Origin of the sequence: Nonlabens arenilitoris (assembly GCF_002954765.1) — a bacterium.
GTDB lineage: Bacteria > Bacteroidota > Bacteroidia > Flavobacteriales > Flavobacteriaceae > Nonlabens > Nonlabens arenilitoris.
On record NZ_MTPW01000001.1, the window covers coordinates 288,357 to 519,042 of the forward strand.

Annotated in this window: 187 protein-coding genes, 1 other RNA gene and 2 pseudogenes (1 of these 190 running past the window's edge); 67 read left to right on the top strand and 123 right to left on the bottom strand. The window is 34.6% G+C overall.

All coding sequences use genetic code 11. The features are described from left to right. Positions 1–314 precede the first annotated feature (314 nt). The 5 genes from BST92_RS01285 to BST92_RS01305 form a co-directional block, all read right to left on the bottom strand. Positions 315–2,582: an aconitate hydratase gene (locus BST92_RS01285; RefSeq protein ID WP_105069833.1), complete on the bottom strand. Its 2,268-nt coding sequence runs from the start codon at positions 2,580–2,582 to the stop codon at positions 315–317. A 419-nt stretch (positions 2,583–3,001) separates the two neighbouring features. Further along, entirely contained in the window at positions 3,002–3,955 is a 954-nt protein-coding gene (locus BST92_RS01290; protein WP_105069834.1) for an AAA family ATPase, read from the bottom strand. A 12-nt stretch (positions 3,956–3,967) separates the two neighbouring features. Further along, positions 3,968–5,437 carry a peptidylprolyl isomerase gene (locus BST92_RS01295; protein WP_211292410.1) on the bottom strand — a complete coding sequence of 490 codons (1,470 nt, stop codon included), beginning with the start codon at positions 5,435–5,437 and terminating at the stop codon, positions 3,968–3,970. Further along, the gene (locus tag BST92_RS01300; protein WP_105069835.1) at positions 5,397–6,248 is read right to left on the bottom strand and encodes a hypothetical protein; all 852 of its coding nucleotides are present in this window, start codon (positions 6,246–6,248) and stop codon (positions 5,397–5,399) included. Before BST92_RS01300 ends, BST92_RS01295 begins: the two co-directional genes overlap by 41 nt. Continuing rightward, positions 6,241–8,217: a peptidylprolyl isomerase gene (locus BST92_RS01305; RefSeq protein ID WP_105069836.1), complete on the bottom strand. Its 1,977-nt coding sequence runs from the start codon at positions 8,215–8,217 to the stop codon at positions 6,241–6,243. Before BST92_RS01305 ends, BST92_RS01300 begins: the two co-directional genes overlap by 8 nt. Positions 8,218–8,375: 158 nt before the next feature. Here BST92_RS01305 and BST92_RS01310 point away from each other — a divergent pair, with 158 nt between their 5' ends. The 4 genes from BST92_RS01310 (at position 8,376) to BST92_RS01325 (ending at position 10,904) form a co-directional block, all read left to right on the top strand. Next, positions 8,376–8,834: an SRPBCC family protein gene (locus tag BST92_RS01310; protein ID WP_105069837.1), complete on the top strand. Its 459-nt coding sequence runs from the start codon at positions 8,376–8,378 to the stop codon at positions 8,832–8,834. Between the two features lie 6 nt (positions 8,835–8,840). Next, a complete protein-coding gene (locus tag BST92_RS01315; RefSeq protein WP_105069838.1) occupies positions 8,841–9,080 on the top strand; it encodes a hypothetical protein in 240 nt (79 codons plus the stop codon). A gap of 112 nt (positions 9,081–9,192) precedes the next feature. Continuing rightward, the gene (locus BST92_RS01320; protein ID WP_105069839.1) at positions 9,193–9,528 is read left to right on the top strand and encodes a hypothetical protein; all 336 of its coding nucleotides are present in this window, start codon (positions 9,193–9,195) and stop codon (positions 9,526–9,528) included. Further along, a complete protein-coding gene (locus BST92_RS01325) occupies positions 9,528–10,904 on the top strand; it encodes an FAD-binding oxidoreductase (protein ID WP_105069840.1) in 1,377 nt (458 codons plus the stop codon). Before BST92_RS01320 ends, BST92_RS01325 begins: the two co-directional genes overlap by 1 nt. On the opposite strand, the gene BST92_RS01330 is transcribed toward BST92_RS01325, so the two are convergent. The 20 genes from BST92_RS01330 to BST92_RS01415 form a co-directional block, all read right to left on the bottom strand. Beyond that, complete coding sequence (locus BST92_RS01330) at positions 10,901–11,632, bottom strand: hypothetical protein (RefSeq protein WP_146105075.1); 732 nt, start codon at positions 11,630–11,632, stop codon at positions 10,901–10,903. The two genes, BST92_RS01325 and BST92_RS01330, sit on opposite strands and share 4 nt — an antisense overlap. Positions 11,633–11,787: 155 nt before the next feature. Continuing rightward, on the bottom strand, positions 11,788–14,130 hold the full coding sequence (locus tag BST92_RS01335) for a T9SS type B sorting domain-containing protein (protein WP_105069842.1): 2,343 nt from the start codon (positions 14,128–14,130) through the stop codon (positions 11,788–11,790). A 132-nt stretch (positions 14,131–14,262) separates the two neighbouring features. Continuing rightward, positions 14,263–15,573, bottom strand: coding sequence for a T9SS type A sorting domain-containing protein (locus BST92_RS01340; RefSeq protein WP_105069843.1), 1,311 nt, complete (start codon positions 15,571–15,573; stop codon positions 14,263–14,265). Positions 15,574–16,053: 480 nt separating this feature from the next. Beyond that, complete coding sequence (locus tag BST92_RS01345) at positions 16,054–17,706, bottom strand: family 16 glycosylhydrolase (RefSeq protein ID WP_105069844.1); 1,653 nt, start codon at positions 17,704–17,706, stop codon at positions 16,054–16,056. Between the two features lie 10 nt (positions 17,707–17,716). Beyond that, complete coding sequence (locus tag BST92_RS01350; protein ID WP_146105076.1) at positions 17,717–19,750, bottom strand: hypothetical protein; 2,034 nt, start codon at positions 19,748–19,750, stop codon at positions 17,717–17,719. 10 nt (positions 19,751–19,760) lie between these two features. Next, the gene (locus BST92_RS01355; protein ID WP_105069846.1) at positions 19,761–21,218 is read right to left on the bottom strand and encodes a RagB/SusD family nutrient uptake outer membrane protein; all 1,458 of its coding nucleotides are present in this window, start codon (positions 21,216–21,218) and stop codon (positions 19,761–19,763) included. A 10-nt stretch (positions 21,219–21,228) separates the two neighbouring features. After that, positions 21,229–23,730 carry a SusC/RagA family TonB-linked outer membrane protein gene (locus BST92_RS01360; protein WP_281257030.1) on the bottom strand — a complete coding sequence of 834 codons (2,502 nt, stop codon included), beginning with the start codon at positions 23,728–23,730 and terminating at the stop codon, positions 21,229–21,231. After that, positions 23,730–24,251, bottom strand: a complete 522-nt coding sequence (locus tag BST92_RS15330) for a carboxypeptidase-like regulatory domain-containing protein (RefSeq protein ID WP_281256965.1) — start codon at positions 24,249–24,251, stop codon at positions 23,730–23,732. The genes BST92_RS01360 and BST92_RS15330 overlap by 1 nt, the downstream gene beginning before the upstream one ends. A gap of 326 nt (positions 24,252–24,577) precedes the next feature. Further along, on the bottom strand, positions 24,578–25,234 hold the full coding sequence (locus BST92_RS15410) for a glycosyl hydrolase family 17 protein (protein WP_425437388.1): 657 nt from the start codon (positions 25,232–25,234) through the stop codon (positions 24,578–24,580). 12 nt (positions 25,235–25,246) lie between these two features. Beyond that, positions 25,247–25,444 carry a hypothetical protein gene (locus BST92_RS15415; protein WP_342747819.1) on the bottom strand — a complete coding sequence of 66 codons (198 nt, stop codon included), beginning with the start codon at positions 25,442–25,444 and terminating at the stop codon, positions 25,247–25,249. Positions 25,445–25,447: 3 nt separating this feature from the next. Continuing rightward, on the bottom strand, positions 25,448–27,796 hold the full coding sequence (locus BST92_RS01370; protein ID WP_105069847.1) for an MFS transporter: 2,349 nt from the start codon (positions 27,794–27,796) through the stop codon (positions 25,448–25,450). Between the two features lie 5 nt (positions 27,797–27,801). Further along, positions 27,802–29,310 (bottom strand): glycoside hydrolase family 30 protein, encoded by a 1,509-nt coding sequence (locus BST92_RS01375; RefSeq protein WP_105069848.1) that lies wholly within the window; start codon positions 29,308–29,310, stop codon positions 27,802–27,804. Beyond that, complete coding sequence (locus tag BST92_RS01380; RefSeq protein WP_105069849.1) at positions 29,303–30,586, bottom strand: glycosyl hydrolase family 17 protein; 1,284 nt, start codon at positions 30,584–30,586, stop codon at positions 29,303–29,305. The genes BST92_RS01375 and BST92_RS01380 overlap by 8 nt, the downstream gene beginning before the upstream one ends. 71 nt (positions 30,587–30,657) lie before the next feature. Then, complete coding sequence (locus BST92_RS01385; RefSeq protein ID WP_105069850.1) at positions 30,658–34,119, bottom strand: hypothetical protein; 3,462 nt, start codon at positions 34,117–34,119, stop codon at positions 30,658–30,660. Positions 34,120–34,238: 119 nt separating this feature from the next. Further along, on the bottom strand, positions 34,239–35,138 hold the full coding sequence (locus tag BST92_RS01390; RefSeq protein ID WP_146105077.1) for a glycoside hydrolase family 16 protein: 900 nt from the start codon (positions 35,136–35,138) through the stop codon (positions 34,239–34,241). Beyond that, the gene (locus BST92_RS01395) at positions 35,104–37,023 is read right to left on the bottom strand and encodes a glycosyl hydrolase family 16 (RefSeq protein ID WP_211292411.1); all 1,920 of its coding nucleotides are present in this window, start codon (positions 37,021–37,023) and stop codon (positions 35,104–35,106) included. The genes BST92_RS01390 and BST92_RS01395 overlap by 35 nt, the downstream gene beginning before the upstream one ends. A 13-nt stretch (positions 37,024–37,036) precedes the next feature. Further along, a complete protein-coding gene (locus BST92_RS01400; protein ID WP_105069851.1) occupies positions 37,037–40,162 on the bottom strand; it encodes a glycoside hydrolase family 2 TIM barrel-domain containing protein in 3,126 nt (1,041 codons plus the stop codon). Between the two features lie 289 nt (positions 40,163–40,451). Then, complete coding sequence (locus BST92_RS01405; protein ID WP_281257031.1) at positions 40,452–41,282, bottom strand: triple tyrosine motif-containing protein; 831 nt, start codon at positions 41,280–41,282, stop codon at positions 40,452–40,454. A gap of 2 nt (positions 41,283–41,284) precedes the next feature. Beyond that, complete coding sequence (locus tag BST92_RS01410) at positions 41,285–43,234, bottom strand: ligand-binding sensor domain-containing protein (RefSeq protein WP_146105078.1); 1,950 nt, start codon at positions 43,232–43,234, stop codon at positions 41,285–41,287. A gap of 130 nt (positions 43,235–43,364) precedes the next feature. Further along, the gene (locus BST92_RS01415; protein WP_105072164.1) at positions 43,365–44,132 is read right to left on the bottom strand and encodes a 3'-5' exonuclease; all 768 of its coding nucleotides are present in this window, start codon (positions 44,130–44,132) and stop codon (positions 43,365–43,367) included. Positions 44,133–44,323: 191 nt separating this feature from the next. Between BST92_RS01415 and BST92_RS01420 the strand changes: the two genes are divergently transcribed. After that, complete coding sequence (locus BST92_RS01420; RefSeq protein WP_105069854.1) at positions 44,324–44,707, top strand: hypothetical protein; 384 nt, start codon at positions 44,324–44,326, stop codon at positions 44,705–44,707. Here BST92_RS01420 and BST92_RS01425 read toward each other — a convergent pair. The 6 genes from BST92_RS01425 to BST92_RS01450 form a co-directional block, all read right to left on the bottom strand. Beyond that, complete coding sequence (locus BST92_RS01425; protein ID WP_105069855.1) at positions 44,691–45,989, bottom strand: O-antigen translocase; 1,299 nt, start codon at positions 45,987–45,989, stop codon at positions 44,691–44,693. The two genes, BST92_RS01420 and BST92_RS01425, sit on opposite strands and share 17 nt — an antisense overlap. After that, positions 45,989–47,080 carry a DegT/DnrJ/EryC1/StrS family aminotransferase gene (locus BST92_RS01430; protein ID WP_105069856.1) on the bottom strand — a complete coding sequence of 364 codons (1,092 nt, stop codon included), beginning with the start codon at positions 47,078–47,080 and terminating at the stop codon, positions 45,989–45,991. The genes BST92_RS01425 and BST92_RS01430 overlap by 1 nt, the downstream gene beginning before the upstream one ends. Positions 47,081–47,133: 53 nt before the next feature. Then, positions 47,134–47,433 carry a hypothetical protein gene (locus BST92_RS01435; protein ID WP_146105079.1) on the bottom strand — a complete coding sequence of 100 codons (300 nt, stop codon included), beginning with the start codon at positions 47,431–47,433 and terminating at the stop codon, positions 47,134–47,136. A gap of 2 nt (positions 47,434–47,435) precedes the next feature. Further along, a complete protein-coding gene (locus BST92_RS01440) occupies positions 47,436–48,374 on the bottom strand; it encodes a GNAT family protein (protein ID WP_105069858.1) in 939 nt (312 codons plus the stop codon). Positions 48,375–48,469: 95 nt separating this feature from the next. Then, the gene (locus BST92_RS01445; protein ID WP_105069859.1) at positions 48,470–49,270 is read right to left on the bottom strand and encodes a tetratricopeptide repeat protein; all 801 of its coding nucleotides are present in this window, start codon (positions 49,268–49,270) and stop codon (positions 48,470–48,472) included. Continuing rightward, a complete protein-coding gene (locus BST92_RS01450; protein ID WP_105069860.1) occupies positions 49,267–49,830 on the bottom strand; it encodes an RNA polymerase sigma factor in 564 nt (187 codons plus the stop codon). Before BST92_RS01450 ends, BST92_RS01445 begins: the two co-directional genes overlap by 4 nt. A gap of 142 nt (positions 49,831–49,972) precedes the next feature. On the opposite strand from BST92_RS01450, the gene BST92_RS01455 reads away from it, so the two are divergent. From BST92_RS01455 to BST92_RS01465, 3 genes are all read left to right on the top strand, one after another. Then, complete coding sequence (locus BST92_RS01455) at positions 49,973–50,314, top strand: hypothetical protein (protein ID WP_105069861.1); 342 nt, start codon at positions 49,973–49,975, stop codon at positions 50,312–50,314. 37 nt (positions 50,315–50,351) lie between these two features. Further along, the gene (locus tag BST92_RS01460) at positions 50,352–53,060 is read left to right on the top strand and encodes a CHAT domain-containing protein (protein WP_105069862.1); all 2,709 of its coding nucleotides are present in this window, start codon (positions 50,352–50,354) and stop codon (positions 53,058–53,060) included. 212 nt (positions 53,061–53,272) lie between these two features. Continuing rightward, entirely contained in the window at positions 53,273–56,248 is a 2,976-nt protein-coding gene (locus BST92_RS01465; RefSeq protein ID WP_105069863.1) for a T9SS type A sorting domain-containing protein, read from the top strand. Between the two features lie 514 nt (positions 56,249–56,762). Here the strand turns inward: BST92_RS01465 and typA are convergent. Further along, positions 56,763–58,568, bottom strand: coding sequence for a translational GTPase TypA (typA, locus tag BST92_RS01470; RefSeq protein ID WP_105069864.1), 1,806 nt, complete (start codon positions 58,566–58,568; stop codon positions 56,763–56,765). A gap of 302 nt (positions 58,569–58,870) precedes the next feature. On the opposite strand from typA, the gene BST92_RS01475 reads away from it, so the two are divergent. Further along, complete coding sequence (locus BST92_RS01475; protein WP_105069865.1) at positions 58,871–59,302, top strand: FKBP-type peptidyl-prolyl cis-trans isomerase; 432 nt, start codon at positions 58,871–58,873, stop codon at positions 59,300–59,302. An 81-nt stretch (positions 59,303–59,383) separates the two neighbouring features. On the opposite strand, the gene BST92_RS01480 is transcribed toward BST92_RS01475, so the two are convergent. Then, positions 59,384–60,748 (bottom strand): peptide-N-glycosidase F-related protein, encoded by a 1,365-nt coding sequence (locus tag BST92_RS01480; protein ID WP_211292412.1) that lies wholly within the window; start codon positions 60,746–60,748, stop codon positions 59,384–59,386. 191 nt (positions 60,749–60,939) lie between these two features. On the opposite strand from BST92_RS01480, the gene ffh reads away from it, so the two are divergent. Both ffh and BST92_RS01490 read left to right on the top strand, forming a co-directional pair. After that, positions 60,940–62,268, top strand: coding sequence for a signal recognition particle protein (gene ffh, locus BST92_RS01485; RefSeq protein ID WP_105069866.1), 1,329 nt, complete (start codon positions 60,940–60,942; stop codon positions 62,266–62,268). Between the two features lie 176 nt (positions 62,269–62,444). Continuing rightward, on the top strand, positions 62,445–63,332 hold the full coding sequence (locus BST92_RS01490) for a bifunctional 5,10-methylenetetrahydrofolate dehydrogenase/5,10-methenyltetrahydrofolate cyclohydrolase (RefSeq protein WP_105069867.1): 888 nt from the start codon (positions 62,445–62,447) through the stop codon (positions 63,330–63,332). Positions 63,333–63,399: 67 nt separating this feature from the next. Here BST92_RS01490 and BST92_RS01495 read toward each other — a convergent pair whose 3' ends face one another. Next, positions 63,400–64,179: an outer membrane protein assembly factor BamD gene (locus BST92_RS01495; RefSeq protein ID WP_105069868.1), complete on the bottom strand. Its 780-nt coding sequence runs from the start codon at positions 64,177–64,179 to the stop codon at positions 63,400–63,402. 33 nt (positions 64,180–64,212) lie between these two features. Between BST92_RS01495 and BST92_RS01500 the strand changes: the two genes are divergently transcribed. From BST92_RS01500 to BST92_RS01545, 10 genes are all read left to right on the top strand, one after another. Next, positions 64,213–64,776, top strand: coding sequence for a DUF2059 domain-containing protein (locus BST92_RS01500; RefSeq protein WP_105069869.1), 564 nt, complete (start codon positions 64,213–64,215; stop codon positions 64,774–64,776). Then, on the top strand, positions 64,776–65,273 hold the full coding sequence (locus BST92_RS01505) for a YkgJ family cysteine cluster protein (RefSeq protein WP_105069870.1): 498 nt from the start codon (positions 64,776–64,778) through the stop codon (positions 65,271–65,273). The genes BST92_RS01500 and BST92_RS01505 overlap by 1 nt, the downstream gene beginning before the upstream one ends. An 89-nt stretch (positions 65,274–65,362) precedes the next feature. Beyond that, positions 65,363–65,845, top strand: coding sequence for a TlpA disulfide reductase family protein (locus tag BST92_RS01510; protein ID WP_105069871.1), 483 nt, complete (start codon positions 65,363–65,365; stop codon positions 65,843–65,845). A gap of 8 nt (positions 65,846–65,853) precedes the next feature. Continuing rightward, the gene (locus BST92_RS01515; protein ID WP_211292413.1) at positions 65,854–66,546 is read left to right on the top strand and encodes a thioredoxin family protein; all 693 of its coding nucleotides are present in this window, start codon (positions 65,854–65,856) and stop codon (positions 66,544–66,546) included. Positions 66,547–66,650: 104 nt separating this feature from the next. After that, the gene (locus BST92_RS01520; protein ID WP_105069872.1) at positions 66,651–68,066 is read left to right on the top strand and encodes an MBL fold metallo-hydrolase; all 1,416 of its coding nucleotides are present in this window, start codon (positions 66,651–66,653) and stop codon (positions 68,064–68,066) included. Between the two features lies 1 nt (position 68,067). Next, entirely contained in the window at positions 68,068–68,376 is a 309-nt protein-coding gene (locus tag BST92_RS01525) for a rhodanese-like domain-containing protein (protein ID WP_105069873.1), read from the top strand. A 12-nt stretch (positions 68,377–68,388) separates the two neighbouring features. Beyond that, positions 68,389–68,796 carry a rhodanese-like domain-containing protein gene (locus BST92_RS01530; protein WP_105069874.1) on the top strand — a complete coding sequence of 136 codons (408 nt, stop codon included), beginning with the start codon at positions 68,389–68,391 and terminating at the stop codon, positions 68,794–68,796. A 3-nt stretch (positions 68,797–68,799) separates the two neighbouring features. After that, complete coding sequence (kdsA, locus tag BST92_RS01535; RefSeq protein WP_105069875.1) at positions 68,800–69,621, top strand: 3-deoxy-8-phosphooctulonate synthase; 822 nt, start codon at positions 68,800–68,802, stop codon at positions 69,619–69,621. A 166-nt stretch (positions 69,622–69,787) separates the two neighbouring features. Then, the gene (locus BST92_RS01540) at positions 69,788–70,279 is read left to right on the top strand and encodes a GIN domain-containing protein (protein WP_105069876.1); all 492 of its coding nucleotides are present in this window, start codon (positions 69,788–69,790) and stop codon (positions 70,277–70,279) included. A gap of 115 nt (positions 70,280–70,394) precedes the next feature. Beyond that, positions 70,395–71,564, top strand: a complete 1,170-nt coding sequence (locus BST92_RS01545; protein ID WP_105069877.1) for a cytochrome-c peroxidase — start codon at positions 70,395–70,397, stop codon at positions 71,562–71,564. A gap of 3 nt (positions 71,565–71,567) precedes the next feature. Here the strand turns inward: BST92_RS01545 and BST92_RS01550 are convergent, their stop codons facing one another. Beyond that, positions 71,568–72,329 (bottom strand): GH25 family lysozyme, encoded by a 762-nt coding sequence (locus BST92_RS01550; RefSeq protein WP_245910833.1) that lies wholly within the window; start codon positions 72,327–72,329, stop codon positions 71,568–71,570. After that, positions 72,326–72,694 (bottom strand): DUF1801 domain-containing protein, encoded by a 369-nt coding sequence (locus BST92_RS01555; RefSeq protein ID WP_105069878.1) that lies wholly within the window; start codon positions 72,692–72,694, stop codon positions 72,326–72,328. Before BST92_RS01555 ends, BST92_RS01550 begins: the two co-directional genes overlap by 4 nt. Before the next feature lie 135 nt (positions 72,695–72,829). Here BST92_RS01555 and BST92_RS01560 point away from each other — a divergent pair, with 135 nt between their 5' ends. From BST92_RS01560 to BST92_RS01595, 7 genes are all read left to right on the top strand, one after another. Next, positions 72,830–73,465: a hypothetical protein gene (locus BST92_RS01560; protein WP_105069879.1), complete on the top strand. Its 636-nt coding sequence runs from the start codon at positions 72,830–72,832 to the stop codon at positions 73,463–73,465. Positions 73,466–73,513: 48 nt separating this feature from the next. After that, entirely contained in the window at positions 73,514–73,804 is a 291-nt protein-coding gene (locus BST92_RS01565) for a winged helix-turn-helix domain-containing protein (protein WP_036579481.1), read from the top strand. Positions 73,805–73,955: 151 nt separating this feature from the next. Further along, complete coding sequence (locus BST92_RS01570) at positions 73,956–74,414, top strand: Coq4 family protein (protein ID WP_245910835.1); 459 nt, start codon at positions 73,956–73,958, stop codon at positions 74,412–74,414. Continuing rightward, complete coding sequence (locus BST92_RS01575; protein WP_105069881.1) at positions 74,411–75,826, top strand: DUF4153 domain-containing protein; 1,416 nt, start codon at positions 74,411–74,413, stop codon at positions 75,824–75,826. Before BST92_RS01570 ends, BST92_RS01575 begins: the two co-directional genes overlap by 4 nt. 312 nt (positions 75,827–76,138) lie before the next feature. Further along, positions 76,139–76,447 (top strand): hypothetical protein, encoded by a 309-nt coding sequence (locus BST92_RS01585; protein ID WP_105069883.1) that lies wholly within the window; start codon positions 76,139–76,141, stop codon positions 76,445–76,447. Next, entirely contained in the window at positions 76,444–77,121 is a 678-nt protein-coding gene (locus BST92_RS01590; RefSeq protein ID WP_105069884.1) for a DUF1361 domain-containing protein, read from the top strand. Before BST92_RS01585 ends, BST92_RS01590 begins: the two co-directional genes overlap by 4 nt. Beyond that, complete coding sequence (locus BST92_RS01595) at positions 77,105–77,491, top strand: ribosomal maturation YjgA family protein (protein WP_105069885.1); 387 nt, start codon at positions 77,105–77,107, stop codon at positions 77,489–77,491. Before BST92_RS01590 ends, BST92_RS01595 begins: the two co-directional genes overlap by 17 nt. A gap of 84 nt (positions 77,492–77,575) precedes the next feature. On the opposite strand, the gene BST92_RS01600 is transcribed toward BST92_RS01595, so the two are convergent. Further along, a complete protein-coding gene (locus BST92_RS01600) occupies positions 77,576–78,799 on the bottom strand; it encodes an NAD(P)-dependent oxidoreductase (protein WP_105069886.1) in 1,224 nt (407 codons plus the stop codon). A 166-nt stretch (positions 78,800–78,965) separates the two neighbouring features. Here BST92_RS01600 and BST92_RS01605 point away from each other — a divergent pair, with 166 nt between their 5' ends. Both BST92_RS01605 and ssrA read left to right on the top strand, forming a co-directional pair. Continuing rightward, entirely contained in the window at positions 78,966–79,370 is a 405-nt protein-coding gene (locus BST92_RS01605; protein WP_036579730.1) for a plastocyanin/azurin family copper-binding protein, read from the top strand. Between the two features lie 175 nt (positions 79,371–79,545). Then, positions 79,546–79,944, top strand: a transfer-messenger RNA (tmRNA) gene (gene ssrA / locus BST92_RS01610). A gap of 151 nt (positions 79,945–80,095) precedes the next feature. On the opposite strand, the gene BST92_RS01615 is transcribed toward ssrA, so the two are convergent. The 12 genes from BST92_RS01615 to BST92_RS01675 form a co-directional block, all read right to left on the bottom strand. Further along, complete coding sequence (locus BST92_RS01615; RefSeq protein ID WP_105069887.1) at positions 80,096–80,812, bottom strand: FadR/GntR family transcriptional regulator; 717 nt, start codon at positions 80,810–80,812, stop codon at positions 80,096–80,098. Positions 80,813–80,961: 149 nt separating this feature from the next. Further along, positions 80,962–81,612, bottom strand: a complete 651-nt coding sequence (locus BST92_RS01620) for a bifunctional 4-hydroxy-2-oxoglutarate aldolase/2-dehydro-3-deoxy-phosphogluconate aldolase (protein WP_105069888.1) — start codon at positions 81,610–81,612, stop codon at positions 80,962–80,964. After that, on the bottom strand, positions 81,612–82,607 hold the full coding sequence (locus tag BST92_RS01625) for a sugar kinase (RefSeq protein ID WP_105069889.1): 996 nt from the start codon (positions 82,605–82,607) through the stop codon (positions 81,612–81,614). The genes BST92_RS01620 and BST92_RS01625 overlap by 1 nt, the downstream gene beginning before the upstream one ends. 10 nt (positions 82,608–82,617) lie before the next feature. After that, positions 82,618–84,066 carry a sulfatase gene (locus BST92_RS01630; RefSeq protein WP_105069890.1) on the bottom strand — a complete coding sequence of 483 codons (1,449 nt, stop codon included), beginning with the start codon at positions 84,064–84,066 and terminating at the stop codon, positions 82,618–82,620. 21 nt (positions 84,067–84,087) lie between these two features. Further along, positions 84,088–85,584, bottom strand: a complete 1,497-nt coding sequence (locus BST92_RS01635; protein ID WP_105069891.1) for a sulfatase family protein — start codon at positions 85,582–85,584, stop codon at positions 84,088–84,090. 155 nt (positions 85,585–85,739) lie between these two features. Continuing rightward, entirely contained in the window at positions 85,740–87,719 is a 1,980-nt protein-coding gene (locus BST92_RS15090) for a hypothetical protein (protein ID WP_211292414.1), read from the bottom strand. A 10-nt stretch (positions 87,720–87,729) separates the two neighbouring features. Next, a complete protein-coding gene (locus tag BST92_RS01650; RefSeq protein ID WP_105072169.1) occupies positions 87,730–90,456 on the bottom strand; it encodes an alpha-L-rhamnosidase in 2,727 nt (908 codons plus the stop codon). Positions 90,457–90,679: 223 nt separating this feature from the next. Further along, positions 90,680–93,133, bottom strand: a complete 2,454-nt coding sequence (locus BST92_RS01655; RefSeq protein WP_105069892.1) for a T9SS type A sorting domain-containing protein — start codon at positions 93,131–93,133, stop codon at positions 90,680–90,682. Positions 93,134–93,204: 71 nt separating this feature from the next. Next, positions 93,205–93,519, bottom strand: a complete 315-nt coding sequence (rhaM, locus tag BST92_RS01660; protein WP_105069893.1) for an L-rhamnose mutarotase — start codon at positions 93,517–93,519, stop codon at positions 93,205–93,207. A gap of 83 nt (positions 93,520–93,602) precedes the next feature. Further along, positions 93,603–94,544, bottom strand: a complete 942-nt coding sequence (locus BST92_RS01665; protein WP_170061689.1) for a T9SS type A sorting domain-containing protein — start codon at positions 94,542–94,544, stop codon at positions 93,603–93,605. A gap of 416 nt (positions 94,545–94,960) precedes the next feature. Continuing rightward, positions 94,961–97,060, bottom strand: a complete 2,100-nt coding sequence (locus tag BST92_RS01670) for a beta-xylosidase (RefSeq protein ID WP_245910837.1) — start codon at positions 97,058–97,060, stop codon at positions 94,961–94,963. A gap of 92 nt (positions 97,061–97,152) precedes the next feature. Then, positions 97,153–98,547 carry a cellulase family glycosylhydrolase gene (locus BST92_RS01675; RefSeq protein WP_105069896.1) on the bottom strand — a complete coding sequence of 465 codons (1,395 nt, stop codon included), beginning with the start codon at positions 98,545–98,547 and terminating at the stop codon, positions 97,153–97,155. Positions 98,548–98,749: 202 nt separating this feature from the next. Here BST92_RS01675 and BST92_RS01680 point away from each other — a divergent pair, with 202 nt between their 5' ends. Further along, on the top strand, positions 98,750–99,667 hold the full coding sequence (locus tag BST92_RS01680) for a hypothetical protein (RefSeq protein WP_146105080.1): 918 nt from the start codon (positions 98,750–98,752) through the stop codon (positions 99,665–99,667). A gap of 84 nt (positions 99,668–99,751) precedes the next feature. On the opposite strand, the gene BST92_RS15095 is transcribed toward BST92_RS01680, so the two are convergent. The 17 genes and pseudogenes from BST92_RS15095 to BST92_RS01750 all read right to left on the bottom strand — a co-directional run bounded on the left by BST92_RS15095 (position 99,752) and on the right by BST92_RS01750 (position 129,069). Next, entirely contained in the window at positions 99,752–102,001 is a 2,250-nt protein-coding gene (locus BST92_RS15095; protein ID WP_342747883.1) for a family 78 glycoside hydrolase catalytic domain, read from the bottom strand. Next, entirely contained in the window at positions 101,989–102,189 is a 201-nt protein-coding gene (locus tag BST92_RS15105) for a hypothetical protein (protein ID WP_211292416.1), read from the bottom strand. The genes BST92_RS15095 and BST92_RS15105 overlap by 13 nt, the downstream gene beginning before the upstream one ends. Before the next feature lie 35 nt (positions 102,190–102,224). Then, the gene (locus tag BST92_RS15110) at positions 102,225–102,602 is read right to left on the bottom strand and encodes a glycoside hydrolase family 78 protein (RefSeq protein WP_211292417.1); all 378 of its coding nucleotides are present in this window, start codon (positions 102,600–102,602) and stop codon (positions 102,225–102,227) included. Positions 102,603–102,641: 39 nt separating this feature from the next. Beyond that, positions 102,642–104,561: an ulvan lysase-like protein gene (locus BST92_RS01690; protein WP_105072170.1), complete on the bottom strand. Its 1,920-nt coding sequence runs from the start codon at positions 104,559–104,561 to the stop codon at positions 102,642–102,644. Between the two features lie 269 nt (positions 104,562–104,830). After that, positions 104,831–106,309 (bottom strand): T9SS type A sorting domain-containing protein, encoded by a 1,479-nt coding sequence (locus tag BST92_RS01695; RefSeq protein WP_170061690.1) that lies wholly within the window; start codon positions 106,307–106,309, stop codon positions 104,831–104,833. A 191-nt stretch (positions 106,310–106,500) separates the two neighbouring features. After that, positions 106,501–108,246, bottom strand: a complete 1,746-nt coding sequence (locus BST92_RS01700; RefSeq protein WP_105069899.1) for a sulfatase family protein — start codon at positions 108,244–108,246, stop codon at positions 106,501–106,503. A 74-nt stretch (positions 108,247–108,320) separates the two neighbouring features. Continuing rightward, positions 108,321–109,454 carry a glycoside hydrolase family 88/105 protein gene (locus tag BST92_RS01705; protein ID WP_105069900.1) on the bottom strand — a complete coding sequence of 378 codons (1,134 nt, stop codon included), beginning with the start codon at positions 109,452–109,454 and terminating at the stop codon, positions 108,321–108,323. A gap of 7 nt (positions 109,455–109,461) precedes the next feature. Then, on the bottom strand, positions 109,462–111,726 hold the full coding sequence (locus tag BST92_RS01710; protein ID WP_105069901.1) for a glycoside hydrolase family 3 N-terminal domain-containing protein: 2,265 nt from the start codon (positions 111,724–111,726) through the stop codon (positions 109,462–109,464). A 161-nt stretch (positions 111,727–111,887) separates the two neighbouring features. Beyond that, positions 111,888–113,594 carry an alpha-L-rhamnosidase-related protein gene (locus BST92_RS15490; RefSeq protein WP_425437389.1) on the bottom strand — a complete coding sequence of 569 codons (1,707 nt, stop codon included), beginning with the start codon at positions 113,592–113,594 and terminating at the stop codon, positions 111,888–111,890. Positions 113,595–113,744: 150 nt separating this feature from the next. After that, positions 113,745–115,420, bottom strand: a pseudogene (locus BST92_RS15115) (sulfatase family protein); the annotation flags it as partial. Between the two features lie 480 nt (positions 115,421–115,900). Continuing rightward, positions 115,901–116,671 carry a hypothetical protein gene (locus tag BST92_RS01720; protein ID WP_146105081.1) on the bottom strand — a complete coding sequence of 257 codons (771 nt, stop codon included), beginning with the start codon at positions 116,669–116,671 and terminating at the stop codon, positions 115,901–115,903. 11 nt (positions 116,672–116,682) lie between these two features. Continuing rightward, positions 116,683–118,239: a RagB/SusD family nutrient uptake outer membrane protein gene (locus tag BST92_RS01725; protein WP_342747884.1), complete on the bottom strand. Its 1,557-nt coding sequence runs from the start codon at positions 118,237–118,239 to the stop codon at positions 116,683–116,685. Between the two features lie 47 nt (positions 118,240–118,286). Beyond that, a complete protein-coding gene (locus BST92_RS01730) occupies positions 118,287–121,391 on the bottom strand; it encodes a SusC/RagA family TonB-linked outer membrane protein (RefSeq protein ID WP_105069904.1) in 3,105 nt (1,034 codons plus the stop codon). A 226-nt stretch (positions 121,392–121,617) separates the two neighbouring features. After that, positions 121,618–123,045: a D-xylose transporter XylE gene (xylE, locus tag BST92_RS01735; protein ID WP_105069905.1), complete on the bottom strand. Its 1,428-nt coding sequence runs from the start codon at positions 123,043–123,045 to the stop codon at positions 121,618–121,620. 64 nt (positions 123,046–123,109) lie between these two features. Further along, on the bottom strand, positions 123,110–124,426 hold the full coding sequence (gene xylA, locus BST92_RS01740; protein ID WP_105069906.1) for a xylose isomerase: 1,317 nt from the start codon (positions 124,424–124,426) through the stop codon (positions 123,110–123,112). A gap of 171 nt (positions 124,427–124,597) precedes the next feature. After that, positions 124,598–126,082 (bottom strand): xylulokinase, encoded by a 1,485-nt coding sequence (locus tag BST92_RS01745; protein ID WP_105072171.1) that lies wholly within the window; start codon positions 126,080–126,082, stop codon positions 124,598–124,600. A 5-nt stretch (positions 126,083–126,087) separates the two neighbouring features. Continuing rightward, on the bottom strand, positions 126,088–129,069 hold the full coding sequence (locus tag BST92_RS01750) for a glycoside hydrolase family 2 protein (RefSeq protein ID WP_146105082.1): 2,982 nt from the start codon (positions 129,067–129,069) through the stop codon (positions 126,088–126,090). A gap of 266 nt (positions 129,070–129,335) precedes the next feature. Here BST92_RS01750 and uxaC point away from each other — a divergent pair, with 266 nt between their 5' ends. Genes uxaC through BST92_RS01765 form a run of 3 tightly spaced genes read left to right on the top strand, consistent with a single transcriptional unit; the run spans position 129,336 to position 132,644 of the window. Next, complete coding sequence (gene uxaC / locus BST92_RS01755) at positions 129,336–130,736, top strand: glucuronate isomerase (RefSeq protein WP_105072172.1); 1,401 nt, start codon at positions 129,336–129,338, stop codon at positions 130,734–130,736. A 1-nt stretch (position 130,737) separates the two neighbouring features. After that, a complete protein-coding gene (locus tag BST92_RS01760; protein WP_105069908.1) occupies positions 130,738–131,718 on the top strand; it encodes a Gfo/Idh/MocA family protein in 981 nt (326 codons plus the stop codon). Positions 131,719–131,744: 26 nt separating this feature from the next. Further along, the gene (locus BST92_RS01765) at positions 131,745–132,644 is read left to right on the top strand and encodes an aldose 1-epimerase (protein WP_105069909.1); all 900 of its coding nucleotides are present in this window, start codon (positions 131,745–131,747) and stop codon (positions 132,642–132,644) included. A gap of 42 nt (positions 132,645–132,686) precedes the next feature. On the opposite strand, the gene BST92_RS01770 is transcribed toward BST92_RS01765, so the two are convergent. The 8 genes from BST92_RS01770 to BST92_RS01805 form a co-directional block, all read right to left on the bottom strand. Continuing rightward, positions 132,687–133,991, bottom strand: coding sequence for a TRAP transporter large permease (locus BST92_RS01770; RefSeq protein ID WP_211292420.1), 1,305 nt, complete (start codon positions 133,989–133,991; stop codon positions 132,687–132,689). Positions 133,992–133,993: 2 nt separating this feature from the next. Then, complete coding sequence (locus BST92_RS01775) at positions 133,994–134,482, bottom strand: TRAP transporter small permease (RefSeq protein WP_105069910.1); 489 nt, start codon at positions 134,480–134,482, stop codon at positions 133,994–133,996. Continuing rightward, complete coding sequence (locus BST92_RS01780; RefSeq protein WP_211292421.1) at positions 134,482–135,471, bottom strand: TRAP transporter substrate-binding protein; 990 nt, start codon at positions 135,469–135,471, stop codon at positions 134,482–134,484. Before BST92_RS01780 ends, BST92_RS01775 begins: the two co-directional genes overlap by 1 nt. Before the next feature lie 78 nt (positions 135,472–135,549). Then, positions 135,550–136,728, bottom strand: a complete 1,179-nt coding sequence (locus tag BST92_RS01785; RefSeq protein WP_105069911.1) for a DUF4861 family protein — start codon at positions 136,726–136,728, stop codon at positions 135,550–135,552. Between the two features lies 1 nt (position 136,729). Continuing rightward, complete coding sequence (locus BST92_RS01790) at positions 136,730–137,524, bottom strand: gluconate 5-dehydrogenase (protein WP_105069912.1); 795 nt, start codon at positions 137,522–137,524, stop codon at positions 136,730–136,732. Position 137,525: 1 nt separating this feature from the next. Further along, positions 137,526–138,368 carry a 5-dehydro-4-deoxy-D-glucuronate isomerase gene (kduI, locus tag BST92_RS01795; protein ID WP_105069913.1) on the bottom strand — a complete coding sequence of 281 codons (843 nt, stop codon included), beginning with the start codon at positions 138,366–138,368 and terminating at the stop codon, positions 137,526–137,528. 89 nt (positions 138,369–138,457) lie between these two features. Then, positions 138,458–139,639: a mannonate dehydratase gene (gene uxuA / locus BST92_RS01800; protein WP_105069914.1), complete on the bottom strand. Its 1,182-nt coding sequence runs from the start codon at positions 139,637–139,639 to the stop codon at positions 138,458–138,460. Between the two features lie 46 nt (positions 139,640–139,685). Then, positions 139,686–140,513, bottom strand: coding sequence for an SDR family oxidoreductase (locus BST92_RS01805; protein WP_105069915.1), 828 nt, complete (start codon positions 140,511–140,513; stop codon positions 139,686–139,688). Positions 140,514–141,206: 693 nt separating this feature from the next. Here BST92_RS01805 and BST92_RS01810 point away from each other — a divergent pair. Genes BST92_RS01810 through BST92_RS01850 form a run of 9 tightly spaced genes read left to right on the top strand, consistent with a single transcriptional unit; the run spans position 141,207 to position 157,015 of the window. Beyond that, positions 141,207–142,442, top strand: coding sequence for an alginate lyase family protein (locus tag BST92_RS01810; protein WP_105069916.1), 1,236 nt, complete (start codon positions 141,207–141,209; stop codon positions 142,440–142,442). 13 nt (positions 142,443–142,455) lie between these two features. After that, positions 142,456–145,947: a glycosyl hydrolase gene (locus tag BST92_RS01815; RefSeq protein ID WP_105069917.1), complete on the top strand. Its 3,492-nt coding sequence runs from the start codon at positions 142,456–142,458 to the stop codon at positions 145,945–145,947. A 7-nt stretch (positions 145,948–145,954) separates the two neighbouring features. Next, positions 145,955–147,367 carry a BNR-4 repeat-containing protein gene (locus tag BST92_RS01820; protein WP_245910838.1) on the top strand — a complete coding sequence of 471 codons (1,413 nt, stop codon included), beginning with the start codon at positions 145,955–145,957 and terminating at the stop codon, positions 147,365–147,367. A 7-nt stretch (positions 147,368–147,374) separates the two neighbouring features. After that, positions 147,375–148,877 (top strand): sulfatase, encoded by a 1,503-nt coding sequence (locus BST92_RS01825; protein WP_105069918.1) that lies wholly within the window; start codon positions 147,375–147,377, stop codon positions 148,875–148,877. A gap of 24 nt (positions 148,878–148,901) precedes the next feature. Continuing rightward, positions 148,902–150,422, top strand: a complete 1,521-nt coding sequence (locus tag BST92_RS01830; protein WP_245910839.1) for a sulfatase family protein — start codon at positions 148,902–148,904, stop codon at positions 150,420–150,422. Positions 150,423–150,480: 58 nt separating this feature from the next. Then, positions 150,481–151,842, top strand: a complete 1,362-nt coding sequence (locus BST92_RS01835) for a sulfatase (RefSeq protein ID WP_170061691.1) — start codon at positions 150,481–150,483, stop codon at positions 151,840–151,842. Positions 151,843–151,877: 35 nt separating this feature from the next. Continuing rightward, on the top strand, positions 151,878–153,329 hold the full coding sequence (locus tag BST92_RS01840) for a sulfatase family protein (RefSeq protein ID WP_105069920.1): 1,452 nt from the start codon (positions 151,878–151,880) through the stop codon (positions 153,327–153,329). A 35-nt stretch (positions 153,330–153,364) separates the two neighbouring features. Then, a complete protein-coding gene (locus BST92_RS01845) occupies positions 153,365–155,860 on the top strand; it encodes an endo-acting ulvan lysase-like protein (protein ID WP_170061692.1) in 2,496 nt (831 codons plus the stop codon). A 9-nt stretch (positions 155,861–155,869) separates the two neighbouring features. Continuing rightward, complete coding sequence (locus tag BST92_RS01850; protein ID WP_105069922.1) at positions 155,870–157,015, top strand: lactonase family protein; 1,146 nt, start codon at positions 155,870–155,872, stop codon at positions 157,013–157,015. A 24-nt stretch (positions 157,016–157,039) separates the two neighbouring features. On the opposite strand, the gene BST92_RS01855 is transcribed toward BST92_RS01850, so the two are convergent. Further along, positions 157,040–158,080: a GntR family transcriptional regulator gene (locus BST92_RS01855; protein WP_105069923.1), complete on the bottom strand. Its 1,041-nt coding sequence runs from the start codon at positions 158,078–158,080 to the stop codon at positions 157,040–157,042. A 210-nt stretch (positions 158,081–158,290) separates the two neighbouring features. On the opposite strand from BST92_RS01855, the gene BST92_RS01860 reads away from it, so the two are divergent. The 5 genes from BST92_RS01860 to BST92_RS01880 all read left to right on the top strand — a co-directional run bounded on the left by BST92_RS01860 (position 158,291) and on the right by BST92_RS01880 (position 165,838). After that, the gene (locus tag BST92_RS01860) at positions 158,291–160,396 is read left to right on the top strand and encodes a bifunctional aldolase/short-chain dehydrogenase (RefSeq protein WP_105069924.1); all 2,106 of its coding nucleotides are present in this window, start codon (positions 158,291–158,293) and stop codon (positions 160,394–160,396) included. 190 nt (positions 160,397–160,586) lie between these two features. Then, positions 160,587–161,867, top strand: a complete 1,281-nt coding sequence (locus BST92_RS01865) for a sugar isomerase (RefSeq protein ID WP_105069925.1) — start codon at positions 160,587–160,589, stop codon at positions 161,865–161,867. 10 nt (positions 161,868–161,877) lie between these two features. After that, positions 161,878–163,251, top strand: coding sequence for an FGGY-family carbohydrate kinase (locus BST92_RS01870; RefSeq protein ID WP_105069926.1), 1,374 nt, complete (start codon positions 161,878–161,880; stop codon positions 163,249–163,251). Positions 163,252–163,256: 5 nt separating this feature from the next. Next, positions 163,257–164,405, top strand: a complete 1,149-nt coding sequence (locus BST92_RS01875; RefSeq protein WP_105069927.1) for an alpha-hydroxy acid oxidase — start codon at positions 163,257–163,259, stop codon at positions 164,403–164,405. 17 nt (positions 164,406–164,422) lie between these two features. After that, a complete protein-coding gene (locus tag BST92_RS01880) occupies positions 164,423–165,838 on the top strand; it encodes a purine-cytosine permease family protein (RefSeq protein WP_105069928.1) in 1,416 nt (471 codons plus the stop codon). Between the two features lie 213 nt (positions 165,839–166,051). Here BST92_RS01880 and BST92_RS01885 read toward each other — a convergent pair whose 3' ends face one another. After that, the gene (locus BST92_RS01885) at positions 166,052–167,242 is read right to left on the bottom strand and encodes a DUF1501 domain-containing protein (RefSeq protein ID WP_105069929.1); all 1,191 of its coding nucleotides are present in this window, start codon (positions 167,240–167,242) and stop codon (positions 166,052–166,054) included. Between the two features lie 2 nt (positions 167,243–167,244). Then, positions 167,245–168,627: a DUF1800 domain-containing protein gene (locus BST92_RS01890; protein WP_170061693.1), complete on the bottom strand. Its 1,383-nt coding sequence runs from the start codon at positions 168,625–168,627 to the stop codon at positions 167,245–167,247. Between the two features lie 322 nt (positions 168,628–168,949). Here BST92_RS01890 and BST92_RS01895 point away from each other — a divergent pair, with 322 nt between their 5' ends. Both BST92_RS01895 and BST92_RS01900 read left to right on the top strand, forming a co-directional pair. Continuing rightward, a complete protein-coding gene (locus tag BST92_RS01895; protein WP_245910840.1) occupies positions 168,950–170,017 on the top strand; it encodes a formylglycine-generating enzyme family protein in 1,068 nt (355 codons plus the stop codon). Positions 170,018–170,516: 499 nt separating this feature from the next. Beyond that, a complete protein-coding gene (locus tag BST92_RS01900; RefSeq protein ID WP_105069932.1) occupies positions 170,517–171,335 on the top strand; it encodes a universal stress protein in 819 nt (272 codons plus the stop codon). A gap of 54 nt (positions 171,336–171,389) precedes the next feature. Here BST92_RS01900 and BST92_RS01905 read toward each other — a convergent pair whose 3' ends face one another. Beyond that, positions 171,390–171,806: a BLUF domain-containing protein gene (locus BST92_RS01905; RefSeq protein WP_105069933.1), complete on the bottom strand. Its 417-nt coding sequence runs from the start codon at positions 171,804–171,806 to the stop codon at positions 171,390–171,392. A gap of 175 nt (positions 171,807–171,981) precedes the next feature. Here BST92_RS01905 and BST92_RS01910 point away from each other — a divergent pair, with 175 nt between their 5' ends. Then, positions 171,982–173,694 carry an FAD/NAD(P)-binding protein gene (locus BST92_RS01910; RefSeq protein ID WP_105069934.1) on the top strand — a complete coding sequence of 571 codons (1,713 nt, stop codon included), beginning with the start codon at positions 171,982–171,984 and terminating at the stop codon, positions 173,692–173,694. A gap of 77 nt (positions 173,695–173,771) precedes the next feature. On the opposite strand, the gene BST92_RS01915 is transcribed toward BST92_RS01910, so the two are convergent. The 11 genes and pseudogenes from BST92_RS01915 to BST92_RS01960 form a co-directional block, all read right to left on the bottom strand. Further along, positions 173,772–174,248 (bottom strand): ferritin-like domain-containing protein, encoded by a 477-nt coding sequence (locus BST92_RS01915; protein WP_105069935.1) that lies wholly within the window; start codon positions 174,246–174,248, stop codon positions 173,772–173,774. An 8-nt stretch (positions 174,249–174,256) separates the two neighbouring features. Then, entirely contained in the window at positions 174,257–174,388 is a 132-nt protein-coding gene (locus BST92_RS15335; protein ID WP_262496600.1) for a hypothetical protein, read from the bottom strand. 121 nt (positions 174,389–174,509) lie between these two features. Beyond that, a pseudogene (gene argH, locus BST92_RS01920) lies at positions 174,510–175,798 on the bottom strand (argininosuccinate lyase). A 10-nt stretch (positions 175,799–175,808) separates the two neighbouring features. Then, on the bottom strand, positions 175,809–176,873 hold the full coding sequence (locus BST92_RS01925; RefSeq protein ID WP_105069936.1) for a M20 family metallo-hydrolase: 1,065 nt from the start codon (positions 176,871–176,873) through the stop codon (positions 175,809–175,811). Beyond that, the gene (argB, locus tag BST92_RS01930) at positions 176,873–177,649 is read right to left on the bottom strand and encodes an acetylglutamate kinase (RefSeq protein ID WP_105069937.1); all 777 of its coding nucleotides are present in this window, start codon (positions 177,647–177,649) and stop codon (positions 176,873–176,875) included. The genes BST92_RS01925 and argB overlap by 1 nt, the downstream gene beginning before the upstream one ends. Next, a complete protein-coding gene (locus BST92_RS01935) occupies positions 177,649–178,587 on the bottom strand; it encodes an N-acetylornithine carbamoyltransferase (RefSeq protein WP_105069938.1) in 939 nt (312 codons plus the stop codon). Before BST92_RS01935 ends, argB begins: the two co-directional genes overlap by 1 nt. Next, positions 178,584–179,708 carry an aspartate aminotransferase family protein gene (locus BST92_RS01940; RefSeq protein ID WP_105069939.1) on the bottom strand — a complete coding sequence of 375 codons (1,125 nt, stop codon included), beginning with the start codon at positions 179,706–179,708 and terminating at the stop codon, positions 178,584–178,586. The genes BST92_RS01935 and BST92_RS01940 overlap by 4 nt, the downstream gene beginning before the upstream one ends. Continuing rightward, positions 179,705–180,505 (bottom strand): pyrroline-5-carboxylate reductase, encoded by an 801-nt coding sequence (proC, locus tag BST92_RS01945; RefSeq protein WP_105069940.1) that lies wholly within the window; start codon positions 180,503–180,505, stop codon positions 179,705–179,707. Before proC ends, BST92_RS01940 begins: the two co-directional genes overlap by 4 nt. A 10-nt stretch (positions 180,506–180,515) precedes the next feature. After that, positions 180,516–181,493, bottom strand: coding sequence for an N-acetyl-gamma-glutamyl-phosphate reductase (gene argC / locus BST92_RS01950; protein WP_105069941.1), 978 nt, complete (start codon positions 181,491–181,493; stop codon positions 180,516–180,518). Beyond that, entirely contained in the window at positions 181,490–182,662 is a 1,173-nt protein-coding gene (locus BST92_RS01955; RefSeq protein ID WP_105069942.1) for an argininosuccinate synthase, read from the bottom strand. The genes argC and BST92_RS01955 overlap by 4 nt, the downstream gene beginning before the upstream one ends. A gap of 12 nt (positions 182,663–182,674) precedes the next feature. Further along, positions 182,675–183,298, bottom strand: coding sequence for a GNAT family N-acetyltransferase (locus BST92_RS01960; protein WP_036580426.1), 624 nt, complete (start codon positions 183,296–183,298; stop codon positions 182,675–182,677). A 536-nt stretch (positions 183,299–183,834) separates the two neighbouring features. Between BST92_RS01960 and BST92_RS01965 the strand changes: the two genes are divergently transcribed. Further along, complete coding sequence (locus tag BST92_RS01965; protein ID WP_105069943.1) at positions 183,835–184,734, top strand: DMT family transporter; 900 nt, start codon at positions 183,835–183,837, stop codon at positions 184,732–184,734. 6 nt (positions 184,735–184,740) lie between these two features. Here BST92_RS01965 and BST92_RS01970 read toward each other — a convergent pair whose 3' ends face one another. Further along, a complete protein-coding gene (locus BST92_RS01970) occupies positions 184,741–185,589 on the bottom strand; it encodes a phosphatase PAP2 family protein (protein ID WP_211292422.1) in 849 nt (282 codons plus the stop codon). A gap of 76 nt (positions 185,590–185,665) precedes the next feature. Between BST92_RS01970 and BST92_RS01975 the strand changes: the two genes are divergently transcribed. The 6 genes from BST92_RS01975 (at position 185,666) to BST92_RS02000 (ending at position 189,926) form a co-directional block, all read left to right on the top strand. Continuing rightward, the gene (locus BST92_RS01975) at positions 185,666–186,070 is read left to right on the top strand and encodes an HYC_CC_PP family protein (protein ID WP_105072178.1); all 405 of its coding nucleotides are present in this window, start codon (positions 185,666–185,668) and stop codon (positions 186,068–186,070) included. 65 nt (positions 186,071–186,135) lie between these two features. Continuing rightward, positions 186,136–186,900 (top strand): hypothetical protein, encoded by a 765-nt coding sequence (locus BST92_RS01980; protein WP_105069944.1) that lies wholly within the window; start codon positions 186,136–186,138, stop codon positions 186,898–186,900. A gap of 81 nt (positions 186,901–186,981) precedes the next feature. Continuing rightward, positions 186,982–187,611 (top strand): heavy-metal-associated domain-containing protein, encoded by a 630-nt coding sequence (locus BST92_RS01985; protein WP_105069945.1) that lies wholly within the window; start codon positions 186,982–186,984, stop codon positions 187,609–187,611. Beyond that, positions 187,611–188,495 carry an NHL repeat-containing protein gene (locus BST92_RS01990; RefSeq protein WP_105069946.1) on the top strand — a complete coding sequence of 295 codons (885 nt, stop codon included), beginning with the start codon at positions 187,611–187,613 and terminating at the stop codon, positions 188,493–188,495. The genes BST92_RS01985 and BST92_RS01990 overlap by 1 nt, the downstream gene beginning before the upstream one ends. Next, on the top strand, positions 188,482–189,204 hold the full coding sequence (locus tag BST92_RS01995) for an acetolactate decarboxylase (RefSeq protein WP_105069947.1): 723 nt from the start codon (positions 188,482–188,484) through the stop codon (positions 189,202–189,204). The genes BST92_RS01990 and BST92_RS01995 overlap by 14 nt, the downstream gene beginning before the upstream one ends. Then, positions 189,201–189,926: a heavy metal translocating P-type ATPase gene (locus BST92_RS02000; protein WP_105069948.1), complete on the top strand. Its 726-nt coding sequence runs from the start codon at positions 189,201–189,203 to the stop codon at positions 189,924–189,926. Before BST92_RS01995 ends, BST92_RS02000 begins: the two co-directional genes overlap by 4 nt. A gap of 69 nt (positions 189,927–189,995) precedes the next feature. Here the strand turns inward: BST92_RS02000 and hppD are convergent, their stop codons facing one another. From hppD to BST92_RS02015, 3 genes are all read right to left on the bottom strand, one after another. Beyond that, positions 189,996–191,159: a 4-hydroxyphenylpyruvate dioxygenase gene (hppD, locus tag BST92_RS02005; protein WP_105069949.1), complete on the bottom strand. Its 1,164-nt coding sequence runs from the start codon at positions 191,157–191,159 to the stop codon at positions 189,996–189,998. A 277-nt stretch (positions 191,160–191,436) separates the two neighbouring features. Beyond that, positions 191,437–191,925, bottom strand: a complete 489-nt coding sequence (locus tag BST92_RS02010) for an OmpH/Skp family outer membrane protein (protein ID WP_105069950.1) — start codon at positions 191,923–191,925, stop codon at positions 191,437–191,439. A gap of 91 nt (positions 191,926–192,016) precedes the next feature. After that, on the bottom strand, positions 192,017–194,632 hold the full coding sequence (locus BST92_RS02015) for a T9SS type B sorting domain-containing protein (RefSeq protein ID WP_105069951.1): 2,616 nt from the start codon (positions 194,630–194,632) through the stop codon (positions 192,017–192,019). A gap of 136 nt (positions 194,633–194,768) precedes the next feature. Here BST92_RS02015 and BST92_RS02020 point away from each other — a divergent pair, with 136 nt between their 5' ends. Next, complete coding sequence (locus BST92_RS02020) at positions 194,769–195,665, top strand: DUF6263 family protein (RefSeq protein WP_105069952.1); 897 nt, start codon at positions 194,769–194,771, stop codon at positions 195,663–195,665. Between the two features lie 58 nt (positions 195,666–195,723). On the opposite strand, the gene BST92_RS02025 is transcribed toward BST92_RS02020, so the two are convergent. After that, positions 195,724–197,073 (bottom strand): DEAD/DEAH box helicase, encoded by a 1,350-nt coding sequence (locus BST92_RS02025; RefSeq protein WP_105069953.1) that lies wholly within the window; start codon positions 197,071–197,073, stop codon positions 195,724–195,726. Between the two features lie 179 nt (positions 197,074–197,252). On the opposite strand from BST92_RS02025, the gene rlmF reads away from it, so the two are divergent. Then, positions 197,253–198,122, top strand: a complete 870-nt coding sequence (rlmF, locus tag BST92_RS02030) for a 23S rRNA (adenine(1618)-N(6))-methyltransferase RlmF (protein ID WP_105069954.1) — start codon at positions 197,253–197,255, stop codon at positions 198,120–198,122. A 21-nt stretch (positions 198,123–198,143) separates the two neighbouring features. On the opposite strand, the gene BST92_RS02035 is transcribed toward rlmF, so the two are convergent. Next, positions 198,144–199,409: a pyridoxal phosphate-dependent decarboxylase family protein gene (locus BST92_RS02035; protein WP_211292424.1), complete on the bottom strand. Its 1,266-nt coding sequence runs from the start codon at positions 199,407–199,409 to the stop codon at positions 198,144–198,146. 106 nt (positions 199,410–199,515) lie between these two features. Between BST92_RS02035 and BST92_RS02040 the strand changes: the two genes are divergently transcribed. Both BST92_RS02040 and BST92_RS02045 read left to right on the top strand, forming a co-directional pair. Next, positions 199,516–199,887, top strand: a complete 372-nt coding sequence (locus tag BST92_RS02040) for a VOC family protein (RefSeq protein WP_170061694.1) — start codon at positions 199,516–199,518, stop codon at positions 199,885–199,887. Between the two features lie 38 nt (positions 199,888–199,925). Beyond that, entirely contained in the window at positions 199,926–200,096 is a 171-nt protein-coding gene (locus BST92_RS02045) for a Lacal_2735 family protein (RefSeq protein ID WP_105069956.1), read from the top strand. 228 nt (positions 200,097–200,324) lie between these two features. On the opposite strand, the gene argS is transcribed toward BST92_RS02045, so the two are convergent. Further along, entirely contained in the window at positions 200,325–202,106 is a 1,782-nt protein-coding gene (gene argS / locus BST92_RS02050; protein WP_105069957.1) for an arginine--tRNA ligase, read from the bottom strand. 69 nt (positions 202,107–202,175) lie between these two features. Between argS and BST92_RS02055 the strand changes: the two genes are divergently transcribed. From BST92_RS02055 to BST92_RS02075, 5 genes are all read left to right on the top strand, one after another. Beyond that, positions 202,176–202,601 carry a hypothetical protein gene (locus BST92_RS02055; RefSeq protein ID WP_105069958.1) on the top strand — a complete coding sequence of 142 codons (426 nt, stop codon included), beginning with the start codon at positions 202,176–202,178 and terminating at the stop codon, positions 202,599–202,601. Between the two features lie 16 nt (positions 202,602–202,617). Next, positions 202,618–203,736: a glycoside hydrolase family 53 protein gene (locus BST92_RS02060; protein WP_105069959.1), complete on the top strand. Its 1,119-nt coding sequence runs from the start codon at positions 202,618–202,620 to the stop codon at positions 203,734–203,736. Positions 203,737–203,813: 77 nt separating this feature from the next. Then, positions 203,814–204,713, top strand: a complete 900-nt coding sequence (locus BST92_RS02065; RefSeq protein ID WP_105069960.1) for an ABC transporter ATP-binding protein — start codon at positions 203,814–203,816, stop codon at positions 204,711–204,713. A 2-nt stretch (positions 204,714–204,715) separates the two neighbouring features. After that, positions 204,716–208,405: an ABC transporter permease/M1 family aminopeptidase gene (locus BST92_RS02070; protein WP_105069961.1), complete on the top strand. Its 3,690-nt coding sequence runs from the start codon at positions 204,716–204,718 to the stop codon at positions 208,403–208,405. Positions 208,406–208,570: 165 nt separating this feature from the next. Continuing rightward, positions 208,571–209,995 carry an SDR family oxidoreductase gene (locus BST92_RS02075; RefSeq protein WP_105069962.1) on the top strand — a complete coding sequence of 475 codons (1,425 nt, stop codon included), beginning with the start codon at positions 208,571–208,573 and terminating at the stop codon, positions 209,993–209,995. A gap of 55 nt (positions 209,996–210,050) precedes the next feature. Here BST92_RS02075 and ctlX read toward each other — a convergent pair whose 3' ends face one another. The 27 genes from ctlX to rplP all read right to left on the bottom strand — a co-directional run. Further along, positions 210,051–210,992 carry a citrulline utilization hydrolase CtlX gene (ctlX, locus tag BST92_RS02080; protein ID WP_105069963.1) on the bottom strand — a complete coding sequence of 314 codons (942 nt, stop codon included), beginning with the start codon at positions 210,990–210,992 and terminating at the stop codon, positions 210,051–210,053. Beyond that, the gene (locus tag BST92_RS02085; RefSeq protein ID WP_105069964.1) at positions 210,992–211,912 is read right to left on the bottom strand and encodes a dimethylarginine dimethylaminohydrolase family protein; all 921 of its coding nucleotides are present in this window, start codon (positions 211,910–211,912) and stop codon (positions 210,992–210,994) included. Before BST92_RS02085 ends, ctlX begins: the two co-directional genes overlap by 1 nt. Positions 211,913–212,041: 129 nt before the next feature. Next, entirely contained in the window at positions 212,042–213,328 is a 1,287-nt protein-coding gene (locus BST92_RS02090) for a citrate synthase (RefSeq protein WP_105069965.1), read from the bottom strand. Positions 213,329–213,598: 270 nt separating this feature from the next. Next, positions 213,599–218,830, bottom strand: a complete 5,232-nt coding sequence (locus BST92_RS02095; RefSeq protein WP_211292425.1) for a zinc-dependent metalloprotease family protein — start codon at positions 218,828–218,830, stop codon at positions 213,599–213,601. Between the two features lie 172 nt (positions 218,831–219,002). After that, a complete protein-coding gene (eno, locus tag BST92_RS02100) occupies positions 219,003–220,289 on the bottom strand; it encodes a phosphopyruvate hydratase (RefSeq protein WP_105069967.1) in 1,287 nt (428 codons plus the stop codon). After that, positions 220,286–221,404 carry a glutamine-hydrolyzing carbamoyl-phosphate synthase small subunit gene (gene carA, locus BST92_RS02105; RefSeq protein ID WP_105069968.1) on the bottom strand — a complete coding sequence of 373 codons (1,119 nt, stop codon included), beginning with the start codon at positions 221,402–221,404 and terminating at the stop codon, positions 220,286–220,288. The genes eno and carA overlap by 4 nt, the downstream gene beginning before the upstream one ends. Positions 221,405–221,489: 85 nt before the next feature. After that, on the bottom strand, positions 221,490–221,960 hold the full coding sequence (gene rplQ, locus BST92_RS02110; RefSeq protein WP_105069969.1) for a 50S ribosomal protein L17: 471 nt from the start codon (positions 221,958–221,960) through the stop codon (positions 221,490–221,492). 28 nt (positions 221,961–221,988) lie between these two features. Beyond that, on the bottom strand, positions 221,989–222,981 hold the full coding sequence (locus tag BST92_RS02115; RefSeq protein WP_105069970.1) for a DNA-directed RNA polymerase subunit alpha: 993 nt from the start codon (positions 222,979–222,981) through the stop codon (positions 221,989–221,991). Between the two features lie 23 nt (positions 222,982–223,004). Further along, positions 223,005–223,610 (bottom strand): 30S ribosomal protein S4, encoded by a 606-nt coding sequence (gene rpsD / locus BST92_RS02120; protein ID WP_105069971.1) that lies wholly within the window; start codon positions 223,608–223,610, stop codon positions 223,005–223,007. A gap of 84 nt (positions 223,611–223,694) precedes the next feature. Then, on the bottom strand, positions 223,695–224,084 hold the full coding sequence (rpsK, locus tag BST92_RS02125) for a 30S ribosomal protein S11 (RefSeq protein WP_036580357.1): 390 nt from the start codon (positions 224,082–224,084) through the stop codon (positions 223,695–223,697). Between the two features lie 12 nt (positions 224,085–224,096). Then, positions 224,097–224,471: a 30S ribosomal protein S13 gene (gene rpsM, locus BST92_RS02130; RefSeq protein ID WP_105069972.1), complete on the bottom strand. Its 375-nt coding sequence runs from the start codon at positions 224,469–224,471 to the stop codon at positions 224,097–224,099. Positions 224,472–224,474: 3 nt separating this feature from the next. Beyond that, complete coding sequence (gene ykgO / locus BST92_RS02135) at positions 224,475–224,591, bottom strand: type B 50S ribosomal protein L36 (protein WP_015361145.1); 117 nt, start codon at positions 224,589–224,591, stop codon at positions 224,475–224,477. Position 224,592: 1 nt separating this feature from the next. Further along, positions 224,593–224,808 carry a translation initiation factor IF-1 gene (gene infA / locus BST92_RS02140; RefSeq protein WP_015361146.1) on the bottom strand — a complete coding sequence of 72 codons (216 nt, stop codon included), beginning with the start codon at positions 224,806–224,808 and terminating at the stop codon, positions 224,593–224,595. Further along, a complete protein-coding gene (gene secY, locus BST92_RS02145; protein ID WP_105069973.1) occupies positions 224,808–226,145 on the bottom strand; it encodes a preprotein translocase subunit SecY in 1,338 nt (445 codons plus the stop codon). The genes infA and secY overlap by 1 nt, the downstream gene beginning before the upstream one ends. 9 nt (positions 226,146–226,154) lie before the next feature. Next, a complete protein-coding gene (gene rplO / locus BST92_RS02150) occupies positions 226,155–226,607 on the bottom strand; it encodes a 50S ribosomal protein L15 (RefSeq protein ID WP_105069974.1) in 453 nt (150 codons plus the stop codon). A 10-nt stretch (positions 226,608–226,617) separates the two neighbouring features. Continuing rightward, positions 226,618–226,797 carry a 50S ribosomal protein L30 gene (gene rpmD / locus BST92_RS02155; RefSeq protein WP_036580343.1) on the bottom strand — a complete coding sequence of 60 codons (180 nt, stop codon included), beginning with the start codon at positions 226,795–226,797 and terminating at the stop codon, positions 226,618–226,620. Positions 226,798–226,807: 10 nt separating this feature from the next. Further along, positions 226,808–227,332, bottom strand: coding sequence for a 30S ribosomal protein S5 (gene rpsE, locus BST92_RS02160; protein WP_105069975.1), 525 nt, complete (start codon positions 227,330–227,332; stop codon positions 226,808–226,810). A gap of 17 nt (positions 227,333–227,349) precedes the next feature. Beyond that, entirely contained in the window at positions 227,350–227,697 is a 348-nt protein-coding gene (gene rplR, locus BST92_RS02165) for a 50S ribosomal protein L18 (protein WP_105069976.1), read from the bottom strand. Positions 227,698–227,709: 12 nt separating this feature from the next. Further along, positions 227,710–228,252, bottom strand: a complete 543-nt coding sequence (gene rplF, locus BST92_RS02170) for a 50S ribosomal protein L6 (RefSeq protein WP_105069977.1) — start codon at positions 228,250–228,252, stop codon at positions 227,710–227,712. A 10-nt stretch (positions 228,253–228,262) separates the two neighbouring features. Next, entirely contained in the window at positions 228,263–228,661 is a 399-nt protein-coding gene (gene rpsH / locus BST92_RS02175) for a 30S ribosomal protein S8 (RefSeq protein WP_105069978.1), read from the bottom strand. 19 nt (positions 228,662–228,680) lie between these two features. Then, the gene (gene rpsN, locus BST92_RS02180) at positions 228,681–228,950 is read right to left on the bottom strand and encodes a 30S ribosomal protein S14 (RefSeq protein WP_105069979.1); all 270 of its coding nucleotides are present in this window, start codon (positions 228,948–228,950) and stop codon (positions 228,681–228,683) included. A gap of 5 nt (positions 228,951–228,955) precedes the next feature. Further along, positions 228,956–229,507 (bottom strand): 50S ribosomal protein L5, encoded by a 552-nt coding sequence (gene rplE, locus BST92_RS02185; RefSeq protein WP_006795803.1) that lies wholly within the window; start codon positions 229,505–229,507, stop codon positions 228,956–228,958. 2 nt (positions 229,508–229,509) lie between these two features. Beyond that, positions 229,510–229,821 (bottom strand): 50S ribosomal protein L24, encoded by a 312-nt coding sequence (rplX, locus tag BST92_RS02190; protein WP_105069980.1) that lies wholly within the window; start codon positions 229,819–229,821, stop codon positions 229,510–229,512. Positions 229,822–229,830: 9 nt separating this feature from the next. Continuing rightward, positions 229,831–230,199 carry a 50S ribosomal protein L14 gene (rplN, locus tag BST92_RS02195; RefSeq protein WP_006795805.1) on the bottom strand — a complete coding sequence of 123 codons (369 nt, stop codon included), beginning with the start codon at positions 230,197–230,199 and terminating at the stop codon, positions 229,831–229,833. Continuing rightward, positions 230,199–230,456 (bottom strand): 30S ribosomal protein S17, encoded by a 258-nt coding sequence (rpsQ, locus tag BST92_RS02200; RefSeq protein WP_040002781.1) that lies wholly within the window; start codon positions 230,454–230,456, stop codon positions 230,199–230,201. The genes rplN and rpsQ overlap by 1 nt, the downstream gene beginning before the upstream one ends. Before the next feature lie 9 nt (positions 230,457–230,465). Then, a complete protein-coding gene (rpmC, locus tag BST92_RS02205; RefSeq protein ID WP_105069981.1) occupies positions 230,466–230,648 on the bottom strand; it encodes a 50S ribosomal protein L29 in 183 nt (60 codons plus the stop codon). Between the two features lie 9 nt (positions 230,649–230,657). Further along, positions 230,658–230,686, bottom strand: the 3' portion of a protein-coding gene (rplP, locus tag BST92_RS02210; protein ID WP_105069982.1) for a 50S ribosomal protein L16. 391 nt of this gene lie beyond the right edge of the window; only the last 29 of its 420 coding nucleotides appear in the window; its start codon lies off the right edge, out of view; the stop codon is at positions 230,658–230,660.

Below are 230,686 nucleotides of genomic sequence, written 5' to 3' on the forward strand. Positions count from 1 at the left end.
TAACGCTTGCTAATGAACTGCACATTTGAAATACGCAGATTGTGAATAGCTTTAAATATTTCACTTAGATCTTTTGAAAATTATAAATTATTAAATCGACATTAATTCATTTCCTGCGAGTTACAAACGTTTTAATTACACTCACGTTGTGCATGCGCACAACAAATCATTACGATAAATCAAACGTAACCTATAACTGAAATTTCAAGTTTAGGTATTGATTACATTCCGCTTGGGCAAAAGTGAAATAAAAACCATAAAAAATGCCTCTTGAAAATTCAAGAGGCATTTTAAGTATGTAAAGAAACACTTAATTAAGCTGCGTTATCTTCTTTAATTTTATTCAAAGCACTTCCTTTATGGAACCACTCAATTTGAGCAGCGTTGTAGGTGTGATTTGCTTTAATTGTATCCTTAGTACCGTCTGCATGAGTAATCTCAATTGTTAAAGGTACGTCTGGAGAGAATTTAGCAAGATCTACAAAGTTGAACGTGTCATCTTCTTGAATCAAGTCATAATCTGCTTCATTTGCAAATGTAAGTCCTAGCATACCTTGTTTCTTCAAGTTAGTCTCATGGATACGTGCAAATGATTTTACAATCACGGCAACTACTCCTAAGTGACGTGGTTGCATCGCTGCATGCTCACGAGAAGAACCTTCACCATAATTGTGATCACCTACTACAATTGAAGGAATACCAGCTGCTTTATAAGCTCTTGCTGTTGCAGGCACTGCGCCATACTCACCATCTAATTGATTTTTAACAAAATTAGTTTGTTTGTTAAATGCATTAACTGCACCTATCAAAGTATTGTTTGCAATATTGTCTAAGTGTCCTCTAAAACGTAACCATGGTCCTGCCATAGAAATATGGTCTGTAGTACATTTCCCAAATGCTTTAATCAATAATTTTGCATTACTTAAATCAGTACCTATAGGTGTAAATGGTTCTAATAACTGTAAACGATCTGAATCTTCAGCCACTTTAACAACTACACCAGTTCCATCTTCTTGAGGCGCTAGGTAACCATCATCTTTTACTTCAAATCCTTTAGGAGGTAATTCCCATCCTGTAGGCTCGTCTAACATCACTTCTTCACCATCTTCATTAATAAGCTTATCGGTCATTGGATTAAAGTCTAATCTACCTGCAATCGCAATAGCTGCTACCATTTCTGGAGACGCTACAAAAGCATGTGTATTAGGGTTACCATCAGCACGTTTTGCAAAGTTTCTATTGAAGGAGTGGATAATAGAGTTTTTAGGTGCGTTTTTAGGATCACTATAACGTGCCCACTGACCAATACATGGTCCACAAGCGTTTGTAAAGATCTTTGCATTTACATTTTCAAACACTCCTAATATTCCATCACGCTCTGTGGTGTAACGTACTTTTTCTGATCCAGGATTGATTCCAAACTCTGCTTTAGTAACTAGTTTTTTATCAATAGCCTGTTGTGCTACAGAACTTGCACGAGAAAGATCTTCATAAGAAGAGTTTGTACAAGAACCTATCAGTCCCCATTCTACTTTTAATGGCCAGTCATTTTCAGTTGCCTTTTCATTCATTGAACCTACTTCAGTCGCAAGATCTGGTGTAAATGGTCCGTTGATTAATGGCATTAATGTATCTAAATTGATCTCAATTACTTGATCAAAGTATTGCTCTGGATTTGCATAAACTTCAGGATCACCAGTTAGGTAATCTTTTACTTCATTTGCAGCATCTGCAATGTCAGCTCTCTCAGTAGCACGTAAATAACGTTCCATAGAGTCATCATATCCAAAAGTTGAAGTAGTCGCTCCTATCTCTGCTCCCATATTACAGATAGTACCTTTACCAGTACAAGAAAGGTTAACAGCACCATCACCAAAGTATTCTACTATTGCACCAGTTCCTCCTTTAACAGTCAGAATCTCTGCTACTTTAAGAATAACATCTTTTGGGGCAGTCCATCCAGATAATTTACCGGTAAGTTTAACACCAATTAACTTAGGAAATTTCAATTCCCAAGCCATTCCTGCCATTACGTCTACAGCATCTGCTCCACCTACACCTATAGCAACCATTCCTAGTCCTCCAGCATTTACAGTGTGAGAATCTGTACCAATCATCATTCCTCCTGGGAATGCATAGTTTTCAAGAACTACTTGGTGAATAATTCCAGCTCCTGGTTTCCAGAAACCAATACCATATTTATCTGATACAGATTCTAAGAAATTAAATACTTCGTTTGAGGTATTCATTGCACTTTGAAGATCAGCAGTTGCACCATTCTTTGCCTGTATCAAGTGATCACAATGCACAGTTGTAGGAACCGCTACTTTATCTTTACCTGCCTGCATAAATTGCAATAAAGCCATTTGAGCAGTTGCATCTTGACATGCGATACGATCCGGTGCAAAGTCTACATAATCCTTTCCTCTTGTGAAAGCTTTACCTGGAGTACCATCCCATAAGTGAGAATATAAAATTTTCTCTGCAAGTGTAAGTGGCTTGCCAGTGATCTCACGTGCTTTATCTACACGAGCTGGCATCTCAGCATACACCTTTTTAATCATATCAATATCAAAAGCCATATATCTAGTTTTAATTAGTCTTTTTTAAGGATTGCGAAGTTACAAAAATGACACGTGAAATGAAAGCCCAACCGCTCTACCACTGTAGTTTAGACAATATCAAAATAGCGAGTAAAAGAAATAGAAATAATTATGAATTTAATAATTATACAAGCTTAAATTATCAATTTCTTAATTTAAACAGATTAAATCACTAAACACACAATTAGTAAGTGTTTCAAATTTTTAAAAGTAATCGAAAAATTATTTTTTACTGACAGCTTTAATAAGAAAATAAATAGCAGCAATATCTGCCGCATATCCTAATACCATAAAACTATAGCTAAATATAGGGTAGACCGTTTTATACACAGCTCCTGCGCCAACTAAAATACCTCCTATTAAAAAAAGGTATAAACTAGCAGAATATTTATGCATTATTATAGAATCTTTGCGATAATACTATTTTCGGTATAACCTTCTGCTTCAGCCTTGTAGTTTTTAATAATGCGATGTCTTAAGATCCCTGTGGCAACTGCCTTTACATCTTCTATATCTGGACTGTATTTACCATTGACTGCTGCATGAGTCTTTGCGGCAAGAATTAAATTTTGCGATGCACGCGGTCCTGCACCCCAATCTATATACTCCTTTACTATCTCTGGTGCAGCATCAGATTTAGGTCTTGTTTTACCTACTAATGCAACAGCATATTCTATAACATTATCTGCTACAGGAATACGACGTACTAGCTGTTGAAAATCTATTATTTCTTGTGCATTAAACAATGCATTAATTTGTGGTTTATGATTACTAGTGGTGGCCTTAACGACATTTACTTCTTCTTCAAATGAAGGGTAAGCTAGATTAATAGCAAACATGAATCGATCTAGTTGTGCCTCTGGTAAAGGATAAGTACCTTCTTGCTCTATAGGGTTTTGTGTAGCTAGTACAAAATATGGTGCATCTAATTTATAATTGTGTCCTGCAACAGTAACCGTTTTCTCTTGCATCGCCTCTAAAAGTGCAGCTTGTGTTTTAGGTGGTGTACGGTTAATCTCATCTGCCAGGATGATGTTAGAAAAAATAGGTCCTTTAATGAATTTAAAGGTTCTATTTTCATCTAATATTTCACTTCCTAATATATCGCTAGGCATTAAATCTGGTGTAAACTGTATGCGTTTGAACTGTAGTCCTAGAGCTTGAGAAATCGTATTTACCATTAAGGTTTTTGCAAGTCCAGGAACACCTACTAGTAAGGCGTGTCCACCTGCAAAAATTGAAATCAGAATCTGGTCTATGACTTCATCTTGTCCTATAATGATTTTTGCAATTTCTTTTTTGAGTTCTTGGTGCTTTTTAACCAAGTTATCGATAGCAGTTACATCTGACATGTGGCCTGTTTATTATTTATTCCATTCGTTTTCAAAATCACAACCTTTAAACTCTGCACCTATCTTAATATAGGTGTCTTTTAATTTTTCAGATTGCCATTTTCTAATGGCTTTTACTTGTTTATCTCTTAATGCAATATCTTTGATTTTCAAATAATCTAGGGCATAGTCTGCCTTGTGATCTTTAATTTTATTAATTACATAGATAATTTTAAATGTTTCACGACCTATTTGATCTTTCTCATCTATGATACCACTCACATCTCCTTTTTCAAGAAAGATTATTTGTCTAGTTAGGTCTTCAGAAAGTCTAGTAAGGTCTAGTCTTGCTTCACCAGTATTAGGGTTTATTAATTTACCACCATTTTTTGCAGTTTCTTTTTCATCACTTATTTCTCGAGCCGCTTGATCAAATGTGATTTCACCTAAAATAATACGGTCTCTCATCTCATCTAGTTTTTGCTTTGCTTCATTCACCTGGGCAACTGATATGTACGGATATAATAAAATATGACGCACATCACGCACCTGTCCTTTTACCTTTTCAACTTTTAATATATGCCATCCAAAAACAGTTTCAAATGGCTCACTTACCTCACCTTCAGTTAAAGAGAATGCAGCCTCTTTAAATTCTTTTACAAATTGATCTCCTCTTTTTAAAGAAATAATTCCTCCTTGACGTTCTGTTGCTACGTCTTCAGAGAATAGGGCAGCTTTTGCGGCAAAGCTGGCTCCATTTTCAAGAACGTCTGTACGGTATTCATTAAGTTTATCTACTACATCTTTTACGGCATCTTCACTAGGTTTAGGCTTTACAACAATTTGAGCCATTTCTACCTCAGTATTAAATAGAGGACGCTCTTCTTCTGGAAGGTTATAAAAGAAGGCTCTTACTTCTTCAGGAGTAATTTCAACTTCTTCAGTAATACGTTGCTGCATACGTTGAGCTAGCTTCATATCTCTGGTAATACGATTTAAAGCAGATCTTAATTCTGGCATGCTACTTTTTTGATATTTTTTCAAAACAGCTTCATCACTTCCTAGAATACCTTTAAAATATGCGATACGTTGATCTGTTTCTGCCTCTACTTCTTGATCACTCACTGTAATACTGTCTTGTACTGCATGGTGAGCAAACATCTTTTCACGCAATATACTTTCTATCAACTGACAGTCTGATAATTCACCTAGATCTTGATCGCCTTGAATTTCTAAAAGCTGCTTTTTAATATCTGAATTAAGTATAACATAATCACCTACTACACCTGATACTCCATCGATAAGCTCTCTAACCTGAACTACTGGAGCTGGTTTTACAGAATCTATTTTACGCATAGCCAGCAGCACTTCTTCCTTTACCTGCTCATCAGACATTTGAATGGTATCTGTTTGTGCTAGAGACGCTTTCGCGAAAGCGAGACCTAATACAACCAATAGGTATTTATGACTTAATTTGAAATTTCTTACTCTTGATAGCATCATCTAATAAATCTTTTTCTAATTTTTTAATGTAATTAAGTTTGCGCCTGTTAAGCAACACTTGTTTTATTGTAGGTTTAACGTAAGATAGTGGTGCATTATCACCGCGGCGCAATACATTATTGAATCGCACCAAATATACGCCAACACTATCTTCTAATTTCCAATATTTATTATCTTTTATATACTGATCTTCATTTGCCGGCGTGATGGCACTCACTCGATTAAAAACAATCTTCTTTTGTACCCAAATACTATCGTTTAAAAAATGACTTTTAAATCCTAACGATAGACTGTCTATTTTTTTTAAGGCATCTACCGTGCCTTTTTTAAATAGCTTATTTACCATTTCAACATCTGCATATAAAGGATCTAATTGCACATAACGGAATTGCACTAAATCCTCGTTGAGTTTAAAGTCCTTTTGATGCTCGTTAAAATAGTTTTCTATGGCTACAGATTTAATAAGTGTGTCCAGATTTTGCTTAGTCAGCTCTTGCTTATAGGCCTGTGAATACAGCTCAAATCTATATTTCTCAATTAATTTATCAAGCTGTTCTTGTTGTGATAAGGATATATTTTTGCGGGCATTTTGCATTAACAGTCGCTCTGTCGCCCAATTATTTATATAACCAGATACGATAATTGTGCTGTCCTCTGTCGTGTAATGATCTGGTAACAGGTTTTCTATATCTTCATTTGTAAGATATGCATCGCCCACTACAACCACTGCATCTACTGGTTGAGATTGTTTAAAATATTCACAAGAGTTGATCAATATTAAAAAAGCTATGTAATAAAACAGTTTATGCATTTTTTGCTATTGCTTTTTTAACTTTTTTAAAGGTCTTTTTATTCACTTCAATTGTCCTACCATTTCTCAACGAAGACAACCAGTCTTTTTCTAGTTGCTGCTGGTAATCGTTGATCACGGCACCACGCGCTTCTTCTAAAGTTTTTGAAGAAGGCTCTAAGATCTCTTTTACAAGAATTACTTTGTAAAAGCCTGTTTTTTCATCATAATAGATTGATGACACGCCTTCTTTAACTTCAAAATTTTCTGGTAGGCGATTATAAGTTTCTTCTACAACACCATTAGACATCATCACCTTAGTACGTCCATCAATATTAAATTGTTTTTTAATATCCTCTTTAGAGGTGCCATTTTTTAATAACTGTTGTACTTCTTTTGCTACCTGTTCTGTAGTATTTTGTGTTAAGATAATATCTAATCTACGTTTCCATTGATATTTATCTTTATGTAAGTCATAGTATGCTTGTTGACCTAGTGAATCTTCCTTGGCCTTATTCCATACTTTGGTTTCTAGTAAATCAAACAATAAAAGGCCTTCTTTATACTCATCATATATAAAAGCAAAGTCTTTATTTTCATTCTCTAGATTTTTGTCATAATAGGCTGCTATAGAAGTATCGATAAAATCATAATAGAACTTTTTCACCTTTTCTTCTTTACTACTATAATTAGTAAAATCTTTTTTCTGACGACTCATAACGTTTTTATAGAAATCTGCATAGGTAATTTCTTTATCGTTAATAGTAAACATTTTTAAACCAGCTGTTTTGTGAGCAGCATCAAATTGCCAGCTATTGTTTAATATAGAATCTGTTATCACCGTATTTAAGACAGTAAGCACGTCATCAGATCGTTGTACATTGTATTTTTCTCGCAATCTTTTATTAAATGAATCAGTAATCTTGCGAGCTCTAGGTGATTTTCTGATTTTTTCTTTTAGGGATGGAGCGAGTTCTTCATAACTACCTACAGGATGTTTTTCTATCAATTTAACGATATGCCATCCAAATTTAGATTTAAAAGGAGCTGAGTATGATCCTTTTTCCTTTAAACTAAATGCAATATCTTCAAATACAGATGCATTCAATCCACCTGTACCGAATCGATCTAACTTACCACCACGTGAAGCAGAATTCATATCATCAGAGAATTCCCTAGCTAGTTCTTCAAACTTACCAGTCTCTTGTAATTGTTTATAAACTTCGTTAATCCGTTTTTCTGCTGTTTTTTCTTGCGCGTCTCTAGCATCAAAAGTCATGATATGCGACACAGTTATCTCTCCTCTAGCTGGTCTATCCTCAAAAACCTTAACGATATGATACCCAAAATCAGTTCTAAAAATATCTGAATGTTTTCCCACCTCAGTGTTGAATGCGGCATTCTCAAATGGATATACCATTCTAAAAACACTAAACCAGCCCAACTTACCTTCATTACCGGCACTAGGACCTTCACTTTTTGTACGTGCTAATTGAGAAAAGTCTGCTCCATTATCTAATTCATTTTTAATAGAATTAATTTTATTCCACGCTTTTAATGTGTCTTGTGGTGAATCACCTGGACCTACTTTGACTAGTATGTGACTTGCGTTTACTTCCCTTTTCTTACGATCATAAGCCTCTCTAACTAAAGATTCTGTCACTTCAGTATCTGTTAAATAAGCTTGAGCTAGACTTTGCCTGTAATTATTAAGCTCTTTTTTATAGGACTCTTTGTGATCAAGATTCATTTCATACGCCTGTAATAGCTTTAATCTATAGTCTATATAAAGGTCTAAATAATTATCAATATCTTTTTGAGAATCATCCTGTACGATGTCTAGGTTCTTAAGATAAACTCTCATAAATGTCCCTGCATCATAGGTATTATTATCTATGGTCAGTAATGTTTTATTTTCTAGTTCTTGAGCGACCGCTATAGAACTTATGAAAAGTAATAGTATCGTAAAAAAACGTTTTATAGAAATCATATTAATTCTCTTTCAAGGCTAGCAAAAATAACCATATTTTAACCCTATACAAAACGCTTCCTTTCTAGAACTAGTATATTGATTTTACTTCTATTTTAATCATACATTCTATAGTAACGATCTAGTTAGTTATTAAACGCTGTCACGACTTAATTATCATGATAAAAAGTACGCATCAAGTCACTATTCCATTACCTATAAACAAAGTAATGGAACTATTTAAAAATCAGGATTATTTTAAAGAGTGGCAAAAAGGATTAGTCAGTTTTAAAAACCTAACACCTCATATAGGTCAACAAGGAAGTAAACGCAGTATGAAAATTAAAGCTGCTGGCACAACAATAACAATGATTGAAGAGATAACCGCTATAGAATTACCGCACTTATGGGAGGCAACATATAGAACAAATGGTGTACTCAATAAGCAAAGTAATAAATTCCAAGAAAAACTGATTAAAAATGGGGATGATACACAACTAGTAACCATATGGGATAGCACGGCTACATTCACTTTTACTGGAATGATGCGCATTATCGCAAAAGGCAGACCACAAATTTTCACTTCTCAAACGCACCAGCATATGGAAGATTTTAAGACCTTTGCAACCTCAATGTAAACTCTTATGGATAGAAAACTTAAATTAATATGGGACTTTAAAGGTCCTGATGCCCAACGTACTGCCCAGCATCATGTTATCCATTTAGATGAATTCATTGTACGTGACAAAATAGAATCATTAGGCACTGGAGTAGAAAAAATAAACGATAATCACTTTATCGCATTTATGGGAATTGAAGAAGTAGCCATGCCGCCAGTACGTGATGCGTTAAAACCACATCGTGGACAATTGTGGATGGTTTAATACGCTTTCGCGAAAGCGTATTCTATAAAACAAGCGGTATTTAATGATCTAGACACTATTCTACTTTATAAATGATTATATATTGCTTAATTTTAAGTACTAAATTATCGCCATGGAAACGAATCATTTGAACTGGACCAGAAACGAGTTTCAAACTTACCTTTTACTCTACTGTGCAAGCGCAGACTTATCTCAAGGAGCAGAGGAATTACATTTCATAAAAGAACATGTGGCAAAATCTGATTTTAGAACTATCCACAAAGTCTTTAATAACGATACAGATTACCAAAGCCTTAAAAGAATTCAAGAGTATGTTAAACACCATAATTTAACTAATCAAGAACTGACAGAAACCTTCAGAGAGGTTAGAATCCTTTTTAAAATAGATGGTGAATTTGACGCTATGGAAAAGCACTTGTTAAACATGCTTAAATCTATACTGAACTAATGGATTTTTCTCTTTTTGAAAGTGTATTAGAGGAGTCACAAATAATAAGTGGTGACGGACTTAAGGTGCGTTATCATCATATATGGCACATGGACCAGCCTTTAAAAGCCCTATGTTTATTATTACCAGAGACGACCGAAGAAGTAAGTAATATCATGAAAATCTGTTATGAAAACGATCTACCTGTAGTTGTACATGGTGGTTTAACTAATCTTGTAGGCAGCACAGAAACTGATGGTCATGAGGTCGTTATTTCAACAGAACGTTTAAATAATATTGAAGAGATCGATACCTCTAGTAGAACCATGACGGTACAGGCTGGTGTGATACTAGAGAATATCCACGAGGCCGCTGCCAGTGCTGACCTTTTATTCCCTCTCAATTTTGGGGCAAGAGGTAGCGCACAAATAGGAGGAATCATATCTACAAATGCTGGCGGATTAAGGGTTCTTAAATACGGTATGACTAGACAGTTGATTCTAGGCCTAGAAGCTGTCATGGCAGACGGTAGCATCATCTCTTCTATGAAAAAAATTATAAAAGACAATAGCGCCTATGATGTTAAACAGCTTTTCATAGGCTCAGAAGGTACTTTAGGAATTGTTACAAAAGCCATTTTAAAATTAGAAGAAGCACCTAATAGTAGGAATGCCGCTTACATAGGATTCAATGATTACCATAAGGTGGTTACCTTCCTTAAATACATGGATAGTAATCTAGCTGGTAAATTAAGTGGTTTTGAGCTTATATGGCGCAATAGTTATGTGCAAATGACTAGTGTGAGTGATGCTGTAAGACCACCTTTACCATATGAATATAACTATTATGTACTTATAGAAGCTCTAGGAAGTCATCCACAAAATGATCAAATAGAATTTCAGGTATTACTAGAGAATGCCATTGAAAAGGAGCAAGTACTGGATGCTGTAATGGCACAATCACCTAGTGATGTTGAATGGTTTTTTAGAATCAGAGAAGACGTTAATAATTTAGTCGATTTCATGAAACACGACCAGCATTTTGACATTAGTCTACCTATACCATTGATAGGACAATACATTGCTGATCGCTATAAATCGCTCTCACAAATAGAAGGTGTTGAACAGGTTTTTGCCTTTGGCCATGTGGCAGATGGTAATATTCATTTTATGGTAGGAAAAACAAATTTAAGTCCTGAATTAAAAAAGCAAATTGACCATTGCATCTATGATGGACTTAAAGAAATGGGTGGATCTGTAAGTGCTGAACATGGTATAGGAACCCATAAAAAGGATTATTTAAAACTATGCCGCAGTATAGAAGAAATAACTTTAATGAAATCCATTAAATCGATTATGGATCCTAAATCTTTATTAAATCCAGGTAAAATATTTTAGTCTACATAATTGTTAATAGCATCCTCATTAGTTTCTATGTAACAAAAACGCGTTAAAATATAAAGCCCAAATAAGTAACTACCTCTTTCTATAAAATAAAACCTTAAAGGAAACAATTCATAATAATAAGCTACCATCGCAGCAAAATCTGCAAACACAAACGCAAAGGTCGCGTACATAAGGTATGCAGAATTGAAAGTACTCCTAGTCGCATTTGAAAAGCCTACTAGTAAACATGTAGTCATACCTATTATACCAGTAAGTAAGATCAAAACATATTCTAAATTTGAGTCTATCCTTTCTTCAAAATTCTGGACGTTATAGAAATGAAAACCAATGTGTATCAAATAAATAAACAGGTAGGTCACATACTCATATCGCTTTATGAGATCCCATTGCACATTTTTCACAACCCAGAATATGATTACCGAATAAGTTAAAATACTGGATGTAAGAAATAAACTCTTACCATATGTAAAATCATAATAATAGAATCCTATGCTAGACAATAATTGTAATACATATATAATATACAACCATTTACTATAATGACCTATTACAATAAAGAAATACAAAGCTACTGCTAGAGTAGATAGGACACGAGCTAATCTTATATATTCTATATCACCTAGTAAGACAATGACTATATTAAATACTATAAATATAGCACTAAGTATAAGCATCTGATTCCTAACGGCTAAATACCTGAACCATTTAAATAGAAACATAAACTTACATTTTTGTTATTAGAGACTCAGATAGCAACCTCATGTATCAATAATTTAATGCTTGGGATTATCTAAATATCGGTAAAAAATCTCCTAAGTCCTATTGGTCGTAAGAAATTGAGTTTAATTAAATATTATTTAATGATTAAATGCTATTATCTAAGCAATGTAAAATGCCCCTTATGCACTAAACCGTTCTCACGTTCCACAATGAACCAATAATCACTAGATGGCAGTAGCGCACCATTATAAGTGCCATCCCATCCTATCCCGTCAGCATTAATTTGTTTAAGTAGTTTGCCGTATCTATCATAGATATACACTTTACTATCAGGCTCATATCTACTATTGATGATCTGCCAGTAGTCGTGAAAACCATCACCATTAGGAGTAAAAAAACGTGGATAATACAACATTGCTACAGACTGACTAACTGTTGAACAGCCGTTAAGGTCACGGACAAATATGGTATATTGATCAATAGTTAAACGTGTAAACACATTTGAACTTTGATAATTAATGCCATCTATTGAGTATTCAAAATCTCCAATACCATTTACCTCTACCGTAATTGAATTGTTAGTAAGAGACCAATCTTCAACGATGACGTCGTTGATTTGCACACTTGTGGCTATTACATCAAATGAAAAGTTAGTTTCACATCTAGTATTCCCTTGAATATTAGTAACAATTAAGCTATACGTATCTATGGTATTAATTGTAATTGACGCGGTAGTCTCACCAGTAGACCATAAATATTCATCAAATCCATTTCCAGCATTAATAGTTAAAGGCTGATTTTCACAAAGAAAATATTCAGTATCAAGAGATAATTGTGGACTTTCTAATAATTGAAGCTCAAAAGATGTCGTATCAAAACATGCATCGCTATCCACTACACTCACACGAGCTATAATTTGTTGATTATTTGAAGTATTGATATAATTTGTCGGACTATTGATAGGTAAGTTATTATTTAAATCTGTCAGCGATTCAAAATAATCAACACGTAACCCATTAGGACCTTGGCCATTTAAAATACCAACCGTTTGCATTGTAAGATCAAAGGATTCAATTCCATTTGCATCTATATCGCATCGTATAAGATCGTTTACATTATTTGCAACAGGTGTATTAAAAATGGTTACTACACGACTTTCTATGAATAATTGTCCAGTCACAGCCTCTGTGACATTTAAAGTGACATTGTAATCACCTGCAGCAGCATAAACATGTGTAGGGTTCTCAAGATTTGAAGATGTACCATCGCCAAAATCCCACGTAATTGATGAGTAATTTTGAGATAAATTTGCCGTAAATTGAGATACATCGCCCAAACAAATATGGTCTACGATAAATCCTATATCAAAGTATGACTGAACAAAAGGTGGTAATCCTAATCGAGATAATCTATTATTCAATGTTACACCATTAGAAGAATATCCAGCTAAAACACCAGCTTCATCTGGGTTATTGATAACTCCTAACCTATCATATCCATCTTGGGCTATATAAATTCTTCCATCTGCTGCTAATTGTAGAGAGTTATTAGAACCAGTAACAGTATTAGAAGATTGTGAACCTAGAGCAACCTTAGAATTATCCACATCTACAGCATTAAAATTCAATAAATCAAATTGATACACACCTTCAAAACTTTCAGTAACATACAGGTACCTACTACGTGGGCTAAACTCTACTCCATAAATTTTTGAGCTATTATTCCCCATATTTGTACTGAAAGATGTAATTTGAAAAGGGTTACTCAACTGACCTGATGTCGCATCAAAATCTAAAAGTTCTAAAATCTCAGATTCATTATAAATGACTGCTAGTTTAGTACCGTCAGGTGATGCCTTCATTTGACCTATAGTGTCTGCTAAAACCGTCACGTTATTCCCTACTGCACTCACCACAGGAATAGTATTTATACCATTAACACCTACTAAATATGACGTAAATTCATTAGAATCGTATTTATGAGCTATAACCCATACATCAGTACCGTTTGAATGACTGACAGCCGTAATCTTTTCTGTTGTAGGGTCATGAAGTAAAATGTTTTTATCAGCAGTCACTGCTCCTAGACCATTGTCCAAAGATATATCAACAATACTGTATCTAAGACCACCAGGCGCTGCAAGGGATTGCAAGGTGAAAATATAGTAAAGGTTTTGATTACCTGGATGTGGAACTATCAAGCCCGATTGAGTACTAGAAGAATTACCTTGTAATTGTGAACCATTAGGCATCACTACATGATTTCTATTATAAACACTTCTTCCATCTGTATAAAATCTAAGATTTCCCTGTGAGTCCGATATTGCAGCACAACCTTCAGCAGTATTTAAATTCCCGTTAGTTAAAGCCACAGGAATACCACTGTTAAATGATAATCCTGCGTTCTCCCCAAAATACCAATTACTCGCTTCTCCTTGACCATTTAAAAATTTAAAAACAAATAGTAATAAGAATATATGTAAGTAATATGATTTCAAACTCAGGATATTTTAGATATGCAATTTAATTGGTAATTCGCTTTCGCGAAAGCGAATTACCAAAAACCTAGAAGCATAAAAAAAAGACCACCTTAGGAGGTGGCCTTTTTAAAATTAAAATTTGGCTAAATTTTAGTCTTTTGATAATTTTATATTTTGAATACCATCAATTGATGAGACCTTTGCAATATACATTCCTTGAGAAAGACTTGTTGCATCTAAACTAACAGAAGTAGCATTACCATCATGCTGATTTAAAACTAATTTACCAGTCAAATCATATACTTCTATAGTATCAATTTGGTTATTAGCAGATTGAATAGTCCAACTATTTTGTGTTGGATTAGGAAATGCATTAAAAACATTTAACTTAAATGAATCTGAACTAAGCGTTTGTTGAGAGAAATAAATATTATCAACATAAATAAAATCAGACTGTAGATTACTTGAAGCATCTATTTTCCATTGAAAAAAGTTAGCCTTAGAAAAACCACCGGTTCCACCTGTGCTTCTAGGGGCAGTATTCTCAAAATAAGATAAAGGTATTTCCACATGCGTCCATGCTTCCGTTACGATAGCTTCTTGTGGAGCGGCACCGCCTATTTCATACCAGTATTCAACTACAGCACCGTTGTTATCAATGATATAAAATCTAAGTTCTGTAGACATATTATCTGCCCAATAATCAAACTGTAAAAAATTATATGCTGTTATATCAACAACACCATTTTTACCTTCGCCATAACCGGCAGCAGCAAGATTGAATTTAAAGGTATTATTAACTCCTGAGGTACCTAAATCTACAATATTAGACTGACCAAAATTGTAGTCGCGAGTCCAGAAGTTAGTGTAACCACCAGTATCTGTAAAAATAGATAAAACTTCTGCAGCAGGTGCTGAAGGATTTGGAGCAGCAGTCGCAGGAATAGGATCAACTGGTATCATCGCACCATTAGGCCCAGTAATATCATCAATATAATAAGTTCCTGTAGCTGTATTACCAGGTGTTGAATCTGTAAATATTACAATAGTTGGATATTCATTTCCTAGACCAGCTCCAAAATCAATATTAACAGTTTGCCATCCCATCATATCAGTGGTAAAAGTCAACTCAGTCGCTCCCGATGATCCTCCTTCAAATTTCAAAAGGTGAGTTCTCAAAGTAGCATCTGGCGCCCATATTCTCATAGATATAATGTTAGTGGCATCATTAGATAAATCAACAAAAGTATCTAATCCCATAGCTGCTCCATCAAAATCAACTCCTGCACCTATCATTTCAAGAACTTGATTAGTTGGATCTGTAGGATCTACAACGACACTTGCTACTGTTCCATTAAAAGCACCAAAGTTGTCATCTTCTGGCACTTCAAAATCTAAAGGTAATGACTGTGAAAATCCTGCTATTGAAAACAAGAAAAGCAATAAAGTAATTTTTTTCATTTAGTTATTTTTTAATGTTTAATTCGATAATTTAAATCTAGAACAATAACGATGTAGTTATCTCTATTAGACCTATACAAAAAATCATCAATTAAAATTTTTATCAACTTTTATGAGCGCTTATTATAACTTACTGACTTTATGATGATTACAATTTCTACAACGTTTTCGAATAGATAAATATTCAACCTAAAAAAGAAACATGTTGTGGTAATGATGTGAAAAAAGTAGAGAATATCAAAGAGCCAAAACTCACATAATCTGACATTTAAAATACATTCTTACCACAGATAGATATTTTGTTATTGATAAATTCTACATATGATTGCATTCAATAGTGCACTAACGATACCTCTATATAAGACTACTTTTTTATATTTATTTAGTTATTAACCATTGATATATAATGTAGCTATCATTAAATAGAATAAAAAAAATGGTTCCCTAAGGAACCATTTAACAACATAAATAATCATCTAACTACTGATAAACTCTTATGTAATCTACCTCCATGGTACTCTCTACAAATGCTGGGTCGATAGCACCACCAAAATCACCTCCCATGGCTATATTCAAAATAAAGAAAAAATCTTTATCAAAAGGCAATGTTGGGTCATTTGCGACTTGATGAAATTGTTGATCATCAACAAAAAACTTGATCTCAGTACTCGTCCATTCCATCTTATAAACATGAAAATCTGACGAAACACCAGAAACAGTTAAGTTACCACCATCAGCATTTCCTGCAAACGCACCAGGATGATGAACAGTCCCATAAATAACGTCTTGATTATTACCTATATGTTCCATTATATCTATTTCTCCAGCTGCTGGCCATATATTTGTTTGATAGTCTGATCCTAAAGTCCATATCGCAGGCCATGTACCACCGCCAGCAGGAAGTTTAGCTCTTACTTCAACAGTACCATAGGTAAAGTCATAAAGGCCTTCAGACTTAATTCTAGCAGATGTATAATTAGCTCCATTGAAGTTTTCAGCCTTAGCAGTAATTTTTAACACTCCATTCTCAACCGTTACATTTTCAACACGATCAGTATAGGTTTGTGACTCATTATTTCCCCAACCATTAGACCCAGTCCCCAAATCGTAGGTCCAGTTGGCTGGATCTGGCGCACCATCAACATTAAACTCATCTGACCATACTAGAGAACCTGTAGTACCACCACTTGTAGCATTAGGATCGTCAGTGGAAAATATATGGTACCAAGCTAGATTACCATTCATAATAGAACGGACTACTAGTCTATTTTCTGAAATCTCGAGAATATCATATAAAGAAGAATTAATATAATAACTCATAAAACCGTCTCCACTGAATTGCATTGCAGTACCACGTTTTTCATCTTCTGGGACGATAGAGTCTGATGGTAGGAAAGTGACATTTTTCACACCAGAAGTATCATAAGTATAACAATAATCAAACCCGTTAGAGCCACCTGCAACGCTTTCAAAAGCTCCATTGAAATATGTCTCACCTCCATTTAGTAATTCATATGTTACATTATCTCCGTTTTGAGAGAACACTAGTTGATCCATATAAAGACATAAGCTTTCTGGGGCTCCATTTTTTTCAAAAGGTGCTGCACTATAAAAAGCTGGAAAGTTATTTTCTCCTGGGTTAGCAGTGTTAGGATCATTAGGTCCCACTCCTAAATGACCAGGCTCTGCAGCGGCCCAGTACCAAGTTTTTGATGACCCATCACCGCCAGTTAAAAAGGTTTTTGCCTCAACATCATTGAAAGCACTAAACACCTCTACTAAAATTACTTTAGATGTGGATAATCCGCCAGTACCAGTTGCTATAACCGTTACACTATACGTGTTCACACCAGGCTCAACAAACTGATGCGTGATTGCACCATCATAAGCAGATCCTGTGCGCATATCTCCAAAATCGAAAGTAAAATTAATAGCATTGTCTGCCGATGCTGTAAAGTCAACCTTACCACTACCATCACCACTAGGGTTCATTGCATCTTGACCTCTTACTATAAAATTCACTTCAAGATTAGTAGGTGCTGAGATATCTCCAAATTGTAAATCGTCTTCCTGACATGATAGCACCAAACAACCTAGAAAGGCGAATAGATATATTTTTTTTAAAAGTTTCATAATGCTTTTATTAGTTTGTTAGTTCAATTTCATCAAAGTAGTAGTCTACTCCAGTTCCTGCATTACCAAAATCAAAGAACACTACTATTTTTTGATAATTATTTGAGCTATTGATACCTGTGAAGTCAAATGTTAGCTCTTCCCAACCATTTGCTACCGTATTAATAACATCTACCTCAGTATTAATATTAGCATCAGCAGAGTTTTCTAATTTCATCTTAACCACAATTCCTGATTGAGGCGACCAAGTCTTTAATTTAATTTTCTGTAAGCTTGTAAAATCAACAGGAGCATCAAGTTCAATGAATGATCCAGCCCAAACTTGTGATCCATTAGATTTATTGAGATTTGCCACAGTAGCGGTAGTATTTATACCAGTTGCATCTGGATTTGCTATTACTAACGTGGCTGCTCCACCAAAGTCGGTGAAACTGTAATTAAGTGTAGTGTCTTCAAAAGTTACTGGTAATTCTAAAGCTGCCATACCATCAGTCAAAGCTATATCATCAAAATAGTAATCAGTCCCAGCACCAGCGTTTCCAAAATCAAAAAACACAACTACCCGTTGATAATTATTTGTATTAGTTATACCTGTGAAATCAAATGTAAGCTCTTCCCAAGCATTTGCTACTGTATTTACCACATCGACTTCTACATTAATATTAGGATCTGCTAGATTTTCCAATTTCATTTTTACAGTGATACCTGATTGAGGCGACCATGTTTTTATACTGATCATTTGCATTAATGAAAAATCAATAGGGTTATCCAATTCAATAAATGATCCTGCCCACACTTGTGATCCATTTGATTTATTTAGGTTACCTACCATAGAAGAGGTGTTTAATCCTGAAATATCAGGATTAGACACTAATGAAGTATTTGCTCCACCAAAATTATCAAAGTTGTAAGTTAGAAGCGTAGACTCAAAATCTAAAGATAGCTCTAAAGCTATAGGACTTTGACCTGTTAATTCAATGTTATCAAAATAGAATGTATCTGAGTTACCAGCATTACCGAAATCATAAAATACAATCACTTTTTGGTACTGTTGAGTAAGGTCAGCAGCAGAGAAATCAAAAATCAAAGTCTCCCATGAACTAGTGGCCGCAGTAGGCACATCTAATTCTGTACTAATATTAGAATCTAAAGCATTTTCTAACTTCATTTTCACAATAGCTCCAGCTGGTAAAGGCGACCAAGAATCTAATTTTATTTTTTGAAAAGTAGTAAAATCTATGGCTTCATCTAATTCAATAACAGTTCCAGCAAAAACTTGTGCGCCAATATTTTTAGTCGTTTCTGCAACGAAAGAACTATTGTTACCTAAAGGATCTGGATTAGCAACTTTTGCAGAAGCAGCACCACCAAAATCAATAAAATTATAAGCTAAAGTAGCAGATTCAAAATCTATAGGAAGTAGAAAAGGATCGATAATAGATACCATTTCAGTTGCTGTTGTAGTTGCTGCACCACCGCTGAAAGCTGTAACGGTAACCATGTAATCACCAGTTGAAGAATACACATATCCTGTCTCACCAGTTGTAGATAAACTTTGTGCAGGCAAAGTAGCATCTTCACCAAAAGTAACTTCAAACATAGTTGCAAAGTCTGCTGTTGCAGTAACGATAACTCCAAAACTAGTATTAGGATCACTTGTTATGTCGATAACTAAATTTTCAGGTGCTCTAAAGGACACCATCAAGTCCTTAGTAATTTCTGATACTTTACCATTTAATGAAATAGCGAGCAGTCGTATGGAATAAACACCTTCGTCATAGACACGCTCAGTACTTTCACCTGGTAGTAATTCAATCGATTCTTCTGATCCATCACCATAGAAGAGTTCATATGAAGCTGCTCCAGATGAAGAAGGTGTTAAAGTGACTGTACCACTATTATCCTGAAGAATGTTGAATGTAATATCGAGCTCTTGTGGAGCACTTAAATTTTGAACTTGATTAGTAAGATCGTCTTCAACACAGCTAACTACAGCCATGAAAATTATTAATAAAACACTTAGAAAATAGAATATCTTTTTCATGTTAATATGATTAATAGTTAGGGTTTTGTTCCCATCGGTTACCCGATAATATAATTTCGTCTACAGGAATAGGAAACACCTCATGTTTACCTGTGACAAATCCGTTTATTTCTGTAGCTGCTCTACCAGTGCGTACTAAGTCAAAAAAGTGATGCCCTTCACCGACTAACTCTACTCTCCGTTCATGATAAATTGCATCAGTCAACGCAGCTCCCGTAGCGGTAACTAATGGCATCATTGCTCGCATTCTAACCTCATTGAGATAATCTCTAGCGATGTCATCACCTAAGTTTCCGCGATTATATGCTTCGGCAGCCATAAGATAAACATCTGCAAATCTGATAGCTCTATAATTATTAGGGTTAGTTAAGTTTTGATCTCCTGTATTTAAGTCGCCCTTTCTAGCGATATACTTTCTGTTATAATATCCAGTATGCTCAAATCCAGTATTAAAGGTTGCTCCATTTGATGTAGCCCAGTCATCAATATCTAAAATAGCTACTGGTAGTCTAAGATCATTAGGTTCAAACTCATCATATACATCCTGAGTAGGTAAATTGAAGCTAAAACCAGAATCAAATACGGGACCGGTGTAATTACGTATACCATTAAAGCCTACAGCTACGTTTCCTTCACTACACTGTAAACAACCAAATCCTGCTCCTTCAACATCAGTATATTGCACTTCAAATACAGACTCAATGTTATTCTCATTATCGTTTTCAAAAATAGTTTCATAATCATCAACTAAGTCATAAGGCCCCATTAAAATCAACTCATCAAGAACATTAGCTGCATCGTCAAATTTATTCTGATATAAATAGACTTTACCTAATAAAGCTTGTGCAGCTCCTTTAGTTACTCTACCAGTTTCAATAGTGGTGTAATCGAGATTGTTTGCTGCAAATATTAAGTCTAATTCGATTTGCGTATAAACATCTGCTTTAGGAGTTCTATCGATTTCAAATTGATCACCAAATAATATTCTTTTATCCACTACTAATGGTACATCACCAAAAAACTTAACCAATTCAAAATAGTAATATGCTCTTAAAAAACGAGCTTGGGCTAGAACTTGTTGTTTCTCAGGAAATTCAATCTTATCTTGAAATTCCATAATATAATTTGCTCGATTAATACCAGCATACATCCAACCCCAAATATCCTTAAGTTGATCATTAACTGGTGTGTGCATCATATCATCTATTTGTTGAATACCGATAACATCTGTTGCACTTTCTCCGCCAGCAACAGTATTGTTCGACGCTATCTCACCAAGCATTACATTCATATAAGTACTTTGTAATAAGTCATAGGCACCTATTAATGCACTTTGATAATCTTCAGAAGTGTTAAAAAAGTCTTCAGAGTTTACATCTCTACTGGCAACATCTACATAATCGTCTGTACAGCTGTTTATAAATACAGTTGCACTCAAAATAAGAAATAGATTAATTATTTTTTTCATAATAATGAGATTAAAATTTTACATTAACACCTGCGAGAAATGTCCGTGGCACTGGATAGAATCCATAATCGATACCACCACCGATAGGTGAACCGTCTGATGCTGATGGGTCGAAACCACGATATTTAGTAAGTGTGAATAAATTATTTACAGAGACATAAAACCTCATGTCCTTTATTTTAAGTGAATCAAGTTTGGCGTCCGAAATAGTATATCCTACTTGCATATTTTGAGCTCTTAAGAAGGATCCGTCCTCGACGTAAAAGTCAGAAAATACCTGATTCGAAGTAGCACCAGTGCTAACTCTAGGTGTAGAATTACTGGTTCCAGAACCTGTCCAACGATCTAAATAATTTGTAGTAAGATTAGTAAGATTTTGATTACGTTCATAATTACGTACAACATCATTACCTATCGATGCGTATAAATAAGTCTGTACATCCCATTTCTTATAGTTGAAAGATAGATTAAGCCCCATAGTTACATCTGGTATAGGATTCCCTAAATCTGTTCGATCTTCTAAATTAATTACACCATCTTCATTAATATCTACATATCTTAAATCACCAGGTTGAGCGTTTGCACCCAGTACTTGTTGAGATGGATGTGATGCTACTTCATTAGCATTTTGAAAAATACCATCAGTACGGTACCCATAGAAATATCCTATAGGCTTACCTACTTCCATTCTAGATGGTGCTGGTTGACCTACACCAAAAGATCCTCCTTCTAAAAATCCTACAGAATTATTAACTTTAAGCACTTCATTCTTTAACGTTGCAAAATTATAACTTGCCGTAAAGGATAGATTATCATTGATTCTGTCTTTATAACTAATAGAAAATTCCAAACCTCGATTTTCAATATCTCCACCATTAATAACCGGCGCACTAGATCCTGGAGCAGTTACACCTAAAGTACCAGAAACTACAGGCACTAATAATAAATCTTCGGTACGGCGGGTATAATAGTCAATGGTTACATTCATTTTATAATCTAAAAATTCTGCCTCTAAACCTATGTCTGCTGTGTATTGTTCTTCCCATTTAATTTCCGGATTAGAAATAGCACCTATTGCAGTACCGAATATTAAACTATCACCGATAACATAAGCTCCTTCACCATTAAGCAATGAAATAAATCTATAATCAGGAATTCTATCATTTCCTATAATACCGTAAGAGCCTCTTAATTTCAGGAAATTAACAGATTTAGAATCCCTCAAAAAATTTTCTTTACTCATCACCCATCCTGCAGATGCTGATGGAAAAATTCCGAACTTATTTTCAGGACCAAATTTTGTAGATCCATCGCGTCTTATAACACCAGAGAACAAGTACTTGCCATCATAATCATATTGCAATCTAGCAAAATGTGATAGTAGTCTTGCATCATATTCATCACCTCCATTTTGGAAATTATCGACTACGTCAGATGCATTCTGTCTATTTGCATTTGAAAAACTATTATCTGGAATATCAAAACCTGTTAAACCATTAAACTTTCCAGTAGTTCTAAACGCAGACATTCCTACAGTAGCATTTAAGTTGTGCGCTTGCGCGAAAGTGTGCTTATAATTAATAAACGCATCATAAGTGTAATCCCTAAAGTAATTACTGTATTCTCCATAAACATTACGTGTTAAGTTAAATACTTTACCTGAACCATAGTTTGCCTCAGGCGCAAAATTATCACCGTAAGCTTCGGCATAATTAAATTGGATTCGGGTTTCAACCGTGAAGTCATCCCAAAACTTATAATTCAGTCCAAAATTTCCACTAATTTTATCTACTTTATTAGAATTGAATGTGTTCTCCAGTTGATGTACAGGATTAATAACTTCATTCCCTAAGCCTTCGGCTAAGGTAAAATCTCCATTTGCATCCCTTACTGAAAAGGTAGGAGCATTATTTACTGCATTAAATAAAACACTACCAAGACCAGTCTCAGATATCGTACTACGTGAAGTACCTGTGTAAAATAATCCTGTTTTAACTTTTAGATTGTGTAAGAGGTCATAATCAAAATTAAATCTTAAAGTTGAGCGTGTAAAATTACTTTTTCCAGCACCTACGATACCGTCTTGAGTAAGTAAAGCAGCTCCGAAAGCATATGCCGCTTTTTCAGTACCACCTCTTAAACCTATATTATTATTAAAAATTGGGGCGTTACTAAAAACTTCAGCCTGCCAGTCTGTATCATTTAATCCTACCACTGTTGAAAAAGGCGGTGTTTCTCCATTATTTGCAAATGCCTCATTAACTAATAACGCATACTGTTTTGAATTTAAAGTAGGTAATTTTCTAGTGGTTTGTTGAAAACCTACAAAAGCATCATACTCATATTGTAATTTTTGATATTTCCTACCACCTTTAGTAGTAATTAAAATAACACCATTTGCAGCACGTACACCGTAAATACCGGCAGTCGCATCTTTTAAAACCGTATAACTTTCGATATCTCCAGGATTTATAACACTTAAATCCTCTACAACGTTACCATCTACTAAAATTAATGGCCTATTATCACCATTAGTTGAAACTCCCTAATTCTTATATTAGAAGCAGCACCAGGCGAACCAGAGGTTGATGTCACATTAACACCAGCAACTTGACCTTGAAGAGCTTGTTCTATTCTGGTAGGTTTTAGACTTTCAATTGTTTCGGCATTTACAACAGTAACCGCACCTGTTACTTCTCTTTTTGCTTGTGTACCATACCCAACAACGATTATTTGATCAAGTGACGCGACATCTTCTTCAAGAGTGACAATTAAATTTGTACTGACAGGAATTTCCTTAGTCGTGTAACCTAAATAAGATATTACCAAAACATCAGATGATAATGCTACAACACTAAATTTACCATCAAGGTCTGTAGTGATACCTACATTGGTACCTTTAACAATAACTGAAGCTCCTAATAAAGGCTCTTGATTTGATCCATCTATTACTGTTCCTGTAAATGTTGTTTGCTGCGCAAACCCAATTAACGAAAACGTTGTAATAAGAAGAAAGAAAAAGTATTTATTCATCCTTTTAAAATTTGGTTGGTTAAAATTAATGTGAAGTATATGTTAATTAAAATTTTAAGCGCTACATCATCTCAACAATAGAATGTTTTTTTAAAAAACAACCAACAACACTTAAGTCACAGTAAATCAATAAGAAAAAACATTAATGATTTTCTAAAATTTAACTTACAAATCTAGTTGAGCGCTTTATGTTGTGTTAATGTTGTAGTGTTCTAATTAAATTGTAGTAATCGAAAACGTTGTAGAAAAACAAATTTATTGCTCAACATACGAATTGATTTAGAATTTTAAATCTTCATTTTTATTCCATATACCCCAGTATGCTCCTACCTCACCTTCAGCACTTTTTTCCAAGACTCATCAAAAGATGAAAAATAAAAAATATCAACTTTCTGTTTTTCAGACCACGCTTGTGTATCAATAAAGTATTTCATGGCATTTGTATTAGATGCCACGGCAGCTTTTAAACTTTCACCATGGCTAGGCCATCCTGTTTCTGTAATTATCACTCCTTTCCCACTCTTGCTTACAGCATTTAAAGTCTGATTAAACATAGCCTTCATATGGCTATTTGAATATTCAATAGCTGTTCCTTCCCAGTAAGGATAGCAATTAGCAAGTATAACATCAGTGTTTTCAACTAGTTCAGGATGAGACGAAAATTCATAATAAGCGTCTACATAACCAACTGTCAATTGAGGTACCGCTACCTTAACTCTTTTAATATAATTGATAAGCTGTTTTAGAGATAAATCATTTCGATAAAGGACTTCATTTCCTACCGCTGCAATATTAACAACTCCTTTTTTAGCTAAATTGATAAGAGCATTAATCTCTTTTTCGTTTTTTTCTAAATCATCACTTAACCATGCTCCTACCATAGTTTTTAAACCGTGTTTATGCGCCATTACAGGTATAAATTCATTGCCTTCAATACATGAGAAAGAACGAACCCATTTGGTGTATGGTTCAAGGATTTTTATCCTTCGTTCTACTTAATCCAAAGATATTTTATCTCCAGGTTTTTGTCCATCTTCATAAATACTAAAGCAAATTCCGTGAATTCCATCCATTAAAGTTTTATTCCATAATTGATGTAATTTGGTCTCAGAAAATTGGGATAACTCAATACCCCTTATTTTTAAATCGCTAGCACCTCTATCTTTTAAAAACTGATTTTTTCTAATCGACATACTTTAGTATTTAAAATTTTCGTCCTTATCCCATATTCCCCATCTTGCTCCTACATCACCTTCTTGATGAACTTTCCATGATTCATCAAACGATGAGAAGTAAAACATTTCTACTCCTTTATCTTTATACCAGTTAGTAACATTTACAAAATACTTCATTGCATTAATCATAGATGGAACTGCTTCTAGATTTTCTGATCCTTCATTAGGCCAACCTGTTTCTGTAATAATAATTGGTTTTTCTCCAGCCACTTGTTTCACCATTTCGTACATCTCATTAAGATAAGCAGTAGATTGATTTACAGAACATCCTTCCCAAAATGGATAACAATTAATTAATAAAACATCACACAATTCCACTAGTTGAGGATGGTCAACAAATTGGTAATACGCATCCACATATCCCACAGGTATATCTGGCAATGCCTCTTTAACCTTTTTGATATATTCCACAATCTCATCAATAGAATATTCATCTCTTAAAAGCACTTCATTACCTACTACAGCTATGTTTACGAGACCTTTTTGTGCTTGTGTTATTAGACCCTTTATTTCTAGATCATTTTGGGATCTATTATCACCTATCCAAGCACCTACCATAGTATTTAAGCCCTTAGAACGAGCAGACAGCGGTATTAACTCATTACCGTTTCTACAAGAAAATGAACGAACCCAAGTCGTATATGGCGCTATCACTTCCATTCTCTCATCGATTTGTGTCCCGCTTAATTTATGATTTACATTTTGCCCTTCTCTGTAAGGACTGAAACATATACCATGTAATTTTGATTTTAATGCATTATCAAACATAATCTTTAATTCCTCTATAGATATATCTTGGTCTACATCAGTGGCATATGAAGTTTTTTCATGGATAGATATTAAAGATTCTAATTTATTTTTACCGTAGAAGGAAGAACCTATAGCAAGATCAAAATTTTTACGCTTATCTAATTTTGCTCGTATCTCACTGGCTCTTTCTTCAGTGACATCATAATCGCGCATGATAAACATTGCAGCAATGGTTCCTAACATTGGGAAAAAGCAGAAAAAAGCATGTAATCCATCAACTGCACCTTGCTGTTCTAACGTAGATAGGTCAGAATTAAAACCTACTAACCATATAATTCCACCACTTAAAGCTCCTGCTATGGCATATCCTACCTTTACCATCCACCAATAAATGGCGCCAAATGTCCCTTCTCTTCTTTTGCCTGTATTTAATTCATCAATATCAATAACATCTGCTGTCATAGACATCATTATAGTGAACAAACTACCTATACCAAAAGAGAAAAAAGGCAATGCAAATATGTATAACCAAGGTTTACCTGGAATAAATAAGAAATAAAGCATGATGTAACCTATGATAGAAATACTTTGACATATCATAAAAGCTTTTTTCTTACCCAACCTTTTGGAAAGTCCTGTCACTATGGGTATAACAATAAATGTAGTCCCTAAAGCGCTTAAACAACCGAATAATGACACCCAGACACCCGTTGCCTCAGCATCACCATTGAAAAGCTTATAAACTATTACAAAAAAAGTAAGTGAAGCTACTGTATTAAAGGCATTAAAAATGAAAAAAGTAGATAAACATAACTTTCTAAATTCTTTAATCTTGAAGGCTTCTTTAAAACTGTCTCTTATTTTTGTTAAGCTACCACCGATATTTGATAAATTCAATGGCTCATAATCTTCACTAATTGTTGATTTGCTTTTGATAAACAATGCCGGTATCATTGCACAAATAGCACATGGAATAGCTACCCAAATAGCAAGTTCTCTTGCAGCAACATCTGCAGACGGGAACCATTCAGGATCGTACATTATTAACCAAAACAATGGAGCAATAACCCAAGCCCATTGCCCTATCCATTGGGCAACAGCCATGATGTTAGTACGTTCATGAAAATCATCACTCATTTCGTAACCCATTGCTACATATGGCACACTAAAAAAAGTAAGACCTAAGTAGAATATAATCGACCAGAAAAAGAAATACCAAAAGTTATATTCTAAGGAATTTTCTTTAAATAGTTGCCACATAAAAATATAAGCAACACCCATTATAATTGACCCAATTAAAACATAGACACGTCGTCTTCCCCATCTAGATTTTGTATTATCAGATATAAAACCCATTATAGGATCGGTAATAGCATCTAATAGTCGTGGAAATAAATATATCATTCCCCACATCAAACCAGTAAATTTTAAGTCTTCAACCAGCACCACCATAAAAATCCCCAAAATCGCAGGAAACATTTGATTAGCAAACATTCCTACACCGAATGCTAGCTTCTGACCAAATGGTATTTTACTACTAGTAGTTTCAACAGTCGACATACATTTTAGTTTTGGGTTGGTATCATCACAGTTTGAAGTGATTGAGCACTTAGATTGATATTTATTACGCTTTCGCGAAAGCGCAATTCATAATTCTTATCCTTCATTCCTTCATTGAAAATCACGAGGGCAATTGTTCCATCTGGATTTTTTGCTGCAGTAAGCATCAAGTCCTTATCTGTATTTTGAACATCTATGACTTGAGCGCCTGGTCTGATGTATTTGCTGAAATGTGCCATCGTATAATATAAAGGTGTGAAGTAGACCTCATCATTATCAGGATCGACAATGACTGGTGCTACACACCAGTTTTTGAACCAGTTAGGTCCACCTTGACGATCTAACACCATATTCCAGTCTACCCAACCGTCTACCCAATTATTCATACAACCTATAATATCACGAGCATAACGATTAACGGGCGCATATTTGGGATGTAAGTATTTATCTTTTTCTGGCGCCCAATCCCAGCCCCAATCAGTTGCTTCTTTAGACCAGTACCATTGATCATTTTTCCATTCAGGTATTTGAGAATCGACACAACCTTCTGTCTCGATAAGATATTTATCTGGTGCTTTGTAATGTGCATATTGTAGATCTTCAGGAAAATAGTCATAAGTACTCTCATACCAGTGAATGGCTGTTCCATCGAAGTATTTTGAGGATTCTTGATCTTGATACATGACGTCTACCCATTCTTTAAGGCCTGCTCTATTCTGGTCATATCCTAGAATAATTTTATCTCCATAGCCATCTTGTTCTAACCTAGGCCCTAGGTGATGCTGGACAAAGTTTGTCATTTCTTGAGGTGTAAAATGCATACTTTCCCAGTTATCACCATTACCATGTGGCTCATTTTCCACTGTAAAACCCCATATAGGTATTCCTTCAGCTTCATATGCCTTAACATATTTTGAGAAAAACAAAGCCCATGTATCGTAGTATTCTGGCAATAATTTACCACCTACCCAATGCTTATTATCTTTCATCCAAGGTGCTGCTGTCCATGGTGACGCAAATAATCTAAATCCATTATCTGAAGCTGCCATGGCATCTTTAATCATAGGTATTAAATCATCTTTATCTTCTTTAATAGTAAAGTGCTTTAATTCCATATCACCTACCACTGGTGAATATGAATACTGAGATAATGAAAAATCACAACTATTCATATGGGTGCGTGTTAGTGAGTAATTTGCGCCTTCTTTAGAAAAATAAGCATTAATAATAAGGTCTCTATTCTCCTTACTTAGTCTATTAAGTAAATAGGCAGAGCTTTCTGTAAACGCACCACCGAAACCAGTAATTTTTTGATAAGTAATGTTTTCATCTATGGTTACAACAGTCGTGTTTTCTTTTACTTCAAAAGGAGTGACACGTGTCAATTGATTACCTGCTGCAGAAGTTTCATAGACATCTACATGGAGCATTTTATGTTTTTCTTTACAGCTCAAAGTTGCACAGATTATTGCTACAATTAAAAAACAGGATCTTATACTTTTCCATCTATTCATATCCTTTAAAATTTGATTTAACTGGTGGTAATTGTACTGCTTGCATAAGCTGGTTTTTATTACCATTATAGGTTTTAGATATTAAATGACCATTTCTAGTAAGACCTGCAAAAACATCTTGATCCACTAATTCCCATAGACCATATTTAGCCTTACCATTTAAAGTAAATAATCCAAAATGGTTTTCTGATCCTTGTGGATTTTTGGCGTCTTTCCATTGTTCATCAAATGCTTCAAAGTAGAAGCAGGAAATTTTACTTTTTCTAGTCCATTCTCTGATTGATTGATAGTACAGTCCCGACTTGTACTCATCAGTGGCTTTTGATCCATTGTTACCATATAATCTACTAGAATACGTTGCCCATCCGGTTTCACCTATGTGAATTGGCTTATCAATACCTATAGACTTCATGTATTCATAAACACGATCATATTGATCAATCGCATAAGCTAATGACCTCTCTATCGACTTCTCTACTTTTTGTCCTTTAGAAAGCGTATTTTCTTCAGGAGAGTTGCCCCAAAAAACAGGATTATAATGAGTGTCATGCATAGGATAAGTATGCATCGAGATATAATCTACTGCTTTGATTAATTGATTTAATTCTTGTGTATGATAAACATCCTCTCCACCACCCCAAGAAGCAAAATTATCTGAACTGGTAATCCATAAATCTTTAGGTAATTTCCCTTTATCCTTTAGGCTTTGTAGATGATTAACCCATTTAAGAATCACTGCTGGTTGCACATAGTAACTTGTCGCCCATTTTACCATTGCCTCATTACCTACTGCGATAATTTTAATTATATCTGGATACTGTTGCGCTAATTGTACAGCACGATCAATCTCTGCAGCATTATCTTCACTTTCTATATTGTGATCTGGTTCTTTATCGGTCCACGCGTTTTTACAATCAATCCACGCACCCAGCATGACATACATTTCAAAATCTGGTTGCTCTCTTTTTAACTCGTCAATCGCTTTAACCACGTTTGTAGCCATAGGTAATTGCATGTTATAAGTACGCAAGATTTTCACATTCATAGCTGCAAGAATCTTCATATCATTCTTGATTTGTATGATGGACGGCTGTATATCTCTAGAGGTACTGCGATAACCACCGTATGAGATCGCCAGATAATCTGGATTAGATAGGATAGCACTTGCTGTCATTGTATTTGCTTCAATTACTAGAGGTTTATTTTCATTAAAATCTTTACATGCTGTTACTATAATTAACAGTATTATCGTTAAGGATTTTATTTGAAATTTCATAACTAGTTTTATTATCAAGATGTTGTGATGATACGCTTTTGCGAAAGCGATAACAGATCAACAACACTGATTTACTTATTCAGGTTTACTTTTATCCATTTAATTTTATGTCTACGCTTAAATAACATTTCACTTGTAACTCTATCTAGACTAAGGCCATCAAAAGTTACTTCATGACCATCATTAAACATCACAAGGATGTTTTCAGCAATGCTTTGGGTATAGATTATAGGCACCTGACAATATGTAAATGCCAGTGATCCTGTATTAACTTTTAAAATTTGCTTTTTTTGATGTACATCTACATAATAAAAGTCTTGAGCATAATCTAAAAACTCTGATTTTCGTAGCATGCTAGGTTTAAAGGAAAGAATACCATCAGTAACCACAAGACCTAACTCGCCAAAACGGCTTAAAATATCTTCCTTAACCTGCCCAGTCATTCCTGGTTGTTGGGCACCTTTTGTACCTGGCGTATGTGAATATGGATCTGTAGGTACGGCACCATAAAGTTCAGGTGATTTATGAGCACCTATTCCTGCTTGAATCTCAAAATAGTGATCAAACATTTTCCCGATAATCTTATCGTTAGCTCCTTCATTAACTGCTTTTAAACAGCACTCTTGTACTGCAAGCAATAGTTTAGAAACCATATGCCAGTATATAGAACCTAATCCTTCATAACCGAAGAATGTACCCGACCTACCGGTAAAGGCTTTATGATTAAAAACCGCTTCAAAAGTTTTCTCTAGTTGTCTTTGTTCTTTTAAGACTAAATCTTTGTAATCGCCATTAGATAAATTCTTCAGTGCCTTTTTAAGACTGTTAATGTTATTAAAGTTAGCATTGAAGTGATAGTCTCCAGTATTATCTTGGACTACTATTTGCTGATTACCGTTTTTAAGAAGTTGCTGCAGTAATTGTGACTTTGCAACCAACTCTTGAGGTATTATATTCTTCTCCTCAAATCCAGGTAAATCTTTATTAGGATATAGGATATAGCTGTACTGGTCTTCTCTAAATAATGCGCTGGATTTTAATCCATCCATTACCTCAAGTGCCTGTTTAGAGTTTAAGTAACCAGAACTTAATACCGCTACCTGACCTTCTAACATTTCAGATAAGTAAGAAACACTTACGTCTCCATTATCTTCTACAGTCATAAGATTATAGGCATGATACATACCGTCTGCACGTTTATTTGCGTCTATGCTGTGGTCTAAGTATTTTAAAGTGATTTCTATAAACTCTAATAAATTACTTTTAGAAATTTCTTTTTTATCGCCTGAGAAGTTGTTGTTATAAATTCCAGATCTATAGTTACTTGCTGGTTGAGAAACACCATCTAGAACAGCTCTACGTTGAGTATCATTCATAGCGCCATCAAGTAATCCTTGATGATCCTTTAAGGTCTTGCTTACACCTGCAAAAAATACTTCTAGCTCCTGAGAAACTGCAGTAGTTTCAAAATCAGCATTTTTAATGAAGTCATTAAAGTATTTTAAGAAACGTCTTAGGTAATATAATGTTACCATGGAAACTCCATTTCCTACCAGCGCATTATTTGCATCGTTCCATTCTGGACGTTGAGTGTTTAACCATATACCAGCTTCAGGGATAAGATTAGAAACTTTAGCAAGAACCGTTGCTAGTAATTTTTCAACTAGATTTACTCTATAAACATGACCTGATGTGTCTCTTAATAACGCACCATCTGCTCCTATTTCTTCTCTTCTTTCTTCTATGACTTCTTGCAAACGATAATCAAAGTCTATGGTGTCTTTAGGATTCTCTAAGATATCTGCGTACTCCTTAATTTTATAAGGAACGTTTGCATATACAAATAGATCTTCATTTAAGAAGCTATCCAACTTACCAGGATAGTAATCTTTAATAAACTCTAAGAATTTAAGTAGATAAATGATCTGGTGATCACCCCAATATCCTATATAAGACCATGGATCATCTTCTTCTATAACTTCCCAATCAAATCCACCTTTAGTAACTCGATATGGGTTATAACCATCAAACGTAGTTGCATTTAGGAACTTATGAATCATTCCATCTATAAACTCTGGATAGGAATGTGCTAGTGCTTCCCAATTCTGGAAAATATCACGCCAGTTACCTTCATAGTCTAAGATTTTTGACCCATCCACTTCACTACGTGTATTGATTGAAAACTTATTCCATGGTCGACTAGGATCGCCATGTCTCCTACTAAATTTAAGTGGCAGATACTCTATAATTAATCTTTTAAAATCTGCATGATTACTTGAATAAGCAATCTTTGTTATAAGATTGTGATTAAATGTATCTGGTAGCTCATTAAGCAAGTCTATACAATCATTATAAACCTCTCTATTTGCTGCTTTTAAATATTCTTCAAAATCATCTTTTTCAATAACGTAGTTATTATCAAAAATTCCACCTCGCATGATATTAAACATCGTGTTTGCAAAGTGTCGGTTATTAATCAATGGATCTGCAGTTAATTGCAATCCGTCTGACGCTGCTATAAGATTGATAAGTTTTTGCGAACCTAATTCTATGTTTTCTTTAATCTTGTTGATAAGATCTGCATCTGTCTCAATCTGTTTTGAAATATCATTGATAGATACGATATTCTTATTGACGTCTGCCATGTAATACCATTCCTTACTACTGTTTCCAGCAACTTCCATTTCTGAAACTGTGAAATAAGCGCCTTTCTCTGCCTTTATATCAGTCTCTCCAAGAACATTGTAACCTTTTCTAAAACTATCTAATTGAAGACTGGATAATAAATAAGTAGGATTATCTACATTTAAAGACCATACAATATTTGCCTTAAGTGCCTCACTAGGTTCTGCTTTATCTACAATTACTGCACTAAGCGCTATAATGCCTATCCCTGTTCCTTCCTTAAGTTCAGTACGTTTATAAGCATCAACTAGATTGCTAGAAGCTTTTTGCAAATCTTCTCCTACTGTTGCAGGTAGTAAGTTTTGTAATCCATCTAGAACGGTCATTTTTACTTCATCTGAACTACCATTAATGATTTCAGACTTTCTCACAAAACCATAGATATCACTTGAGTTCCATGAATATCTATACGTTAAGTTCAAATCATGGTTGATCTCTTCAAAAACCAACTTATTACCATATACATTTTTGTATAAATTACGAGAGGTTTTATAAATCCCAGTATATCTATTTGAGAAAGGTTCCCATAGTAAGTCACGATTTTCTTTATGAAGTCTGATAATCGTTTTACTTCCTGTTATATCATTAGATTCTGTAATTTTATCATCAGTATAGTATGGGAATAATGCAGCGTCACTGTTTTTACGACCTGCAGTAAGGCCACCATTACTAGAGATAAACATCCAGTGATTTGAATCGCTCACAATGCTCATAAAAAATGGACGCATCGCATCATGATTACTTATTTTATAATATTTCTCATTTTGAAAATCGACTAACTCTCCTTTTACTTCATTATATTGAGAAGTGGCTTTTAGATTTCCTAGATATATATCTTTATTGGTCATTATTTTAAATTATAGTAAAACTGCTATTAGAATTTGAAATTGATTAAAATCCAAGATGCTGTTGATGATTCCGCTTTCGCGAAAGCGTCATGCAAAATCTTAATTCAACATGATATTATTTACTCGTAGATGCGTATATAATCCACGTACATAGTTTGAGGAAAAACGGTTTGTTGATTTGGGGCACCTACAAAAGAACCACCTACTGCAAGATTCATAATAATGTAGAAGTCGTTATCATTAAAAACCCATTCTCCATTCACATCATCTGGAGTAATCTGATTGTACAGCACATCATCGACATAATAATTAATGTAATCTGGTCCCCATTCTATTCCGAAAATGTGAAAGTCTGTATCAAATCGATCATTTACGAGGTCATAGGATTTAGTAACCGCACTACCACCAGAATAGCCTGGTCCATGTACACTACCCAATACAATTGTAGGATCCTGACCACGGTATTCCATGATATCAATTTCCCCAATTTGAGGCCATGTTTGCGCCCCGTTTGCATCATCACCTAACATCCAAAAGGCAGGCCAGATACCTTGTCCCCATGGTAGTTTAATTCTAGCTTCAAAACGACCAAATTTTCTTTGATACTTTCCTTTGGTTAACATTCTAGCAGATGTAAATCCAGCACCTTGAAAATTTTCTTGAAGGGCTGTTATTTTTAGCATACCATTTTCAACGCTTACGTTTTCTGTACGATCGGTATAATATTGTAATTCGTTATTTCCCCATCCTGGTATACCTTGGTCTGCACCATTACCGATATCAAATCCCCATAAAGTTGGGTCTGGAGCTCCATCTACATCAAACTCATCTGAAAGGACTAAGTTTTTTAACGTAGTTACAGTTTGCTTTTCATCTGTAGAACAGCTATTACCTAATAGTATAAAACTTACAGCTATGGATAGAACAGATAATTTATACATGGTGTGATTTTTATTTAATTTCATAATTCTTTTCTTTCTCCTATTAATTACGGAAGTATAAATTATCGATATAAACATCTGCACTTTCAAAAGGCTGAGCAACTATTATATACTGACCTATATTTGAAGTATTTAACAATCCGGTAAAATCTGTCAGTGGTATATCATGGCTTACCCATTGTCCTGTTGCTGGATTAGAAATGGTAATCTCATGTTCAGAATCATCTGGTGTACCTATCGTATTATCTGCTCCTAAGTCAACCAATTTAATAGCAAAGGAAGAATAGTTTGCAGACCAAGTGTCTATTCTTAAATGTGTCATGGCACTGGCGTCTACCGTACTTGAAATAGTTTCAATACCAGCAAATCCTAATGAAGTATATTTCTTTATATTATCACCTGCAACTACTTCATCAGTGAGTACCGTAGGTGTTGATGACCATGGCGTTCTAAACGTGTCCACGGCTACATCTGTATAGGCATCACTGTAGATTGAAATCACATTAGATGCGGCATCTGATGGAATTGCCGCCGCAGTGGTAGGTGATGTAGGTTCTCCATAGAAATAGATGTTATCCAAATAAAAGTTAGGTAGCACAGAAAAATTAACGGTCTCGTATATAATAAGTCCGATGTTATTTCTTTGAGTAAGAGTAATTGGAATTTCAAGTGTTGCCCAAGTATCTGCAGTAAAATCAGAGCTATTAAAAAATACTTGTTGGCGTGTATCATCTCCACCACCATCAACCTGATCAGGACCAAAATCAACTATAGATATTAAGAAATCGAGACCTGCTGGAACACTACCTGGTATGTACATATTTAAATGTAAGTTGGACTTTTCAGTAGCATCAACTGTTGGGTTTGCAAATTGATTCCCCACAAAATTGAAGTTTGTATAGTTTAAAATGTTATCACCATTAACTACAAAATCAGCCGATAAAGTAGTTTGAAATGGTTCCCAAAAGCCATTATAAAAATCTACAGGAACATTAGTATAAGTATCGCTAAAAATTGAAATCACATTAGCAGGGCTTCTTGTAGGTGTAGGTGCTAGAATAAAATTACCTAAGGAATTAATTGTTATGGAACCAGCCGCATCATTACCACCTAGAGAAGCTGTAATCTCACTAGAACCTGATGTGATTACACTTATAATACCAGTAGCATCAACGGTAGCAACATTAGTATCTGAAGAGTTGAACTCAAAATAAGCAGGTGCTGCCACTACTGATATATCGCCAGCAGAAGCTACATTGAACGTTTGTATTAAATCGGTTACAGGAGTTGTTACGCCAGTAAAAGAGCTTACAATAACGTCTTGTCCGTTTACAATGGAAGGCCTAGGTTGAGCTATAGTACCTAACTTTTCAAATTTAAGTTCATCAATCCATAAGGTATATCCAGAACCACCAGTTCCCTGAGTTCCTGCAGCATATCTTAACATACCACGTTCTTGAGTTAATTTTGAAGGATCTGGAATAGGTACGATATATTTAGTCCAATTAGTTCCAATACTCACATTAGTTCTAGTTGCAACAAATCTATTTTCTAAAAAATCCTCTCCAAAACCTATTTCACCAATCATAACACCTTGCGATGCTTTTGCCCAGAATGTTAAAGCGTCGTATTCTGTTAAATCGCGTCCAGCACCATCTATTCTAAAAATACCACCTGCATAAGCACCTTCCGGATCATTATCGTTAGGTACATCTATTCTTATAGATGCGGCACTTTGATATCCTTCAGAGTTGTCAACAGAAAAAGCGGTAAACTTTGAATCTGCATATGGGAAATAAAAATCACTTCCCAATCCAATCGGTGTATCGATAAAAATTTCTCCTGTTTTAGGAAATGTTGCAGCAACAACATCGTCTGACAAATCTCTTTCACAACTAACGGTTAATAAGAATACCGCTAGTAAAAAAGAAACTTTTAAAAAATTAATGTTTGAATTTTTCATTTCTATTATCTTTTTATTTACCTATATTAATATGAACATAGGTTCTTATTTCCCATTCAGATCCATTAGGGAATCCAACTGGGCTTATGATTGGTTGATTAGCAAAAGGTTCTGCTTGATTAGGGCTATATCTAGGTGAAAATTCATTAAGAGATCTCCAAGTTCCCATGATACCAATTCTGGTATCTGGCAGGATAAACCAATCTGGCTTACCAAGAGTTGTAGAGATATCTAAAGACATTTGCAACGGATAAGTAAGATTAAAATCTCTATGATAATCAAAAGGACCCCAATCATTAACTTTTACTGCTCCTGTAACTTTTACTTTTTTATAAATGAACCTAACATCACCACCACCACGTTTAATTAATCTTTCATCACTACCATTTGCTTGCGCGGTACCGTAATACATGTTTGCAATTAAACCTAATTCTGGTGTTAACTTAGAGACAACTCTTGAATGTGCTTCCCACAAATCTTCTGCAGGTGCAGAGTTAGGAAAAATCAAGAAATCTCGTGTGTCAGAAAATCCAATGGCTGCATCTTGCGCTGTTGGATGCTTGCGATAAACAAAACCGATATTCATAGCAAATTTTGCATCTTCAGACCTATCATTATCCCATTCATACATCCATGTTGCTGGAGTTGGGTCATAACTCAATAAGATTTCACCTGCTGTAGTTTCTCTGTTGCTTCTTACAGAAAAAGGATCTTGAATTATATTTCTAAGTCTTCCAGGAGCTCCAACATCGTTAGGCATAGGACCTACTATTGGTTTTTGCCATAAAAAGTTAGGTGCTATTTGGAAGTCACCAACAGAGTAAGTGAAACCAGCTAAGATGTTAGTCTGATTTCCTCCTCCAGATTCTTTTAATCTCCATCCGGTAAACGTTTGTGTATAATCACCTCCGTTACTAGCAACTAAGCCAAATGCTCCAGCTTGTGCATATGCATTCACTCTACCACTTTGGTAAGTCATTTTGATCTTACCACCAAAATTATCAGAATCTTGAATCTTGTCAGTTAATACCGTATAATTCCCAGATGTACCTTCAGCTACTTGAAACTCTCGTCCATTAAGCGGTGATCCACCCCAAATACCACCTACTTCTAGACCAATATCTCCAAATTTACGAGCGGCATGAAACGTTACTCTTCTCGTCTTAGGCTGTGGAATAGCGATAGAACTTACTGCTCCACCTAAATTATCAAGATCCTCGTGGTAGATACCTGTTATATTATATTTACCAACTTGACGACTATATTTTAAAAGTATAGCAGGATTTGCACCCCACCAAAGTTGAGGACCAAAAGCTGCTTTAAAACCTTTAAGTGCTCTTTTTCCATCCACTTCCATCCCAAGAGTCTCTCCATTGTATATATCTAAATTAGGTCCATAATTTGCCTCTGGATAAAGCCCGAAAAAGTCTCCTTCATAACCCCAATGATAATGTCCTGTTCTATAAAAACCTCTTGCATCAAAATCTTTTGCATTCCATTCATAACTTGCATTATAAATTTGAACTCTATTTTGATCAATAAGGTCAATTGCACCATCTTGCGAGTCAACAGTTATTTGTCTGCCTCTATTCTCATAAAAGATTTCATTAATAGGATTCTCAGCAACATTACCTAATATATTGACATTAACCTCTGCTCTCATATTTGCAGCAGGATTTCCTTCAACTCCAATAAAATAGGACTGCATGTGATCAAAACCTTGTTCATCAGGAACAGCATCAGAATTCGGGTCAGCTACTTCTGGTGTTGTAATCAAAGAACCACCCGTACTAAACGTTGTAAATTTTGCACTTAAATTACTTATACGTATTTTTTCACTGTTACCACCACCGCTCATTGCGGCTTTATCACCGCGCGCTCTTAGTACGGCGTCCATTAGATTAATATTCTTAAAATAGTTATCTACAAAATTCAAATCAATATTAGACCCGTAAGGATCTAACTTATGCACCTCTTTAAGCGTGTAGTAAGCTGCTCGAGGATATAATGTGTAAAGTCCACGAGGATTTGTAGGTCCTTTAGCGCAAATACCAAACCATTCCTCATTCATATTATTCTCTCCAGGCACTAGATCAAGATCATATCCTCCGTTTGACCACGATGCATTATTGTCGTGTACATCAAGATTCTTAGTCTGTCCAAACTTCCACCATCCGTCACTAAATTGGAATGTGAATCCTCCTATAGCATTACCGTTCGATTCCATGCCAGCGACATTTTTATAAATATCTTTCCAGTTATTCAACATGTAATAAGCTTGAGATTTTTGGTCTTCCTGATTTTCAATCACATTGAAAGCATCTGCACCAAACTCGGTAAACATTAAGGGTTTATTGAGTTTCTCTTTAACCGTTTTAAAAGCATCAGTAAAAGTTTTACCTCTATACATGTTGGTTCCAAGGATATCGATGTCTTTACATTCTTCAGCAATGATGTCGATAAATAATAAATCACCATTACAAATTGCCATCGGGTGATTGCTATCTATAGACTTCATCTTAACTACTGCTTCATTAAATATTTGATACATTGCCCTAGCTCGCTTTGTAGACTTCCTGTCTTCAACTGGTATATCTTCTGTTTCTGCACCATCCCAAAATAATCCATAGTTATTTTCATTTCCTAATAGAAAAATTAAGATTCCTCGTGTGTCTTTATAAGAAGAAACCATATCAGTAGCTTCTTGAAGTAATAATTTTCTAGTTGCATCATCACCATACTCAGTATTTGCAACCCAAGATCCATTGACATTCAAACCATATCTACCAAAAGAATGATTTAACATAGTATAGATACCATAATTATCATATATATATGTTATCCATTTAGGAGGCACACCAGTATATTGCCTAATGGTATTAACACCCATATTTTGAAGTAATCCCATCTCAGCATCTAATGCCGCTTTAATAACATCATCTGATTGATTCCAAAGACTATAATTAAAATTGGTACCTATTGGGAAGTAGTCCCAGTTCATACCGTTAATGATAAAGGGTTCATTGTCTACTAAAAGTACATGACCGGCTTCATTATATTTTAATGAAATTTGTGGGTTCTGAGCAAACGCAACTAATCCACAAAACAGCCACATTATACTTAAACAGATATTCTTCATATTAAATCATTTAAAAGTTTATAGAAATCGATTTCGCTACATAAATCAAACTAGAAAACTTAAAATTTATATGAGTTAAAAATATCCTTGTTATTTCAGATAAAAAAAAAGCTACCACAACAAAAAGCATACAGAATGAGAAAAACTAGCATTAAGTTCTACGCGATAACAAAATAGATGCAATACACTTATAAACAGTACTTTACATTGTAAAAAATACTACTGGGATTGTGTCAACTAAATAATGTAAAGTTAATGTTGAGTTATTTAGCTGTAAAGAATCTAATATTTATATCTCAACAATATAACTAGTAAGACTATCTTCACGAGACAAATCTAGTTTTTTACGCAAACGATATCGCTTTATCTCAACACTTCGAGGAGAAATATTTAATAAAGGAGCAATTTCTTTAGATGATAGATTTAATCTAAGATAAACACAAAGTCTTAAATCTCCAGAAGTCAACGACGGATGCAATTCCTTTATTTTTTTGAAAAAATCTTTATCAGCGTTATTAAAAGCTTCTTCAAAGGTTAGCCAATCTTGTTTACTATTTAGGTTCTTATCGAGCATCTTTTTTAAAGACTTTGACTCTACAGTTTTGGGAAGATTATTTAATTCTTCCTTTAACTCATTAAGGGTTTCGTTCTTTTTTATCATTGCCATTGTAGAAATGGCCAGTTCTTTATTTCTATGCTCAATGTCACTACGTAATTTTGCATTACGCAATTCTATTAAATTCTTCTCATTAGTAAGGTTTTTTAATTCCAGTTCTTTTTGTTGTTTGAGAAGAGCTCTTTCTTTTTGTCTTTTAAAATACCAAATGTAAAATCCATTTAAGGCTATGACTAATAAAATCAATAAAACTATATAAATTGCAATTGCAAGATTTGTCAAGTAATAAGGTCTTGCTATCGTAAATGAATAGTTATCAATGTTTGAAGAAATTGTTTCATTTACCCTAGACCTAACTTCAAAAGTATAATCACCATATGATAAGTTTTTTAATTCTACAGAGGTATCCTTAACCCAATTACTCCATGATTCATTCAGTTCTAATACTCTATATTGATACATGACAGTATTTAAAGAACTATAAGATGGTGCACTATAATTAATTTTTAAAAATTATTTTTATAAGGAATTAAAGGAGCCTCTTTTAAACTAAACAATACAGGTATACCATCCTGAAACGACTTAACAGCATTAATATATACTTTATTATTTGTGACTGCTTTTTTATTTAGTTTAATAGTTGTGTAACCATAAGATGAACCTAATAAATAATCATGAGTACTTAAGGCACTTAAATTTTCATAACCAACTTTTTCATTTCGCAACTCCTTACTTAAAAAAACTTTCTCAACAGCATATGTACCATCAATATCTTCAATGCTTATTCTAGAAATATAATCTTTATTAAAAAGCCACAAGAAGTCATTACTCTCTACAAGAGTACCCGATGTATAAATTTCCTGACTAACAAGCTCACTTAACTCTTCATTGACAGAAAAAGTTTCTTTATCAAACGGTTTGGTATACACAGCATCACGCTTAGCATAAATAATATTATCCTTAAACATGATCATGTCAGACCCTATACCTTTTCCTAATATATCAATTGTATCAATTTGCTCAATCCCATTCAAAGAATCATTTAAAGAAAGTTTAAACACTCCTTTATATTCATGATTTACATAAATATCGCGGTTTTTGTCAACAACGACATCTTTAGAGCTGATATTAAAACCTTTCACTTTGTTTCTAACCGTCCAAGAATTACCATTTTGACTTAAAAAATACAATCCATTGTAAGTGCCTGCTAATAATAAATTAGAATCATCAACTATTTTATGAGTCTGCCATGTACCTATGGTTCCAGGAATGCGCTTAGCTTCAAAATCGTCTACTAGGAATATACCGGCATGATGATTACAATACAATTGTCCATTAATATTTGTTAAAGACCATACCTGTCCTTGTGTTCCTTCTATAAATGTAAACTCAGTTTTATCTTCTCTTTTATAAAACAGACCTTGATTGGTCCCCACATAGAGTATGTTCTCTAATTTATAAGATGCGTAAACGGTACCTAATTTACCGTCACGATCATGAAATATACCATAGGCAGAATCAACATTAACACAGCTAATACCATTGTCTAAACCTAACCAAACGTTCTTATTTGAATCTTCAAATATGGCTAGGCAAGTATTATTTATTAAACCATCACTTTGATTAATGACATAATTTGTAGTACCATCAAGATTCATGGAGACAACACCATTTGATATTGTACCAAGCATTAAGCTACCATCACTTAAATACTGAGCATTATATACAGTTAGATCATAATTTAAATCAGATTTTGCAACAAAAATGGGTTTCCCATTATCTAATTTATATAAAAATGCTTTTTCAGTAATAAAATAGACATCTGAGGCATGTTCAAATAATAGTATAATAGTTTCCTCTTTAAAGAAAGTACTCTCACTAACAGATAGAGGTCGCTTGTTTGATATTGTAAATAATCCTTCCCCTAATACATGATAATAATAACTATCGCCTACCTTAAAAAATTTATTGATACTTTCATTAGATACCAGTAGTATTACTTTTCCGCTAACCACATCATACGAATAAATATGTGACAACGATTGAAACAGCACATAATCATCATTAACTATAATATTCCAGAATTGCTCATCTTCTTTTACATCTATAGTGGATGATTCTATTATCGATGTATAATTTAAAATGCCGCGGTGATCTCTTTGCCAATAACCGAAATCCATATAACATCCCGTATAAATGCGATCTCCAGAAACTTGAACAGATCTCATAATACTTTCATTTGGCGTCTTATAAAGACTCCATTGGGCTCCATTATATTCTAGTAAACCTTTATTATTAGCTATATAAATAAAATGGTTATCAGACTCAGACAACATCCAGTTTTGATTCCCAGCGCGATATTGCGATGGTTCATAATTATTTAAAGGTGGTAATTGTTGAGCACGACCACATAAAAATATTAAAGCAAATAACAAAAAAAGATGTAATGATTTCAATAGTCACAGTTTTCTCAAATGTAACTAAAATAACTCAACATACAAGCAACAGCATTTTCTCTCCTTTACTGTAAAACACTTTAAACCAATACCTAAGGATTTATTAAACAAAAAAAAGACCTTTACATTACTATTTATTAAAGCCTCTCAACTTAATGGCAGTAAGTACTTTCTTTGTATACAAAGGAAAATCTGCATTTTGAATCCAGCTGTAGTAACCAGGTTCCTTTTCTAACACATCAACTACGCTTTTACCTTTATGTTTTCCAAAGTTGAAACACTCTTCTCCTTGATCGTTAAAGGCAAGCATACCAGCAAAATCAACAGGCTTGCGACGTGTTGAAAACTCTGCCAAAGAATTCATATCATTATCAAGATCTGGATAACGATCTAACTGTCCTTTAAGAACTTCATAAGTAGCGATGGTATCTGCCTCAGCACTATGCGCATCTGTTAAATCTTTATCGCAATAAAATTTATAGGCTGCAACTAGTGTGCGTTGCTCCATTTTATGAAAAATATTTTGTACATCAATTGCATTACGATTACCCATATCAAAATCAACACCAGCACGCAACATTTCTTCTGCCAGTAATGGAATGTCAAAACGATTTGAGTTAAAGCCGGCAAGATCAGAGTCTTTAATAATATTATGTATCTCGTGTGCTAGTTCTTTAAAAGTAGGCTCATCCTTTACCATATCATCTGTAATACCGTGCACGGCAGTTGTCGCTGCTGGAATGGGTACGGTAGGATTGACGCGATAGGTATATGTTTTTTCGGTACCATCTGGCAATACTTTATGTATAGCTATTTCAACTATTCGATCTTTCGAAATATTAACGCCGGTTGTTTCAAGATCAAAAAAACAAATAGGTCTACGTAAATTAAGTTGCATGAGATGTATTTTAAAAGTCAGAGAGTTTTCTAGAATTACACTTTCGCAAAAGCGTACTTCTACAATACTCATGTATTTAAACTTTATTATTTTTACAAAGATAGCGGCTACCTATGTCAAGGCATGGAATTTGCAAAAGAATTTAATAAAAACAATTTTTAGCAAATATCAAGTTGCAATAAAACAAGAAGATGAACGTATTTAAATTATTTACAGCCTTATTTTTATTTACCATATCAATCCCTTTACAACAACAACCAGAAGGTATTCATATAACTGTTGAAAAAGGTCATAAGAAAATCATCTATTATGCAGAGAATGTTACTGATAATGATTTAGATTTATTTTTTAAGGTCAATAGTACGGGTTTTCGTCGTAGTGCAGATCGACCAATGATAGAAACTATACCTGCCAAAACTAAAAAAGCGCTCATTACTTTAATACCATTAACAGGAAAAGATACCACCCATACCTATATAGCGGTAGTAACTAAAAAAGAGCACAACATCGAATTGCGCAAAACAGACACGATCGTAAAGGATGTAATGAGGATAGATCCTAGGAAGCAGAACTAAATAATTCTTTTTTAAGTAATAACAGTACTATAAATAGATAAACCATATAGTTTGCCACATGGGCAATAACGATACCTTCCACACCATATCGAGGTAATAGAATCATACTAAAAGCATAAAAGCTTAAAACACTTACAGCTTCAGCAATTAGATATTTTTTTATGTCATTGCGCGCAATGAATTGAAAGGCTAGAACTGTAGTCACTATTTTTATGAAATCACCTAACAATTGCCATTTAAATAAAGGTTTCATTCCCTCAAACTCTTCATTGAACATATATTGAATAATGATATCTTTAGAAAAATATACTGCAATCAATCCTATAATTAAGAATGGTAAAATGGTTTTATAAAAATGTATAACTGTAGATTTAAAATGTACTGCGCTTGCATTTTTACTCAGCTTCGGCAATACATACATGCTTATAAGACTAGTTGCAAAAAGTATATAATAGTTAGATATTCTTATTACTCCTTCCCACCAGCCAGCCTCAACATCACCTACTTCTACACGTACTTCATTACGAACTAATATTGCCACTACTGGTAATAAAAATGCACTGACTAACGCCATTACACTGTAAGAAAAAAACTTTTTTGCTATAGTGGCATCCCATTTAAAACCTACAATCTCAAAAAATGATACTTGCTGATTGATTCCTTTCTTAAGAAATATAAGTCCTATACAGCATTGTATAAAAGGCACTAATACAATTCCATATAAAGCACCTGTAAGGTTATAGTTGTAAATTAAATAAGCTGATATTAAAAAGATCAGTAAACTAATAACCACTTGTAGTGTTATGTATTTTTTAAATACTTCAAAACCTTGTAACATCGAGGTTATGAATACAAAAACTACATAAAAAGGTAATGATAAAGCAAATAATCTAAAAACATTTACAAATGGTACATCTGCAGCAATTAAATAATTATCTAACCACGGTGCTGTAAAAAAAATTATAACAGACAGAAATGAACTAGAAAGAATAGATAGCAACCATGCTGTTTTGTAGTGCTTTTTTAATTGATTATAATCTTTGCGATAAGCTGCTGCATAGGATACCAGTCCATGCTCAAAACCTAAAACGGCAAATGTCTGTATCCCTTGAGTAAAATTGCGCAAATTACCCATTATAGCCATACCAGCAGCACCAGCATAGTCTGCTATAATGCGTGACATTATTGCACCAATAGCTATTTTAATAAGAATATAAACACCATTAAAACTAGCTACTTTAAGTAAAACATTTTTTGTAAAAAAACCTATGAGAGATCTCATTAATAATTATTTACAACCTTAACTATATATTCCATCTCTAGCGAAGTCATCAATGGATGGCACGGTAAACTTACTTCTGTATTATGTAATTTTTCAGTGTGTGGGAAACTTAAATCATTTAGTTCTTTAAAAGCTTCTTGTTGATGTGGCGGTACGGGATAGTGAACGTTAGTTTCAATTCCATGGTTAGACAAGTAACTTTGAAAATGTTCTCTGTCTGCCACAAAAACTGGAAACACATGCCATGAATTATGCATTAAAAACCCATCATTAGCTAACACGACATGATCATTTTTAATGTGATTAAAATAAAATTGAGCAACCGTAAAACGTTGCTTATTATCTTGATCAAGTGACGTTAATCTATTACTTAAAAAAGCAGCTTGTAAAGGATCTAATCTACTATTCACACCTTTCACAGAGTTTTGAAATCTATTATCACGACCATAATTTGCTAACTTACGAGACATAGCTGCCAGTAGATGATCATTAGTGGTAATAGCACCACCATCACCTAAGGCTCCTAAGTTTTTGGTAGGGTAAAAAGAAAATGCGCTTGCTCTTGCTATGCTTCCAGATCGTTTCCCATTAACATTAATGGCGCCATGGGATTGTGCACTATCGCAGTAGACTGGTTTTTGTTGCGCTTCCGCGAAAGCGTATACCTCATCATCTACTAGTTTACCATATAAATCTACAGTTATAATTGCATCTACCTTATGGATTTGCGCTTGTAAATCATTAACAGTTAAAAGAATGTCTGTAACATCTACAGGAACCGGCTGCATACCAGCGTGAATGATGCTCAAAAACGTTGCTATGTAGGTATGAGCAGGTAATAAAATTTTTGCGTTTTGAGGTAGGTTGCCTAATTCTTTTTCGGCCAGAAGGATTACAGTTAGAGCATCTAATCCATTTCCTGTACTCACCACATTATCAACACCACAATAATTTGCAAATTGATGTTCAAAACGTTCTACAAATGGTCCTCCTATATATCTACCAGAGTCATATACATCTTCAAAAGATTGCTGATCTTTAAGGTTAAAACGAGCATTGAGCTCACGTAATGGTAGGTAAGGAATTTTCAATTTATTTATGGATGGTTGTATTAAAACGCTACTATATATAAGAAAGTATATATCTATATCATCTTAAGTAATGCGAGTAAAATAAGTAAATATAAAAAAACAGCTAAACCTAAGAATAACAGTATATTGATCCAGAATGCTAATTTTTGGTTTTTAGTTTTTTCTTCTTTTAAACTTAGAATGGCACAGGTAAAACCTATTAAAATGCTCATGTATTGAAAAGTTATCAAATATGCAATAAGCATATCAAATTGTGAACTTGCATTACGATCTAACTGAGATAGGATTAAGAATGTGGATAATAATACTATTGATATCCATGCAAAATGTACAGAGCGCTTACTATATTTCATAATTAAACTTTGTTCCATTGTGACCTATAAACTGGTTGGTTAATTGCTCCTAATTCTTCCTTAAATCGTTGCAATCCTCGATTGATAGTACCATCATTCTCATTGACATGACCATAGTCAATAAAATAACAATTTTGATCTTTAAAATCTTTAGTCGCCTCGATATATAAATAGTCCAATGCGCTCTTATTCATCCCTTCAATTGTGGCTGCAGCATATTGTGATTTTATTATTTGTCCTTTTTTAAAGAAGATAACACCAGCTAGCGGCTCCTTCTCCTCAAACACCATGAATTGTTTGATCTGATCCGGAAATCTAGATGAGAGTAATTCTATTTCGGCAATAGTATGAACTGGACTTGCTTGATGTCGAGCACTTAATTGTGGTATTAAAATTTTATCAAAGAATGTTTTGAAATCATTATTAACCTCTAACCTCATCTTTTCAAATTTCCCATTACGATAGCCTCTCGTCTTTTTAGAAGAAATATTTATGTCTGCCTTTAAATCAACATGTAAGTTATTTAATGATTGAAAAGTATTAAAATCCAGAAAATTGAAATAATCTAACGTGTCAACATGATGTTGATTATATATCTGTGGTTGCCATCTGAATTGGACTGCGAGGTAGTTAAATTTAAGATAAAAAATAAGCTCTGTTAAGATCCTTTTCATGAATTCTTTTGAAATATCAGATTTCATAAAAATCCCTCCATAAGTTAATCCTAGATGACTGTAGAACTGTTCACCGACACTATTGCCAGGCACACATGCTACTAGAATAGCATCTTGATAAATCATCAAGCTAGCGTCTTTAAAACGATCTTGATGATAATCCATAAAATTTCTATCTAATAAAAAAGTACCATTGCAGGATTGCCTAATAAAGGCATTCCAAGCAATGGCGTTTTTTGGGTGGTATTTTTCAATAGTGATATTCAATGGAAGATATTCAGTTTGCTAAGATAGCAGAATATTAATCCATTTAATCAATAACCGTTGTAGTGTTCGTTTAAAAATTAAACTCTAGGAACGATTTATTTAAGCAACTCGATAATCTCAGTTGCTTTACTAGCATTGTATAAATTTTCTTTTTCGATTTTATTAAAAATTATCAGTGCATTAGCCTCATCTCCTTTTTTGAGATACAATAACCCTTTATACCAGTATCCTTTTTCAGCATCTAAAAAGTTACTAGAGATTAATTGATTATAAGTTGTAAGAGCCTCATCGTATGACCCCATTTCCATTAAAGAGATACCTTTTAAAAGATAAAAAGTCGGAAGATTTTGTTGTGATGTATTTATAGAGTTTTCTATAATAGGCATTGCCTCACTATATTTTTCATCTATAAACAATGCGGTCGCTTCATCTAAGGAGCCTTGGTTTTCTCCATCTCTCACGATTGAGTAAGTCAATTGATTTTTATCCAAGTAAGTAGCATATACATGCTCTGGACTTGAGTTGATCCCATTAAATTGCGAGACGCTAATTATAATAACTACAGATGCTGCGGCTGCATATATCAAATGTTTCCATCTAAAATCATACCTAGATTTAAGAGGTTCACCTGCGTGATCAATATTCTTTAAGGTTGCTTTGAGTTTAACAATATCATCATCATTAAATAAATCTTGATATTCCTTAATTACAGATTTATCTACATTATTTGCAAAGCTCCATCCTGCATCGTTAAAGGTATCATGTAATTGTTTCTCTAAAATTAATTTTTCAACAAATTTTGAATCCTGTTTTCTAATTTTAAATTGAAGATGATCCTCTTCAGTTAAAGAGTTTTTGAAATACTTTTCTAATAAAATGTCGTCTGGCGTAATCATAATTCTTTCAAGGCATTAAATCTAGGGCTACTTTTTATAAGCTCTATAAGTTTCTTTTTGCATTTAAAGACACGCTGTCTTGCGACCGTTTCAGAACTATATGCGAGATCTTTTACCATCTCGGCATAGGACACATCATTAAAAAACATTTCAAGAATTGATTTACAGTTATCTGAACTAAGGTCCAACGCTGCTTGAAATAATTCTAATCGTTCTTGTTCTAATAAAACATGTGCATCTTCATTTTTTATATAGAACTGTTCCTCCTCTATATCATTTGTTACCCAATGTGAAGATTTATTTAATTCTCTTCTCCACAAATTTTTACAAGCGGTGAATAAAAAGGCCTTAAAACTAGAATTAATTGAAAATGGATTTTTTTTGTATCTAACTGCTATTTGCACTAGTGCTTTTTGAAAGATATCCTCGGCATCCTGAACTGAACCTTTATTTTGAATCACAAATTTTTTCACCTTAGGCAAGGTGTCTTGATAGAGCTCTGAAATCACAGCAGAGTCACTCGTTAGCAAGGCTCTTAGGTATTTTAAATCATCTGCCATTTGAGCAAATATATAAGTAATTCATAAAGAGTTAATTTTTAAGGGTAACAAAAATCGACTCTAGGTAACAGTAGGGTAACATCCTAAATAATAAAACCCTACTTTTATGAAAAATTTATTTTTAAAACTGCTTTTTTGTTCGATGATCTCATTAACTATTACGTCATGTAGTGTTAATTCTCTGGAAGAAGATGACTTGAATATACAAAACAATGAACTTACGTTAAAAAGCAACACCGTTAAATCACAACTCTATGTAAGTTGGGAAACAACTGCTACCAAGGATCAAAAAATCCACTTGAGAGAAGAACTTACATACTCTCATCCATTTATTAAGTTACATTCTTTTTCAATTGATGAAAACATTCATAGTGGCGAGATTTGGGAAGTATCATTTCAACAAACTGAAGCTGAATCAACTGATCCTGTTCTATGGATAGAAGATGAAACCGTTATAGATATAGCAAGTTTTGAACCATTTTAATAATTAATGCTTAAATTAGATTTCATAATCTGTTGTTTTGAAATCTAGTTTAACCTCTATTATATTTTGGCTATTAGTAGTTTGCGCATGCAATTCTACTAGTAGCCAAACTTATTATGAGCTATTTGATAAGCTAGAAAAAAACAAAGGAATTGAAGCCCTACAGCCTCAACTAGACAGTGTATTAAGAAACACTACAGACTATTTACAGTATACTGAAATGTCTCATGATTTTTCAGTTAAATACTTCAGATTAAGAGACCATGAAGCGGCTATTAAATATGCTCAACTAGAAGTTAACTCTTTTGAAGAGCATCAAATATGGAATGAAAAATACACTAAAGCTATCTATCAACTAGCGTATTTTTATGAGCTCACTGCGCAAATTGAAGTTGCCATACAGCACTATAGTAAAGTAATTTCAGTAGAACCTAATTCCTATAAAACAATTCAATCTTACGGTAAATTAGGTGATTGTCATTATAAACTAGGAGATTATTATCAGGCAGAAATTTATTACTTAAAAGCCATTTCTGATCTAGAAAATTATAATGCTTCAGGGTTTCTTGCTTCTCAGTATTTAAATTTATCTAGAGTTTATCACACTTTAAACACTGTAGATTCTCAAGACAAAGAACTTAAAACTTTGAATAAGGTTTTAGAAATCAACAAAAAAAACCCGCTCAACGACCGTAGATTATCTATTCTATATAATAACCTGGCTAATTACTACAATAATGAAAAATCATATAATTTTAATCAAGCCAAATTATATTATCAAAAACTGCTTAATCATTCTATTGAAAAAGAAGATTCCACTTCTATAGGGATAGGTTATGGAAACCTAGGTAATCTCTATATAAAACAAGGTAGTGATAGCGCAAAGTATTATCTAAACAAGAGCTTAGACTATTCTTTATCTACAGATTCTAAAGATCGTGTATTTAAAAATATATCAGATTTTGAATTACAAAACGGCAATTCTGAAAGCTCATTAATATTTCTAAATAAAGCCATTCAGGTGAATTTCAGGAATAAAAATATTGATTTAAAAAACCCTAGCCTTGTTCATTTTAAAGATGCTATAGATCCTATAGGTGTGATAAACTCATTATCTAAAAAAGCAGAAGTTCTTTTACTGCAATATGAAGATTCAAAAAAGAAATCTTATGCGATAAAAGCTTTTAAAAATCTACAAACAGCAGACTCTCTCATTGACTATATTCAAAATTCAAATAGTGAACAAAGTTCAAAACTATACTGGCGTAAAGAAGCATCTAAAGTTTATCACTATGCCGTTTATTGTTCTTACATTTTAGATAAAACTCAACTTGCATTTGTTTATAGCGAGAAAAATAAAGCAGTATTGCTCACAGAAAATATCATTCAAAATTCCTTTGATATACCAGAATCCATTAAGAACAGGAAAAAGTTTTTAAATAATAGATTGATAGAGTATGAAAGAAAACTTGAAGAAAAGAAGGACTCAAACTCCATAAAATTTTATAATAAAGCCATACTTAATCAAAGACTTGAGATTAAAAAATACGATGATTCTATTGCAAATCATTATACTGATGGTTTAACTAAAACTTACTTGAACCAACTAACTAGCCTATCTGAAGTACAAAACGGATTAAAAAATGACGAAATGATCATTTCATACGTGTGGAATGAAGAAGTCAAGTGTAAAAATCATCTAATGTGTCTAGTAATAACGCCTGAAGATGCTCAAGTTTTTGAATTAGAACATGCAGATGATTTAAACCGTGAAATTTCACAATATTTACAACTTCTGTCTAAACCCTTCTCTACTAAAGAGGACATCAATCAATATGCGATAAAGGCAAATTCGATCTATAAAAGACTTTTCCCAATAGAAATCCAATCAAAATTAAAATCCAAAAAAATTACAATAATTGCCGATGGTCAATTACAAAACATCCCATTTGATGCTCTAATTACAGATATTGAAAAGCATAATTATCTCATTAAAGATTGTCAAATAAACTATGCCTATTCACTATCTTTTTCAAAAAGTAATGCCGCTATTAATCGTAAGGCTAGCAAAAATCTGATCACCTTCTCTCCTACTACCTTTGACCTTATAGGCTTACCTAAACTCTACAATACCAACGCAGAAATTAATTCTATCAATAAGTATATTGAAGGTGATAATTACATTAATCATATCGCTACAAAAAACAACTTTAAAAGTCTTATAGATGATTACAAAATTATTCATCTAGCCACTCATGCTAGTTCTGGAGAAGACCCGTTTATAGGCTTTCATGATAGTAAGCTAGGTATTAAAGAACTTTATTCGCTAGAAAACAATGCTCAATTAGTTTTCTTAAGTGCCTGTGATACTTCAATAGGAGAAATTATTCAAGGAGAAGGAACTTTAACTCTTGCAAGAGGTTTTTTTTATACTGGCTCGCAAGCAGTGGTCGCCTCTTTATGGAAAACCAGTGATAAGTCCACCTCTTACATTGTTGAAGATTTCTATAAAAACATTGAAGAGAAAAATGGCGTGTCGACAGCGCTACATCGTGCAAAACTTAAATATATTAAAGAACATAGTCTTTCAGACGTATCACCTTACTATTGGGCATCTTTAAAATCTATGGGAGATAATCAACCGATTGCTCTTAATAATTACAACTTCGTTTATTGGATAATTGGAGCCCTAGTCATGATACTTACTCTATTGAGCGTCCTATTTTTTAAAAATCGTAAGGCTTAATCATGCCTTAAGTTATTTCCTACTTATAACGCTTTCGCGAAAGCGTAACAACAATTACTTTAAAGATATTATTACCACTCATCTAGTTTTTAACAGCAAACTACCCAATCTGGGTAACAAAGAATTGTATTAAAGAACAATATGTTGAATGCATTCTGGGAGACTTTCTGAAAACCCATTTAACAGAGTAGGAACTAACCAATTCAATTATCATGAAAAAACTATATGCAATAGTACTCATACTATGTATGGGTAGCAGTGCGTTTTTAAATGCGCAAGAGTTAAATGAAAAAGAACGCTATCAGGCACAACTTAAAGTTGAGGAAAAGATAGCTGCATTTATTCAAGAAAACATGGATGACGTCGTGCCCGAAAAGCACCTTTATAATTACATTGAAAAGCTTAGAAATGCAGATGAGCATACCATAGAAGAACTAGCATCGATTCCCTTTAGTGAAATATTGACCATCTATAAAAAAGATTATTTACGCAGTCTCTATTTTGCAAATAATCCCAAAGCCTCCTCACTTTTTAAAGCCATCGCAGCACCTGTTTGTACTAACGGTGATTTTGAATCTGGAGTTTTTGATACTTCACTAGCTGGTGAAAGCGGTATCTATAATTTGGGAGAATGTGATGCAATACCTTTAATAGGTGCTTCAAATATCATTTTTAATCCAGAAGCTTTCGGTAATGCAAATCATTTTAATATTACTAATGTAGGCCTAGATCCCATTGTAGCTTATGGTGGTGGTTCTTTACAAATGGTAAATAATGGTAATCACGCTGTGCGTGTTAATGCACCATTAATTTGTAATACCAGTACCGGTAATCCCAATGGTGGTATTAATAAATTAATCAAGTCCATTACACTACAGGATGATGGCGTTCAAGAAATTAACTTTAGCTATGCCCTAGTCGCAGACTACCCTAATCATCCTAATGAAAATCCTTTTTTCATGGCTAGAGCATTAGACGCTAGTAATAATACACTAGACCGCTTTTGTATAGTCTCAAATCCAGACCCTTCAGTAAATCCCTTTATAAACAGCTTTGCAGACTATCCTGGCTGCGCTACTAATCAAGTAGTGTGGCAAGACTGGACTTGCGGTTCATTAACTGTTAATGGTAAGGCTGGTGATGTAATAACTTTAGAATTTATTGTTTCTGATTGTGGGCAAACTGCTCACTTTGGATATGCTTATATCGATGATATATGTGCCGTAAGTTGTAACGGTAATGGTCAAGGTTCTATTCAACTTACGCCCATGGACCCATGTCAGAGTACCCCATTGCAAGTATGTGGCACATATACATTGCCTAATCTTAATGGTACAACAGGATCTATTAATTCAATAGAACTAGACATACTACAAAATGGAACTGTAGTAAACACCTTAACAACATCGACTAATGGAGCAGGAATTTTTTGTTTCAATGTCAATAGCGCAGATATGATAGGACAATATGGTGGTTATGACTTTCAAGCAAATGTTATTTTTAATATTGGGTCAGGTACACAACCAGCGACAGATTCACAAACTAATCCAGGTCAAAACAATGATTATATTTTTGAAAATCCAGACTGTTGTCCGACTGATGCTTCTTTTAACGCTTTTATAGATACCAGTGGTTTACTAGCTATTTCAAGTTTTACAGACTATAGCGCGTTTATCCCTACGCATGAATGGTATGTGCTATCCAGTCCTAATAGTTCAGGTGGACCCTATACACCAGTTTATAGCATTCAAGATAATGGTCCAGCAACAATTAATTTAATAACTAACGCACAACCAGGCCTATATTATACTGTAATCCATATTTTGAAGTCTAACGATTGTGCTGACATTTGTGAAAGTAAAGTATTGTATTATAATAATGGAAGTAGACGTGGCGAAGAGTTGGATTATCGCTCTAATCAAGACTGTTGTCTTGCCTTGCAGTTTTGGGCAGACGGTCCAGGTCAAACTAGCAATCTATCGGGTGATTTTCAAGTAGGTGTTGATTTTAATGGAACCATAACTACTAATGTAATCAATCCATACAACGGCCATCCTGGTATCACTCATAGTTGGAAATTATATTCTAGCCCTAACGCTACTGGTGGCCCTTATACATTAGTAGATTCACAAACCGGTATTAACTACAGTTATAGCTCCATAAGCGATGGTGTTTATTATTTTGTGCTTCACAAAGTCCAAACTGATTGTGGAGAGGTATGTTTTGTTCAAGATATTTGTAGAAATTGTGCTAATCGTGGCAGTTCTAGTCTCGCAGGAGAAATAGATTGTGACTTTTTTGACACTACAACAGTTAATTGTACTGCCACAGAAAAACATGAATATAGTTGTAAAACTAACATGCTAGAATGGGCAGCTGTCCCAGGTGCATTAGGTTATGTAATTGAAGTAAATTATAATGATCCTGACTGTTGTCCTAGATCAACCATTTTACCGACTAGCCAGCGTTTTGAAGTAGGACCTAACACAACTACTCTTAACATTCCTATCAATAGATCTGGCTGTTTCAGCTATTCTATAGGAACTAGATGTGCAGACTCTAGATTACCTAAATGGACTACTAAAGAATGTGTATCATGTAATACAATCATTCAACCACTGTGTGCAGCACCTACTAGTACAAATTTTAATTGTGAAAGAGGTATTATCTCATGGACAGGCTCGCCGTCATTTAATGACTATGTGGTAGAATATACATATAACGACCCAGATTGTTGCCCGAGTAATCAAAGACCTATAACTAATAGAGTAAATGTTACAGGAACAAGTTTACAAATATTAATACCGACAACAGCTTATTGTATAAGTTATCGTGTAGGTACTATTTGTCCAGATATTAGAGAGCCTAGATGGACTGCTAAAACATGTCAAACTTGTCGTGGTGTAGGTATAAGTCCAAAAAACCGAAATCTAGGAACAACAGAAGTATTGCCTAATCCTAGTGATGGCCTGACATCCTTAAAATTTGAATCTGACATCAATAAACTACAAAAAATCATTATTTATAATCTAAATGGTAATGTCGTAGACACTATAGATATTCCCACTTATGAAGGTTCTATTTATAAAATGTTATGGGATAGTAGAAACATTCTAGAAAAAGGGATGTACCTCATCAGCTTTGAATCTTCAAAAACAAAAATAGTCGAGAAATTAATCATAAAATAAAGAAGACTTCATTTCAAGAAATGAATGGTTTCTGTATAGAAGGCAGTAGATTTTTAGCTGCCTTCTTTACGATTAAAACCAACAGTAATGAAGAAAAATAAAAAAATAAAAAAAGTGAATTTGTTGGGTAACAAAATTCACCCAAGAGGAACAGTACAATGAAACAACTATTGAATAGTGTTTGTTAAACATTTAAATAAGAATAATAAACCAGTCGTGGTCTTGCTAAAATTTAATTTTAAAAGACACTGTCTATCCCTATAAGCAGGACTGGTTATTATAACTAAATAGTAATGACTTGATGTATAACACATCATAAACATTACGGTTACAAATTAGAAGGTGGTGATTATTAGGTTCTACTATTAATTGGGGAGACCATTTTTTAAAAGAAGGCAGGAAATTTTTCCTGCCTTTTTTAATTTAACAAATAGATTAATAAAAAATATCCGCAAAAAAAAGCAGACTCAAATGAATCTGCTTTTTTAATATAATAAATCTTAATGCTATAAGTTTAAGAAAGCTCTTTAGCCTTACGCTTACGCTCATTCTCATCAAGATATATTTTACGTATCCTTAAGTAATTAGGCGTTACCTCTACATACTCGTCTTTTTGAATATATTCTAGTGCCTCTTCAAGAGTAAATTTAATCGGCGGTGCGATTTTTACCTTATCATCGTTACCTGCACTACGTACGTTAGAAAGTTTTTTAGTTTTAGTAAGGTTAATCGCTAGATCATCTGGTCTAGAGTTCTCACCTACTACCTGACCTCCATAAATTTCCTCACCTGGATGAATAAAGAACTTACCACGATCTTGTAACTTATCCATTGAATAAGGAATAGATGTACCTGTCTCCATAGATATCATAGATCCATTAATACGACCTGCTATTTCACCTTTATAAGGTTCAAAACCTACAAAACGGTGATTCATTATAGCCTCACCAGCAGTAGCGGTGATCAATTGATTACGTAATCCTATAATACCACGAGAAGGAATTTTAAATTCACAAACCATACGCTCACCTTTAGGTGCCATACTAGTCATTTCTCCTTTTCTTAAAGTAACCATTTCAACAGCCTTACCACTTACCGCTTCTGGTAAATCTATAGTAAGCTCTTCAATAGGCTCACATTTAACACCATCTATTTCTTTAATGATAACTTGTGGTTGTCCTATTTGTAACTCATAACCTTCACGACGCATCGTTTCAATTAAAACAGACAAGTGTAATACACCACGACCAAAAACCATAAACTTATCTGCACTACCAGTATCATGTACTTGTAAAGCAAGATTCTTTTCTAGTTCTTTAGTTAAACGATCGTTAATGTGACGAGAAGTCACAAACTTTCCATCTTTACCAAAGAAAGGAGAATCGTTAATAGTAAATAACATACTCATCGTAGGCTCATCAATTGCAATTGTTTCCATAGCCTCAGGATTTTCAAAATCTGCAACGCTGTCACCTATTTCAAAACCTTCTAAACCTACAATTGCACAAATATCACCAGCCATTACTTCTTGAGCTTTGGCTTTACCCATTCCATCAAAGACATAGACTTCTTTAACTTTAGTCTTTGTCATAGAGCCGTCACGTTTACAAAGAGTCACATTTTGACCTTCTTTTATAGAACCTCTTTTAATACGTCCTATCGCAATACGACCAGTGTAGTTAGAGAAATCTAATGAAGTAATTAATAATTGAGTCGTTCCTTCTTCAACTTTTGGAGCAGGAACATGCTCAATAACCATATCTAATAATGGCTCTATATTAGTTGTTTCATTTTGCCAGTCATCAGACATCCAGTTATTTTTTGCACTACCATATACGGTAGGAAAATCTAGCTGCCATTCTTCTGCACCTAATTCAAACATTAAGTCAAAAACAGATTCATGCACCTCATCAGGTGTACAGTTTTCTTTATCTACTTTATTGACAACTACACATGGCTTAAGACCTAGGTCTATCGCTTTTTGTAGTACAAAACGAGTCTGTGGCATAGGACCTTCAAATGCATCTACTAAAAGTAGAACACCATCTGCCATGTTTAATACACGTTCTACCTCACCACCAAAATCGGCGTGACCAGGTGTATCAATGATATTAATTTTAGTCCCTTTATACATAACTGAAACGTTCTTTGCAAGGATTGTAATCCCACGTTCACGTTCAATGTCATTGTTATCAAGGATTAATTCTCCTGTCGTCTCGTTCTCACGGAAAATCTCACAGTGGTGTAAAATCTTGTCTACTAACGTAGTCTTACCGTGGTCTACGTGAGCAATAATCGCAATGTTTCTAATGTCTTTCATAAAAATAACGCTTGTTAGCGGCTGCAAAAATAGGCTTATTTATTGGTTTTTAGCGCTTTATTGAAATATTTGCACAGCTTCTTTCAATTACTTGATTTTCAATAGCCTTAAATCTAATTGATATTTCGCTTTCGCGAAAGCGAATCATTAAACCATAACCGTTTATTAGTTCATGCATCTGATAAATATATTTTAGCCTCAATCGTTAAGTCTTTCTTAATCATTGGGAATAAAGTGACGTTTCATTTTGTTAGGTATTTGTAAATCATACCTTTGCCGCTGATAGAAAAATATCAATTTTTATGAGTCAAGTTAAAGCAAATGACACTGTAAAGGTGCATTACACAGGTAAATTAAAAGCAACAGGACAGGTCTTTGATACATCTGCAGACAGAGAGCCATTAGAAGCTCAACTAGGTCAAGGAATGTTGATCCCAGGTTTTGAGAACGGTCTAATAGACATGAAGGTAAATGAAAAGAAAACTATTGAAATCCCTAAGGAAGAGGCTTATGGTGAAGTAATGGAAGAACTTTTTCATAAAGTAGATAGAGCCCAATTACCACAAGAAGTACAACCTGAAGTAGGAATGGGATTGATCTCTCAAAACCCTGATGGAACAGAAAGACAATTGCGCGTTGCAGATGTTCAGGAAGACCACATCGTCGTTGATGCTAACCATCCACTAGCTGGTCAGGACCTTGTGTTTGAACTAGAAGTAATAGGAATCAATTAAGAATTCTTCAACCATATACGAAAAAGCCTGTCGATGTATTAACAGGCTTTTTTATTTTTATCGCTTTTCAACTTATATAATTTAATCTATTACCACCGCACGTGATATAGGCGTATCACTTTTCACAACAACAAATGTTGATATCGGGTAAAAAGAATTATCTGTAGTCGTATTAGTCCAGTTTTCAAAACCATATTCAAAGGTAAAAGTCGTACCTGCCATACTGGATGTAAATGAGTCTATTCTTGTAGGCACTTCCATTCCCGGACACCATCCAGCTCGATCTGGAGTCCAGTTTCCTGGTGCTTGATTGCTAACTGGATTAGAAGCACATCCCAGAGGACCCAAATTATGCTGAAACATATTTGCGCCATTGATACTCACACTATGCGTTCTATAGCACCATTCAGCACAAGTACGACCATCTGGATCACCAGATGCTGCTTGTCCCCATCCAGATATTATAGTACGCAAATGTGTATTCTGGGCATTTGAAGGAATATTAATCGAACGTGTAAGATCAAAGGTATGTGCGACACCATATGGCACACCTGCTTGTGAGCCATTATCATAATTTAGAACTCTAGTGATACCATAATATTGATAATCTGGTGTTCCTTCTATATAATCAAAGTCTACACTGACCTCATAACCTTTTGCATTCCAGCATTCAGTTCTTATTCTCAATTCTACATTCCCGGTTAGAATTGATTTAAAATCAGTGACATCAAATTCAAATCCTCTAGGTAACTGACTGTTATCATTCCAGTATGGTGTTATAAATCTAGCCATTTCATAACGCTCACCAGATACAGGATCTGTGACCTTTACGTTTGCATAAACATCCCACTCATCACATCCTCCTGATGGACATGTTAATTTAACATACATTTTTATAGCCTCTATATTACTTAGATCATTATGAAGATTGAAAGATTGTACTGATGTTTGATTAAATCCACCACCAAAAGCGACTCTAGTTCTATTAAAGGTTAGATAGTTATGTATAACTGGTGTACCTGATCCATTAAGTGCTATTACGATATCGTTTGCTATGTCGGTATTTTGAATAACGATATTTTCTTGAAACGTATTTATTGCATCTGGAATGAATCTAACAAAAATCAAACTTGAAGTAGATATAACTGGCAAATTAAGTTGTGTAGAAAATGTAGAACCATCAACCGATAATTCAAATGGACTAGTCGTTGTAAGATTGATGTCACTGCTTAAATTTGCATGGCTTAAAGTAAAGGACTTCAATTGTGAATTTTGACCTACTTGAGTATCTTCAAAAGACAGACTACTCAAAGATGCCGTTAATGATGGCATATTCCCAGAACCATTAGAGCCTGAATCGTCGTTTTCTTCAGAACTACATTGTAAAAAGATTACAGCAATTATCAAAACACTAAAATATTTAGTTGCTTTAAGAAATTTATTCATCTTGTAACGTTTTTGTTTAGTGCAATTTAAAATAAAAGTCCGTTCATTATATAAATCAACTCATACACTTTAATATTGCAGGAAAGAGGTTAGTATATAGGATAGAGTATTGAGAACAAAAGCTGTTTAATAACTTGAACTTAAAGCCTCTAAATGGTATCTTTGCAATCTTCAAAAAATGAGTCAAGAATATGTTTGATAATTTAACTGACAAACTCGATAAAGCCATGCACGTCCTTAAAGGACATGGAAGCATTACCGAAGTAAACGTTGCAGATACTCTTAAAGAAATACGTCGCGCCCTAGTGGATGCAGATGTTAACTATAAAATCGCTAAAGAATTTACCTCACGTGCAAAAGAAAAAGCACTAGGTCAAGGCGTATTAACAACTCTTAAACCAGGTCAACTTCTTACAAAAATTGTAAAAGATGAACTTACAGAGTTAATGGGTGGCGATGTAACGGGATTAAACTTAACTGGTAATCCTACCGTTATTTTAATGTCTGGATTACAAGGTTCTGGTAAAACAACATTTTCAGGTAAACTAGCAAACTTTTTAAAATCTAAAAAGAGTAAAAGACCTCTTTTAGTGGCTTGTGACATATATCGTCCAGCAGCTATTGATCAGTTGCATGTGGTAGGAGAAAGTGTAGGCGTTGAAGTATATTCTAATCGTGATGAAAAGGATCCTGTAAAAATTTCGCAAGATGCTATTTTACATGCAAAACAAAATGGCTTTAATGTTGTTATTATAGATACCGCAGGTCGTCTTGCTGTTGATGAACAAATGATGACTGAGATTGCAAATGTGCACGCTGCAGTTAAACCTCAAGAAACACTTTTTGTAGTTGACTCTATGACAGGTCAGGATGCGGTTAATACAGCCAAAGCATTTAATGAACGATTAAACTTTGATGGTGTTATACTTACTAAATTAGATGGTGATACACGTGGTGGTGCAGCATTATCTATTAAATCTGTTGTTGATAAGCCTATTAAATTTATAGGTACTGGTGAGAAGATGGAAGCAATTGATGTTTTCTATCCTTCACGTATGGCAGATCGTATTCTGGGAATGGGTGATGTTGTTTCTCTTGTAGAGCGCGCTCAAGAACAGTTTGATGAAGAGCAAGCTCGCAAATTGAGTAAAAAAATTGCCAAAAATCAATTTGGCTTTGATGATTTTCTATCTCAAATACAGCAAATTAAAAAAATGGGTAACATGAAGGACCTTATGGGAATGATTCCTGGTGCCGGAAAAATGCTTAAAGATGTAGATATTGATGATGATGCATTCAAAGGTATTGAAGCAATTATTCATTCTATGACTATAGAAGAAAGAACACGTCCACAAGTGATTAACGGCTCTCGTAAAAAAAGAATCGCAAAAGGTAGTGGTACAACAGTTACTGAAGTGAACCAACTTTTAAAGCAATTTGATCAAATGAGTAAGATGATGAAAATGATGCAAGGTGGAAAAGGTAAAGCCATGATGAATGCCTTAGGAAAAATGAGGTAGATCTACATCAATTACTTAAACATTAAAATCCTGAGTTCGCCTCAGGATTTTTTTTTACTTTTTTTAAGTACGCAATCCTTATCGTTAACAAGTAGATAATAAGTGTATCCATATAAATTTTAAAATTTGATGCATTTGAGTGAATTTTACAGCAACATTAACCTTCACACACAACTATGATTATTCTCGACGGAAAAAAAACCAGTAACGACATCAAGAACGAAATCACAGAAATCGTTCAAGAAATGAAAAACAACGGTGAGAAAGTACCTCATCTAGCCGCAGTAATTGTAGGAAATGATGGAGCTAGTCTTACATATGTAGGATCTAAAGTACGCGCTTGTGAACGTGTTGGTTTTGAAAGTACTATGGTACGTATGCCTAATACGACTAGTGAAACTGAATTATTAAAAGAGATTGAAAAACTAAATAATAATCCAGACGTAGATGGATTTATTGTTCAACTGCCACTTCCTAAACAAATCGATACACAAAAGGTATTAATGGCTGTTGACCCAGATAAAGATGTAGACGGCTTCCACCCTACTAACTTTGGTAGAATGGCATTAGACATGAGTACATTTATACCAGCCACTCCTTTTGGTATACTAGAATTATTAGATCGTTATAATGTAGATACACAAGGTAAACATACTGTTGTGATAGGACGCTCTCACATAGTAGGAAGACCGATGAGTATACTTATGGGAAGAAAAGGTTTCCCTGGCAACTCCACCGTTACATTAACACACAGTCACACCAAAAACATCACACAAATAACCTCTCAAGCAGACATTATCATTACAGCACTAGGTGTCCCTGGATTTTTAAAAGCAGAAATGGTTAAAGATGATGCGGTAATCATTGATGTAGGTATCACACGTGTGCCAGATGAATCTCGCGAGCGAGGATATTATATTACAGGTGACGTAGATTATGAAAACGTAGCAAAAAAAGCTAGTCACATTACTCCAGTACCTGGTGGTGTAGGCCCTATGACTATTGCCATGTTGCTTAAAAATACATTGTTAGCTAGAGAAAGACATAGAGCTGCTAATAGATAATATATTCTATAAAAAAAGTCCTACTTCAGTTAAGTAGGACTTTTTTTAAAATCATTATTACTTAAAATTATTTACCGCCATTTGCTTGCAAATCTGCAATACATTGAGCGTCTAATTGCGCTATACCTGACCCCATTATATTCATCATGTTTAATGGATTAAACGTTTCTAACTGTGCATTCATTAAACAACCATCAACATTACAATGTGCACTGTTTGTATCATCCTCATGATCTGATTGTAAGGCAGTGCCTATGTTAACTAATCCCATTATATGTGCAAACTCATGCTCATAGACAGCTGTTTCAACATTTACTCTACTAGGCTGGTTTAAACCACCACTCAATTCTTCAATAGTTTTTTGAAACATGACCAGCGATGTATTTCTATAAGCTGTTCCTAAAATAACACTATTACCAGAATCATTTTCATTAGAATCGTCTGTAAACAGTACAAATATGGCAAGAGTATCATCAACACTAAACTGAGTTCTAATGTTATCTTCTAATTGACGTACTTCTGTAATAGAATAAGTACCTAATGCTTGTGCTGGAATTTCCCTTTCTATGATTGAAATCCCACCAGGTTTATGCAGTCTATCATTTAAAAAAGACAGTAAGTTGTTAAGTGATGCCTGTTCAGGTTTAAAACCATCAACATAAATTGCTTCAATAATGATTTTTGAAAACCTAGAATCACTAAGCAACTCATTTGCGCTTGCACCAGTATTGAGAGTATAAGAAAGCTCATCGCTATTTACACCATTATCTTGATCTTTGTCTGAACTACATGCATTTAAACTGGTAATAATAATTAAAAGGCATAATAATTGAAATATCTTTCTCATATCTTATATTTTCACACAAAATAAATTTAAAAAATGAAACAATCTATTAAACTGTTCCTAACACTTGTTATTTTTTCCGCTTTCGCGAAAGCGCAATCTGGAGAATCTTACCAATCCTTAATGATGAAGTACTTTGAAGTGAGCGGTATAGACACAGAGTATAATGCTGCCTATGATGGTATGATGCAAATGTTTAAAGATGCATATCAAACACAAGATGTGCCGGCATCTGTATGGCAAAAGTACGATTCAAATAAAACAGCATCTGTAGCAAAATTAAAAGGCATTTTAGCTAGTGAGTATCGTAGTATTTTTGATGATAAACAAGACCTTATTAACCTTATTAATTTCTACACATCTAGCGCTGGTAAGCAATTAAAGTCTGACCCTAATGCCATGAGTGAAGATGATAAAAAAGCTTATGAAGCTTTTAGAGTATCTAATACAGGTACAAAACTTTTTGGCCGTATGGATCGTATCAATAAAGCAAAAGAAACAGCTAGTATTTACTGGTCAAGAGAGCTTTTTTGTCAAGTAACCGGTGAATTAAAAGAACTAGGTTACACCAGCTCTATGCCTATGGGAAGCTGTAACTAATGGAAGAGTTTTTAAAATCTTTACCTCAACTTGCGGCCCAGAAAAAAAAAGAAAACCAGGTCTATTTTAAAAAGCTCAAAAAAAAGGCTCCTAAAAATTTAGATGGTCTCATGCAAGATTTACATGACGAGACCTTTGAAGAAGTAGATTGTTTGAGCTGCGCAAATTGTTGTAAGACGACTGGACCATTGTTCACCCATAAAGATATTGATAGAATAGCAAAGCATTTCAGAATGAAACCCAGCGATTTTATTGATCAATTTTTACGCATAGATGAAGATAAAGACTATGTATTACAAAAGGTTCCATGTCATTTTCTAGGAGCAGATAATTATTGTTCTATCTATGACGTACGCCCTAAAGCTTGTAGAGAATACCCACATACAGACCGGCGTAAAATCTATCAGATAGGTAATCTTACCGTTAAGAATACCTTTATATGTCCCGCGACATTTAAAATTGTCGAAAAAATGAAAGCCTCAATTCCTATGAATTGAGGCTTTTTAATTGGCACAATTTAACAAGTAAATGCTAATCATCGTTAAAATAAATACAGAATTCATTGAGCTTATATATATTTGAATCAATGAAAAAGTATATCCCTTTTATTCTCATGCTTATCGTGGTAGCATGTAGTAAACCTAAACCTCAAAAAGCTGAGGTGATAGGCTTAGAAGATATTGCATCTTTAACAGGTAATTATCCTGATAAGATACAAGTAATTAATTTTTGGGCAACGTGGTGCAAGCCTTGTGTGGATGAATTACCTGCTTTTGAAAAACTAAAAGCCACTTATGGAGATAAAATAGAAGTTATTTTAATATCCCTAGATGATGTAGAAAATTTAGAATCTAAAGTCAATCCATTCCTAGAAAAGCACAACATACAATCCCAAGTAAGATTACTAGATTATCCATACGCGGCAGAATATATACCTATGATAGATCCGCATTGGGATGGAGCTATACCTGTAACATTAATTAAATATAAAAGAGAGCACAAATTCTTTAATCAAAGTTTTGAATTTAAAGAATTAGATTTTGAAGTTTCTGCTCTTTTAGAAGAATAATAAATATCATGAAAACACTTAAAATATTAACTGTTGTAGCCATTGTGGCACTAGTAGGGATTCTAGCGAGTGGTGTTCTTAACTTTGGATCAACAGCAATGGATGAAAATGAAATAGAAAGTGCCATTAATGACTCTAATGTCACAGATCAGGCACCAGTTAGAAAAGGCTATGACATTGGTGATAAGGCAACAGATTTTAATTTAAAAAATGTTGACGGAAAAATGGTCTCGCTTAAAGATTATAGCGATGCACAAGGTTTTATAATAATTTTTACTTGTAATCACTGCCCTTACTCTGTAGCATATGAGGATAGAATTATAGCACTCGATAAAGAGTTTAAAGATCAAGGATATCCAGTAATAGCCATTAACCCTAATAATCCAGAAGCTTATCCAGAAGATAGTTATGATAATATGAAGATAAGAGCTCAAAATAAAGGGTTTACATTTCCATATTTATTTGATGCTGGACAGAAAATATATCCACAATATGGCGCTACTAAAACACCGCATGTCTTTTTACTAAAAAAAGAAGGTGCAAATAATGTAGTTAAATATATAGGTGCAATTGACGATAATCATAAAGATGCTAAGGCAATAAAAAATGATTATCTAAGAGACGCTGTTAATAATTTAATTAACGGTAAAGAAATTGAAACAACTAAGACGGTCGCTATAGGTTGTTCTATTAAAAGTTAAAGACTATAAATTTTATTGATAGAGAACCCGTGTTTATACATGGGTTTTCTTATTTGGTAAACGGTCAAAATTGTATTTTTGTAAAAAGAATAGATTACCCAAACATGATTTTAGAACAACATTATACTAAATGTCTAGCTCAAGGTGCGTACTATATAGCATCTGCTGGCGAGGCTGTCATTATAGATCCATTAAGAGAAGTTCAACAATACATCGACCGTGCAGCACAAGATAATGTGACCATAAAGTATGTTTTTCTAACACATTTTCATGCAGACTTTGTTTCTGGACATGTTGATCTCGCAGATAAAACTGGCGCAACGATTGTTTTAGGTCCTAATGCTGAGACAAGTTACGCTTTCGCGAAAGCGAAACATGGACAAGTTTTCAAGGTAGGTGACGTAAGCTTCACACTACTACACACGCCAGGTCACACCATGGAATCATCGTGCTATCTACTGAGAGATGAAGAAGGAATTGAGAAAGCAATATTTACTGGTGATACTCTATTTATAGGAGATGTAGGAAGACCTGATCTAGCTGCAAAATCAGATTTGAGTACAGAAGATCTAGCTGGACATCTTTATGATTCCTTACGCAAAGAAATCATGACGCTAACTGATGATATTATTGTTTATCCGGCGCATGGTGCTGGAAGCGCTTGTGGTAAAAGTATGAGTAAAGAAACCTATGACACCTTAGGAAATCAAAAGAAAACAAACTATGCCCTTGCTGAAGATTTAAGTAAAGAAGACTTTATTAAAGAATTAACAACAGGTATTGCTCCACCACCAGCGTATTTTCCAAAAAATGTATGGATGAATAAAGGAGTCAATTCTAGCATCGATGAGATTATTGCTAGAGGAAATACACCTATGAATGCCGTGTCGTTTAAGGCACTTGTCGATGATAACGAATACTTAGTTCTAGATGTAAGATCACCACAAGAATATACTGCTTGCAGCATACCAGGATCTTGGTTCATAGGTCTAGATGGTCAATTTGCCCCATGGATAGGCGCATTAATTGAAGACATCGATCAAAAAATAATCTTTATCGCTCCTGAAGGTCGAGAAGAAGAAACCGTTACTAGATTAGCTAGAGTAGGTTATGACAATGCTTTAGGATATCTTAACGGCGGCATCGAGGCATGGAAAAATGCTGGTTTTGCAACGCAACAGATTAAAAATATTACTGCACAAGAGTTTATAGATGGTCTATCTGATAATAGCATATTAAATCCTATAGATGCTCGTAAACCTGGTGAATACAATAATGGTCATGTAAACGGAGTTCCTTTATATACCTTAGACAATATACATACTGATGTTGATACATTAAAGGCTGATTATACCTACCATATTTATTGCGGTGGTGGTTATCGCTCAGTAATTTTTGCAAGTATTGCTGCTGCAAATGGCATAAATAATGTTGTCAATGTTGAAGGTGGCTATGGAGCTATAAAAAAGACTAATTTAGGAACTCAAAAAATTGTAGAAACAACAACTTGTTCACTTTAATATGAAAGACATCACAAAACAAGAATGGAAAGAACTTATTGCATCAGATGACAATGCTGTAATAATAGATGTGCGCACTGCAGACGAAGTTGCAGAAGGTATGATTCCTAATGCATTGCATCACGATATATTTCAACCACAAGAGCTAATGGCAGCGCTTCAAGAAATGGATAAGTCTAAAAATTACTATATCTACTGCCGTAGCGGTGGACGTAGTGGTCAGGCTTGTCAAATTATGAATCAAATGGGCTTTGAAACAACTTATAATCTTTTAGGCGGTTTTAGTGAGTGGGATGGCGATGTTGCTTAACCTATATACAAAATGAAAAAAATAATTCTTTTATTAAGCTTAATCTGTACGATAGCTTTAACTCAAAGCTGCTTTGAGGCTAAAGCTGGCACTGTTGAATTAGTCAGCTCTGAGGAGGCTGCAGATATCATAAAATCGCAATCAGCACAATTAGTTGATGTGCGTAGTAAAGAACAATTTGAAGCTGGTCACATAGAAGGTGCTATCAATATACCTGTAGACAGTGAAAATTTAAATGAAATCATAGCCGGACTTAATGTCAAAGAACCTGTACTGGTATATTGTAATGGTGGTAGGCAAAGTGCACAATGTGCTAAGATTTTAGAAGATAAAGGATTTATTAAAATATTTGATCTCGATGGTGGCTTAAGTAAATGGACTACTAGCGGCAGAGAGATCGTTTTAAAAACTAACGAATAACTAATGCAATTATCTGACATTCCACAAATCAAGCATGTAGATGCTGACAATTTCTTTTTACTTGCTGGCCCATGTGCTATAGAAGGTGAAGACATGGCATTGCGCATCGCAGAAAAAGTGGTTAAAATCACTGATAAGCTTAATATCCCTTACGTATTTAAAGGAAGTTTTAAAAAAGCAAATCGTAGCCGTATAGATAGTTTTACAGGTATAGGCGATGAGAAAGCGTTGAAAATATTGCGTAAAGTTTCTGAAACTTTTGGAGTACCTACCGTAACAGATATCCACGAAGTTAGTGATGCAGCTATGGCTGCAGAGTATGTCGACATTCTACAAATCCCTGCTTTTTTAGTAAGGCAAACTGATTTAGTAGTTGCTGCTGCACAAACGGGTAAAGTAGTGAACCTTAAGAAAGGACAATTTATGTCGCCAGAGGCTATGAAACATGCAGTACAAAAAGTGAAAGATTCTGGTAGCGATAAAGCTTGGATTACTGATCGCGGAACTATGTTTGGTTATCAAGATATGATTGTAGACTTTAGAGGTATACCGACCATGCGCGAGTTTGCTCCAACGGTACTAGATGTTACTCACAGCTTGCAACAGCCTAATCAAACTAGCGGTGTTACCGGTGGACGACCTAACATGATAGAAACTATAGCTCGAGCTGGTATTGTCAACCAGGTTGATGGTTTATTTATAGAAACTCATTTTGATCCTGCAAATGCAAAAAGTGATGGTGCAAATATGCTAGATCTTCAATATTTAGAAGGTTTACTATCCCGATTAGTTGCAATTAGAAAAACGATTCAATCTTTTAATTAAAAATTTTTCAAATAATTGAAAAGCCTGCAAATGTATATTTGCTGGCTTTTTTTTGTTTAATTATTATCATTTGTGAAGTACAAGTGTTAAACATTTCCCATTCTGTAACAATGTAAAAAATGTGGAGTCCTATTTTATATACATCTAACAACTAAAACTTTACATTATGAAAAATTACATTTTTATTGCAACATTCTTTATGGCATTTATAGGATTTGCACAAACAAGCATGGAAGTAGAATCCTTTTCAAAAATTAAAATTGACGCTGACGCACAAATTGAAATTGTATATTCAACAAAAGATCAAGTGATGTTTAATGTTGATGAAAATCAACTTAAAGATTTCACTATCTCATCAGACAATGGCTCTTTAACCATTAAACAAAATGGAAATTCGATTGATGGACTTAAAATTCGTATTTATACCAATCAGCTTAAAGGTATGGCGGTAAATGGAAACGGTAATGTCACCTTAACAAAATTTACTAAAATGGAGAATCTATATTTATCAATGAAAGGCTCTTATACTGTAGACACTGGCGAGGCAAATATTAAAAACTTTACCATATCGAGAGATGCTAACAGTAAAGCCATTCATGAAAATGCAGTAGAAGTTAAAGAAAGCGTTAACGGAACCTTACTTATAGTAAATGGATAACATTTAATTGCTCTAACTATTAACTAAAAGCCCTTTCTTTTAAAGAAAGGGCTTTTTATTTTCAATATGTTTATCTTAAACTTTGTAATAAATTAGTAGTCATAAAGAAAATATTATGAGAATCCAGTTTTACTTTCTACTTTTTATTGCTTCAATCACAATTTCATGTCAGAATGAAAAAGATGATTATATCCCTACAGACCAGGTAATATTGTCTAACGTATTTGGTAGTAAAATTGATTTAAATAATCTAGACAGCTATCAAAATAATGATATTCCATCCTATATAAGATTTTCTAATCAAGGTAATGCTATAGAGAATGATAAAGCGACATTAGGTAGAATTCTATTCTATGATACAAAGTTATCTACTAATAACAGTATTTCTTGTGCAAGCTGTCACCAGCAAGAACACGCGTTTAGCGATACGGCAATCGCTAGTACAGGAGTAAATGGTATGACTGGAAGGCATAGTATGAGATTAGTTAATGTAGGATTTCAACCTAGCACTAATTTTTTCTGGAATGAAAGAGTCAATTCTCTTGAAAATCAGGTAACTCAACCTATAAAAGATCATGCTGAAATGGGTTTTAGTGGTGAAAACGGCGCACCATCTTTTGATGATCTACTCATCAAGCTATCTGCTACAGACTACTATCAGGTATTATTCAAGCACATTTATGGAGATATAGCTGTTACTGAAGAGCGATTACAAGAATGTTTATCTCAATTTGTGTTAAGTATACAATCCTTTGACTCAAGATACGATGATGGATTACTAGCAACTGGTAATCCTGGACCAGGTTTTCCTAACTATAACATGTCAGAGAATCGTGGTAAATTTCTATTTATAACCACACCTGAAAATGGCGGTGCTGGCTGTGTAAGTTGTCATGTCCCGCCAGAATTTGCTATAAAAAACAACATTCACAATAATGGTGTTATTGCGACTATCGCAGATCCAAATGTTTTTGACCACGATAATACCAGGTCGCCCAGTTTAAGAGATCTTGAAAATCCCGAAGGCTTCATCAATGGACCATTAATGCATAATGGAACCTTTACTACCTTACTAGAAATGGTAGAACATTATAACTCAATAGATATGACTAACCAGCAATTGTTGGATCCTCTATTATTTGACAGTATAGGACCTAACGGTCCAATAGGCCAGCAATTACAACTAACAGATAATGATAAAACAGCACTAATTAACTTTTTAAAGACACTTACAGGTACTGATATTTATACTAATCCTAAGTGGAGTGATCCTTTTGCAGATTAAATTTTAAGGAACCAGTAAAGCTTCAAAATCATGTTGTGAACCTTGAAATACATTTCCATCAACTAAGGTTTTAATTCCATCTACTGGAAACCGATCACTGTACTGCCAGAAATCCCACTCGATACGTGGCGCATTAATTCTATTATAATTTGCTATCCATATTCTAGGATATTCTTCAAAGTAAGAATCTGGCATCAGAACATCTCTATAAAAAGCCTCACCACTATAAATAATTGGTTGAACACCATAATGATCTTTAATAATTTTAATCCAATTCTTGAGACCTTTTCTTAAAGAAGCTTTATTCTGCACATTAGAAATATCCTCGATATCTAATACAGGTGGTAAATCACCTTTATGTAAAACTACTTGATTTATAAATACAGCAGCCTGCTTTGCACTATTAACATTACTCCAGTAATAATGATAGGCGCCTTTTTTAATTTGGGATTTTGTCGCGCCAGACCAGTTTTCTTTAAATCTATTATCTAATTCTGTTCCCACTACAGCTCTTATAAACACAAAGTCTATTTGCATTGTACTATCTGGATGTTCAATGTTATCCCATTCAATAATACCTTGATGATGAGAAACATCTATTCCATGTATTGCATATTTTTTGATGTGATCACTTTTATAAACCATTGAGGCATCGTACTTGTTCAAGTTATAAAACCAGCGATATATAGGCTTTTTATATTGGAATAATAAAATAGATATAACACCAATTATTGAGAGTATGAACCACCATTTTTTAAAATTCATTTCTTCTTTTTATGGTTAAGTCGTATTTCTTTGAGTTCTAATAAGGTTTCAATAACCACCTGATCATCGATTTCTTCCAAGCTTTCAAATCGCAATGATCGCAACATTTTTCTTCCTTCACCTGCGACTAATTTACCATGTTGATTAGTCAATTCATTACCATAGGACATTCCTAGGTCTACAAATTTTTTACGGAAATTCAGGAAGCAAAACATCTTTTTTTCATCAAGATAATAAAAAGGCAAATGCCATTTATAATTCAGTTGTGCCTCAGGTATAGTCGACTCTATCAGTGATTGCAAATGCATCATAATGGAGCGATAAGGCTCTGGAGAACGGTAGATATAATCGTGTGCGGGATTCATGTTATAAAGCTATTTCTTTTTACGCTTTCGCGAAAGCGTAAACAACACCACTTCTCTACTCTTTAAAAAAAGTTTACAAAAAATAGAGTTAAATCAGATAAATACATTTACTTTGTATTTCAAAGTACTTTAATTATGACTAAAGATAAAGTTCTAGACGACTTAAAAGAGATCAGGTCCATTATGGACAAGTCTACACGATTTATATCACTGTCAGGCATGAGTGGTGTGATGGCTGGTATTTATGCACTAATAGGCAGTGTTGTAGGATATTTTGTAATTGAGGAAGCACGTGAAAAAGGATATACCGACACGCTAGACAGCCTGTTATACACTCCATGGGAACGTAATCCATCACTTAAAATCATAGTCATTGCTGCTGTTATTCTTTTTCTGGCAGTAGTAACCGCCTTTTTCTTAACTAAAATAAAGGCTGCAAAATACAAGCAAAAAATATGGAATAAACAATCCATAAGATTAGTTGTCAACTTTCTAGCACCATTAACCATAGGTGGCTTATTTACACTGGCGTTATTACAGTATGGATTGTTATTTTTAGTAGCGCCAGCAATGCTCGTCTTTTATGGATTAGCGTGTATGAATGCAGCAAAATATACACTAGGTACGGTTAAATATCTGGGATTAAGTTGTGCTATTCTGGGTCTAATTAATACACAGTTTATAGGTTATGGATTGTACTTTTGGGCAGCAGGATTTGGATTGTGTCACATTATATATGGTACTGTGATGTACTATAAATATGATAGATAAACGTCTGATCTTTATCGATAAAATAAAATCTTAACTCAATACAGACTCATGAGTCTTATCAATAAATTAAATAAAGCATTTGATCATCGTATTAGACTAGGCATTATGTCTGTTCTAGTCGTAAACGATCATGCCGATTTTAAAGAGCTCAAAGAGTTGTTAGATGTTACAGATGGTAACCTTGCTAGTCATGCCAAAGCACTCGAGAAAGAAGAGTATATAAGAGTAGAAAAAAGTTTTATAGGTCGTAAGCCTAATACTAAATATATCGCTACAGATGTGGGCAAACTAGAGTTTAAAAAACATATCGCTGCCCTAGAAAAATTATTAGGTGGATAATAGACATCTATAAAAATCGATCAACCTAAGAACACAACTAAGAATAAAAAAATGAAAATCACACGGTCAATTTATTGCTCGCTCTAAGCCTATATATTATGAAATCTATTTTTTATCATTATACTTTGAAATACAAAGTACTTTAAATTATATGAGAGAACTTTTAGTGAGTTTAGGTTTTACCATATCTAGTAAAATGTATGTCTTTTTTAAAAAGGGAACATCATGGCATTTACAGACTAAACAACTGCTCTCCTACCCTAATCATAGTTTAGGATTTCATCTAGGTTGCTTTTTATTAAAACACAAATTTGAACCTCAGCCACGTTGTGAGGATCATGACGTTTTTCATGTTCTAACGGGTTACAAAGTAGACACTGCACAGGAAATTGCAATGCAGTTTTGGTTATGGGGCAACGGTAAGCGTAGTCCATTTGTAGCTCTTGCAATGCTTATTGGTCTACTTCTATATCCAGATTGTTATAACAGCTTTACTAGAGCATATTTAAAAGGTCAATATTCTAAAGCTATACATCATATTGATTTCAGCCAACATCTGTCATCACCTATATCAAATTTTAAAACTAACTCTAATACTATATCATCATGAAAAAGACCATCGTTATTATTTTAGGCGGCATCACATTTGCCACTCTATTTTACAACCACTTTCTGGGGTTAAATACAGCAGTTTATGCTCTATTTCTTATCATAGCGCTTGCTATAATGAATACTAAATCACTTCTTAAGCCTACCATTATTGCCAGCGCCGCTGGAATGATTGCCTCTTCCATTGCTATTATGATGCATGGATCTGGCATGGCTGTAATGTGTTACTTCTTATCTGTGTTTTTATTTATAGGAATGGTTGCTAGCTCTCAAGCTAGTATTTACACGAGCTGGTTTAATGGCTTATACAATCTGTTTTTTGGAATGTTCCATGACTTTATTTTTAATATTCAAAAAATTAAAGAAGAGCCTACATCTACTTATGCAGTAAGTCAGATTATAAAAATCACCGTCATTCCTATTCTTTTAATTATTTTATTCTCTTATCTCTATAGTCTAGCAAATCCTGTGTTTGCAGAGTGGTTAGGATTTATAGATCTCAGTTTTATAGATGGACTATGGTTTTTTACAGCTATACTAGGTGGCTTTATCATGGGGAATATAGCACAGCCTAATGCGATTGATCCCTTAACCGCAAATGACATTAATACTGATAATTTCTTAAAATCTAAAGAACTAGAAAATCCAGAAATTGAAAAAGCTAAAAATGAATTACAACTAGGTACGTTCTCCATTAGTGCTCTTAATATCCTACTGGTCATTGTATTGATTACAGAGCTGATGTTTATTTTAAATATCAAGGATTTTGCAGCATCAGAATTAAGCGATGCGGTTCACTCTGGTGTTTATGCCAGCATTGTAAGCATCATTCTAGCCGTGGTGATTATTGCTATATTTTTTCGCGGAAGCATCAACTTTATAAGAGAAAACGGAACTCTTAAAACACTCACTTTTATATGGATAGGGCTTAATTCCCTATTAATCGCCAGCATATTTACAAAGACCTTTTTATACATAGATCAATATGGGTTATCCATGAAGCGCATAGGTGTTGTGGTGTATCTTACCTTATGCTTAATAGGCCTATTTACAACCTTCCTAAAGGTACAACACCAACTAAACTTTGTGTATTTATGGCGCCGTAATCTAGCGGTAAGCTTTGTGATTATCTCCATATTTTCATTATTCAATTGGTCTGCTATTGTTACAGATTACAATCTCAATAATGATTTTGTAGATCATAAACAGTTAGAAAGATTACTACCACAAAATGCTTTGATTCTTAAAAAGCATGGATTATATGACGATGCACAAGAACTCAATAATAATTTAGGATATAGCTCTGCACGATACTGGGAAGAGCATTTTACAAATCGTCAATGGCAAGATTTTAATTATATCGCATATCAAATTAAGAAAGAAAATAATCAAGATGCTCAAAGCAATCCATAATAGGCTAGCCTTATGTAAAAGGATAAATTCTTATGGAATTAAGACTGCCTTGCTAACCTTTATTTATATGATGGTAATAGGATCTGGTTATATCTTAACCCATTTTGACTTTTTTATCGCTTTTATCTTATTAGGAGTTTTTATTGGTACAATTATCAATGGAATTATGATAATAGCGGTTTTAATTCAACTATTAAGAAATGTGAATCGGACGGTTGAGACCTTATTTACCATTTACATTCTACTACTTAATATACCGATGGCGTTCCTTCTCATATTTCTCAACGACTTTTTAAACCAACATTTTTATTCATGAACTATTTAAAAGAATTAACTCCTGTCAATCGATTTGCACATTGGACAGCTCTCGCAAGTTTTTGTTTAGGCACTCTATCATTCTTATCGTATTTAATATTTAAACAAAGTGATTTAATAGAGATTGGTCTAGGTTACATCGTCATAGCTGTGGTGTGGAACATCATTGTTCTCGTAATGATTATGATAGCAGCTTTAAGCCAAAAAACATCATTTAAAGAAACTGCATATACGATAGGCGTATTGCTAGCTAATATACCTATAGCCTTTCTCTACTTTATAATAATCCTTGAATTTGCTATATGAAAACACTAATCATTAATCGCTTTAAAGAACTAAGCATTTTATTAATGCTTAGTTTAACTAGTATCGTACTTCTTACCGTACGCATAAAAATCACACACGACTTTTATATGCTATTCCTAGTCTGGAATCTTTTTCTAGCAATACTACCCTATGTTATTAGTTTATGGTTAGAAACAAGCATAGCTAGTACGTATTATAAAAGAACTCATAAATGGTTGACCGTACCTATTTTTACAATATGGCTGCTCATTTTACCTAATGCTCCTTACATTATCACTGATTTAATACACATTAGAAACGCAAGTGGTGCTTTTCTTATCTATGATAGTATTCTTATCGCTAGTTTTGCTATTACCGGTTGCTGGGCTGGCTTTATGAGTTTACATCAAATGATAAACAGCCTAAGCTCTATACATATTATTAAAAGAGAGGTACACCAAACTGTACTGCCATATCTTATTCTATTTCTATGCGCCATAGGCATATATTTAGGTCGTGATTTAAGGTGGAATAGTTGGGATATCATCCAGCAACCAGCTAAGCTTTTTACAGACACTTTATCTATTTTTATACATCCGTTAACACACCAGACAGCTTGGTTACAAATCATACCTATGAGTCTATTTTTAATGGTCCTCTATAAATTATTTCTTCAATATGAAGCGAAGTCTTAAAATCAAATACGCTATTCTAGCGATAGTTATCTTTTTAATAGAAGTCTTTATAGCGCTTTATATTAATGATTCTTTCATACGACCATTTCTAGGAGATGTGCTAGTTGTTGGATTGATTTATTGCGCAGTAATGGCCTTTACATCATATCGAGTGGTAACGATAGCTATAAGCACATTAATTTTTAGCTATATGGTAGAGTTAGCACAATATGCGCAAGTAGTTAACCTACTAGGATTAAGTGACAATAAATGGGCTAGAATTATCATAGGCACTAGTTTCTCATGGTGGGATATGGTGTGTTATACCTTAGGGTTTATAATCATATTACTAATTGAGAAGAATAAAAGAATCATGAAAATTAGTCAATAACGATTTCGCGAAAGCGTTATTGAAAATTAGACTTATAAAAAAAGCGAGCTTAGGCTCGCTTTTTTTATGTACAGTTTTCAGTCCTTACTCCTTGCTGTCCACAAAATCTTGTAAATAAGAGAACCTTTCTGTTAAAGTACCTTCACTGGTAGTCATACGTGCACGCTCTAAAATTCCATTTTTATCGCCATTAAAAAATGCAGGAATCACGTGCTTTTCAAACATCTCACCAAAACCTTCACTCGCATCCTTAGGCAATTCACAAGGCAGGTTATCTACAGCCATAACCGTTATAGCGCCGGCTGATTTAAATGGCACCTCTTTTTCTGTTAAAGTATCATAGGCATATATAGGATCTGCAATCGTGCTAGGTCTTATAGTACACGCAATAGGACCGTCAATATCACAACTCACGTCTGCAACAAGATTTATTTTAAAATCAGCAGCCTTCATATCTTCTCTCGTAAAAAAGTAAGGCGCTCCATTACCGTAGAAATGACCAGTAATCAACATATCGGTAACTTTGGCATATTTCATAAAGTCACTCTTCAACAACTCTGGATTGTTATAACACTCTGTTTTTGTAGGCTTATATCCATCTTTCCGAGTATAATAATCTACTACGTCTAACTGTGTATACACAGTTTGTACATTATTAAACTGCCCTAATTGTAAATATTCTTTGGGCTTTAAGGCATGTATATGTAACTCTTCCAGCACTTCTATAATACCACCGGCAACTTTTCCCACTCCAGTCATTGCGATGTTAATGGGTGGTAAATCGCATTTAATGCGATGCAGCTCTGCTTTAAGCGATTTATAATCTGGCAAGCTTTCTACCTTAGGTAATTCAAACAATCCATCGCGCAAACCTAGTGCACGGAAACCATTATAAGCTCCTACAATCCCAGCATATCTACCAAAACCTATTAATCGTGCTCCGTTCTTTTTTACAATCGTCTCGTGATCATAAAGCTCTATTTTTTTGTTTAAGATTGCTCTTAACAGTTCTCTATTATATGGTTGCTTTTTAATAGTATGCGAAAAGAAAAAGTATTTCTTATTAGCTATCAAAGCATCTATAGGTACTTCTTTTACACCTATCATCACATCTGCACTACTTACATCTTCTTGAACATTAATGCCGCTAGCAGCATATTGTGCATCACTAAAAATTCTAATGGAAGAAGACTCTACTGTGAATTCCGCTTTCGCGAAAGCGTGATTCAAACGACCCAACTGCTCTGGAGTAAATACTACTCTCCTATCTGGCGGATTCTTTCTCTCTCTAATTATGGCAAATTTCATGGTGGATTTTTAAAGTAGCAATATAAGGAAATCAGGCAAAACCCTATTATGGGAATTATAGTCAATGAGTCGGGAAATATGATTCAAATTTGAAGGTTGATATGAATGCATCTTTGCCATGTAATTAAATATAACCGCCTGATAACAAGGCATAAAAAACAATATCATGAAAAAAGTAATCGCATTTTTAACCATCGCTCTAGCATTAACAGCAACTTCACAAGCACAACACAGTATGAAGAAAGACAAAATGATGGATGCTCCTGTAAAAACAATTGCATTAGAACAAGTAGCTGGTGAATTTGTACAAAAAGAAATTAAAGTAAATCCTGGTACTTATGTATTTACAGTAACCAATAATGAAGTGGGACACGATGTAGGTTTTGTACTTGTGAAAAAAGGAGATGATATCTCTAACCCAAAGAACCATATCCAAACGGCATATGTAACGCAAGCAGTAGCCACTGGTCAGACACAATCATCGCAGGCAACAACATTGAGTGCAGGTTCTTACTATTACTTTTGCCCATTAAACCCTACAGCTACAGATAATTTATTAATTGTTGAGTAACTCTATGTAATTCCCCATAGATATAGAGTTTACTCCTGATCCCAACTCGCTGCTGAGTTGGGATTTTTTTTATTTCTTTTGGCATAGTTTTTACTACTGTTACAGTGGTTAATAATTATATTTGCAACCGCTTTAGTTTTATGTCATAGGCTTAAAATTGAAGAATAGACAATTTGGGGTCGACTGGTTTTGACAGCGAGACCGAGTTAATTGTAAGCATGTAGAGCGCTGGGAAACAGCTCTTAAATCTCATTTTTCATCTTTTTTAAACGGCGAGAATAACTACGCCCTAGCTGCATAATCCGAATTACAGTAGGATAGTGCCTCGGTCTACAAGGTAGACAAGCAGGAAATCTCTCAGCAGCCTTGATTTACGGCGACTGATTATGGGATTTCGTAAAAGTAAATCTATCCTCATCAGGGCTTTGATGTTGAGGAGAAACTTAATTGAAGACAAGCGTTGCTTTGGTAGTTTCTAACCGGTGTAACGACTGAAATTAAATGGAAACTAAACATGTAGAAGGCCGTTAAATCGCTCGTTTGGACGAGAGTTCGATTCTCTCCGACTCCACAATTAGTCTCATAATTAATTATGAGGCTTTTTTTATTTTTAGGTGATCATTTCATCTTGTTTCTTATATCTTAATCACGCTAAAGTGCCACCTATTAAAGATCCCTTAAAAGTTTTAGGAAATCATTATTAATAAAAAAGAGTGGTACAGATTTTATTTAATGGTGTATTTGCGCAATGCAGCAAAGTGAGTATTTAACGCTTCAAGAGCATCATCACTTTTTTTACTTTTTATAGCTTCTACTATATCCGTATGTTCACCTACTAACTTAATGGCTTGTGTACGGTCACATATATCTTCTTTATTAAAGTGTCCAATGATATCTGGCACGATAATTTTCATTAATCCATATAAAACGGAATTCTCACTGGCCTTTACAATGGCCAAGTGAAATTTCATATCTTCTATTAATGATGGTAATCCGTTAGTAATACAGTCTACAAAGTTTTGATGTGCTTTTTCTAACTGTTTAAGAGACTCTTTGGTACATCTAGTAGCAGCCATTTGAACTGCATGGGATTCTATGATTACTCTAGTTTCAACTAGCGAGTTAAAATCTGGTGTATCTAAATCGAGAATATCATTCATCATGGTATTCATAGAAGGCACACCTATACCGGTAATGATGGAACCACTTTGCGGTAGTGTCTCGATAATCCCATAAAATTCTAATTTCTGGATTCCAGCTCTTATCTGGTTGCGACTTACACCTAGTTTTTCTGATAGTTTTCTCTCTGATGGTAATTTGTCTCCAGCTTCTAGATTATGTTTTTTAATTAGCGCACGTATTTCACTAACCACATCATTCTCGTGAGTAACGATGTTTTCAGTATCATCAGTTGTAACTAATTTGAGACCATGCTCTATCATAAAACTATTATTAAATGAATTGGTTTACCAATCTGGTTGCCCAAATTAAAGTGATATCATAGATATTTCCAAGAAATACGGCTGCTAAATTTACAAACCTATTATTTTAAAATCAACTAGTACTTATTAAGCAATTAAAAGATTTGATATTATAGCACTGATGCAGTCTGAACAGCTATTTCAATATCTTGTTCTAAACCTTTAAAATCGCCGTGATTGATTTTAAGTTTATCAAATAACTGACTTCCCATTCCCACACAATTAACACCAGCATCAAACCATTCTTTCAAACCATTTTCTGTAGGGTTGATTCCACCTGTAGGCATAATGGCTAGTTGTGGTAGGACTGATTTAACCGCTTTCGCGAAAGCGGAACCTATCACATTTGCAGGAAATATTTTAATCATCTCACAACCCAAATGCATTGCGGTAGTAGCCTCTGTAATAGTGGCAATTCCAGGTATATAAGCAATATTGTGGTGAACACAATAGTTAGCAAGTTCTGTAACTAAACCTGGAGAAACGATAAATTGTGCGCCGGCCTCAACAAATTGCGCTGCTGTTTTTGAGTCATAAATCGTCCCTACTCCTATCACTAGATCATCATACTTTTTAAAATGAGGTATTATAGTTTTAAAAGTCTCAAGACCATTGTGCCCACGATTGACAAATTCAAATACACGTACTCCACCTTTATAAGATGCTTCTATGGTATTGATCACTACGCTTGCATCCTGATGGAAAAATACAGGAACTATCTTGTGCGATTCTGTTTGCTTAATAAATTGTGTAATATCCATTATCTTAAAAGTCTACCTACGTTATCGCCTTTTACTAGTTCTTCTACTTCTTCTTTACTACTTAAATTGACATCTCCTATAGTACTGTGTTTTAAAACAGATGCCGCTACACCAAATTCTACCGTTTCTTGCGGATCTAAATTTAAAAAACCATAGATTAATCCAGCCATAAATGCATCACCACCACCTATACGATCGACGATGTTTTTCATGTCATAATTCTTAGAGGTATATAACTTACCATCTGTATAAAGTAAACCAGATAGTTCATTACGAGAAGCCGTCATTGCATTGCGTACAGTTTTTGAAAAAGCTTTTATATGTGGATATTTTTTGAGCACCTTATCACAGTTAGTCTGCCAGTCTTCATCCTGTATACCTAGACAGTTTTCTAGATCAACTCTTCCACCTATTACCACATCTGTTAACTCGACTAGACCTGGCATTATGTCCAGTGGTTGTTTACCGTATTGCCATAAATTGCGTCTGTAATTAATGTCTCCACTTGTAGTGACTCCTCTTTTCTTAGCTTCCTTAAGTGCTCTAAGCGTGATGTCTGCAGCGTTTTGAGAAATAGCTGGTGTGATACCACTGTAGTGAAACCATGACGCATCTTTAAAAACGATTTCCCAGTTAATTTCATCTTCTTTAAGATGTACAAAGGTGCTATCAAATCGATCATAAACAATACGTGATGGGCGTTGCATCGCACCTGTTTCAAGATAGTAAACACCTAGACGGCCTTCTTTGCGCACGATACCTTCACCACTGACTCCATTAAGTTTTAAAAATCGCTCTACTCGCTCTCCTAAATTATGATCTGGTAAGGCGGTGATATGGGTACTATCCAAACCAAAATGAGCTAAAGAAACTCCAACATTTGCCTCTGATCCACCAAAGGTAACATCAAAATTTACTGTTTGAAATAATCTCTTATAATCTGGAACGGTAAGTCTCATCAAGACTTCTCCTATAGTAACTACCTTTTGTGCCATTTAATATTAATTATTTTTTAGCTAAGTCCTTTTGAGGGAATATTTTTTCTCTAGGGAATTGTTTTTCGAGCAACTTTGTCATTTTCTTTTCCGCTTTCGCGAAAGCGGCATTACCAGATAAATTTACGTATGCTAGTAAGCTATTTTTATGTTCATAGAGTTCTGCTTCTATTACTTCATTAGTAGTTGCATCTCTCCATTCTGTATAACGCCACTTACCATCAGTAACGCTACATCCCATAATTTTTTTACCTCGAGGATAAACGCTATAAGCCGCTTCATCCCATTCTAATTCTGGATTATTTAAAACAGGCAGGATGCTCTTACCATCTGATGGCGGTGCACCTTCTAAGTTGCATATATCTACTAGTGTTTGAAAAATATCCACATTTTCTACCAGCGCATCTGAAGTTTTATTTGTAACGCGGTTCTTATATGAGGTTTCTCTACTAACAATTAAGGGTACTCTTACATCAATTTCCAGATTAGATTGCTTACACCATGATGCATATTCTCCTATTTTATAACCATGATCACTCATAAAAATAATCGTGGTGTTTTTTCTTAAATCTAACGTTTCTAACGTATTCATTATTTTACCTATCTGAGCATCTATGTAACTTACACTAGCATGATAACCATGAATTAAATCCCTAGTTAATTCGTCATTTAAATCACCTTCTTTAGGAATACCATAATAAGCTTTTAACTCACCCCATTTAGGTAATGCTAGCCTATAGGCGCTGTCAGGTTTTTCTCTAGATGGAATTTCAAAATCATTCTTATCGTATAAATCCCAATACCTTTTAGGTGCATTAAATGGTAAATGCGGCTTGCTTAAACCTACAAACATGATAAATTTATCATCTTTAACTTTTTGCAATGTTTCTATAGCATAATTTGCTACACGACCATCTTTATAGGCTTCATCTGGCACGTCTGCATCTTCAAAAGCTGGTCCTTTTAGTGGTTGAACACCTTGATCTTTAAGGCGCTTCATTAAGGCTATATTTTCTGGTTTTAAATAAGAGTTAGGTTCTTTCTCAAAGTATGTAGACCATACATTTTTATCATCTCTACCGTGATGATACACCTTACCTATGCTTATGGTCTTATATCCATTACTATTGAACAACTGTGGTAAGGACACCAGTTCTTTATGTACTTTACGTAAAGGTGTGAAAATGTTATAAATACCTAAAGTTTCTGGGCGTAAACCTGTTAACATACTCATTCTTGAAGGGGCACAAATTGCCTGTTGAACATAAGCCTTGTTAAACATTACTCCTTCTATGGCTAGTTGATCTATGTGAGGAGTAATAGCTGTTTCACTTCCATAACAGCCCAACTCTGCTCTTAAATCGTCTACATAAAAAACAAGAACATTAGGTGGATTTTCTTGTGCGGTACACTGCGTTAAACATAAAGCAGTAATACATAATGCTAAGATTTTTTTCATTGTATAATTTTAGTCTTATTCTTAATTTATGACCAGTGATTGTGGTGATTGCACCGTACCTTTTCCTTTGTTCCAGCTCCTCCAGTCTATTGCGTTGCGCTTATCATCAAACTTATATTTCCATTTTTTCATGTAGTAATTTCTGGGTCTTATGGAATCTCGTATATGTTGCAGTTGTTGCTTCAATTGAGTATCTAAGTCTTTCTGAATTTCTTGAAACTCTGGCTTGCCTAATAAATTATTTTGTTGGAATGGATCATTAGTATTATCATAGAACATAGTAGGTCCATCAGGTGTGACTGCATAAGTATATTGTTTTGTTCTAATGGCTCTATAAGGTTGATCCTTAAAGTTTGAACCAAATGGTGCGACGTTCATAATTAATGCTGCTCTATCTTGATGAATATTAGGGTTTTTAATTAGTTGTGAAAGGTTCTCTCCTTCCATATCTTCTGGAATAGCAATATCTGTTAAACCTAATAATGATGGTAAAATATCTGGTGTTGTTAACGGTGCGTTTACAATTTTCCCTTTATGCTTTCTTATGGAAGGGTAACGTATTAAAAATGGTACTCTAGCAGCTTCATCCCAGGCGAGTTGTTTTACAAACGGTTTTACGCCATGTGCGCCCATCATCTCACCATGGTCAGATGAAAATATAACGATGGTATTATCAAACAATTCTAGCTCTTCCATTTTATCTAACAATCTACCTATGGCTTCATCTGTAGCCGTTGCATGCGCATAATAGCCTTGTAACTCTATGCGTGCTTTTTCCTTGAATTCCTCTGATATATTAGGATTCAAAGTGAGTTTTTCTGGTGGATATAGGTCTTTATACTTCTTTGGTGCACTGCCGTGCGGATAATGTGGTGTAGCAATAGAGACAAAGGCTAAAAAAGGTTGCTCATCACTAGCATGGTCTGTAATATACTGATTAACGTCATTTACAATAGCAAATGGTGAGTAGGTATCCCAATGTTTTAACTTGGGATTATCATTATCATAATACGGCATTTTGGTGTAATTATGAGAACATTCTATGGCTTTCCAGTATTCAAAACCTTGACGTCGTTCTTTTGGGATATAAGAAGACCTTCCGTGTCCATCGAGGTGCCATTTTCCCCAATAGGCTGTTTGATAACCTTGGTCTTTAAATAATTCTGCCATGGTTACTTCTTGTGCTGGAAAGTAGATGTCATTTAAAAACATACCTGTGGTAGTAGGAAATTTACCGGTTAACAAGGCTGCTCTATGAGGTGTACAAACTGGCGTTACAGAAACGGCGTTAGTAAAGTTTACAGACTCTTTTGCAAGAGCGTCTAAATGTGGCGTTTTCACATCTGGATTACCAGCATATCCCAGTGCAGTGCCACGCCATTGATCTGTTAGTATATAAATAATGTTTGGTTTCTTAGAAATTTCTGCAACATTAGATGAGTTTTCTTCTTTTCCTTCATTAGTCTTACAACTTAAAAGTGAACAAAAGCAGCATAGGATCATAATAATTTTCTTCATAAGTAATGTTGTGTCTTTTTTATTTGTCCCATTAGTTCATCAACAGGTCATAAGAATCTCAATGATAATTATTTACACTGTGTTTTAATTGTCTACGCTTTCGCGAAAGCGAAATAACCTAGTATAATTAAGATGTTAAAATATCTCACGTTTTTTCAATTCTGTGCTGTGATATAATTTAGTAAAATATGTTTAACATCAGTTACAGTGCCTTGTTTAAGACCTTGGTGAACATTAGCTCCAGTAATCCAGTAAAGAATCATACCAGCATCAGAACAATCCCATTTGCCTTTTTGAAATTTAACGACATCATCCACCTCTGCCATTTTACCGTATAACCATACCTGCTGTAATCTTGAATCTTTATGGTCTCTGGCCCAATTCCACTGTTCCATATTTACTTTAAGTTTTATATTCTGATCTGGAATGCGCACTTCTTCTACTCCAAAATCTAATATTTGCTGCCAGGAGTAAAAATCTCCTGCGTCATCATTTGCAGGATGGTGAGTGACTACCTTTACAAATAGATGCTTGTCCTTATCACTAGCTGCTAGAGCAAAACCTATAACATCTGGCTCTCCTGCTTCTATAATCCAAAGTGGATCACTTGCTGTAGATGCGTTTATGGCTCGAGCTAAATCTTTAATAGTATGATCTAAATCCCATTTTGCGTCTAAAAATTTAAGATGATCAAAACCACCCCATCGTCTTGCGGTCACATCGCAAACACTTTGCATCATAGCATGTCTTTCTATTTCGGCTTTTTCTGAAATTCGATTAACGCGTAATAAATCACAACTGTGCGAGTAATGTACTAGACGGTCTTCTAGTCCAGCAGCTCTTAGTAACGCAATGGAAACCGCGGTTCCTCCTAAATCATCTGGGTCTGGTGAGTTACCGTCAGCTACTACAGCGATACGACCTGAAGGTGGTATTATGTCAGGTATCTTATTATGTACCACTTCTAAATTACTTTTAAAGGGTGTTTTTATCACATCTTTTCCTTTTCCTACTGGTGTGAAAATGATACCAGACCATCGTGCTCTGGCAAATTCTTTTCCATCTGCACTAGCTATTTGACCACTTACAGTGATTTTATCACCTTTATGCAGTTTTACATTTTCCCAAAGTGCGTTGTTTTTTTCACCTTCTTCAAATACATCTTTAGCTAATGGTGGTTTAAATGTTCCAAGCGTGTTACCATTGATACTTATTTTAAACTCTGATTGTCCATCATTTTCACCTACGGCTACAAATACGAGGTCGTAGTTTCCATTTTTAAAGGTAAACGTAGTTGTCGTTTCAGCCTCTTTATGTTTATTAGGATTAATTCCTAACCATTTCCCAGAAGCATGTTTGTAAAATTCTGTACCATTAACAGGAAAGTCATTAATAGGTAAGGTTTTATTCTCGATAACAGTTGCTGCTATTTGTTTATAGTAAGAACGCAGTGGCCAAAGCGTCGTGACTTTTAAACCTTCATCTTTTGGTATATAATTGATGTTTTTAGTTAGAATAAATTTATCGAATTCAAAACCATCTTCCCGCATACTAAACTGTATATCGTGCGTGCCTGGTTGATTGAAGTCTAAATATATTTGTTGTGGTACGCCACAGTGCTCCTCTTTTGTGCGCTGCTTACTTTCCCAGGTCCATTTGTTTTTTCCTTGACACCATTGCATGCGTCTACCATTTTCTGGCCACTGTCCATTGAGACCTACATGTATACCATTATCTTCACTTCCTGTGCTATATGCACGCACCCAAACGTAATAACGACCTGGTGTATTTATTCTAACTTTATAGTGTAATATTCCTAATTCTCCTGCTTTATTTGAAAAATTTTCTCCTACCACAAGTGCGTCTTCATGTGTGATTCTTGTGTCTGGCAGTATTTTTATATAGCCGTTATTACTCGCCTTATCCTTAGTTTTTTTATCATTTGCGGTAATGTACCACTGTCTTATTTTAGACTTGCTTTGTTTATAGAAATATTCTGCTTCAACGGCAATTGCACCATTGTTTTCTATAAATATGACCTCATCATCAACAATGGGTAGTGAAGATTCTTTAGTTTGAGCATTTAAAGTCAAGCTAAAAACTACAAACAACATTAAAAAGATTTTAATTCTCATAGCATATCATTTACTTAACTACAGATTGAAATGAGTAACTACCAGGTTGAACTTCTAGTTCAAATGCATCTTTTCTGGTATTTTTTAATAGCACACTGTTAGTATCAGAAAAAGTAATTCCATCGAGAATCAATTCTTGATCAGTATTTGCTGGCACCAGCACTACCGCAATGGTATTAGGTGGCACGGTTATATCTAATTGAAATTGATTTCCTTTAATTTTCCATGAAGAAGATACCTTACCATAAGGAGTGTTTAATGAGGCAGCGGCTGCGTTAAGTGGTTGCCTTACCTGTGGTGCTATTTTTATGATTTTATATCCAGCCTCTAGAGGTGCGATACCTGCGATACGTTCATACATCCATTCTCCTATGGCTCCATAAGCATAATGATTGAGGCTATTCATGCTCATAGTGTTATAACCATCTGTTTTACTGTAACTATTCCATCGTTCCCAGACGGTCGTCGCACCTTGATTAATGGAGTAAAACCAGGAAGGATAGGTTTCATTAAATAATAATTTATAGACTACATCTACTTCACCCATATCATCTAAAACTTTAGATAATAAAGGCGTCCCTAAAAAGCCTGTTCTTAAATGATAATCAGCTTCTTTAAGTTTACGCAATAAATTAGTCTGTGCATTTTTTACTTTATGTTCTGGTAATAACTCAAATGCTAATGCTAATAAATACGAAGTTTGCGTTTCTGTAACATCTTTTACTTTTCCAGTTTCATCAAAAAACTTATTATCAAAAGCTTTTGCTACCGTTTGATACAACGCTTCATATTTAGCTTGCTCATCTGTTTTACCTAGTACTTGTGCAGCTTGAGCGGTTAATTGAGCTGAATGTGCAAAAAATGCTGTTCCAATTAAGTTTCTAGAAGTATCTCCTGTATTTTTTTTACTTTCTGGATATGGCTGTAACCAATCTGAAAAAGACATCATATTAGAAATATGGTTATTTGATTTCTTTTGATGATAAGCTACCCAGTTTTTCATCATCTCATAATTATCTTCCAGAACACCTATATCTCCCGTACGCCTATAGATTTTCCAAGGTATAATGGTTGCAACGTCGCCCCAACCTGAACTTCCTATTTTATTACCTCGTGTATCTGGTACCGTCCAGGGAATAGCACCATCTTCAAGTTGTGCTTCACGAACACTTTGCAACCAGCTGGCCCAAAATTTATATACATCTGCATTAAACATAGAGGTAGGTCCAAAAACTTGTGCATCTCCGGTCCAGCCTAATCGCTCATCACGTTGCGGACAATCTGTTGGGATATCCAGAAAGTTCCCTCGTAATCCCCAAACTATATTGCTTTGCAGTTGATTGAGTTTCTCATGTGATGATGTAAATGTACCATTATTTTCAAAATCTGAATATTGCACTATTCCTGTTAACCAGTTTTTTACAGGCTTTTTTGAAGTGTCGTAACCACTTAATTCAACAAATCTAAAACCGTGAAAAGTGAATTTAGGAGTGTATTCTATATCACCATCCTTTGAAGCGATATAATAATCAGTAGAATGGGCGCTTCTATAGTTCTTAGTATAAAAGGTTCCATCAGGAGCTAACATTTCTGCAAATCTTATCTTTAATGTATCTCCTTTTCTCATGGGTACTTGAACACGAGGTACTCCTACCATATTTTGTTCTAAGTCAAAAATAGTGGTACTATCTGTTTGAGTAATTTTTTCTGGGGATAATTCTATCATTCCTTTTACCGTTGTGTGACGCTTAGGCTCCAGTGCTACATCATCATCTAAATCAGACACCTCAACGTTTACCCAATCCTTATCATCAAAATGATAAGTCACCCAATGAGGTATTTCAAAATTTGCATTATAGATTTCTCCATCATATATCTCTGCAAATTGAAGTGGCCCATTAGTTGTTCCTTTCCATGTTTCGTCTGACACCACAGAGACTTTAGCACCATCATTCATAGTCATTTCTAACTGTGCTAAAACTTGAGGTGAAATGGTATTATCCCAAGGTGTGGTTCCCCACAATAACCTGCCGGAATGCCATCCAGAAGCTACTTCTACACCTATGGTGTTTTCCCCAGATCGAATCAATTTTGTGACATCATAAGTAAGTGTTTCTATGCGCTGATCATAGGTTGTAAAACCAGGCGACATGACGTCATCTGATACATTTTTACCATTTATAGAAACATCAAAGACGCCTTTGGCAGTAATATAAAGTCTTGCATCAATTACTTGATCAAGTAGCTCAAATTCTTTTCTCAAATATTGTGGTCGATGTATCAGTACGTTTTCTCTGCCTCTTATACTGTCTTTTGCCGTATTAAGGCCTATCCATTTTGCGTTCCAATCTTTATTTTGCAATAACCCTAGTTCAAAATGATTAACAGCACTCCATTCAGAACCTTGATTACTTTGATTCCAAAACTGGACTTGCCAGTATACTTTCTGACGAGATTTTAAAGATTCACCAGTGTACTTTATCCATGCTGACTGATTAGATTCTCGTTTGCCAGAATCCCATAAATCTGCGTTATTAGGTAATAAATCTTCACGTGAGGCTACCACGATACGGTATGCTGACTGATTTATAATATCTTTATTAATAGGAAGTTTCCATGAAAAAGTAGGAGTAGCATCGTAAAAACCTAAGGGATTTCTAAAACCTTCAGAGACGGTTAATTGTTCTGGTTGCTCTAGCCTATTAGGTTGTTTACATGCCGTAAGATTTAGAAGCATAAGTGTCATAAAAATGACTGAAACACAGTTGAAATATGATTTTTTGAACATATTAGTCAGCATCAATTAAACAAATCAAGTAATTGTAAAGTGCAATAATTACTATAAACAACCATCCTGCTCTGTCTAGAATATTATTATTTAAGTATTTTATAAAACTATTGAAAAGAAAAAACCAAAGACAGTTATATCTCTGGTCTATTTGAAAAGGATATTTGATAGATTATTTGATAACCAGTTTTGAATGATAAACTTTTGAATCACTATCAATAACCTTAACTAAATACATTCCAGTTTTAAATCTACCCTTGTTTGAAATATCTATTCTGTTAGAATTGATAGTTTTTTGGTATACTAATTTACCCAGCATATCATATATCGCAACACTAGCTCCACTATTTTGATTCATTACAATCGAGAACTCATCCTTTGCTGGATTAGGGAATATTTTGATATCGCTAATTTTATCATTTACCTCTGATGTACTCAAAGTGGTAGATTCTACTATCCATTTAGAGCGATCTCCAGAATTAGGCACGTGTTCAATGATGCCGTTAGGGTTGTGGTATATATAATTTCCACCATTCCTGGTTTGAAATTGATACGTATTATCACTGCTATTATAAATGACAGTAAATTGTTTATCAGAATCTTCCCTAGGTGCTACAAAACCGGTATTAATAACATCATTAGGTGGACTACCAGCGGCTCTTAAAACACCTCTATCTGTTCTTTTACTTTCAATATTATAGAAATTTCCTACCTGAACGATTTCCCATTCTTTATCACCAGAAACCGTATTAATTCCATCTATACTTTCCACTACATCTGCGCCTACTGAATGCATATACTGACCAGTGACAAAGTTCTTAATGCGATAGATGTCTCCTGTTAAATCATTAGGGTCATCCATACGCCAGTTCACCGTGATAGGATTTGAAGTTACAGTATTATTAGTAGCGTTATAGGCTACAGCCTCTACAGTATAAGCCGCCTCTACAGTTGGCGCCCAATCTAAGGAATATGGTGTGGTAGTATCTGTTCCTAATAACGTACCGTCTACCATAAATTCGACTCTTGAGATACTTCCATTATCATCTGCAGCATCTGCTAAAATTTGAATAGTCTGACCTATATCATAAGTCTCGCCATCAAATGGAGCTGTTAACGACACTCTAAAAGGATCAACGACAATGTCTAAATCAATGATTTGAAGATATAATGGTCTAGCGCTACCAGATGCATTTTCCATGAGATAGTAATGAAGTTTTCCATCTATGATATGAACTTTACCATGGCTAAAAGTTCTACCTGTAGTTGCCTGATAAATTGTTGTAAAATTATTTGTTCCACCATCTGTTTTTTGAACTCTAACTCTTCCATTATTTAAATCGATAATGAAAACGTCATCACCTGCCGTATAAATAGCCTCACCACCTGAAAAATTCTCAGAAGTTGTAAAGTTCATCGCTCCGGCAGGTTTGTAGATATGTAGATTTTTAGTGACGTTATTTTCATCATCTCTTACTCTACTTATAATATGAACATCTCCATTATCTGTAACTGTCCAATCAAAGCCACCAACTATATATACTTGATTTGCTTGTTGTGTTTGCACATAATCTCCTGGCTCCATGATTTTAATTAAATCAGCATCATAAAGTGGTAGACTAAAAGGTGTTCCATCGTGGCTTTTCCAATTAGAAGCTCCAGTTTGATCATCTGAATAGGCATAATATACACCATTTTGATATTGATACTTATCGTTATTATCCCCAGATCTACGTTGAAACCCTATGCGCATTTTACCGTTAACATATTTTAAACTACCATAAAGACCCCAATTATGAGTAATACCTGATTGATTTTGTGCATTTAAAGCATTGAAGTCGATAAAACTTGACCAGTTACCTGTGTTTGCATCATATTTGGTGAATTTATATTTACCATTATTATTTCCACCTTCACGCATATTCATGATTAACTCGCCTGAGTCGTTAAGAAAAAATGTTGGATAGGTTAATCCATCAAATTGATTTTGACTAATAGAACCAGTTAATCGTAAATGTTTATAGCCGCCAGCATTATTCTGTACAAATTGACTAAGTGTGAATTGTGAGTCTGGTAACGTCGCCGCATTAGGTACTGAATAAGAATATCTAAAATAATCGTTAGCTAGACTACCATCTGAAGGTTTAGTCGCACTATACGCATGCATATCGTAAAGTAAATGAATAGTCCCATCTAAAGGACTAATCCCGACCGCTATGGTATTATGAGACTCACCTAGCCACCACTTATTTTGAAAACCTGTGTGAGTATGAGGGAATTGTATAGTCGCCATGGTTCCAGTAACCTTATTGTATCTGGTGAGCATGACATGTCTGTTTGTTTTACCGCCATGATACCAAGTCATAAAGACATAATCTCCATAGGTTTTAATACAATCTCCATGCGCTGAAATTTTATTTCCAAAAACATAATCATAAAGAGCACTGCTTCCATTATCTGGAGAAGAATTAGCTACTCTTGCACCACTGAAGTGTAGTCCAAAATCAGTGATTTTTACTTCACTTTCAAGAACTACTTGACTGAAAACCAACGATTGGAAAGAAAAGAATATCGTAAAAAGGAAAATAATTGAACTTGTATTTGCTTTAAATGCAATATTTCTCATAACCTATTTATTTTGAGTTGAATGTAAAATTTAGATATCACAGGATTATCACGTACTTACCTTGATAAAAGTTATTCCATATAGAAGACCTCTTCTAAAGTTATAGAGACTGGCGAGTAATCAGGATTTACTTCCATGATATCTGCCATGAATCGCCACCATTTTTGAACAATGGGATGATCTGATAGTTCTTGTGAACCACTATCACCTGATACTTTTTGAAAAGCAAACAGCGTATCAGTTTCATCATCTAAAAAAATAGAATATTCACTTACTCCATTATCTTTAAGAAGCACCTTGAGCTCAGGCCATAATTCATCATGACGCTTTTTATAAACCTCTTTTTGTCCTTCTTTAATTTTCATTTTAAAGGCAAGTCGTTGCATGTCTTAATGTTTATGAATTAAAAAAACCCATTTTTTGCAGAACAAAAAATGGGATTATCTATACTGGTTTTAATAAAAGATGATTACTCTTTAATCACCTTTCTACTAAAATTATTTCCATTTTCATCCTCAAATCTTACTATGTATAAACCACTATTTAAAACACTCATGTCTAAGTTAAGAGTATCGCTACCATTTTGAGAAACTTGTTCAGTTAAGACTTGCTTACCTAAAAGATCAAAAACTGCAATTTGCTCAATATTTGAATTCAAACCACTTACTATCATTAAATCCTTTATTGGATTATTAATAGCAACAGTACTACTGTTTACATCATCATTACTTAGAACAGAGTTAGTAGTTATCATAATATGGTTATAATTAGGGCCATTTACAACTATTCTAGATTGTATTACATATGTTCCTGCCGTTATATCTGCAGTTCCATCGGTAGGAGACACAAAATCTTGAAAGGTAAAAGAGTTACCGGTAGCTGGCAATATATCATTATTAAGAAAGGTATGTACATTACTTAAATCTGAAATACGTCTTAAAAATAGCTGTTGGCGTTTATTAGTACCACCTGTTGCATAATTTAAAGCCATGGTATAGTTCCCATCTTGAGCAAAAGTCACCGTATACATTTGATATTCCTGACCTTGACCTTGACTTATTGCAGTTACAGGAGCACCAGATACACCATCCGTATAATCGCTTATATCAACTTCTGTATTTACACGATAAGCACTATTTCCTAGATTAGCAGAAGTCTTGTCATTGTAAGTTCCAACCACACCAGATGGTGGTGTTGAGGCGTTATCATTATAGTTTACACCATCATCGGTTCCAGCTGAATCAGAACTATCGAAATTTTCACATTCAATTATAATTGAGTTGCCTGGAACAGTACTAGTAACAGGAGCTGATCCTCCAAAAGGAACACCCAAATATTGGGCGTCTGCAATTTGTAGTCCAAAAAATATCAACCCTAAAAAATATGATGCTTTGAGTAAAGATGTTTTCATAAGAATTAATTTATAACATTTGATTTGTTTCAAACAATAATAGCTAGAAGAATACACATTCTTATCCTGTCCTATCCTGTACTTCATTAAGGTTTAAACATTTAAAGTTTAAGGTTAGTTTTTTACAAGATTTCTTAATTCAAACAGTTTACCATGAGTCAATAGTTTCAATTAAAAGACATTTCTGATTACCTAATAACATATGGGTTATTACGCTTTCGCGAAAGCATACTTACAAATTTATTATTTAGCACTATTATCAATTATTATAAGTACTTATTTAGCCATATTATACATTCAATAATCAACCTATTTAATTAAACTAGGATAACTAGTAACCGGACTTATTTTTTACATACTTGAATCTACGAATACGATAATTTAAATACTTTACCGCCTATACATTAGTTCCATAATTATTCAACCTCAAGTGTCACTTTCTGTAAATCTCTATCTATCGACGACGCTCCAATTGAGATTGTAAAAGAACCTGGTTCAACGACCTTTATCATGTCTTGATTCAATATATTAAGTTCATCAAAACCTAAATTAAATGTGACCGTTTTTGTCTCTCCTGGTTTTAACGAAATACGTTCAAAACCTTTAAGCATTTTCAAGTAACGCCCTACCGAAGCATAATTATCTCTTACATATAATTGTACTACTTCATCACCTTGTCTTTGTCCTGTATTTGTAACATCTACAGAAACTTTTGTAGAACCATATGTATTTATTATTGAACTTTCAAGTTTAGGTGAACTATATTCAAATGTAGTGTAACTTAATCCATAGCCGAACGGATATAAAGGTGTTTTATCAGCATCCTTATACAGTCCTTTACCTGACCCTATAAAATCAGGACGCTCAAGGTAAGTAACAGGTAACTGACCTACATCACGAGGAAAAGATACTGTTAGTTTACCTCCTGGATTAACATCACCGAAAATAGCATCAGCAATAGCATCACCAGAACGCATACCGGAATACCAAGTCTCTAGTACTGATGGGATATTTTCAGCTATATAATTAATTGTCAAAGGCCTACCGTTAATTAGAACTACAATAACTGGTTTTCCTGTTTTATGAATGGCTTCTACTAATTCATTCTGAACGCCGTATAAATCCAGACTTGAACGATCTACACCTTCACCACCTGTTTTACGAGAACCACCTACTACTAAAACTACGGCATCTGAACTTTCTGCGGCATTTATAGCTTCTGCAAATCCCTCTTTTGAATTACTCATTAAATCACATCCTCTAGCATAATTAATCTTTACTTTACCATTTGTTTTGCTGGTTATCCCTTCTAAAACTGAGGTGTAGTACGGTGGTAATCCAGAGTAGCCTCCTAGTAAGGAATAGGTTCCTTTTTGAGGTTGCTCTTCATGTGCATTAGGACCTATTATGGCCAGTGATTTAATACTATCTATGTCTAATGGTAATAGATTATTATCATTTTTTAATAAAATCATGGCTTTTTTTGCCATTTCATAGGAAAATTCTTGATGCTCTTTTCTACCAGCATTTACGGTTTTTGGGTCTTTCTCTTTTGGTTCAGAATCAAATAAACCTAGCTTATATTTTGCGGTAAGAATCCTTGAGGTTGCTTGATCAATATATTTCTCTAATTTAGGATTTTGCGTTATTGTATCCTTTAAAATGGTTGAATGATAAGATGATAGATCAACACTTTTCCCTATGACTAAGTCCATGTCCACACCAGCTTTTAATCCTAAAATTGCTGATTCAGCCCTCGATTCAGAAATAAAATGCATGGTTTCTAATCGTGCAACGTCATTATTATCAGAAACTATAAAACCATCAAAACCTAACTCATCACGTAAAATATCCTGCAATAAATATGTATTCATATGGCAAGGTACTCCATTGTAGTCTTGATGACCTGGCATAATGGATCCCACCTGAGCTTCTTTAATAGCGGCTTCAAAAGGTGGAAGATAAACCTCTCTTAAACGACGCTCAGACATATCGCTAAAACCACCATTAATACCACGTCTGTTTTCTGGATAACCTACAAAGTGTTTAGCCGTGGCCATTACGTGATTCTCATCAAATTGTTCCTCACCTATACCTTGTAAACCTTTTATAAAAGCCACACCCATCCTAGAAACTAAATATGGATCTTCTCCATAGGACTCTTCCACTCTTCCATATCTAGGATCACCAGAGATAACATCTAAATTAGGTGAATAACAGTGAGTGACGCCTAAAGAACGTGCTTCACGTGCCGTTTGAGAAGCCATTTTTTCAACTAGCTCTGGTTCCCAAGTAGAACCTGCTGCTATAGCTTGAGGATAAACCGTTGTATTACCGTAGTAGTCAAGAACAAGCCACATACCGTGCAATGCTTCGCCATACTTCATATATGGGATACCTAGACGGTCATTAGCTGGTGCGTCTTGAGTCATTTCAGCAATCTTTTCATCTAAGGTCATTTTGCTGATAAGATTTTCAACTTTTTTAGCAATTTCGACATCCTCCGTATTTTTCAACTTTTTAGATACGCTTTCTGATTTACATCCAAAAAAATCGATACTATACAAATAGCTAATAATACTTTTTTCATCGTTTGTTCGTTAATTTTTTAGTCAAAGTTTCGTATTCCTGGAACTATTTTAATAGTGAGATCAGTTTGATGGCTTGGCCATTTCAAGACCACTAATTTTTGTGTATTTGAATCCCATATATAATTTGTAGGATCAAAATTTGTTGGTGATTTATATGTCTCCAACCCTACATTTTTCAAAGGATTATATAACAGTACTATATCTGAATTTATCAACACAGAAAAGCCATCCGGATAATGTCGATTAGCGCCTATAAATATTTTGGAGACACCTTTTTCATTATCTGTTTTAACCTTTAAGTTCAATGTACGTGTAGCATGATTAAATAAGAAGTATTGAATATCACCAGCAATTGTTTGTGGAAAAGGTCTTGATATAATATCTGTAATATACTTACGCTCGACTGTACCAACATCGGTACTATCACTAAAAATTGCCCACGTAGATGGTCCTGCTGGCATAAAATTTTGCATTGATCTGTTCCCCAAGAACCAAGCTTTAATAGAACCTACTCCCATAAGGTCAAAAACCTCAGCAGTTTTTATATACATTTCTTGATACTTCAACTGACCTAAATTTCCACTTATTAAAGTGTCTGTGCGAGCAAAGGTTGGAAAACCCCATTCACCAATAAGAATCGGTGCGTTTAATATATTAGATTCTTCATCTAAACGATCTAAATTGCTTTTTATAAAATTAATATCATTTTGGTATATATGTGGTGCAAAAATGATATTCTTTCTCTCAATAGGTGAATTCATTTCTGCATATTGATTGTTATCAATATTATCTCCTTTATTCATAAATATAGATTGAAGCAGAATCATTTTATCAGGATTAATTTTCTGACTTTCATCAATAATTTTACGATATAGGGGAATAAGATATTGATCAGTCAAATTCTCATAAGAAATATCCATGGTTAACTTTCTAGGCTCGTTAATCACGTCATAGCCTAATACAGCTTGACTATTTGAAAATCGATTCCAAATTATTTTCCATGCCTGTATGTATCTATCATGTTCTGAGTTTGTATTCCTCCAAAATTCTTCCCAGACAAATTTATCAAGACCATAAACTGTCATTTTAAATATAGTTTTTATCCCGTGCTTTTTTCCAAGATCAACTAAGGTATCTAACTTTTTGAGGTAATTAAAATCAAATTTACCGCCTGGGAAATCGCTTAATTTTCCCAATTCTAAACGAATGACTTGAGTATTAGCACCCATTCTCACCATTCTTATATAATCATCACTATCAAAAAAGACCTCACCTTTATGATCATTTGTATTCACAACAAATCCTCTAGGTATAATGTGACGTCCTAAATCATCCCTCAAACCATGTTTTATTTGAGCTAGAGACAGAAAAGAAATCAAAGAAATTAGTAAAAAACCAAATCGGAATTTCATAGAGCAGTACTTATTATTTTAAAGCAAAGTAAACGATGTGATTTAAAATATCGCCCTGTACTGTGCTGCTTTCTATTGAATATTTTATAGAAGATTATAATTAAAAATACTGTAAACAGGTAGAAATAAGCTATAAGAAGTCAGCATAGTTCAGGACAGATTGCATATGCTCAATTATTATTTTTGGATAAATAAAGGATTTATGAGAAAATTAAGATTAATCATTATACAATCTATTTCATTGATTGTATTAATAGGTTTTACTGCTTGTACTAAGGAAGACACCATGGAGAGCGATCAACAAACTATTCAAGATCCAGATCCAGACCCAGTAGCTCAAAGCGATGAAGATACAGAACCTATTGTGGATTGTACTAATGTCGGTACTAATTCAACGAGAGATACTGACATTCCTAATCCTCGAAATATAGGTGATATAGACGACAGAAGTTGCTATGCAAATTATAAAGAGAGTTCCATTCTTGGTAAGTTTTGGGGTATTTATAATATTACGGATGGCTCTAATCACATAGACGCACCTAACACATTACAACCTAGAATAGAGCGTTCTTTAAGCAGATCTCAAGCAACTGGAGCTGGAAGTTATGCTAGGTTTAGAGGGATTTTAAGAATTCTAGAAGTTGGAGATACTGGATCTTTTGATACTTCTGGTAGCTACTTTATGCAGGCAAAAGGAAAACATACTGGTGGCGGTGGATCACCAGACCCTGCGATATGTTTATATAGAGCACATCCTGTTTATGGCGATGATGGTAATGGGAATCAGGTTCAAGTATCTTTTGATATTTATAGAGAGCAAATCAATTTTAGAGGAGGATCAGGTAGCGCAGGACGAACTGTAGTTTTTCTTAAGAACGTAGCTAAAAACGAAGAAGTACAAATTGAACTAGAAGTAGGATTCAGGCAGGACCCTAACAACCCTTCTCAAACTATACACTATGCAGATGCTAAAATAGGTGGTGAGGAATTTAACTGGAACATTCCAGAACCTGAAAGAGGTACTGAGTCTGGAATTAGATACGGTGCTTATCGTGTTAGAGGTGGAAGAGCTCAAATGAGATGGGCAAATACATCATACACAAAAGATGAAGTGAACTAAATCACTTCATATATTGAGTTAAAAAAGGTTGGAAATAGTCCAACCTTTTTTTAATTCCATTAAATCATTAAGTATATCAAGTCCTTAAAAAGATTTTAAGTATTCAATTTGATAATCTCCTGATCCTAAAATCACAGCTCCATCGATAATATCAAGTGTATTTTCACTTCTATAATCCTCAAGTAAATTACTGTTTATACTTAAGCTTTCTAGTTCATCAGTAGTTAGAATAACCTTAGCTTTAGTATTAAATGGCACTTCTAACCGCATGTTTAACAGTCCATTATTTATACTCCATTTGTTCCTTATGCTGCCGTAAGGAGTTGGAACATCAACCTCTGTATTTGTAATTTCACGCGGAAATTCTGGATCTACTGTAAATAACTTATATCCTGAATGTGATTCAGAAGACTCAATACCGCCTAGAGATTCATAAAAGTAAGCTGCAAATCCGCTATGCATAGGGTGATTTAAAGAGTTAGTCGGACCTTCCATCTTTTCCCATTCAAACTGACGCTCTGGCCACGTAGTAAACCCTGAATTCATCACATAGGTCTGACTAGGGAAATCTGGTGTCGTTAGTATTTGGTATGCTAAATCTGCTTTTTTATGTTTAGATAGTACAGTATAAATATATCTGTTTCCATGTATTCCTGTAGAATGATGTCCTCCTTTTACCTCTACTATATCGTGAACTAAACCATTTACCACATTTTCTATGTCTTTTTCTTGCACCATATTAAACTGTAATGCCTGTACGGTTGCTGTTTGACTTTGATACCATTTATATTTTGTTTTAGGAATACTAACTAAAAATTCATGATTAAATGCTTTCTTTAAGGCTTCTTTTTCTTTCTTCATTCGTGCTTCATAGACTGCATCATTATTGATCTTTGCAAATGTTTCCATGATATTTAAGACATCGTAGAAATACGCATTTGCTGATATAATTGGATCGCATTCCATGGCACTTGGGTTTTTTCTTCTATCCCACAATGGTGGACACCAGTCACCCATACCATCTTGCATAATTCCGTTTTCATCTTTAAAATTCAAATAAAAATCAGTCAAGTTTTTCATGTCATCATAATATTCTTTTACCAAAGCATCATCACCATAAAATTTATAATTATACCAAGGTAAATACATGAAAGCAACTCCCCAATCTATTTTTGCATAAGTAGATGTACGTTTTCCGGGAGCAATCATTGTAGGGACTTGAAACTTCTGTTCTGGATTATTATGACCTTTTGTTGGTCGCATTTGAGTACGGATATCTTCCATATATTTCTTATAGAAGTCGTACATATCATAATTGTACAGCGCATATTCACAAAATGCATGTGCATCTCCTAACCAGCCGCATTTCTCACGATGTGGACAATCTTCTGGTATACCATGAAGATTATCTACAATCGTCCATTTACTGATGTTGTGCATTTTATTAAGCAACACATCTGAAGAAGTAAAACTTCCTGTTTCTTGAATATCTGTAGCTACTAAAACCGCTTTAATCATATCAGCATCAGGCTTACTGGTGACACCTTTTATTTTTGCGTATCTAAATCCATGGTAACTGAATTTAGGTTCCCACGATTCTAATTGATCACTCTTACAGATATATTTGTAAATCTGTGGCATACCATTAGCACCACCACCTGTAGAACCAAGAAAAATATCTTTACCATTAGTTAGTAAAGCCTCCGTTGTGATAATTTCAATTAACTGATTTTTCTGCTCCTGTACATTTATTTCAACCCAACCAGCTATATTCTGTCCAAAATCTACAATCCATTCTCCATCTGCTCCCTTGAATATATTTTGTGGTTCGAGTACTTTTAGTTTTTTAATTGGTTGTATTTGTTGCGCACTTATTTTATTTAGTTTAGGCTTGGTTTCTTTTGCATTTTCCCATGAGGCATCATCATAATTAACCGCTGTCCAGTCTCCTAATTCGTAATTTGCGTCATAAGTATCGCCTCCATAAATATTATTGAATACAATAGGTCCAGTGGCTTCTTTCCAAGTCTTATCAGTATAAAAGTCTGTTACAGTACCATCCTCATAGGTTAACTTAACCAGTAACCTTACTGCAGGCGGTCCATAAGCTAAATCTTTTTCAGATTCTGGATCGCGTTTCCAGGAAATATTCTGTCCATAAAAGCCATTCCCTAAAATAATTGCAAAAGCGTTCTCACCAGATTGAACCGCTTGAGTGATATCATAATTTACATAGTAAGCTTGCTTATCATAATTTGATGGTGCTGGATCTAAAACATGGTCACCTACCTTTTCACCATTTAGATATATCTCATAATAACCTAATCCACAAATGTAGGCTTGCGCATTTTTAACTTTTTTTCTACGTCTATTTTATTTCTAAAATAACTAGTTGCAAAGCCGTCAACTTTAATGGGCGCTTCCATTCGTCCTGTTTTATAGTCTCTAAAACGATGGGCTGAAGTTCTAGTATCTTTATTTAAGGTAATCCATTTTGAAGAACCCCAATTTTCGGTAGTCATCAATCCAGTTTGAAATTTCTGGATCTTTGACCAGTTTAAAACCCATAATTTTCATCCCAAATTTTCACTTTCCAATAATATGTGGTCATAGCATTTAATGACTCACCTTTATACTTTACAAATGTAGATTTATCGCTTTCTATTTTTTTAGAATTCCATATATCAGCATCATCTTCATTTAATAATTCTTTTGAGGATGCTACAAGAATATGATATGCAGATTGTGACTTGTTATAACCTGTTGCATCTACTATCCATGAAAAAAGTGGTTGCTCACTTTCAATAGAATTTGGGCTTTCTTTTGCATTTACTAAAAGCTGACTAAATGATAGGGAATAATTTTTTTCAGTATTTTCAATACAAGAAAAACAAATTATCAATAATAGGAAAAAGGAAATAAATAGTTTTTTCATTTTTTTATGTCTTAAAAAAATAATGTTTAATTAATTATCTTAACTTACTGAAATAGAAATTTCTACATATTCGTTTTTCTCAGTATCAAAAAAGGCTTCAAAAAGAATCGCTTCAACACCTGGCACCATATTAAAGGTTCTATCACCTTCCATATCTTTAATTTTTAATGGCATATTAGATTTTATGGTTATTAAACCATTTGGTTTTTGAATCGTGATTTCAGTATCAGAAACCTTAGCAACCACTTCACTATTTGGTGAAACTATGGGTAATACAAAAGCTGTTTGTGCTATTACCTCTTGTTTAGTATTTGCTTTAATTTCTAGACTATCAGTAGTACATTTATAAGTTATATCAAATGATGATGCCGTTCCTTCAACTTCTTTTCTATCTCTATTTTTGAGTTTTACGTCAGTAAGTAACTCAATGACTCCATTCTCATCATATGAAGTGACCGTTGCTGGTAAATCGTATAAGTTTGTATACCATACATCTTCCTTAAAAACCTCAACTCTAGGTGTTAAGCATATATCTTTTCCTGGCTGAGGTTGTTGATTATTTTTTTCAACCATCGCATATTCAGCCATGCTTGCCGCACATAAAAGACCAACTTTATTGTGATATAATACGCCTAAAGAACCACCTGAAGCCTGACGATAATCTTCTTTATAATGATACTCTGCATCATAAGCACTTACAGTTCCTCTCCAGTCTCCTCTTGCAAAAAGATATACATCTAAATCTTTAAAATGTTTTACGCCATCTGCTGTGGTTCTGGGTAATGCAGTGTTTTTATTAATTTTTGGTAAATGTTCCCAATGGTCCAATAAAGCTGCTAACGGTTTTGCATGCGTAAAAGTATGATGAACGCAAGGAGGAATTCCTGCTTCTATAAAACCAGGACCACCGTGTATCAATCCATTAGCTGTACATTTTTTTAATAATTCCGTGTTTTTTACGGCGGCAGTTCCAAATGCAGGATTAAGATGTGCCATCATCCCAAATGCTGGTTGACTACCATCACAGGTTCTACTGCCCCAATAACTCCATTTATACATACGGTTTCCCCAACTGTTGTCCCACGCGCCGTCTGGCAGCATAAACTCTAAATGGCTGTTTAGAGATTTAGTTAAGATATGAAGCAACTCTTCATCCTTTTCTTTAAGCGCATACATGACTAAACTATTTAAGGTTTCTTCTACATTATACCCTAAGTCAACTCCATAAAATCCTTTCTTGCTTAACTTACTAGAGCTTTTTTTACACTCACCGTATAGTAAACTTTCATTTGCAGTGAAATATGTTTTTACCTGAGATGCTAAAGTTTTACTCTTAGCTTTAAAATCATCTCTATCTAATATGTTTCCTATTAAATTCAATCCATAAACTGCTGTGCCTGGATAATTAATATTTGTAAAATCTATGGTGAAGGTGTCGTAGATATACTGACCTGCTCTATTAAGGCGCGTAGTCCATGACGCACGTGTAGCCTCATCTAGTACATGACCATGATAATGTAAAGCTTCTGCTAGGGCAATGGCACCAAAAATGGTAATTCCTTTCCATGATTTAGGATTACTAATTACGGTCCACGCACCATTTTCTTGTGAGACATTATTCTCTGCCCAAGTCATTACTAATTTTGCACCTTCTAGATATTTTTTATCGCCAGTAGTATCTGCCATATATAAAAATGGATATACCGCATCCATACAGCGGCCATGTATATGTGTACAGGATGGACAACCTAAGGCGCCATGCACTTCTAAATTAGACGGATTATTGATCTGCACCCTTAACATTCCATCAGTCCAATCTTTTAAGAGACTCGATACTAATTTTTTAAAAGCTAAAGAGTGTTCTGGATGACCGGAACAGGACTGTAATAATCCAAACATAGGTAATGATAAACCTACACCAGCTACTGCAGATATTTGTAAAAAATTACGTCTTTTCATTGTTGATTTGTTAACTCTAATCAATATAGTAGTAGCGCTTGAAAGAGCCATCCTGTTTTGTCCTGTAGCTTATATAAGATAAAATAAAACCTGCTTGCGCTTGTAGAACCTATGTGTGATGTGTGTTACGCTTTCGCGAAAGTGCAACAATAAAGAACCATTTGTATCATACCATCATTGGTCCCATAATCATCTATAATATAAAAAACAAAAGTCAAACAAATTAATGCCTGACTTCATTTTACTATAATAAGTAAGAGTTGTATTACTTATCTCACGATAAGTTTAGTATGATAAATTTCATTATTAGTTCCTACAACTTTTACTAAATATATACCTGAATCAAATTTATCCATATTATTTACGTAAAATTTTGATTCACTTGACACCGTTTGATAAATTAATTTACCCAATAGATTATAGATTTGAACACTAGCTCCATTTACATTTTCCATGGAGATAGTAAAGCTATCAACGGCAGGATTAGGATATACTTTTATCCCAGATTTCACAAAATCATCTGTACTTAATGTTGTAGACTCTACAATCCATTTACTTCTATCATCAAGGTTTGCAGAATGTGTAATCGTATTATTGGTATCGTGATACAAATATCTATTAAGGTTACGTGTTTCAAAAGTAAAGGTTCCATCTGTATTTTCTATAACCGTCCATATCTTATCTGTATCTGTATTAGGCGGTGCAAAGTTTGTACTTACTAAGGATGGTGAAGAGGATCCTCCTGTAAATCTTATAACACCTCTTACCTGGCTATCAATATTAAAATAATTAGAGTTTGCAACACCAGACGCAGTGATCTCCCATTCTTTATCTGATCCACTGCCTGATGTACTCGCGACAATGCTCGAACCAGATGAGGTCAAATATTCACCAGTAGCCACATTCTTAATCCTAACAATATCTGTGGTAGGCTGAGTATTATTATCAGGAATTTCTACTCTTTGATAGGTAGTGTTAGCCCATCTCATTTGAGCTCTTCCACCTTTAACACGATAGACTCCGTATCTGATTCCCGATTCTATTCCTCTTTCAGGTTCTGGAATGTTCCAGTTAAATACTTGACCACCTATGGTCGCGTCAGAATAATGAATTTTTAAATTAGGGTCATTAGGGTCTTGTCTAAAGCCTACTTCTAGGACGATATCAACAATCTCATCTTTTAGGACATTTCTAAGAAAAACCTCAGTTCTACCAGCTGCTCCTGATCCTCCTCTAAAATTAATTTGCTCTCTCCATATATCAAATGACACTTGAACTTGATTACCATTAGTATCAGTACCATAAACTGGTCTTGCTAAATACAAACATATGGCTGGGTCATTAGGTCCACCGCCACCAGTGTGTTTTCCTTTTGTTTGCATAAAATAACTTCCTGTACTTCCAAAGGTTCCGGTATTACCCGCCTCAAGAATTCTTAATGTTCCAGTGAATCGAGCAAAACTCCCTACACCAGTTTCTTGAGATCTAGGTAGCGATCGTTCTATTCTAGGTTGTAAAGTATTAGGTGCGTCCCAGTGATTAGAATTAAACGTTATGTTATAGGCGCCCCAAGTATTGTTATACACATTAGTCTCATAATAATCTGCATAACATGTCCTATCGTCTACCGTACCTACGTTATCAGGATTTGATATATCGACATTTCTCGTGTTATTGTTTTGAAAACCCCCTGAAGTTGGGCATGCTATACTAGGATTTGTATCCTCATCAGGAGCTGTTTGCGCCATCAAAGCATACGAAAACATCGTGAAGTATATGATTATTAACGTTTTGAACATATTATTCATTTCTTTTTTTGAAATTTAATACATATAACTAGAAACGGTATCCTGAACTATACTGCACTTCACCAATATTAACATATACGTAGATTGTGAAAAGTTTATTCCTTATGTTACACTTACTTCACTATTGAAATTTATTTAAAATCAATGATTTTGCTAGGATTATATCCTATACGATGTGCTTGTACCTTTAATCTAGCTCCTTCAGGTAAGCTTATTGGATTGATATAAACATTCCATTGTAAAGGGATATTAGTCTGGTCATAAATTACTTTATATCCTATGGAGGCACCTTCTGTATTACAACTTAAGGTCACCTTATTATCATTCACGTTTATAACAGGCTCAGCAGTTACAGGTTGAGAGCTATTATTTCTCCATAGCTTATTAATTAATTCTTTTTCAGATAAATCTGGATTATCATTTATAGCCTCAAGCCATCTATCCATTTCACCTCTTAGTTCTTTTAATTTAGATTGATAGTTAGGATCATCAATCAAATTATTTAGTTCAAAAGGGTCAACTTTACAATCAAATAATTCTTCTCTAGGTTTGGTGTCTCTAAACCATTGTTTTTGTATTTCATTTAGTTTACCTTCATCTCTAAGCCTTAGTAATTCTTGCATGGCTGGTATACGCTCTCTATAAGAAATAGGTAAATAATAACCTTGATCTGGTTTATAATTTCTGATGTATTTAAATCGCTGGTCTCTTACTGCTCTAATGACATCTGTTTTTGTATCAAAACGATCTGCAGCGGCATGAATGTATTTTCTTTCATCAGTTTTATATGATCCTAAGAAAGCTTTACCTTGCATATAAGACTTTGGTTTTTCTCCTATCAGGGATAATAAAGTCGGTGCAAAATCTACAAAACTTATCAGTTCATTGTTCTTTGTCCCTTCTTTCATTTTATTAGGGAAACGTATTATCATAGGTGTATTTAAACCTGCATCATAAATTAATCGCTTTTCTCTAGGTAGCGGTCCTCCATGATCTCCATAGAAGAATATGATGGTGTTTTCTAATAAACCATCTTCTTCTAACTGTTTAAGTACCGCTCCTACTTGCTGATCCATCTCAGCAATATTGTTGTAAAGTTTCCACATATCACGTTGTGTAACATCATTATCTACTAAGTACGGTGGAATTTTAAATTTTGTATCCTTAGAGATATGAACAGTGGTTTGAGATTCTGAACTTTTATTGTTAGCATGAGATGCGCCTTTATTTTTCCAATTATAATTTCTGTCACCTGAATGATAGTGCCTTGTTTCAATTTCTCTAAATCCGTAAGGCTCGAAGAGACCTGACTCATGTGTTGTCGTAAAGTTAATTACTGAAAAAAAGGGTTGACCATCACCTCTATTTTTCCAATGTGCATAGGGACTACTTTCATCCCAAGCCGTAACGGGTGCTTTGAATTGATAATCTGTCTTATAATTATTAGTGCAATAATATCCTGCCTTTCTTAAAAGTTCACTTATCATTTTAACCTCAGCAGGTGGAACGGCTTCATAAGCAGGAAGTCCTCTTTCCTTAGTAAAAGAATTAGTACGCATATGGTTAGCACCTATACTCGATGGATACATCCCAGTGACAATAGCGGCTCTACTAGGCGCGCAAACTCCTGATGTAGAATAAAGATTGGGATACACAACACCTTCTGCAGCCAACTTGCTCAAATGTGGTGTGACAATTGTTGAATCGCCAAAAGGTGGAATGTAAGCGCCCATATCTTCAGTGACTAACCATAATATATTAGGACGTTCCGGCAGTTCAAAAGTAGTAGCATCTTCAACCTTACTAGTAGATGAATCTTTAGATTGACACGCTAGAAATAGTATAGGAAGGAAAAGTATCGCTTGAAAAAGTTTCATAATTTAAAATTGTTAAAAACAAAAAGGAGAATCAAAACTTAAATCTCCTTTTTTGACATCTCTATTTTTTAAAACTATTGCAACTTTAAAATTTCACTTCCGGCTAACAAGAAAGCTCCCGTTCCAAAATTTTGATAACTATCTTTTGAAGCTGGCTCAGGAAAAGCACCTATATTTTGTACCCATCCTACTCGACCATCATCGTGCTGGCATGCAGCCATTGCTTTCCATGCTTTTTTAACTGCTGGAATATGTTTTTTATCAAGCAATCCATTGTTAATTCCCCATGCCAAAGCAAAAGTGTGAAAACCGCTACCACTGACTTCGCCGTGATCATAAGATTCTGGGCTTAACAAACTTGTACGCCATAAACCATCTGATGGTTGAATTTCTAAAATCCTTCCGGCCATTTCTTTATATAAATTCACATAGAATTCTCTATGCTCATAATCTTCTGGCATATCATCTAACAATAAGGCTAAACCACCGATTACCCATCCATTACCTCTAGACCAAAATACTTTTTTATCATTTGGTTCTTTTCTATCAACTTTTGAGCCGTTCCAAACAAACCGCATATCTCTTGCAAATAACCTCTCATCTTTGTCGTACAATCTATTATAGGTTTCCATATAATACTCGTGCATCGCATCTAAATACTTAGGTTGTTCAGTATGTTTAGCATATAAATTGATGACAGGTGGTGCCATAAATAAGGCATCACACCACCACCATAAAATGGTTTTATCTTCTTTGCTTCTATTTGTTCCTGCCTTCCAACTATTATCTTCATATAGATGTGCGTCAAGGAAGTTTTTTGTAGGCTCCAAATCCGCAAAACCTCTTCTTTTCTCATTTATCGCTACATACAAATAGCTATAAGAAATAGCGATATCATCTGCGTGATGCAGACGTTTGAAAGGTTTCCAATCATTATGGACGGCTTGATTCTTAAGCGCCGCCATATACATCATATTTTTTGTGGTTTTATGGGCTCTTGCCACACCAGTATAATAGGCTCCATTTGTCCAATCTGTGGGATGAATTGCAAAAATAGGATGTGCTTCCTGCCACTCTAGAGCCTTAATCATCGAATTTTTTATTTGAGCATCATTAAATACATTTATCTTTAATGAACTATCATCTTTTGAATCGTTACAACCAGATAGAATTAGAAGAACTAATACTGCTATAAATGAATTTTTCATTATAAGTCTATTTATTAAGTTTGAATGTGGTTTCTAAATAATCCTGGGATGATGTTCCTACTTTTACCGTATAATTTCCAGCTTCTAAAACCTTTTCCATAGTTATACCTGTAAATTCTAACATTTTTGGTGTTATCGTAAACGATACTGTTTTACTTTCTCCAGCATCTAAGGATATTTTTTCAAAACCTTTAAGTTCTTTATCAGGTCGTGTTACTGAACCTATTTCGTCTTTAATGTATAGTTGTACTACTTCTTTAGCTTTCATATCACCATTATTGGTAACTTTTACACTTACCGTAAGTTCGGTAGTTGGCGTTATTTCATCGCCAGAAATTGAAATATCTGAATATTTAAAATCACCATAACTTAAACCATGACCAAATGGATATAAAGGGCCTTTACCTAAGAATAAGTATTCTTTCTTATAATTGATTTCTTTCATGCTATAGTGATACGGTAATTGACCAATAGATCGTGGAATTGTGACCGGTGATTTACCAGATGGTGACACCTCTCCAAATACAATTCGAGCTGTAGATTCATCTCCAAACTCACTTAAATCCCAGGTATCTAAAATCGCATCTGCTTGCGTAGCGATTGTATTTATTGACAAAGTTCTTCTATGTTTTAATACTACGATTACTGGTTTTCCTAAGGCTTTTATTTTTTCTACAAGTTCATCTTGCGGTCCTACAGGATCAATACTAGCTCGGTCTCCTAATGTACTATTACTAAAATATGCCTCTTTAGCCGTAAACTGATCACCACCTAGAAATAGAACAACTACATCAGAACCTTTAGCTATGTTTACTAATCGGTTTATAGCTTGTGGATCTCTGGCTAACAATTGTGGAGCGCCTCCTTTTTCATTAGTTAAACTAAATCCTTTCTCAGCTAAGTAGGTAACATTTGAACCGGATACGGACTCAAACATTGTCTTAGTATTCTCTTTTAATAATGGACCTAAAAGTGCGACTTTGGTGGGTTTCTCTTTACTTAATGGCAACGTCTTGTTTTCATTTTTTAATAAAATGATAGATTCTAAATCAGACTCTTTTGCTAATTCTAAGGAAGATGCTGAACGCACCCCTTTCTTAGTTTTTTCTATATCTATGTAAGGGTTATCAAATAAGCCTAAAATAAATTTAGTCCTTAAAACGCGTCTTACAGATCTATCAATTAATTTTTCTAACTCAGGATTCTCTTTAACCATCTCGGGTAAATAAGCATATGAATCTTCGGCGTATAAATCGACATCAATTCCAGCTTCTAAACCCATTTGTGCTGCAGCTTCTGGGCTTTCAGCTACCTTCATAAAATAAAATAATCGTGCGATATCATTTGAATCTGAAACTACATAACCTTCAAATCCCCATTGATCACGAAGAACGCCGGTTAGTAACTCTGGATTACCGTGACTTGCTACTCCGTTTAAATCACCATGAGAAGCCATAATACCTAAGGCTCTTGCCTCTACCACTGCCACTTCAAAAGGAGGATAAATTTCGTCAATCAATGTTCTTTCAGATATCTCTATGGCCGCAAAGTTAGAACCTCCTAATACTTGACCATATCCAGCAAAATGTTTTGCTACAGCACCGATATGCGTGCCTTTGCCTAATCCTTCATAATCACCTTGTACACCTATTACAGCATTTTTCACCATTTGTGTTGTTAAATACGTGTCTTCTCCAAAAGCTTCACTCATCCTACCAAAACGTGGATCACGCACAATATCTGCTTCTGGTGAATGACACATGTGCATTCCTCTCAATCGCGCTTCTCTACCTACTATATCCCACTGGCGTCTTACCAGTTCAGGATTAAATGATGCCGCGGATGTCATAGGTCTGCCAAATTTAGTACAGCCTTCAGCATCTACACCATTGTATGATTCAGTAACAAATAATGCTGGAATTCCCCAGCGGTTATTTTCGATAATGTATTTTTGAAGTTCGTTATTAAGTTTTGCCGCTGCAACAGGATCGATATGTTCACCTGGATTTTTTATTCCAGCAATTCCTAATTTTAATTTTTGAGTTACCTTTTCAGATAATTTTAAGTTGCCATTTTCATCTGGTTGAGCGCCAATGTTAGCGTGAAAAATTCGCATTTGAGCTACTTTTTCTTCTAAAGAGAGCTTAGGCAATAAAGCATCTACGCGTTCCTCAACCGATAAGGTTGCATCTTTATAATCTTTAGAACTTGATTTATTGGTATCACAGGATACCATAATTAATATTCCTGCTAGAATAAGTAATTTCTTCATTAAATTATTTTTAATACAGATTGATTTTCTGTAATACATTAGAGATTGAAAACACCCATTTTCAATTTTGTCCTATAGTAATCATTTCAACCAAAATAAGACTCTAATAATGGTTTTGATAAATCTATCTGGCAAACAAATAATTATAAATTCTTAGTAAATTAAAATGAATTTATCTTAAGCTGTATCGTATGTTTTCCTGGAGCCAGTCTTATATAATCAAAAGCTGATGGTACTTTTTCTCCATTATGAATTAAATCCTTACCGTCCAATTCGTTCAAAGAAAATTCTGCCACCATATTTCCAGGTATTTCAATTTCATAAGTTTGTAACCTCGCACCGTTATAAGTGTATTTAGCTTTTATAGGACCTCTAACCGTAGGAACTTCTATTTCACTATTTTTTAATTTACTCATTTGCGGTTGTATAATTGCTACACCAAATCCTGCTGTTTTAGGCTTAATTCCCCATAATCCTCTAGGAATTATATTTGCCGGTGCGGCACCCCAAGCGTGATTCCAATCTAAGTTCACCTTATACTCATAATCCCAAGCCTCTAAACTTATGGTAGAACCTACTCTAATCATATTATACCAGCTCCTTTTAGTTTTACTAGCAAGAAGTTCCAATGCATAATCCTCTTCGCCAGCATTGTACAAACCATCCATTAAAAATTGCGCACCATAAACACTACATGCCATTCCTCTGGATTTCACATGCTCGACAACAGATTCCATATATTCTTCTGGAACCAAACCAAATGCCAAAGGCATCATATTAGCATGTAAAGAAGCATGAGATGTCCCTATTCCATCTACATAAACACCACGTTTCTTATCAAACATTTGTTCATTTATCGCTTTTTTTGCTTTAGCCGCTCTGTATTCGAAGTCTAAGGCTTCATCTGTTTTACCTAATACCGTAGCAAACTCAGCCATTATCTTCATATTTTCATAAAAAAAGGAATTAATAACCGTACTGTAAGGTTTGAATACGAATCCGTCACGCTCTCCTTTTGTTTTACTACGTGCAAAATTCTTAGCCGGCCAATCTACAATATCAGTTAACGGTTTTTTATAGCCTGGTTTAAAGCCTAACTTATACATAAACTCTTCAGTCACTTTAGTAGAAGTAATGAGACCATCTTCATTAGAAAGTTCATAAAGCGTTTTATGCTTTAAAGGTTCATAATAACGTTCAATAAGCTCTGTATTACCTGTATACATGTAATCTGTATAAATTAGTAATGCTACATGTTGTTGCCATTCTGTAGGCCAAGTAGGGTTCTCCATGAAATACTCAATGGTACGTCTAGCTATGGCAAATTCTCTATCTGTAGTGTAATGGCTTAATTGATTTAGGTATGCATCTGCCTCATACGGGATACGCTCCCTATCTCCATCTACGTATAACCCAGCAAAAGTGGTTGCTTTTATAGAATATTTACAAAAATCCCAGACTTCATTAAGCACCTCATTATCACTTTTAAAACTACTAGCGTTATCATCCCAATAGCTCGTGAATCTCAATTGTTCAAAATCTTCTGATGTTAAGGTTGCTCTAGCACCTTCAACTTCGGCATATCTAAAAGGTTGTAATACAGGCCATCCTTCTTGCAATGGAATAGCTTTACTAGGTCCTTTCATACGCTTATCTGGAACTGGATTAATCTCTATTCGATACTTTGTTTTTCCAGGTGCAACATCAACTTTAATTTCCTGATAACGAATATTACTTTTTGCTGGCGGAGTTCTATTCACATTACCATTATCATCTAGCATTTCACCAATTCTAAAAGTTAAGGTATGTGACTCTATAGCACTATAATTAAAATCAATTGTAGCAAATGCAGCCTTTCCAAAATCCATGAAATAGGTATCGTCTCTTTTTTCAAACCTTGCTGGGTGAACTCTATCTATTACATATTTATTCTCTGTTGAAATGATATAGTCTTTAGGTTTTCCTGTTGTGAATTTTTGAGCTTCAGAATAATCTACTAGACGGTTTTCTTGTTCCCAAATTCTAACTTTCCAATAATAGGTTTTACCTACTTCTAACGGGTTCCCTGAATACTCTACATCGGTAGATTGTGTAGAAGCTACTCTACCACTATCCCATACGTCACCATTGTTATTATCAATATGCTTTTTAGTAGAAGAAACTAGGATTTGATATGCACCTTGAAATTTAGAACCTAATGGAACTGTCCAACCAAATTCTGGTTTTAAATCAAATATTTCTACCTCTGTGGAAGGTTCTCTAATAAGCTCTACTGTTAAATCTGTAGGTGCAGCTCTATAAGCATTACTATTTCTAGCAATTAACTCATCTGTTTTTACGCGCAGGTTTTCAGCAATATTTTGGTATCTTTTTTTTCCTATTAAATTTTTAATTTCCTTAGGGTCTTTTTCTAAATCATAAAGCTCTTCAATACTTTTATCATTAACATATCTAAAATATTTCCACTTTTTAGTTCTTACTCCTTCACTAGGAGGAATATTTTCAAAATCCCAAATGTGCTCTATAAGAACAGTATCTCTCGCAATGGTATTCGTTTCTTTTTTTACTATAGGCAATAAGCTTTTTCCTTGCCATGTTTCTGGTGCTTTCAAACCTGCTAAATCTACTATAGTTTGAGGTACATCAATATTAAGCACCATATCACTAATATCTTGGTGCTTATTCTCCCTAGGGTCAAAGACAATTAGGGGCACTCTTATAGAGTTATCATACATAAGCCATTTACCAGCCATTTGACGCTCTCCAAGAAAGTAGCCGTTATCTCCCATAACGATAATAACGGTATTATCATCAAGACCTTTTTCTTCAAGCTTTTCTCTAATTTTTTTATTTCCTGATCTACACCAGAAATCATTCTGTAATAACCTTTTACACTATGCTGATATTTTTCTGAATTATCATAACGCCATGTCCAGCGTAGTCTGTTGAACCCATCTCTCACTATTTTAGGTTGAGCTTTAAAATATTTATCATCTCCTAGTTCTGGATCAGGCATAGTGATGTTTTCTAACATGCTATCCATATCAGACTGCCAGAAATATTGATCTTCTGCTGGGTCATGAGCATGTGGCGCGCTAAAACTTAAAGAAAGACAAAATGGCTTATCGCCTGTCGCATTTGATTCAATAAAATCAAGAGCCTTCTGACCGGTGTACCGAGTTAAATGAACTGTGTCATTATCAATAGTTTTATAATAATAGCCACGTCTATCTTTAAATCTATTATTTCTATCGTATGATTCGTATTCATCAAATTGCTTATCTAAATCATTGTAACGTACTCCATATTTACCATAAAATCCGGTATGATATCCATTATCTTTCAGAAGTTTAGGGTACGAATTTTCCATGTATTCCTCGCGCACATTACCAGTCTGAAAATTGAAGTTGTGTGCACGCTCATGTAAACCGGTAATGATACTAGCCCTACTCGCAGCACAAATAGGAGTTGTCACAATAGCTGTTTTAAAGTAAGTTCCTGATTGCGCTAGTTTATCCATCTCTGGTGTCTGAACATATTGATTACCAGCATAACCTATAGCGTCATATCGCTGATCATCAGTTAGGATAAAAATAATATTAGGCCTTTTTTCATTATTGTAATCTTGAGCAGTTGTAGTCTTAAAAAGACAGAATACACAAAGTACTATTAAGAAATAAAACTGTTTAGACATATTTAGAAGGCTTAATTATGGGATTTACTTAAATAAAGAATGAAATCTATTTTTATAATTAAAATTACGATTTAAGGACTTAGTTTCTATCCTGTTCTATCCTGAGAATTATTGCAGATAAAAAAATACAATTCCATATTGAACATCTCTCAAAATAGCTCCCAAAAAGATATGGTGAGGCTTTAACTTTAAACTTAGAGAATTGAGTGAATTCTTTTTTTAAAATTATGTTGTTAGATGATTATAGCTACCATTTCGTGAAAGCGTAATCTCAACTAAAAATCAAAATATTGTAAGCAACTACAATCTAACTAATGACGTCAATTACTGCCCCTATCTATCAAAGGATTATTAACAATGATATCACAGTAGGAATATCATACCTAATATTTCAAGAACAAAAAATCCCCTCATTACAATATAATATAATGAAGGGATAAAATCCTAATTCAAATAGAGGATTAATTTTTAATAATAACTTTAATACGGCTGATTTCTCACCGGATCTGCTATTATGTGACCTAATCCATTATTGAAAACATAATTGTGATTTCTTACATTTTCTGTCCATCCACCAGTTCTAGCTGACGCAGGCATAGGTGAACCATTACCATTGATCTGTACATCCCAATCATCATCTCTCTTATAAGAGATGATTCCATCATTTCCAGGAATCATAGTTTGGAAGGTATACCAAGTTTGTGTAACAGCTAAGGTAGGAACCTGATCTACATAGTCCATAGTTATATGATATCTAAGTAAAGTTCTTAATTTTTCAAGCTTTTCTGGCGTATCAACTCTTTCCATTACTTCATCAGGAGTTAACAATACTGTCACCTCATTTCCATCAGGATCTAATACTGGATTACCAGCTGCATCTAACACGGTTTCCCTAGTAGCTGCACTACCGGTAACTATCTGTATAACATCACCATTACCTGTAAACGCATTATTGTTTAATAAGAGATAAGTTCTAAGTGCATCTGCAGTTTGATTAAAATCATCCACCATACCAGCTTTTCTTATTGCAGCCTCCATATAGTTGAAATGTTCAGGATTATAATTGTCATCTTCAGTAACTGGTGTTGTAAAAGATTGAATAAATTCATAAGCTGTCATTTCTGCAAAAGGTTCATCAAACACCGCTCCACTTTGAAAATCGTAATTATCTTGTAGTTCTAATTCACAAGAACTAAAAAGTATTGTAGCGAAAAACAAGTAGAATATTTTTATTTTAAAAATTGTTTTCATTTTCTTTTATTTTAATAACCTGTATTCTGGTTTAATAGTGGATTTTCAATTAAATGTTCAAAAAATATGGGCCATTTAAGTCGTTCTTGTGTAAGTGGAACGGTAACACCTCTTGACTGAATAATTGGAGTCATTGTGCTAATTGCTTTATCATTTCTTAATAAATCCCACCATCTTTTTGCCTCACCGTAAAGTTCTAATTGACGTTCATCCAAAATATAGTCTAACCTTTCATCTGGAGTAGCACCGAACTCTGTAGTAGTAGCCAATGGCAATTGTCTTGCAATTCTAATTTGATTAATAATCCCTAAAGGTACTGCAGCATCTGTTGGATTTAATTTATGCTCGATTTCTGCCAACAATAATAACATATCCACAAATCTATATAAGACAACGTCAGTGATATCTTCATTAGCTGGAAATACTGAATCTCCCCACTTACCAGTTTTAGCTTCACCAATAGGAATTGACCCTAAACCGTTATAACCACCTTGACGAGAGTAAAAATATCGCCAATCTCCGTAATTAAAACGTTGTACTTCAACCGTACCACCCATTCCATCTGGTTCAATAACAGTTCTAGTCAGCGCTGGATCAGTATTTGGGTATTTTGTCACCCAATCGGTAGAGTCAGTGGGAAATCTATCCACCCACTTATTTTCAATTTCTTCAGACATTAAGTATTGCGGAATTCCTCCACGGAATAACTGTGCTATTGCAGATCTATTTGCACTACCAGTCCCTGCTTCTTCATCTGCACTATATCTTATCGACATAATTAATTCAGATCCCTCCTGTATTTTCCCGTCTAAAGCATCGTCTGTAGCTGGATCACCATTACTATTAAAGAATAATTCTCTCCATTCACGAGGTGTAGTTACTAGACTATGAGATCCTAATGCAATCAAGTTTTGGATTGCTAATTTTGCATTGGGATAATCACCTGAATACGCATACACTTCAGCCTGTAAAGCATAAATACTAGATTTAGAAAATCTAAAATCATCTGAAGGTATTTGCATCAAATCTTGTGCTCGATTCATATCAGGTATAATAACTTCATTTAAAATTGTGCTAGCGCTAGTAGCAGGTCTTGTAGCATCTGATAATAATACTACAGGCTCTGTGAATAAAGGAACATCACCCCAAACTCTTATGGCATCAAAATAACATTTAGCACGAATAGCCAATGCTTCGGCTAATAAATTTTCATCAAAACTAGGAACATTTGGTGCATTTACTATAACATTATTTGCACGACTAACAGTTCGATATAGATCTGCCCATCTAGTAGCTGAATTCCCCTCCGTAATTGCATTATCAGCAATTTCTTGATTATTAGCATTCACGTTGTTTGATGGAGCATGATTATCTGCTCTGAACTCACCCCAAAAAAAGTATTGATCTCTATGAAAAGACTGCATACCATCATAACCGGAGATAACAGCAGCTAATAAATCTTCATTGTTTGCGTAAAAATTGTTTTCTCCAATTTCACTTATTGGATTTTCATCTACTAAGTCTTCACAAGAAGCAAAAAAGAATAAAATAATTGCAGAATAGGCAATCGCTTTAAAATTCTCATATTATTTAAATTTAACATAATGTTTTTTCTTTATAAATTAACCCTTAGACCTAAAATAAATTCTCTATCATTAGGGTATCTTAAATTATCTAATGCAGGTGTCAGAGCGCTTCCTCTATTTCCCAATTCGGGATTATAACCATTGTAATTAGTCCAAGTCAATAAATTATTAATAGAAAAATTTACAGAGGCATTTTTGATTAGTGGCAATTTTTCCAATATCCAATCATCGAGCCTGTATTCAAAACGCAAATAACGCCATTTGATAAAACTACCATCTGTTACAAAGAAACTATTAGGCCCTAACCTATTTTGAGGAACTCTATCCAATCTAGGATATACCGTAACATCTCCTGGTTGTGTCCATGCACCATAAATACGCTCTGGACCAGGACTTTCCGTACCAGCAGCAAAATCATTTCTTAATTCATCCCATCTACTATAAATATCATAATTCAAAGTAAAATCAAAAAGCATACTCACTGTGAAGTTTTTGTAACTGAAATCATTTGAAAATCCACCATAAGTAGTTCCTAGTCCATTACCTATTATTTTTCTATCGTCTGCGGTAATGCTAAAATCATTATCTAAATCCTCCCATATGATATCACCGCCTTGAAGCGTTCTTCCAGATATTCTTACTTGATTTACATTTCCTGAATAAAGTTGTCCATTCAAAGTATAATTTAAGAAATTACCATCTTGATCAAAATTAGGTGTCAATCTAGTACCGTTATCGTCATAGGCATTTGACTCATCATATTGATAGACTCCAAGATTATTATATCCGAAAATACTACCTATAGATTCACCTTCTCTAATAACGTAACTTCCTCTTGGACCTGCAAAAAATTCAGTTCCATTTGCTAAGCTAGTCACCTTATTTTCTAAATAACCAATATTAAAATTACTGGTCCAGGTAAAATTATTAGTACGTATAATATCACCAGTTATATTAAAATCAATTCCACGATTATCTACTGCTCCAGCATTTCTAATTATACCTGTAAAACCTGATTCTTCTGGTAACGGTGTAGTTGCTAATAAATCAGTTGTTTTTTTCTGCCAGAAATCCAGATTCACTTGCACTCTACTTTTGAAAAGCCCTAAGTCAAACCCTAAATTTATAGATTCTGTTTGTTCCCAAGATAATTCAGCATTTCCTAGTCTTGTTGGAGCGATACCTGATATGCCATTATAGGCAGCTCCTGGCTCTAGAACTCCTGTAAATAAATAATTACCAATTCTTTCATTACCGACAACGCCCCAACTAGCTTTGAATAACAAATTATTGATTACTTTACTATCCAGTAAAAACCCCTCTTTACTAGCCCTCCACCCAAGCGTTGCTGACGGGAAATAACCGAATTCATTCTGTTCACCAAATCTAGAAGATCCATCACGTCTTAATGTTGCTCCTACTAAGTATTTATTCTTGTAGTCATAATTGAACCCACCAAATAAAGAATACAAATTATGCCTTTCGTTTGCATTATTGTCTCCTGTAATTGTTCCAGGGTTTGCGTTATTCAAGGTTTCTATATAACCGTTAGCAAATTCCCTAGATCGAAAGTCAGTATTTTCAATGAAATACCTTTGGGTTTGCATTCCTGCAAAAGCTCCAAAGCTATGGTTATCCCACTTATTACTATAATTAACAAAATTTTCTTGTTGAATATCATAAGTTAAATTCTGACGAACCCTACCTTGATCAAATCCAGTTTCAAATCTATTTGCTATTAATCTTGGATCAAAGTCGTCTCTTTTTCTATAACTAAAATTGATCCCTAACGTAGATTTCACAGTCAATTTAGGGAGGATTTCAAATTGCGCATAATTGAACGTCTGTATCCTCCAATCTCTATCATCCCTTTTTTGAAGATTTGCAAAAGCAAGTGGATTTTTACGACCTGCGATAGTAGGAGTAAAGGTTCCATCTGGATTAGTTAATGGTAAGTACGGCAACCTTTCTACTAAATGAGTAAAAATACCTCCTTCAGTTAGACCTACCTTATCTTGATGTGTTAAGGTGTTTCTAGTTCCAAATTTAAGTTTTTTTGTGGGTGTAAAATCAAGTTTGATCTGTGTGTTAATTCGTTTAAAACCACTATTAATAACGATACCTTCTTCTTTTAGGAATCCAGTATTCCAATAATATTTTAATTTTTCATTTCCACCACTAAAAGCAACATTAGTTTGGTTCCTAATAGCTGTTCTTGTTAATAAATCTTGAAGATCAAAATCATTTCTTCGTAAAAGACTCAGACTATCACGTTCTAAATTAGTCAAATTGTCTAGGTTTCCAGACCTTATTCTTTCTAACAGAAAACGCTCCTCAGTATTAACTACTCTTAAATCACCAACTAAATTATTAAAACCAGTAATATTTGTAACATCAATACGTGTCTTCCCAGACTTACCAGATTTTGTTGTTATTATCACCACACCATTTGCAGCCTTAGATCCATAAATCGCAGCAGTTGCTCCATCCTTTAAAACCTCCAAAGACTCTATATCACCTGGATCAATATTATCTATATTATCGAGTTGCTGACCATCAACAACATAAAGAGGAGAAGTTCCGCTACCAAAAGTAGAAACACCTCTTACGCGAATATCAAACCCTTGACCTGGACCATTATTATTTAAAATTTGCACACCTGCAACCCTACCTTGAATAGCATCAAAAGCTTGTACTGGAGTAGCTTTTACTATTTCTTTAGCTTTTACTGTTGAGACAGCTCCGAGTAGTTTTTCTCTTTCGATAGGCTGATAACCAATGATAACAATCTCTTCAAGACTTTCAGCACTTTCCGCAAGAGTTACATTAATTATAGTATCAAATCCAACTTCAACATTTTTTGTTTCATAACCTGTATAAGAAAATAATAGAGTAGGTGTGCTCGATGTCTTTGATAAAACTATTGTATAATTACCATTAATATCAGTTGTTGTACCGTTTCTAGTATCCTTTTGAAGTACATTTACCCCAAGTAGTGGTTCACCATCATCACCTACAACCTTACCTGTAACAGAATTTTGAGCATGTAAAGAGGTAGTAAAACTATAAAACAACATTGTGATTAAAAATGATAGCATTGATAAAGACAACCGTACTTTAAAAATTTGTTTCATTTGTATTAAATTTAGTTTAATAAGTTAAAAATAGATTTATTCATAGTAGAACTAAATCGATTTCGGAGTTAACACAATTTTATATATAATTTAAACTTTAGGTATCCTGTACTGTTCTGAATTTTCAAAATTTAATTATTATTATCTATAAAAAGTATACGAATTAACAGTTTATCCCTTTTTGGTTAAGTAAAATTTATTCTTCAAAAAGATTTACAATTTTGATTTACTGCTTTGAATTATCCCAAAGCAATTCCATTTCTTCTAATGTTTTAGCCTTAGTTTCAGGAACTAATTTCCATACAAATATCATAGCTAATATTGACATTACACCATAAATCCAATAAGCAAACCCGTGATTAAAATGTTCTGTTAGGTAACTGTTATCATCCATTATTGGAAATGTTAGGGAGATAAGATAATTAGACACCCATTGAGCTGCCACCGTAATAGCCATAGCTTTACCTCTAATTTTATTTGGAAATATTTCAGATAATAACACCCATGTTACTGGTCCCCAGCTCATAGCAAAGCTAGCGACATACAACATCATACAAACTAGAGCAAAGTAACCCGATGATCCAGCATAAAACACAAAGCCTAGAGAAATCATCGCAATAGCCATTCCTAGTGCTCCAATTATCATCAACGGTTTTCTCCCATATTTATCTACTGTTCTTATAGCAATGATTGTAAAGAGGAAATTAACAATACCAACTATAATGGTAAGTAATAAAGCACCATCTGTATTAGGGTCTATTTTTTTAAATATCTCTGGGGCATAATATAAAACGACATTTATACCAACAAACTGTTGAAAGACAGAAAGTGCTATTCCTATGACAATTACAAGCCACCCAAAAGACAAAAGATGATCCTTAGTCTGCACTACTGAACCTTCTATTTCTTTTAATATATGACGCGCTTCCGCTTCACCATTTACCTTTATAAGCACTTCTAATGCAGCAGCAGTTTTGTTCATCAACATGAGAGATCTAGGAGTATCAGGAACTAATAATAGGAGACATAGAAATAATCCCGCTGGAATTATTTCTGAAGCAAACATCCACCTCCATCCTACTTCATTTAACCAAGCGTCAGAACCACCTCCTTTTGATATGAAATAATTTACAAAATATACCACCATAAAACCGCCAACGATAGCTAATTGATTAAAAGAAACTAACTTACCTCTACTTTTTGCTGGTGCGATTTCTGCAATATATAAAGGTGATAACATGGAGGCTAACCCGACACCAATACCACCTATAATTCTGTAAATAATAAATATAGTTGAAAAGGTATGATCTAATTCACCTACAGGTTTAATAAATAATTCTGGTATAGCTGAACCTACTGCTGATATTAAGAATAAAATAGCTGCAAGCACTAAACCTTTTTTTCTCCCAATTTTTTTACTAATCAATCCACTGAATAATCCACCAATAATACATCCTATTAGCGCACTAGAGACCAAAAACCCTTTAAATGCGTTAGCCGAATTTTCTGATAAATCTTTAGGGATTACAAAAAAACTATCTAAAGACCCTACCGTTCCTGAAATCACACCAGTATCATACCCAAAAAGGAGTCCGCCTAAGGTGGCTACCAATGTTAATTTTAAAAGATATCCTGATTTTGCTGATGTTGCCATAATGGGTTGAATTAGTTAGTTTGTATAATATATTCCGTTTGAAAAATCAGAAAGGATTTCTAATTTAGAGATATTGATTAATAATATTTTCAAAAAGCTCTTGCTTCCCACTTTTTAAGGATAACTCCCCATTTTCTTGGGCAATGGAATATAAATCTTGAAGTGATAACTTACCAGATTCAAAGTCTTTTCCCTTTCCTGAATCAAAAGAAGCATAACGTTCTTTTCTTAACTTCTGGTAAGGAGATGAGGTGATAATTTTATCTGCAATTAATAAAGCTCTTGCGAAGGTATCTGCACCGCCAATGTGAGCATAAAAAACATCTTCTACATCTGTTGAGTTTCTTCTGATTTTAGCATCAAAATTAATACCTCCTCCTTGTAATCCACCTGCTTCTAAAAATACTAGCATAGCCTCTGTAGTTTCCTGAATGTTATTAGGAAACTGGTCTGTATCCCAACCATTCTGATAATCACCTCTATTAGCGTCTATGCTTCCTAACATTCCTGCCTTAGCAGCTACTGTTAATTCATGTTGCATGGTATGCTGTGCTAAAGTCGCATGATTGACTTCAATATTCAATTTAAAATCTTGATCTAGACCATATTCTTTTAAAAAACCTATTGCGGTTGCACAATCAAAATCGTACTGATGCTTCATAGGTTCCATAGGTTTAGGTTCAATGAAGAAGGTACCTTTAAATCCTTGAGCGCGTGCATAATCCCTAGCCATAGCTAAAAACTGTCCCATGTGATCTAATTCACGTCCCATATCTGTGTTTAGTAACGACATGTATCCTTCTCGTCCACCCCAGAAAACGTAATTTTCACCACCTAATTTAATGGTTGCGTCTAAAGCCAATTTAATTTGTCCACCTGCTCTTGCCACCACATCAAAATCTGGATTAGTCGATGCACCATTCATATAACGTGGATTAGAAAAACAATTTGCTGTTCCCCACAAAAGTTTTATATCAGTGGCTGCTTGTTTTTCTTTGATATAATCTGTAATTGCTGTTAATCTTTTCTCAGACTGGGCAAATGTTGTTCCTTCCTCGATTAAATCATAATCGTGAAAACAGTAATAATCAAATCCCATTTTACTCATAAATTCAAAAGCAGCATCTGCTTTATCTTTTGCTGCTTGCAGAGGATCTGACGACTGATCCCAAGGAAAATTTTGAGTTCCTGGACCGAAGGGATCTCCTCCTTGACCGCAGAAGGTATGCCAATATGCTATAGCAAATTTAAAATGCTCGCGCATGGTTTTACCAGCGACTACTTGATCTGGATTATAATATTTATATGCTAATGGATTATCTGAATCATTTCCTTCAAATTTAATTTTATCTATACCTTTAAAGTATTCTTTATTTGCCATGACGGTTCAATTTTAGCTATTTTGTTGTGGTTATTTATTTTATCTATTACTTGGTCCTGCGATTGTGTTACGGATTGAAGCATTTGTTGAAGCTCTTTTTGTGTTGTTGCACTTATACAACACAAAAAAGCGACTGTCGTAAGCTCGACAATTTTGATAACACCATTGTTCTTACTTATTTAGTATAATTGCTAATTCCTTTTTCCAATTATTGTAAGCTCTTAAGTATTTTAATTTTTCTTTTGATGGCTTATAAGTCATCCTGTAATCATTAGTCATAATCATTTTTCCAAAGGTTTCAAAATCACCTTTGTGTAGATGCGCTGCTCTGGCTGCCCCTATAGCACCAGTCGTATCGTAAATTTCTATTTCCTTTTCTAACAAACTAGATACTGTATTTGCAAATATCTCTGAACGAAATAAATTATCATTTCCAGCTCTTATGACACTAGGTTTAATACTATCTGAGGTCATTATTTCCATACCATAAACAAATGAGAAGGCTATTCCTTCTAGAGCTGCTCTACACATGTGACCTTTATGATGGTTATTAAAATTTATATTTAAAATATGCGTCCCAATTTGTTTATTATTAAGCATACGTTCTGCACCATTTCCAAATGGTATCACACAGACGCCATCTGAACCAATAGGTATTTGTGAAGACAGATTATTCATTTCTTCATATGAATCAACGGAAAGGTTATTTAACAACCAGCGATACTGAATACCAGCACCGTTAATATTTAATAGCTTACCAATAGTTTTATTTTCTTTTGAATAATTGACGTGCGCAAAATTATTAAGGCGCGTACTTTCCTGACCTGATAAGTTTTTTGTAACGGCATAAACAACTCCAGATGTCCCGCCTGTTGCGGCAATTTCTCCTGGTTGCAATACATTTAAGGATAAAGCATTATTAGGCTGGTCACCTGCTCTATAGTAGATAGGTGTACCTACAGCTAGTCCACTTTCAGACGCTCCTTTTTCATCTACTAAGGACTGTACGCCAAAGGTTTCTACGATATCTGGAACTAGGGCTTTATCTATATTATAGTGTTCTAAAAGAAAGTCTGCAACGGAATCATTTTTAAAATCCCAAAAAACACCTTCTGATAATCCTGAAACAGTCGTGTTTATGGTATTTGAAAACCTGAAAGCTATATAATCGCCTGGTAACATAAATTTATAGGTTTTATCATATATGTCTGGTTCATGATCTTTTACCCATTTTAATTTTGAGGCGGTAAAATTTGCTGGTGAATTTAAGAGATGCGTGGTGCATTTATCAACTCCTATATTTCTGAACGCATTCTCACCTATTTGTACGGCTCTACTATCGCACCAGATAATGCTCTGACGAAGTAAATCACCATGCTTATTAATTAACACTAGACCGTGCATTTGATAAGATATACCGATGCCTTTAATTTGAGTTTCACTGATATTATTTTCTTTTTTCACCCGTTTAATACCTGTACATATGTATTGCCACCAATCCAATGGGTTTTGCTCTGCCCATCCATTTTCGTGAGCTAACATGCTCATTTCTTCTTTAGGTTCCTGTACTACCGCTAAACTTTTACCAGACTCTACTTCTACTAAAGCAACTTTTATGGTGGAACTTCCTATATCTAGCCCTACGTAATAATTCATTTTATTCATTTCGATTTCTTAGCTAATACAGTGTACATTCTACTATTTGGCGATACATCTCTATCACTATTACCAGCCATAATGACACTTTCACCTTTGACTGCTTTTCTATAAAAAATAGACATTTTCACTTTCTCTACATTTATATCATCACCAGTATCTCTAAAATCTTCTATAAGAAATTGCGGTCTTGGTACTGTATCATCATGCAATACATAGATATCCATATTTGTACCAGCAATAAATTGTAGTAAATCTCTAGCCCAGTAACCTTTATCAGAATTAGGTGTCCTAATATATTCGGCACCTCTTAAGTATTGGGGCACCACGGTGTAATTCTTTTCCATATCAGTATAGGCCTTTTTTCCCCAATGCATATTAGTGCGCAAGATTGCCTTACCATCACCTGTATAGCTAAAATTTGTAAATAACTTACTTCTATTAGTTTCACCAGGAATATATTCCGGTATTTCTGGAGTATGAGCTGGCATAGGTTCATTAACAAGCACCTTGTCACATACCTGAGGCTGTTGTGTAGTTAACCCGTGTATAAGAGCTACAGAATTTGATACTAATTCTATCTTAGAAGCAGGCAAGCCTTCTTTAGTAGCAGTAATTGTAACTGTTCCTGCTTTTAAAAGTGAACGTATGGCAACACGATTGATACCTGCTTCAATATCTAGAAATAAATGATTAGTTGAATTTTCTTTACCACTGTTATATCCACCACGCCAAATGGCTGGACCTTCAATGGTGAAATTTACGCGGCCTGTTGCTAGTGGACATCTTCTTCCAGCGGCATCTAATACTTCAATATCGAGTAAGGCAATGTCTGAACCATCTGCTTGCCATCCTTTAGGTCCAGTAATGGGTGTTAGTTTTAAAGCTACAGGTTGTCCTGCTGTTTCTTTAGTTTGTGAAGTACGAACTTTATCATCTATAATTCCTTCAGCCCTAATGTTACCAGCTTCCCATTCCACATCCTTGAACGTGTATATGTATCCGCTTTCAGGTATATTCTCTTCTCCTATCAAATTATTATTCACGTATAATTTTACAGCAGCGGTATTTGAAACCACAAAGATGTCTTTTTTTGTTCCTTCTTCATAATTCCAATGACCTACAATATGCACTTGAGGTTCTGGTCGCCACATGGCTTTTGTGGTATAAAATGCTTCCTTAGGCAAACGAACTGCATCCACCTCTCCACTTGCTCTTGTGACTTCAGTCTGGCTGCGGCCTCCATGCGTGCCATCAGAAAAAATCCAATTTGCACCACCCACATGATAGGCTTTTCTACCCATTTTATCCCACCAATGCTCTACTTGTCTAACAGCATATTCTTCTGAAGTTATTTTGTAAGTGTTCTTTTTAATGTTAGGATGACTAAAGAAATTATCATCTGGAGAATATTTATCCCAAATACGTCTAGGCGCTTCTTCTCGCATGTATTCGCTTTCTATAATTGGTAGATTTGGATATTCTCGTTCCCAACCTTCTGTTCCTATCTCAATAGATACGTAGTTTTCAGAATCTGTTTTAACATCGGCTCTTCTATTACCCATTAATCGTTTTCCATTAGGGTCGAAAGTATTAATGACTTCTAAAATTTCTTTATAGTGTGCGGCACTTTCTGCCCAGTTACCACCTTCCCAAATCAAAATTGATGGATGATTCCTGTAATACACAATCATATCTCTAAATGCGGCAATTCTAATATCCCATGTTTCTCCTTCATCTTCAGACTCACCACTTACTCCGGGCATTAAGTTTACGAAGCCATATTTATCTCCCATTGTCACTTCGGCTGGTGAGCCTGCGCAATGTCCCCAACGAATAAAATTGCCACCTGCTTCATCCATTAATTGAAAGGTATGCTCACGCAACCAATCTGGTAATGCCGCGCCAAGTCCTGCCCAAGCATTTGTAGGTTTCTGTCCCCAACCATGTAATTTAACATATTCACCGTTATTGAAAAAACCTTTGTCTTTATGAAATTCGAAACTGCGTATTCCTAATGGTGTTTCATAGGTATCAACAATTTTATTATTGTCTTTTATTACAGTTAACACCTTGTACATATATGGATGTCTTGTGTACCATAGATTAGGATTAGTAAGATTAGTATTCATTGATACAATATATTTCTCTCCTATACCAAAAGTTTTTTTAGTTGTTACTTTCTTAACGATTTCTCCATCGTTATCAATAATTTGCGCTTCTAAGATTATCGTTTTCTCTACACTTGTATCATTTTGAATTTCAGTATTAATAAAAATTTCTGCGTTTTCAGCACTAATATTTTCTGCGTATACATATGTGCCCACCGTTTTTAAATTATCATAAAGCGGTAATGTAATATGAAGCGGGTTCATGACATGAAGGAATACGTTTCTGTAAATCCCACCATGAGTGGGATGCCAATGTTCATGATTCCAAACCAATGGAAAGTTATCTCTAAAATGATTACCTCGATCATTATTAACCTTAACGGCTATAACATTATCTTTATCGCCATACTTAATGTAAGGAGTTAAGTCAAAACCGAATGGAATAAATCCAGTTTGATTCTGACCGATATGGATTCCATTAATATAAACGTCTGCAATTTGTCTCACAGACTCAAATTCAATAAATACTTTTTTTCCTTTATCAGATGATGGTAGCTTAAAATGCTTGCGGTACCATACGGTTCCTCGCCACTGATTTTCTTCACCGTCATGATGACCAAGACTATAATCGTCAAAAGTATCGACGTCATTAAAGGTATGCGGACAGCTTATAACAGACCAAGATTCATCATTGAAATTTGCTAACTCAGCGTTTTCAGGATTTTCTTGAATGAATTTCCAATCTAAATTAAAATTGTATTTTGTTCTACTATCACTATTCAAAATGTCATTACTACTAGATAGAGAATCCTTAAAATCACAACCTAAAAAGACGAATAAACATATTAATAGCGTAAAAAAGTGTTTTAATTTCAATTCGTTCAGGTATTTAGTTATCACAACGCATTCAATGAATTACGATCTTGTATACAAGGATATAAATTAACATGTATACTTATGTCCTGCACTATACTGTTTGTAAAGTAGAGTCTAATCAGTTATTAAAAATTCTAAAGCGCATTTCCTTAATTTCACTGTACTAAATCAGTATAGCACAGGACAGAACAACTACTATAACTACGTTACTTTTGTCTAGGTATGTGGCTAGTTAAATGCACCATAAATTGATAAAAACATCTAAAATGGAATCCTTTATTAACGATAATTTTCTTTTACAAAGTAAATTTGCTAAAACGCTATACCACGATTATGCTAAAGCACTTCCTATCATAGATTATCACAATCATTTATCTCCTCAACAAATAGCAGATAACACCACATTTGATAATATTACCCAAGTATGGCTTTATGGAGATCATTATAAATGGCGCGCTATGCGTACTTATGGCATTCACGAAGATTATATTACTGGTAACGCACCTGATAAGGATAAATTTTTAAAATGGGCAGAGGTGGTTCCTTACACCATGCGAAACCCACTATATCACTGGACACATCTTGAGTTACAGCGTTATTTTGGGATTGACGATTTATTATCGCCTAAAACAGCCACCGCTATATGGGATAAAACATCTTCAATTTTAAAGCAATCGTCACATTCTTCTAATGGATTATTGAAACTAATGAATGTTGAATCTTTATGCACTACAGACGACCCTACTGATGATTTAAAATATCATAGAGTAATTAAAAAAGATAGCTCTAGAGTAAAAACACTGCCTACATTTAGACCAGATAAGGCTTTTGCGATAGAAAATGGTCAGGAATACATCGATTATTTATCGCTACTATCAGACGCTTCAGGGATTGAAATCACGACATATTCAGATTTAATTAATGCCTTGCAACATCGCGTGAATTTTTTCCATGAAAATGGTTGTAGGTTGTCAGATCATGGTCTTGAACAATTGTATGTGGTGGACGGTGAGTTTAATGTTGATTCCGCTTTCGCGAAAGCGTTACAAAAACAATCTCTATCACTAAGCGAGGTGCAATCCTTTAAAGCAACCACCATGCGTGAACTAGGCAAAATGTACCACCAAAAAGGATGGACACAACAATTACACTTAGGCCCTATAAGAAATAACAACAAACGTCTATTAAAGGAATTAGGTCCAGATACTGGATTTGACTCCATAGGCGATTTTTCACAAGCGGTAGGTTTAAGCAATTTTTTAAACACTTTAGATAGCACAAATCAATTAACTAAGACCATAGTGTATAACTTAAATCCTGCTGACAATGAGATTTTTGCAACCATGGTAGGGAATTTTAATGATGGATCCATAAAGGGTAAAGTACAATATGGTAGCGCGTGGTGGTTCCTAGATCAAAAGGATGGAATGGAAAAACAAATTAACACACTGTCTAACCAAGGATTGTTGAGCTGTTTTGTGGGAATGCTTACAGATTCTCGTAGTTTTTTATCCTTTCCTAGACATGAGTATTTTAGAAGAATACTTTGTAATCTCATAGGAAACGATGTTGCAAATTGTGAGTTGCCACATGACGAGGAACATTTAGGGAAGATAGTGAGTGATATTTGCTATCATAATGCAAAGAATTACTTCCAATTTGAATAATATGGAATCTGTAAACTGGGGAATTATAGGTTGTGGAGACGTTACTGAGGTAAAAAGCGGACCTGCTTTTTATAAAGTAAAAGATTCTAAGTTAATCGCAGTGATGCGCAGGAACGCAAGTAAGGCAGAAGATTATGCAAAAAGACATCATGTTCTCTTATGGTACGATAATGCAAATGACTTACTACATAATGATGACATTAATGCGATTTACATTGCAACACCACCTTCTAGCCATTTAGAATATGCTTTAAAAGTTTTGAAATGCAACAAAAATGTGTATTTAGAAAAGCCCATGGCATTAAATTCCATAGAAGCGCAACAAATAGTTGACGCACTCCATAAAAGTACTGCTAAGCTAACTATTGCACATTATAGAAGACAACTGCCTATGTTTTTAAAAGTAAAGCAACTTATCGATGATGCTGTTATAGGAAAAATAAGATGTGCAGAGATAACATTATTACAGCCTTTAAAAACAAATATAGTAGCATATACGGAAAACGACTGGCGTACTAACAAAACTATTTCTGGCGGAGGCCTTTTTCATGATTTAGCTCCTCACCAGTTAGATTTAATTTACTATCTACTGGGTGATTATGAATATGCTCATGGATTTGCAATGAACCAAAGTAAAGTTAATGATACTGATGATGTTGTAAATGGAATTATTCAACTTTATAATGGAATTCAAGTTAGAGCTTTGTGGGCTTTTAATATCGATGAATACTCTCAAAAAGATGAGTTGATGATATACGGTAGTTTAGGAAATATAAAACTTTCTATTTTTGGGAATCAAGTTGAAATCAACAAAAATGGCCAGATAGAACTTTTAACTTTTGAGCATCCTGAACATATTCAACAGCCCATGATAGAATCCACCGTAAATTATTTTTTAGGAAAGCAAGATAATCCTTGCCCAGCTATTGAAGGATTAAAAATTATGGAGCTTATGGACTTATTAACTATTTCAAATGGTTAACTTCAAATTTTCTCAAAATTAGGTTTATGTATATAATTGAACATGATGAGAATACAGATACAAATCAAGTTATACTAGAGAACTACAGCGGTTCATCTCAGGCGATATTACTATTGAATGAAGGCGCTAGAGTTCAACGATTAAAACTTGATAATATCTCATTAATAGAAGATTTATCACCATTGAAGTATGCTGATACTTACGCATCATCAGTTTTATTCCCTTTTGCTAACAGGATAAAAGATGGATCCTATAGTTTTAACGGAAAACAATATCAATTAGATATTAATCATGAAAGTGAAAACAACGCAATTCATGGGTTCATCTATAATAAGGAATTTGAAATAGTTAATAGAAATACTTCTGAATATGAGGCATCAGTTACTTTAGAATATGAAGAGAATCAATGGACAAAAGGTTTTCCTTACACCTATAAGGTTCAATTGATTTATACATTAAGAGAAAGTGGATTAGACTTAAAAGTTGTAGTTAAAAATACAGATTCAACGGCTTTTCCTTTTACTATAGGCTGGCATCCCTACTTTACAAGTAAAGATTTATATAATAGTACAGTACAAATTGAATGTGATAAAAAAGTAATTCTGGGTGATAGATTGATTACTACTGGTACTGAAGTTTATCCTAGAAATGAAAATATTCAAATTAAAAATAATTTACTGGATGACTGTTTTATTTTAAACTCTAATAAAATTGAGTTTTTTACACCTGAATACGATATGCAAATCATCTCTTCTTCACCCAACACGTATTTACAACTTTATACACCACCTAAAACAAATAGAATAGCAATAGAACCCACTACAGGGATTTCTGATAGCTTTAATAACAAAATAGGACTAGAAGTTCTTGGACCCGATAAATCGTATACTATTAATTGGAATATTTTATTAAAATCAAAACACTAGTCCTAATACATGGTTAGTTAACCATACGTCATAAAATTTCAACTATAGTTCAAATAATTGTGGTAAGAACATGGATATTTCAGGAATAAAACTAATTAGCATCAACACTGCTACCATAATAAGTAAGAATGGCAATAGTGGTCGTATTACCTGAGTTACCGAAACCTTTGCAACACCACTACCTACAAAAAGTAGCGTTCCTACTGGAGGTGTACAAATCCCTATACTTAAATTCAGAACAATGACTATCCCAAAGTGAACAGGATCCATACCTAAAGCTATTACAACTGGTAAAAATATAGGTGTAAAAATCAACACTGCTGGAGTCATATCCATAAATGTTCCAATAATCAATAAAATAATATTGATTGCTAAAAAAATGGCAAATTTATTACTCAATGAATCTAGTAGAAACGAGCTGATCATTTCTGGAATGCCTTCAAAAGAAAACAGCCAAGACATCGCCATAGAAGTACAAATTAAAAACATGACTACCGCAGTTGTTTTTGCACTAGATAATAATACGCCCGAAAAATCTTTCATTTTCATATCGCCATACACTAAAGACAATATGGCCGCGTATAATACTGCAATCACAGAAGCTTCAGTAGCGGTAAAAATTCCAGCTACAATTCCACCTACCACAACTACTAATAATAATAAACTAAAAAAAGCTTTTCTAAAAAAGGTCCAAATTTCAAAGAACGTTGCACGTTTTCCTTTTGGATAACCTTTACTAATAGCGATAAATGCAACATATCCCATAATAGCTAATCCTAATAAGATACCAGGAAGGTAACCAGCAATGAATAAAGCAGCTACTGAAGCTGTACCACCACTTGCTAAGGCATATACGATTAGAATATTACTAGGAGGAATTAATAATCCTGTTGTTGAAGATGCAATGTTTACAGATGCACTTAAGGTTCTAGGATAACCTTCTTCCTCCATTCTGTCTGTCATAATACTTCCTATCGCAGATGCTGCTGCAAGCGCTGAGCCTGATATAGCTCCAAATAGCATGGATGCTAAAATATTGACATAAGCTAAACCACCTGGTAAACTCGATACTAAAGATTTTGCAAAATTAATGAGTCGAGTAGCTATACCACCACGTTTCATAATATCTCCTGCCAAAATAAAAAAAGGAATAGCTAGTAACGCAAAACTATCAATACCAATAGTCATTCGTTGCGCAATGGTTGTTATACCTGGTAATTTATCTATATTAAGTAACAGACTTAAAGTGGTAGCTATACCTATACTGTAAGCTACAGGTACTTTAAGTAACAATAAGACAAAGAAGCTCACAAACAATACTATAATACTTATAACTTCTATGCTCATAATTAAATTTCTTTTGTGTTATAAATATTGAATATGTGATATAAAGAAAAGCACATGATTAAAAAACCACTAAAAGGCATAATTGCATAAACATAACCTAAAGGTATTCTTAATGTACCTGAGAGTTGTTCTAAATGTAAGGTAGTATAGACTAAATTTAAGCCACCAGTAACCATAACGATAAGTGCAAATAAAAATATAAGTGCTTGAATAAGTACAGCCACCTTTTTTTGGTTAGAGCTAGAAAATTTTTGATATAAAAAATCCATGGATAAATGCTGTTTTTTTCCATTTAGATAAGCTGCCCCTAAGATGGTCATCCAGATTAGAGCAAAGCGTGCAAATTCTTCAGTCCATGTAAAAGATTTACCTAAAAGATATCTTGAAAATACTTGAAATAACACATCAAGTACTAAAAGTGCAAAAATCATAATCATGATCCACTCAAGGATTTTAAGCACTTTATTAAAAATAACGTCTACTTTACTCATTAGTTTTTATTTTTAATTTCATTGACTAGTGGTGCGATTTCAGGAAATTTTTCAATAAAATCTTCTAATACAGATTTTGATTTTTCTGCAAATAAAGATTTCTCAGGAATTATTATCTCCACACCAGCGGCTTTAGCGATTTTCATTGATTCTTCTACAGATTCATTCCAAAAGACTTTTTGTGCCTGGGCAGATTCTTCAGCTGCCTCTTGCACCCAAACCTTTTCTTCTTCCGATAACTTGTCCCAAAATTTAGTGCCTATTAACAGGATATCAGGTACTGAAGAATGTTGATCTAAAGTATAATATTTACTTATTTCATAATGATTTGAAGATACAAATGACGGTGGATTATTTTCTGCACCATCTACTACACCTTGCTGTATAGCCGTATATAGCTCACCGTAAGCTAATGGTGTTGCAGAACCACCCATAGAGTTCACCATATTAATGGCCATTTGATTATTCATTACTCTAATCTTTAATCCATCTAAGTCTTCTGGAGTTCTAATAGCTTTTTTGCTGGTATAAAAGCTTCTACTTCCCGCATCATAATAACAAAGGCCACGAAGCCAGAACTTAGATCCTTTTTCCAAAATAGATTTTCCTATATCACCTTCTAAAACGTCAAACTGATGTTGTTTATCTCTAAACAAGTATGGAATACCAAATAAGTTATATTCTGGCACAAAATTAGACAACGTTGCGGCACTCACCTTAGTAGCTGCTACAGATCCTATTTGTAATAACTCTAAAACCTCGCGTTCTGATCCTAATTGTGCATCGGGAAATATTTTAACTTTTAATGTGCCTTTTGATTTTTTTTCTAAAGCTTTCTGAAATTCTACAATTCCCTTATGTACTGGATGTGTTTGTGGCAAGGTATGTCCTAAGTATATCACCTTAGCTCCATAATCATTATTACAAGAAGATGTACATAGTACAAGAAATACTAAAAGTATAATCATTCTTACAGCGCTATGTCTCATGCATTTATTTTTATTATTACGATCTATTAACTGGTAATTAGATTAATCCATTTAAACATAAAATCAACTCAATTGAATTTATTTCAAAGATGTTTTCACGATTACTTGTAAAGGGTTGTCAACACATCTGGAAAAATGAGATAAGTAATTATTCCAATCAGTCTTAGTGATAAATTGTCCAGATTTTTTCCATCCAAATCCAGCGTAATATTCAATAATCTCAGATACTTTAGATTGAACATATAAATTACTTTCATCCTTTTTATCTGTTATGTATTTCTCAAAATCTACTAAGCCTTCTTTATCATTAAGCACAACTCCTTGACCCAAATCTGAATCGTCAAAAGGTTCCCAATAGCTCATCCAGCCTTCACTAGCATTAGTTGTAACTTCACCGTCTTGTTTATGAAGAGTGAGTCCAATTGACACATGTTCAGTACCGCTTAATTCCACACGGTATTTAGTTAAATTCTGTCCATAATCTAAAGATATATGCTTTCGCTCTTTGATTACATTTCCATTAACATCCCAATCTGCATAATCTAAAATAAAACTCGTGCGTATAGGACCATTAGTAATCGTTTTCCAAGCTGTAAAATTTTTAGAAACCGCATAAGTAGAGTCAGTCTTTACAGCAACACCTCCTACACCGCGACTTACACCTACATGGAAATTATCTAAACCTTCACCTATATCTTTATGATAAGCACCTTTTTCAATAACACCTCTAGCATACCATTTATTGATAATTGGGTACTCCACCCGTTTTAACCACGCATCGATTCCACTGGTTAATGTTCCTCCTTTAACTCCTTCTTCAACCATTTTTTGAGCCACAGGACCAAAGGTTCTGAAAGCTACTCTATTATTTTCCCAGGCATAATCATCTGTACGCTCTGGTACAAATCTAGAATAACACCTTATTAAGCTAGAGTCAATTTGTTTTTCTTCTACTAGATTAATGTTATAAGTCACCTCAGAATTTGCTGCTATCGCTGGCTGGAACAATATTGTTTTATTTGTCTTTCCTTCTATATCAGAATAGACGGTTTGTGAAATTAACACCTCGTTAGTTTGAGCGTTAACTACCTCTAAAGATTTTCTTTCTAAATCAATTTTTGTGACATCTACTTCAACCGTTTCAAATGCTCTATCAAAGTCTAAATTATTCTTAACGGTTACCGTTAGTACTGCTGATGATTTGTCAGTGCAAGAAAGTAGTACTATCGAAAGAATTAAAAAGATACCTTTTTTCATTTTATAATTCGTTTGATGGTTTACCTATTGTTGCTAGAATTCCACCATCTACATACAGAATATGTCCATTAACAAAATCACTAGCCTTTGAACCTAAAAAGATAGCTGCACCAGCTAAATCATCAGGATCACCCCATTTAGAAGCAGGCGTTCTGTTAATTATGAAATCATTAAAAGGATGGCCATCTACTCTAATAGGTGCTGTTTGTGCAGTTGCAAAATAACCTGGTCCTATTCCATTTACTTGAATATTAAAACGAGCCCATTCTGTTGCCATATTTTTAGTTAGCATTACTAATCCACCTTTTGCAGCAGCATAAGCACCTACGGTATTTCTACCTAATTGACTCATCATGGAACAGATATTAATAATTTTACCTTCTTTACGTTCCATCATGCCTTTCACCACATGCTTAGACACAATAAATGGGCTTACTAAATCAATATCTAATACTTTTTTAAAATCATCCACTTCCATTTCTACCAGCGGCGTACGTTTTATAATCCCTGCGTTATTTACTAAAATATCAATAGGGCCTACTTCTGATTCAATGGTGCTTACAGCGATTTTGACTGCATTTTCATCTGCCACATTAAATTTGTAGCCTACTGCGTTAATACCTTCTTTTTTGTAAGCTATCACCGCATCGTCTATTTTTTGCTGTGAGGAATTACCGTTAACGATTATGGTCGCACCAGCTTTTCCTAAACCCATAGCCATAGCCATACCTAATCCATGAGTACTTCCTGTTACTAAAGCTACCTTTCCTGTTATATTAAATAGTTCTTGTGACATATTATCTTAAGTCTGTAATTTTTGCAACATCCATATCATTATAATCTAAGTTCTCACCTGCCATTCCCCAAATAAACGTATAATTTGAAGTTCCAGATCCTGAATGTATAGACCATGGTGGAGAAATCACCGCTTGATGATTATGCATCCATATGTGACGTGTTTCTTGTGGTTGTCCCATAAAATGGCAGACCGCTTGATTTTCTGGTACGTCTAAATAGAAATATATTTCCATTCTACGATCGTGCACATGCGCTGGCATGGTATTCCATACACTACCCGTTTTTAATTCTGTCATTCCCATTTGCAACTGGCAAGTACTAATAATACCACCTATAATCATCTGACTTACCGTTCTATGGTTAGCCGTTTCCAGACTTCCTAATTCAATTTTATTAGCCTCTGCTAAACTTGTTTTTTTAGTAGGAAAACTTTTATGTGCTGGAGCAGAATTGATGTAAAATTTTGCAGGATTACTAGCATCATCACTTTTAAAAACAACTTCTTTTACACCTTTACCTATGTATAATGCATCTTTATGCTCAATGACAAACGTATCTCCATCAACCAAAACACTTCCTGTTCCTCCTACATTAATTATCCCTAACTCACGACGCTCTAAAAAATAGTCTGCTTTTAAAGGGTCTATAGTTTCTAGTTTTAAATCTGATGAAGTAGGTACGGCACCACCAGCCATGTAGCGATCATAATGTGTATAGACAAACTTCACCTTACCAGGTTGCATCAAATCTGGAATTAAGAATTCCTCTCTTAACTGTTCTGTATCATATTGCTTTACAGCTTGTGGGCTTGAAGCATAACGTGTTTCAAATGTTGTTGACATATTATATTATTTGTTTTTTAGTCATCTTTAAGAGCAGTCTATAGGTTGTAATTATGAACTGCGCTCAAAAAGACCGTTTCAATATTTATTTAAAGTGATCTTCTAATACCTAGTTCTAAACCGCGTAATTCAGCCAGACCACGTAAACGTCCTATTCCTGAATATCCTGGATTAGTCTTCTTTTTTAAATCATCTAGCATTTTGTGACCATGATCAGGTCTAAATGGCATGCGCAAATCTTTGCGACCTGCTTTCACTCGTTTTTGTTGCTCTAGAACTAGAGCTTTCATCACCGCGTACATGTCTACATCACCTTCTAAATGATCTGCTTCATGAAAATTACCGTCATCATCACGTTTTGTCGCTCTCAAATGAATAAAATGAATACGGTCACCTAAACGTTTTACCATACCGGCTAAATCATTATCTGCCCTTACACCAAATGAACCTGTACAAAATGTCAGTCCATTATTGCAACTTTTTACAGCTTCATAAAGATCTACTATATCTTGCTCTGTGCTCACTACACGAGGCAATCCTAGAATAGGAAATGGTGGATCATCAGGATGAATGCACATGAGCACACCAGCTTGTTCAGCAGCAGGAATAATTTCTGATAAAAATGAAAAAAGATGTGCTTTTAATTCTTTAGGTCCTATATTATTATAGGTCGCTAGAATTGTATTAAATTTTTCTAGGGTATATCCTTCTTCTGCACCTGGTAAACCAGCAATAATATTTCTTACTAAGGTTTTCTGATCTTGATCAGAGGCATTTTTTAAATACTGTGCTGCGGCTTCTTTTTGTTTTTCTGTATAATCATTTTCTGCACCTGGTCGCTTTAATAAAAATAATTCAAATGCCGCAAATGCCGCCGCTTCAAAACGCAACGCCGTAGACTTATCCTCTACTTCATAATCTAAATTAGTACGCGTCCAGTCCAAGACAGGCATGAAATTATAACACACTATATCAATACCGCATGCTCCTAAATTTAAAAGAGTTTGTTTGTAATTTTCAATATAGGTTTTATAATTACCCGTTTTAGTTTTAATGTTTTCGTGAATGGGCACACTCTCTACTACAGACCAGGTTAAACCTACATTTTCAATTTCAGCTTTACGTTTTTTAATATCTTCTATGGTCCAGACTTGTCCATTAGGAACATGATGTAATGCTGACACGATACCTGTCGCACCTGATTGTTTGATATCTAAAAGAGAAACTGGGTCATTAGGACCGTACCATCTCCATGTTTGTTCTAATTTCATTATGTTATATTAATTACGCTTTTGCGCAAGCGTGATTCTAATCCATTTACACACCACTATAAGCACTGAATCCACCATCAATAGGAACGACTATTCCAGTGATAAATGCAGCACCATCATCGCACAACCACTTTACGGTACTTACTAAATCATCTGGAGTACCATAACGCCCCATAGGAGTCTGACTGATGATTTGCTCACCACGTGGCGTGGCAGAACCGTCACTATTAGTCAATAGTGCTCTATTCTGGTCTGTCAAGAAAAAACCTGGAGCGATAGCGTTAACACGAATTCCCACTTTTGAAAAGTGGACTGCAAGCCACTGTGTAAAATTTGAAACAGCTGCTTTTGCACCGCTATAGGCTGGTATCTTAGTTAGTGGTGTAAAGGCATTCATCGAGGATATGTTTAAAACACTACATCCATCACGACCTACCATATCTTGAGCAAAAACTTGTGTAGGAATCAGTGTGCCTAAAAAGTTGAGATTAAAAGTAAATTCAATTCCTTTAGGGTCTAAATCAAAGAATGTTTTAAATCCTTCAGTAGCGTTTTCTAAATCTTCTGGTTCTAAAAACGGATTGCTAGTCGTCCCTAAAGGATGATTTCCACCAGCACCATTGATTAAAATATCACATGGACCATAAGCTTCATTGATGACTTTTTTTGCTTCAACCAGCGACTCTTTTTCTAAAACATTTGCCGCTACACTTATAGCGCTTCCACCGTTTTTATTAATAACATTAGCTACTTGATCTGCTGCTTCTTTTTTTAAGTCCAGTACAGCAATATGATGACCTTGTTTAGCTAATTCTACTGCCATAGTACTGCACAACACACCACCAGCTCCTGTTAATACAATTGTTTTGCTCATTTATTATTATGATGTTTTATTGAATAGATTTAAAAAACTAAAGTTACTAGCCAAACAGAAAGATTGTATCCTGTTCTATCTTGTTTAAACGACACATATTTCGCATAACATTTTAGCAATCAAAATTTTAATACAAACAACAATCTTAAAAAACCATCCTTACAATAAATCTTTGAAAGAATGAGACCATTACTTCATGGGAAAATGGAAAAAACATACCATCCATATACCTTACGGTTTACAATTACAGTTATTTGTGATATTCAAATAAACACCTGACAGTCAACTAATAAAATAGTACCGCTTTCGCGAAAGCGAAAAAGCCATAAGAATACTGCGACAAATAGCTCACCTAGAAATTCAAGCTCAGCTCCTAGTTTAAAAAGTTATCATCTAAAACTAATGATCAACACCATACTAGAATAGTATTTCAAAAATGACTATTATCAAGTATCACGAGTTCAAATAGCTTTATTAACTAAAATAGTCATGATAGTACAGGATTAAAACATAAATATCAACAACTAAATTTGATAAAAAGGTGGATATCTATTCCGTGCATAAATGGATGATAGCACCATGAGATGCGTAAACATTTAAGACCTGTGGTTGAGATGAACTGTTTATGAATCAGGAAGTGAATGCTATGATTGAATTTACAAATACTCATCTATCTTAAGAATTAAGATTATCATGCCTGTAAACTATAAATTTATCAACGACATTTTTAAAAATAAAGCATTAATTATCAGAAATTTAATGTTGCTAACTCTATTAGCACACTCTAGTATCACCCGAGCTCAAAATGTCAATCAAGATATAAATACTGGCGCATTTCAAGAATTAGAACATAAAAAGTCTCTTATAAAAACAGGAGATAAAAAAGCAGTCATAGCTTATCAACGGCTTATTGAAAAAGCAGATTCCTTATTAACCATAGAACCATTTTCTGTAGTTCATAAAACAGGTGTTCCACCTAGTAATAGCAAGCACGACTACATGAGTATAGGTCCATACTGGTGGCCTAATCCTGAAACAGAAAACGGTTTGCCCTACATCAGAAAAGATGGAGAAATAAACCCAGAAACTCGTAATAATTTTACAGATTTTGTAGAGAAGAAAAACTTTATAGATGCCATAGGTGAGTTAACAGAAGCATATTATTTAAGTGATGAAAAGAAATATGTCCATAAAGGTATAGAATTGATTAATGTGTGGTTTCTAGATGACGCTACTAAAATGAATCCTAATGTAAATTATGGTCAGTATGTGCCAGGTAAATCTATAGGAAGATGTTTTGGCATTATAGAATTTTCTGGACTTAAAAACATTACTAGATTTTTACAATTAGCAAAATCAAGAAATACCCTAGATAAAAATACGGAAAAAGGTATGCACCAGTGGTTTACAGATTATTCAAACTGGTTGCAAAACAGTAAATTAGGTAAAGAAGCTCAAACCAGAGAAAACAATCATGGTACACATTATGATTTACAGTTACTAGACATTTTATGGTATTTAAATCAAGAAGACGCTGTTAAAGAACACCTCACCACCATAACTAAGTCAAGGATTTTTAGTCAAATAGAACCTGATGGTAGTCAACCTCTAGAATTAAAAAGAACTAAATCATTTTCTTATTCCACCATGAATTTACATGGATTTATAAAATTAGTGCGATTAGGGGAAAAAGTAGGAGTTCATTTATGGAGTTTTCAATCTGAAGATGGTAGAAGTTTAAAGAAAGCTTATCAATACATGGTACCTTATCTCACAAAAGAAAAGGAATGGAAATACAAACAAATTTCAAGCATTAAAAGTTCTGAAGGTAAGTTAATAGAAGATTTAAATTATGTAAGTCAAACATTAAAAGACTACTCTTTTGACCATATCCTTGCGCAATTACGTCAACAAAATTATAGCCATTAAGCACTGAGGTATCATGAGTAAAACACTACTATCATTACTTCTTATCACTTCAATATTAGTATCCTGTCAGGAATCTAAGACGGTCTCAGATTCAAAAAGCGCAATCAGTCTAGAAGAAGGATTTAAAAACCCACCTAATGATGCAAAAGCTAGAACCTGGTGGCACTGGATAAGCGGTAATGTATCTAAATCTGGAATTACTAAGGATCTAGAAGCCATGAAAGAGGTGGGAATTCAAGAAGCTCAATTATTTAATGTGCATTTAGGTTTTCCACAAGGTCCTGTGAAATATTTAAGTGAAGAATGGCTGGACTTATTCAAATTTGCTGCGCAAGAAGCGAGGCGTTTAGACTTAGAATTAGCATTTCACAATAGCGCTGGCTGGTCGTCTTCTGGAGGACCATGGGTTACAGAAGAAAATGCAATGCAAACCGTAGTTTTTAGTGAACTTAAAGTTGAAGGTGGAAAAGAAATAAAAACACAATTACCTCTACCAGAAACAAAGTTAACTTATTATAAAGATATTGCGGTTATAGCATTTCCGAAACCTAGGAAAACTCAAAAAATAAATGGACTGGATTATAAAATCCTATCAGAACGTGTGCGCAATCATTTATTACCAGATACAAAAACAATTCCTGAAGCTGCTATAATTTCTAAAAAGAGCGTCATTAACCTAACTGCTGAAGTAACAGAATCAGGTATTTTAGAATGGAATGTACCTGAGGGCAATTGGATAATTCTACGTTTAGGTCATACACCTATAGGAACACAAAATCGTCCAGCACCACCAGAAGCAAGAGGCCTAGAAGTAGATAAAATGAGTAAAACCGCAGTAGACGCTTACTGGCAAGGCGGCGTACAACCCATCATTAATAAGCTTGGCGATTTAGTAGGCACAACGGTTAATAACTGTTTAATTGATAGTTATGAAGTAGAAACTACTAACTGGACAGCTGGTTTTGAAACTCAATTTAAGCATTTAAGAGGTTATGATTTAACCACTTATTTACCTACCCTAGCAGGTTATTATATAGAAAGTGGTGAACTATCAGAGCGTTTTCTATGGGATTATAGAAGAACCATAGGTGATTTAATTGCTGAAAATTATTATGCTCATTTTGCAACTTTATGTCATAAAAACGGCATGCAATTTTCTGTAGAACCCTATTGGGGACCGTTTGATAATATGCAAGTAGGCGCGACAGGAGATATTGTGATGTGTGAGTTTTGGAGTGGTGGCTATCCATTTTTTGATTCACCTAAATTTGTGTCCTCTATAGCTCATTTAAACGGTAGTAGCATCATAGGTGCCGAAGCTTTTACAGGAATAGGTGGCTGGGACAAGCACCCAGCAGACCTTAAGTCCATAGGTGATAGAGCCTGGTCAGAAGGTATTACACGTTTTATTTTTCATACTTATGTACATCAACCTTGGGATGTTGCGCCAGGTATGGCCTTAAGTTATCATGGCTTTGATTTTAATAGATTAAATACCTGGTGGTCACAAAGCAAAAGCTATATGGACTACCTCGCTCGCTCTCAGTACTTATTACAACAAGGTGAAAATGTGGCAGACGTATTAGTCTTTACGGGAGAATCATCGCCTAACATAGGTTTTATAAAGCCTGAAATTAAAGAAATGGGCTTTGACTATGATTTAATAGGTGCAAACAAGTTAAGAGATTTAACCGTTAAAGATGGAATGATTCACTCATCTGTAGGTAATACATACAGTGTTTTATTATTGCCAGATTCTAATTTTATAATACCAGAAACTCTAGAAAAAATAAAAGAACTGGTTGATGGTGGCGCACAAGTAATAGGAAAAAAACCGATGCAATCGCCTAGCCTCACTAATTATCCCTTATGCGATGATGAAGTAGCAAACTATGTGGATCAATTATGGGGAAATGGCTTAATTAAGGACATTCCTTTAAAAACTCTTTTAGCACAAAAAACAGTCGACTTTAGAATTGAAAGCAGTGATAACACTGACCTTAGTTTCATTCATAGAAAGACTAAAGAGGCCGATATTTATTTTATTGCTAATTCCAGAAAAGAAACTAGAGACATCATCGCGCGTTTTAGAGTATCAGGAAAACAACCAGAATTATGGAATTCAGAAAAAGGAACTGCAGTAGACGCCGTTGTTTTTAAAGAAAATAAGGATGGGACTACCTCAGTTCCTTTACAATTAGGTCCAGAAGAATCTGTATTTGTAATATTTAAAAAATCAGTAAATAAAAAACACGTAGTAACCACTCAACTAGACTTAGAGCAACCTCAACCACAGCCATTATCTCAATTAAAGATTATAAAAGCAAGCTATGGTACATTCTTACAGGAAGGTTTAGTGGATATTACAGATCAAGTAAATAATGAAATTAAAAACGGTAGATTAGATTTTAAAATGACACGTGCTTTTTGTGATTGTGATCCTGCCATGGGCTATAAGAAAGAATTCCGGATGGAATACCTCATAGGAGATACTAAAAAGCAATTATTTGCAGAAGAGCGTGAACAAGTAACCATTAACGCAGGTGATGAAAAATTAAAAGTACTTAAAGCGGTATTTGGAAAATTTAAAGGTGAAACTACAGGTATACCTCAACATTATAAAACTTATGATGTCACACAGGAGTTGAAAAACCTAGTAGCAACTGGAAATTATAATATACCAGTAACTGATTCATTAATCCACGATAAAATTCCTGAAGGTGATAACACCACGCTTAAAATAACGTTCACTACAGATGGAGAAGAACGCACCATACACGTGCCTAAAGATCAAGTGCTCAAGCTATCAAAAGAGGAATCTCAACCAGAATTAGTTTATAAACATGATGCTATTTATTGGGTCACGCCATACGCAGGTCATCTCCACTATACTCGTGCTTCTGGAGAATTGAACACGGTTACAGCACTAGATATACCTCAACCTATGGATCTTTCTAGTAGTTGGGATGTTGAGTTCGCTTTCGCGAAAGCGGAATCTATCAAAGAAAAATTTACTCCGCTAATATCATGGTCTCTTCATGAAAATCCAGTCATTCAACATTATTCTGGTACAGCCACCTACACTAAAGTAATTGATTTAATTGAAGACCAATTACAACCAGAGAATCGACTAGAACTGGACTTAGGAAGTGTTAGTGTGATTGCTGAGGTGATGGTTAACGACCAAAAAATCGAAACTTTATGGAAAGCACCTTACAGAGTTGATATTAGTAATTATCTCGTAAAGGGAGAAAATAAAATCAACATAAAAGTAACTAACTTATGGCCTAACCGGTTAATAGGCGATGAAAAATTAGAATTAGATTTTGAGCGTAGAGGTAATAAAATAAAACGGTTGCCAGATTGGTTAATAAACGATACAAAACGCCCTAGCACAAGAACCACGTTCCCATCATGGAAACACTGGAACAAGGAGGATGAGCTCAAAACTTCTGGACTTTTAGGACCGGTAAAAATTCGATTTTATAAAAATATCAAACTTTAAAATGGTGATGAGTAAACAGATTTTTAAAACACTTTTGATTTGTTTTTGCTTTATAGGATGTGCATCTAAAACTAAAGATGTAAAAGCAACCATGGAAGAGCCTAAAATGGTGGACTATTTTGCTGATAATGGATTTGGAAACGCAGTTGCCCTAGTGCAACATCCATCGGGTGTTTACCACAAAGGCATTACTTATGTAGCTTATCAAGGTGCTTTAGAAGATCCGTATGTAGCGTCTTATAATCATAAAACTAAAGAATGGAACGGTCCATTTAAAGCTGGGATTAGTGAAATGGGGAAAGATCCTAATCGCAAAAAAAGAATAGACAACCATGGTAAGCCAGCTATTTTAATTGATGATGCAGGCTATATTCATATTGCTTATGGAGGTCATGGAGGTAGACCTGAAGATGGTCATAATCCACTAGGAAATCATCATTATGGGAAAAACTTACATGCGGTTTCTAAAAAACCACTGGATATTTCAGAATGGGAAACACTAGATAATATTTCAATATTCGGTACCTACAGTCAGTTTGTAAAAATGGATAATGGAGATATATATCTATTTTATCGTCATGGAGCTCATAGAAGCAATTGGGTATATGAAAAATCAACTGATCATGGTAAAACTTTTGAAGCACCAGTTTCTTTTTTAAAGCATAAAAGAAGAACTGATGTGGAAGCTGAAGATTCTTGGTATCCATGGGTGAGTAAAGGCAACGGTGACGATATTATCGTTGCTTTTGATTATCATATTTGTAGAGATCATAATAATTCACAGGACGATAGAGGTCATATTCCAGAGCGTCATCATTTATATTACATGGTATTTAATACTAAAACAGAACAATGGAAAAATGTTGAAAATGAACCTTTGGTGATGCCATTAACTAAAGAACAAGCAGACGAAAAAGCCTTAGTTAAAAGAATACCTAACGACTGGACATTTCAAGGAATCGTAGATGTAGATGCTGATGGAAATCCACACCTAGGTGTGTTAGTGGGACCAGATATAAATGCAAAAAGAAGTGGTCCTAAACAAATGCAATATTTTAGGTGGAATGGTGAAGAATGGTGGCAAGGTAATACATCTAACTTCCCTCGTGGTAATGGTGATATAGAAGTCACATCTACTACAGAAGTGAGTTTCTATCTTGAACATAAAAATGATGATGTAGGAGAAATAAGTAGATGGGATAGCTATGATGGTGGTACATCTTTTAAAAAGAAAATCGTTTTTTTAGAACGTAATCATTCAGGATTTGCAATTTCTGCTCTTATTGATAATCCACATCCTGATGCTAGAATTATAGTTGCAGAAAATGAAGAAAACTCAGATTATAGAAGAATGTATCTTGTAGGAGATAATGGCCCAATTACACGTTCTAAAATTGAAACTCAAGTATTAAAGAAATAGTATTTAAATGAAAAATACTCCTTTTACATTCATCATTTTACTCCTATTTGTTTTTTCATGTAAAAATGAAAAACATACAGCAATAAAGTTTAAGTCTTCTAATCCTAATGTCCTTTTCATAGCTGTTGATGATTTAAATACGTGGATAAGTCCTATAGATAATTTTACTAGTGTAAAAACACCCAATTTTGATAGACTAGCTTCCTTGGGAATTACTTTTACAAATGCGCACGTGCAAGCGCCACTTTGTGGTCCATCTCGAGCTTCTATTATGACAGGTTTGCGTCCATCTACCACAGGGATTTATGGAATGACACCAGATGATAAAATCAGAAGACCAGGAAACCCAGCAACAAAAGATATTACATTCTTGCCCGAGTATTTTGAAAAACAAGGATATCATACCATGGGAATAGGTAAACTTTTTCACATTCATGCTCCAGATGGTGTGTTCTATGAATCTGGTGGTCGTGTTAAAGGCTTCGGTCCGTATCCTGAAAAACGTTTTGTCTGGGATGGTTTTGGGAAAGGTATTAAAGGAACTCACGGTAGAACCAGCACAGATTGGGGCGCCTTTCCTGAGAACGATAGCTTAGTGCCAGACCATCAATCCGTAAATTGGGTTGTGGAGCGATTAAATAGAACTTATGATAAGCCATTTTTTATGGGCTTAGGTTTTTTACGTGTACACGTACCACTTTATGTTCCTCAAAAATGGTTTGACATGCATCCTTTAGAAGGAATAGAAACACCACCTTATTTAAAAGATGATTTAAAAGATATTCCACCAGTAGGATTAAAAATCAACGACTTACCCATGATGCCATCTACAGAATGGGCTAAGGAAACTGGAGAATGGAAAAAAATAATTCAAGCATATTTGGCATGTATGAGTTATGTCGATTATGAATTAGATCGTGTTTTAGATGCTTTAGAACAAAGTAATTATGCAGATAATACGATTATAGTATTGTGGTCAGATCACGGTTATCGCTTAGGCGAAAAAGGGACTTTTGCAAAACATGCGTTATGGGAAACCGCTACAAAAGCACCACTTATAATTGCAGGACCTAATGTACCTAAAGGTAAAAAAATAGATACACCAGTAGAAATGTTGTCCATTTACCCAACACTTTTAGAGCTTAGTAACTTACCTGCCTATTCTAAAAATGAAGGAACAAGTTTAGTGAACATCATGCAAAATAATGAAGTTATTAATGATGGTTATGCCCTTACAACCTTTGGGATGAATAACCATTCCATAAAAAAAGACGGCTATAGATACATACGATATGAGGATGGCAAAGAAGAATTTTACAATCACAGAGTAGATTCAAATGAATGGCATAATGAATCTAATAACCCTAAGTATAAAATTCAGATAGAGGCATTAAAAAAACTTTTACCAGTTGAAAACGCAAACTGGGATGAAGCATCTAATTATACATTTCAACCTTATTTTGTCGAGCAAAAAAAGCGAATGAATAGTAAAAAACAAAAGGAAAATTAGAACTGTTAAATAGAGTCTCAAAAAATGGAATCAATAATAATGACAGATAAAGCCATGTTTATGCTAAAACTAAGTCAATTATTTAAAGCGATAATTGTTGTGCTATTTTTACCATTAATGAGTTGTAATGACAAAGACAAATCAAACCATGCAGAAAAGCAATTTGAAATAATAAGTGATGTAAAACCCAATATTATATTCTATCTATCAGACGACCAAGATGTTTATGATTACGGTTGCTATGGTAACAAGAAAGTAAATACTACAGCAGTAGATCGATTAGCAAAAGAAGGAATGCTATTTACAAATGCATTTACTGCACAAGCGATTTGCGCACCTAGTCGGTCTCAAATTTTCACTGGACTATATCCTCTAAAAAATGGATGCTTTGCAAATCATACAGCTACTAAACCAGACATTAAAAGTGTGACTGAACAGATGAAAGAATTAGGCTATGAAGTTGTTTTAGCCGGAAAAAGTCATGTAAAACCTGATAGTGTTTATAAATGGGACAAGGAATGGGCTCCAGTTCCTAAAAAGGATGTGCCCAGAGAATATATACCATTAGATAGTATAGAAGATTATTTCAAAACGGCTAAAAAACCGTTTTGCATGTTCATCACATCAAAATATCCACATGGTAAATATTTTGATGTAGAAAACCCAAATGCAACAGACCTTAAATTTTATCCTTTTAATTCACATAAAAAAAGTGATAAAGCATACGTTAAAAGCAAAGCAGGCTATTACCGAAGTATTGAGGAAGACAATACGCAATTGGAAAACATTTTAAAATTAGTTGACAATTATTTAGACAAAAACACACTTTTCATATACAGTGCAGATCATGGTGTTTCAGGAAAGTTTACAGTTAAAGATATAGGCTTAAAAGTACCCTTTGTAGTACGATGGCCTAATGTTATTAAAGCAGGTTCTACATCAAATCAGTTGATTCATTATACAGATGTCTTACCTACTTTTTTAGACGTTGCAGGCGGTAAGGCAACACACGATTTGGATGGGAAAAGTATTGTCCCATTATTTAAAGGAAAAGACGATGAAATCAACAGGTATGTATATGGTGTAAGAACCAATCAAAACATTCTAAATTCTGAAATTTTTCCATCTCGAATGATTCGGGATAAGCGCTTTAAATACATCAGAAACTTTAATTCAATTGAAGTAGTTGAAAAAAATCTCACAGGAAAGCCAAATGTAGATTTCTTTTTAAGACGTGGTTCAGAGAAATTTAAAAACGAACCCTTTGAGGAATTATATGATTTGGAGAAGGACCCATTTGAGCAACAGAATTTGGCTCATAATACAGAATTGAAAGTCGTTAAAGAAAGATTAGTAAGAGACCTATTTACATGGATGGGTGAACAAGGTGATTTTTTAAAAGAAGAACTAGGCAGTATGCCTATCATTACACCTAAAGGAAATAAAGGATTTAAATTAGACCAAGACACACCTAGACGCAAAATTCCCGATTCCTTGAAAAACACTTTGGAGAAAGGCGATTATACTGTAATTGAGTATTGGTAAAAAAAATCATAAAATGAAAAAAATCTTTATATACATATTGGGTTCGGTAATCATTTTCATGTCTTGCAAAAATGAAAAAGAGAAAACCGTTGAGAAACAAGATCAAAAACCAATGAACATTCTCTTTATTGCCATTGATGATTTACGACCTGAATTAGGTTGCTATGATGCGCGACAGGTAAAGTCACCAAGCATCGATAAACTGGCAAAAGAAGCTATCGTTTTTGACCGCGCTTATTGCAATATTCCCGTTTGCGGCGCTTCAAGAGCAAGTTTGCTTACAGGTATTCTACCTACTAAAACACGTTTTATAGATTTTAGAGCAAAGGCCGAAGAAGACGTGCCGAATGCCAAAACATTGCCAGGTATTTTTAAAGATGCTGGCTATACCAGTATTTCTAACGGAAAGATTTTCCATTATAACAAAGACGCTCAGGAAGCTAGTTGGAGTCGAAGTCCATGGATGCCAGATGGAGGACACAGAGTGAGTCATGACCCTACCACTACTGAAGTATTAACGAAATCAGGGAATGGTCGTGTTTACGAAGCTCCAGAAGTAGATAATAGTGCTTATCCTGATCATAAAATAGCACAAAAAACCATTAATGATTTACGGGAACTCAAAGCATCAGGAGAACCCTTTTTTATGGCTTGTGGTTTTTTTCGTCCTCATATGCCTTTTTACGCACCAAAAAAGTATTGGGATTTATATGATAGAGATTCAATTGAAATAGCAGACAACCGTCATTTACCAGAAAATGCGCCTGAATTATTACGTGGAAGTGGCGAATTCAAATCCTATAGTTTTGGATCATATAAACCTAATACCGAGGAATTTCATAAAATGATGCGTCATGGCTATTATGCCTGTGTAAGTTATGTAGATGAATTGGTAGGTGAGGTAATTAGTGAACTTGAATCCCTTGACTTAGCAGAGAATACGATTGTAGTAATATGGGGAGATCACGGTTGGCATCTAGGAGAGCACGAGTTTTGGGGAAAGCACAATACTTTGCACAATGCGTTGCAAGTGCCGCTGATTATAAAAGTACCAAGGAAAGTTAAAGGACAGCATAGTAAAGCTTTGGTAGAGACTGTTGATCTATATGCGACTCTTTGTGATTTAGCTAATTTAGAGACACCTGATTATATAATGGGAAAGAGTTTTAAATCAGTTCTAGATAACCCTAAACAATCGTTTAGAGAAAATATTTATGCGCGTTTTAAGAAGGCTGATGCAATTGTAACGGAAGATTTTACTTATTCATTATACGAAAATGGCGATGAGATGTTATACAACCGTAAATTAGATCCAGATGAGAACAAGAATGTCGCAGCAGATGATACTTATAAAGATAAGCTTGAGGACATGCGAAAAGCTCTCAAAATAAGGCAAGAACAAGCACGCAGTTATAGATAAAGGAATTCGTTATAAATGAAACTGAATTTAATCAAATGATAGATAATAGAAAAATAGCAACAAATTTAAATTATATCGGTCTTCTAATTCTTTTCTTAGCCATCGTTAGCTGTAAAAACGAAGAAAAGAGCATCGCTACTAAGAAAGAAAAACGACCCAATATTATATATGTTTATGTGGACCAACTCAGTGCTAATATGATGAGTAATGCTGGTAATGATTATTTAAAAACACCAGCATTAGATTATATTGCTCATAACGGTATTCGTTTTACTAGGGCTTATACAACAAATCCTGTATGCTCACCGGCAAGAGTTAGTTTAATGACAGGTCGCTTCCCTAGTTATTTTAAAGATGATAAAGAGAATGAGGTTAGAGAGAATAGAGGTTCTATGATGATTCCCACTGTCACTGATGAAGTGAAACGTACAACGATTGCTGCGCACCTCAAAAAGGCAAATTATGACTTGTATTTTGGAGGAAAAGAACATTTGCCAAAATCATTGACACCAGCAGCACTTGGTTTTAATAAATTCAGTAATGATGAAAGAGGTGAGTTAGTTAAGAAAGCTGCAGATATCATTAAAGAAAATCATGAAAATCCATATTTCATGGTAGTGTCGTTAATAAACCCGCATGATATATGTTACATGGCATTACGAGAAAAAGCAACCAGTAAAAATGACGCCATTCTCCTCAAACGAGCTAAAGTCGAGTTAGCCACATTAGATAAAGCCATGAAAATTCCAGAAGGTGTTAGCAAAGAAGAATTTTATGCTAGTTATTGTCCGCCATTGCCAGTAAATTATGAACCTCAAATTGATGAACCTCGAGCAGTAAAGAATTTAATTGACAACAGACCGTTTCGTAAAAACGCTAGAGAACATTTTACAGATCAGGACTGGAAACATCATAGGTATGCGTACCATCGTTTAACTGAAGTTATGGATAAGGAAATACAAGTACTTTTAGATGCTATAAAAAACAGCGGACAAGAAGAGAATACACTTATAATTTTTTCAAGTGATCATGGTGATATGAGCGCAAGTCATCGCATGGAACATAAATCTACATTGTATGAGGAATCTGCAAATATCCCATTTATGGCGATGTGGAAAGGTCATATTCCCAAAGGTCAAATCAATGAGAAAAACTTAATCTCAAACGGACTGGATTTACTTCCAACGATATGTGATTATGCTGGTATAGAAGGTGTTTCTGATCATCGCGGTAGAAGCTTGCAACCACTATTTCAAGGTGAAGATGTGTCATGGAGAGAAACATTAGGTGTGGAAAGTGAAATAGGTAAAATGGTGGTTGATCAACACGGTTTTAAATATATGCGCTATGATGTTGATGGAATTGAAGAACAGTTGTTAAATTTAGATCTAGACCCTTTTGAAACTACGCACTTTACTGATGATTTAAGATTTAAAAGTGATTTAGAACGATTAAGAAAGATATACCAAACGGAATGGTTCAAGTAATTAAAAAACGAATCACCTGATAAAAAATAATGCCTATGAAATGTAATGGTTTAAATCAAAACATCGTACTTATTGGGTTAGTACTGCTTGTTACTTTTAAAATGACTAGTCAGGTTAAAGAACGTCCATTTATTTTAGTAACTGCTGATGAACGTCATCAAATACTTGAAAAAATAGAGACTCAAGATTGGGCAAATGACATCTTTACTGAATTAAAAGAAAAAGCAGATTTTCAAGTTAAGACCTTCTATAAAAACCCTAAAACTTATTTAGAAAAATTACCATTTAACTGGTCTGAAGGTAATAAAAATGACTTCCCACCTTTTTATAAAACTTACCATATAGAAAACGGTATCCAAAAAAATCTAGATAATGCCACAGATAAGGAACAGAAATATATGGAATTATTAGATCAATACTTGCAAATCGCAATTGATTGCGGTATGATGTATTATTTCACACAAGATGAGAAATATGCCTATCTGGCAAGTAGTATTCTGTATTCTTTTACAAAATCCGTTCAAAAATCTGAAGTTTCAGATTGGCGTGGTAGAGGTGGCTGGTTATTCCCATATGATGGCTTTAGAGAAGTACGTGTTTTAGGTTACAAGGTGCCTTTAGTTTACGATTTCACAGGTTCTTATCTTAAAAAAGGAGGAAAATCATTTGACATTATAAAAAACAGAAAAGTAGATTTCCCTATAAATGAACTACAAGATGTTTGTAGAACCTATGCAGATATTTCAATTAACTATGGTCATACAGGTTCTAACCATTCAGTATTAGAATCAACAAGTTTAGTATATAATGCTTTAGCCATGGATGATGAAAAAGAGCGTCATACTTTATTATCTTACTTTTTAACTGAAAATACCGAGAATCAAGATGCCATCAACGTCATGTATAAAAAGTATAAAAAGAAAGGTGATATATGGCCAGAGACTTCGCAGTATTTAAATCATTCTACGGCCATTTTAGCTAAATTATTGCTAGTGGTTAATAAGTATGATCCATCTTTAAAATTGGGAGAAAAATATCAAAATATCTTGTTTGCATTACCTAGATTGGACTATTTCGTATATCCTAATAACGAAATTATAAGATGGGGAGATGGACACCGAACTTCTCATGCACCTTACGAGGCTTATGAAAATGCATATATCCTTTCTAAAATGGATGGCCTAGAGGAGTTACAACATAAATATGCGCCACTTATCAAAGGTGCCATGAATAGCGGAAAATATAATCGAAAAAGCCCAGAAGCCTTATTTTGGTATAGTGATGATATGAATCAACAAGTCGCTAAGATTGATTTACCTAGAACCGATAGAGTGTATCACGCAGGTATTGTGTTACAACGCAATTTAAGTAGTACTAATAATCCTAAAGATGGATTAATGTGTTTTGTAGGTGGTGCACACATGGTTCATGGTCATGCCGAAGGAATGAATATTGAATTGTACGGAGAAGGTCAGGTCTTAGGAGCAGATCATGGGCGTAAACGATATGGAAAAGATCTTCATGAGAATTATTCAAGATTATTTGCAGCACATAACACGGTCATTGTTAATGGAAGCTCTCAAGGAGAAGGTGGATGGGTTAATTTAGGAATAAATTCAGTGGAACTCATTTCCATGGAACCAAACTTAGGTGAAGAAGCAGTCTCACCATTCCACTCCTATAGTCAAACCAGTTTTGAAGACGATAAAGGTGAAAAAGCTGAAGCGACTCAAGAACGTACTTTGGCTTTAATTCGAACGTCACCTACCACCGGTTATTATGTTGATGTATTTCGTTCGAAATCTAAGCTTATCAATCAATATCATGATTACTTGTATCACAATATAAGTGACACACTCGTTTTTAAAAATAACGACATGGTATTTAAACAAACACCTTATCGTTATGTGGCAAATGCTAACGGAAAATGGAAACAAAATAAAGAATATAGAAATCCAGGATGGCATTTTTTTAAAAACGTATGGTCATCAGAAACATATGACAAAGATGTTAAGGCTACATTTAAGACTGAAAAATTACGTACAGGAAGCATTTTTATGCAGCTTCATGTTCTAGGTTTCAATAATAGGGAATATACTAAAGTAAAAGCACCTACAACATTTGAGTCGCCAAAACCATATGACAGCTTACCTACCCCAACATTGGTAATTCGTAATTATGGTGAGACTTGGAAAAACCCTTTTGTTGTGGTTTATGAGCCTTTCAATGAAAATGAAAGAGCTACAATACAATCAGTAGAAAAATTAGAAGAAAATGGTTTTTATAAAGGTTTAAAAATTATAAGTCATACACCTACAGAAAAGTTGATTCAATATGTTGTAACCCAATCAAAAAATGAAATATTTCAAGATGAAGTATTAGGAATTTACTTTAAAGGTACTTTTGCAATAATCTCCTTGAAAGAAAATAAAAGTTTGCACAGTATTTACATTGGTAATGGAGACAAGCTCATCTATAAAAATGAAACGATAGTTACAGATGCTAGCAAAACCTATTATAAGACTTATTAACGCCACTTTATGCTACGAAATGTAATAACCAAATACTTATCGCTATTCTTAGTTTTAATATTACTTTTTGGTTGTCAGTCAAAAAAAGAAATCACCTTACTTTTTGTAGGTAGTTTTACGGATAAAAAACCAGGAGAAGGCATACATGTCTACCAGTTCAACACTAAAACAGGTGAAGCTTCTTTAAAATTTACGCTGGATAGTATTACCAATACATCATTTTTAAAATTAGCTAAGAACGGTAAGTATTTGTATTCCGTTATGGATAGTCAAATGCCGTATCACGGAAAAATAGCAGCTTACACTGTAGATTCTATTAATGGAACTATTGAATTAATAAATACACAAGATTGTGGTGGTTTAAATCCGGCCCATCTCAACATAGATAAAACTGGTACATTTTTAACTAATTCAAATTACTCAGATGGTAGTATAAGTATTTTTAAAATCCGAGAAGATGGTGGTCTTAACTCTTTTAGTCAACTCACAAGATTTAAAGATAGTAGTTTAATTAAAAAACGTCAGAGTGCTTCTCATATTCACTCTTCTAATTTTTCACCTGATAATAATTACTTATTTGTTCATGACCTTGGTGCAGATAAAATAAGAAGATTCAAATTAGATTTTAAAAGTCAAGATTCTATTCTTCAAAATGAGACTCAAATTCAAATAAAACCAGGAAGTGGTCCACGACATTTCACCTTTCATCCTAATGGTAAATTTGGCTATAGTATTGCTGAGTTAAGTGGTAAAATAATTGCTTTTAAATACCAAAACAACAACTTAGAGTTCATTGAGGAATATCAATCGTATAAGAATAATCATGATATCTATAGAGCAGCAGACATTCATATTTCCCAAGATGGAAATTTTCTGTACGCTTCAAATCGTGGTCCAGATGAAGATACTATTTCAATATTCTCAATTAACGCTACTACAGGAAAATTAATTTCAGTAGAACATAAACCTACTTATGGAGAACACCCTAGAAATTTTACATTATCACCTTGCGGCAATTTTATTTTAGTTGCAAATCAATTTTCAAGTAATGTTGTCGTTTTTCGTCGCGATGTTACTACTGGTAAACTTTTTAAATTACCCCACAGCATAAAAGTTAATAACCCGTCAAGTCTGCAAATGCAAACTTATCTTTAATTCTTAAATTTAATTTTTTAAATATTATAAAGAATCTCGCTCAATTAAATTAAAAGGGACTTTATAACTACCTTTTTTATTATTTAAGATCATATCAGCTGCGGTTTCCCCCATTACTTTAAAATCAGTTGAAACAACTGTAATTCCTAATAAATCTTTAAGCGGTGTATCATTATAAGATATAATACCTATATCCTTTCCTAAAATAAATTCATCTTCTTTAGCTTGATTTACCAGACTAACTAAATCGGACTCTTCAATGGTAATAAACAAATCACCCTTTTTAATAATCATATCATCAATCACTTCATTAAGAATTTCAAAATCAAGATTAAATTCTACACAAAATTTTGTAAATCCATGTAAAATTCTTCTAGGATATGGATATACTGCTTTCTCAGGATAAAATAATATAACTTTTTTATATTCCTTAATCTTCGTAAATCCTTCTTTTAAAGCATTATATATATCGTTTTCAAAATCTTGATAAATTTCAATATCTAAACCTTTAATTGTTGATTTTTTATTGTCTAAAATAACGAGCTTTTCCCTAGGTATTTTTTTGAGCGCCGTAATTACATTTTGTGTATAACTAGTATGTTTTAGATTTTCCGTTTTGAAATGGGGCATGATAACATAATAGTCGTAAGATGATTGATGCTTCTCTAATAAATTTAAAAATAACGTTTCATCACAATGGTATATCACTAAGTCAGTATGGCAATTATGCCCAACACAATTAATAAATGAATTATAGATTCTCAGCTTATAAGAACTTAACTTATTAATAAAAAATAAAATATTTGTTTTTGAAATTAACTTTGTAGTGTTAATATAAAAGCCTTTGCCTCTAATCGCACTTATTATTTTACGCTCCTTTAGAATACCATAAGCCTTCTCAACAGTATCGCGAGAAAGATAAAACTCTTCACTAAACTTATTAATTGAAGGTATTCTCTGATCTATTACTAAATTCCCTACTTCGATATTCGAAATAATAGAATTTACGATTTGTTGGTATTTAGGAATTCTAGAATCCTCATCTATATTAATAAATTCAAACATAAATTAGCATTGACTTTTAAAGGGAATGGTTAACAAAAATAGTGAACTATAGCATAAATACTTAGATTACAATAATATTTATAAATTGATCTAATAAAATGAAAAACTCTTAAAAATGCTAATTAAATAAAAAGTACACCATGACCATATAGCACAGGATAGCAATAAGGTCTTCTTCATTTAAATTCGTGTAAAATATTTATTTCTTTTATGGCAACTAGCACAAAAACTTTCAAGTACGTAGACTATTTATGGGATCAAGAAAAAGCAGATTCACTTGGTGATGATCAGGTAGCTTTATTCTTGTATCGTTCAAATATTTTAGGAGCAGATTTAAGAATCACTAACTATGGTGGTGGAAATACCAGTTGTAAAACTATAGAAAAAGACCCGTTGACTAATGAAGATGTTGAAGTCATGTGGGTAAAGGGTTCTGGTGGAGATATAGGAACCTTAACTAGAGCCGGTATAGCTGGATTATACACAAGTAGGTTGCGAGATTTAAAAAAAGTATATCAAGGCTTACATGATGAGGATAGAATGGTAGGTTTATTTAACCATTGTATTTATGATTTAGATAGTAAAGCACCTTCAATTGACACACCTTTACACGGCTTGTTACCTTTTGCGCATATTGATCACTTACATCCAGATGCGCTTATTGCTGTGGCAGCCGCAAAAGATAGTGAGAAGGTCACTAAAGAAATTTGGGGAGATACTATGGGCTGGGTTCCATGGCAAAAACCAGGTTTTGACTTAGGCCTACAATTAGAAAAATGTCTAGCAGACAATCCAGGAATAAGAGGTATCGTGTTAGGAAGCCACGGTTTATTTACATGGGGTGACACTTCTTATGAATCCTATATGAATAGTCTCGAAGTTATAGAAATGGCTTCAGAATATATTGAGAAAAAAATAAAAGAAAACGGTGAAGTTTTTGGTGGTCAAAAAGTTGAAAGCTTACCAGCAGCACAACGCAAGGAAAAAGCCGCTCAATTAATGCCACTTCTTAGAGGTCTTTGTTCCTCAGAAAATAGAATGATAGGTCACTTCTCAGATACTGATGTCGTGATGGAGTACATTAATAGTAATAATCTTGAAAGGCTTGCCCCTATGGGAACTTCTTGTCCAGATCACTTCTTAAGAACTAAAATTCAACCTTTAGTACTATCACTAGATAAAAATGAAGATCTCTCTGACACTGATGCAGTAAGAGCTAAACTAGAACCAGCATTTGAAGCTTACCGTCAGGAATACGTAGATTATTATAATAACTGTAAACGAGACAACAGTCCTGCGATAAGAGATGCTAATCCTGTGATTATCATTTACCCAGGTGTAGGAATGTTTAGTTTTGCTAAAAATAAACAAACTACCAGAGTAGCAAACGAGTTTTACATCAACGCTATAAACGTGATGCGCGGCGCAGAAGCTATTACAGAATACACTTCATTACCACGTCAGGAGGCATTTGATATTGAATACTGGCTATTAGAAGAGGCAAAACTTCAAAGAATGCCTAAAGAATTACCACTATCCAGAAAAGTAGCCTTAATTACAGGTGCCGGTGGTGGAATAGGAAAAGCCATTGCAGATAAACTAGCCGCAGAAGGTGCAAACGTGGTTCTAACAGACATCAATGAAGAAAGTCTTGTTACTGCAAACGCAACTTACAAAAGAGATGTATCAACATATGCAGTATGTGATGTAACTAATGCTGACTCTATCTCATCAGCATATAAGAAGGCATGTCTAGAGTTTGGTGGTGTGGATATTATTGTTCACAGTGCAGGATTAGCCATATCTAAAGCGCTAGAAGATACTACAGAAAAGGATTGGAATATTTTACAAAATATCCTTGTAAAAGGACAATTTGAGCTCGCTCAACAGTCTGTAGAAATTATGCGTAAACAAGGACTAGGTGGAGATTATATTTCTATCGCTAGTAAAAATGGTCTGGTTGCAGGACCTAATAATGTAGCTTATGGAACTGCAAAAGCAGCTCAACAACATATGGTACGTTTACTTGCGGCAGAACTAGGTAAAGATAAAATAAGAGTAAACACTGTAAATCCAGATGGAGTCATCGTAGGGAGTAAAATCTGGGAAGGTGCCTGGGCAGAAGGTCGTGCAAAAGCAAACGGTATTACCGTTAAAGAGTTACCAGCATTCTATGCAAAACGTAACCTATTGAACGAGATCATCAGACCTGAAGATATCGCAAACGGTGTATTCTCATTAGTGGGAATCTTAGATAAATCTACAGGTAATATTATCAACGTAGATGGTGGTATGGCAAATGCCTTTGTGAGATAATCTAAACTTCAGTAAATTATAATCATAAGATTGATGGTAGTAAAGGCTGTGGTAGTATTAAAGTTGGATGATTATTCCGCTTTCGCGAAAGCGTGCTGCACAACATATTGATCTACTATTATTACACAGGAATTCTTCCATAAAGTAACATTTGAACTTATGGAAGTTTTTCATTTAAAACACCAATTTAATGAACGTAACTAAGCAACAAATTCAAGACGAAAATAAAAAACATCTTGACGCTCATCATAACAGCTATAACTATCTTGCTGACAGTTTAACAAAAAATGGTCACAATGTAGACCACATTTTAAAGCAATTATCAGACTTTCAAGTAGCTATCCCTAGTTGGGCACTAGGAGCTGGAGGAACCCGTTTTGGTCGTTTTTCCTTCTATGGTGAACCTTCAACACTTGAACAGAAAATTGATGATATAGGAATACTGCATAGTTTAACCCAAACCGCTGGAGCTGTTTCATTACATATTCCATGGGACATTCCATCAGACTATAAGGCGATAAAAGAAAAAGCCGATCAGTTAGATATTAAATTTGATGCTGTTAACTCAAATACATTCCAGGATCAAACAAATGCAAAAGAGAGCTACAAATTTGGCTCATTAAGTAACACCAGTAAAGCCGTAAGAGATCAGGCAATCCAACATAATTTAGATGTTATTGATATAGGTAATAAACTAGGTTCTAAAGCACTTACAGTATGGCTAGCAGATGGCTCAAGTTTCCCTGGTCAAAACAATTTCCAGACCGCATTTCAAAACACTCAAGATAGTTTAATAGAGATTTATCAAGGTTTACCACAGGATTGGAAACTTTTAGTAGAATACAAACCTTATGAACCTAATTTTTATAGTACTGTTATTCAGGATTGGGGAGCATCGTTAATGCTAGCAAACGGCTGCGGTGATAAGGCTTATACCTTAGTAGATTTAGGACATCATTTACCTAATACTAATATCGAGCAAATAGTAGCCATCCTTCAATTAAAAGGAAAACTAGGAGGTTTTCACTTTAATGACAGTAAATATGGAGACGATGATCTTACCGTAGGAAGTATCAAACCATATGCGTTATTCTTAATTTTTAATGAATTAGTTTACGGTATAGAAAACAATCCTCAAAATCCAGATTTAGCCTGGATGATAGATGCCAGCCATAACATTAAAGACCCATTAGAAGACCTGATACAATCCCTAGAAGCTATTCAAGAAGCTTATGCAAAAGCGATGTTAGTAGATCAGGTTGCATTAAAAGCAGCTCAAATGGACAATGATGTAGTTAAATGTCAGGAACTTTTACAAGAAGCTTATAGAACTGACGTTAGACCATTGCTTGCTGCAGCACGACTACAAACTGGTGGAGCCATCAACCCTATTAATAGTTATCGATTATTATCTGTAAGAGATCAATTAATTAAAGAAAGAGGTAAGAACACCATAGCAACAGGACTTTAAATCGCTAACCATGAAGCAAAAAGTAACTGCTGTATTTGACATAGGTAAAACCAATAAAAAATTCTTTCTATTTGACAATGACTTTAAAGAAGTTCATCGAGAGTATTCTCGTTTTGAACCTATTGAAGATGAAGATGGACACCCAACGGAAGATCTCGCAGCGTTACAAAGATGGTTGAAAGATCTATTCCATCGTATTTTAGAAAATGAAGAATATACTGTTAAAGCCATCAACTTTTCAACTTATGGTGCCAGCTTTGTACATCTAGATGAAAATGGTGAGGTACTCACACCACTTTATAACTATACAAAAGAAATAGACGAACAAGTTGAAGAAGAATTTTTTCAAAAATACGGTCCCGAATTAGCCTTTGCTACTACAACAGGTTCTCCACGCTCAGGATTGCTTAATTCTGGTATGCAACTTTACTGGTTAAAACATAAAAAACCAGAGGTATTTAAAAAAATAAAATATTCACTGCATTTACCTCAATATCTCAGTTATATTTTTACTGGAATTCCCTTAAGTGAATATACCAGTATAGGTTGTCATACATCTTTGTGGAATTATCAGACTAAAGATTATCATAACTGGGTTTATGAAGAAAATATTCATAAAATATTACCACCTATAGTTTCTACAGAAACCAGTATCAACATGAATTACAATGGTACACGCATAAAAATAGGTGTAGGAATTCATGATAGCTCCTCTGCCCTACTACCATATATTAGAAGTGTAAAAAAACCGTTCATTCTAGTATCCACAGGTACATGGTCTATTTCATTAAATCCATTTTCTAAAACACTACTCAATGAGGATGAGACAAAAAACAATTGTATCAACTACATGAGAATTAATGGAAAGGCCGTTAAATCATCTCGCTTATTCTTAGGTAACGAATACAATTTACAGGTAAAAGAACTTTCAGAATGTTTTAATGTTGAAAAGGACTATCATAAAACGGTACAATTTGACCATCAACTTTATGCTGAAATTTCTAAAGAGTTCAAACATAGTTTTGCCTGGAAGTCCTTTTCCCATAAAGACATGCCTGAAACAACATTTTATCATTATGATAAATTTGAACAAGCATATCATCATATGATGATTGAATTAGTCTCTATACAAGTAGAAAACATTAAGAGAATCTCTCAAGATCAAGAAATAGACCGACTATATGTGGATGGTGGATTCTCAGACAACGATCTATATATCAAACTATTATCACACTATCTTAGAGACATGAAATTGCGCACTACTAAAGCTTCTTTAGGATCAGCACTAGGTGCTGCGGTTGCTATTTCTGATAGAAAATTGAATTCTAAGTTTTTGAAAAAGAACTACTCTCTTAAAAAACACGTACCCTTCATTATTAAATAGCACTCATGGCTTTAAATATAAATACTAAGTATCCGTCCATTGCAGATTTAAGGAACAAAGCAAGAAAGAAGATTCCTAAGTTTGCTTTTGAATACCTAGATGGTGGTTGTAATGAAGATGTTAATTTACATAGGAATACCTCAGAATTAAGAGAAGTACAATTAAAGCCTAACTATTTAAGAAATCACGGCGGTTCATCTACAAAAACTAAGTTATTTGGTATTGAATACGATGCACCATTTGGGATATCACCTATAGGATTACAAGGATTAATGTGGCCTAATTCACCTGAAATTCTAGCTAAAGCCGCCTTTGATCACAACATTCCCTTTATCCTCAGTACCGTTACCACTACCAGCATAGAAAGAGCTGCAGAACTTACTGAAGGAAAAGCATGGTTCCAACTCTATCATCCTACAGAAGATCGATTAAGAGATGATATTATAAAAAGAGCCGAAGCTGCAGAATGTCCCGTTCTAGTTATTCTTTGTGATGTACCTAGCTTCGGATTTAGACCTAGAGACATTAGAAACGGACTTGCTATGCCGCCTAAAATGAACTTGAGTAACATTTTACAAGCTTTTGGCAGGCCACAATGGAGTATAGAGACACTTAAACATGGTATCCCTAGTTTTGCAAACTTATTACCTTACATGCCTAAAAACTTAGATCTTAAGCAATTAGGCAAATTTATGGATCAGACTTTTTCTGGTCGATTAAATGAGGAAAAGATCAAACCTATCCGTGATATGTGGAAAGGTAAGATTGTATTAAAAGGTGTTGCCTCTCATGAAGATGCAGAACAAGCCATTAAATTAGGTCTAGATGGTATTATAGTATCTAACCATGGAGGACGACAACTAGATGCTGGAGAATCTTCTATTAAGCCACTTACTTCTATTGCTGCAAAATATAGTGATCAAATAGAAGTCATGATGGATAGCGGTATACGATCTGGACCTGATGTAGCAAGAGCCCTAGCTTCAGGTGCAAAGTTCACATTTATGGGACGTTCTTTTATGTATGGAGTTGCTGCTTTAGGAAATAAAGGCGGTGATCATACCATATCCTTATTAAAAACAGAATTACAACAGGTGATGGAACAAATATGCTGCGAGCGCGTAGAGGATTTTCCTAATCACCTGATTAAATAAACTAATACTAATCTACAATGAGTCAAGTAAACATAGAATCAGATCAAATAGAAGAAATGGCCGGCGGCGAGTTTGAAAGAGAACCTGTCCCACAATCCAAATTAAAAGGATGGAAAAGTTTTCTAGGAATGTATGCCGGTGAACATGCCGCAGGGACTGAGTTTATGATAGGACCGCTATTTCTTACGGCTGGTGTGAGCGCCTTTGATCTAATTGTAGGTTTGCTATTTGGAAATTTATTAGCCGTTTTAAGCTGGCGATTTTTAACTGCAGAAATCGCAGTTAAAAACAGATTGACACTCTACTTTCAGTTAGAAAAGATATGTGGTAAAAAATTAGTAACCGCTTATAACCTTGCAAATGGTATTTTATTCTGCTTTCTCGCAGGATCCATGATTACAGTATCTGCAACTGCAGTAGGTATTCCATTTGATATGGAAATGCCTAAACTTTCTGACACCATGCCTAATGGTATTACATGGATCATCATTGTAATTGCCATAGGCGCTGTGATTTCTTTAATCGCATCAAAGGGTTATGATACGGTTTCTAAAGCCGCAAACTGGATGTCTCCTGTTATTGTTCTAGCCTTTGTTGCATGTGGAGTAGTTGCATTAACACAATTAGAAGTTACCAGCTTTTCAGATTTCTGGAATATTTGGGGAGAAGGATCTGAGCCATTTCCTGGTCAGATTAAATTTACGTTTTGGCATGTCGTGATCTGGTCATGGTTTGCAAATGGTGCTATGCATGTAGGAATGTCTGATTTATCTGTATTCCGTTTTGCAAAGAAAGCGAGTTCAGGATGGACCACTGCAGCAGGAATGTATGTAGGACACTACATGGCATGGATTGCAGCAGCACTTCTTTATGCGGTCTATTTGAAAACTCCAGAAGCCTTAAGCTTCTTAAATAATGGAGAAGCACCACCAGTTGCACCAGGTCCATTAGCACATAATGCCATAGGTGTTTTTGGGATAATAGCGGTTGTTCTGGCAGGATGGACTACTGCAAACCCTACTATCTATAGAGCAGGACTAGCGTTTCAAGCCATAATACCAAAAGCTTCTACATTCTGGGTGACTATTATCGCAGGGACCATTGCTACCATCGCTGGTTTATTTCCAGCATTTGCTATGAAATTATTAGGTTTTGTAGCACTTTATGGCTTTATTCTAGCACCAGTAGGTGCTGTAATTGTATTTGAGCATTTCTTTGCAGAGAAGTTAGGCATCACAAAAAACTATGCAGAAATTGCTGGTATTAAAGTGAATAATGCAGTACTATTTGCATGGGCAATCAGCTTTGGTTTATTTTATTTCATCTCAGTACAATTTGATGTATTCCTTTCGTTTGTAACGCTTCCAGCGTGGTTGTTAAGTGGTGTCTTATTCTTAGCCTTTAGTAAGATGATACAAAAAAAAGGTTCATAAAATAAGCGTATTGAACTGATTAACTCTATAGAATTAGATTAAAAAACCTCTAAAAATATATCCTATTTGTAGAGGTTTTTTGTTTTTCAATCACTCGTTATCTCAGCACTACTGCATTTACATTTTTTTGATGTATTTGATCAGGTGCTATTTAGTTATTTAAGAGTTGTTAGGAGTTCGCTTTCGCGAAAGCGTCATTCAAAGCGATCACACTTATACAAAATCTAATTTACTGAACTCTTTATTCAGTACCGTTGCATCATCAATGTCCATCCATCGATCTAGAATGGTAGCATATACGGTACGGAAATCAATTTCAAATTTCAAATCTCCATTATCATCTAGTTGAGACAGGTTTGCCGCTGGATTATAAAAACCAGCATTTTTTAAATTTTTACCTATAATGTAAACTTGATTTGCCGTACCATGATCAGTTCCATTAGAAGCATTTTGTGCCACACGACGACCAAATTCTGAAAATGTCATCACCAGCGTGTCTTTAAAGGTATCGTTTTTTTCTAAATCTTTTATAAAGCTAGACATCGCATCGCTGTAGGTTTTGAGCAATTTCCCCTGACTGTTTTGCTGATTCACGTGTGTGTCAAAACCACCCATAGAAACGTAATACACCTGTGTTTCTACTCCTGAATTAATAAATTGTGCTGTGGTTTTCAATTGTTTTGCAAATGGATTGCTAGGATACTCTTGTTTACTCTCATAAATGCGTGTTTTCTCATGCAAATATCTAGCGCTACTTTTTGCAGCTAGCATGGTTTTATAGAGATATCCTAAATTGTGTTCACTTAGGTGAGAATCTGTTTGTTGATGTAGTACTTCATCAAAAAATGGTTGTTCCATATTACGACGAAACAGTGCCGCATTTTGTGTGGCAATACCGTTACGATTTTCACCTTTTAAAATCATCGATAAGCTCTCATCCACTTCTATTCCTAAATGCGAATGCGTACCTACTTTTTCTATATATCTACCCAGCCAGCCACTTTCTAGATACTGTGTCGCATCACTAGCGGTATGCCATATATCTGTAGAACGGAAATGCGATCGATTAGGATTAGGATAACCTACATTATTAATGATACTCAAATAGCCTTTATCATAAAGTTCTTTTAACGGTGCGAGATGTTCATTAAAACCTAAATCATCTGTAGCTTTAAGAATCTTATTTTTAGGAATAGCGATTTGTGGTCTAATGCTATAATAAATATCATTGCGATAAGGAACAATCGTATTCAATCCATCGTTACCGCCAGAAAGTTGTATCACTACTAGTTTTTTAAAACCAGAAATATGAGCTGGCGTATTTTCAAACGCGCGCATAAAACTAGGAATCATAATGGCACTGCTGGCTAGCGCACTGCGCTTTAAAAAGTCTCTACGTTGCATAATTAACACATTTGATATTCTGGTAAACTCATTAATTGAACACAGCGAATGCGTTTATCTGTCGCCGGTAAGTCATCTATAAACCTAGCGGTATCCACATCTAGAGTTGTGGCTAGAAGGATGTCTTTTAATTCTTGTACTGTTTGATTTCTATAGTTCTTTTCAAAAAGTTCCCAGTCTACGGTAACTTTAAGATGGGTTTTACGTTTTTTCTTTACCTTATAAAAATCTTCAAAACTATCTTCAAAGGCTGCTTGCTCTTGGAATTCTATTTGCATATTATTAAGCATCGCACTCGCCAGATTCATACGTAAAACCAGCGTATTTGCATCTATCCAGCTGCGATCGCCCTTCCAGCCTGCAACATTAGGTGGATAAAATAATACTTGTCCCATCATTTTCTGTAAATAGAACAACTGCTTTTCTTTATTAAATGCAGTAGGTACCACTTTTTGAATACCTGCTAGTAATTCTACAGGTGATTTAATTTTAACGCCTTTATGTTGCGCTTCATAAAACCAATCTGAACTAAAAATATAGCGCATCAATTTCTCGATATCATAATTTGCATAAAAAAGATCTGTAATCTCTTGAAGCCGTACCTCATCCACTTGTGGATTCACAAAGTACCTATAGATCTTCTTACAAATAAATCTAGCACAAGCTTTTTGCTCTAGAATTATATCAATGATATCATCGCCATTCCAATTGCCTGTTTTACCTAAAAAGGTTTTTACTCCACCATCATGTTGTCGATCGCGTATTATAAATTGAGCTTGCCTATTTGAAGACCAACCGGTAAATGCTCGTGCGCCTTCTTGAACATCTGTTTCTGTATAATTACCTATTCCTAGTGTAAACAGCTCCATTAGTTCGCGCACAAAATTTTCATTAGGGCTGTTTTTTACATTCTTATTGCTATTTAGATAATTGAGCATGGCTGGCTGTCGCGACATGGCTTTTAAAAAGTCTCTTAAATTACCCAAAGCATGCTCGCGCAACATGTTGTGATACCATAGCGTATTCCACACCATATTATCCCGACATACAAAAACATTTGTCCAGAAAAGTGTCATTTTTTCACGTAATCCAGCCTCTGGTAAAGACAATTGCTGTAACCACATATGATTAAGGTCGCGTGTCATCTGTCTCCCTTTTTGCCTCAAACTCCTAAAGGTATCAGTGGTCATTTTTTTTCTAGCACCTTTTTCTCTCAAGACCTCAAATGGTGATAAATCTATAGATAAAGACTGTAGAGATTGCGCTTTAGCAAAAGCGAGATCAACCACTTTCTCGCGAGACAGTTGTTGATACTCCTCAAGTTGAGCTGGACTGACACCAAAACCCAGTCGCCAGTACAAATGTTTTAAATCGCTTATTTCCACAGTTTTAAAAGTAACACAATTAAGACTTATTAATATTCTTTAAGTTTAAAACATCACACTCAAAAAATATAATCTCTGTAAACCAATTAACTAAAAAGGCATCACCAGTTGTAGAAATGGAATTAATACTGATCAGGACAATAAGAGAAATGCTAGAATAAATGGCACTTGTTTAAATTACTAATATTATAGAATCTAGAGCGCTTCATTTTTTATAATTATTCTATTAATAACTATCTTGCTAGGATGTATTTGAAAAAAAACATTGCTTTACAAAATGATATTTAAAACCATAAATATAAGTGCCGTAATTATATGCACTATGTTACTAAATTCTTGTAATTCAAAAACGAGCCACAAGGATAATACACCAGAAAACACTAGTCCCACAGAAAATATAGGGCTTCTCTTAACTCCACCAGAAGGTATTACAACACCAGAAGGAATGATATGGGTTCCAGGAAAAGCGTTTGTCCAAGGCGCAAAAACTAATGACCCTATGGCAATGCCTCGTGAAAAACCTGGTCACAAAGTTCTGGTAGATGGATTTTTTATGGATGCAACAGAAGTGACCAATGCGCAATTTAAAAAATTTGTAGAGGCCACTAATTATGTAACCGTAGCTGAAAGACCTATAGATTGGGAAGAAATGAAAAAAGATTTACCAGCAGGCACACCTAAACCACCAGATTCTGTCTTACAGCCGGGCTCACTAGTATTTAATAAGAACGTAAAGGCTGTAGTAAACATGAACAACTATAGTCAATGGTGGACATGGAAAATAGGTGCTAACTGGAGACAACCTTATGGTCCAGGTAGTTCTATAAAAGGAAAAGAGGATTATCCAGTGGTACATATTGCTTATCAAGATGCTGTTGCCTACTGCAAATGGGCAAATCGCAAACTTCCTACTGAGGCACAATGGGAAAGTGCTGCACAGGGAAATAAAACAGATAACATCTTCACATGGGGAAATGACGCCTCACAACTTAGCGCTCAATCTAATACTTGGGAAGGAACTTTCCCTACTCAAAACACAGGTGTAGATGGTTTTACATATATAGCACCGGTAAAGTCATTTCCTCCTAATGATTTGGGGTTTTATGAAATGGCTGGTAACGTGTGGGAATGGACAGCAGACTTGTATAATCATAATCATTATAAACAGCTCGATACGACTAAACCTATCATAAACCCTACAGGTGCGTCTACATATTTTAATCCTCAAAGTCCATATCAAATTGAGATGATTATGAAAGGTGGCTCTTTTTTATGTCATGCAAGCTATTGTGCGAGTTATCGTATCAGCGCTAGAATGAGTACTAGTAAAGATTCTGGAAGTGATCATCTAGGTTTTAGGACTATTGCAACGGTTGATCTGCTAAAGTAATTAGCTCAATATCTTCAACTAAAAAGTTCGAACTACTTTTTTCCGACTACACAATTAGCCTCTTTATCAATTGATTAAGAAGCTTTTGTATTTTTAGTTGACAATAATATTCAATTGTTGATACTAAATTTTAAATTAACTTATAATGTAATAATAATTCCCAATCTCACCATCCAGTTCCTTGCCATTAAATTTATACGGTACGTTGTAACTGTTTTGATGCTCTTCTACTAAAGTCTCACCAAAAGATAAGTATCCAAGAAGCATTATGCACATAAGAACTATAGGTCCCTTCTACAACTGGACTATCTATATTAAAAGGTTGTCCTAGTTCACTATAAGTACTATTTAATGCTGTTTGCTATTCATTAACGGTAGTATTTGCGGTAGATATTATTTAAATATTACGCCATTTTAAACCTAAAAAGCATGATAAAAGTCAGTTGTAAAAATCAATGTTGTAACTCAGAAACCGGTAACTTTATAAAAACTTATTCTCATGAAAAATATCATTATACCAGTAGATTTCTCAATACATTCAGAGTATGCATTGAAGACCGGTGCTATCCTTGCCAAAAAACATGACGCTACCTTACATGTATTACACATGTTAGAGTTGTCTGATTCTTTGATATCACAATCAGCAAATGAAAATAAAAATGAGATGATGTTTTTGCTGGCGTTAACACAAAAGAAATTCGAGCCTTTTCTAGACAAAGGTTTTCTAGAAGGAGTTAAAGTTGAGGCGTTAATTAAACACCATAAGGTTTATAAAGAAGTTGATGCACTAGCGGAAAAAGTAAACGCAGACCTCATTATTATGGGCTCACATGGATTAATGGCACATGAAGGAATTTTTGCCGGTTCTAACGCAGAAAAAATGGTAAGAAATAGCAAAACACCAGTATTAACTATTAAATCTGACCCTAAAAACTTTGACCTTAAAAACGTAATTCTAGCCACTGATTTGAGTACTAAAAGTGTTGCTGCTTATAAAAAAGCAAAGAGTATTTTTTCTTCTATGGGTAGCTCCATACAGTTGGTATTTGTGAACAGACCACATCATAATTTTATTAGTACACAAGAGTTTAAAGAATTAACTCGAGAATTTAAGAAGGCTGGCGGTACTAGTGAAGTCGAATTTATTGCCGGTTACACCGTTGAAGATGGTCTCTTTGAATATGCACAAGATGCACAAGCAGATTGCGTCGCGGTAAGCACAAATGCTAGAAAAGGAATATCACATTTCTTTAAAGGTAGTATATCAGAAGATGTCGCAAATCATTCAAAATTACCTGTCATGAGTTTTAAAATCTAGATTACTCATATTTTATCAATACAATGGCTATTAGTTTTAAATTTAATAGCCATTTTAAATATCGCTAAACATTAAAAAAGGTGTTAGCAATCTAGCCAGTTTATCACATCTACTATCATATCTATTTGATTCTAGATATTTATTAATATCTGCTAGATCACCTGCAGATTTAACAATACTGAATTTACTATTATACTCTTTAAAGATGAGATGCTCCGTTCTTTTATTAAAAACCTCGTAAATATTGTTATGCCTATCATCCTCTCTTATTCTAGCGTATAATGGATCTATAACCTCTTTATGACCTTCTAGAATCTGTAAATATTTACCTGCGATGTGTAGAAATATACCATATATATTGTTCTCATTATTAAAGGTACTACTCTTTTCAAAAAGTGAGGTCATTGCCGCATCATCTAATGTGACCGTCTCATCACTAAAGTAACAAATGGTATGATTACTATTTTCCATACGACAATTATTAGTAAGTCTAAATTAGGCAGCAATAAAAATAATAAATATTTAATTTTTTAGACAAAAATTAAATATTTAATAATTCTACTCCATAGTAATTTTTTAAAGAATTAATCAAACCTTAGGCTATTCCCATTTTTGAAATTCTATCTTGTGACTTCAAAATTAAACTATGTATTCACTAGCAATAATAGGTTTGGGACCTAGAGGTCTTAATGCTCTCGAGTGTTTATTTATTACACTTTCGCGAAAGCGTAATACCACTATCCCAGTGATAGCACTTATTGAGTCTCAAGAAGAAATAGGAACAGGTAGTGCCTGGAACACACAACAACCAAATGCTAATGCCATTAACATCTCTGATAGGGATCTAGTAGGGCTTACTAAACGTGAAACGATCGATAGAGATGAATTGCATATAGCTGCTTTTCCATCATTTATTGATTGGGTACGTGATTATAAAAATCACCAAATAGATGAAAAAATAGATACTTATTTTAACCGGAATGTGATGGGCCACTATCTACATCAACGCGCAAAGTCAATAGTTGAACCTTTAATCAAACTAGGCATAGTAAATCTGATTAACGCTAGAGCTACTGGCTTAATTCTTAATAACCAAATTGCCGAAATAAGTTTTGAAGACAATAAGCATCCTGATATTATAGCCCAGCACGGCTTATTAACCACTGGGCATTTACCTGAAAAATGGTCTGTACAAGATCAAGAATTCAATCAACATGCTACAGACAATGAAGGGATCTTTTATATCCACAACCCATACACGCAACAAGCCTATACATTATATAAACAGCTGCACAGCGTTGCCATTAAAGGTATGGGATTAAGTATGATTGATGTGGTACATCTATGCATAGAACAAATTGAAGGTGAATTTAAAATGGAAGGTTCAGGTCCTTTTCTGAAATTTCAGTATGACACAAAGGTGAATTTAAAACTATATCCATTCTCTCTGGACGGTCTTCCTGTAATGCCTAAACCACTAGGCAAAACGGTAGATCAACAATTTAATGTATCAAAACCAGATAGAGATCGATTAAAAGAAAAGCTACACCAATTAATTGATCATTCACAATTCACAAAAATTGAAGATATTTTAAAACCCATTGTAGACGTGATTGAAACTGTATATAACCGCTTCAATGACGATGTAGAAAGTGATGATATTAGTTCTCTAATTACAAATTGGTTAATGGATAAAAAAACCAATAGTTCTTTATGGCTGGATACTAATTTAAAAACTGCTGATTATTTAAAAGAAGCTTGTTTAATGGCATATGGTGCTAGACCGTTCACACTAGATTATACTATAGGACAAGTATGGAGACACTTGCAACCAGAACTCTATCCTATCTTTACGCATAGTAATCTGTCTCCAGAAATACAAAGTCAATTTATTAAAGTAGATGAGTTTACAAAACGCTATTCTTATGGTCCACCTGTAAAACGTGTTTTACAATTAATTGCATTATCAGATTGTGGAATATTAGACTTTAGTATAGCAAATAACCCTACAATTATAGAAAACAACAATGGATGGGCTTTAAAAAAACAATCCACTGAAAAAAAGGCCCATGCTATGGTCAACGGTGTACTAGCGAGTCCTAATTTAAAGAACATCAATGATTCTTTAATTAACGGTATGTTCAATACAAATTATTTAGAGCCATTTCATGATGAATTAGGTGTTAAAACTAATGAGCACGGACGAGTACTTACTGAAACAGAATCGACTTTAAACTTATCTATTTTAGGTAGAAATGCAAAAGGATCTGTTTATGGTGTTGATGCGATACTAGAATGTTTTAGCCCTAAAATTATGGCATGGGCTGATCAATATGTGAAGGATTATTTAATGCAATAGTCACCACTGTGAGATAAATGAAAAAAGCCAGTAATGTGATTACTGGCTTTTTCTTTATTAATCAATTATAAAAAATATTAATCCACAATATCTTCTAATTTTTGAATGGTATTAAGGGTATTCTCAATTCCATTAAGTTGATTTCTTACAACATCTTTGTATTCATGTAAATAGTCTTGATTTTCTAAAACATCTTTATACTCATTAACAGCAGCCTTGTCACCACGTATACACTCTTCTAAAATAGCTTCTTCATTTTTACCTGTAAATGCAGTTTTAAAGTCCATCCATGTACGATGTGCTGCCGCAGTAGTGCTACCTTTTTCTACCGGTGTAGCGTTTAACATTCTTAACGATGCATCTAATTCATTAGCATATTGACTTCTTTGAGCAGCTTGGTTTTTAAAATATGTTTTAAGCCTGCTATTATCCACATCAGTTAGTGCGTTTTTATAACCTTTCTCTGCATCATAATTTTTTTCAAGCAATGCATTTAGAGCATTTACGGTAGCATCATGTGACTTTCTATTAGCTTCTTCTCTTGTAGTTTCCATAGTGTTTATTATTTAGTTAGTGATTCATTTAATTGGCGTTTCATCTCCTTGACCTCTTTATTGCGCTTATGTTCCATATAGTAATTATAAGCTTGAAAAGCGAGTTGCGCCACGGTCAATACTTTAAAGAACTTTTTCATAGTTTTTATTTTAAAGATATTGAGGAATCTTCATGAAATAAACGATTTTAGCACTATTTAACGATAAAAACACAACATATTCACAAAAAAGCATTCATTACAATAAATTTTATTAATTAAATTAACACAACTTAATTGACTTTGGAAATTTATTTCTGATTTTACCCAATCCTAAATTATGAATACTACCTATATGTGTATGATGCTTTGATGTATCTGGAACATAAGAACTATTCTCCACCTGCTCGCCTATTGTTTTATATGCTTCTCTAAAAGAAGCTCCATCTACCACAAGGTTATTGATGTTATCTACAGTAAATAGATATTGATATTTCTCATCATTAAGGTCGATTTCCTTCACTATAATTTTCTTTATTGAATAATTAAAGATTTCTAGGATGTCGTTTAATTCTATAAAAGAAGCGATCACATTCTCTTTGAGCAATTGAAAATCTCTGTGATAACCACTAGGTAAATTATTTGTTATCAATAACATTTCAGTTTGTAAGGCTTGTATTTTATTGCACTTACCACGTATCAATTCAAAGACATCTGGATTCTTTTTATGTGGCATGATGCTACTACCTGTGGTTAACTCATCAGGGAAACTTATAAACCCAAAATTTTGACTCATGTACAAACATATGTCCATAGCAAATCTGGAAAGTGTATTAGCCACATTTGATAAAGCAGCAGCAATGCTTCGCTCATTTTTACCTCTAGTGAGTTGTGCAGCTACTACATTATACTTTAACGCTGCAAAACCCATTTCTTGAGTAGTAAATTCTCTATCTATAGGAAAAGAGCTCCCATAACCTGCAGCACTTCCCAACGGATTTTGATCTACTATACGCATCGTAGCGTCTAGAATATACACGTCATCTACCAGCAACTCTGCATAAGAAGAGAACCACAAACCAAAGGATGACGGCATCGCCACTTGTAAATGGGTGTAACCTGGTAACAATTTATTTTGATATGTCTCGGCTAAATCTAACAATGTATCAAACAATGTTTTTACACTTGCTTTAGTTTGCCCCAGTGCCTCTTTGTAATACAATTGTAATGCTACAAGGACTTGATCATTTCTAGATCTTGCGGTGTGAATCTTTTTCCCTACTTCACCTAATTGTACAGTAAGTTCGTGTTCTATTTTAGAATGCACATCTTCAAATTGATCATCAATAATAAAAGTACCTTCTTCTATTTGTAGAGCAATGGCGTCCAATCCAGATTCTAATTGTTTCAATTCTTCACTAGAAATGATATTAATTTTTGCTAGCATTCTAGCATGTGCACGAGAAGCTATTACATCATAAGGAGCAATATGTAGATCGATCTCACGATCGTTACCTACTGTAAATTGTTCCATTTTTTATCTATTGCAATTCCTTTATCCCAAAGTTTCATAATTCTATCTTTAAAAAATACTCGTTAATAAATTGATGTATATATCGATGCCTTCTTCAATTTCTTCTAGATATATAAACTCATCAGCGCTGTGAGATCTTGTGCTATCGCCAGGACCTAATTTTAAAGAAGGGCAACTTAAACACGCCTGATCTGATAAGGTAGGTGATCCATAAGTGGTTCTTCCCATCGCTATTCCTGCTTGCACCAGTTCATGTTCTATAGAAATAGAAGAAGAATTTAATCGCAAACCTCTGGCAATAATCTCATCACAAGGCGATTGTTCTATCAGTATTTCTACGATCTCATGATTGCTGTATTTATCATTGACTCTTACATCAATGACCAGTTCTACCTCTGACGGCACAGCATTATGTTGCACACCAGCTCTAATTTGCGTTACCGTCATTTTTACATCACCTAATACCTCAGATGATTTGTCAAACTTAAAATCTTGGAACCATTTTAAAACCTTGATAGAATTATATATAGCATTATTATCATTAGGATGAGCAGCATGTCCTGGCGTCCCTTTTACTTTGGCATCAAAAACGACCAATCCTTTTTCTGAAACTGCTAGATTCATTAAAGTAGGCTCGCCTACAATAGCAACATCTATATGTGGTATAATATCTAACATACTATTTAATCCATTTGGGCCGCTACTTTCCTCTTCGGCACTAGCGACTATGACCAGATTATATTTTAAATCTTTTTGATTGTAAAAATGAGTAAACGTAGCGATTAAAGAAACCAGACAACCACCGGCATCATTACTGCCTAGACCGTATAATTTACCATCTTCAACTATTGCTTTAAATGGATCTTTAGTATAGGCTTTATTGGGTTGCACGGTATCGTGATGTGAGTTTAATAATAACGTAGGTTTCCCTTTTTCAAAATATTTATTAGTCGCCCATATATTATTATAATCTCTTTTAAATGGAATTTCATGATCATTAAACCACGATTCTATTAATAGAGCAGTTCCTTCTTCTTCACTAGAAAATGATTTTGTTTCAATCATTTTTTTCAATAACTCTAGAGCCTCTTTTTTTAAATCTTGATGTTTCATTAGTTCGATATTGTAGTGAATAAACTGTTTGAGTTTTGAAGCATATCTGGTAATCCTACACATACTTTTTTCACGCCATTTTGAATAGCATGAAAACAATTTTGCAGTTTAGGCAGCATTCCGTCAGCAATAATTCCTTGCGATTTCAAATCTTGATAATTTTCTAGATTGATATTCTTAATCACCGAATTCTCATCTGTAACATTCTGTAAAACTCCTTTTTTCTCAAAACAGTAATACAATTCTGTTTCATAGTTTTTGGCTAGTGCAATAGCGAGTTCAGCAGCAAGAGTATCTGCATTTGTATTTAATAATAGACCATGTCCGTCATGCGTTATGGCGCAAAATACTGGAGTACGCTTTCGCGAAAGCAATACCTCAACAATCTCTGTATCTACTTTTACAACATCTCCTACATAACCGAAATCTACCTCTTCTACATCTCGTTTTTTAGACAAAATGGTATTACCGTCAGCTCCTGTGAATCCTATGGCATTGCACTGCTTAGCTTGCAACTTTGCCACGATAGTTTTATTCACTTTACCAGCATAAACCATAGTGGCAATGTCTAGTGTTTCTGAATCGGTGATGCGACGACCATCGATCATTTTTACCTCAAGATTCATTTTATGAGCTAATTCTGTAGCTACTTTTCCACCTCCATGAATAAGGACTTTCAGACCTTTTATCGCAGTAAATGTGGTTAAGAAATCATCTAGTGCTTGCTGGTCATTGATAATGTGTCCACCTATTTTTATAACTTTAAGCTGTTCCATTATTCTATGTTTTCTAAAATATTTTTTAAAACTACTTGAGCTGCATAGGTCCTATTATTAGCCTGCTCGATGACAATGGAATTCTCACTATCTAGCACAGCATCTTCTACAACGACATTTCTTCTTACAGGAAGACAGTGCATAAATTTTGCTTTACCTAATTTTTCCTGAGTCATCATCCAGCTCGCGTCTTGACTTAAAATCTTACCATAATCAGTATAACTGCTCCAGTTTTTCACATAGACAAAGTCAGCTTCTTTCAAAGCTTTTTCCTGATCATAAATCACCGGTGTTTCTTTTACAACCGCATCAGATAATTCATATCCCTGCGGATGTGTAATCGTAAGGTCTACGTTTGCCATTTGCATCACTTCTATAAATGAATTTGCCACCGCTTGCGGCAATGCTTTAGGATGCGGCGCCCAAGAAATAACCACTTTAGGATTTTTCTTGGTTTTCAATTCTTCAATCGTAATAACATCTGTAAGGGCTTGTAGAGGATGAGCTGTTGCACTTTCCATATTTACCACAGGTACTGATGCATATTTTATAAAACTATTCAGGACTACTTCTTGAGCGTCCTTTTCTTTATCCACTAAAGAAGGAAAAGCTCTTACCGCAATCACATCTGCATATTGAGAGATGACCTGAGCTGCTTCTTTTACATGTTCAGAAGTGTCTGCATTCATCACCGTTCCATCGTCAAATTCTAGTTTCCAAGAATCATTCACATTTAATATTTGCACTTCTAACCCTAGGTTCTTTGCTGCTTTTTCTGTGCTTAATCGCGTTCTTAAACTCGCATTAAAAAACAACATCACCAAAGTTTTGTTCTTACCTAGATGTTGAAAATTATATGGTGTTTGTTTTATTGCAATTGCCTCATCTACTAATTGAGCAAGGTCTTTTATATCTTTAAGTTCAGTATATTTCTTCATAATTCGGCTTTTAAAGCGTCAAAGAATAAATCGATATGAGATTCTTTAATCGTTAATGGCGGCAAGATTCTTATCACGTTAGGATTTTTTGCACTACCAGTAAAAATGTGATGATTAAACAGAATGTTCTTTCTTAATGTCGCAATAGGAAAATCAAATTCTAGTCCTAACATTAAGCCACGTCCTTTCACATTTTTAACCTGTGGTAATTCTTGAGCTCTTTTCAAAAAGTGAGCAGATACTGCTTTTGCATTATCCATTAATTGCTCCTTTTCTATAACATTGAGAACGGTAGAAACTGCAGTACACGCCAGATGATTACCGCCAAAAGTTGTTCCTAATAATCCATAAGAAGCCTTAATTTGTGGATGGATCAAAATACCACCTACAGGAAACCCATTTCCCATACCTTTTGCCATTGAAATAATATCTGGTTCTAGTCCATGTTTTTGAAATGCAAAAAAGTTACCGGTTCTACCAAAACCAGATTGCACCTCATCTGCAATAAAAGAAGTATTGTACTGACGACATAAAGCTTGTAAACCTTGATAAAACACAGTAGTATCTTCATCTAGACCACCTACCCCTTGAATACATTCTACAATTACCGCGCAAACATTATTCTTATCTAGTGCTTTTTCTACAGCTTCCAGATCTCCTAATTCAATAATTTCTACTTCTTGTTGTGCATTTAATGGTGCGATAATTTTTGCATTATCTGTAGCCGCCACCGCTGCAGATGTACGACCATGAAAACCATTTTTAAAAGCGATTACCTTATGCTTTCTATTATGAAAAGAAGCTAGTTTTAATGCGTTTTCATTTGCCTCTGCACCAGAATTACACATGAATAGTTGGTAATCTTTACAACCAGAAAAATCAACTAGTCGCTGAGCAAGTGCTTCTTGTAATGGGTTTTGAACCGCATTACTATAAAAGCCTATTTTAGAAACTTGCTCGCTTATATTATTTACATATTCTGGATGAGAATGACCTATAGAAATAACAGCATGACCACCGTACAAATCTAGATACTCGACATCATCATGATCATAAACATAAACATCTTGTGCACGCACTGGCGTCACATCAAAAAGTGGATAAACATCAAATAAACTCATATCTGTTTTTCTTTAATCGTATTAATTTTTTGAAAAGAAGCTATCATTCCTTGAATAAGCGAACTACTCAATCCTTTATGCTCCATCTCGTTTAAGCCTTCTATGGTGCAACCTTTGGGCGTGGTAACTTTATCGATCTCTTGTTCTGGGTGATTGCCTGTGGTTATCAATAAACTTGAAGCACCTTCGGCAGTATGCATTGCTAATAATTGTGCCTCGCTAGCGTCAAAACCTAACTGAATCGCGGCTTGTGTACTCGCTCTTATTAACCGCATCCAGAAAGCTATTCCACTAGCACATACCACGGTTGCAGCTTGCATTTGTGTTTCTGGAATAACTAGGGTTGTTCCCAAACGATTAAAAATAGCCTGAGCTACTTTTATTCTACGAGTCCCTTTTTCATTATGACACAAACAGGTCATCGATTTACCAACCGCGATCGCTGTATTGGGCATTGCTCTAATCACATGCTGATCTGAACCTATAATTGCCTCTATTTTATCGATAGTAAAACCAGTGATAGTCGATATCAACACATGGTTCTCATTAAATAAATCTTTAGTTGTTTCTAGAATATCCGTAAAATGTGCTGGTTGTACCGCAAAAATGATAATGTCAGATTTCTTGATTGCTTCTTCATTATCTGCAGTCAAAAACACGCCAGAATAATCTTGAAAAAACTCTAAATCTTCTAGATTCCTTTTAGTTAAATACAATGTCGTTATTGCATTATTATGAATCAATCCCTTTGCGATGGAGCGGCCTAAATTACCAGTTCCTATAATGGCTATTTTCATGATTTTGAGTTTAAAAAAAGTTGGCTTTAAGTTGTAAACCTTGATCCTCTGGAAAATCATACATCAAGTTCATATTTTGTACTGCCTGTCCAGACGCTCCTTTCAATAAGTTATCGATGACACTCGTAATTAATAAAATGTCATTATGCTTATGTAGATGAATAAGACACTTATTAGTATTAACTACTTGCTTTAAATGCACTTCTTTATCGGACACAAATACAAATGGCGAGTCTTTATAGTAGTCCTTATAAAGGTCTTTTATTTTTTCTAGTGATAGGTCTATTTTAGTATAAGCTGTCGCAAAAATTCCCCTGCTGAAATCACCACGATTAGGCACAAATAACACATTAGAATTAAAATCTTGTTGTGACTGTTTTAAAGTCTGATTTATTTCTCCTAGATGCTGATGCGTAAAAGCTTTATAGTGTGAGAAATTATTATCTCTCCAAGTGAAATGTGTTGTAGGTGACAGACTTGTGCCTGCACCAGTTGCACCAGTAACCGCATTTACATGCACATCTTCTTTTATCAATTGTTGTGCTGCTAGTGGTAAAATGGCAAGTTGTATCGCTGTTGCAAAACATCCTGGATTTGCCACATGAGTAGCTTTTTTAATCTCTTCTTTTTGATACTCGCACAGTCCATATGTGAACTCGCTTTCGCGAAAGCGTGCATATTCTATCAACCTAAAATCATTACTTAAATCGATAATTTTTGTATTCTTTGAAAATTGATGCTTCTCTAAAAAAGATTTTGAATTGCCATGGCCTAGACATAAAAACAAAACATCCACATTGTTATTTAACTGGTTTGTAAACACCAAATCTGTAGTACCCAAAAGATCTTGATGCACATCGCTTACGGCATTACCAGCGTTTGAGGTTGAGTATATAAAATCTATGACTACCTCATCATGGTGAATTAAAAGTCTTATTAATTCTCCTGCTGTGTAACCTGCACCACCTATTATTCCTGCTTTAATCATGATTCTTGATGTATCTGGTTATAAATCTTATTGCTGTTTCCTATGATCTTGATAAAACCTTTGGCCTCACTTGCTGTCCATGCTTTATTCTCCTCTCCATAAGTACCGAATTTTGCATTCATTAAATCGTTTACCGATTCTATACCATCCAGAGTAAAGTGATAAGGTTGTAAAGTGACATAAACATCTCCAGTAACTTTGGCCTGGCTACTTTCTAAGAAAGCCTCCATGTCACGCATTACAGGATCGAGGTACTGACCTTCATGCAGGTGCATTCCATAAAAACTAGACAGATAATCTTTGTGCTGTAACTGCCACTTAGTAAGTGTGTGTTTTTCTAATAAATGGTGTGCTTTTATAGTAATCAACGCTGCTGCGGCTTCAAAACCTACTCTACCTTTCATACCTACTATGGTATCGCCTACATGGATATCTCTACCTATAGCATATGAAGATGCAAGATCATTGAGTTGTTGTATAGCCAGTTCTGAAGATTGCTCTTTCCCATTTACAGCAATTAACTCTCCTTTTTTAAAGGCCAATTTTACTTGTTCTTTTCCTTCTTTTTGAATTTGTGATGGATAAGCTTCTTCTGGCAAAGCCTTGAGCGAAGTCAGTGTTTCTGCTCCACCGACACTAGTTCCCCACAGTCCTTTATTGACAGAATATTGAGACTTTTCCCAAGACATAGCTATTCCATTTTCTATGAGATAATCTATCTCTTGTTTACGAGATAGTTTACCATCTCTTATAGGTGTAATAATTTCTATATGTGGTGCTAGAGTTTGAAAAATCATATCAAAACGTACTTGATCATTTCCGGCGCCAGTACTTCCATGAGCGATAAATTGTGCGTCTATGGTTTTTGCATATTCAATTATCTCAATGGCTTGTACAATACGCTCTGCACTTACCGATAGTGGATACGTATTGTTCTTCAACACGTTTCCATAAATCAAATACTTAACGACTTTATCATAAAAAGTACTGACAGCGTCTATTGCTTTAAAAGTGCTCACGCCCATTTTATAAGCGTTAGATTCTATAGTTTTAAGGTCTTCTTGAGTAAAACCACCTGTGTTCACACACACAGCATGCACTTCATAACCTAGATCTTGTGAAAGATATACGGCACAATATGAGGTGTCCAGTCCGCCACTATAGGCTATTACTAATTTTTATTACTGTTCATTTTGATCTTTTTTGAGAATAAGCGTTTGCTTAATTTGTTTTAATCTGTTGAAAACAGACTTTTTAATAGGTTTCTTTTCTTCGGTTGTTTTCTTAGAAGGATCATAGATCATACCTGTACACAAGCACATTTTTTGTTCTGTACGTTGTAGGATATCATAGTTCTTGCAGGTCTGGCAACCGTTCCAGAATTGCTGGTCGTCTGTTAATTCAGAAAAAGTTACAGGCTTATAACCTAAATCACTATTCATTTTCATAACAGCAAGTCCAGTGGTGATGCTGAATATCTTTGCATCAGGAAATTTTTCTTTAGAGAGTAAAAAGATGCGTTCTTTAATTTGTTTGGCCAGTCCTAGATTTCTATAATCTGGATGCACAATAAGGCCTGAGTTTGCGACAAACTTGCCGTGTCCCCATTTCTCTATGTAACAAAAACCTGCAAATTTTCCGTTATCCAGTGCGATAACCGCGTTGCCATTTTCCATTTTGGTAGTGACATATTCTGGTGTACGTTTTGCTATTCCTGTGCCGCGCACTTTGGCAGCATCGGCTATAGTATCACAAATGATTTGCGCATATTTTGAATGCGATTTATGAGCAATAACAATTTCCATTGAGATTGATTTTATAAATTTAATAGTGTAAAGTGTAGTTATGAAAAGAAGAACCGGACGCACCTAAATTCCCAAAAAGAAAAAACCCTTACGGGCGTCGGCGTCGTAAAGTAGGACGCACAGAAAAACCGTTCCTAAAAGGAGCAGTTAAAAAAGTAGTAAATAATAATGGAAGTGAATTCAAAGTAAAAAAAAATAAAAATGTATATCTAAATGCTAAGTAAGATTAAGCACAGCGGCGTCGTTGCGTAAAGCGCACGGGCAAGGATATATTTTTATTTTTGGATAAATTCATGTGGTAAAAGTAATTATTTATTTAGAACAGACATCATAATTAAATACAAACTTGTCAAATTTAAAGAATCGATAAATTTGATATTGATTTTTTACACAAAACACAATTAACTGATACTCTAATGATAATCTACAAAGCATTCATAAAACCTATCCATCAGTCATTGGGCTTTTTACATCTCAAAACGCAGACTTATTTGAAATAATGTCACTCAATTTGAGCAAAAAACTATCTTCGCGGCATGTGGATGTATTTAGGCTTGCTTGCCGCTTTATTTTTAGGATTACACAATTTATGTAAGAAGCATGCCGTACGTGGCAATGAGGTGTTTCCTGTTTTATTAGGAACATTAATCGCTGGCTTTTTATTAATCTTACCTTTTTACATCGGCTCTATCTATGCGCCTGAAGCAACTAAAGAAATAGGTTTCTATGTGGAGACTATACCATGGTCCACACATGGTTACATTGTTATAAAATCTATGATAATGGCAGCATCATGGATACTGGCCTATCAAGCCCTTAAACATTTACCGCTCACTATCGTTACACCTATACGATCTGCAGGTCCATTTTTCACCTTTATAGGCGCCATATTTATTTATAAAGAAGCTCCTAATAACTATCAATGGATAGGCTTTTTCTTAATCATATTATCGGTCTTATTATACTCTAGAATAGGTAAAAAAGAAGGCATCCATTTTAAAAGTAATAAATGGATTTTTGCGATTATAGGCGCTACATTTTTAGGGGCTTCTAGTGGACTATATGATAAGTTCTTAATACAGAGTTTAATGCTTAATCCACAAACGTTACAATTTTGGTTTTGCTTTTACACTATTATAATCTTACTGATTATCTTATCCATCACATGGTTTCCTTATGCCCAAAAACGCAAAGATTTTAAATTTAGGTGGTCTATTCCTGCAGTTGGTATATTATTACAAACTGCAGACTATTTTTATTTCAAAGCACTACAGGATCCTGACGCCATGATCATGTTACTGTCTGCTATTAAACGTAGCCAAATTATTATAGCCGTAGTGATAGGCGGATTAATTTTTAAGGAACAAAACAAACGTCAAAAACTCATACCACTTGCAGGTATCATGATAGGTGTGTTTTTGATATTATATTCTTAAGAATTGCTAGAATGAATAAACAACACCTAGCCTATTACCAGAAAAAGTGAAATTTAGAGAAGTTAGATTATCCTTAGAGTCAGAATTATATTTTTGATCATACTTCTTATCTAAGTATTTATCGATACTCTCCACTACAAAGTAACTTAAAACCCAACTTAAAAACACATCACTAGCCCAGTGCTGTTCTTCATATATACGTGTTAATCCAGGAGTCATACCTATGGCATATATAGGACCTTTGATCCACCAACTATCAAATTGCTTTGCAATAACGTGAGCATTTGTAAACGTAAGTACGGCATGTCCCGATGGAAAAGATCGATAACCAGCAGATCCACCGAATGGTTTAAAATGATTTTTTCCTAAATTAGTTTGTGGTCGCGCCCTACCAGCTACTGACTTAGTAAATTGTTGTAAAAAGCCCGTTGCGGTTGCTGACGATAACAGTAAAACGCCAGTTCTTCTTAATTTCTCATTTCGAGTAAACAGACCAGTGAGATAAACTGCACCTGTAGCTCCATAGTTGTTTTGTGGACTACCAGCATACCACCCATAATCCAATATCAAATTAGGCACATCTTGTTTATGATTGACAAAATATTGTCTTAATTCATCGTCATAAGCATACAGACCTAAGGTCGTACCAGCTGTAGCACCTAATATATAAAAATCATCATTTTGCCAATATAGTGGTCTAGTATATGCATAGCCTACACCTTGAAAAACATTCCCCATATCATAGGTGAAATCATTCCATAAGGATTGCTTGTCATCATTAAAACTACTACCATTAGATTGCCCTTGAGATATTAATAAACCTAGAAAACACAAGCAAAACATCAATTTTTTCATTTTGCAAAAATACTATAAAATGCACTTAACAACATTTTAGGAACAACTATTGTATCTTTGTAATATGCTTTTAAAAATGCTCAAAAATATATCTGTGCTTATGATGGCGGTAGTAGTATTATGCTCTACCCTATCATTCAGTGTGCATAAACATTTTTGTGGTCCATTTTTAAAAGACATTTCCATAGTCGTTCCTTCTCATGGCTGTGGAATGGAGACCAACAACACAACTGAATCCTGTGCTGTTGCACTAGAAAAAAGTTGTTGTAATGATGTTATAGAATTAGTAAAAGGTCAAGATGATTTAAAATTATCATGGGATCATTTTAAACTCGACCAGCAACAGTTTATAGTTCTATTCACTCATTCTTACATCTACTCGATCACTGGTGATGATTTTGTAGACACACCTTTTACATCTTACTCACCGCCTCTGGTCACACGGGACATACCAGTGTTGCACCAGTCTTTTCTTATCTAAATAAAGTTGTATTCTCAATTGCCACTAGGCATTCAATAAGATTACTAACTTTATTCAATAACACTATGAAACATATTATTATGGTGGCTTTGATGGTTTTCGCTTTCGCGAAAGCGTATTCACAAGGTCCACCCATTACAGCAGATAAACCTATCATGCTAGGAGGCAATAGCTTCACCATGAAAACCCTAACTGAAATAAGAAACACCGAGCGCGGAACAGCCGTTTATGTTCCCGTAATGCTCCATTATTTACCTACTGCAAATTCATTAATTGCTTTACATGTACCTTATGTCAACTATGACTTAAGTGATACCAGTGGTAGTGGACTTGCTGACATGAAGATCATGGGTAAATATCAATTTTACCGTAAAGATGGCACCGGAAGAACCTTCCGTATGGTAGCAAAGACCTTACAAACTTTACCTACTGGTCAGGAAATTGATGTAATGGATATTTCTACAGGAAAGTATTCAGGTTATTATGGTATTGTATCTGGATTAGAAACGTTGAAATACGGCATTTCTACAGAAATAGGTTATAACTGGATGCCAGATGGCACCTTAGATGAGTTTAGAACTAAACTGGGTTTTGGCCTTCCGTTATTAAAACCTCAGTATCCTAATAAGCAACTCAATTTATATTTTGAATATAACAGTGTATGGCTGCATGAACGTGACTGGTATCAATTACTATATGCGCAAGGGATACAATATGCTCGTAAGAATATCACCTTTGATCTAGCCGTTCAATTACCTCTTATTCAAGAAATAGCAGATGATCGAGCACTTAACTATTCTGTTTTTGTAGGAACTCGCTATACTTTTTAATAATAAATATAAAATAAGATATCTATAGAGTTACTGCAATCACGGTTTCTATATAAATGATATCAAATAAAACTAAACACAATGAAACAAATAACCATTATTTTAAGCATAGTAATAGGCCTGATGGGCGTATCACAATTAGATGCACAATCAAGTAAAGATAGAGACCAATTTGAAGTACAAGTAGACGGTTTAGGCTGTCCATTTTGTGCATATGGTCTAGAGAAAAAGTTTAAAGAATTTAAAGGTATTAAAGATATCGCTATTGATATAGAAACCGGAGATTTCTCATTTACTTATCCAGCGGCAAAAGAGTTAACTATGGAAGCTGTTGTAGCCCAAGTAGTAAAAGCGGGATATACGCCTAACGACGCAAAAATTACACGCGCAAATGGTACAGTTGAAACTAACAAAGCAGCTGAAAAAGAAGTTATCAGTGAAGTGACCACATCTAAATTGTACGTAAATGGTATGTGCGGTATGTGTAAGGCACGTATAGAAAAAGCTACCACCGCTGTATCTGGTGTAGCTAGTGCCGTATGGGACATAGACACTAAAATGTTAACCGTAAGTTATGACCATCAACTGACTAGTGAAAAAGATATTGAAAAGGCAGCGGCTGGTGTAGGTCACGATACTAACAGTACTAGAGCTACAGACGATAGTTATGATAACTTGCATCCATGTTGCAAATATGAAAGAGCAAACTAATGAGAACGTTTATATATACCATCGTGGCTGCGGTCACGATAATCTCATGTACAGATAAAGCTGCTGTGGCACAGGACTGGCAGTTTGAAAAAGTAATCGACCTAGATGGTATCAACCCTATAGGTATTGCTATGGATGGTAATGATATCTTTCTAAGTGATGGCGATCATAATCGTATAGTTAAGGTAGCTGAAGACGGAAGTATTTTATTTGAGATGGAAGGCTTTGAAAGACCAATGCATATAGATTTTGGAGAGGCAGACTTTGAAATTACAGATAAAGTCACCACTTCTTTACTCAAAGAAAGAGCCCTTTTTGTACCAGAATATGGACGTGACTCTATAGCTGTAATTAGAGATCATAAAAGAGACTACCTGGTATTGCAGGACTCATTAGACGCTCCAGCAGCAATTAGCATATTTAAAAATGAAATCGCTATTGCAGACTTCTATCCTAATCGAGTACTTTATTATAATGGAAAGGAATGGATAAGTATAGGCACAGAAGGCAAAGAACTAGGACAGCTCTACTACCCTACAGATGTGCAAATCACAAAAAGCCACATTTACATTGCCGATGCCTATAACCATAGGGCGCAAGTTTTTGATAAGACTGGAAAAGCTATTGCTATTATAGGAGCTGATTTAAAAATTAATGCCGCTACAGGAATTTTTGTAACAGATGAGGAAGTATTTCTAACAGATTTTGAAAATGGCCGCATTCTCATTTTTGACATGAAATATCAATTGAAACAGATCATAGAAACTAACATCGATAAACCTACAGATGTTTATGTCCAAGATGGATTCATGTATATCACTAATTACCGCAAAGGCCAATTGATTAAGTATGCACTTAAAGATATAGAAAATGAACAATCTTAAACTTCTATTTATACCTGTATTACTTATGCTGTATGGTTGTAAGGATGAAAAATCTGTAGATTATTCTGTATTACATACTGGTGCTTTAATAAATTTAATGTCTGGAAATCTAGAGGCGACTGCGTCTCTAGATTCCATTCAAGACTTACCTTATCTCTATGCGCTGGGTGCCTTAGAAAACCTGAAAGGGGAAATTCAAATTTTTAATGGTAAATCATATGTTAGTAAAGCTTTTGATAAGGACAGTGTACTTTTAGAACGAGACTTTAACCATAAAGCTGCTCTACTAGTATATGCACAGGTAGAAGAGTGGACTAACTCTATAATGTTAGAACAGTTTAGTGATCTTAAATCAATAGAACAACAAATAGAAAAACAGGCATCACTTCACGGAATAGATACAAATCAACCTTTTCCCTTTCTAATTAGAGGAGAAGTGGATCAAGTAAATTGGCATGTGATTAATTGGAAAGATGGAGATAAAGAACATAATCATAAAAAACATCAAGAATCTGGAGCTTATGGAATCATTGAAAATCAAGAAATTGAAATTATAGGTTTTTATTCCACTAAACACAAAGCTGTATTTACACACCACACCACGTTTCTACATATGCATTTTAAAGAAGTGAACGATCATATGATTGCTGGTCATGTAGATGATTTAAAGGCTAGTAAAGCAACACTTTATATACCTAAAATACGATGAAACACACGTATCACATTCAAGGAATGACCTGCAATGGTTGCCGTACTGATGTTGAGAATAAATTGAACAATATGGAACATGTTCAAAATGCTGTCGTGACCTTAGAAAACGAGAAAGCTATAATCAACATGGATGCTCATATAAATCTTGACTCCTTCCAAAAAGCATTGTCCCCTAAGTATAAGATTGATATAATAGAGGAAACAAATGTTTTTAAGAAATCTGCTTTCGCAAAAGCGGAAACCAAAAAGTCTAAGCTACAACAATTAAAACCTTTATTTTTAATTTTAAGCTACATCGCGGTAGCAACCATTTTACTAAATTATAATCGAGAGAACTGGAATGAAGCCATGCTTGATTTTATGGGCTTGTTCTTTATCGTATTTAGCTTTTTTAAAATTTTAGATTTAAAGGGTTTTCCAGAAAGTTTCAAAATGTATGATCCATTAGCAAAGTTAATCCCAACATATGCATGGATTTATCCTTTTATTGAAACGGCGCTGGGCTTGATGTTTTTAATGAGGTTTCAAATAAATATCGCGCTACTTATTACATTGATTATTTTAAGTATAACTACTGGTGGAGTAACTAAAACTTTATTAGATAAAAAATCTATTCAGTGTGCCTGTCTAGGAACGGCATTAAAACTACCAATGACTGAGGCGACCTTTATTGAGAATGCTATTATGATTATTATGGCAGTATTAATGCTGATAAGCTAATATCATTCTAATTTAAAAAGCCCGAAATCAATAATGATTTCGGGCTTTTTTATTTGATTCAAATAATATTTATAAAGTACCTCTTCTCGCCTGTTGTCTTTCAATAGCTTCAAATAAGGCTTTAAAATTACCTACTCCAAAGGATTGGGCACCTTTACGCTGGATTACTTCAATAAACATGGTAGGTCTATCTAATACGTTATTAGTAAATAACTGTAATAGGTAACCTTCATCATCTCTATCGATAAGAATACCATGTTTTTTAAGTAATTCTATATCTTCATCGATCTCACCTACTCGTTCTAAAATATCGTCATAATAAGTATCTGGAACATAAAGAAATTCAACACCACGTTCTCTCATTGCGCTTACTGTAGCAACTATATCATCTGTGGCCACTGCAATATGTTGAACTCCTGGACCATTGTAGAAATCTAAATATTCTTCAATCTGAGATTTTTTCTTTCCTTCGGCTGGTTCATTGATAGGAAACTTCACTCTACCATTACCATTACTCATTACCTTACTCATAAGAGCGGTATATTCTGTCGCAATATCATCGTCTGCAAAAGAAATGATTTGAGCAAATCCCATGACTTCACCATAAAACTTACACCATTTATTCATCTCATCCCAACCCACATTACCGACCATATGGTCAATAAACTTTAAACCTACAGGCTCAGGATTATAATGAGATTCCCATTTTTCATATCCTGGTAAGAAAACTCCATTATAATTTTTGCGTTCTACAAATATGTGAACAGTTTCTCCGTAGGTATAAATACCCGAGCGCACTACTTCACCAAATTCGTCTTTTTCAACGGTAGGCTCTAAGTAAGGTTTTGCACCACGTTTAGTTGTTTCTTCAAAGGCACTTCTAGCATCTTCTACCCATAAAGCAACTACTTTAACTCCATCTCCATGAACATTGATATGCTCATTGAGCTCTCCACCTTTTTGTAATGGAGAGGTAAGGACAAGTTTAATTTTGCCTTGTGTTAATACGTAGGATACACGGTCCTTAAGACCAGTTTCTAGTCCAGCATAAGCAAATGATTGGAATCCAAACGCACTTTTATAATAATGTGCTGCTTGCTTTGCATTTCCTACATATAATTCTACGTAATCTGTACCAAGCAATGGAAGAAAATCTTCGGCTTCACTAAAGAGTTTTTTAAGTGAATATTCTGTATTAGCTAGGTTAGTTAAGTTTTTTATTTCTTTAGACATAATAATTTTTAATTGTAAATAATGTTATAATAATGTAGTATAGAAAACTGATATTATTACCACATTGCCCTTACATGAGAAGCTATTTTATATGAATAATCGATCATTGTATCTAAGATTTAGAACTTAAAAAGTTGCCATTTAAGAAGACTAGGTAAATATACAGATTTGAATATAACTAATGTATTATGACAAGTTTTTTATGGTGATTCAGTCTCAACCAGTCACAAAAAAAACCGCTCTTTTAGAGCGGCTTTTAAAATATAAAATATAGGGACTATAATCCCATTTCTGTTTTAACAGCTTCAGTGATATTTGCAGATTCTTCAGCAAATAATACAGAACTTACAGATACGATAATTTTAAATCCTTTTGCCTTTGCTACCTTTTCTATAGCTGCATTCAGTTTATCATATATAGGTTGCATCAATTCATTTCGTCTAGTTGCTAATTTTAATTCGGCACCTTGCTTTTCTGTATTTAAAGAACCTTCTAGCTGTTGAGCCATTTTAATGATTTCTTGTCTTCTTTCTTCAGTCACTCCTTCTGATTGTGCCTCTTGTTGTAAAGCTTGAAATCTTGCATTGGCATTGGTTTCGGCTTTTGTAATATCTGCTTGAAGATTACTGGTGTAATTTTTCAATTGAGTTTCTGCAGCACTAACTTCTGGCATTTTAGACATTAAGAATTCTGCATCAACATATCCTGTTTGTGCAAATGTGAAAGATGAAGCTACAAGAGCTACTAGTAATAATAATTTTTTCATGATTGTATTTTAACGGGCACAAGATAATTAAAATGTTCCCTATTGTTTATATAAATTTCAATTTCCAATAACTAAGCCAAAGTTATTAAGATTACCTTTTTACCGCAAAAAAACCAGTTTGCTCTTTTGAGACATTATCGATATCATATTGTAATAAGTACCAGTAAGTACTCGATGGTAAAGGGTTACCATTATAGGTAGCATCCCACCCTATACCATCGGGTGCTAGTTGCTTTAATAATTTTCCATAACGATCAAAAACATAAATACCTGTTACATTAACATCCGCACTATTGATATCTATTCTCCAATAGTCATGATAACCGTCATTATTAGGTGTGATATAATCTGGTATCACAAATAGAGGCTCTTCCGGTACTGGGATAATCACTATAGGATTGATAGTTAATTCAAAACTTACCTCATCACTACAACCAGACGCATTAATATCATAAATATATAGAGTTACTGGATAAGTATTAAAATCAGTAATATTTACAATATCACCAGTCATGTATGAAGAACCTAGTCCTCCAGAATCTGTAAAAAATAATTGATTACCACTTAAATTGGTTCCATTGATCACAGGGAAAGTGTAAGAGCCTGTAACGCTTTGAGAAGCTACCGGATTCAATATGGGAACAGGTATAACATTAATCGTAAATGTTTCTGTAATAGAATTATTAGTTGTTAGACCACTATCAGTTACTGTACATTCATAAGTAGTAGTAACCGCAGGTGTTACAGTTAATGATATTGCGGTAGACAATACTGTAGCGACTCCTTGTTCTCGCCATTCATAATTATAAGATCCTTGCGCTGTTGCAGGACTCACCGTTGCCATTAAAGTGGTAGACTCTCCAGCACAAAAATCATTTCCTGTAGCGCTTATAGTTAAATTAAGCATAGGTGGATCCATTATACCTAGAATAAAGCTTTCTTCATCACTACAACTACCATTATCATCATAGATGTAAAGAGCAATAGGCAGTACCGCAAAGTCTGCTGTGGTTACTACATCACCTGGATTATACATGGTTCCATTTCCGTTAGGCTGTGTATAATACGCCTCTCCACCTGTTAAACCTACTCCTGTTATAGCCGGAAATGTAAAGCTACCAGTCACGTTTTGATCTACTAGATCATCAATATCAATTACTGCTAGTACATTAAAATCTGTCATATCAAATCCCATTCCCGTACCGTTCTCAACACCAGAATCGTTTACTGTAACAGATACCGTAGTAGCAACATTCACTGTTACTGTAATAGATGCCATGTTAGGATAGCTTGTTCCCTGTGTATCTGACCAGTTATAGGTATAATTACCATAAGCATTTGCAGGGACTGGTGTAGCCGTTAACGTGACCATATCACCAACGCATACATCTTGGATTCCACCAGGACTAATAGTTACCTGCACATCAACAAATTCTATGTCAAACTGCTCAATGAGTTCACAACCATTGGCATCAATTCCATAAACGTAAATTGTTGCTGGATTAGTAGTAAATAAAGTTTGATCAACTATATCACCAGTATTCCAAGGAGTACCCGTATGGGCAGGATTATCATAAAATGCAGCATTTGTAGGTATATTAGTTCCTGTTATTGCTGGTAATGTATAATTACTATGCGCGATAACATTTGCAATAGGATTCCACGATGGCAAAGGGTTTACCGTAACTGTAATACTAGAAGTGGCTATATTATCTGGCGCAACACGTCCAGAGTCTGTAATAGTACATTCATAAGTAGTAGTAGTCGTTATATTAATAGGTAAAATAGCACTAGTACCTACTACACCGGCTTGACCTTGTATACGCCACTCATATGAGTATACACCTAGTGGTGTTAAAGGATCTGCTGTTGTATTAAGAATTGTATTTGCATTTTGACAATATTCTGGATCAGTATTTCCGTTAGAATCTTCTATCTCTAAACTTATTGAGCAAATAACATCAGACGCCACCTCAGCAGCACCGAATATATCTGAGCTAACTAGATTAGGACAATTAGCCGTTGTTTGAGCTGTATTTATATCAATAAAACGAGTATCATTTCCACCCGTTGCAACTAATTCAAAGGTAGGATTGATAGCACAAGGATTTGCGGTTATAATGGTAACTACTCCAAAAACATTATTGAATCCTGATACACCAGGTATCGTTCCAACCAGACTAGAATTACTAGGGTTTGCAACATCTATAAGAGCGAGATCATTACCGTCTGCACTTAAATATAAGTTACCATTAAAATAAGTTAAATCTCCTGCACTAGGAAAGCCAGTATCGCCTAGATATGTAGCGGTCATGCTCGCTATATCAAATCTAAAAAGACCACCAGGTGAATTAGTATGGACACCTAGTAAAGTACCTGGTCCTTCCTTAACTAAAGAATCTACTCTAAAGTTTCCCGTAAAACCTACAACGTTTAAAATCCCTAATGAAGTCACTACCCCATTAGATACATTAATTAAAAACAATTCATCGTTACGTATACCGTACAAAGTATCATCAGTATCACCTTGTGCTATATCAAAGAAAGAAGAAGAATAACTAGCGACTACTGTCGAACTGCAATTCCCTAAATCTGCAAGTACTATATCACCGTTTGCTAAACATAAATAAGAAGAGTTTACTGATTGCGCTTTCGCGAAAGCGAAAATAAACAAACATAACAAACTTAAAATCAGTTGCTTTTTCAAGAAAATATAATTTTGCCGCAAAAATATAATAATTATTGACCAAGAACTGACTTATCTTTAGATTATCGTTATGTAATCGTTAAAAAACCAATATTCTACCTTCCCTATATTATATTGCCTGCTTAAATAATTCAACATGAAAAAATCATTATTTTTTATTGCTATCCTTTTCAGCATTATAGCTACTGCACAATATGAAATAGTATACAACCTTGAAAAAGGAAAGTCTTATCCTCAAAATCAGGTCGTGACTAGTGAGCAACAGCAGGTTATTAATGGTATGCCGCAAGAAATCACAACCATCATTACTACAGAAACAGATTATCTTGTAACTGATGTGAAGGACGGTATTTATTACATTGACATTATTATTAAAAAAATGTCTAACGAGACTAAGACACCTATGGGCACAGAGACCATAACATCAGATGGTCCAGAATCTAATGCTATGAACACCATATTTAAAAATATGATTAAAGAACCTATAAAAATCACCATGAATAAACATGGCGAAATTTTAAGTTTTGACAATAGTGCACAATTGGAAGGTTTGACTAATGGTGTAGAAATGCCGCAAATGCAATTATTACAAGTAGAGGCAGCTTTAAAAAAAGAAATGAGCGCTGAAAAACAAACCGCAAATTACCAACAATTATCTGCAATTTTACCTAAAGAAAAAGTAGCTGTTGGTGATTCTTGGTTCCAATCGATAACCGTAAATTCTATTGCTGCTTTTGAGGCTACTAGTAATTTTGAATTAGAAAGCGTTAATGATAATTCATATATCATAAGCTCAACTGCAATTGTAAAATCGCCAGATAACGCAAGTACTAATCTTAACGGCATGAAAGCTAATTACAGCCTTTCTGGTCCTAGCTCTGGTACATACACTATCGATAAAGAAACAGGATGGATTACCAGTGCTTCTATAAGACAAGAATTAGATGGTGATATCGTAATTGAGAAATCTGATATGATGCCTCAAGAAATGAAAATGACGATGAAGACTCAAACAACAACAGTTATTGAATAACGTTTACTATTATATAAAAAGCCCTCTAAGATTTACTTAAAGGGCTTTTTTTATAGCCTTATTTTTTCCTACGTCTGTTTGCTATTTTATCGCCGCGAGTCTTAGGTTTCTTATATTTTTTTGCAATTTCTCTACGGTAACTTCCACCTAAATTTACTTTTTTATTCTTTTCACTTTTTTCGTGAAATGAAGCTCCTCGCTCTTCTTCAATAATTTTGTGAGGATTAAAAAGCTCGCGTACAACTGGTTTCTCTTCAGGTGTTTTTTGATTAGAAACTTCAACTTCTTCTGGAAAAGGAATTTCTGGAATTTTATAGTCCATTAAAGCTTCTATAGCTTCTTTATCGTCCTTTTCTTTTTCTGTGTAGAACAAGATTGTTTTACCTTTCTCCTCTGCACGACCACTACGACCTATACGGTGCATATAATTCTCTGGAAAAGAAGGTACATCTATATTTATTACGTGAGATATTTTATCTAAGTCTAATCCACGCGCCATCACGTCTGTAGCTATTAAGATGCGACGTTCACCACTATCAAAGAGCTCTATAGAACGTAATCTATAATTTTGTGTTTTATTAGAATGTATAACGGCGATCTCATCACCATATCGTTCCAGCATATAATCTTGTAAACGATCTGCACTCTTTTTATTTCCTACAAAAACAAGTACTTTTTTAAATTCTTCTTCATCTGTAAGCAAATCCATTAATAGATTAGCTTTAGTATAAAAATTCTCTACTGGGTAACAGGTTTGAGTGATATTTTCTAATCTTGTACCACTTACCGCTACTGATACTTTTTCTGGATTAAAGAAATATGATTTAATAAAATCTTCTATTTGATCTGTCATCGTTGCGCTGAACATGATGTTCTGACGCTTAACAGGTAGGTGATCAAAAATGTTAGTTAATTGAAATCTAAAACCTAAATCTAGCATTACATCTACCTCATCAATGACTACCTTCTTACAATTTTTCAATCGTACGGTTTGCGCAACTATCAAATCATAAAGACGCCCTGGAGTTGCTACGATAATATCAACACCATCAGCCACAGCTTTCTTTTGTGTATTAATATTAGTACCACCATAAACACCTAGCACTCTAACATTGATATAAGCAGCATAAGCTTCAATTTGCTCAACAACTTGAACAACTAGTTCTCTAGTAGGTACTAGAATTAAAATTCTAGGATCAAGAGTGTCTGCATATTTAAGTTCATGAAGCAATGGCAACATATAACCTAGTGTTTTACCAGTACCAGTTTGAGCAATACCTATCATGTCTCTACCCGATAAAATTACCGGAAAAGCTTGCTCTTGAATAGGTGTCATCGTGGTAAAACCTAAATCGTTAATACCATTGCGCAATGGTGTTCCCAGATTTAGTTCCTCAAAATTCTTCATGAAAATGATTTTTGCAAAGGTAATGGAAATGACTCAGGTAACGTACTCTTAAACAATCGCTTTTTAAGGGCTCGTAGCAATCTTAAACTCACTTATTAGCCTAGTTATGAATCAAACTAATGTACAGTAAAGAATCCTCTTTATAATAAAACAGTAACTACTGTCTTATCTTTGCAGCCATGCATGATAATAATTTACACAAACATGGATATGATCTCGACTTATTATCAGAATCGTATCCAGACCTTAAGCCTCACTTCATCACAAAAGAAGATGGTTACATAAGTATAGACTTCACAAATCCAGCTTCAGTACTTGCTTTAAATAGTGCACTACTTAAAGAACACTATGGTGTGAATCACTGGGAATTACCGGTTGATTATTTGAGTCCACCTATACCTAGCCGTGTAGACTACATACTTCATTTAGCAGATCTAGTAGGAGAAAAAAATATTACAGGTTTAGACATAGGTACTGGAGCTAATATGATCTACCCTATTCTAGGTACTGCAATTTTCAATTGGAAAATGGTAGGTAGTGAGGTTGATGAGGACAGTTACGCTTTTGCGAAAGCGTTACAAGAAAAAATCACGCTGCCTAAATCACGTAAGATTTCTAATATCAAATTGAGATTTCAAGAAAATCGTGGTTCTATATTAAAGAACATCATTAAGCCTCAAGAGCTCTATGATTTTACTATGTGTAATCCACCTTTTTACGGTAGTGAAGATGAAGCTATTAAGGCCAACCAGCGTAAAAATAAAAATTTAGGAAACGAAGTAAGCGAGCGCAATTTTGCCGGTAAATCTCACGAATTATGGTGCAATGGTGGCGAGGCTTTATTTATAAAGAGATTGATCAAAGAAAGTGTTGCTTTTAAATCGCAAGTAGGCTGGTTTACCTGTTTAATATCTCGTAAAGAAAACTTACCTAAACTCGAGAAACAACTTACTAAATTAAAAGCGAGTTATAAAATAGTACCTATGAATAGTGGGAATAAAAAGAGCCGTTTTATCGCATGGAAATTTGATAGAAAACCTACAGAATAATATCTTTATTATATAAATGTCCTATTCAATTTTTTGAGATTTAAAATCATTTAAAAACTGAGTGATTTTATCACCTTTTACATGATCCATTACAACAATTTTAAACCACACTGGATGATTGTGATTATCTGGCACAAGTCCGTATTTAAGAGCAATCATAGGTGAGATAAAATCACGATGAATGGTTATAATATTGCTATCCTTAAAATGAATGAGTCTTACATTAAGCTCTAACAAATGATTTTTTAATCGAGTCGTGCGAGCTGCTAGGGCTAGCATGCGCTCTGCCCAATCATAAGGACCGTAATTCATTAATATTTTATAAATACTTATCGCATTTGCACCACTACGACTTCCCACTAGCGTGCAATCCATTCCTGCTACATACTGTGCACTATCGGTAAGACTATATTTAAGTAATCCTTTTCTAATCACAAAAATCCCAGTACCGTATGGGGCTTGTAACATTTTATGAGCATCTAGTGTAAAGGAATCAATACGATCATCATTAAAAGTTAATGGTTGATCTGGATTTGTAAATGGCAAGAAAAATCCACCATATGCTCCGTCTACATGAACTTTAACCGTCATGGAAGGATACTGTGCGATAACAGCCATATAGTCATCCAATGAATCTACAGAACCAAACATAGTCGTCATCATGTTGCAGACTAATATCAACTTATCAACACCTTGTGATTGTAATAAATCTAATCGGTTTTTAAGATCTGTTGAATCGATGGCTCTAGTTTCTGAATCAACCTTGACTTTAACGAGTTTTATATTTAACAGATTGCTTGCTTTATCCATACTATAATGAGCGTCTTCACTACATAATATGGCAATAGAACTATAATCTTTTTCTAGTCCATAGGTCTCATTAAATAAGTTACGATATACCCATATGGCCTGTATATTACCTTCAGTACCACCTGAAGATACATAACCATCGATAGAATCTGGTTGCGCTTTGAGAATATCCTGAGCAATAATTTTAATAACCTCAGCTTCTAATCGTTGTGTGCCAGAGAAATAAGGCTCTGATAAATCTGTATCTGTATGTACACCTATATGATTAGGATTATTAATAAGAGTTTTAAGAAATGTAGACCCATCGAGAACTTGAGAATCTGGTGCAAATTCTTGCTTATCAAGATGAGATGCGGGCACACCCATTTTTAAACTATCATAATAATTGATATTTTGAGATAACGCTTCTAGAATGTGTTGATCAATCGCTTCTTTAGAAAGACGTCTCCAACTACTATAAACCTGATTGTAAGTCACTTATATTATTTTTAATAAATATGCTGCTAAATTATTTAAATTTAGAATGACAAGTAATGATAATTGTCATTTTTGTTCATCTAAAACGTATATTTTTAAACATTCTATGCAACAAAATCTGGCAACGAAGTCTATACGACCCTTTATAGGCTGCAATGATTATGCAGAATCTATTGCTTTTTATAAAGCCATAGGATTTCAAGTGACTTCCATAGCGACTAACATGAGTGTTTGTCAACTAGGAAATTGTAGTTTCTATCTTCAAGACTCTCAGGTTAAAGATTGGATAGAAAACACGATGTTATTTCTTGAGGTTAATGATCCAGCAGGCTTTTTAAGTTACTTGAAGTCTCTAGATTTAAAGAAACAATTCCCTACCATTCAACTTAAAGGAATGGTGAAGTATGATTGGGGACAAGAGTTCTTTCTTCATGATCCTAGTAATATATTGTGGCATATAGGAGCTTTCAAAGAGTAATGAAATAAAACTTTTCCGACTTTACTAAAAAGACTATTATGTTTGGATTATTTAAAAAGAAAAGTGAGCTAGATAAATTACAGGTAGAGTATCAAAAACTCATGGGAGATTTTCATAAACTCTCAAAAACAGATCGCTCTGCTGCCGATGCTGCTTATGCAAAAGCGGAAGAAATAGGTAAGAAGATGGATGATTTGAAGAAGTCTTAAGTCTTTTAGTCCTTAGTCAGCAGTCTATTTTCAAAAGCTGTCACGCTGAACCATCCTATCGACAGGTAGGATTATTTCAGCGTATTGTTTCGGCTGAACTTAAATTTTTAAATACCAATTAGTTAGCGTATCCAACACCTGCAGATTGCTTCTTTCAGCTAAACCGAGATCGCACTGACGTTTCTTCAACCAATTCAAATTTCGAGTTCGAGTTCGAGTTCAACAACTTTACATCTGCTCAGGAACTTCTATTCCTAGTAATCCACAAGCTGATTTGATAACGGCTGCAGTTTTAAAACATAATGCTAGACGGAACTGCTTCATATCTGCACTAGTTTCTTCTACAATTTTAGGAACGTTCTGATAAAATGAATTAAATTCTTTTACCAGTTCATAAACATAGTTTGCGATTAGTGCTGGACTGTAATTTCTCGCTGCGGCATGAACCGTTTCAGGATACTGCTGTAGTATTTTAATGACTGTTACATCTTTATCGGTTAGTTCTAAATCTGTAGCCACTTTTAAATCACTTGTTTCAAAAGCAGATTTCTTTAAGATTGACTTGATACGGGCATGAGTATATTGAATAAATGGACCTGTATTTCCTTGAAAATCTACCGATTCTGTTGGGTCAAACATCATGCTTTTCTTAGGGTCTACTTTAAGCATAAAGTATTTTAATGCTCCTAAACCTATCATTTTATAAAGACGCTCTTTTTCAGCATCATTCATACCTTCTAGCTTGCCTTGTTCTTGAGCAATCTCTCTAGCAGTATCTGTCATTTCTTCCATAAGTTCGTCAGCATCTACTACAGTTCCTTCACGAGATTTCATTTTACCAGATGGTAATTCTACCATACCGTAACTTAAATGATATAGATTCTCTGCCCAATCATAACCCAGCTTCTTAAGAATTAAGAAAAGCACCTTAAAGTGATAATCTTGCTCATTACCTACGGTATACACCATAGAATTGATGTCGTAATCTTTTACACGTTGTATAGCTGTTCCTATATCTTGAGTCATGTAAACTGCGGTACCATCAGATCGTAATACAATTTTGCGATCCAGTCCTTCATCTGTCAAATCTATCCATACAGAGCCGTCTGGATCTTTTTCAAATACGCCTTTATCGAGACCTATTTGCACCACATCTTTACCTAATAAATAGGTATTGCTTTCATAGTACAAACTATCAAAATCAACACCTAGATTTTTATAAGTGGTTTCAAAACCATCATATACCCAACCATTCATTTTTTTCCATAAAGCAACTACAGCTTCATCACCTTGCTCCCATTTACGTAGCATTTCTTGAGCTGCGATGAGTGATGGCGCTTCTTTTTTAGCTTCTTCTTCTGTTTTACCAGCAGCAATTAAGTCAGCGATTTCCTTTTTATATTCTTGGTCAAACTTCACATAGTAATTCCCAACCAGTTTATCTCCTTTCAATCCGGTAGATTCTGGAGTTTCTCCATTACCATATCGCTCCCAAGCCAGCATAGACTTACAGATGTGAATTCCGCGGTCATTAATGATCTGGGTTTTATTTACTTTACGGCCTGTTGCTTCTACTATTTGGGCTACTGAGTAGCCTAATAAATTATTACGCACGTGACCTAGATGCAATGGCTTGTTTGTATTAGGCGAGCTATACTCTACCATCACACCAGACTGTGAGGCGTCAATTGGTGTTTTTCCATAATCCTCAGCGGCTAGAATGTTATTGAAGTCCTTAAGATAAATGGCATGCGATACAGTGATATTCAAGAATCCTTTGATCACTTCGTAGGAAGTAATGAGGTCTGTTTTGACCAGCTCTGCACCTATTTGTTCACCTATGACAGCTGGATTGCCTTTGATATGTCTTAACATAGGAAATACCATTACCGTAAGGTCTCCGTTTTGATCTTTTCGCGTAAGCGTGATTTCCACATTTTCTAAACTCACAGAAAATAAGTGTTCTACAGCGTTTTTTACAGCAGTTTCCAGTTGATTGTTAAGCGTCATGGTTACAAATTTAAGCCTGCAAAGATAAGGATTATGAAAGGCTTACGGAACTTTTGAGACTATTAGAATATGCTGTACAATGTATCTTATAATGACCCAGAAACACGACGCCTCATTGAAAATGACGTAGGCAAAGTTTTAAGCTTGCGCCAAAGGTGGAAACTTAATGGCAGCGGTTCTCCTAAATTACATATCACCTCAAGTAGCATACAGATTCATAACTTACTCGCGGTGGATAATAATCTTAATGTATGTAATGTAGAATTGAGAGAAAAAGGAATTATCGTAAGATTTAGATCTAGGTTACAAACTTATGCACTGCCTATTCCCTATTATAAACTTAACGTATATAAAGGTCGTGCCGAAGAATATAGTATTTATAGAGATAATTATTTTGTGAAGGTAAAAGCGAATCGCAAACCTATACACGATTTTTTCAAAAAAGTAAGTCAACAAAAAGGTGATACAGGTCATACATATATAGATGATTTGTAAATCTTATATTTCACCTATGAAAAAACACTTTTATCTCATCCTGATATTTTTATTAATCTCTTGTGATAGTAGTGAAAATGACAGGCAATCAGAACCAGAGCCTATTGATTTCTATAAAGGAATGGACCTTTCTTTTTTACCTGAAATAGAGTCAGACGGAGTAGTTTTTAAAGATGAGAATAGTCAAGATATCGTTGATAATTATGCGTATCTAAAAAGTCGTGGTGTTAACCTAGTACGTATACGTCTATGGATTAATAATACCAGCGGTCTTTACAACCTCAACTTTGTAAAAGATCAAGCGTTAAAGGCTAAAGCGCAAGGCATGGATTTTTTACTAGACTTTCATTATTCAGACACATGGGCAGATCCAGGATCACAAGATATACCAAATGTATGGGCAACGCTGAACATTACCTCACTGACCGAAAGTATTAAAAATTACTCGCAAAATGTGTTGCAAGAGCTCGTTCTTCAAGACACTTCTCCAGCGATAGTACAAATAGGTAATGAAACTAATAATGGAATGTTATGGCCGTTGGGCCAGGTGTATTCTTCTAGCGGTGAAAACTGGGATAATTATATTCAACTTACTAAAGCAGCTATTGAAGGAGTACGACAAGCCTCACCAGCTTCTCAAATCATGATTCATCATGCAGGTATAGAAAACGCAGATTATTTTTATGAGCAATTAATTTCACGTAATGTAAACTTTGACATTGCTGGTTTAAGTTATTATCCATGGTGGCATAATAATGATATCGATTTTATTGAAAATCAACTACAATCGTTTGCTACTGGGATCACTCAAAAGGTTATGATTGTTGAAACAGCCTATCCATTCACTCTCAACTGGGATGATCAAACTAACAACATTGTAGGATTACAAAATCAATTAATCACATCTTATCCTGCTACACCTGCTGGACAGCGCACCTATATGTTGCGCATTCATAATATGGTTAAGAGTTTGCCTGGCAATAAAGGAATAGGTTATTGTTACTGGGCACCGGATTGGGTCGCTCTTTCTAACAATAATAACTCGAGCACAAATGGCAGTAGCTGGGAGAACCTAGCTTTATTTGATTTTAGTCATAGAGTGAATACAGCTATCGACATTTATGAGTTAGATTAATTCTACCTGCATAATTGTAACATTTCTTAAAATTGATGTACTAACACTTCAAATCAATTATTTAAGAACTGTTTATTATGATACTAAGCCTTAAAAATGTTTCTAAAACTTACCCTAATGGTGTAAAAGCGCTAGACAATGTTACTATAAATATAAACGCAGGGATGTTCGGCCTACTAGGGCCTAATGGTGCAGGAAAATCATCAATGATGCGTACCATTGCGACATTGCAATCACCAGATTCTGGAAGTATACATTTAGATGGTTTAGATATCTTAAATAATAAAATTGAGTTCAGAAAGACTCTAGGTTATTTACCACAAGAATTTGGAGTGTATCCTAAAATGAGCGCTCATGATTTATTACATTATTTTGCTAGTCTTAAAGGCATTACAAGCAAGGCAGAACGTAATGCTATCGTTGACAAAGCACTTGAAGTAACTAATTTAAGTGATGTACGCAATAAACACGTAGCAGGTTATTCTGGTGGTATGAAACAACGTTTCGGTATCGCGCAACTACTCTTAAACGATCCTAAATTAATCATTGTTGATGAGCCTACAGCAGGTCTTGATCCAGCTGAACGTCATCGATTTTTAAATGTACTACGTGAAATAGGAACTAATCATATCGTTATATTCTCTACACACATTGTTGATGATGTAAAAGAACTTTGTACTGATATGGCCATTCTTAATGGCGGTAAAATCCTAGCACAAGCAACACCTAAACAAATGACAGCAGCACTCGCTGGCAAAATATGGACCACTACTGTAGAGCGCGATGGAATCGAAAAAATGCAACAAGATTTCAATGTGATTTCTTCAAATTATAATGAAGATAATAAACTCAATGTACGTGTATATGGAGAAGCTTCTCCTGGTGACGCTTTCGCGAAAGCGGACCCAACACTAGAAGACGTGTACTTTACAACATTAAGTAACGACAGGTTTATTGCCGCAACAGAAATCGCTTAATCATGTTCTCAACGATATATACACACGAAGTAAAAACCTGGTTTAAGAAACCGCTTTTTTACATATACGCAGCTGTTTTATTTCTATTATCCTTATTAATATCTGCACTTGCGGTAGGTGTTTTTGATAGTGATAATGTAACCGTAACAAGTGCGATAAAATTAAATGGTGCGGTAGGTATTTACAGTCTTTTGGGCTTTTTTGCCATTCTTACCTACTTGTTAATACCATCTATAATAGGTGGTACTATACAGCGAGACTTTAAGAATAACATGCACAACGTGCTCTATTCTTATCCATTAACTAAATGGAATTATTTACTAGCAAAATTCAGTGCTGGTATGACAATGACACTATTGATCATCGTTACCAGTTTAATAGGAATCACACTAGGTTTTTATTTACCAGGCGCAAATGAAGAGTTAGTTGGTCCTTTTAAGATCATGAACTATTTACAACCGTTTTTACTTTACATTATTCCTAATGTGTTTTTTTATGGTGCTATAGTTTTTGCCATTACTGCATTTTTAAGAAACGTGAATATAGGTTTCATGTTTGTTTTAGTGATGATCATACTACAATTTGCAGCGGGATCTAGTGCACCTACTATGGATGATTCTTACTGGGTAGAATTACTAGAGCCTACTGGTGATAGTGCCACTTACAGTCAGATTAAATACTGGACTCCAGAAGAACAAAGTACTCAATTAATCCCGATTACTGGGACTTTACTATATAATAGGTTAATCTGGTTAGGCATATCACTACTTGTTTTTATAGGTGTTTTATTTGCTTTTAATTTTTCACAAAACCCAACAAGTTTATCACTAGCAAAAACTAAAGCACAACGAGTCACTAAAAAGAACTTTGGAACTATAACTAAAGTTATCATGCCGCAAGCTACTCAAGATTTATCTTTCCTAGGACAATTGAAGACAGCTTGGATTATCGCAAAATCAGATATTGCATTCATTGTAAAAGGATGGCCTTTTATTATAATAGCTTCAGTTGCATTTGCATTTTCATTGCTTACTATGTTAATCACCGGTCAGCAGTACGGAACTGATATTTTACCTAAAACTTGGGTAATGCTTCAATTTGCAGGTGGTATCTTCAGTACGTTTGCTTACTTATTGATATACTTATATACTGGATTGATAATGGATCGTGCAAAAGCGGCTCACATTAATCAATTAGTAGATGCGACTCCTACAAGAAACTGGACGATGTTACTGTCTAAGTTTATTGCTATGGTTGTTATGATTGCCACCATTTTACTTATTGTGATTTTAAGTGGTATTATCATCCAAGCGTACAACGGTTTCTTTGAGTTTGAGTTACCTCTATATCTTTTTGACCTTTATGTAATTAATATATGGGATTTCATTCCTTGGATTATGATGTCTTTATTGATTCATACACTCATTAAAAATAAATGGGTAGGTTTGATAGTATTATTAGTACTTGCTATAGGTATTCCTCCATTATTAGGAGCTATAGGTGTGGAACAAGGTCAGTTTATTTTCAATCAAGGCGCTGGTTCTCCTAGCCCTAGTGATATGAATGGTTATGGTAGTGGATTAGGGAAATACTTTACCTATAGAGTTTATTGGATGCTGTTAGGTATTGCATTATTTGCTCTTGCTGTATTATTCTACCGTCGTGGTATGGGAACTTCTATGAAAGAACGTATCGCAATTGCAAAAGCACGATTGTCAAAATCAATCATCGCTATAATGGCTGTTTCATTACTTGGATTCTTTGCTATAGGTGGATACATGTGGAAAGTAAACAACATTGACAATGAACAAATATCTGGTAAAGAGCAAGAGGAACTTCAAGTTAATTATGAAAAGGAACTGAGCAAATATGCTAAAATACCTCAACCTAGATTAGTTGCTGTCAATACATTTATGGACATCTATCCAGATACTCGTGATTTTAAGGCAGGAGCGACTTATACCTTAGTAAATCAGACTGATGTTGCAATTGACACTTTACATGTAAATTATCCAGACAGACCTACTGAGATTACTCTAGATTTAGAAAATAATATTGTCAAAGATTTTGAGGATTACAACTACCGTATGTATCAATTTAAAAAGGCATTACAACCAGGTGATACTCTTATAATGAAATTCACTACAGAGAATAAGCCTAATACTTTCTTTGACAATAACTCTCCTGTAGTTGATAATGGAACTTTTATAAATAACAGTATTTTCCCATCCATAGGATATAGTGATCAATTTGAAATACGTAACACTCAAGTACGTAAAAAGTATGATCTAGAACCTAAAGATCGACTGCCAGCTCCAGATGCTCCTGGCGCAAGAGATAATAATTATATAGGTGGTAATAGTGACTGGATAGATTTTGAAGCAACGGTAAGTACTTCAAGTGATCAAATCGCCATTGCACCAGGATATCTCATTAAAGAATGGGAAGAAGACGGACGTAAATATTATAATTATAAAATGGATTCTAAAATCCTCAATTTCTATGCATTCTTAAGCGGCCGTTATGATGTTAAGAGAGACGAGCATGATGGTGTGAAATTAGAAATATATTACCATCCAGATCATGACTATAATGTCGACCGTATGATGAGTGGTTTAAAAGAAGGACTAGATTATTATAACGATAATTATACACCATACCAGCATAGACAGGCGCGTATTATCGAGTTCCCAAGAACTGGTGGTGGTTTTGCACAAGCTTTCCCCAATACGATTCCTTTTAGTGAAGCGATAGGTTTTATAGCAGATGTTGATGATGAGGATAATGACGCCGTTGATTACCCATTTAGTATAACTGCTCACGAACTAGCACATCAGTGGTGGGCACATCAAGTAATAGGTGCAAATGCTAAAGGAGCAACATTACTCTCTGAAAGTCTATCTGAGTATAGTTCTCTTAAAGTTCTCGAAAAAGCAAATGGAAAAGAGCAAATGCGCAAATTCCTTAAAGAGGCTATGGATGGGTACCTATTAGGTAGAACCGTTGAGCAAATCAAAGAGAATCCATTAATGTATAATGAGAACCAACAGTACATTCATTATCAAAAAGGTTCCTTAGTACTATATGCGATGAGTGACTATCTAGGTGATGAAAAATTTAATGCTGTCATAAAGAGATTTGCTCAACAACATCAATTTAAAGGAGCTCCTTATCCAGTTGCAACAGAGTTTGTAAACGATATTAAAGCGGTGACACCAGATTCTTTACAGTATCTAGTTACTGATATGTTTGAAACAATCACTTTGTATAACAATAAAGTAAAAGAAGCGACTTATCAAGAATTACCAGATGGTAAATATCTAGTTACATTAGATGCTCAAGTGATCAAGTACCGCTCTAACGAGAAAGGTAAGTCTGTTTATAAAAATATCGCTGGTGACAGCCTTACTTTTACACCTGAAGGAAAAACCAAAGCATTACAGTCATTACCACTTGCAGATTATATAGAGGTAGGTGTATTTGGCGAAGTAAACGATGATAATGGATTAGAAAAAGTTCTCTACTTAGAAAAATTAAAGGTGTCTGAGATATCAAACACTTTTGACATTATAGTAGATGAAAAACCGATAGAAGCTGGTATCGATCCTTATAATAAGCTGATTGATAGAAATAGCGACGACAACAGGTCAAAACTATCAGAAAAAAAATCTAGCACGACCGCAAAAGAATAAAAACTTTATTGATTAGAGTAGGTTACCACTTACCATTTTAGAATTGTGATGCAGCAGTTTTAAGGTGGTAAGTTTTTTTTTAGTCATATAATAAGATTTCTTTAAAATATCTCTTTTAACAAATCGATGTAGCAATACCATCTATTTGCACCTTATCTTTAAGATATGAAAGTTCTACTCACAGGTGCAAATGGTTACATAGGTATAAGATTATTATATGAATTACTTAAACAAGATCATGAAGTAATTTGTGCTGTACGCAGTGCCGCTCGACTATCGGTACCGCAAGAGATTAAAGATCAAATCGAAATTATAGAAATTGATTTTTTAAACTTAAAATCACAACAAGAATTACCTCAAGACATAGACGCCTCTTACTACCTCATTCATTCTATGAGTAGCAGTACAGAGAGCTTTGACACGATGGAAGCAGAAAGCGCCATAAATTTTGTGCAACTCATTAATCGCACAAGCTGTAAACAAATCATTTATTTATCGGGAATTGTTAATGAAGATAAGCTTAGTAAACATTTGCTTTCGCGAAAGCGTGTTGAAGATCTTCTCTACACAGCAACAGCCGCAGTGACCGTACTTAGAGCTGGAATTATAGTAGGCAGCGGAAGTTCATCATTTGAAATCGTGCGTGATCTATGTGAAAAGTTACCTTTAATGATCACGCCTAAATGGGTCAACACTAAAACACACCCTATAGCGATACGTAATGTAATGAGTTACCTCACCGGTGTATTAGGTCACAAAGACTGTTATAATCATAGTTATGATATAGGTGGTAAAGATGTTCTTACCTATAAAGAAATGATGACACGTTATGCTAAGATGCGTAAAATCAAACTGTACATCATCACAGTACCTATTATGACTCCTAAGCTTAGTTCTTACTGGCTATATTTTGTCACCAGCACTTCTTATAAGCTAGCACAAAATCTGGTCAACAGTATGGCGATTGAAGTAGTTGCACAGCCTAACGACTTGAGGGAAAAGCTAGACATTCATTTATTTAGTTATGAAGAAGCGCTAGCTATGGCATTTACTAAGATTGAACAAAACCAAGTAGCCAGTAGCTGGAAAGACTCTATGGTAAGCGGTCGTTTTAAACGTAATCTCAATAAATATAAACAAGTGCCTAGCTATGGATGCTTAAAGGATGCTCAACAATTAAAAACAGAAGACCCAGATGCAGCACTAGAACGCATATGGTCCATAGGTGGTAAGAATGGATATTATTATGCCACTTTTTTATGGAAAATAAGAGGCTATGTAGATAAACTTATGGGCGGTGTAGGATTACGTCGTGGTCGTACTAATGTTAATACAATATATGCTGGAGATTCTTTAGATTTCTGGAGAGTTCTAGTAGCAGATAAGAAAGAGAAAAGATTACTACTATTTGCTGAAATGCGAGTACCAGGAGAAGCGTGGTTAGAATTTGAAATCGATGAAGATAATGTGGTTCACCAAACTGCGACATTTAGACCGCGAGGTATATGGGGACGCTTATATTGGTATTCTATGCTGCCCTTTCATTACTTTATTTTTGCAGGGATGATCAAGCGTATCGCAAAGGGATAAAATAAAAAAGGGTAGAATTTACTTCTACCCTTTTTCTATACTGTTTAAATAGTGATTATGCTTTTGGTAAAAATACCTCAGCCATCATACACCTAACAGATCCACCACCTAAGGCTTCAATAGTTTCAATAGATGGATGTACTATCTCATTATATTTTTCAAGTTTTTTGATCTGGTCTGCAGTTAATGATTGGTAAGCTTGATCACTCATAATTAGTAATCTATCACCTGCCTCATTATGGACTTGCATCATATTACCAGCAAATGCGTTTACTTGATTTTCTGTAATAGCTATGACATCTTTCCCATCTTCTTTAAGATGTTTTAAAACATTTTTACGTTCAGTTTTGTCATCTATGCAGTCTAAACATATAACGGCATAGTTTTCTCCTAGTGCCATCATGACATTAGTATGATAGATAGGCAATCGCTTATCCTCTACAGTTTGGTATGCGGTAAAAATTACAGGTGTATATTCAAAATCTTCACAAAACTCTATAAACAACTCCTCATCTGCACGAGGTGATATACTACAATAAGCTTTCTTATTAACTCGATCTAGTAATAAGCTACCAGTTCCTTCTAGAAAATACCCTTCATCTTCGGCACTAGTATAGTCTATAATGTTTGCGATACTGAATCCTTCTTTCTCTAGCGTGTCTAAAACTTCTGGTCTGCGTTCTAAGCGACGATTTTCTGCAAACATAGGATATAGGGCTATATCTCCATTTTGATGTGTAGAAATCCAATTATTGGGAAAAATAGAATCTGGCGTATCGTTCTTTTCATCGTCTGAAATGATGATTACATTGATTCCTTTATTTTTTAACGCAGTTGTAAAAGCATCAAATTCTTCTTGAGCTTTGTTATTTGCTACTTCATTTTTAATGCGCCCGTGTGCCTCTTGATCTTGGTAATAATTATTAACAGCTGTTTGTTCATTTAAACGGAACTGCACCGGCCTTACCATAAAAACCGTATCTGTAATTTGTTTCATTAATCTCTTATTAGTGGTAAAGTTGAACATCTTAAAAGACCTTCTTGTTTAGAAATTTCGGCATAAGGCACCTCTTCTACTGTTATCCCATGATTGCGTAACCATGTATTCAATCGAGTAAAATTCTTTTCTGAGACAACCACATCTGGTGCTATAGAAAATACATTTGAATTCATGTGATACATCTCTTCCTGTGAAATTTCAAAACAATTCTCCTTTCCAAAAAAGTCTACCAAATACTGATATTCTTCTTCTTGAAGAAAGCCATTTTTATGTATAATACATTTATCCTTTCCAACTGGTTGAAAGCAACAATCTAGGTGTAAGGCGTTATTATATGGGTCTAGGTTGTCTTTACGCAGGTTAAAACTCATCACTTTTTTATGCGGAAAAGTATTTTTTAACCACTCTATGGCTTCTACGTTTGTACGCGCTATAATATAATCTGCATAGTCATCACCACGATAGGTTCCAACAAAGATATATTCACCGTATAGCATGACATCACCACCTTCAATGTGGACTTCTTCTGGTGGTCTAATAACCTTATCTGGACTTATTTGGTCAATCACATATTGTATCGCCTCTATTTCTTCCTCGCGGTCTGGTAATATATTTGCTTTTACAAAAACATCATCAATTACAAAGCCTATATCTCTAGTAAATATCTGGTTACAATCCTCAATATGTGTTGGTCTATAGACCTTAACATCATACTTTTTAAATACGGCATTTACAGCTTCCATCTCTGTAACCATGTCTTCATTTGATGGATAAGTTCCTGCTAGGATGTGCTCGCGTGATTTAGGATCATAAGCATCCTCTAAAGCAGGCTCAGGACCATTACTCGCAGCAGTTCCTAGAATCACAGCACGCAATCGCGAGGTTTCATCAATTACATTAAGATTTAATTTATTCATATTGCGAATTTAATAATATAACAACCAATTTTTTATGGAATCCACATTGAGTTTATCAACTTTATTTCTCAATAAAAAACTCCCTAACACAACGCGCTAGAGAGTTTATAAAATTTGTGATTTAAAAAATTACCTGTTAGATACTTCTTTAAATGACCTGTGATTCTCACCAGTATATACCTGACGTGGACGACCTATAGGTTCTTTGTTTTCACGCATTTCTTTCCACTGTGCAATCCATCCTGGTAAACGACCTAGTGCAAACATTACGGTAAACATCTCCACAGGAATTCCCATTGCACGATAAATGATACCTGAATAGAAATCTACATTAGGATATAATTTGCGATCTACAAAATATGGATCATTAAGAGCCTCTTGTTCGAGACCTTTTGCAATATCTAAGATAGGATCATCGACACCTAGAGCTTCAAGCACCTCATCTGCAGCTACTTTAATAATTTTTGCTCGTGGATCAAAGTTTTTATATACTCTATGACCGAATCCCATTAAACGGAAAGGATCTTCTTTATCTTTAGCTTTGGCCATGTACTTTTTAGTATCACCACCATCTTCTTTTATTGCTTCTAGCATTTCTAGAACGGCCTGGTTTGCTCCACCATGAAGTGGTCCCCATAACGCATTTATTCCAGCACTTAAACTTGCAAAAAGACCTGCATGTGAAGATCCTACAATACGTACCGTACTTGTAGAGCAATTTTGTTCATGGTCTGCATGAAGAATTAATAACTTATCAAGAGCTTGAGAAACTATAGGGTCTACCGTATAGTCAGAGTTAGGCTTTTTAAACATCATTTTAAGGATGTTATCTACGTAGCCTAGATTATCGTCTCCATAATCAAGAGGCTGTCCCGTGCGTTTTCTTAATGCCCAAGCTACAAGAACTGGAAATTTACCCATGATCTTAACAATAGCATTGTACATATCTTCTTCACTATCTACATTTACAGATGTAGGATTGAAAGCAATTAAGGCACTAGTTAATGAAGAAAGCACACCCATAGGATGAGCAGATTTAGGAAAACCGTCTAAAATTTTCTTTACATCTTCATCAACATGTGAGTTTGCTTTTATGTCTGCATGAAATTTGTCTAATTGCGTTTGAGTAGGCAATTCTCCAAAAATTAATAGATAAGCTACTTCTAGGAAATCTGCCTTATCAGCTAGTTCTTCAATAGAATAACCACGATACCTAAGAATACCTTCTTCTCCATTAAGGAAAGTAATAGCACTCTCACAACTACCTGTATTTTTATATCCAGGATCAATTGTAGTAATACCACCTGTTGCACCTCTTAAAGCCTTAATATCTATGGCTTTTTCATTTTCTGTTCCAGTGATTATTGGGAATTCATATTTCTTCCCATCGATTTCTAAGATAGCTTTTTCTGACATTATTATATTTTGGATTTAACTACTTCAAAAATAATACATAGACCGTTAAGTTGTCGTTAATCGAGACTAGATATTTAACACTTTTAAGAAAATATTTTGGTTTTCTATATCGATTTCGGTTGTTATGTGTATTTAGTGAGATCAATAAAGGTCAGAAGGGTATGTTTTACTCGCTTTCGCGAAAGCGTAATTATTCTTAAAATATAAAACGGCGACCAAAAATGATCGCCGTTTCAACTGTCTGATAGTTCCCAAAAACTTATTCAAACATTATTTCACTATGATTTGTAATGTTGCATTCTCTTCATTTGTTGATACCTGAACTAGATACATCCCACTACTTAAATTTGCTTTAGGTTTAATTATAATACTGTTATTGAAAGTAGCATTTTGGGTATGTATTAATTGACCTAACGTATTATACAAACTAACCGTCACTTCTTTACCATTCAATAAATCGCTTTGTATAGCAAACTGACCACTGGTAACTGGATTAGGGAACAACCTAAGGTCTTCCTGTAGGTTGATATCATTACTACTTAATGTCACGTTTTCAAATACGATTTCAAATCTGTTTATATTACTACTTGCTGCATCGCCTGGCACCACGTCAAAATCAATAGAATTAGTACCTTCTATAAGATCTGTACGAATTAATGTATAGTGATCTACTAATACCGGCTTTACTCCTACTAACCCATCTATAAGTACCTGTAATGTATATTGTGTTGCTCTAAATCGATCTGTAAGTAAGGTTATGTGATCTCCTACTACAGGCATAATATTTTTATCAATACTTAATAGATTTCCATTTTGTACGATAGCTAGAGTTTCATCTTGATTATAAAACTTTACGGCATCACTTTGATCTACTTGTGGATTATTTGCACTATTAATACGTCTTACAGTTTGATCCATAATTGTTTGGGAATTACGATTAACCAGACTGACAAGAACACTTGAATTGTTTTGAGGCTGATTAAAAATATTATTTAAATCTTCATCAACTGATTTATGAGATTCTTTAAAAGTAATATTTGCCGCTCCGCTTGCTTGAACAAATATAGATTGACCTGGTTGTAAGTATTTATTTGCATTACTAGCAAAAGGTATAGGGTCACCGTTGAGTGTAGTCATATCTAGAGTAGCATAACCACCTCTTGTATTTAAGTTAGGATCCCAGTAGTATGCAAAATTCACGTTAACACCAGAAGTCGATACATCATTGAGGACAGTTTTAAAATCTACATTTGCCTGATATGGGTTTGCTATCATTATAAAATCCCCATTACTAGTGGCTAGTGAATTATTAAAATCACCTAGGTGCAAATTACCTTTTGCTCTCAAGGTTGTATTAGTAGCTGCAGGCGCATTTTGCGTAATATCTACCGTTCGATCACCTCTTACCATTAAACGATATGCTGTACCTACCTGTAGTGTATTGACATCAGTATTAGCTTGAGTTACCCATACAGAATTTACTGCATCGTAAGTAAACATTGAAGGATTACCTGATGCTGTCATGTCAAATCCATTTGCACCAGTACTTGATCCTGTTATATGTGTACCTAATCCTGATGCCGTAGATCCATTTTCTTGCCAATTTTGATAAATTGAGTTAGTGGAATTTACAGAAGAGGCTACTAATCTAAAAGCTCTTTTTGCAGGAATATATCGTTCCACCTGTACAACTCCATTAATGGTAGCAACGCTAGCGTCATCTAACTGAGCTGTTCCATTTACATCACTACGGAACACTATGTTCCCATTAGTATTGATAGTTGTACTTGCAGGCGTAAATACATCGTGTATATTCATTACTGCAGTTATTGATATTGTATTTGAACCTGTCATGGTTACCTGACCAATGTCAATAATACCATCACCTGAAATTGTCTGTGCACTAGAACCAGAGAAAATTAACCGCCCATCAGTAGCACCAATGTATCCATCAGTCGAAAGATCACCTAGTATAGTAAGGCTATTATTGAGGAATAAACTATTTGCATTTCCAATAATCTGAAAATTATTAATGTGAGAATCAGTCCCGATGGTTGCTAAGCCATTTATCACTTGCGCATTGAGACTAGCAGTATCTGCATTAGGAGCAAATGGCGTCCAACCATTATCATATATTAAAGTAGGCTCTTCAATAGATATATTAAATGTTTGAGCATTCATTAAAGTATTTGTATCACCTAATACTGTGAAATCAAAACTATCCGTAAGCACTAATTCAGTAGAATCATGATTATAAACAATTCTATTATTATTAAGATCTGCTTGAGTGAACGTGTCTCCTAAGCTAAGTGCTACATTGCTTAACTCTAATTCACCTTGCTTAGGCAAGCGAGTAACTACATAAACCATATTTGCATTAGTAGTACCTGATTGTTGAGTCCTTAGTAAAGTTTGATCTATAACTGTAGATGCTCCGTAAGCAGTCATCAGTAGGTTATTTCTGTTATTGTCAATATCGTTAACATATTGTAGTCTTCCGCAAACGGTTACACTGAATTCTTGAAAAATACCACCTGTACCTGATGTTCTATCTGTCGCCAGCAACACCCATTCACCTTGGGCGCTTAGCCCGTTAAATCTAGAAAAAGCCTGTCCAGGTCTTAGGTTACCTGTTAACGCGCCTGTATATCCTGGGTTACAAGCAAATGCCGCTGTACCTTGATCACTAACAATTAAATCAAAATCTCTACCGGCGGCACATTCTCTATTATATACCTCTGAAAAACGACCTGAAGGAGAACTTAATTGCATTTTAATATGCCCAGTATCATTATGATCTGCACGCATGTAAAAACTTAAATTAGTAATTTCAATATCATCTGGCACATCAACTCGGGCACTTACTGCATTCACATCAGTTTCCCATACATTATCACCATTTTCAAAGTACTCATTATCGTAAACATTACATACATCTTGTGCAGTTTGAAAAGCAGCTATGGAAGCTATAGATCCTGTAGCACAACCATTTGATGGTGTAATTCTCCAGTAATAAATTTGAGACGGATTAAGTAAGGTAGTCTGAAATGATGTTTTATTTACCACAGTAGCACTTTCTACTATCATAGAAAAATCAGATGATGTAGATACCTCTACTAAATAACTAGATGCACTAGGTAAATCTTGCCACTCTAATAAAGGATTTGCGACTTGATTTCCTGCACCGTTGATAGGTGACACTATAGCAACCTCACCAACATTATTATCAAAAACTTTTAAATTAAACTCTTCATCAATAGTTGCAGAGGTTGAAGTCGCAACTACCCTAAAGTTATATAAATCAGCGTCTACTGTATCTGTACCCGTAATTACAACATTTACAGCAGTTGAACTTGTTGTTGTTGAAGGACTAAAAGATGCCGTAAGTCCTGATGGCAATTGAATAGTGCTAAAAGTAACCACTTCATTAAACCCAGGAGCAGCATTATAATCAAAGCTGAAACTAGCGTCTGATGGCTGACAAGTTGAAACATCAGCAGATGCTGTTGATAATTCGAAAGTACCTTCTTTAATTTCAAAATTTCCATTATTTACATTATAGAAATAGTTACCGACAGCTTCTACCATAATTCTAGCATTAGAAGTTATCGATCCCACAGGTACTAAAATTTGAGCAGAACCTACATTAGGTACAGCAGAGGCAAGAGTGAATGGATAAGTATAACCTCCGTCAAGTGATAATAAGACATTAACCTCAGTCGCTAGCTCTACTCTATTAGTACCTGAAACGTCCCAAGTAACAGTTTGATTTTCTCCCTCATACCATATATCAGTAAGGACTGGGGTATTTACCACAAATGCTCCTATTCCTTGAATATCACGAGGTCTCACAACTACACTACTTTGATCTGTCTGACCGCCAAAAGGATTATTATCTTTAATTGTCACTATAAACGTCATATCCCTACTTACAGAAGAAATAGTTTCCCATTGATCATCTACACCATTTAAAACCTCCTCAAGGTTCGGGAAATATCTAGTAGGATTTGTAGTGCCAAATTTAGACCTAAACATAGGACCTGTAGTATTTGTTGACAACGGCGGCTGCGGAGATCCTGTAGCCGCATCTCCACCTGTATCTAATTGTTCCCAATTATAAGTGTAAATCTCACCATTATCTGGTGCTTGAGAAGAACCAGCAGTTAATTTAAATGGAGTTGAAACAGGTAAAAACTTATCTGTGAGCATTACTGCGTTTGGTGCGGTTGGATTATTTGATCCTAAATCAATTTGATCATCACAAGTGTCAACTGCGATATTGTTATGCATTTGCTGTAAACTAATAGCATGAAAGTATGCGTCACTATTCTCTTGAACATTAGGAGCGCAAATCCCAGCATACCCCATGATTGTGCTAGCACTACCTGTTTCATAAGGTGATGATGATGGTGAACCACCAAAACATCCATTATAGAAAGTATGTTCGGCACTAAATTGATGACCTATTTCATGACATACATAATCAATATCAAATGGATCAAACTCTGGAGTTACAATCCCGGTAACACCTCTACCTTTAGTATTTGCACAAGGGCTTTGACCTGCAATTCCACCACCACCAGTAGAAAAGACATGACCTATATCATAATTGTTAGTACCAATTCTATTATTAATATTACTTGTATTTTCTCCTAACATTTGAGAACCACTATAATTATCATAAGGATCTGAATATCCCTGATTATTCAGATTATTGAAATAAATTAAACTATCATTATTTGCAACAAGTGTAAATCTGATAGACATTTCTTGCTCGTATACACTATTAACACGAGCTAGAGTAACAACTATTGCCGCAAGTGCATCTGCACGAGCATCGCCATTAGCAGCATTACCGTCATCGTGATAAGATGTATACTCAGATGTTGCCGCTATAGCTATTTCATAAGTTCTAAACGCTCTATCTCTGAACGCTTTAGTTTGAAATTCATTAATTTCAGGTGTAGCAGAATTGTTTGCTAACTCATCAGTATGACATTCAAAACTTAAATCAGTACGCACTAGGTTGCGACGATTATATACCATTATTTCATCTGGTGTCAATTTTGAAAAAGGGTCCATATAAAGGATATTTTCACCAGTAATGACACCTCTAAATCCTTGAGGTGTTATAGTAAAATATATTTTGTTTAGTGAGGTACTAGAATAACCATAATAAGAATGGATATTAGGAAAATCAGTCATTAACTGAGGTTCCATGGCTCCAGCATCATACACATTAAATGTTTCAAATTGATTATTACCTATTGGAAAATCCACTGTAATTGCCGCTCCGCCTGAAAATCGATCAACAGCGCCATCCAATTTTTGTACTAACACATGCGGATTGATGTGATACAAATCATAACTCGTAGGTTGAATAGGCCTTTGAGCATCTGTTAAAGATGGCAATCCATCCTTAGAAAAGTTTTCCCATATCACACCTTGACTAAAAGATAATGACATGGAAAGAAATGCAATAATATGTACTAGTTTTTTCATGTTTAATCGTTTTTGGGAGGCACAAGTATGCAACACTAAAACGATAAAAACAACATTTTAACGATAAAATCACCTTTTTAAATGCTATTTATGCATTTAAACGATAAAAAAAGCCACTTATGATAAGTGGCTTTTAAATATTTGCTTTCGCAAAAGCGAATTTGATATCTCTTTATAGCTGAAAAGCATTGCGTCCTGGATAATAAGCACTATCCTGTAATTCTTCCTCTATACGTAAAAGCTGATTATATTTTGCCATACGATCTGAACGTGATGCACTACCTGTCTTAATCTGGCCAGTTGAAAGCGCCACGGCTAAATCTGCAATAGTATTATCTTCAGTTTCACCACTACGGTGGGACATAACTGACGTATAACCTGCTTTATGAGCCATTGTAACTGCAGCGATAGTTTCAGTAAGTGTACCGATTTGATTCACTTTTATCAAAATTGAATTTGCAATACCTTCTTTTATTCCACGTGAAAGGCGTTCAACATTCGTTACAAAAAGATCATCACCTACTAATTGAACTTTATCACCGGCAAGTTCTGTAAGTATCTTCCATCCTTCCCAGTCGTTTTCATCCATACCGTCCTCAATGGAAATAATAGGATATTTTGTAGCTAGGGAAGCAAGATATTCTGCTTGTTCTCTACTTGATCGAATTACACCATTTTGGCCTTCAAATTTTGTATAATCGTATCTACCGTCCACAAAAAACTCAGCTGCTGCACAGTCTAATGCTATCATTACATCTTTACCGGCATTATAACCCGCATTTCCTATAGCTTCAATAATGGTATCTAAGGCATCTTCAGTCCCGTCTAGGGTAGGCGCAAAGCCTCCTTCATCACCTACTGCAGTACTTAAACCTCTATCGTGTAGTACTTTTTTTAAATGATGAAAGATTTCTGTTCCCATTTGTAAAGCATGAGTAAAACTTTCTGCCTCAACAGGCATCACCATAAATTCTTGAAAAGCTATAGGAGCATCACTATGCGATCCACCGTTAATAATATTCATCATAGGAACAGGTAATGTACAAGCTGTCATACCACCTATGTATTTATATAAAGGTTGGTTAAGTTCAGCTGCCGCTGCCTTTGCACAAGCTAGCGAAACGCCTAATATCGCGTTTGCACCTAACTTTGCCTTATTAGAAGTACCATCTAAATCAATCATTAATTGATCGATATACTGTTGATCAAAAACAGATGTTCCCATTAACTCAAGAGAAATAATCGTATTAACATTGTTAACAGCTTTTCCTACTCCTTTACCTAAATAAGATTTACCTCCATCTCTTAATTCAACCGCTTCATGTTCTCCGGTAGAAGCACCAGATGGCACAGCTGCTCTTCCCATAATTCCATTAGAAGTGATGACATCTACTTCTACAGTAGGATTACCACGTGAATCAAATATTTGTCTTGCGTGTACGTCAATTATAGTACTCATGCTGTTTGTTTTTTAGTAGTTTTAATTAATTCAATAAATTGGTCAAAAAGATAAGTAGCATCATTAGGTCCAGGACCAGCTTCAGGATGATATTGCACTGAGAAACAAGGCTTATCGATAATTCGAATTCCTGCTACAGTATCATCATTTAAATGCATGTGAGTTATTTCAATTTTATTATTTGCAAGCGCTTGAGATTTGTTAATCGCAAACCCATGATTTTGAGAAGTTATCTCACCTTTACCGGTCAATAAGTTTTTAATAGGATGATTAATTCCTCTATGCCCATTATGCATTTTATAAGTTGAAACACCCATAGCTAAAGCTATAACTTGATGACCTAAACAGATTCCAAATAAAGGACTATCTGATCCTATTATCTTTTTAGCTGTTTCAATAGCTGAGTGAAGAGGCTCTGGATCACCAGGTCCGTTTGATATAAAATAACCATCTGGATTAAAGGCAGCCATTTCTTCAAAAGAAGAATTATACGGGAAAACTTTGATAAAAGTATCTCTTGAGGCCAAGTTGCGTAAAATATTACTTTTTACTCCTAAATCAAGTGCAGCAATTTTATAAGTAGCATTTTCATCGCCATAAAAGTATGGTTCTTTACAAGAAACTTGTGATGCTAATTCTAGACCTTCCATACTAGGAACTTTTTCCAACTGCGACTTCAAAGCTTCTATATCTTCAATTTGTGTAGAAATAATAGCATTTTGCGCACCGTGATCACGAATGTATCTGACCAATGCACGAGTGTCAACATCAGAGAGAATGACTAATTTTTTTTCTTGAAGATATTTAAAAAGATCTGATTGAGCAGCAGGTCTAGAAAATTCTTCAGAAAAGTTCTTACAAATCAATCCTGCTATTTTTACAGAACTAGATTCCGCATCATCTACAGTAACACCATAATTACCTATATGTGCATTTGTAGTAACCATAATCTGACCAGTATAAGAAGGATCTGTAAAGACTTCTTGATATCCAGACATGCCAGTATTAAAGCAAATTTCCCCAGTAGCAGTCCCGCCATCTCCAATTGCCTTTCCGTGAAATAAAGTACCGTCTGCTAAAAGTATAACAGCATCCTTTTTATTTAAATAACTCATAATAGAAATTGTTTTTCAAAAATAATTTAAAAAAAAGGACCAATGCGAAAGCATTGATCCTTTTATCTACATATTATCAAAGATTTTACTCTTCTTCATTAGTATTGTCTGTTGAAGTTTCAACTGGTGCAGCAGCAGATTTACTACGACGGCTACGACGAGTATTCTTCTTCTTACCTTCATTAGGACTGTAGATTTCATTAAAATCTACAAGCTCTATCATGGCCATATCAGCATTATCACCAAGACGATTACCAAGCTTAATGATACGAGTGTATCCACCTGGACGATCAGCTACCTTAGAAGAAACGTCTCTGAATAATTCAGTAACTGCTTCTTTACTTCTAAGTTTTGCAAATACTAAACGACGATTGTGAGTAGTATCCTCCTTAGATTTTGTGATTAATGGCTCAACGAACTGCTTAACAGCTTTTGCCTTTGCTACGGTAGTATTAATACGTTTGTGCTCTATAAGAGAACAAGCCATATTTGCCAACATCGCCTTGCGGTGTGCTGTTTTTCTACCTAAATGATTAAATTTCTTTCCGTGTCTCATCTTATTTTGTTTCTTTAACTAGCTTGAACTAGTCACGGTCAAGTTTATATTTTGATAAATCCATACCGAAGTTAAGTCCTTTAACATTGACTAATTCTTCTAGTTCAGTTAAAGATTTCTTACCGAAGTTTCTGAATTTCATCAAATCATTCTTGTTGTAAGAAACTAAATCACCTAGTGTTTCAACTTCAGCAGCTTTCAGACAATTCAGTGCACGTACAGAAAGCTCCATATCTACAAGTTTTGTCTTAAGCAATTGTCTCATATGAAGGCTCTCTTCATCATAAGTCTCTGTTTGTGCAATCTCATCAGCTTCAAGAGTTATACGTTCATCAGAGAACAACATGAAGTGATGGATAAGAGTCTTAGCAGCCTCTGTTAAGGCTTGCTTTGGGTGAATACTACCATCAGTAGAAATCTCAAAAACTAATTTTTCATAATCGGTTTTTTGCTCTACACGATAATTTTCTATGCTATACTTTACATTTTTAATAGGTGTAAAAATAGAGTCGATTGCAATCGTACCTATGGCTGCATTAGAATTTTTATTTTCTTCAGCAGGAACATAACCTCTACCCTTCTCAATTGTAAGTTCTAAATTAAGACTCACAGAAGATTCAGTGTTACAGATAATCATTTCTGGGTTTAAAACTTGGAACCCTGAAATATATTTCTGCATATCACCAGCGGTAAAAGTATCCTTTCCTGAGAAAGATACATTAACCACTTCACTATCCACTTCATCAATTTGACGTCTAAATCTAATTTGCTTGAAATTTAATATAATTTCAGTAACGTCTTCAACTACACCTTCAATCGTAGAGAACTCATGATCCACACCTTCTATACGAATAGAAGTTATAGCAAACCCTTCAAGTGATGAAAGTAATACTCTACGAAGAGCATTTCCCACAGTAAGACCATAACCTGGCTCTAAAGGTCTGAATTCGAATTTACCTTCAAAATCAGTAGAATCAATCATGATTACTTTATCCGGCTTTTGGAAATTTAATATTGCCATAAGATTACTTTGTGGATTAATTATTATTTAGAGTACAATTCAACGATCAACTGTTCCTTGATGTTCTCAGGAATTTGCATTCTTTCAGGAACACTAACGAATGTACCAGACATGCTTGCTTTATTAAATGTAATAAAGTCATAGACATGCTCATTACTAGATAATGATTGATCTATTGCACTTAAAGATTTAGATTTTTCACGAACAGCAACAACATCACCAGGCTTTAACTGATAAGATGGTATGTTAACCAGCTCACCATTAACCGTAATGTGTCTGTGTGAAACTAACTGACGAGCACCACGACGAGTTTTAGCTAACCCCATTCTATAAACAACGTTATCTAAACGAGACTCACATAACTGAAGAAGAACTTCACCTGTAATGCCTGTACTACGTACAGCCTTTTCAAACATTAAACGGAACTGCTTTTCTAGCACTCCATAAGTATACTTTGCTTTTTGCTTTTCTTTAAGCTGAACTGCATACTCTGATTCTTTACCACGACGTCTAGCGTTACCGTGCATACCTGGAGGATAATTTTTCTTCTCCAAAGCTTTACTAGGGCCAAAAATTGGTTCTCTGAATCGACGTGCAATTTTTGCCTTAGGACCTCTATATCTTGCCATTTTACAAAATTTATTGAATGATGTACTGTGAATTCAGGTCAATATCCTTCGACAGCCAAACAATCACTCGTTATTAATAATTAATTATACTCTACGACGCTTAGGAGGACGACATCCATTATGTGGCAAAGGAGTAACATCGATAATCTCTGTTACCTCAATTCCTGAATTATGGATACTACGAATAGCACTTTCACGACCATTACCTGGTCCTTTAACATATGCTTTAACTTTACGAAGTCCTGCCTCATGAGCAACTTTCGATGCATCTTCAGCAGCTAATTGTGCTGCGTAAGGTGTATTTTTCTTAGATCCACGGAAACCCATTTTTCCAGCAGATGACCAAGAAATAACTTCACCTTTTTTATTTGTCAAAGAAACTAGGATATTATTGAAAGAAGATGAAATGTGAACTTCACCAACCGACTCAACAATGACTTTACGCTTTTTTGATACTGTTTTAGACTTTGCCATATCAATTACTTATTATTTAGTTGCCTTTTTCTTGTTAGCAACAGTCTTACGTTTTCCTTTACGAGTACGTGAGTTATTTTTTGTTCTTTGACCTCTAAGTGGAAGTCCTGATCTATGTCGAATACCTCTATAACAGCCGATATCCATTAAACGCTTAATATTAAGCTGTGTTTCAGATCTTAATTCACCTTCAATTGTGAATTCACCAATGGCTGCACGTATTTTACCAATTTCATCATCATTCCAATCTGTTACCTTTTTATCTAAGCCAACACCTGTATCGATAAGAACTTGTTTCGCACGATTACGTCCGATACCGTATATGTAAGTCAATGCAACTTCACCACGTTTATTTTTAGGTATATCTACCCCTGCAATTCTAGCCATAGCTTAACCTTGTCTTTGTTTAAATTTTGGATTTTTTTTGTTGATTACATAAAGACGACCTTTACGGCGTACAATCTTACAATCAGCACTTCTCTTTTTAATCGATGCTCTTACTTTCATATTAGTACCTATAAGTGATCCTTGCTTTCGTTAAATCGTAAGGACTCATTTCTAATTTTACTTTATCTCCTGGAAGCAACTTAATGTAATGCATACGCATCTTTCCAGATATGTGTGCAGTTACAACGTGCCCGTTTTCTAATTCTACCCTAAACATTGCATTCGACAATGCTTCTATAATGGAACCGTCTTGTTCTATTGCTGACTGTTTTGCCATTATGCTACTGCTTTTCTGTTTTTACCTGTTTTGATTAAACCATCATAATGACGGTTTAACAAATATGAATTAATCTGCTGCATTGTATCTATAGCAACACCAACCATAATCAATAATGATGTACCGCCATAAAACAAAGCCCATTGTTGAGTAACACCCATCAAAGAAACAAATGCTGGAAAAATAGCAACTAATGCTAAAAATATTGATCCTGGCAATGTTATTTGAGACATAATTTTATCGAGGTAATCCGCTGTTTCAGTTCCTGGACGAATACCAGCAATAAAACCACCGTTTCTTTTTAGGTCATCTGCCATCTTATTTGTAGGCACCGTTATCGCGGTGTAAAAATAAGTAAATATTATGATTAATAGAGCGAATACTAAGTTATACCAAAAACCAAATATATCACCAAATGCTGTCTGTACGGTTGTTGCCCATGAAGTATCCAACTGACCTAAAGCAGCAGGAACGAACATAATAGCCTGAGCAAAAATAATAGGCATAACTCCTGAAGCATTAAGCTTTAAAGGAATAAACTGTCTTGAACCTTGTTCATTTTTCTCGTAACCACCAGAAGCAGCTCTTCTAGCATACTGAACTGGGATCTTACGAACTGCCATAACTAACATGATACATAAAAGTATAACAACGAACCAAACCAGCAACTCAACTAAAACCAACATAACACCACCTGAACCAGTAACTCTTGCAGCAAACTCCTGAACAAATGCTTGAGGAAGTGTAGCGATAATCCCAACCATTATTAACAGTGAAATACCATTACCAATTCCTTTATCTGTAATCTTTTCACCTAACCACATAGCAAAGACACAACCAGTAACAAGAATTATAGTACTACTAACCAAAAATAAATTCATATTATCTGGCATCAAATATGCGTCACTTGGAACACCTAATGTACCAAGACTTAATAAATAACTAGGAGCCTGAATCAAACATATACCTATGGTCAGCCATCTCGTTATTTGGTTTATTTTCTTTTGACCACTAGCACCTTCCTTCTGAAGCTTTTGAAGGTATGGAATTGCAATACCCATCAATTGAACAACAATACTAGCAGATATGTAAGGCATGATACCTAAAGCGAAAACTGAAGCATTTGAAAAAGCACCACCAGTAAAAGCATTAAGAACAAAACCTATACCACCACCCTCGAAATTCTCAGAAAAACTAGCTAACTTACTTGAATCAATTCCTGGAAGAACTACTTGAGCACCAAAACGATAAACAAGAAGTAAACTGAAAGTCATAATAATACGATCTTTCAGTTCTTCAATCTTCCAAATATTTTTTAATGTTTCTATAAATTTCATTGGTTAAGATTATACAGTTAACGCTTGTCCACCGGCTTTCTCAATGGCAGCTTTAGCAGTTGCAGTAAATTTGTGTGCACTAATATTAATAGTAGCTTTTAATTCACCACGCCCTAGGATCTTAACTAAATCATTTTTATCAACTAAGCGTTCTTCGATAAGGTTTTCAATTGTGATAACATCACTCAAACGGCCTTCATCAATATAAGCTTGCAAAACATCGATATTAACACCAGCATATTCCTTACGATTGATGTTAGTGAAACCAAATTTAGGAACACGTCTTTGTAATGGCATTTGACCACCTTCAAACCCAATTTTCTTTGAATAACCAGAACGTGATTTTGCACCTTTATGTCCACGAGTGGCAGTACCACCCTTACCAGAACCTTGACCGCGACCAATAATTTTGGCAGACTTTTTAACAGAACCTTCAGCAGGTTTAAGATTATTTAAACTCATCTATTATTTTTTATGCCTTCTCTACAGAGACTAAATGTTCAACTTTTGCAATCATCCCTTGAATGACAGGAGTATCATCATGCTCTACTACCTGATTCATTTTGCGTAGACCTAAAGCCTCAAGCGTACGCTTTTGTCTTAACGGTCTTTTGATTGCACTACGTACTTTTTTAATTTTTAATTTCGCCATTATCGTATGATTACCCGTTAAACACCTTATCTAAAGAAACACCTCTTTGTTTTGCAACAGTATGAGCATTACGTAATTGTAATAAAGCATCAAAAGTAGCTTTTACAACGTTGTGAGGATTAGATGAACCTTGGTTCTTAGAAAGAACATCATGAACACCTACCGCCTCAAGAACTGCACGTATAGCACCACCAGCAATAACTCCGGTACCAGTAGCAGCAGGAATCAACAATACTCTAGCTCCACCAAATTTACCTTTTTGTTCATGAGGAATAGACCCTTTAACAAGCGGTATTCTCACTAAATTTTTCTTGGCATCCTCAACAGCTTTAGATATAGCTTCAGAAACCTCCTTAGATTTCCCTAAACCATGACCTACAACTCCGTTCTCGTCACCTACAACGACAATTGCTGAAAATCCAAAAGCACGTCCACCTTTTGTCACCTTAGTAACACGCTGAACACCTACTAATCGATCCTTAAGATCAAGTCCACTAGGCTTTACTAATTCTACGTTTTTATATTTTTGGTACATTACTGTAATGTTTGTAATTAAAATTTAAGGCCAGCCTCTCTAGCCCCATTTGCTAAAGACAATACACGACCATGATAAAGATAACCTCCACGATCAAAAGATACTGTCTCGACACCTGCAGCTTTAGCTTTCTCTGCAACAGCTTTTCCTACCTCATTAGCAACAGAAATTTTTTCGCCTTTTGACTTTAAATCTCTTGATGAAGCTGAAGCAATCGTCACACCATCTACATCATTAATTACTTGAGCATAAATCTCTTTATTGCTACGATACACAGATAAACGAGGACGTTCGGCTGTACCAGAAATATTCTTACGAATTCTGCGACGGATTTTATTTCTTCTTTCAGACTTTGAAAATGCCATAATACTTATATATTATGCTGACTTACCAGCTTTTCTTCTTAATTGTTCACCCACAAATTTAACACCTTTTCCTTTATATGGCTCAGGTTTTCTGAAAGATCTTATTTTAGCGGCCACTTGACCTACTAATTGTTTATCAAATGATGTTAATTTGATTCTTGGATTCTTTCCTTTTTCAGATACTGTTTCAACCTTAACCTCTTCAGCAATATCTAATACAATATTATGTGAAAAACCTAATGCCAAATCTAAAACCTGACCTTGATTAGACGCCCTGTATCCAACACCAACCAATTCTAACTCCTTAGACCAGCCTTCAGACACTCCAGCTATCATATTGAAAACTAATGATCTATACAAACCATGCTTAGCCTTATGATCTTTAGAATCAGAAGGGCGAGTTACAAAAACTTCATCTCCTTCAATCTTAATAGTGACATCAGAGTAATCCTGCGTAAGCTTACCTAACTTACCTTCAACACTTATAACTCCGTTGTCCACCTTAACAGTGACACCAGCTGGAATTGCTACGGGATTATTTCCTATTCTAGACATATCTAATTATTTAATATACGTAACAAAGTACCTCACCACCTACGTTTTCCGTACGAGCTTGTTTATCCGTCATTACACCTTTACTAGTTGACACAATAGCAACACCTAATCCGTTCAAGATTCTAGGTAACTCTCCTGCACCAGCATACTTACGTAAACCTGGCTTACTCAACCTTTGAATATCTTTTATAACCGACTCTTTTGTTTCTCTATCGTATTTTAAAGCTATCTTAATGTTATCTTGAGCATTATGCTCTTCAAACTTATAACTTAAAATATAACCTTGATCAAAAAGAATCTTAGTAATTTCCTTTTTTAACTTAGAAGCAGGAACATCAACAACACGATGATTAGCACGTACTGCATTTCTAATTCTAGTTAAATAATCTGCGATTGGATCTGTATTCATAATACTATATTTAAGCTAATTACCAACTAGCCTTTTTAACTCCTGGGATTAAACCTTGATTTGCCATTTCTCTAAAAAGAACACGGGAAATACCGAACTGTCTCATATAACCTTTAGGACGACCAGTAAGCTTACATCTATTATGCTGTCTTACAGGTGACGAATTCTTAGGTAATTTCTGAAGAGCCTCGTAATCCCCAGCCTCTTTCAAAGCCTTACGCTTCTCAGCATACTTTGCAATTAGTGCCTCACGTTTGCGCTCACGCGCTTTCATTGATTCTTTTGCCATTGTCTTTAATCCTTTTTGAAAGGTAAACCTAACTCACCTAGTAAAGACTTAGCCTCTTTATCAGTTTGAGCACTAGTAACGAATGTTATATCCATACCAGAGATTTTATTAACCTTATCTATGTTTATTTCTGGAAATATGATTTGTTCAGTAATTCCTAAGTTATAATTACCACGGCCATCAAATCCACTTGCCTTGATACCCTGAAAATCTCTAACACGAGGTAATGCTACTGTAACTAAGCGATCTAAGAATTCATACATGCGCTCACCTCTTAAAGTAACTTTGACACCAATAGGCATACCCTTACGTAATTTAAAAGAAGCAACATCTTTCTTTGAAAGAGTAGCAACAGCCTTCTGACCAGTAATTGTTGTTAACTCATCAAGAGCATAATCAATTAACTTCTTATCAGCAACTGCAGCACCTACACCACGGCTAAGAACTATCTTTTGCAACTTAGGAATTTCCATTACATTATTGTAACCGAATTCCTCTTTTAAAGAAGCAGCGACGCGCTCCTTATATTCTGTCTTGAGTCTAGGAATATATGCCATGACTAAATTAAATCGTTTGTTGTTTTTGCAAATCGAACCTTCTTATCACCTTCCATACGATAACCCACACGAGTTGTTTTACCATTCTTGTCAATCAATGACAAATTAGAAATCTGCATAGGAGCTTCAATTTCTTTAATCCCACCTTGTGGATTGGTTGCACTAGGCTTCTCATGTTTAGAAACCATATTAACACCTTCCACGATGGCTTTATTTTTGTCTTTAAAAATACGAGTAACAACACCTTCTGAACCTTTGTGTTCGCCGGCAAGTACACGTACTTTATCTCCTGTTTTAATTTTTACCTTTACCATGATTGTAAATTATAATACTTCTGGAGCCAATGAAACTATTTTCATAAATTGCTTATCACGCAACTCTCTCGCAACCGGACCAAAAACACGAGTACCTCTCATTTCTGAGTTAGGATTCAATAACACACAAGCATTATCGTCAAATCGTATATATGATCCATCTGGTCGACGCACCTCTTTTTTAGTTCTTACTACTACCGCAGTAGATACAGCACCCTTTTTGATATTACCATTAGGAGTAGCTTCCTTAACAGAAACAACAATTTTATCTCCCACTGATGCATACCTTCTTTTAGTACCACCTAACACTCTAATACAAAGCACTTCTTTAGCACCAGTATTATCAGCTACCTTAAGTCTTGATTCTTGTTGTAACATTACTTAGCTCTTTCTATTATTTCTACTAATCTCCAATTCTTAGATTTACTAAGAGGACGAGTCTCCATGATTCGCACCGTATCACCTTCGTTGCACTCATTCTTTTCATCATGAGCAACATACTTCTTAGTTTTCAAAACGAACTTTCCATACATAGGGTGCTTTTGCTTCTTTACTTCAGCAACAACGATGCTTTTATCCATCTTGTTACTCCTTACAACACCAATACGTTCTTTTCTTAAATTTCTAGTTTCCATAATGTTCGTCTACTGATTATTTATAGCCGTTTTTAATCGAGCAATAGTTCTACGCAAGTCCTTTATCTGTGAAGGATTATCTAATGGGGACACAATATGTGTTCTTGTAAGATCTGCATAAACCTTTTGCGATTCTACCAACTTATCACTAAGCTCTGCAGCAGAATAACCTTTTACCTCTGATTGCTTCATAACTAATAATTATTCTTGAAAATCGCGAGCGACTATAA

Bases quoted from the DNA above. Each gene is read 5' to 3' on its own strand.
- BST92_RS01575 (WP_105069881.1), top strand. From the start codon at position 74,411: ATGAAAAAGACCATCGTTATTATTTTAGGCGGCATCACATTTGCCACT.
- BST92_RS01765 (WP_105069909.1), top strand. From the start codon at position 131,745: ATGTATATAATTGAACATGATGAGAATACAGATACAAATCAAGTTATA.
- BST92_RS02095 (WP_211292425.1), bottom strand. From the start codon at position 218,830: ATGAAAAAACTAGTACATATTATTGCATTTCTTTCCATGTCATTATCT.
- BST92_RS01435 (WP_146105079.1), bottom strand. From the start codon at position 47,433: ATGAAATATAGTAAGCGCTCTGTACATTTTGCATGGATATCAATAGTA.
- BST92_RS01630 (WP_105069890.1), bottom strand. From the start codon at position 84,066: ATGAAAAAAATCTTAGCATTATGTATTACTGCTTTATGTTTAACGCAG.
- BST92_RS01720 (WP_146105081.1), bottom strand. From the start codon at position 116,671: ATGAAAACAATTTTTAAAATAAAAATATTCTACTTGTTTTTCGCTACA.
- BST92_RS01455 (WP_105069861.1), top strand. From the start codon at position 49,973: ATGATCTCATTAACTATTACGTCATGTAGTGTTAATTCTCTGGAAGAA.
- BST92_RS01865 (WP_105069925.1), top strand. From the start codon at position 160,587: ATGAACGTAACTAAGCAACAAATTCAAGACGAAAATAAAAAACATCTT.
- BST92_RS02055 (WP_105069958.1), top strand. From the start codon at position 202,176: ATGCTGTACAATGTATCTTATAATGACCCAGAAACACGACGCCTCATT.
- xylA (WP_105069906.1), bottom strand. From the start codon at position 124,426: ATGGCAAATAAAGAATACTTTAAAGGTATAGATAAAATTAAATTTGAA.
- rlmF (WP_105069954.1), top strand. From the start codon at position 197,253: ATGCATGATAATAATTTACACAAACATGGATATGATCTCGACTTATTA.
- rpsE (WP_105069975.1), bottom strand. From the start codon at position 227,332: ATGTACCAAAAATATAAAAACGTAGAATTAGTAAAGCCTAGTGGACTT.
- secY (WP_105069973.1), bottom strand. From the start codon at position 226,145: ATGAAATTTATAGAAACATTAAAAAATATTTGGAAGATTGAAGAACTG.
- BST92_RS01590 (WP_105069884.1), top strand. From the start codon at position 76,444: ATGAAAACACTAATCATTAATCGCTTTAAAGAACTAAGCATTTTATTA.
- BST92_RS01315 (WP_105069838.1), top strand. From the start codon at position 8,841: ATGGATAGAAAACTTAAATTAATATGGGACTTTAAAGGTCCTGATGCC.
- BST92_RS01505 (WP_105069870.1), top strand. From the start codon at position 64,776: ATGGAAGAGTTTTTAAAATCTTTACCTCAACTTGCGGCCCAGAAAAAA.
- BST92_RS01655 (WP_105069892.1), bottom strand. From the start codon at position 93,133: ATGAGAAATATTGCATTTAAAGCAAATACAAGTTCAATTATTTTCCTT.
- BST92_RS02060 (WP_105069959.1), top strand. From the start codon at position 202,618: ATGAAAAAACACTTTTATCTCATCCTGATATTTTTATTAATCTCTTGT.
- BST92_RS01625 (WP_105069889.1), bottom strand. From the start codon at position 82,607: ATGGCACAAAAGGTAGTTACTATAGGAGAAGTCTTGATGAGACTTACC.
- BST92_RS01605 (WP_036579730.1), top strand. From the start codon at position 78,966: ATGAAAAAAGTAATCGCATTTTTAACCATCGCTCTAGCATTAACAGCA.
- BST92_RS02010 (WP_105069950.1), bottom strand. From the start codon at position 191,925: ATGAAAAAATTATTATTACTAGTAGCTCTTGTAGCTTCATCTTTCACA.
- BST92_RS01395 (WP_211292411.1), bottom strand. From the start codon at position 37,023: ATGAAAAATTCAAACATTAATTTTTTAAAAGTTTCTTTTTTACTAGCG.
- BST92_RS01845 (WP_170061692.1), top strand. From the start codon at position 153,365: ATGAAATGTAATGGTTTAAATCAAAACATCGTACTTATTGGGTTAGTA.
- BST92_RS01515 (WP_211292413.1), top strand. From the start codon at position 65,854: ATGAAAACACTTAAAATATTAACTGTTGTAGCCATTGTGGCACTAGTA.
- BST92_RS01905 (WP_105069933.1), bottom strand. From the start codon at position 171,806: ATGGAAAATAGTAATCATACCATTTGTTACTTTAGTGATGAGACGGTC.
- infA (WP_015361146.1), bottom strand. From the start codon at position 224,808: ATGGCAAAACAGTCAGCAATAGAACAAGACGGTTCCATTATAGAAGCA.
- BST92_RS01345 (WP_105069844.1), bottom strand. From the start codon at position 17,706: ATGAAACTTTTAAAAAAAATATATCTATTCGCCTTTCTAGGTTGTTTG.
- BST92_RS02090 (WP_105069965.1), bottom strand. From the start codon at position 213,328: ATGTCAGAAAAAGCTATCTTAGAAATCGATGGGAAGAAATATGAATTC.
- rpsQ (WP_040002781.1), bottom strand. From the start codon at position 230,456: ATGGAAACTAGAAATTTAAGAAAAGAACGTATTGGTGTTGTAAGGAGT.
- BST92_RS01530 (WP_105069874.1), top strand. From the start codon at position 68,389: ATGAAAAAAATAATTCTTTTATTAAGCTTAATCTGTACGATAGCTTTA.
- BST92_RS01475 (WP_105069865.1), top strand. From the start codon at position 58,871: ATGAGTCAAGTTAAAGCAAATGACACTGTAAAGGTGCATTACACAGGT.
- rplN (WP_006795805.1), bottom strand. From the start codon at position 230,199: ATGTTACAACAAGAATCAAGACTTAAGGTAGCTGATAATACTGGTGCT.
- rplQ (WP_105069969.1), bottom strand. From the start codon at position 221,960: ATGAGACACGGAAAGAAATTTAATCATTTAGGTAGAAAAACAGCACAC.
- BST92_RS15110 (WP_211292417.1), bottom strand. From the start codon at position 102,602: ATGAAAAAACTATTTATTTCCTTTTTCCTATTATTGATAATTTGTTTT.
- BST92_RS01400 (WP_105069851.1), bottom strand. From the start codon at position 40,162: ATGAAGAATATCTGTTTAAGTATAATGTGGCTGTTTTGTGGATTAGTT.
- ffh (WP_105069866.1), top strand. From the start codon at position 60,940: ATGTTTGATAATTTAACTGACAAACTCGATAAAGCCATGCACGTCCTT.
- carA (WP_105069968.1), bottom strand. From the start codon at position 221,404: ATGAGTTATTTAAATAAAAAGGATGCTGTTATACTTTTAGCAGACGGT.
- BST92_RS01835 (WP_170061691.1), top strand. From the start codon at position 150,481: ATGTCTTGCAAAAATGAAAAAGAGAAAACCGTTGAGAAACAAGATCAA.
- BST92_RS01680 (WP_146105080.1), top strand. From the start codon at position 98,750: ATGAGAAAATTAAGATTAATCATTATACAATCTATTTCATTGATTGTA.
- BST92_RS01330 (WP_146105075.1), bottom strand. From the start codon at position 11,632: ATGTTTCTATTTAAATGGTTCAGGTATTTAGCCGTTAGGAATCAGATG.
- BST92_RS01975 (WP_105072178.1), top strand. From the start codon at position 185,666: ATGCTCAAAAATATATCTGTGCTTATGATGGCGGTAGTAGTATTATGC.
- BST92_RS01760 (WP_105069908.1), top strand. From the start codon at position 130,738: ATGGAATCTGTAAACTGGGGAATTATAGGTTGTGGAGACGTTACTGAG.
- eno (WP_105069967.1), bottom strand. From the start codon at position 220,289: ATGAGTACTATAATTGACGTACACGCAAGACAAATATTTGATTCACGT.
- BST92_RS01600 (WP_105069886.1), bottom strand. From the start codon at position 78,799: ATGAAATTTGCCATAATTAGAGAGAGAAAGAATCCGCCAGATAGGAGA.
- BST92_RS01925 (WP_105069936.1), bottom strand. From the start codon at position 176,873: ATGAAACATCAAGATTTAAAAAAAGAGGCTCTAGAGTTATTGAAAAAA.
- BST92_RS01935 (WP_105069938.1), bottom strand. From the start codon at position 178,587: ATGAAGAAATATACTGAACTTAAAGATATAAAAGACCTTGCTCAATTA.
- BST92_RS01705 (WP_105069900.1), bottom strand. From the start codon at position 109,454: ATGAAAAATTCATTTATAGCAGTATTAGTTCTTCTAATTCTATCTGGT.
- BST92_RS02065 (WP_105069960.1), top strand. From the start codon at position 203,814: ATGATACTAAGCCTTAAAAATGTTTCTAAAACTTACCCTAATGGTGTA.
- BST92_RS01885 (WP_105069929.1), bottom strand. From the start codon at position 167,242: ATGCAACGTAGAGACTTTTTAAAGCGCAGTGCGCTAGCCAGCAGTGCC.
- argB (WP_105069937.1), bottom strand. From the start codon at position 177,649: ATGGAACAGCTTAAAGTTATAAAAATAGGTGGACACATTATCAATGAC.
- BST92_RS02115 (WP_105069970.1), bottom strand. From the start codon at position 222,981: ATGGCAATATTAAATTTCCAAAAGCCGGATAAAGTAATCATGATTGAT.
- BST92_RS01355 (WP_105069846.1), bottom strand. From the start codon at position 21,218: ATGAAAAAAATAATTAATCTATTTCTTATTTTGAGTGCAACTGTATTT.
- BST92_RS15090 (WP_211292414.1), bottom strand. From the start codon at position 87,719: ATGAGAATTAAAATCTTTTTAATGTTGTTTGTAGTTTTTAGCTTGACT.
- rpsM (WP_105069972.1), bottom strand. From the start codon at position 224,471: ATGGCTAGAATTGCAGGGGTAGATATACCTAAAAATAAACGTGGTGAA.
- BST92_RS01550 (WP_245910833.1), bottom strand. From the start codon at position 72,329: ATGAATTTTAAAAAATGGTGGTTCATACTCTCAATAATTGGTGTTATA.
- BST92_RS15490 (WP_425437389.1), bottom strand. From the start codon at position 113,594: ATGGATTTTGGAAAGGCTGCATTTGCTACAATTGATTTTAATTATAGT.
- BST92_RS01595 (WP_105069885.1), top strand. From the start codon at position 77,105: ATGAAGCGAAGTCTTAAAATCAAATACGCTATTCTAGCGATAGTTATC.
- BST92_RS01500 (WP_105069869.1), top strand. From the start codon at position 64,213: ATGAAACAATCTATTAAACTGTTCCTAACACTTGTTATTTTTTCCGCT.
- BST92_RS01820 (WP_245910838.1), top strand. From the start codon at position 145,955: ATGAGTAAACAGATTTTTAAAACACTTTTGATTTGTTTTTGCTTTATA.
- BST92_RS01780 (WP_211292421.1), bottom strand. From the start codon at position 135,471: ATGAGACATAGCGCTGTAAGAATGATTATACTTTTAGTATTTCTTGTA.
- BST92_RS01490 (WP_105069867.1), top strand. From the start codon at position 62,445: ATGATTATTCTCGACGGAAAAAAAACCAGTAACGACATCAAGAACGAA.
- BST92_RS01965 (WP_105069943.1), top strand. From the start codon at position 183,835: ATGTGGATGTATTTAGGCTTGCTTGCCGCTTTATTTTTAGGATTACAC.
- BST92_RS01860 (WP_105069924.1), top strand. From the start codon at position 158,291: ATGGCAACTAGCACAAAAACTTTCAAGTACGTAGACTATTTATGGGAT.
- uxaC (WP_105072172.1), top strand. From the start codon at position 129,336: ATGGAATCCTTTATTAACGATAATTTTCTTTTACAAAGTAAATTTGCT.
- BST92_RS01940 (WP_105069939.1), bottom strand. From the start codon at position 179,708: ATGAGTTTATTTGATGTTTATCCACTTTTTGATGTGACGCCAGTGCGT.
- BST92_RS01730 (WP_105069904.1), bottom strand. From the start codon at position 121,391: ATGAAACAAATTTTTAAAGTACGGTTGTCTTTATCAATGCTATCATTT.
- BST92_RS01825 (WP_105069918.1), top strand. From the start codon at position 147,375: ATGAAAAATACTCCTTTTACATTCATCATTTTACTCCTATTTGTTTTT.
- BST92_RS02025 (WP_105069953.1), bottom strand. From the start codon at position 197,073: ATGAAGAATTTTGAGGAACTAAATCTGGGAACACCATTGCGCAATGGT.
- BST92_RS01615 (WP_105069887.1), bottom strand. From the start codon at position 80,812: ATGATAGAGCATGGTCTCAAATTAGTTACAACTGATGATACTGAAAAC.
- BST92_RS01340 (WP_105069843.1), bottom strand. From the start codon at position 15,573: ATGAAAAAAATTACTTTATTGCTTTTCTTGTTTTCAATAGCAGGATTT.
- BST92_RS01415 (WP_105072164.1), bottom strand. From the start codon at position 44,132: ATGCAACTTAATTTACGTAGACCTATTTGTTTTTTTGATCTTGAAACA.
- BST92_RS01900 (WP_105069932.1), top strand. From the start codon at position 170,517: ATGAAAAATATCATTATACCAGTAGATTTCTCAATACATTCAGAGTAT.
- BST92_RS01290 (WP_105069834.1), bottom strand. From the start codon at position 3,955: ATGTCAGATGTAACTGCTATCGATAACTTGGTTAAAAAGCACCAAGAA.
- rpsK (WP_036580357.1), bottom strand. From the start codon at position 224,084: ATGGCAAAGTCTAAAACAGTATCAAAAAAGCGTAAAGTCATTGTTGAG.
- kdsA (WP_105069875.1), top strand. From the start codon at position 68,800: ATGCAATTATCTGACATTCCACAAATCAAGCATGTAGATGCTGACAAT.
- BST92_RS01555 (WP_105069878.1), bottom strand. From the start codon at position 72,694: ATGAATCCCGCACACGATTATATCTACCGTTCTCCAGAGCCTTATCGC.
- BST92_RS01805 (WP_105069915.1), bottom strand. From the start codon at position 140,513: ATGAGCAAAACAATTGTATTAACAGGAGCTGGTGGTGTGTTGTGCAGT.
- argC (WP_105069941.1), bottom strand. From the start codon at position 181,493: ATGATTAAAGCAGGAATAATAGGTGGTGCAGGTTACACAGCAGGAGAA.
- BST92_RS01915 (WP_105069935.1), bottom strand. From the start codon at position 174,248: ATGGAAACTACAAGAGAAGAAGCTAATAGAAAGTCACATGATGCTACC.
- BST92_RS01995 (WP_105069947.1), top strand. From the start codon at position 188,482: ATGAACAATCTTAAACTTCTATTTATACCTGTATTACTTATGCTGTAT.
- rpmC (WP_105069981.1), bottom strand. From the start codon at position 230,648: ATGAAGCAATCAGAGGTAAAAGGTTATTCTGCTGCAGAGCTTAGTGAT.
- BST92_RS01690 (WP_105072170.1), bottom strand. From the start codon at position 104,561: ATGAAAAGACGTAATTTTTTACAAATATCTGCAGTAGCTGGTGTAGGT.
- argS (WP_105069957.1), bottom strand. From the start codon at position 202,106: ATGACGCTTAACAATCAACTGGAAACTGCTGTAAAAAACGCTGTAGAA.
- BST92_RS01545 (WP_105069877.1), top strand. From the start codon at position 70,395: ATGAGAATCCAGTTTTACTTTCTACTTTTTATTGCTTCAATCACAATT.
- rpmD (WP_036580343.1), bottom strand. From the start codon at position 226,797: ATGGCGAAATTAAAAATTAAAAAAGTACGTAGTGCAATCAAAAGACCG.
- BST92_RS01310 (WP_105069837.1), top strand. From the start codon at position 8,376: ATGATAAAAAGTACGCATCAAGTCACTATTCCATTACCTATAAACAAA.
- BST92_RS15105 (WP_211292416.1), bottom strand. From the start codon at position 102,189: ATGACTACCGAAAATTGGGGTTCTTCAAAATGGATTACCTTAAATAAA.
- BST92_RS01695 (WP_170061690.1), bottom strand. From the start codon at position 106,309: ATGGCGCAAACAGCTCCTGATGAGGATACAAATCCTAGTATAGCATGC.
- BST92_RS01775 (WP_105069910.1), bottom strand. From the start codon at position 134,482: ATGAGTAAAGTAGACGTTATTTTTAATAAAGTGCTTAAAATCCTTGAG.
- rplX (WP_105069980.1), bottom strand. From the start codon at position 229,821: ATGGTAAAGGTAAAAATTAAAACAGGAGATAAAGTACGTGTACTTGCC.
- typA (WP_105069864.1), bottom strand. From the start codon at position 58,568: ATGAAAGACATTAGAAACATTGCGATTATTGCTCACGTAGACCACGGT.
- BST92_RS01745 (WP_105072171.1), bottom strand. From the start codon at position 126,082: ATGAATTATTACGTAGGGCTAGATATAGGAAGTTCCACCATAAAAGTT.
- BST92_RS01370 (WP_105069847.1), bottom strand. From the start codon at position 27,796: ATGTCGACTGTTGAAACTACTAGTAGTAAAATACCATTTGGTCAGAAG.
- BST92_RS01320 (WP_105069839.1), top strand. From the start codon at position 9,193: ATGGAAACGAATCATTTGAACTGGACCAGAAACGAGTTTCAAACTTAC.
- BST92_RS01635 (WP_105069891.1), bottom strand. From the start codon at position 85,584: ATGAAGAAAATTATTATGATCCTATGCTGCTTTTGTTCACTTTTAAGT.
- BST92_RS01325 (WP_105069840.1), top strand. From the start codon at position 9,528: ATGGATTTTTCTCTTTTTGAAAGTGTATTAGAGGAGTCACAAATAATA.
- BST92_RS01700 (WP_105069899.1), bottom strand. From the start codon at position 108,246: ATGAAACTTTTTCAAGCGATACTTTTCCTTCCTATACTATTTCTAGCG.
- BST92_RS01895 (WP_245910840.1), top strand. From the start codon at position 168,950: ATGTTACTAAATTCTTGTAATTCAAAAACGAGCCACAAGGATAATACA.
- rpsD (WP_105069971.1), bottom strand. From the start codon at position 223,610: ATGGCAAGATATAGAGGTCCTAAGGCAAAAATTGCACGTCGATTCAGA.
- BST92_RS01910 (WP_105069934.1), top strand. From the start codon at position 171,982: ATGTATTCACTAGCAATAATAGGTTTGGGACCTAGAGGTCTTAATGCT.
- BST92_RS02045 (WP_105069956.1), top strand. From the start codon at position 199,926: ATGTTTGGATTATTTAAAAAGAAAAGTGAGCTAGATAAATTACAGGTA.
- BST92_RS01385 (WP_105069850.1), bottom strand. From the start codon at position 34,119: ATGACCAATAAAGATATATATCTAGGAAATCTAAAAGCCACTTCTCAA.
- BST92_RS15330 (WP_281256965.1), bottom strand. From the start codon at position 24,251: ATGAATAAATACTTTTTCTTTCTTCTTATTACAACGTTTTCGTTAATT.
- BST92_RS01840 (WP_105069920.1), top strand. From the start codon at position 151,878: ATGATAGATAATAGAAAAATAGCAACAAATTTAAATTATATCGGTCTT.
- BST92_RS01850 (WP_105069922.1), top strand. From the start codon at position 155,870: ATGCTACGAAATGTAATAACCAAATACTTATCGCTATTCTTAGTTTTA.
- BST92_RS01285 (WP_105069833.1), bottom strand. From the start codon at position 2,582: ATGGCTTTTGATATTGATATGATTAAAAAGGTGTATGCTGAGATGCCA.
- ykgO (WP_015361145.1), bottom strand. From the start codon at position 224,591: ATGAAAGTAAGAGCATCGATTAAAAAGAGAAGTGCTGATTGTAAGATT.
- rpsN (WP_105069979.1), bottom strand. From the start codon at position 228,950: ATGGCAAAAGAATCAATGAAAGCGCGTGAGCGCAAACGTGAGGCACTA.
- rplE (WP_006795803.1), bottom strand. From the start codon at position 229,507: ATGGCATATATTCCTAGACTCAAGACAGAATATAAGGAGCGCGTCGCT.
- BST92_RS01815 (WP_105069917.1), top strand. From the start codon at position 142,456: ATGAGTAAAACACTACTATCATTACTTCTTATCACTTCAATATTAGTA.
- BST92_RS01510 (WP_105069871.1), top strand. From the start codon at position 65,363: ATGAAAAAGTATATCCCTTTTATTCTCATGCTTATCGTGGTAGCATGT.
- BST92_RS01980 (WP_105069944.1), top strand. From the start codon at position 186,136: ATGAAACATATTATTATGGTGGCTTTGATGGTTTTCGCTTTCGCGAAA.
- BST92_RS01770 (WP_211292420.1), bottom strand. From the start codon at position 133,991: ATGAGCATAGAAGTTATAAGTATTATAGTATTGTTTGTGAGCTTCTTT.
- BST92_RS01520 (WP_105069872.1), top strand. From the start codon at position 66,651: ATGATTTTAGAACAACATTATACTAAATGTCTAGCTCAAGGTGCGTAC.
- BST92_RS01465 (WP_105069863.1), top strand. From the start codon at position 53,273: ATGAAAAAACTATATGCAATAGTACTCATACTATGTATGGGTAGCAGT.
- BST92_RS15335 (WP_262496600.1), bottom strand. From the start codon at position 174,388: ATGAAAAAGTTCTTTAAAGTATTGACCGTGGCGCAACTCGCTTTTCAA.
- rplF (WP_105069977.1), bottom strand. From the start codon at position 228,252: ATGTCTAGAATAGGAAATAATCCCGTAGCAATTCCAGCTGGTGTCACT.
- BST92_RS01785 (WP_105069911.1), bottom strand. From the start codon at position 136,728: ATGAAAAAAGGTATCTTTTTAATTCTTTCGATAGTACTACTTTCTTGC.
- BST92_RS01565 (WP_036579481.1), top strand. From the start codon at position 73,514: ATGAGTCTTATCAATAAATTAAATAAAGCATTTGATCATCGTATTAGA.
- BST92_RS02070 (WP_105069961.1), top strand. From the start codon at position 204,716: ATGTTCTCAACGATATATACACACGAAGTAAAAACCTGGTTTAAGAAA.
- BST92_RS01985 (WP_105069945.1), top strand. From the start codon at position 186,982: ATGAAACAAATAACCATTATTTTAAGCATAGTAATAGGCCTGATGGGC.
- BST92_RS01525 (WP_105069873.1), top strand. From the start codon at position 68,068: ATGAAAGACATCACAAAACAAGAATGGAAAGAACTTATTGCATCAGAT.
- BST92_RS01380 (WP_105069849.1), bottom strand. From the start codon at position 30,586: ATGAAATTTCAAATAAAATCCTTAACGATAATACTGTTAATTATAGTA.
- BST92_RS02085 (WP_105069964.1), bottom strand. From the start codon at position 211,912: ATGAATAAATTAAATCTTAATGTAATTGATGAAACCTCGCGATTGCGT.
- BST92_RS15415 (WP_342747819.1), bottom strand. From the start codon at position 25,444: ATGTCGATTAGAAAAAATCAGTTTTTAAAAGATAGAGGTGCTAGCGAT.
- BST92_RS01425 (WP_105069855.1), bottom strand. From the start codon at position 45,989: ATGAGATCTCTCATAGGTTTTTTTACAAAAAATGTTTTACTTAAAGTA.
- BST92_RS01665 (WP_170061689.1), bottom strand. From the start codon at position 94,544: ATGAAAACATCTTTACTCAAAGCATCATATTTTTTAGGGTTGATATTT.
- rplO (WP_105069974.1), bottom strand. From the start codon at position 226,607: ATGAGTTTAAATAATCTTAAACCTGCTGAAGGTTCTGTTAAAAAGTCT.
- BST92_RS01495 (WP_105069868.1), bottom strand. From the start codon at position 64,179: ATGAGAAAGATATTTCAATTATTATGCCTTTTAATTATTATTACCAGT.
- BST92_RS02040 (WP_170061694.1), top strand. From the start codon at position 199,516: ATGCAACAAAATCTGGCAACGAAGTCTATACGACCCTTTATAGGCTGC.
- BST92_RS01350 (WP_146105076.1), bottom strand. From the start codon at position 19,750: ATGAAAAAGATATTCTATTTTCTAAGTGTTTTATTAATAATTTTCATG.
- BST92_RS01855 (WP_105069923.1), bottom strand. From the start codon at position 158,080: ATGTTTGAATTTATTAATATAGATGAGGATTCTAGAATTCCTAAATAC.
- BST92_RS01560 (WP_105069879.1), top strand. From the start codon at position 72,830: ATGACTAAAGATAAAGTTCTAGACGACTTAAAAGAGATCAGGTCCATT.
- proC (WP_105069940.1), bottom strand. From the start codon at position 180,505: ATGAAAATAGCCATTATAGGAACTGGTAATTTAGGCCGCTCCATCGCA.
- BST92_RS01810 (WP_105069916.1), top strand. From the start codon at position 141,207: ATGCCTGTAAACTATAAATTTATCAACGACATTTTTAAAAATAAAGCA.
- BST92_RS01375 (WP_105069848.1), bottom strand. From the start codon at position 29,310: ATGAATAGATGGAAAAGTATAAGATCCTGTTTTTTAATTGTAGCAATA.
- rplR (WP_105069976.1), bottom strand. From the start codon at position 227,697: ATGGCATTTTCAAAGTCTGAAAGAAGAAATAAAATCCGTCGCAGAATT.
- BST92_RS02000 (WP_105069948.1), top strand. From the start codon at position 189,201: ATGAAACACACGTATCACATTCAAGGAATGACCTGCAATGGTTGCCGT.
- BST92_RS01990 (WP_105069946.1), top strand. From the start codon at position 187,611: ATGAGAACGTTTATATATACCATCGTGGCTGCGGTCACGATAATCTCA.
- BST92_RS01880 (WP_105069928.1), top strand. From the start codon at position 164,423: ATGAGTCAAGTAAACATAGAATCAGATCAAATAGAAGAAATGGCCGGC.
- BST92_RS01540 (WP_105069876.1), top strand. From the start codon at position 69,788: ATGAAAAATTACATTTTTATTGCAACATTCTTTATGGCATTTATAGGA.
- rpsH (WP_105069978.1), bottom strand. From the start codon at position 228,661: ATGAATACAGATCCAATCGCAGATTATTTAACTAGAATTAGAAATGCA.
- rhaM (WP_105069893.1), bottom strand. From the start codon at position 93,519: ATGCAACGACTTGCCTTTAAAATGAAAATTAAAGAAGGACAAAAAGAG.
- hppD (WP_105069949.1), bottom strand. From the start codon at position 191,159: ATGTCTAAAGAAATAAAAAACTTAACTAACCTAGCTAATACAGAATAT.
- BST92_RS01650 (WP_105072169.1), bottom strand. From the start codon at position 90,456: ATGCTTCTAAATCTTACGGCATGTAAACAACCTAATAGGCTAGAGCAA.
- BST92_RS01445 (WP_105069859.1), bottom strand. From the start codon at position 49,270: ATGATTACGCCAGACGACATTTTATTAGAAAAGTATTTCAAAAACTCT.
- BST92_RS01875 (WP_105069927.1), top strand. From the start codon at position 163,257: ATGGCTTTAAATATAAATACTAAGTATCCGTCCATTGCAGATTTAAGG.
- BST92_RS01620 (WP_105069888.1), bottom strand. From the start codon at position 81,612: ATGGATATTACACAATTTATTAAGCAAACAGAATCGCACAAGATAGTT.
- BST92_RS01300 (WP_105069835.1), bottom strand. From the start codon at position 6,248: ATGCATAAACTGTTTTATTACATAGCTTTTTTAATATTGATCAACTCT.
- BST92_RS01305 (WP_105069836.1), bottom strand. From the start codon at position 8,217: ATGATTTCTATAAAACGTTTTTTTACGATACTATTACTTTTCATAAGT.
- BST92_RS01710 (WP_105069901.1), bottom strand. From the start codon at position 111,726: ATGAAGAAATTACTTATTCTAGCAGGAATATTAATTATGGTATCCTGT.
- BST92_RS01970 (WP_211292422.1), bottom strand. From the start codon at position 185,589: ATGAAAAAATTGATGTTTTGCTTGTGTTTTCTAGGTTTATTAATATCT.
- BST92_RS01390 (WP_146105077.1), bottom strand. From the start codon at position 35,138: ATGTTTATATCGATAATTTATACTTCCGTAATTAATAGGAGAAAGAAA.
- kduI (WP_105069913.1), bottom strand. From the start codon at position 138,368: ATGTCAACAACATTTGAAACACGTTATGCTTCAAGCCCACAAGCTGTA.
- BST92_RS02075 (WP_105069962.1), top strand. From the start codon at position 208,571: ATGAAAGTTCTACTCACAGGTGCAAATGGTTACATAGGTATAAGATTA.
- BST92_RS01675 (WP_105069896.1), bottom strand. From the start codon at position 98,547: ATGAAATTCCGATTTGGTTTTTTACTAATTTCTTTGATTTCTTTTCTG.
- BST92_RS01790 (WP_105069912.1), bottom strand. From the start codon at position 137,524: ATGTCACAAGAACTATTTAATATAACAGGAAAGGTAGCTTTAGTAACA.
- BST92_RS01960 (WP_036580426.1), bottom strand. From the start codon at position 183,298: ATGGAAATTGTTATTGCTCATAAATCGCATTCAAAATATGCGCAAATC.
- BST92_RS01450 (WP_105069860.1), bottom strand. From the start codon at position 49,830: ATGGCAGATGATTTAAAATACCTAAGAGCCTTGCTAACGAGTGACTCT.
- BST92_RS01830 (WP_245910839.1), top strand. From the start codon at position 148,902: ATGGAATCAATAATAATGACAGATAAAGCCATGTTTATGCTAAAACTA.
- BST92_RS01585 (WP_105069883.1), top strand. From the start codon at position 76,139: ATGAACTATTTAAAAGAATTAACTCCTGTCAATCGATTTGCACATTGG.
- BST92_RS01295 (WP_211292410.1), bottom strand. From the start codon at position 5,437: ATGATGCTATCAAGAGTAAGAAATTTCAAATTAAGTCATAAATACCTA.
- uxuA (WP_105069914.1), bottom strand. From the start codon at position 139,639: ATGAAATTAGAACAAACATGGAGATGGTACGGTCCTAATGACCCAGTT.
- BST92_RS01570 (WP_245910835.1), top strand. From the start codon at position 73,956: ATGAGAGAACTTTTAGTGAGTTTAGGTTTTACCATATCTAGTAAAATG.
- xylE (WP_105069905.1), bottom strand. From the start codon at position 123,045: ATGGCAACATCAGCAAAATCAGGATATCTTTTAAAATTAACATTGGTA.
- BST92_RS01870 (WP_105069926.1), top strand. From the start codon at position 161,878: ATGAAGCAAAAAGTAACTGCTGTATTTGACATAGGTAAAACCAATAAA.
- BST92_RS01420 (WP_105069854.1), top strand. From the start codon at position 44,324: ATGAACGTATTTAAATTATTTACAGCCTTATTTTTATTTACCATATCA.
- BST92_RS01480 (WP_211292412.1), bottom strand. From the start codon at position 60,748: ATGAATAAATTTCTTAAAGCAACTAAATATTTTAGTGTTTTGATAATT.
- BST92_RS02020 (WP_105069952.1), top strand. From the start codon at position 194,769: ATGAAAAAATCATTATTTTTTATTGCTATCCTTTTCAGCATTATAGCT.
- ctlX (WP_105069963.1), bottom strand. From the start codon at position 210,992: ATGAAACAAATTACAGATACGGTTTTTATGGTAAGGCCGGTGCAGTTC.